This is a genomic window from Microbispora bryophytorum, from assembly GCF_043197435.1.
In the GTDB taxonomy this organism is placed as follows: Bacteria; Actinomycetota; Actinomycetes; order Streptosporangiales; family Streptosporangiaceae; genus Microbispora; species Microbispora bryophytorum.
Map to the genome: position 1 here is coordinate 1 of NZ_JBICTF010000001.1, position 228,819 is coordinate 228,819.

At 70.6% G+C, this 228,819-nt stretch carries 207 protein-coding genes, 1 tRNA gene and 3 pseudogenes; 92 read left to right on the forward strand and 119 right to left on the reverse strand.

Annotated features, from left to right (window positions below):
* Positions 1-834 precede the first annotated feature (834 nt).
* Entirely contained in the window at positions 835-2,559 is a 1,725-nt protein-coding gene (locus ACGFIB_RS00005; protein WP_357266168.1) for an RICIN domain-containing protein, read from the forward strand.
* Positions 2,560-2,759: 200 nt separating this feature from the next.
* Here the strand turns inward: ACGFIB_RS00005 and ACGFIB_RS00010 are convergent, their stop codons facing one another.
* Both ACGFIB_RS00010 and ACGFIB_RS00015 read right to left on the reverse strand, forming a co-directional pair.
* Positions 2,760-4,139 carry an RICIN domain-containing protein gene (locus tag ACGFIB_RS00010; protein WP_393367425.1) on the reverse strand — a complete coding sequence of 460 codons (1,380 nt, stop codon included), beginning with the start codon at positions 4,137-4,139 and terminating at the stop codon, positions 2,760-2,762.
* A gap of 136 nt (positions 4,140-4,275) precedes the next feature.
* The gene (locus tag ACGFIB_RS00015) at positions 4,276-5,388 is read right to left on the reverse strand and encodes a glycoside hydrolase family 11 protein (RefSeq protein ID WP_393367427.1); all 1,113 of its coding nucleotides are present in this window, start codon (positions 5,386-5,388) and stop codon (positions 4,276-4,278) included.
* 894 nt (positions 5,389-6,282) lie between these two features.
* Between ACGFIB_RS00015 and ACGFIB_RS00020 the strand changes: the two genes are divergently transcribed.
* From ACGFIB_RS00020 to ACGFIB_RS00030, 3 genes are all read left to right on the forward strand, one after another.
* Positions 6,283-6,792 (forward strand): hypothetical protein, encoded by a 510-nt coding sequence (locus tag ACGFIB_RS00020; RefSeq protein WP_357249248.1) that lies wholly within the window; start codon positions 6,283-6,285, stop codon positions 6,790-6,792.
* 79 nt (positions 6,793-6,871) lie between these two features.
* Positions 6,872-7,099 carry a hypothetical protein gene (locus ACGFIB_RS00025; RefSeq protein ID WP_142575737.1) on the forward strand — a complete coding sequence of 76 codons (228 nt, stop codon included), beginning with the start codon at positions 6,872-6,874 and terminating at the stop codon, positions 7,097-7,099.
* 97 nt (positions 7,100-7,196) lie between these two features.
* Positions 7,197-7,802, forward strand: coding sequence for a class I SAM-dependent methyltransferase (locus tag ACGFIB_RS00030; protein WP_357249251.1), 606 nt, complete (start codon positions 7,197-7,199; stop codon positions 7,800-7,802).
* A 204-nt stretch (positions 7,803-8,006) separates the two neighbouring features.
* Here the strand turns inward: ACGFIB_RS00030 and ACGFIB_RS00035 are convergent, their stop codons facing one another.
* Entirely contained in the window at positions 8,007-8,513 is a 507-nt protein-coding gene (locus ACGFIB_RS00035; protein WP_393367430.1) for a DUF2306 domain-containing protein, read from the reverse strand.
* Between ACGFIB_RS00035 and ACGFIB_RS00040 the strand changes: the two genes are divergently transcribed.
* Positions 8,503-8,832 (forward strand): PadR family transcriptional regulator, encoded by a 330-nt coding sequence (locus ACGFIB_RS00040; protein ID WP_393367432.1) that lies wholly within the window; start codon positions 8,503-8,505, stop codon positions 8,830-8,832. The two genes, ACGFIB_RS00035 and ACGFIB_RS00040, sit on opposite strands and share 11 nt — an antisense overlap.
* A complete protein-coding gene (locus ACGFIB_RS00045) occupies positions 8,814-9,395 on the forward strand; it encodes a hypothetical protein (RefSeq protein WP_393367435.1) in 582 nt (193 codons plus the stop codon). Before ACGFIB_RS00040 ends, ACGFIB_RS00045 begins: the two co-directional genes overlap by 19 nt.
* Positions 9,396-9,424: 29 nt before the next feature.
* On the opposite strand, the gene ACGFIB_RS00050 is transcribed toward ACGFIB_RS00045, so the two are convergent.
* Positions 9,425-9,637 carry an arsenate reductase/protein-tyrosine-phosphatase family protein gene (locus tag ACGFIB_RS00050; protein ID WP_357266191.1) on the reverse strand — a complete coding sequence of 71 codons (213 nt, stop codon included), beginning with the start codon at positions 9,635-9,637 and terminating at the stop codon, positions 9,425-9,427.
* A gap of 75 nt (positions 9,638-9,712) precedes the next feature.
* On the opposite strand from ACGFIB_RS00050, the pseudogene ACGFIB_RS00055 reads away from it, so the two are divergent.
* Positions 9,713-9,925, forward strand: a pseudogene (locus tag ACGFIB_RS00055) (arsenic resistance protein); the annotation flags it as partial.
* 71 nt (positions 9,926-9,996) lie between these two features.
* On the opposite strand, the gene ACGFIB_RS00060 reads toward ACGFIB_RS00055, so the two are convergent.
* The gene (locus ACGFIB_RS00060) at positions 9,997-10,362 is read right to left on the reverse strand and encodes an ArsR/SmtB family transcription factor (protein ID WP_142575742.1); all 366 of its coding nucleotides are present in this window, start codon (positions 10,360-10,362) and stop codon (positions 9,997-9,999) included.
* A 207-nt stretch (positions 10,363-10,569) separates the two neighbouring features.
* Between ACGFIB_RS00060 and ACGFIB_RS00065 the strand changes: the two genes are divergently transcribed.
* Positions 10,570-11,925 carry an NAD(P)-binding domain-containing protein gene (locus ACGFIB_RS00065; RefSeq protein ID WP_393367438.1) on the forward strand — a complete coding sequence of 452 codons (1,356 nt, stop codon included), beginning with the start codon at positions 10,570-10,572 and terminating at the stop codon, positions 11,923-11,925.
* 111 nt (positions 11,926-12,036) lie between these two features.
* On the opposite strand, the gene ACGFIB_RS00070 is transcribed toward ACGFIB_RS00065, so the two are convergent.
* From ACGFIB_RS00070 to ACGFIB_RS00080, 3 genes are all read right to left on the reverse strand, one after another.
* Positions 12,037-13,314, reverse strand: coding sequence for a GNAT family N-acetyltransferase (locus ACGFIB_RS00070; RefSeq protein ID WP_393367440.1), 1,278 nt, complete (start codon positions 13,312-13,314; stop codon positions 12,037-12,039).
* A 60-nt stretch (positions 13,315-13,374) separates the two neighbouring features.
* Positions 13,375-14,475: a GTP-binding protein gene (locus ACGFIB_RS00075; protein WP_393367442.1), complete on the reverse strand. Its 1,101-nt coding sequence runs from the start codon at positions 14,473-14,475 to the stop codon at positions 13,375-13,377.
* A 322-nt stretch (positions 14,476-14,797) separates the two neighbouring features.
* Positions 14,798-15,187, reverse strand: coding sequence for an ArsR/SmtB family transcription factor (locus ACGFIB_RS00080; RefSeq protein WP_142575745.1), 390 nt, complete (start codon positions 15,185-15,187; stop codon positions 14,798-14,800).
* Between the two features lie 152 nt (positions 15,188-15,339).
* Between ACGFIB_RS00080 and pepN the strand changes: the two genes are divergently transcribed.
* Entirely contained in the window at positions 15,340-17,769 is a 2,430-nt protein-coding gene (pepN, locus tag ACGFIB_RS00085) for an aminopeptidase N (protein WP_393367445.1), read from the forward strand.
* A gap of 1,376 nt (positions 17,770-19,145) precedes the next feature.
* On the opposite strand, the gene ACGFIB_RS00090 is transcribed toward pepN, so the two are convergent.
* The 9 genes from ACGFIB_RS00090 to ACGFIB_RS00130 all read right to left on the reverse strand — a co-directional run bounded on the left by ACGFIB_RS00090 (position 19,146) and on the right by ACGFIB_RS00130 (position 29,427).
* The gene (locus ACGFIB_RS00090; protein ID WP_393367447.1) at positions 19,146-20,381 is read right to left on the reverse strand and encodes an NAD(P)/FAD-dependent oxidoreductase; all 1,236 of its coding nucleotides are present in this window, start codon (positions 20,379-20,381) and stop codon (positions 19,146-19,148) included.
* A 15-nt stretch (positions 20,382-20,396) separates the two neighbouring features.
* Positions 20,397-21,746 (reverse strand): metallopeptidase TldD-related protein, encoded by a 1,350-nt coding sequence (locus ACGFIB_RS00095; protein ID WP_357266201.1) that lies wholly within the window; start codon positions 21,744-21,746, stop codon positions 20,397-20,399.
* Positions 21,730-23,127: a TldD/PmbA family protein gene (locus ACGFIB_RS00100; RefSeq protein WP_357266203.1), complete on the reverse strand. Its 1,398-nt coding sequence runs from the start codon at positions 23,125-23,127 to the stop codon at positions 21,730-21,732. The genes ACGFIB_RS00095 and ACGFIB_RS00100 overlap by 17 nt, the downstream gene beginning before the upstream one ends.
* Complete coding sequence (locus tag ACGFIB_RS00105) at positions 23,118-24,023, reverse strand: methyltransferase domain-containing protein (protein WP_393367450.1); 906 nt, start codon at positions 24,021-24,023, stop codon at positions 23,118-23,120. The genes ACGFIB_RS00100 and ACGFIB_RS00105 overlap by 10 nt, the downstream gene beginning before the upstream one ends.
* Positions 23,978-25,498, reverse strand: a complete 1,521-nt coding sequence (locus tag ACGFIB_RS00110) for a radical SAM/SPASM domain-containing protein (protein WP_357266207.1) — start codon at positions 25,496-25,498, stop codon at positions 23,978-23,980. The genes ACGFIB_RS00105 and ACGFIB_RS00110 overlap by 46 nt, the downstream gene beginning before the upstream one ends.
* 115 nt (positions 25,499-25,613) lie before the next feature.
* Positions 25,614-25,748 carry a hypothetical protein gene (locus ACGFIB_RS00115; protein WP_259402773.1) on the reverse strand — a complete coding sequence of 45 codons (135 nt, stop codon included), beginning with the start codon at positions 25,746-25,748 and terminating at the stop codon, positions 25,614-25,616.
* Positions 25,749-25,853: 105 nt separating this feature from the next.
* Entirely contained in the window at positions 25,854-27,476 is a 1,623-nt protein-coding gene (locus tag ACGFIB_RS00120) for an OPT/YSL family transporter (RefSeq protein WP_393367453.1), read from the reverse strand.
* Between the two features lie 252 nt (positions 27,477-27,728).
* On the reverse strand, positions 27,729-28,493 hold the full coding sequence (locus ACGFIB_RS00125) for an MIP/aquaporin family protein (protein WP_357266211.1): 765 nt from the start codon (positions 28,491-28,493) through the stop codon (positions 27,729-27,731).
* A 616-nt stretch (positions 28,494-29,109) separates the two neighbouring features.
* Positions 29,110-29,427, reverse strand: coding sequence for a hypothetical protein (locus tag ACGFIB_RS00130; RefSeq protein WP_393367455.1), 318 nt, complete (start codon positions 29,425-29,427; stop codon positions 29,110-29,112).
* 207 nt (positions 29,428-29,634) lie between these two features.
* On the opposite strand from ACGFIB_RS00130, the gene ACGFIB_RS00135 reads away from it, so the two are divergent.
* The 8 genes from ACGFIB_RS00135 to ACGFIB_RS00170 all read left to right on the forward strand — a co-directional run bounded on the left by ACGFIB_RS00135 (position 29,635) and on the right by ACGFIB_RS00170 (position 35,248).
* The gene (locus tag ACGFIB_RS00135) at positions 29,635-30,666 is read left to right on the forward strand and encodes an inorganic phosphate transporter (RefSeq protein ID WP_357249296.1); all 1,032 of its coding nucleotides are present in this window, start codon (positions 29,635-29,637) and stop codon (positions 30,664-30,666) included.
* A 136-nt stretch (positions 30,667-30,802) separates the two neighbouring features.
* Entirely contained in the window at positions 30,803-31,210 is a 408-nt protein-coding gene (locus ACGFIB_RS00140; protein ID WP_393367457.1) for an arsenate reductase ArsC, read from the forward strand.
* 5 nt (positions 31,211-31,215) lie between these two features.
* Entirely contained in the window at positions 31,216-31,734 is a 519-nt protein-coding gene (locus ACGFIB_RS00145) for a DUF2199 domain-containing protein (protein WP_393367459.1), read from the forward strand.
* Between the two features lie 78 nt (positions 31,735-31,812).
* Entirely contained in the window at positions 31,813-32,250 is a 438-nt protein-coding gene (locus ACGFIB_RS00150) for a hypothetical protein (protein WP_357266217.1), read from the forward strand.
* Between the two features lie 111 nt (positions 32,251-32,361).
* The gene (locus tag ACGFIB_RS00155; RefSeq protein ID WP_393367462.1) at positions 32,362-34,026 is read left to right on the forward strand and encodes a GNAT family N-acetyltransferase; all 1,665 of its coding nucleotides are present in this window, start codon (positions 32,362-32,364) and stop codon (positions 34,024-34,026) included.
* Positions 34,023-34,799 (forward strand): hypothetical protein, encoded by a 777-nt coding sequence (locus ACGFIB_RS00160; RefSeq protein ID WP_393367464.1) that lies wholly within the window; start codon positions 34,023-34,025, stop codon positions 34,797-34,799. Before ACGFIB_RS00155 ends, ACGFIB_RS00160 begins: the two co-directional genes overlap by 4 nt.
* 77 nt (positions 34,800-34,876) lie before the next feature.
* Positions 34,877-35,026: a hypothetical protein gene (locus ACGFIB_RS00165; RefSeq protein WP_393367466.1), complete on the forward strand. Its 150-nt coding sequence runs from the start codon at positions 34,877-34,879 to the stop codon at positions 35,024-35,026.
* Positions 35,027-35,092: 66 nt separating this feature from the next.
* Complete coding sequence (locus ACGFIB_RS00170; RefSeq protein ID WP_393367468.1) at positions 35,093-35,248, forward strand: hypothetical protein; 156 nt, start codon at positions 35,093-35,095, stop codon at positions 35,246-35,248.
* Here ACGFIB_RS00170 and ACGFIB_RS00175 read toward each other — a convergent pair.
* The 6 genes from ACGFIB_RS00175 to kdpF are packed head-to-tail and all read right to left on the reverse strand — an operon-like array spanning position 35,230 to position 43,247.
* Positions 35,230-35,898: a response regulator gene (locus ACGFIB_RS00175; protein WP_142575757.1), complete on the reverse strand. Its 669-nt coding sequence runs from the start codon at positions 35,896-35,898 to the stop codon at positions 35,230-35,232. The genes ACGFIB_RS00170 and ACGFIB_RS00175 overlap by 19 nt on opposite strands.
* Positions 35,895-38,453, reverse strand: a complete 2,559-nt coding sequence (locus tag ACGFIB_RS00180) for a DUF4118 domain-containing protein (protein WP_393367470.1) — start codon at positions 38,451-38,453, stop codon at positions 35,895-35,897. Before ACGFIB_RS00180 ends, ACGFIB_RS00175 begins: the two co-directional genes overlap by 4 nt.
* 5 nt (positions 38,454-38,458) lie before the next feature.
* A complete protein-coding gene (locus tag ACGFIB_RS00185; protein WP_393367472.1) occupies positions 38,459-39,346 on the reverse strand; it encodes a potassium-transporting ATPase subunit C in 888 nt (295 codons plus the stop codon).
* The gene (gene kdpB / locus ACGFIB_RS00190; RefSeq protein WP_393367474.1) at positions 39,347-41,497 is read right to left on the reverse strand and encodes a potassium-transporting ATPase subunit KdpB; all 2,151 of its coding nucleotides are present in this window, start codon (positions 41,495-41,497) and stop codon (positions 39,347-39,349) included.
* Positions 41,497-43,158 (reverse strand): potassium-transporting ATPase subunit KdpA, encoded by a 1,662-nt coding sequence (gene kdpA / locus ACGFIB_RS00195; protein WP_393367476.1) that lies wholly within the window; start codon positions 43,156-43,158, stop codon positions 41,497-41,499. The genes kdpB and kdpA overlap by 1 nt, the downstream gene beginning before the upstream one ends.
* Entirely contained in the window at positions 43,158-43,247 is a 90-nt protein-coding gene (gene kdpF, locus ACGFIB_RS00200; protein ID WP_142575127.1) for a K(+)-transporting ATPase subunit F, read from the reverse strand. The genes kdpA and kdpF overlap by 1 nt, the downstream gene beginning before the upstream one ends.
* 430 nt (positions 43,248-43,677) lie before the next feature.
* On the opposite strand from kdpF, the gene ACGFIB_RS00205 reads away from it, so the two are divergent.
* On the forward strand, positions 43,678-43,938 hold the full coding sequence (locus ACGFIB_RS00205) for an SAV_915 family protein (protein WP_142575126.1): 261 nt from the start codon (positions 43,678-43,680) through the stop codon (positions 43,936-43,938).
* Positions 43,939-44,159: 221 nt separating this feature from the next.
* Positions 44,160-44,327, forward strand: a pseudogene (locus tag ACGFIB_RS00210) (DUF1707 domain-containing protein); the annotation flags it as partial.
* 48 nt (positions 44,328-44,375) lie between these two features.
* Here ACGFIB_RS00210 and ACGFIB_RS00215 read toward each other — a convergent pair.
* The 3 genes from ACGFIB_RS00215 to ACGFIB_RS00225 all read right to left on the reverse strand — a co-directional run bounded on the left by ACGFIB_RS00215 (position 44,376) and on the right by ACGFIB_RS00225 (position 48,360).
* Positions 44,376-45,008 (reverse strand): CGNR zinc finger domain-containing protein, encoded by a 633-nt coding sequence (locus tag ACGFIB_RS00215; protein WP_357249327.1) that lies wholly within the window; start codon positions 45,006-45,008, stop codon positions 44,376-44,378.
* A gap of 164 nt (positions 45,009-45,172) precedes the next feature.
* Positions 45,173-46,162: a quinone oxidoreductase family protein gene (locus tag ACGFIB_RS00220; RefSeq protein ID WP_393367479.1), complete on the reverse strand. Its 990-nt coding sequence runs from the start codon at positions 46,160-46,162 to the stop codon at positions 45,173-45,175.
* A gap of 284 nt (positions 46,163-46,446) precedes the next feature.
* The gene (locus tag ACGFIB_RS00225; protein ID WP_393368425.1) at positions 46,447-48,360 is read right to left on the reverse strand and encodes an APC family permease; all 1,914 of its coding nucleotides are present in this window, start codon (positions 48,358-48,360) and stop codon (positions 46,447-46,449) included.
* Positions 48,361-48,708: 348 nt separating this feature from the next.
* Here ACGFIB_RS00225 and ACGFIB_RS00230 point away from each other — a divergent pair, with 348 nt between their 5' ends.
* Genes ACGFIB_RS00230 through ACGFIB_RS00240 form a run of 3 tightly spaced genes read left to right on the forward strand, consistent with a single transcriptional unit; the run spans position 48,709 to position 51,024 of the window.
* Positions 48,709-49,176 carry an Lrp/AsnC family transcriptional regulator gene (locus ACGFIB_RS00230; protein WP_393367481.1) on the forward strand — a complete coding sequence of 156 codons (468 nt, stop codon included), beginning with the start codon at positions 48,709-48,711 and terminating at the stop codon, positions 49,174-49,176.
* Complete coding sequence (lysA, locus tag ACGFIB_RS00235) at positions 49,173-50,501, forward strand: diaminopimelate decarboxylase (RefSeq protein ID WP_357249336.1); 1,329 nt, start codon at positions 49,173-49,175, stop codon at positions 50,499-50,501. The genes ACGFIB_RS00230 and lysA overlap by 4 nt, the downstream gene beginning before the upstream one ends.
* Before the next feature lie 7 nt (positions 50,502-50,508).
* Positions 50,509-51,024 carry a hypothetical protein gene (locus ACGFIB_RS00240; RefSeq protein WP_393367484.1) on the forward strand — a complete coding sequence of 172 codons (516 nt, stop codon included), beginning with the start codon at positions 50,509-50,511 and terminating at the stop codon, positions 51,022-51,024.
* Between the two features lie 12 nt (positions 51,025-51,036).
* Here ACGFIB_RS00240 and ACGFIB_RS00245 read toward each other — a convergent pair whose 3' ends face one another.
* Positions 51,037-53,367 (reverse strand): ATP-binding protein, encoded by a 2,331-nt coding sequence (locus ACGFIB_RS00245; protein ID WP_393367486.1) that lies wholly within the window; start codon positions 53,365-53,367, stop codon positions 51,037-51,039.
* A gap of 168 nt (positions 53,368-53,535) precedes the next feature.
* Here ACGFIB_RS00245 and ACGFIB_RS00250 point away from each other — a divergent pair, with 168 nt between their 5' ends.
* Positions 53,536-54,945 (forward strand): HAMP domain-containing sensor histidine kinase, encoded by a 1,410-nt coding sequence (locus ACGFIB_RS00250; RefSeq protein WP_357249345.1) that lies wholly within the window; start codon positions 53,536-53,538, stop codon positions 54,943-54,945.
* A 954-nt stretch (positions 54,946-55,899) separates the two neighbouring features.
* Positions 55,900-58,008 carry a CBM35 domain-containing protein gene (locus ACGFIB_RS00255; RefSeq protein ID WP_393367489.1) on the forward strand — a complete coding sequence of 703 codons (2,109 nt, stop codon included), beginning with the start codon at positions 55,900-55,902 and terminating at the stop codon, positions 58,006-58,008.
* A 284-nt stretch (positions 58,009-58,292) separates the two neighbouring features.
* Here the strand turns inward: ACGFIB_RS00255 and ACGFIB_RS00260 are convergent, their stop codons facing one another.
* Together ACGFIB_RS00260 and ACGFIB_RS00265 are read right to left on the reverse strand one after the other, a co-directional pair.
* Positions 58,293-58,718, reverse strand: coding sequence for a PASTA domain-containing protein (locus tag ACGFIB_RS00260; protein WP_393367491.1), 426 nt, complete (start codon positions 58,716-58,718; stop codon positions 58,293-58,295).
* Positions 58,719-58,866: 148 nt separating this feature from the next.
* On the reverse strand, positions 58,867-59,184 hold the full coding sequence (locus ACGFIB_RS00265; protein ID WP_357264843.1) for a hypothetical protein: 318 nt from the start codon (positions 59,182-59,184) through the stop codon (positions 58,867-58,869).
* Positions 59,185-59,731: 547 nt separating this feature from the next.
* Here ACGFIB_RS00265 and ACGFIB_RS00270 point away from each other — a divergent pair.
* From ACGFIB_RS00270 to ACGFIB_RS00315, 10 genes are all read left to right on the forward strand, one after another.
* Complete coding sequence (locus tag ACGFIB_RS00270) at positions 59,732-60,682, forward strand: alpha/beta hydrolase (RefSeq protein ID WP_393367494.1); 951 nt, start codon at positions 59,732-59,734, stop codon at positions 60,680-60,682.
* A gap of 16 nt (positions 60,683-60,698) precedes the next feature.
* Complete coding sequence (locus ACGFIB_RS00275; protein WP_393367496.1) at positions 60,699-61,418, forward strand: alpha/beta fold hydrolase; 720 nt, start codon at positions 60,699-60,701, stop codon at positions 61,416-61,418.
* A gap of 265 nt (positions 61,419-61,683) precedes the next feature.
* Positions 61,684-62,946 carry a M20/M25/M40 family metallo-hydrolase gene (locus ACGFIB_RS00280; protein WP_357249357.1) on the forward strand — a complete coding sequence of 421 codons (1,263 nt, stop codon included), beginning with the start codon at positions 61,684-61,686 and terminating at the stop codon, positions 62,944-62,946.
* Complete coding sequence (locus ACGFIB_RS00285; RefSeq protein ID WP_142575113.1) at positions 62,943-63,734, forward strand: FadR/GntR family transcriptional regulator; 792 nt, start codon at positions 62,943-62,945, stop codon at positions 63,732-63,734. Before ACGFIB_RS00280 ends, ACGFIB_RS00285 begins: the two co-directional genes overlap by 4 nt.
* Positions 63,731-64,690, forward strand: coding sequence for an ABC transporter permease (locus ACGFIB_RS00290; protein ID WP_393367498.1), 960 nt, complete (start codon positions 63,731-63,733; stop codon positions 64,688-64,690). Before ACGFIB_RS00285 ends, ACGFIB_RS00290 begins: the two co-directional genes overlap by 4 nt.
* Positions 64,687-65,550, forward strand: a complete 864-nt coding sequence (locus ACGFIB_RS00295) for an ABC transporter permease (protein WP_357249362.1) — start codon at positions 64,687-64,689, stop codon at positions 65,548-65,550. The genes ACGFIB_RS00290 and ACGFIB_RS00295 overlap by 4 nt, the downstream gene beginning before the upstream one ends.
* Positions 65,547-66,539, forward strand: a complete 993-nt coding sequence (locus ACGFIB_RS00300; protein ID WP_393367501.1) for an ABC transporter ATP-binding protein — start codon at positions 65,547-65,549, stop codon at positions 66,537-66,539. The genes ACGFIB_RS00295 and ACGFIB_RS00300 overlap by 4 nt, the downstream gene beginning before the upstream one ends.
* Positions 66,536-67,528, forward strand: a complete 993-nt coding sequence (locus tag ACGFIB_RS00305) for an ABC transporter ATP-binding protein (protein ID WP_142575110.1) — start codon at positions 66,536-66,538, stop codon at positions 67,526-67,528. Before ACGFIB_RS00300 ends, ACGFIB_RS00305 begins: the two co-directional genes overlap by 4 nt.
* A 40-nt stretch (positions 67,529-67,568) precedes the next feature.
* Positions 67,569-68,369, forward strand: coding sequence for an alpha/beta fold hydrolase (locus tag ACGFIB_RS00310; RefSeq protein WP_393367503.1), 801 nt, complete (start codon positions 67,569-67,571; stop codon positions 68,367-68,369).
* 13 nt (positions 68,370-68,382) lie between these two features.
* Entirely contained in the window at positions 68,383-69,981 is a 1,599-nt protein-coding gene (locus tag ACGFIB_RS00315) for an ABC transporter substrate-binding protein (protein WP_393367506.1), read from the forward strand.
* On the opposite strand, the gene ACGFIB_RS00320 is transcribed toward ACGFIB_RS00315, so the two are convergent.
* The 3 genes from ACGFIB_RS00320 to ACGFIB_RS00330 are packed head-to-tail and all read right to left on the reverse strand — an operon-like array spanning position 69,897 to position 71,916.
* Positions 69,897-70,334: an aldolase/citrate lyase family protein gene (locus ACGFIB_RS00320; protein ID WP_393368427.1), complete on the reverse strand. Its 438-nt coding sequence runs from the start codon at positions 70,332-70,334 to the stop codon at positions 69,897-69,899. The genes ACGFIB_RS00315 and ACGFIB_RS00320 overlap by 85 nt on opposite strands.
* Positions 70,335-70,385: 51 nt before the next feature.
* The gene (locus ACGFIB_RS00325; protein WP_393367508.1) at positions 70,386-71,033 is read right to left on the reverse strand and encodes a nitroreductase family protein; all 648 of its coding nucleotides are present in this window, start codon (positions 71,031-71,033) and stop codon (positions 70,386-70,388) included.
* Between the two features lie 58 nt (positions 71,034-71,091).
* A complete protein-coding gene (locus ACGFIB_RS00330) occupies positions 71,092-71,916 on the reverse strand; it encodes an isocitrate lyase/PEP mutase family protein (RefSeq protein WP_393367510.1) in 825 nt (274 codons plus the stop codon).
* Positions 71,917-72,526: 610 nt separating this feature from the next.
* Here ACGFIB_RS00330 and ACGFIB_RS00335 point away from each other — a divergent pair.
* Positions 72,527-72,808 (forward strand): annotated as a pseudogene (locus ACGFIB_RS00335) (ISL3 family transposase); the annotation flags it as partial.
* A gap of 185 nt (positions 72,809-72,993) precedes the next feature.
* Here the strand turns inward: ACGFIB_RS00335 and ACGFIB_RS00340 are convergent.
* Both ACGFIB_RS00340 and ACGFIB_RS00345 read right to left on the reverse strand, forming a co-directional pair.
* Positions 72,994-74,307: an MFS transporter gene (locus ACGFIB_RS00340; RefSeq protein ID WP_393367512.1), complete on the reverse strand. Its 1,314-nt coding sequence runs from the start codon at positions 74,305-74,307 to the stop codon at positions 72,994-72,996.
* Between the two features lie 353 nt (positions 74,308-74,660).
* The gene (locus ACGFIB_RS00345) at positions 74,661-74,801 is read right to left on the reverse strand and encodes a hypothetical protein (protein ID WP_393367514.1); all 141 of its coding nucleotides are present in this window, start codon (positions 74,799-74,801) and stop codon (positions 74,661-74,663) included.
* A 413-nt stretch (positions 74,802-75,214) separates the two neighbouring features.
* Between ACGFIB_RS00345 and ACGFIB_RS00350 the strand changes: the two genes are divergently transcribed.
* On the forward strand, positions 75,215-76,264 hold the full coding sequence (locus ACGFIB_RS00350; RefSeq protein WP_357264859.1) for an alpha/beta fold hydrolase: 1,050 nt from the start codon (positions 75,215-75,217) through the stop codon (positions 76,262-76,264).
* Positions 76,265-76,280: 16 nt separating this feature from the next.
* Positions 76,281-76,703 carry an MmcQ/YjbR family DNA-binding protein gene (locus ACGFIB_RS00355; RefSeq protein ID WP_357249378.1) on the forward strand — a complete coding sequence of 141 codons (423 nt, stop codon included), beginning with the start codon at positions 76,281-76,283 and terminating at the stop codon, positions 76,701-76,703.
* Positions 76,704-76,917: 214 nt separating this feature from the next.
* Here the strand turns inward: ACGFIB_RS00355 and ACGFIB_RS00360 are convergent, their stop codons facing one another.
* Complete coding sequence (locus ACGFIB_RS00360; protein ID WP_393367517.1) at positions 76,918-78,327, reverse strand: MFS transporter; 1,410 nt, start codon at positions 78,325-78,327, stop codon at positions 76,918-76,920.
* A gap of 532 nt (positions 78,328-78,859) precedes the next feature.
* Between ACGFIB_RS00360 and ACGFIB_RS00365 the strand changes: the two genes are divergently transcribed.
* On the forward strand, positions 78,860-79,315 hold the full coding sequence (locus tag ACGFIB_RS00365; protein WP_357264863.1) for a MarR family winged helix-turn-helix transcriptional regulator: 456 nt from the start codon (positions 78,860-78,862) through the stop codon (positions 79,313-79,315).
* 453 nt (positions 79,316-79,768) lie between these two features.
* Here ACGFIB_RS00365 and ACGFIB_RS00370 read toward each other — a convergent pair whose 3' ends face one another.
* Together ACGFIB_RS00370 and ACGFIB_RS00375 are read right to left on the reverse strand one after the other, a co-directional pair.
* The gene (locus ACGFIB_RS00370; RefSeq protein ID WP_393367519.1) at positions 79,769-82,603 is read right to left on the reverse strand and encodes a hypothetical protein; all 2,835 of its coding nucleotides are present in this window, start codon (positions 82,601-82,603) and stop codon (positions 79,769-79,771) included.
* A 13-nt stretch (positions 82,604-82,616) separates the two neighbouring features.
* Positions 82,617-84,587, reverse strand: a complete 1,971-nt coding sequence (locus ACGFIB_RS00375; protein WP_393367521.1) for a VWA domain-containing protein — start codon at positions 84,585-84,587, stop codon at positions 82,617-82,619.
* Between the two features lie 594 nt (positions 84,588-85,181).
* Here ACGFIB_RS00375 and ACGFIB_RS00380 point away from each other — a divergent pair.
* Positions 85,182-86,735 carry a hypothetical protein gene (locus ACGFIB_RS00380; protein ID WP_393367523.1) on the forward strand — a complete coding sequence of 518 codons (1,554 nt, stop codon included), beginning with the start codon at positions 85,182-85,184 and terminating at the stop codon, positions 86,733-86,735.
* A gap of 202 nt (positions 86,736-86,937) precedes the next feature.
* Here ACGFIB_RS00380 and ACGFIB_RS00385 read toward each other — a convergent pair whose 3' ends face one another.
* Positions 86,938-87,387 (reverse strand): DNA-binding protein, encoded by a 450-nt coding sequence (locus ACGFIB_RS00385; RefSeq protein ID WP_393367525.1) that lies wholly within the window; start codon positions 87,385-87,387, stop codon positions 86,938-86,940.
* A 309-nt stretch (positions 87,388-87,696) separates the two neighbouring features.
* On the opposite strand from ACGFIB_RS00385, the gene ACGFIB_RS00390 reads away from it, so the two are divergent.
* On the forward strand, positions 87,697-88,446 hold the full coding sequence (locus ACGFIB_RS00390) for a phosphotransferase (RefSeq protein WP_393367527.1): 750 nt from the start codon (positions 87,697-87,699) through the stop codon (positions 88,444-88,446).
* Positions 88,447-88,549: 103 nt separating this feature from the next.
* On the opposite strand, the gene ACGFIB_RS00395 is transcribed toward ACGFIB_RS00390, so the two are convergent.
* From ACGFIB_RS00395 to ACGFIB_RS00435, 9 genes are all read right to left on the reverse strand, one after another.
* The gene (locus ACGFIB_RS00395) at positions 88,550-89,386 is read right to left on the reverse strand and encodes an HpcH/HpaI aldolase/citrate lyase family protein (RefSeq protein ID WP_167748445.1); all 837 of its coding nucleotides are present in this window, start codon (positions 89,384-89,386) and stop codon (positions 88,550-88,552) included.
* Complete coding sequence (locus ACGFIB_RS00400; RefSeq protein ID WP_393367530.1) at positions 89,383-89,967, reverse strand: MaoC family dehydratase; 585 nt, start codon at positions 89,965-89,967, stop codon at positions 89,383-89,385. The genes ACGFIB_RS00395 and ACGFIB_RS00400 overlap by 4 nt, the downstream gene beginning before the upstream one ends.
* A 126-nt stretch (positions 89,968-90,093) precedes the next feature.
* A complete protein-coding gene (locus tag ACGFIB_RS00405) occupies positions 90,094-91,014 on the reverse strand; it encodes a succinylglutamate desuccinylase/aspartoacylase family protein (RefSeq protein ID WP_393367532.1) in 921 nt (306 codons plus the stop codon).
* Positions 91,011-91,868 (reverse strand): alpha/beta fold hydrolase, encoded by an 858-nt coding sequence (locus ACGFIB_RS00410; RefSeq protein ID WP_357249411.1) that lies wholly within the window; start codon positions 91,866-91,868, stop codon positions 91,011-91,013. Before ACGFIB_RS00410 ends, ACGFIB_RS00405 begins: the two co-directional genes overlap by 4 nt.
* Before the next feature lie 36 nt (positions 91,869-91,904).
* The gene (locus ACGFIB_RS00415) at positions 91,905-93,629 is read right to left on the reverse strand and encodes a DUF885 domain-containing protein (protein WP_393367534.1); all 1,725 of its coding nucleotides are present in this window, start codon (positions 93,627-93,629) and stop codon (positions 91,905-91,907) included.
* A 27-nt stretch (positions 93,630-93,656) separates the two neighbouring features.
* Positions 93,657-94,850 carry a dipeptidase gene (locus ACGFIB_RS00420; protein ID WP_030511293.1) on the reverse strand — a complete coding sequence of 398 codons (1,194 nt, stop codon included), beginning with the start codon at positions 94,848-94,850 and terminating at the stop codon, positions 93,657-93,659.
* Entirely contained in the window at positions 94,847-96,223 is a 1,377-nt protein-coding gene (locus ACGFIB_RS00425; protein WP_393367537.1) for a dipeptidase, read from the reverse strand. The genes ACGFIB_RS00420 and ACGFIB_RS00425 overlap by 4 nt, the downstream gene beginning before the upstream one ends.
* Entirely contained in the window at positions 96,210-96,908 is a 699-nt protein-coding gene (locus ACGFIB_RS00430) for an SDR family NAD(P)-dependent oxidoreductase (protein WP_208762466.1), read from the reverse strand. Before ACGFIB_RS00430 ends, ACGFIB_RS00425 begins: the two co-directional genes overlap by 14 nt.
* The gene (locus ACGFIB_RS00435) at positions 96,905-97,618 is read right to left on the reverse strand and encodes a creatininase family protein (protein ID WP_393367540.1); all 714 of its coding nucleotides are present in this window, start codon (positions 97,616-97,618) and stop codon (positions 96,905-96,907) included. The genes ACGFIB_RS00430 and ACGFIB_RS00435 overlap by 4 nt, the downstream gene beginning before the upstream one ends.
* A gap of 334 nt (positions 97,619-97,952) precedes the next feature.
* On the opposite strand from ACGFIB_RS00435, the gene ACGFIB_RS00440 reads away from it, so the two are divergent.
* Entirely contained in the window at positions 97,953-98,456 is a 504-nt protein-coding gene (locus ACGFIB_RS00440; RefSeq protein ID WP_167748444.1) for an Lrp/AsnC family transcriptional regulator, read from the forward strand.
* A gap of 107 nt (positions 98,457-98,563) precedes the next feature.
* On the opposite strand, the gene ACGFIB_RS00445 is transcribed toward ACGFIB_RS00440, so the two are convergent.
* From ACGFIB_RS00445 to ACGFIB_RS00485, 9 genes are read right to left on the reverse strand one after another with little or no spacing between them, the layout of a single operon-like run.
* On the reverse strand, positions 98,564-99,757 hold the full coding sequence (locus tag ACGFIB_RS00445) for a CaiB/BaiF CoA transferase family protein (RefSeq protein WP_142575086.1): 1,194 nt from the start codon (positions 99,755-99,757) through the stop codon (positions 98,564-98,566).
* Positions 99,754-100,995: a methylaspartate ammonia-lyase gene (locus tag ACGFIB_RS00450; RefSeq protein ID WP_393367542.1), complete on the reverse strand. Its 1,242-nt coding sequence runs from the start codon at positions 100,993-100,995 to the stop codon at positions 99,754-99,756. Before ACGFIB_RS00450 ends, ACGFIB_RS00445 begins: the two co-directional genes overlap by 4 nt.
* Positions 100,996-101,006: 11 nt before the next feature.
* Positions 101,007-101,831: a M55 family metallopeptidase gene (locus ACGFIB_RS00455; protein ID WP_142575084.1), complete on the reverse strand. Its 825-nt coding sequence runs from the start codon at positions 101,829-101,831 to the stop codon at positions 101,007-101,009.
* Complete coding sequence (locus tag ACGFIB_RS00460) at positions 101,828-102,778, reverse strand: N(4)-(beta-N-acetylglucosaminyl)-L-asparaginase (RefSeq protein WP_142575083.1); 951 nt, start codon at positions 102,776-102,778, stop codon at positions 101,828-101,830. Before ACGFIB_RS00460 ends, ACGFIB_RS00455 begins: the two co-directional genes overlap by 4 nt.
* Complete coding sequence (locus ACGFIB_RS00465; RefSeq protein ID WP_393367544.1) at positions 102,775-103,818, reverse strand: oligopeptide/dipeptide ABC transporter ATP-binding protein; 1,044 nt, start codon at positions 103,816-103,818, stop codon at positions 102,775-102,777. Before ACGFIB_RS00465 ends, ACGFIB_RS00460 begins: the two co-directional genes overlap by 4 nt.
* The gene (locus tag ACGFIB_RS00470; protein WP_208762464.1) at positions 103,815-104,831 is read right to left on the reverse strand and encodes an ABC transporter ATP-binding protein; all 1,017 of its coding nucleotides are present in this window, start codon (positions 104,829-104,831) and stop codon (positions 103,815-103,817) included. The genes ACGFIB_RS00465 and ACGFIB_RS00470 overlap by 4 nt, the downstream gene beginning before the upstream one ends.
* The gene (locus ACGFIB_RS00475; RefSeq protein ID WP_142575081.1) at positions 104,828-105,691 is read right to left on the reverse strand and encodes an ABC transporter permease; all 864 of its coding nucleotides are present in this window, start codon (positions 105,689-105,691) and stop codon (positions 104,828-104,830) included. The genes ACGFIB_RS00470 and ACGFIB_RS00475 overlap by 4 nt, the downstream gene beginning before the upstream one ends.
* Positions 105,688-106,629: an ABC transporter permease gene (locus ACGFIB_RS00480; RefSeq protein WP_142575080.1), complete on the reverse strand. Its 942-nt coding sequence runs from the start codon at positions 106,627-106,629 to the stop codon at positions 105,688-105,690. The genes ACGFIB_RS00475 and ACGFIB_RS00480 overlap by 4 nt, the downstream gene beginning before the upstream one ends.
* Before the next feature lie 41 nt (positions 106,630-106,670).
* Positions 106,671-108,320 carry an ABC transporter substrate-binding protein gene (locus tag ACGFIB_RS00485; RefSeq protein WP_142575079.1) on the reverse strand — a complete coding sequence of 550 codons (1,650 nt, stop codon included), beginning with the start codon at positions 108,318-108,320 and terminating at the stop codon, positions 106,671-106,673.
* 278 nt (positions 108,321-108,598) lie between these two features.
* Between ACGFIB_RS00485 and ACGFIB_RS00490 the strand changes: the two genes are divergently transcribed.
* Together ACGFIB_RS00490 and ACGFIB_RS00495 are read left to right on the forward strand one after the other, a co-directional pair.
* Entirely contained in the window at positions 108,599-110,740 is a 2,142-nt protein-coding gene (locus ACGFIB_RS00490; RefSeq protein ID WP_393367548.1) for an amidase family protein, read from the forward strand.
* Between the two features lie 31 nt (positions 110,741-110,771).
* On the forward strand, positions 110,772-111,827 hold the full coding sequence (locus tag ACGFIB_RS00495; protein WP_393367550.1) for a zinc-binding dehydrogenase: 1,056 nt from the start codon (positions 110,772-110,774) through the stop codon (positions 111,825-111,827).
* A 424-nt stretch (positions 111,828-112,251) separates the two neighbouring features.
* Here ACGFIB_RS00495 and ACGFIB_RS00500 read toward each other — a convergent pair whose 3' ends face one another.
* Positions 112,252-112,830, reverse strand: coding sequence for a TetR/AcrR family transcriptional regulator (locus ACGFIB_RS00500; protein ID WP_393367552.1), 579 nt, complete (start codon positions 112,828-112,830; stop codon positions 112,252-112,254).
* Between the two features lie 113 nt (positions 112,831-112,943).
* Between ACGFIB_RS00500 and ACGFIB_RS00505 the strand changes: the two genes are divergently transcribed.
* Positions 112,944-114,023, forward strand: a complete 1,080-nt coding sequence (locus tag ACGFIB_RS00505) for an amidohydrolase family protein (RefSeq protein WP_393367554.1) — start codon at positions 112,944-112,946, stop codon at positions 114,021-114,023.
* Between the two features lie 835 nt (positions 114,024-114,858).
* On the opposite strand, the gene ACGFIB_RS00510 is transcribed toward ACGFIB_RS00505, so the two are convergent.
* The 3 genes from ACGFIB_RS00510 to ACGFIB_RS00520 all read right to left on the reverse strand — a co-directional run bounded on the left by ACGFIB_RS00510 (position 114,859) and on the right by ACGFIB_RS00520 (position 117,618).
* Entirely contained in the window at positions 114,859-115,593 is a 735-nt protein-coding gene (locus ACGFIB_RS00510) for a GNAT family N-acetyltransferase (RefSeq protein WP_357249448.1), read from the reverse strand.
* Between the two features lie 343 nt (positions 115,594-115,936).
* Entirely contained in the window at positions 115,937-116,779 is an 843-nt protein-coding gene (locus ACGFIB_RS00515) for a GNAT family N-acetyltransferase (protein WP_393367557.1), read from the reverse strand.
* A gap of 143 nt (positions 116,780-116,922) precedes the next feature.
* Positions 116,923-117,618, reverse strand: coding sequence for an alpha/beta hydrolase (locus tag ACGFIB_RS00520; RefSeq protein WP_357264901.1), 696 nt, complete (start codon positions 117,616-117,618; stop codon positions 116,923-116,925).
* A gap of 280 nt (positions 117,619-117,898) precedes the next feature.
* Here ACGFIB_RS00520 and ACGFIB_RS00525 point away from each other — a divergent pair, with 280 nt between their 5' ends.
* Positions 117,899-118,153 carry a hypothetical protein gene (locus ACGFIB_RS00525; RefSeq protein ID WP_142575071.1) on the forward strand — a complete coding sequence of 85 codons (255 nt, stop codon included), beginning with the start codon at positions 117,899-117,901 and terminating at the stop codon, positions 118,151-118,153.
* An 848-nt stretch (positions 118,154-119,001) separates the two neighbouring features.
* Here ACGFIB_RS00525 and ACGFIB_RS00530 read toward each other — a convergent pair.
* The 3 genes from ACGFIB_RS00530 to ACGFIB_RS00540 all read right to left on the reverse strand — a co-directional run bounded on the left by ACGFIB_RS00530 (position 119,002) and on the right by ACGFIB_RS00540 (position 121,046).
* Positions 119,002-119,574 carry a TetR/AcrR family transcriptional regulator gene (locus ACGFIB_RS00530; protein WP_142575070.1) on the reverse strand — a complete coding sequence of 191 codons (573 nt, stop codon included), beginning with the start codon at positions 119,572-119,574 and terminating at the stop codon, positions 119,002-119,004.
* A gap of 411 nt (positions 119,575-119,985) precedes the next feature.
* Positions 119,986-120,738 carry a 5-methylcytosine restriction system specificity protein McrC gene (locus ACGFIB_RS00535; protein WP_393367560.1) on the reverse strand — a complete coding sequence of 251 codons (753 nt, stop codon included), beginning with the start codon at positions 120,736-120,738 and terminating at the stop codon, positions 119,986-119,988.
* A 234-nt stretch (positions 120,739-120,972) separates the two neighbouring features.
* Positions 120,973-121,046: transfer RNA gene (locus ACGFIB_RS00540), tRNA-Pro, on the reverse strand.
* Positions 121,047-121,138: 92 nt separating this feature from the next.
* Between ACGFIB_RS00540 and ACGFIB_RS00545 the strand changes: the two genes are divergently transcribed.
* Positions 121,139-121,573 (forward strand): hypothetical protein, encoded by a 435-nt coding sequence (locus ACGFIB_RS00545; protein ID WP_393367562.1) that lies wholly within the window; start codon positions 121,139-121,141, stop codon positions 121,571-121,573.
* A 10-nt stretch (positions 121,574-121,583) separates the two neighbouring features.
* Here ACGFIB_RS00545 and ACGFIB_RS00550 read toward each other — a convergent pair whose 3' ends face one another.
* Positions 121,584-121,919, reverse strand: coding sequence for a DUF6458 family protein (locus ACGFIB_RS00550; protein ID WP_393367564.1), 336 nt, complete (start codon positions 121,917-121,919; stop codon positions 121,584-121,586).
* A 118-nt stretch (positions 121,920-122,037) separates the two neighbouring features.
* Between ACGFIB_RS00550 and ACGFIB_RS00555 the strand changes: the two genes are divergently transcribed.
* The 5 genes from ACGFIB_RS00555 to ACGFIB_RS00575 all read left to right on the forward strand — a co-directional run bounded on the left by ACGFIB_RS00555 (position 122,038) and on the right by ACGFIB_RS00575 (position 127,809).
* Complete coding sequence (locus ACGFIB_RS00555) at positions 122,038-122,676, forward strand: hypothetical protein (RefSeq protein WP_393367566.1); 639 nt, start codon at positions 122,038-122,040, stop codon at positions 122,674-122,676.
* A complete protein-coding gene (locus ACGFIB_RS00560; RefSeq protein ID WP_393367568.1) occupies positions 122,673-123,557 on the forward strand; it encodes a hypothetical protein in 885 nt (294 codons plus the stop codon). Before ACGFIB_RS00555 ends, ACGFIB_RS00560 begins: the two co-directional genes overlap by 4 nt.
* Positions 123,558-123,564: 7 nt before the next feature.
* Positions 123,565-123,759 carry a hypothetical protein gene (locus ACGFIB_RS00565; RefSeq protein WP_142575565.1) on the forward strand — a complete coding sequence of 65 codons (195 nt, stop codon included), beginning with the start codon at positions 123,565-123,567 and terminating at the stop codon, positions 123,757-123,759.
* A 307-nt stretch (positions 123,760-124,066) separates the two neighbouring features.
* Positions 124,067-125,800 carry an ABC transporter ATP-binding protein gene (locus tag ACGFIB_RS00570; protein ID WP_393367571.1) on the forward strand — a complete coding sequence of 578 codons (1,734 nt, stop codon included), beginning with the start codon at positions 124,067-124,069 and terminating at the stop codon, positions 125,798-125,800.
* Positions 125,797-127,809 (forward strand): ABC transporter ATP-binding protein, encoded by a 2,013-nt coding sequence (locus ACGFIB_RS00575; protein ID WP_393367573.1) that lies wholly within the window; start codon positions 125,797-125,799, stop codon positions 127,807-127,809. Before ACGFIB_RS00570 ends, ACGFIB_RS00575 begins: the two co-directional genes overlap by 4 nt.
* Before the next feature lie 111 nt (positions 127,810-127,920).
* Here ACGFIB_RS00575 and ACGFIB_RS00580 read toward each other — a convergent pair whose 3' ends face one another.
* From ACGFIB_RS00580 to ACGFIB_RS00590, 3 genes are all read right to left on the reverse strand, one after another.
* Entirely contained in the window at positions 127,921-129,219 is a 1,299-nt protein-coding gene (locus tag ACGFIB_RS00580) for an NAD(P)/FAD-dependent oxidoreductase (RefSeq protein ID WP_142575562.1), read from the reverse strand.
* Between the two features lie 9 nt (positions 129,220-129,228).
* Positions 129,229-129,651 (reverse strand): ATP-binding protein, encoded by a 423-nt coding sequence (locus ACGFIB_RS00585; RefSeq protein ID WP_357250356.1) that lies wholly within the window; start codon positions 129,649-129,651, stop codon positions 129,229-129,231.
* Positions 129,652-129,771: 120 nt separating this feature from the next.
* Positions 129,772-130,551: a SigB/SigF/SigG family RNA polymerase sigma factor gene (locus tag ACGFIB_RS00590; protein ID WP_142575560.1), complete on the reverse strand. Its 780-nt coding sequence runs from the start codon at positions 130,549-130,551 to the stop codon at positions 129,772-129,774.
* 187 nt (positions 130,552-130,738) lie between these two features.
* Here ACGFIB_RS00590 and ACGFIB_RS00595 point away from each other — a divergent pair, with 187 nt between their 5' ends.
* Positions 130,739-131,095 carry an STAS domain-containing protein gene (locus tag ACGFIB_RS00595; protein ID WP_357026507.1) on the forward strand — a complete coding sequence of 119 codons (357 nt, stop codon included), beginning with the start codon at positions 130,739-130,741 and terminating at the stop codon, positions 131,093-131,095.
* A 123-nt stretch (positions 131,096-131,218) separates the two neighbouring features.
* Here the strand turns inward: ACGFIB_RS00595 and ACGFIB_RS00600 are convergent, their stop codons facing one another.
* Complete coding sequence (locus ACGFIB_RS00600) at positions 131,219-131,929, reverse strand: GAF and ANTAR domain-containing protein (RefSeq protein ID WP_142575558.1); 711 nt, start codon at positions 131,927-131,929, stop codon at positions 131,219-131,221.
* Positions 131,930-132,026: 97 nt separating this feature from the next.
* Between ACGFIB_RS00600 and ACGFIB_RS00605 the strand changes: the two genes are divergently transcribed.
* The 3 genes from ACGFIB_RS00605 to ACGFIB_RS00615 all read left to right on the forward strand — a co-directional run bounded on the left by ACGFIB_RS00605 (position 132,027) and on the right by ACGFIB_RS00615 (position 136,546).
* Positions 132,027-133,832, forward strand: a complete 1,806-nt coding sequence (locus tag ACGFIB_RS00605) for a SpoIIE family protein phosphatase (protein ID WP_357250359.1) — start codon at positions 132,027-132,029, stop codon at positions 133,830-133,832.
* A 173-nt stretch (positions 133,833-134,005) separates the two neighbouring features.
* Complete coding sequence (locus tag ACGFIB_RS00610; RefSeq protein WP_142575557.1) at positions 134,006-135,058, forward strand: glycosyltransferase; 1,053 nt, start codon at positions 134,006-134,008, stop codon at positions 135,056-135,058.
* Between the two features lie 90 nt (positions 135,059-135,148).
* Positions 135,149-136,546, forward strand: coding sequence for a hypothetical protein (locus ACGFIB_RS00615; protein ID WP_393367577.1), 1,398 nt, complete (start codon positions 135,149-135,151; stop codon positions 136,544-136,546).
* Between the two features lie 102 nt (positions 136,547-136,648).
* On the opposite strand, the gene ACGFIB_RS00620 is transcribed toward ACGFIB_RS00615, so the two are convergent.
* Entirely contained in the window at positions 136,649-137,701 is a 1,053-nt protein-coding gene (locus tag ACGFIB_RS00620) for a PucR family transcriptional regulator (protein ID WP_357250365.1), read from the reverse strand.
* A gap of 83 nt (positions 137,702-137,784) precedes the next feature.
* Here ACGFIB_RS00620 and ACGFIB_RS00625 point away from each other — a divergent pair, with 83 nt between their 5' ends.
* Complete coding sequence (locus tag ACGFIB_RS00625; RefSeq protein ID WP_142575554.1) at positions 137,785-138,696, forward strand: proline dehydrogenase family protein; 912 nt, start codon at positions 137,785-137,787, stop codon at positions 138,694-138,696.
* Complete coding sequence (gene pruA, locus ACGFIB_RS00630) at positions 138,696-140,369, forward strand: L-glutamate gamma-semialdehyde dehydrogenase (protein ID WP_357258193.1); 1,674 nt, start codon at positions 138,696-138,698, stop codon at positions 140,367-140,369. The genes ACGFIB_RS00625 and pruA overlap by 1 nt, the downstream gene beginning before the upstream one ends.
* Before the next feature lie 72 nt (positions 140,370-140,441).
* Here pruA and ACGFIB_RS00635 read toward each other — a convergent pair whose 3' ends face one another.
* Together ACGFIB_RS00635 and ACGFIB_RS00640 are read right to left on the reverse strand one after the other, a co-directional pair.
* Positions 140,442-140,774, reverse strand: coding sequence for a putative quinol monooxygenase (locus ACGFIB_RS00635; RefSeq protein ID WP_191050707.1), 333 nt, complete (start codon positions 140,772-140,774; stop codon positions 140,442-140,444).
* 11 nt (positions 140,775-140,785) lie between these two features.
* Positions 140,786-141,772, reverse strand: a complete 987-nt coding sequence (locus ACGFIB_RS00640) for a serine hydrolase domain-containing protein (protein WP_393367580.1) — start codon at positions 141,770-141,772, stop codon at positions 140,786-140,788.
* A 125-nt stretch (positions 141,773-141,897) separates the two neighbouring features.
* On the opposite strand from ACGFIB_RS00640, the gene ACGFIB_RS00645 reads away from it, so the two are divergent.
* Complete coding sequence (locus tag ACGFIB_RS00645; RefSeq protein ID WP_393367582.1) at positions 141,898-142,524, forward strand: copper chaperone PCu(A)C; 627 nt, start codon at positions 141,898-141,900, stop codon at positions 142,522-142,524.
* Here the strand turns inward: ACGFIB_RS00645 and ACGFIB_RS00650 are convergent.
* The 3 genes from ACGFIB_RS00650 to ACGFIB_RS00660 all read right to left on the reverse strand — a co-directional run bounded on the left by ACGFIB_RS00650 (position 142,507) and on the right by ACGFIB_RS00660 (position 145,618).
* Positions 142,507-143,568, reverse strand: a complete 1,062-nt coding sequence (locus tag ACGFIB_RS00650; RefSeq protein WP_393367584.1) for a hypothetical protein — start codon at positions 143,566-143,568, stop codon at positions 142,507-142,509. The genes ACGFIB_RS00645 and ACGFIB_RS00650 overlap by 18 nt on opposite strands.
* Before the next feature lie 127 nt (positions 143,569-143,695).
* On the reverse strand, positions 143,696-144,826 hold the full coding sequence (locus ACGFIB_RS00655; RefSeq protein ID WP_357250376.1) for a PP2C family protein-serine/threonine phosphatase: 1,131 nt from the start codon (positions 144,824-144,826) through the stop codon (positions 143,696-143,698).
* A complete protein-coding gene (locus ACGFIB_RS00660; RefSeq protein ID WP_357250379.1) occupies positions 144,827-145,618 on the reverse strand; it encodes an alpha/beta fold hydrolase in 792 nt (263 codons plus the stop codon). It lies immediately after the preceding gene.
* 34 nt (positions 145,619-145,652) lie between these two features.
* On the opposite strand from ACGFIB_RS00660, the gene ACGFIB_RS00665 reads away from it, so the two are divergent.
* The 5 genes from ACGFIB_RS00665 (at position 145,653) to ACGFIB_RS00685 (ending at position 149,672) form a co-directional block, all read left to right on the forward strand.
* On the forward strand, positions 145,653-145,841 hold the full coding sequence (locus ACGFIB_RS00665; RefSeq protein ID WP_357250382.1) for a DUF4383 domain-containing protein: 189 nt from the start codon (positions 145,653-145,655) through the stop codon (positions 145,839-145,841).
* A gap of 242 nt (positions 145,842-146,083) precedes the next feature.
* Positions 146,084-146,494 (forward strand): hypothetical protein, encoded by a 411-nt coding sequence (locus ACGFIB_RS00670; RefSeq protein WP_142575545.1) that lies wholly within the window; start codon positions 146,084-146,086, stop codon positions 146,492-146,494.
* Positions 146,495-146,514: 20 nt separating this feature from the next.
* Positions 146,515-146,988 carry a DUF6789 family protein gene (locus ACGFIB_RS00675; RefSeq protein WP_357250385.1) on the forward strand — a complete coding sequence of 158 codons (474 nt, stop codon included), beginning with the start codon at positions 146,515-146,517 and terminating at the stop codon, positions 146,986-146,988.
* On the forward strand, positions 146,985-147,800 hold the full coding sequence (locus tag ACGFIB_RS00680; RefSeq protein WP_393367587.1) for an SDR family NAD(P)-dependent oxidoreductase: 816 nt from the start codon (positions 146,985-146,987) through the stop codon (positions 147,798-147,800). Before ACGFIB_RS00675 ends, ACGFIB_RS00680 begins: the two co-directional genes overlap by 4 nt.
* A gap of 402 nt (positions 147,801-148,202) precedes the next feature.
* Complete coding sequence (locus ACGFIB_RS00685) at positions 148,203-149,672, forward strand: arabinofuranosidase catalytic domain-containing protein (protein WP_357258163.1); 1,470 nt, start codon at positions 148,203-148,205, stop codon at positions 149,670-149,672.
* A gap of 218 nt (positions 149,673-149,890) precedes the next feature.
* Here ACGFIB_RS00685 and ACGFIB_RS00690 read toward each other — a convergent pair whose 3' ends face one another.
* Positions 149,891-150,316: a PPOX class F420-dependent oxidoreductase gene (locus ACGFIB_RS00690; RefSeq protein WP_393367590.1), complete on the reverse strand. Its 426-nt coding sequence runs from the start codon at positions 150,314-150,316 to the stop codon at positions 149,891-149,893.
* Between the two features lie 415 nt (positions 150,317-150,731).
* On the opposite strand from ACGFIB_RS00690, the gene ACGFIB_RS00695 reads away from it, so the two are divergent.
* A complete protein-coding gene (locus ACGFIB_RS00695) occupies positions 150,732-152,957 on the forward strand; it encodes a M4 family metallopeptidase (protein ID WP_393367592.1) in 2,226 nt (741 codons plus the stop codon).
* A 141-nt stretch (positions 152,958-153,098) separates the two neighbouring features.
* On the opposite strand, the gene ACGFIB_RS00700 is transcribed toward ACGFIB_RS00695, so the two are convergent.
* From ACGFIB_RS00700 to ACGFIB_RS00715, 4 genes are all read right to left on the reverse strand, one after another.
* Positions 153,099-156,041: a helix-turn-helix transcriptional regulator gene (locus ACGFIB_RS00700; RefSeq protein ID WP_393367594.1), complete on the reverse strand. Its 2,943-nt coding sequence runs from the start codon at positions 156,039-156,041 to the stop codon at positions 153,099-153,101.
* 130 nt (positions 156,042-156,171) lie between these two features.
* Complete coding sequence (locus ACGFIB_RS00705) at positions 156,172-156,909, reverse strand: lysophospholipid acyltransferase family protein (protein ID WP_393367596.1); 738 nt, start codon at positions 156,907-156,909, stop codon at positions 156,172-156,174.
* 197 nt (positions 156,910-157,106) lie between these two features.
* Positions 157,107-158,846 carry a thiamine pyrophosphate-binding protein gene (locus ACGFIB_RS00710; RefSeq protein WP_393367598.1) on the reverse strand — a complete coding sequence of 580 codons (1,740 nt, stop codon included), beginning with the start codon at positions 158,844-158,846 and terminating at the stop codon, positions 157,107-157,109.
* Positions 158,843-159,616: a cyclase family protein gene (locus tag ACGFIB_RS00715; protein ID WP_393367600.1), complete on the reverse strand. Its 774-nt coding sequence runs from the start codon at positions 159,614-159,616 to the stop codon at positions 158,843-158,845. The genes ACGFIB_RS00710 and ACGFIB_RS00715 overlap by 4 nt, the downstream gene beginning before the upstream one ends.
* A gap of 174 nt (positions 159,617-159,790) precedes the next feature.
* Between ACGFIB_RS00715 and ACGFIB_RS00720 the strand changes: the two genes are divergently transcribed.
* The 4 genes from ACGFIB_RS00720 (at position 159,791) to dhaM (ending at position 163,540) form a co-directional block, all read left to right on the forward strand.
* The gene (locus ACGFIB_RS00720; RefSeq protein WP_393367602.1) at positions 159,791-161,272 is read left to right on the forward strand and encodes a hypothetical protein; all 1,482 of its coding nucleotides are present in this window, start codon (positions 159,791-159,793) and stop codon (positions 161,270-161,272) included.
* A gap of 136 nt (positions 161,273-161,408) precedes the next feature.
* Positions 161,409-162,401, forward strand: coding sequence for a dihydroxyacetone kinase subunit DhaK (gene dhaK / locus ACGFIB_RS00725; protein WP_393367604.1), 993 nt, complete (start codon positions 161,409-161,411; stop codon positions 162,399-162,401).
* Positions 162,402-162,430: 29 nt separating this feature from the next.
* Positions 162,431-163,057, forward strand: a complete 627-nt coding sequence (gene dhaL / locus ACGFIB_RS00730) for a dihydroxyacetone kinase subunit DhaL (protein ID WP_393367606.1) — start codon at positions 162,431-162,433, stop codon at positions 163,055-163,057.
* Between the two features lie 108 nt (positions 163,058-163,165).
* A complete protein-coding gene (gene dhaM / locus ACGFIB_RS00735; RefSeq protein WP_357250415.1) occupies positions 163,166-163,540 on the forward strand; it encodes a dihydroxyacetone kinase phosphoryl donor subunit DhaM in 375 nt (124 codons plus the stop codon).
* Positions 163,541-163,691: 151 nt separating this feature from the next.
* On the opposite strand, the gene ACGFIB_RS00740 is transcribed toward dhaM, so the two are convergent.
* On the reverse strand, positions 163,692-166,520 hold the full coding sequence (locus ACGFIB_RS00740) for an AfsR/SARP family transcriptional regulator (protein WP_393368430.1): 2,829 nt from the start codon (positions 166,518-166,520) through the stop codon (positions 163,692-163,694).
* Positions 166,521-166,646: 126 nt separating this feature from the next.
* Here ACGFIB_RS00740 and ACGFIB_RS00745 point away from each other — a divergent pair, with 126 nt between their 5' ends.
* Both ACGFIB_RS00745 and ACGFIB_RS00750 read left to right on the forward strand, forming a co-directional pair.
* Positions 166,647-167,099, forward strand: coding sequence for a carboxymuconolactone decarboxylase family protein (locus ACGFIB_RS00745; RefSeq protein ID WP_357285202.1), 453 nt, complete (start codon positions 166,647-166,649; stop codon positions 167,097-167,099).
* Between the two features lie 39 nt (positions 167,100-167,138).
* A complete protein-coding gene (locus ACGFIB_RS00750) occupies positions 167,139-167,429 on the forward strand; it encodes a hypothetical protein (protein WP_357250423.1) in 291 nt (96 codons plus the stop codon).
* Positions 167,430-167,629: 200 nt separating this feature from the next.
* On the opposite strand, the gene ACGFIB_RS00755 is transcribed toward ACGFIB_RS00750, so the two are convergent.
* Positions 167,630-168,145: a MarR family transcriptional regulator gene (locus ACGFIB_RS00755; RefSeq protein ID WP_142575524.1), complete on the reverse strand. Its 516-nt coding sequence runs from the start codon at positions 168,143-168,145 to the stop codon at positions 167,630-167,632.
* 67 nt (positions 168,146-168,212) lie between these two features.
* Here ACGFIB_RS00755 and ACGFIB_RS00760 point away from each other — a divergent pair, with 67 nt between their 5' ends.
* Both ACGFIB_RS00760 and ACGFIB_RS00765 read left to right on the forward strand, forming a co-directional pair.
* The gene (locus ACGFIB_RS00760; protein ID WP_357258142.1) at positions 168,213-168,611 is read left to right on the forward strand and encodes an HGxxPAAW family protein; all 399 of its coding nucleotides are present in this window, start codon (positions 168,213-168,215) and stop codon (positions 168,609-168,611) included.
* Positions 168,612-169,007: 396 nt separating this feature from the next.
* On the forward strand, positions 169,008-169,487 hold the full coding sequence (locus ACGFIB_RS00765) for a cupin domain-containing protein (RefSeq protein WP_191050690.1): 480 nt from the start codon (positions 169,008-169,010) through the stop codon (positions 169,485-169,487).
* A 797-nt stretch (positions 169,488-170,284) separates the two neighbouring features.
* Here ACGFIB_RS00765 and ACGFIB_RS00770 read toward each other — a convergent pair.
* A complete protein-coding gene (locus tag ACGFIB_RS00770; protein ID WP_393367610.1) occupies positions 170,285-171,511 on the reverse strand; it encodes an RNA polymerase sigma factor in 1,227 nt (408 codons plus the stop codon).
* Complete coding sequence (locus ACGFIB_RS00775; protein ID WP_142575521.1) at positions 171,511-171,927, reverse strand: YciI family protein; 417 nt, start codon at positions 171,925-171,927, stop codon at positions 171,511-171,513. Before ACGFIB_RS00775 ends, ACGFIB_RS00770 begins: the two co-directional genes overlap by 1 nt.
* Positions 171,928-173,037: 1,110 nt before the next feature.
* Between ACGFIB_RS00775 and ACGFIB_RS00780 the strand changes: the two genes are divergently transcribed.
* Together ACGFIB_RS00780 and ACGFIB_RS00785 are read left to right on the forward strand one after the other, a co-directional pair.
* Positions 173,038-173,466 (forward strand): HIT family protein, encoded by a 429-nt coding sequence (locus ACGFIB_RS00780; RefSeq protein WP_393367612.1) that lies wholly within the window; start codon positions 173,038-173,040, stop codon positions 173,464-173,466.
* A gap of 489 nt (positions 173,467-173,955) precedes the next feature.
* Positions 173,956-174,534: a hypothetical protein gene (locus ACGFIB_RS00785; RefSeq protein ID WP_393367614.1), complete on the forward strand. Its 579-nt coding sequence runs from the start codon at positions 173,956-173,958 to the stop codon at positions 174,532-174,534.
* A 332-nt stretch (positions 174,535-174,866) separates the two neighbouring features.
* Here the strand turns inward: ACGFIB_RS00785 and ACGFIB_RS00790 are convergent, their stop codons facing one another.
* Positions 174,867-175,121 carry a Smr/MutS family protein gene (locus tag ACGFIB_RS00790; RefSeq protein ID WP_142575520.1) on the reverse strand — a complete coding sequence of 85 codons (255 nt, stop codon included), beginning with the start codon at positions 175,119-175,121 and terminating at the stop codon, positions 174,867-174,869.
* Positions 175,122-175,201: 80 nt separating this feature from the next.
* A complete protein-coding gene (locus tag ACGFIB_RS00795) occupies positions 175,202-175,630 on the reverse strand; it encodes a CBS domain-containing protein (RefSeq protein ID WP_191050685.1) in 429 nt (142 codons plus the stop codon).
* 179 nt (positions 175,631-175,809) lie between these two features.
* Here ACGFIB_RS00795 and ACGFIB_RS00800 point away from each other — a divergent pair, with 179 nt between their 5' ends.
* Positions 175,810-177,204, forward strand: a complete 1,395-nt coding sequence (locus tag ACGFIB_RS00800) for an aminopeptidase P family protein (protein ID WP_393367616.1) — start codon at positions 175,810-175,812, stop codon at positions 177,202-177,204.
* A gap of 149 nt (positions 177,205-177,353) precedes the next feature.
* Here the strand turns inward: ACGFIB_RS00800 and ACGFIB_RS00805 are convergent, their stop codons facing one another.
* Positions 177,354-177,626, reverse strand: coding sequence for a hypothetical protein (locus ACGFIB_RS00805; protein ID WP_393367618.1), 273 nt, complete (start codon positions 177,624-177,626; stop codon positions 177,354-177,356).
* 99 nt (positions 177,627-177,725) lie between these two features.
* Here ACGFIB_RS00805 and ACGFIB_RS00810 point away from each other — a divergent pair, with 99 nt between their 5' ends.
* Positions 177,726-177,947: a hypothetical protein gene (locus tag ACGFIB_RS00810; RefSeq protein WP_393367620.1), complete on the forward strand. Its 222-nt coding sequence runs from the start codon at positions 177,726-177,728 to the stop codon at positions 177,945-177,947.
* A gap of 991 nt (positions 177,948-178,938) precedes the next feature.
* Complete coding sequence (locus ACGFIB_RS00815; RefSeq protein ID WP_357022328.1) at positions 178,939-179,586, forward strand: 4'-phosphopantetheinyl transferase family protein; 648 nt, start codon at positions 178,939-178,941, stop codon at positions 179,584-179,586.
* Here the strand turns inward: ACGFIB_RS00815 and ACGFIB_RS00820 are convergent.
* Positions 179,566-180,507, reverse strand: coding sequence for a cation diffusion facilitator family transporter (locus ACGFIB_RS00820; RefSeq protein ID WP_357258126.1), 942 nt, complete (start codon positions 180,505-180,507; stop codon positions 179,566-179,568). The two genes, ACGFIB_RS00815 and ACGFIB_RS00820, sit on opposite strands and share 21 nt — an antisense overlap.
* Before the next feature lie 38 nt (positions 180,508-180,545).
* Here ACGFIB_RS00820 and ACGFIB_RS00825 point away from each other — a divergent pair, with 38 nt between their 5' ends.
* From ACGFIB_RS00825 to ACGFIB_RS00835, 3 genes are all read left to right on the forward strand, one after another.
* Positions 180,546-181,013: a MarR family winged helix-turn-helix transcriptional regulator gene (locus ACGFIB_RS00825; RefSeq protein WP_357258124.1), complete on the forward strand. Its 468-nt coding sequence runs from the start codon at positions 180,546-180,548 to the stop codon at positions 181,011-181,013.
* A gap of 116 nt (positions 181,014-181,129) precedes the next feature.
* Positions 181,130-181,777: an LppX_LprAFG lipoprotein gene (locus tag ACGFIB_RS00830; RefSeq protein WP_393367623.1), complete on the forward strand. Its 648-nt coding sequence runs from the start codon at positions 181,130-181,132 to the stop codon at positions 181,775-181,777.
* Positions 181,774-183,501: an MFS transporter gene (locus ACGFIB_RS00835; protein WP_393367625.1), complete on the forward strand. Its 1,728-nt coding sequence runs from the start codon at positions 181,774-181,776 to the stop codon at positions 183,499-183,501. Before ACGFIB_RS00830 ends, ACGFIB_RS00835 begins: the two co-directional genes overlap by 4 nt.
* Before the next feature lie 34 nt (positions 183,502-183,535).
* Here the strand turns inward: ACGFIB_RS00835 and ACGFIB_RS00840 are convergent, their stop codons facing one another.
* Entirely contained in the window at positions 183,536-184,003 is a 468-nt protein-coding gene (locus tag ACGFIB_RS00840; protein ID WP_142568849.1) for a MarR family winged helix-turn-helix transcriptional regulator, read from the reverse strand.
* A 62-nt stretch (positions 184,004-184,065) separates the two neighbouring features.
* On the opposite strand from ACGFIB_RS00840, the gene ACGFIB_RS00845 reads away from it, so the two are divergent.
* Together ACGFIB_RS00845 and ACGFIB_RS00850 are read left to right on the forward strand one after the other, a co-directional pair.
* The gene (locus tag ACGFIB_RS00845; RefSeq protein WP_357240416.1) at positions 184,066-184,443 is read left to right on the forward strand and encodes a cupin domain-containing protein; all 378 of its coding nucleotides are present in this window, start codon (positions 184,066-184,068) and stop codon (positions 184,441-184,443) included.
* A gap of 95 nt (positions 184,444-184,538) precedes the next feature.
* Positions 184,539-184,955, forward strand: a complete 417-nt coding sequence (locus tag ACGFIB_RS00850; RefSeq protein ID WP_357258117.1) for a cupin domain-containing protein — start codon at positions 184,539-184,541, stop codon at positions 184,953-184,955.
* Between the two features lie 67 nt (positions 184,956-185,022).
* Here the strand turns inward: ACGFIB_RS00850 and ACGFIB_RS00855 are convergent, their stop codons facing one another.
* Complete coding sequence (locus ACGFIB_RS00855; protein ID WP_393367628.1) at positions 185,023-186,156, reverse strand: haloalkane dehalogenase; 1,134 nt, start codon at positions 186,154-186,156, stop codon at positions 185,023-185,025.
* A 246-nt stretch (positions 186,157-186,402) separates the two neighbouring features.
* Between ACGFIB_RS00855 and ACGFIB_RS00860 the strand changes: the two genes are divergently transcribed.
* From ACGFIB_RS00860 to ACGFIB_RS00870, 3 genes are all read left to right on the forward strand, one after another.
* A complete protein-coding gene (locus ACGFIB_RS00860; protein WP_393367630.1) occupies positions 186,403-187,053 on the forward strand; it encodes a TetR/AcrR family transcriptional regulator in 651 nt (216 codons plus the stop codon).
* A gap of 478 nt (positions 187,054-187,531) precedes the next feature.
* The gene (locus ACGFIB_RS00865; protein WP_393367632.1) at positions 187,532-188,245 is read left to right on the forward strand and encodes a hypothetical protein; all 714 of its coding nucleotides are present in this window, start codon (positions 187,532-187,534) and stop codon (positions 188,243-188,245) included.
* A gap of 402 nt (positions 188,246-188,647) precedes the next feature.
* Positions 188,648-189,940 carry an MFS transporter gene (locus tag ACGFIB_RS00870; protein ID WP_393367634.1) on the forward strand — a complete coding sequence of 431 codons (1,293 nt, stop codon included), beginning with the start codon at positions 188,648-188,650 and terminating at the stop codon, positions 189,938-189,940.
* Between the two features lie 167 nt (positions 189,941-190,107).
* On the opposite strand, the gene ACGFIB_RS00875 is transcribed toward ACGFIB_RS00870, so the two are convergent.
* From ACGFIB_RS00875 to ACGFIB_RS00890, 4 genes are all read right to left on the reverse strand, one after another.
* The gene (locus ACGFIB_RS00875) at positions 190,108-190,755 is read right to left on the reverse strand and encodes a response regulator transcription factor (RefSeq protein WP_357240399.1); all 648 of its coding nucleotides are present in this window, start codon (positions 190,753-190,755) and stop codon (positions 190,108-190,110) included.
* Positions 190,746-191,993: a sensor histidine kinase gene (locus ACGFIB_RS00880; RefSeq protein ID WP_357258109.1), complete on the reverse strand. Its 1,248-nt coding sequence runs from the start codon at positions 191,991-191,993 to the stop codon at positions 190,746-190,748. The genes ACGFIB_RS00875 and ACGFIB_RS00880 overlap by 10 nt, the downstream gene beginning before the upstream one ends.
* Before the next feature lie 71 nt (positions 191,994-192,064).
* On the reverse strand, positions 192,065-192,733 hold the full coding sequence (locus tag ACGFIB_RS00885; protein WP_393367637.1) for an alpha/beta fold hydrolase: 669 nt from the start codon (positions 192,731-192,733) through the stop codon (positions 192,065-192,067).
* Between the two features lie 8 nt (positions 192,734-192,741).
* A complete protein-coding gene (locus ACGFIB_RS00890) occupies positions 192,742-193,974 on the reverse strand; it encodes a YbfB/YjiJ family MFS transporter (RefSeq protein WP_393367639.1) in 1,233 nt (410 codons plus the stop codon).
* 79 nt (positions 193,975-194,053) lie between these two features.
* Here ACGFIB_RS00890 and ACGFIB_RS00895 point away from each other — a divergent pair, with 79 nt between their 5' ends.
* Positions 194,054-194,653, forward strand: coding sequence for a TetR/AcrR family transcriptional regulator (locus ACGFIB_RS00895; protein WP_142568828.1), 600 nt, complete (start codon positions 194,054-194,056; stop codon positions 194,651-194,653).
* Positions 194,654-194,674: 21 nt separating this feature from the next.
* Here ACGFIB_RS00895 and der read toward each other — a convergent pair whose 3' ends face one another.
* The 3 genes from der to ACGFIB_RS00910 all read right to left on the reverse strand — a co-directional run bounded on the left by der (position 194,675) and on the right by ACGFIB_RS00910 (position 197,710).
* Positions 194,675-196,093 (reverse strand): ribosome biogenesis GTPase Der, encoded by a 1,419-nt coding sequence (gene der, locus ACGFIB_RS00900; RefSeq protein ID WP_357240389.1) that lies wholly within the window; start codon positions 196,091-196,093, stop codon positions 194,675-194,677.
* Positions 196,094-196,252: 159 nt separating this feature from the next.
* Positions 196,253-196,900 (reverse strand): (d)CMP kinase, encoded by a 648-nt coding sequence (cmk, locus tag ACGFIB_RS00905; RefSeq protein WP_223852739.1) that lies wholly within the window; start codon positions 196,898-196,900, stop codon positions 196,253-196,255.
* Between the two features lie 153 nt (positions 196,901-197,053).
* Positions 197,054-197,710: a MerR family transcriptional regulator gene (locus tag ACGFIB_RS00910; RefSeq protein WP_393367642.1), complete on the reverse strand. Its 657-nt coding sequence runs from the start codon at positions 197,708-197,710 to the stop codon at positions 197,054-197,056.
* Positions 197,711-197,835: 125 nt separating this feature from the next.
* On the opposite strand from ACGFIB_RS00910, the gene ACGFIB_RS00915 reads away from it, so the two are divergent.
* The 3 genes from ACGFIB_RS00915 (at position 197,836) to ACGFIB_RS00925 (ending at position 203,076) form a co-directional block, all read left to right on the forward strand.
* Positions 197,836-200,127, forward strand: a complete 2,292-nt coding sequence (locus ACGFIB_RS00915; protein ID WP_393367644.1) for an MMPL family transporter — start codon at positions 197,836-197,838, stop codon at positions 200,125-200,127.
* A gap of 142 nt (positions 200,128-200,269) precedes the next feature.
* Positions 200,270-201,505 carry a MerR family transcriptional regulator gene (locus tag ACGFIB_RS00920; protein WP_393367646.1) on the forward strand — a complete coding sequence of 412 codons (1,236 nt, stop codon included), beginning with the start codon at positions 200,270-200,272 and terminating at the stop codon, positions 201,503-201,505.
* The gene (locus ACGFIB_RS00925) at positions 201,502-203,076 is read left to right on the forward strand and encodes an MFS transporter (protein WP_393367648.1); all 1,575 of its coding nucleotides are present in this window, start codon (positions 201,502-201,504) and stop codon (positions 203,074-203,076) included. Before ACGFIB_RS00920 ends, ACGFIB_RS00925 begins: the two co-directional genes overlap by 4 nt.
* On the opposite strand, the gene ACGFIB_RS00930 is transcribed toward ACGFIB_RS00925, so the two are convergent.
* The 9 genes from ACGFIB_RS00930 to ACGFIB_RS00970 all read right to left on the reverse strand — a co-directional run bounded on the left by ACGFIB_RS00930 (position 203,033) and on the right by ACGFIB_RS00970 (position 212,944).
* Positions 203,033-204,127, reverse strand: coding sequence for a prephenate dehydrogenase (locus tag ACGFIB_RS00930; protein ID WP_142568812.1), 1,095 nt, complete (start codon positions 204,125-204,127; stop codon positions 203,033-203,035). The genes ACGFIB_RS00925 and ACGFIB_RS00930 overlap by 44 nt on opposite strands.
* Positions 204,128-204,369: 242 nt before the next feature.
* On the reverse strand, positions 204,370-204,729 hold the full coding sequence (gene aroH, locus ACGFIB_RS00935; protein WP_142568810.1) for a chorismate mutase: 360 nt from the start codon (positions 204,727-204,729) through the stop codon (positions 204,370-204,372).
* Between the two features lie 114 nt (positions 204,730-204,843).
* Positions 204,844-205,785 carry a pseudouridine synthase gene (locus ACGFIB_RS00940; protein ID WP_357240373.1) on the reverse strand — a complete coding sequence of 314 codons (942 nt, stop codon included), beginning with the start codon at positions 205,783-205,785 and terminating at the stop codon, positions 204,844-204,846.
* 1,100 nt (positions 205,786-206,885) lie between these two features.
* Positions 206,886-207,596 (reverse strand): SMC-Scp complex subunit ScpB, encoded by a 711-nt coding sequence (scpB, locus tag ACGFIB_RS00945; RefSeq protein WP_357258092.1) that lies wholly within the window; start codon positions 207,594-207,596, stop codon positions 206,886-206,888.
* Between the two features lie 97 nt (positions 207,597-207,693).
* The gene (locus ACGFIB_RS00950) at positions 207,694-208,569 is read right to left on the reverse strand and encodes a segregation and condensation protein A (protein WP_393367651.1); all 876 of its coding nucleotides are present in this window, start codon (positions 208,567-208,569) and stop codon (positions 207,694-207,696) included.
* A 46-nt stretch (positions 208,570-208,615) separates the two neighbouring features.
* On the reverse strand, positions 208,616-209,458 hold the full coding sequence (locus ACGFIB_RS00955; RefSeq protein WP_373292520.1) for a ParA family protein: 843 nt from the start codon (positions 209,456-209,458) through the stop codon (positions 208,616-208,618).
* Between the two features lie 143 nt (positions 209,459-209,601).
* Positions 209,602-210,612 carry a site-specific tyrosine recombinase XerD gene (locus ACGFIB_RS00960; protein ID WP_393367653.1) on the reverse strand — a complete coding sequence of 337 codons (1,011 nt, stop codon included), beginning with the start codon at positions 210,610-210,612 and terminating at the stop codon, positions 209,602-209,604.
* A 35-nt stretch (positions 210,613-210,647) separates the two neighbouring features.
* Positions 210,648-211,259, reverse strand: a complete 612-nt coding sequence (locus ACGFIB_RS00965; RefSeq protein WP_229689651.1) for an NUDIX domain-containing protein — start codon at positions 211,257-211,259, stop codon at positions 210,648-210,650.
* Positions 211,260-211,273: 14 nt separating this feature from the next.
* Positions 211,274-212,944, reverse strand: a complete 1,671-nt coding sequence (locus ACGFIB_RS00970) for a CTP synthase (RefSeq protein WP_191050654.1) — start codon at positions 212,942-212,944, stop codon at positions 211,274-211,276.
* A gap of 157 nt (positions 212,945-213,101) precedes the next feature.
* Here ACGFIB_RS00970 and ACGFIB_RS00975 point away from each other — a divergent pair, with 157 nt between their 5' ends.
* Positions 213,102-213,815 (forward strand): acyltransferase, encoded by a 714-nt coding sequence (locus tag ACGFIB_RS00975; protein ID WP_393367655.1) that lies wholly within the window; start codon positions 213,102-213,104, stop codon positions 213,813-213,815.
* A 66-nt stretch (positions 213,816-213,881) separates the two neighbouring features.
* Here ACGFIB_RS00975 and ACGFIB_RS00980 read toward each other — a convergent pair whose 3' ends face one another.
* From ACGFIB_RS00980 to ACGFIB_RS01035, 12 genes are all read right to left on the reverse strand, one after another.
* On the reverse strand, positions 213,882-214,487 hold the full coding sequence (locus ACGFIB_RS00980) for a DUF4126 domain-containing protein (RefSeq protein ID WP_357022255.1): 606 nt from the start codon (positions 214,485-214,487) through the stop codon (positions 213,882-213,884).
* A gap of 177 nt (positions 214,488-214,664) precedes the next feature.
* On the reverse strand, positions 214,665-215,252 hold the full coding sequence (locus ACGFIB_RS00985) for a hypothetical protein (RefSeq protein WP_393367657.1): 588 nt from the start codon (positions 215,250-215,252) through the stop codon (positions 214,665-214,667).
* A gap of 60 nt (positions 215,253-215,312) precedes the next feature.
* Positions 215,313-216,560: a sensor histidine kinase gene (locus tag ACGFIB_RS00990; protein ID WP_393367659.1), complete on the reverse strand. Its 1,248-nt coding sequence runs from the start codon at positions 216,558-216,560 to the stop codon at positions 215,313-215,315.
* 106 nt (positions 216,561-216,666) lie between these two features.
* Positions 216,667-217,149, reverse strand: coding sequence for an RrF2 family transcriptional regulator (locus ACGFIB_RS00995; RefSeq protein ID WP_142568788.1), 483 nt, complete (start codon positions 217,147-217,149; stop codon positions 216,667-216,669).
* A 217-nt stretch (positions 217,150-217,366) separates the two neighbouring features.
* A complete protein-coding gene (locus ACGFIB_RS01000) occupies positions 217,367-217,924 on the reverse strand; it encodes a hypothetical protein (protein WP_357258084.1) in 558 nt (185 codons plus the stop codon).
* 283 nt (positions 217,925-218,207) lie between these two features.
* The gene (uvrB, locus tag ACGFIB_RS01005; RefSeq protein ID WP_142568784.1) at positions 218,208-220,319 is read right to left on the reverse strand and encodes an excinuclease ABC subunit UvrB; all 2,112 of its coding nucleotides are present in this window, start codon (positions 220,317-220,319) and stop codon (positions 218,208-218,210) included.
* Positions 220,320-220,583: 264 nt separating this feature from the next.
* Positions 220,584-221,189, reverse strand: a complete 606-nt coding sequence (locus ACGFIB_RS01010) for an energy-coupling factor transporter transmembrane component T family protein (protein WP_393367662.1) — start codon at positions 221,187-221,189, stop codon at positions 220,584-220,586.
* A complete protein-coding gene (locus tag ACGFIB_RS01015; RefSeq protein WP_142568780.1) occupies positions 221,186-221,860 on the reverse strand; it encodes an energy-coupling factor ABC transporter ATP-binding protein in 675 nt (224 codons plus the stop codon). The genes ACGFIB_RS01010 and ACGFIB_RS01015 overlap by 4 nt, the downstream gene beginning before the upstream one ends.
* Complete coding sequence (locus ACGFIB_RS01020; RefSeq protein WP_393367664.1) at positions 221,861-223,009, reverse strand: thiolase family protein; 1,149 nt, start codon at positions 223,007-223,009, stop codon at positions 221,861-221,863. It abuts the gene before it with no gap.
* 1 nt (position 223,010) lies between these two features.
* Positions 223,011-224,420 (reverse strand): AMP-binding protein, encoded by a 1,410-nt coding sequence (locus ACGFIB_RS01025; RefSeq protein ID WP_393367666.1) that lies wholly within the window; start codon positions 224,418-224,420, stop codon positions 223,011-223,013.
* 7 nt (positions 224,421-224,427) lie between these two features.
* Entirely contained in the window at positions 224,428-225,039 is a 612-nt protein-coding gene (locus ACGFIB_RS01030) for a biotin transporter BioY (protein ID WP_393367668.1), read from the reverse strand.
* A gap of 140 nt (positions 225,040-225,179) precedes the next feature.
* Positions 225,180-226,025: an NAD(P)H-binding protein gene (locus tag ACGFIB_RS01035; protein WP_393367670.1), complete on the reverse strand. Its 846-nt coding sequence runs from the start codon at positions 226,023-226,025 to the stop codon at positions 225,180-225,182.
* A 107-nt stretch (positions 226,026-226,132) separates the two neighbouring features.
* On the opposite strand from ACGFIB_RS01035, the gene ACGFIB_RS01040 reads away from it, so the two are divergent.
* Entirely contained in the window at positions 226,133-226,534 is a 402-nt protein-coding gene (locus ACGFIB_RS01040) for a winged helix-turn-helix transcriptional regulator (RefSeq protein ID WP_142568770.1), read from the forward strand.
* A gap of 48 nt (positions 226,535-226,582) precedes the next feature.
* On the opposite strand, the gene ACGFIB_RS01045 is transcribed toward ACGFIB_RS01040, so the two are convergent.
* Positions 226,583-227,143, reverse strand: coding sequence for a TetR/AcrR family transcriptional regulator (locus ACGFIB_RS01045; RefSeq protein WP_393367673.1), 561 nt, complete (start codon positions 227,141-227,143; stop codon positions 226,583-226,585).
* Positions 227,136-227,996 carry an alpha/beta fold hydrolase gene (locus ACGFIB_RS01050; protein ID WP_393367675.1) on the reverse strand — a complete coding sequence of 287 codons (861 nt, stop codon included), beginning with the start codon at positions 227,994-227,996 and terminating at the stop codon, positions 227,136-227,138. Before ACGFIB_RS01050 ends, ACGFIB_RS01045 begins: the two co-directional genes overlap by 8 nt.
* 198 nt (positions 227,997-228,194) lie before the next feature.
* Here ACGFIB_RS01050 and ACGFIB_RS01055 point away from each other — a divergent pair, with 198 nt between their 5' ends.
* On the forward strand, positions 228,195-228,788 hold the full coding sequence (locus ACGFIB_RS01055; protein WP_393367677.1) for a TetR/AcrR family transcriptional regulator: 594 nt from the start codon (positions 228,195-228,197) through the stop codon (positions 228,786-228,788).
* Positions 228,789-228,819: the final 31 nt, after the last annotated feature.

A 228,819-nucleotide genomic window follows, 5' to 3' on the forward strand; every position in this document is an offset into this window, starting at 1 on the left:
AGCGGCCTGCGCAACCTCGCCGACCGCGCCGAACGACTCGGCGGCACCCTCACCCTCACCTCCCCCGGCACCGGAGGCGCCCGCCTGGAATGGAGTGTCCCGCTGAGCTGATCACCTCGTGCCGCGTGAGTACGCCGCCGCCTCCCGCCGGCCGCGGTTCTTCAGTGGAGCCGGTGCGACGCTGTCGGCCGCGGTGACGGTGGCATCGCCCGGCACGTCTGCCTGATGTCACTGCTGGTGTCCGGCCTTGAGGCGGGCCCTGCGGGGGACCGTGCGGACTCCGGGTGCGGGTTGTCGTCGACGGCGTCCGCGCGGAACTCGCTCGGTGATACGTGCTCGCTGGGTGATACGCGCTCGATCGGTGGCGGCGACATCGCTGAGCGCGCCCCTCAGCTTTTGTGATCGTACGGCCCGATTCCGGCACACGCAATCCTTTGCTCTGCGCTCTTGCTGCGGCCATGGTCCTATTACTTTCCCGCCTTGGGAAATCGTGTGCAGATGAAAAGTCATCTGGCGGAAAGTATTGACGGCCAGACAAGTTCAACGTACGTTTCCGGCTCGGAAAACCTTTGCGCACAGTTGCCCAACCCGGGTTGTGTGCGCTGCGTCGCCGTGACCGCCGCACAGGCACCGATCTGGGGAATCCCATGTCCAGCGAGTCTTCCGCCCCTCCGCGACCGCCGCGGTCGAGGACCGAGGTCATGACCACCCTGCCGTCGGTGCCCGTGGACGTGACCCCGGCGGCCGGCGTCGAGCCACCCTCGGCGCCGGCCGGCGACCCCCTCGATCCGCTCGGCACCAATCACCCCCCCACCACTCCTCAGGAGAGACGCAGTGAAGACGACCAGACTCAGAGCCGGGCAGGCCGCTGCCCTGCTCACCTCGCTCGCGCTCACCGCAGCCGGCGGGACCCTCGCCGCCGCTCCCGCCGACGCCGCCGCGAGTGCCTCGACCACCCTGGTGGTCAACGCGAACCAGCCCTTCCGTCCGGTGACACATGTGGCCAGCGGCTCGCTGTACGGCCTGGCGGACGCGTCGACGCCGACGGACAGCCTGGCGCAGGCCATCAAGCCGAACACCTTCGTCCAGAAACCGCAGGGGGGCGCGCAGCAGCCGACGGGTGACATCCTGACCGTCGCCCCGAAGGCGGCCAGGGCCGGCGCGAAGGTCGTGAACCGGCTGTCCGACGTCTACGCGGGCTGGCCGTACCAGTTCAACTGGAACAACTGGTTCAGCCTGGTCGACCAGCAGATCGCGCAGACCAAGGCGTCGGGCATCTCCAACCTGGCCGCCTATGAGCTGTGGAACGAGTCGGACAACACCTGGAAGTCGTCCAACGGCACGTACGAGGACTTCTGGACCAGGACCTACCGCGAGGTGCGGGCCAAGGACCCCACGACCCCGATCCAGGGGCCGAGCTTCTCGGACAACATCAGCGACATGGACAACTTCCTGAGGAACGCGGTCGCGACCAACACCGTCCCGGACATCATCGCCTGGCACGAGCTGATCAGGTCTTCGAAGATCGCCGGTGACATCACGACGGTCGTCAACCTCGAGAAGAAGTACGGCATCAGCCCGCGTCCGATCGCCATCGAGGAGTACGCCGCCCCGTCCGAGGTCGGCATCCCCGGCGCCCTGGTCGGTTACATCGCCAAGTTCGAGCGGCTGGGCGTCCACGACGCCGAGCTGGCGTTCTGGAACCAGTCCGGCACGCTCGGCGACCTGCTCACCGGCCGGGGCGGCTCGCCCAACGGCGCCTACTGGCTCTACAAGTGGTACGCCGACATGAGCGGCAACATGGTGACGACCACCCCGCCCGCGCAGACCGGCATCGACGGAGCCGCGGCGATGAACAGCGCGGGCAACCAGCTCAGCGTCATCCTCGGAGGCGGCTCCGGCGACAGCGCCGTGGCGATCAACGGGCTCGGCTCCTTCGGCGGGACCGTCCACGTGAAGGTCGAGTACACCCCCTCCCCCGGGCGTACGGTGGCCGTCTCCGGGCCCAGCACGCTGGGTGAGTCCAACTACACCGTGAACAACGGCTCAGTCACCGTGCCCATCCCGGCGATGAACGCCACCTACGGATACCACGTGGTCGTCACTCCGGGCAGCGGCAACCCCGGGACCTCGCTGGCCGGGTCCTACCAGATCAAGAACGTGAACAGCGGCCTCGCTCTGGACACGCAGAACTCCGGCACCGCCCAGGGCACACTGGTCGACCAGGCCACTCCCTCGTCCAGCACCACCCAGACCTGGACCCTCGTCGACAGCGGCTCCGGTCTGTACAAGATCGTCAACAAGGCCGGTGGGCTGGTCCTGGGCATCACCAACATGAGCACCGGCAACGGCGGGACCGCCCTGATCTGGGGCGACAGCGGCACCGCCGACCATCTGTGGTCGTTCGTCCCGGACGGGAACGGCCACTACAAGATCCGCAACTACAACAGCGGTCTGCTGCTCGGCGTCAACGGCATGAGCAAGTCCTCCGGCGCCCAGGTGCTCCAATGGGAGGACAACGGCACCGCCGATCACCTCTGGACTCTCACGGCCCGCTAGAACCTGTACGGAGCCGGGATCACGCTGGAGCGCGCTCAGGTCCGCCGGAGCCGTCGACGCGCCGGTGGACCACCCCGAAAGGCACGCTCAACGCCGCGGCCATCTCACTTCGCGAGATGGCCGCGGCCGCGGTCACTGGCCGGCCGGGCCGCGCGCGACGCGGCCGGCCCGATCGCCATGGACCGGACACCGTCCCCGGGTCAGGACTGTGTGCGGGTCCACTGCTGGTTGGCGCCGCCGCCGCAGGTGTACTGGATGACGTTCGCTCCGTCGGCCGTCGACCCGCTCGCCATGTCCAGGCACTTACCGCTGTTCTGGCTCACCAGCCGGTAGTAGCCGCCGCCGGCGTCCTGGAACCGCCACTGCTGGTTGCCCCCGCCGTTCCAGGAGTACTGCTTCACCTCGGCGTTGTTCGCGGTCGACGCGCTGACCACGTCGATCACCTTTCCGCTGTGCCGGGCCGTGATCCGGTAGTACGGAGTGGATCCGCCGCCCGAGACGACACCGGTCGCGGTGTCGATCGTGATCTGGGGATACCAGGTCAGGCTCATGCTGGTCGCGGACGGGAACGTGATCGGCAGCCAGACGTACTGGGAATCGTTCACCCGCCCGCCCCAGGCGCCGGCCCAGCGGTCACCCATGTACAGGTAGCTGGTCGTCGACGAACCCTGAACGGGCAGCACGAAAGCGGGCTGGGAGCTGAAGGTCGTGCCGTCCCCGACGTCGGTCCACCCCGTCCACGGTCCGGAGACGCTCGGCGCGGTGGCGTATCGCGCCTGGTTCGGGTTCCAGCCCGTCGCCGCCGAGGTCAGCAGGAAGTAGACGCTCCCCCGTTTGAACATGGCCGGGGCTTCGCGGTGCGCGTCGTTCCAGAAGTTGCCCACCAGCGTGCTGACGTTGAGGTAGTCCGGCGTGAGCCGGTAGATGTGCAGGTCGTAGTTCTCGTCCGCCACCGAGATCATGTAGGCCGTGCCGTTGTCGTTGAAGAGCGTGATGTCCCTCGACATGTGCTGCCCCAGGGGGCGGAAGCTGCCGTGGTAGGCGTAGTCGCCGTCCACGGTCGCGGAGGAGGCGACGGCGGCGCGGGCCTCGCCGTAGTCGGACCCGTTCTCCTTGTGCATCCACATGACGTATCTGCCGGTGGAGTCGTTGTAGATGACCTTCGGCCGTTCGATGTTCGCGACGTTGAGCTCGGGAGCCGACGAACGGGTCAGGACGTCCCTGCGGAACTCCCAGTGATTCAGATCGGTGGACCGGTAGACCGAGACCGCGCGGAACGTGTTGTCGGGATTTCGGTTCTCCCCGAACCAGTAGTAATAGTCGCCTGCTTTCAGCACCCCGCCCCCGTGGGCGTGCAGCGCGTTTCCATTGGTGTCGAGGAACTGCGTGCCGTTGGTGACGGTCACGGCGGACGCGTGGGCCGGCGCCGCGGCAGGGCCGGCGACGGCGGCGGCGAGCAGGACGAGGGCCGTGATCGCGCGGCGAGGCCCGAGGGGTTCACCGGCGACAGCCCGATGCTCGCGCCGCTTCCGCTCCTGCTGGTCATCCCAGGGGTAATGAGCGCGGGCGGTGGCGGACATGGGCCGGCTCCCGTCCACGTGCGGCGGACGGGAGCGGACGGAAGCGGACGCGGGCCGGTGCGGCGAGGGAGCGGGGCCCGAGGGCGCCCGCTCCCCGCTCACGCGTCGCCGCGCTGTGCGCACACGGTCGTGCCGGTCAGCCGGCGGTGCAGGCCGAGCCGTTGAGGCTGAAGGCCGAGGGGTTGGGGTTGCTGCCGGAGTAGGTGCCCTGGAAGCCGAACGAGGTGGTGGCGCCGGGGGCCAGCGAGCCGTTGTAGGACACGTTGCGCGCGGTCACCGACGAGCCGCTCTGGCTCACCGTGGCGTTCCAGGAGTTGGTGATCTGCTGGCTGCCGGAGAAGGACCAGGCCAGCGTCCAGCCGTTGATCGCGCTGCCGCCGGTGTTGGTGACGGCCACCTCGGCGGTGAAGCCGTTGTTCCACTCGTTCTTCACGTAGGACACGCGGCACGCGCCGGTGCCTCCCGGAGAGGAGGGCGAGACCGATACCGAGGGCGAGGGGCGGGGGGAAGGCGAGGCCGAGGGCGAGCGCGAGGGCGAGGGCGACGGCGAGGGATCGCTCGTACCGGCGATGGTGATGTTGGAGTTGCCGCTGCTCTGGTAGCCCTCGGTGGCGAGGATCTGGTAGTCGTGGTTGCCCAGCGACATGCCGGCGCGGGCCCAGGCGTCGAAGTGGTTGCCGACGGTGATGCTTCCGCCGGTCCTCTTCTGCTGGCGGACGCTCCAGTACTGGTTGAAGGTCTGGTTGCCGTCGATGGACGGCGCGTTGTAGCGGGTGGTCTGGTAGATGTCGTAGGTGCCGCCGTCGGAGGTCACGGTGCCCTTGAAGGTGCCCGTGGGCCGGTAGGTGCCCCAGTTGTCGACGATGTAGTACTCCACCAGCGGGCTCCGCGTCCACCCGTACAACGCCAGGTAGGCGTTGCCCGAGGGGTTGAAGCTGCCCGAGTAGTTCACCGTCCTGCGCCCCCCGGGCTTCCAGCCCTTACCGGCGACGAAGTTGCCGGTGTTGCGCCAGGAGGTGCTGTAGTTTCCGCCCGACCCCAACTCCATGGACACCGTGCCCTGGCTGTCGGTCCAGAACGAGAAGAAGTAGCCGTTGTTGGTGCCGGTCTGGTTCGTGGTGACCGCCGCGTCAGCGACGCCGGGCAGCATCGCCACGGCCGCGGCCAGCGCCACGGCGCAGACGCGGGCGACGAACAGCCGCACACCGCCGCGCCCGCGGCTTCTCATCCGGACGGGAATCTGATTCATGTACGTGCTTCCTCCTCAACGGGCCGACCGCGGCCGGCTACGTGACGCCGGCGGCCGGGGTGACGGCCAGGGATGCTGACCACCGCGCAGCGGCGTCGCACACCGCGGCGGAGGTTGGCCGGTCGTCACGCGGTCGCCGCCCTGAGGACCGTGTCGCGGTTCGTGGCCCGGATCGTGGCCCGGATCGACAGTGGCGGCCTTCCGCGCGGGCGAAATTATCGGATAGACGGCGAAAGTGTCAGGCCGGGCCCGCAGAGCTGTCAACGACTCGGGTAAGGTCACTTCCGCCCAGAGGGCCGTCTCGACGTATCGGTCCTGCTCAGCGGCGATCAGCGAGTGGGCAGGCCCAGGCGGAGGCGTGAAAGTTACCTGAAATCCGCTGGGAACGGCCCGCCCGGACCGGGCCGCGATCGGTGCGCTCCCCGGGTTCCACGGCGCCGCGGGCCACGTCTTGGCATTTTCACCGGCGTGAGCAGGGGTTTTCCGCGGCCGTCCGTCGTCCGAGGCCGATTCTGCCTCTCCTGTTGCAGGGCGACTGACATGCCCTGATGTGAGTCTTGCCTCCCGTAAGGTTCCCCCGCTGTTTTCGGGCGGACCGTTGTCACTTCGGGCAAAAAATGGTCGATACTTTCGCCGACGTGCCGATAACTTTCACACCGGCCGCGCTCCTGTCGGCAGAGCATGCGCGGCGGCGCCGGGCTCGGCTGGCGCCACCACGTCAGGCGTTACCCGCGACGTTCTGGACCGCACGGGTGAGGCGCGCAAGATCGACGCCTTCGAGGTGGTCGAGACCCACCCGGTTGCAGAGACCTTCCACCGAAGGGAAGGAAACCACCTCAGCCCACGTCGGCCACCCTTGGCGTACCTGTAACTACTCACTGTAATCTCCTGGCCATGACAACGATCAATCGGGGGACGCTCCTGGAGCTGATCCGAAACCGTCCTCTGCTTGCCGCGGAGCTCCTTGGGGACGCTCTGGCCTCCGGCGGCGAAGAACCGATCGACAGGGGAACACTCCTGCGGCGATTGCCTCGGCTGGAGCTCACGAGCACGGACGAGCCGGCCATGGCGGCTCGCTACCGCGAGATCGTGGCCGACGCGCGCCGGGCCCGTGCGCACCAGGCGGAGACCGTGTTCGAGGGGTTGATCGCTTTCCTGCGTGCCCGTATCGGCGAGGGTCCGGACCAGACGTACGGGGCCGCGGACGCCGGGAAGCCCGACTCGCGCAAAGCGGAGCGGGACCTGGCGGCGAAACGGGACCGCGTGAATTTCCTGGAGTCCGTGCTCGTCAACGGGCTCTACCTGGCGCTGGAAGAACATGCCCAGGCAGAGCATCTGCTGAAACTGGAAGCATCGGCGTACAACTGGCATACCGACTACCAGGACGCCTGGCAGCCTGAGTGACGACTGCCAGGACGAAGACAGTGCGTCAAGGCCGTGGGTTGGTTGTGAGCGGCGCGGCGAGCAGCCCATACTGGTTGGAATGAAGCCAGCCAGCGGCGCGTCCCGCCGTCACCTGCCCACCAGTCCCTTCAAGCCCCCGCCCCCCGCTCCGCCTCTTGAGCAGTTCAGTGTGAACGACCAGGTCACCCACGACCGATACGGTCTCGGTGTGGTCCTGGAGGTAGAGGACGGAGTGGCGGTGCTCGTCGATTTCCGATCACAGCAGGAACGCATCACTGCCCCGTTCAAGAAGCTGCACAAACTCTGAGCCTGCTCTTCACCCTGCCTGCTCGTGATGTTCAGAGAGGGTGGCGGCACTCGAAGCCCGAGGCCGGCCGCCTCTTCCGCTACGGAAGAATGCGGGTATGGCTGAACAGAGCATCTGGATGCAGAAGGTCGCCGCCGACCCTGATCACTCCACCTGGTTCATCGAGCGCTTCCGTTCCATGGCTCGCGCCGGTGACGACCTCGCCGGGGAGGCCCGCCTCGTGGATGCCATGATGCCGCGCCACGCCCGGATCCTCGACGCCGGCTGCGGATCCGGCCGTATCGGTGGTGCGTTGGCCGAGGCCGGCCACGACGTCGTCGGCGTCGATGTCGACCCGGCACTGATCGACGCCGCCGAGCAGGACCACCCCGGGCCGCGATGGATGGTCGGCGACCTGGCCGAACTCGACCTTCCCGCGCAGGGCGTCACCACGCCGTTCGACGCCATCGTCTGCGCCGGGAACGTGATGACGTTCCTCGCGCCGAGCACCCGTCGTGAGGTGCTGAGGCGGTTCCGTGCGCACCTCGCGCCGGAAGGCCGCGCCGCGATCGGCTTCGGCGCCGACCGCGGCTACGAGTTCAGCGAGTTCCTCTCCGACGCGGCCGCGGCCGCGCTCGAACCCGACCTGCTGCTGTCCACCTGGGACCTGCGTCCGTTCAGGGACGACTCGAACTTCCTGGTCGCCCTCCTCCGCCCTGCCTGACACGGCGGCCGAGGATGGGCGCACCCCAGCCATAGATCCTGACGGCGGCGTTGGCAGGCCGCACGATGGGAAGTGGTCGACCACCAGCCTGGCGTGCCCCGGATGGCTCCGCGAACGTCCGAACGACCACCACATTCAACGGGGTCATAGACAACCCCGGTCAGCCGCCATCGTCGCCAGGGCGCGCCTGGCGGTCGCCGAGGATCATGCTTGTGCCGGCGCGCGCCGGTGGCGCCTGCGGGCGATCGCGCGCGCGATCAAGGGGGAGCCGATCAGGGCCGGGAGCAGCCAGTAGGCAACGGTCGGGAGCCTGTCCCACAGCGGCAGGTGGGGGCCGTTGTCGACGTAGAAGCCGGTCATGAGCAGCACGTAGGACGCGCCCATTGCGAGGATGTGGAGGTCGGGCCGGTGCCGCCGGTTGGCGTAGCCCGTCAGCGCGGCGGTGAAGCCAAGAGTGCCGATGACGAACAGGTGGACGTTCTCCCGCCAGCGGATCGCCGACATGACCGTCAGGGTGAGGTAGACGACGGCCCACGCCCACAGGTAGACGCGGCCGAACCGCCGGTGCCGTGGGCTTGCCTTGCGCGTCAGTGCGGCGATCGCGCCGCAGCTCACGCAGGTGATCCCGGCAGTGATGTGGATGGCGAGTGCGGCGAAGAAGACCGGTCCCGCGTTGGGGATCGGAGTGCCCAGGATGTCGATGTGGTCCATCGCATCTCTGGACGGTCTGCTGCTCGCCACGCTGGAGCATGGACCGCAGCACGGCTACGCGGTGAAGGAAGCGCTGTGTGACGCCACGGGCGGCAGGCTCGATCTGCCCACCGGCACCGTCTATCCGGCGCTGCACCGGCTGGAGCGCGCGGGACTGATCAAGGGAAGCTGGTCGGTGGTGGGCGGTCGCAGACGGCGCACTTATGAGCTGACCGAGCAGGGGCGACGCTCTTTGGCGGGGGCACGCGACCACTGGCAGGAGTTCGCCGCGGTCATGTCCGCAGCGCTGGGTGGTGGACCGTGGCCGGCCACGAACTGATCGAACGCCACCTGCGGACGCTCGCCGAACGGCTGCCCGACCCCGTGGTCGACGAACTCACCGACGGCCTCTTGGCGTCCTACGACGACCAGATGGAGCGGCTCGGCGACCCGGACGCGGCAGCCCAGGCCGCCCTGGCGGACTTCGGTGACGCCGACAGCGTCACCGCCGCCTTCATTCGTGCCTCATCGGCCAGGCAAGCCGCGTTCACGCTACTCGCGGCCGGGCCGATCGTCGGGCTGAGCTGGGGAGCCACTATCGTCACCGCCAACGGCTGGACCTCGGCGATCCCGCTGTCATCACGCCTGGCCGTCGGCGTCCTGCTCGGCTCGGCCGTGCTCATGCTCGTGACCGCCATCCGTGACCAGCGGCACTACCGCACCGTACGACTGGCCGCCCTGGGTGGCGCGGGAACCGTCGCTGTCTTGGACACGGTCATGCTGGGCACGGTCGTCACGCTTGTGCCGCCGCCGTCCTTGCTGCTGCTCGTGGCGCTGACCGGCAGCGTCGCGAGGATCATGCTGGCGGTACGAGCCATTCCCGCAGTGATCGCACGCCAGTGACCATGGTGCGGCATCGTCTCGCGGCGGGATCAGCTTTCTTGCTGAGCGTCGATCTCGGTGATCTGGGCCTGGACGCGCGTTTTGATCTCGTCGCGGATCGCGCGGACCACCTCCAGGGGGGCGCCGTCGGGGTCGCGGATGGGCCAGTCGGTGCCCGCGGAGGAGACGATGACGCGCCCGCCGGCGCGGACGTTCAGCAGAGCCGCGGCCATCTGGGAGCGTCCCGCGTTCCGGCTGCACACGAAAAGCACCCTCGGTACGGCACTGCTTGCCGGGTCTCGGGTGTGGGCGAGGGCGTCGAGCCGCTCGGCCGCGAGGGTTTGCCCTACGACCGCACGGCCACGCTGGCCTTCACCGCGGCCGGCAACAACTTCGAACTCGCGATCGCCGTGGCCATCGCCACCTTCGGCGTCACCTCCGGCCAGGCCCTGTCCGGGGTCGTCGGGCCGCTGATCGAGGTCCCCGTGCTGGTGGCCCTGGTCTACGTCTCCCTCGCCTGGCGCCGTAGATTCGCCCCCGCCGCTCAGTGAAGGACACGAGTATGCGATGACAATGGGCGTCCGATCACCAGGAGGCCCGGCGCGTTACTGGTCCAGGGCTCTCAGGCCGGGCCGGCGCCGGTCAGCAGCCGGCCCATTCCGGCCAGCACGCTCGGCTCGACCCGGTAGTACACCCACGTGCCCCGCCGCTCGGAGGCCAGCAGACCGGCCTCCTTCAGCTTCTTCAGATGGTGGGAGACGGTCGGCCCGGACACCCCGACATCGGAGATGTCGCACACACACGCCTCACCGCTGGGAGCGGAGGCCACCGCGGAGAACAGGCGCAGCCGCACCGGGTCGCTGAGCGCCTTGAACATCGCCGCCGTCCGCTCGGCTTCAGCGGCCGTGAGCGTGCGTTCGGTCAGCGGCGGACAGCACGGCACCACCACATCGGGCTCCAGCTCCGGCAGCGTCCGCCTATTCGACATCCATCTATGTTGACATACATCGAACTAAATCGTGAGGACCAGCGATCTGCTCGTCGGACGGAGGCACATTCCAGCCGGCGGCGAGGTGGTCGTCCCATGACGAACCCTCTCCCTGATTCGATGGATGTCTATGTTGACGTTTATCGAATCAGGTGTCACGCTGGCCGCGCAACTCATAGACGGATGTCGAAGTAGAGGAGAGCCGTCGTGACCACGCCCGCCGCCGAACTGCCCGTTGTCGTGATCGGAGCCGGTCCCGTCGGCCTTGCCGCCGCCGCCCACCTGATCGACCGCGGACTCGACCCGCTGGTGCTGGAGGCCGGCCCCGCGGCCGGATCCGCCGTCCGGGAGTGGTCACACGTCCGGCTGTTCTCCACCTGGGGAGAGGTCGTCGACCCGTCCGCCGAAAAGCTGCTCGCCCCGACCGGCTGGGTCCGCCCGGACGCGGCGACGTACCCGACCGGCGGAGACTGGGCCGAGCTGTACCTGCAGCCGCTCGCCGACGCCCTCGGCGACAAGGTCCGCTACACCACGACCGTCACCGGCGTGGCCAAGGCCGGCCGAGACCGCGTCGTCGACTCCGGCCGCGACGAGCAGCCCTTCACCGTCCACGTACGGACCGCCGACGGCGGCGAAGAGCGCATCACCGCCCGCGCGGTCATCGACGCCTCCGGCACCTGGACGACCCCGAACCCGCTCGGCGGCGACGGGCTGCCCGCGCTCGGAGAGAAGGGCGCGGCCGACCGCATCTCCTACCGCGTCCCCGACCTGCACGACTCCGCCGTACGCGCCCGGTACGCCGGTCGGCGCACGGCGGTGGTCGGCTCCGGCGCCTCGGCCTTCACCGCGCTGGCCGCCCTTGCCGACCTGGCCACCCAGGAGCCGGGCACGCATGCGCTCTGGGTCCTTCGGCGGGGCATCGGCGCGGGCACCTTCGGTGGTGGCGAGGCGGACCAGCTTCCGGCACGCGGCGCCCTCGGCCTGGCGGCCAAGGCCGCGGTCGAGGCGGGACACGCCGGCGCGGTCACCGGTTTCCGCACCGCCGCCGTGCAGCGAGGCGGCGAGCGCCTGGTCCTCGTCGCCGACGACGGCCGGACCACCGAACCGGTCGACGAGGTCATCGTGCTGACCGGCTTCCGCCCCGACCTGTCGTTCCTGTCCGAGGTGCGCCTCGGCCTCGACGAGCGCCTGCAGGCCCCGCTCGCGCTGGCACCGCTGATCGACCCCAACGTGCACTCCTGCGGCACCGTCTACCCACACGGCGAGGGCGAACTGTCCCACCCCGAGCAGGGCGTCTACCTGGTCGGCATGAAGTCCTACGGCCGCGCCCCGACGTTCCTGGCCATGACCGGCTACGAACAGACCCGCTCCATCGCCGCCGCCCTGGCCGGCGACCGCGAGGCCGCCGAACGCGTCGAGCTGGTCCTGCCCGAGACCGGAGTGTGCGGCGGATCCGGCCTGTTCGACGAGCCCGACGCCGCACAGGCGTCCGGCGGCTGTTGCGCCGCCCCGGCCACCCTGCAGATCGGCATCGGCGCTCCCACCTCCCCCGGCGGCTGCTGACCGGACTGCCGACCGGACTGCTGACCACGGTGGCCGGCCTCCACGCCCGCGCGGCAGTGCGCCAGTGCGGAGGTACGGAGGTGCGGGCGGCCGAACCGCGCCACGGTGACGTCAGACGGCGGGGCTGCGACGCTCGATCATGAGGACGTCGCGCCAGACGCCGTAATGGCGGCCGACGCGTTCACGGGTGCCGAGGACGCGGAAGCCGGCCGCCCGGTGCAGGGCCAGGCTGGCTGCGTTCTCCGGGAACACACCCGATTGGATGGTCCAGACGCCGGCGTCCTCGCTGGCGGCGACGAAGGCGTCCAGAAGGGCACGGCCCAGGCCCCGGGAACCGTAGTCAGGGTGGACGTAGATGCTGTGTTCGACGACGCCCGCGTAGACGGGACGGGTGGAGACGCGGGAGGCGGCCACCCAGGCGACCACCCGGCTGGTACGGGTGTCGGCGACGACGTACCGCAAATGGCGGAGACGGGCGGAGCTGAACGTCTCCCAGGCAGGAGCGGTGGTCTCGAAGCTGGCGTGGCCGGTGTCGAGGCCGAGTTGGTAGACGTTCAGGACCTGGTCGGCGTCCGCGTCCCGCATGGGACGGATCTCGAAGCCGGGGGTGACGGGGGGCTTGGTGGCCTGGACGATGGCCGAGTGGACGCCGTCGCCGTGGTCGGCGGTCGGGGTGATGGTGATGCCGGTGAAGCCGGCGTTCAGGAGCAGGGCGCGGTACTCGGTGACGGTCAGGGAACCGGCCGTGCAGCCGATGCGGGCCTCCGTGCGGCAGCGTAGGTCCTGGTCGGGGACGGAGTCGTCGCTGACGACGTCGCTGACGCCGAACCGGCCACCGGGGCGCAGGACGCGGAACGCCTCGGCCAGGGTGGCGGCCTTGTCGTCGGACAGGTTGATGACGCAGTTGGAGATGACCACGTCGACCGTGCGGCCGGGCAGGGGGACGTGCTCGATGGTGCCGTGCAGGAACTCGGTGTTGGTCACGCCGGCCTGTGCGGCGTTGTCGCGGGCGAGGCTCAGCATGTCGGGGCTGGCGTCCAGGCCGTAGACCTTGCCGGTGGGGCCGACGCGGCGGGCGGACAGCAGGACGTCGATTCCGCCGCCCGAGCCGAGGTCGAGCACGACGTCGCCCTCATGAAGGTCGGCGACGGCGACAGGGTTGCCGCAGCCGAGACTGGCGCGCAGGGCGCCGTCGGGCAGGGCGGCGGTGTCCTCGTAGCCGGCGGCGCCGAAGCAGCCGGCATCCATGGAGCCGGCGTCGGAGGAGCCGTCGTCGAAAGAGCCGTCGGACGCATCGAAGGAGGCCGAGTCGCGGCCGGTGACGGACTGGCCGGTCATCGCGGCTCTGGCGAGCCGGGAGTAACGGTCGACGATCTCCTCGCGGGCCACGGCGGCCTCCTTCACGTGCAGGTGGGGGCGGCGGGCACTCCGGCCGCCCCCCGATTCCGCTCAGCCCGCCGCGGCGGGGATCCGGTAGGTGGGACGCGGGTAGCCGGGCTTGAACGACGGGACGCCGGCGCTCTGCACGGCTGATGTGCCGGTGGCGGCGGACACCGCCTCCACCGCCTCGGCCACCGCGGCGTCGAGCTCGGCGGGCTCGCACGCGACGCGGGCGTTGAGCCGTGCCTCCGCCCCGGTGAACCTCCTGCCCGCGACGGCGTCCACGGTCGGCTCGGCGCCGCCGGCGGTCACACTCACCTTGCTCAGGTCACCGGCGGACTCCAGGCTGACCTTCACGTGGCCGATCATCCAGCCGTTGCGGGCGGCGGTCGCGGACAGGTGCTCCAGCAGCCCACGGGCCCAGGTGTCCGGGTCGAAGCCCTCCGCCGCCGTCACGTCCAGGCTGAGGTTCAACCACGCCAGCGCGGCCTCGGCGTTGGCGTAGCGGTCGTAGTCGATGTCGAGGCCGCGCCCGACGGGCTCCGAGCCGAGCCAGAGGGACACCAGTTGTTCCAGCCCCTCGCCGGTTCTGGCGGAGTAGCCGAGCACGGTGGCCGTGGGGTATCGCTCGCGCAGATCCGCGGTGATCGCGGCGGCCTCCGCCGCGTCAAGCAGGTCGATCTTGTTGAGCGCGATCACGTCGGCTTCCTGCAACTGCTTGCCGAACAGGTAGGACATGTCCGACTCCGTGTCGTCCAGCGGGAGCGACGTACGGAGCGCGTCGAGCCTTTCCGGCTCGACGACGACCAGGAGCGGGGCGGGTGTGAACTGTTCACCGTAGTGAGCGCTGAGCGGCCGGATGACGGTGGCCTGCAGATCGGTGCAGCTGCCCACCGCCTCGGCGAGCAGTGTGTCCACCTGGTGGCCGTCGACCAGGCGCTGCGCGACGGTCAGCAGGTCTTCGAACCGGCAGCAGAAACATCCGCCCGTGACCTCACCGGCCTCGGCGATCGCGGACTTGGCGAGCTGGGTGTCCACCAGTTCGGTGCCCTGGTCGTTGGTGATGACCGCGACCCTACGGCCCTGTGACTGGAGATGTTTCGCGACCGCGACGAGAGTGGTGGTCTTGCCCGCCCCGAGAAAACCGCTCAAGGTCATAAAGGTGATCAACCGGCGTTCGCCTCACTTCTGGTAACGGTGCTCTACAGATATCGCCGCATGGCACGGCACGAGTGAGTATTCGCGTCACAGGGTGTCGAGGTGGTGTCAGTGATCCGCCATCCGTAGTCAGCTAACAGCCTCCGTTCCCCCAGGTCAAGATCCTTGACGCCAGGAAACGAATGATTAACAATGCCGCGGGACCGTGCCGAAAAGAGGTATTGATGACCGTCAATACGGATGCTACAATCAGTATGAAGATATTTGTGTGAGAAATTATTCGCGCATCATTTCCGCAATGACGGCATCGCTATCCGACCGCCCGTCGAATCGCCTATCTCGCGATGGCGGAAGGCAGGGCGATGATGCCCGTCAGCGCGGTGAGCGCCTCGGGCACGACCCGGTAGTAGACCCAGGTGCCCCGACGAGTCGACGTGACGAGCCCGGCGTCCCGGAGGACCCTGAGGTGATGGCTGATGGTCGGCTGGGTGAGGTCGAACGCCCCGACGAGATCGCACACGCACGCCTCGCCGTCGAGGTGAGAGGCGACGAGGGAGAGCAGCCTCAGCCGTACGGGGTCGCCGAGCGCCTTGAAGCCCGCGGCGAGCGTGACGCTCTGCTCCAGGGTCAGCGGCTCCGTCACCCGCGCCGGGCGCGGCACCCCGGGTTCGACCACGGGAAGGTCCTCATGCGGCAGCAGCACGGGCTCGTCGTGCTCGGCCATGACGATCGGGTCCTCTCCCTAAGCGCCCCGGGCGTGGGTCACCCGGCCGCATCCCCCACGAGTCTAGACAACCTTTCCGCCCAGGAGGTCTCGTCATACCGCATCCCCCGCTGACCCATGCCGAGGCGACGGAGCGTGGCGCCCTGCTGCGCGTGCGGTCCTACGACCTGCACGTCGATCTGAGCCGGACCGGGGAGCCGGTGTTCCGATCCAGGAGCACGATCCGCTTCACCTGCGCCCGGCCGGGCGCCTCCAGCTGGGCCGACGCGCTGCCCCGGCGGATGCGTTCCGCCGTGCTCAACGGGCGGCCGGTCGAGTACGACGGCGCGGGACGGATCCCGCTGCCCGATCTGGCCGCCGTCAACGAACTGACCGTGGAGGCGGACTACGGCTTCTCCACCGGCGGCGAGGGCCTCCACCGGTTCACGGATCCGGCCGATCAGCAGGTGTACGTGTACAGCCACCTGCAGCCCGGCCACGCTCCCCGGGTGTTCGCCTGCTTCGACCAGCCCGACTTCAAGGCGCCCTTCGCGATCAGCGTGACCGCACCGGACGGATGGACCGTGTTGTCCAACGCCCCGCTCGGTCATCCGCCGGTGGCGGGCGTCCACAGGTTCGCACCCACCCCGCCGATCAGCACGTACGTGGTGGCCGTGGCGGCCGGCCCGTGGGCGTCGTGGACGGCGGACCGGGCAGGCGCCGTGCCCCTGGGCGTGTACTCCCGGCGTTCCCTGGCGACGCACCTCGACCCGGCCGTACTGCTGAAGCGGCTCGGGGCGGGGGTGGCGTTCTTCGCCGAGGCGTTCGCGACGCCCTATCCCTTCCGGAAGCTCGACCTGTGCTTCGTCCCCGAGTTCAACTTCGGGGCCATGGAGAACGCCGCCTGCGTGTTCGCCGCGGAGACGTTCGTGTTCGACCGCGCGGTGACCCGGTACGCGCACCGCCGCCGGGACGAGATGATCTTTCATGAGATCTCCCACCAGTGGTTCGGCGACCTCGTCACGCTGCGCTGGTGGGACGACCTGTGGCTGAGCGAGGCGTTCGCCACCTGGGCGGGCGTCCACGCGCTGACCCGGCTCACGGAGGACGCCGACGCCTGGGCCGACTTCGCCGCGGGCAAGAAGGCGCATGCCTACCTCCTGGACCAGTCGGTCTCCACCCACCCGGTCGTGACCGGCGTCCCCGACGTGGACGCCGCCGGGTCGGCCTTCGACGCGCTGACGTACCACAAGGGCGCGAGCGTGCTGCGCCAGCTCGTGGCCCGCCTGGGGCTCGACGGGTTCCTGAAGGGCATGCGGCGCTACTTCGCGGACCACTCCTACGGCACCGCCGGCCGGGCCGAGATGCTCGGCGCCCTGACGGCGGCGGGCGGCCGGGACCTGACCGCCTGGACGGACGCCTGGCTGCTGACGGCCGGGCTCACCGAGGTGCGGGCCGACTTCGACGTCGACGAGACCGGGTGCTTCACGCGTTTCGACCTGCTCCAGGAGGGGTCGCCCCGGCCGCACCGTCTCGCGGTGGGCGTCTACGCGGAGGACCGCCACGGCGACCTGGTGCGTGTGCGCAGGCACGAACTCGACGCCGACGGCCCCCGTACGAGCGTGGACGCGCTCGTCGGCAGCCGGTCCGGCTCGCTGGTGCTGCCCAACGACGGCGACCTGACGTACTGCCGGATCGTGCTGGACGCCCGCTCGACGGAGGAGGTCGTCCACCGGATCGGCCGATTGGCCGATCCCATGGCCCGCTCGCTGTGCTGGACGGCGGCGTGGGACATGGTCCGGCACGGGGAGCTGCCGCCGCGGCGGTTCCTGACGATGGTCCTCGGCGGGCTCACGGCGGAGACGCAGATCGGCGTGTTCCAGCGGCTCCTCGTCCGGGCCGCCACCGTGCTGACGGCCTACACCGAGCAGGGCTGGGCTCGCGCCCACGGCTGGCCCTCGTACGTGGACCGCCTGCTGGACGTCGTCAGCAGCGCCCATGATCGCGACACGGACGGCGACACGGACCAGAGGCTGGCGGCGGCGCGGGCCGTCGCGGATGCGGCGCTGACGGCCGGCCACGTCAACACCGTGCGCGAATGGTTCCACGGAGCGGCCCCGTTCGACGTGGACGACGCGTTGCGCCGCAGGCTCGCCCGGTCCCTGGTCGCGCACGGTGAGCCCCTGGAGGACGTCACCGGCGCCTTCACCGCCGTGGGAGAACGGCTGGCCGAGCGGCTCAGGGCGTCGGTGCCCACCGCGGAGGCCAAGGAGTGGGCGTGGACGACTGCCCTGCGCAGCGGGAGCGTCGCGCAGGTCCGCGCGCTGGCCGACGGCTTCGCCCACCCCGCGCACCATCACCTGCTCACGCCGTTCGCGCGGCGCTACACGCGGGACGTCCCCCCGCTGCTGGCCGCCATGGGAGACCGGGAACCGGCGCGTACGGTCGCCGTCCGGATGTTCCCCTCCTGGTCGGTCTCACGACGCACGCTCGGCGTGATCGACCGCCTGCCCACGGGTGACCTGTTCGTCAGACTGACCGGCGCGGCCAGGGCCGAGCTCGCCCTCGCCGTGGACCTGTCGGAGCGGGACGCCGCCGGGTGACAACCACTCCTCGGCGCCGTCACCGGCGGCGAACGACTCGAACAGCTCCCGCACGGCCGGTCCGGCGTCCGGGCCCGCGTACCACCGCTCCCCCGCCCGGCCCGCCAGGTGGTCCCACAGCGTCTCGCGCAGTGCGAACGCCTGGTGATACACCAGCGGATAGCAGGGCTTGCCCTCCAGGTAGGTCTGCATCCGATCCCACGCGGCCCCTCGGTCCACCGCGACGCCGAACTCCCGCTCATGCGAACGCACGTACTCACCGGCCGGGTCCGGGTGGCCGTCGTGCACGGCCATCTCGAAGCAGAGGCCGGTCGCCACCAGGCGCCGGACGTGCTCACGCGCGAAGGCCAGGCGCTCCACGGCCTCGGCGTCCACCGTGACACCGAGGTGGCGCCGCTGCCAGTCCGGCCGCCGGACGACCTGTTCCAGGGTGAAGCCGAACGCCTCGGTCAGCGCTGGATGCGTGCGCCACAGGTCGGCGCAGTGCCGGGTGCCCGCGGTGAAGTGCAGGGCGTGCCCGAACTCGTGCAGAAGCGTCGCGTAGTGCCCCAGCGTCGTGCCCGGCGTGATGGACACCCGTACGTCGGCCGGCGGCGCGACCGGCGAGCAGAACGCCGTGCCCGACTTGCCGGGCCGTGCGACGTCGTCGACGACGATGCGTTCCAGGCATCCGCCGAAACCCCACTCGCGTACGGTGGCGCGGACGCTTGCGAGCGCGCCGACGGCGCCCTCGGGCAGGACGGCGCGTGCGGCGATAAGGCGGGCGTCCCCCATGGACGGGGTGGAGATCGCGTCGCGTGCCCGCCAGTCGTCCCATCGCCTGAGGAACCCGGCCCGGGTGGCGTCCAGCCAGTTCCGGGCGTGGGCGACGAACCGGTCCACCTCCGGGTGCAGCGCCCGCACCAGCGCGGCGTGCGTCGGGAACCCCAGCTCGGCCCGCGCCTCTGCGTACGCGCCGAGCCAGCGCCGCCGGCCCTCGCGCAGCCGCTCCCCCACGTCCGCCAGGGCGGCCCGGACCTCGGCGCGCCGCCCGTCGTCGGTGACGGTCCGCGACAGGGCGACCAGTTCCCCGTGGGTGAGCGTCCTGCCGCCGGCCTCGGCGGTGACGGTGCGCTGGAGCAGCCGCAGCCGCGCGGTCGCCTCCGTCAGCCGGACGCGGAAGTACCAGAGGACCAGCTCCCCGGCGTAGTGCAGGTCACCGTGCTCCAGTGCCAGGAGGACGAGCCCGCCGTCGGTCAGCCAGCTGAGCCCGCCCTCCGGCAGGGCCGGGTGGTCCTCGCGCTGCCCCGTCGCGGCCAGCCAGCGGGCATGGGCGACCCGGGCCTGCAGCGCCGCGAGGTTCTCGACGTGACCGGCCAGGTAGCCGGGGACGGTGGTCACGACGCGTCCACGGAGGCCGCCGGGGGCAGGCCGAGCACCTCCGAGGCGCCGTCGGCGACCCGCTGCCAGAAGTCGCGCCGGTCCTCGGGGAGCCCGGCGAACAGCTCCGAGCAGCGGCGGGTCATCTCCAGCGCCAGCCCGGGATGGGCCAGCACGCCCCGGATCCAGGCGAGCTGGCCGGGCTCCGGCGGGTCGATGCGCAGCCCCGCGAGACCCGCGCGGACCTTGCGCCCGACGCGCTCGTCCAGGCGGGTCGCGTAGCTCTCCCGGGCCTGCGGCGTGTCGCCGTCCACCGCGAGGGGCACCGTGGCGGCGAGGGCCTCCGCCGCCGCGCAGGCGTCGGTGATGCCCGCGCCGAACAGCGGGTCCTTGTGGCAGTAGGCGTCGCCCGCCAGCCGCCAGCCGGGTCCGGCCGGCTCGCGGTGGAAGTTGCGCAGGCTCTTGGACGCGTACACGGGCGAGACCCGCCGCGCCGCACGCAACCGGTCCGCCATGGCGGGGATCGAGCGGAGCAGGCGCTCGTACCCCTCCTCTCCCCCCGCCTCTGCCCGGATCGCCGCGTACTCTCCCACGGGCGCCGACAGCATGATCACCCACCGCCCGCCGTCGCACGGGCCGGCCTGGAGCACGTGGCCGCCGTCGTGCCACAGCTCCAGCGCGGGCGAGGGCAGCGGGACGACGTCCTCCCAGTAGGCGTGGAAGGTGCAGCGCATGGCCCCGGCGTCGAAGGTCGTGGCCGCGCCGGTCTGACGGGCGGTCGCAGATCCCCGCCCGTCCGCGCCCACGACGATCCTGGCCTTCTCCGACCACCCCGCGCCCTCGATCCCGATGACCTGGTCACCGTCCCAGCGCAGGGACCGCACGGGGCTGCGTTCCCTGATCTCGGCCCCGTGCCGGCTCGCGGCGCGCAGCAGGACCCCGCTGAGGGTCTCCCGGCGTACGCACAGGTTGTAGTGGTACGGCGAGCGGGGCAGCATGGGCGCCCCGTAGTAGCCGCCCTCGACCTCCAGGTGCCAGCGCCGCAGCGGTGGCGCGCCGGTGGCGAGGACCTCCTCCAGCACGCCGAGCCGGTCCAGGAAGGCCAGCGTCGTCGGGCCGAAGAAGTGGGTGGAGACGGCCGGGGCGGGCAGCCGGGTGCGGTCGCACACCAGGACCCGCAGCCCCTCCCGCGCGAGCAGGGCGGCGCTCGCGGCCCCGGTGACGCCGCCGCCGACCACGATCACGTCATACATCGGCCACTCCTCGCGTCATGTCCCGCCGGCCAGCACGAACGGCATGCGGCCCGACCAGATCCTGCTGACGGCCCACCGGCGGTCGCTGACCGCGCGGAAGCGGCGGCCGAGCACCTCACGCAGGTCCAGCGCGATCGGACGCTGCCGGAGGATCCCGGCCACCCGTCCGTCCCTGATCAGGAACCCGAGCCGCAGCCTGCCCTCGACGACCGGTGAGAGGCCGGCGCGCTGGTGCCCGCCCATCAGCGACTCGACGAGCACCCCCTCGCGGACGCCGGCCAGCAGGTCGTCGAAGGAACCGGCGCCGGCCGGTCCGGCGGACAGCGTCGCACCGTTGAGCACCGGCGTGGCGGGCTTGAGCACCGTACGGCGCAGCGCGTTGCCCCGGAACCCGTGCCCGGTGGGCGCCGTCCCGCACGCGGCCGCCGTACGGACGCTGTGGTACGCCCGGACCGGGACACCCCGCTCGACCAGCGTGAGGGGCGCGCACGGCACGCCGTCGTCGTCGCAGCCCGGCCAGGCCAGCCCGCCGGTGCCCTCCTCGTCGGCGGCGTCCGGCGCGGCCGGCTCCGAAGGGTGGTCGCGCAGGCCGATCGAGGGGTGCAGGAACGGCTCCCCCAGGTGCCCGGCGACGAACGAGCGGCCCGCGGTGACGGCGGTGCCGTTCAGCGCCGTCACCAGCGGGGTGAGCAGGGTGTGCACCGCGGACGGCGCGAGCAGCACGTCGTGGTCGCCGGAGGGCGCGTCGGCGGCGGGCAACCCGTCCCAGCCGGCCGCGGCCTCCAGCCACGCGGAGAGCGCGGCGGGCAGCGCCGGCGTCCGGGTCCAGCCGGTCCAGGGCAACTGGACGGCCGACCCTTCCGCCAGCGCGGCGATGTGGAAGAACCGGTCCGAGGTCGTGGTCCGCCCGTCCGGGCCCGCGCGGTGCACCGTCTGTTCGGTCCGGGTCACCGTGCCGTGCACCGTCAGCCCGGCCGAGCGTTGCAGCGCGCCCATCTGCTCGGCCAGGAGCCGGACGGACCGGGTTCCCTCATCCACGGCGGCCGTCTCGGCGGCCGCAGGGGCGGCTTTCTCCCCGATGACCGGGTCGCGCGGCGCCGGAGGCCCGTGAGCCGCGTTCCGTACGGCGTCGCCGACCAGCCCGTGCACGTCGTCGAGGCGGGTCGTGGTGGCCGTGCCCACCCGGCCGTGGCGGTGCACCCGCAGGCACAGCGCCGTCTCATGCGCGGACCTGACCAGGTCGGGCACGCCCGAGCCGACCTCCACCACGGTGTCGTCGCGCTCGACGGACATGATCTCCCAGTGCTCGGCGCGGGCCGCGGCCTCCGCTCCGACCTGTTCCAGCCGGTCAGCCAGAGGTGACACGTATGCCTCGCAATCGCAGCGTGGGGGCCCAGGAGCTGACCGGCAGCGCGTTCTGGCCCTGCTTGCCGCAGCTCGCCGAGGTGTCGCCGCGCCACTGGTCACGGCCGATCGCGTCGATGGCCGCGAAGGCGCCGAGCACGTCACCGGACAGCACCACGCCTCTGACCCGGCCGCGGACCTCGCCGTCGCGGATCTCCCGGCACTCCGCCGGCAGGAAGGTGAATCCGGCGCGGTCGGTCTGCCCGCCGAGCACGCCGCGGGCCAGCAGCCCGCGCGTCACACCGCCGATCATCTCCTCCTCGGACGCGGCGCCGGGGGCGATGGCGATCGTCCGCAGCCGGGGCAGCGGCGGGTGGCGGAAGTTCAGGGCTCTGGCGTTGCCGGTGGGCTCCTCGCGGAAGGCCGCCGCGGTGGAGCGGTCGTGCAGCCGGGGCCGGGTGACGACACCGTCGCGCAGCAGCTCCACCGCAGACCCCGCGGTGCCCTCGTCGTCCACCGGTACGAACCCCCGCGCACCGGGACGTCCGGGGTGATCGGTGATCGTCAGCATGGACGGGCCGAGCCGGCGCCCGGGGGCCAGGGACCGTTGCAGATGCGCGTCCCCGAGGTGGTGGTCTGCCTCGGCGAGATGCCCGATCGTCTCGTGGGCCCAGATGCCGGCCAGCGGGCCGTCGCAGACGACGTCGTAGTCCCCGGGCGCCACGACGGGGGCGGCGCGCAGGTCCACGGCGGTCGCGACGGCGGCCTCCACGTCCGGGGCCAGGCCCCGCACCACGGAGAAGTCGCCGCCGCTGCCGGCCGACACCGAGCCGGCGGTCCTCGCGGCGCCGCCGTCGGCGTAGACGGTGATCTGCAGCGTCAGGTCCCTGCGCCGGTAGGAGACGCCGGTCCCCTCGCTGGTGAACAGCTCCACGTCCGCGACCGACTCGCGGTAGTAGACCAGCGCGCCGGTCACGCCGGGGTGCGCCGCCAGCGCCGCCGCGTGGTAGGCGCCGAGCAGTTCGATCTTCTCCGCCAGGCCGACCGTCTCCGCGAGCTCACCGGCCTCGCCGGTTTCGCCGGTTTCGCCGGGACCGTCGTCCCGGTAGGGCCGGTGTGCGGCGAGACGTCCCGCCGCACACCCCAGTTCGACGGCGTCGCGCGCGGCCCTGCGCAGCACCGGCCCGGCGTCCACGGCGGTGCTCGACGCGAACGCCGACCCCGACCGGCCGACGACCCGGGCACAGCACCCCTCGTCACGGCTGGTCACGCTGCTTTCCAGGCCGTCGCCGCGCCACACCAGATCGACGGTCCTGGCGCGTTCGAGCCGTACCTCGGCGTAGTCGCCCGCCCGCAGACCGGCGTCCCGGAAGAGCGCGGGCGAGCCGCCGGTCAGCAGCACGGTCGCGCGGGGCTGTCGTCCCGGTAGGCGAAGATCATGGCACTGGTGACCTGCGCGCCGTCACGGTAGGGAACGAGCCCGTCGCTGCGCATGTCCACGCTGCCGAAGCCCGCGCCGAGCACCAGGTCGCGGTACTGGCTCTCGGTCATGCCCACCACGCACCGGGCGAAGTCCTCCGCGCCGGCGGACTCGCCGGCCGCCACGTCCGCCGGGGGCGGGCCGTCGTCGGAGTACACGACGTCGGAGATCACCGCCACCCCTCCCGGGCGCAGGACGGCCGCGACCGCGTGGAGCACTTCCTGCTTGTCGGGGAACATGCCGAGGACGCAGTTGCTCATCACCACGTCCACGCTGCCCTCACGCACCGGCGGGCGCCGGATGTCGCCGACCCGCACGTCGATGTTCTTGAGCCCCATCTCCCTGGCCGCGCGGCGAGCCGTCCTTACCATCTGCATCGACGCGTCGACGCCGATGACCCGGCCCGTCTCACCCACCCGGCGCGCGGCGATCAGCAGATCCAGCCCGGCGCCGCAGCCGAAGTCCACGACAGTCTGCCCGGCGCGCAGGCCGATCGCGTTCATGGGCGAGCCGCAGCCGCTGGACAGCTCCAGGACCCAGTCGGGGATCTCGGCGAGCTCCTCCGGCGTGTACACCGACGTGGGAGAGCAGCACAGCGTGCTGGTGCCCTGCACCGCCAGCGCGTCGTAGCGCTTCTTGACGTGCGTCTCGATTGGGACGGGACCGTGGTCGGCCGGGGCCGAGCAGCAGCCCGCCGCCTGGTCGGCGGTCGCGGGGGCGCATCCGCAGGCGTCCGGCTCGGCGACCATGCCGGCCGCCGCCTGCGGCCGGATCAGCTCATCCAGGGAAACGAACCCACGCGTGTCATCTGCTCCCACGTTCCCTCTTCTCCTTCCGGTCGGTTCGCGTGCTCCTGCCGCCGGCGCAGCGCCATGGGCAACAGGTAGGCCAGCTGGGTCTCGACACGCGTCGTGATGCTGGACACCTTGGGGCAGTAGCAGGTGTTGAAGTCGCCGCCGTTGGCCGCCCACGCCTTGATGGGGCAGCCGCCGCCCCCGCAGAACAACTTCACGTTGCAGTCGCGGCACATGGGCACGGTGTCCACGTGGCGGTGCCGCCAGGGATCCCGATAGCCGGCCGCGTAGCTGAACTCGGGGTAGAACGTCCCGCAGGCGTGCTGGGGACGGCCCACGGTCTCCGGGCAGCCGTAGATCTTTCCGTAGGGGTCGAAGGCGACGACGCTCGTGCCGGCGCTGCACCCCTGGAGATTGGGCCGCAGCCGGTCGCCCTCCAGGACGGCCGACCTGATGCGGGCCAGGTCGGGCTGCAGCATGCGGTCCACCAGGGGGTTCTGCTGAACCATGCTCCAGAAGGCCTCCTGGAGCCCGGCCTTGACGTCCCCCCGGACCATGCGCTTGCGCTTCTCCTCGGGGTGGTCGGGGGTGACGTACAGGAACGTGGTGGCCTTGGTGAAGCCGTTGAACAGGCGGATCTTCGGGTGGTCGAGCCACCCCTTGGCCTGCGCGAACTCCGCGAAGCGCGGCATGTCGTCCACGCTGTCCTCGTCGACGAGCACCCGGATCAGCACGCGGATACCGGCCTCCGCGGCCACGTCGATGCTGCGCTCGATGAGCTCGAACGTCGGCTTGCCGTTGCGGAACACCCGCCGGGTGTCATGGGTCCTCGGCGTGCCGTCCAGGCTGACCTGGACCTCCTCGCAGCCGTACTTGAGCAGCATCGGCACGTACGCGTCCAGCGCCACGCCGTTGGTGATCGCGGTGACCGGGTAGCCGCGATCGTAGGAGCCGCGCAGGATCTGCTCGACGGCGCCGCGCTGGTACGCGGTGTCCAGCAGCGGTTCCCCGCCGAACAGGGTGATGTACGGCGGGCCGGAGTTCTGGTGCCGGTCCTGGATCTCCGGGATGGTGTCGAACGCGGCCTCGATCATCTCCTCGTCCATGCGCGGGCTCTTGGTGGTCAGCTCGCCCTCGAAGCAGTACGGGCACGCCAGGTTGCACACGAACGACGGGATGAACATGAACTGGAACGGCGCTTCCTGGATCGCCTGGAAGTAGCCGTCGACGATGGCGCGGTAGCGCGCCTCCTCCTGGACCGGGTCGGTGCAGACGTACCCGCGTTCGAGCAGGCCCGCCACGAGTTCGCCGTCGACGGCGGCGTCCCCGGCGCGCACCCGTTCCAGCACGGCGATTTCGGCGGGGGTGACGATGTCCATCGATCCGGACACCGCGTTGGCGAGGACGCTCACCTTGCCGCTGTCGTCGAGATAGGCCGGGTCCAGGGTTCCCTCGGGGAGCTCCACCGAGAAGGTGACGGTGTTCGGGCTCACAAGCATGGTGTGTCTCCCAGAAAGGGTGTCCGTGGTGCCGCCAGGGGGTGGGTGAGGGGGTGGGCCGGGAATTGGAGGGCGCGGCAGGGGATACCTGTGCCGTACGGTCCGCCGGCCACGATCACTCGCAGCCGTCGGGGTCGTTGGCCATGATGCTGGTCACGACGTCGAGGTTCTTCCGGCCGCGCATGGCGGTGCAGCAGTCGGTCTGCTTCTCGGACACTTCGGCGTTCTCGATCATGGAAATGGCGATCATAGGTATCACCTCCTCCACTGTGATCTCTGCCGCGCTCTCCGGCCCGCTCCCCGCCGCGACGCGGCGGGGAGAGTCGTTGGTGGGGCACGTGCCCCAGGTGGCGGGTCATCGCAGGACCTCCCGCAGGATGAGCACCGCGACGGTGACCAGGCCCTCGCCGATGATCAGCCCGGAGGCGACGATCTCGGTGCCGCTGCGCTGGCCGGGGTTGCGGCGGATGAGCAGCCACTGGGTCAGGCCTCCGGCGGCGAGGGTCAGCGAGTAGGCGGGGGGAAGCAGCACCCCGAGGCCGATCATCGTGGGCATGGCCGAGGTGAAGGCCAGGCCCAGGCCCACCGGACCCGAGACGGCCAGCGCGAGGGCCACGGTGGCGGGGTATTCGGCCGATCCCCGGACGGTGGCGTCCACGAACTGGACCGCGGTGGCCACGGGAGCGGGGAAGGAACGTCCTCCGAGCACCCCCGCGCGGCTGAGCACCGCGATCACCAGGACGCCGACCACGGCGCCGGCCAGGCCGCCCGCCAGTTGCGTCCAGCCCGTCAGCCGCCTGGGCGGCGCGAAAAGGCCCTCGGGACGGTCGTGGGCGACCTTCACCGAGTAGGTGAAGTACACGGCGGCGAGGGCCGCGCAGCAGATGGTCGAGGCCATCAGCAACGCCGCCGTCTGGTCCGCGCCGGACACGGCGAAGGCCACGACGCTGAAGTACAGCGCCGGGGACAGCGGTACCAGCCCGATCTCGCCGCCGGCCCGGGTGAGGAACACGGTCATCACGGCGAGCAGCACGACGCCGAGCAGGCCGTAGCCGACGTAGCGCAGAAGCGACGGGTAGATCAGCACCAGGAGCGCCGTTCCTGCGAGAACGGCGACGGCGAGCCACCGGGCACGGCCCGGGAGCAGACGGCCCCCCTTGAGGGAACGCGCCAGCGGACCGCGGACCCGGGCGATCGAGGCGAGGGAGTAGCCGAGGATGAGGCCGACACCCGCGGCGAGCACCCAGGGATAGGACAGGTGGTCGGTGAACGACACGGACCGGCCCGCCGTGCCGTCCTGGACCGCCCACACGACGACGGTGTACGCCGCGCCGGCCGCCAGCCAGGCGCACGCGCGCGGGCCGATGAGGAACCCGACCCCGTACAGCAACGGCGACAGGGCCAGGGCCAGATGGGTGCCCGTGACCTCCGGCGTGACGTCGTGCCCCCACAGGGCGACCCCCAGGGCCGACGCGGCGCCCACGCCGGCGGCGATGGGAAGCATGCGGCCGAGCCGGTCGCTCTCCCCGTCCCTGGGGCTGCTGAGCGACGCCATCAGCGTGATGGCCGGCTTCAGCGTCGGGTAGGGCAGTCTCTCGGCGACCACGAGCGTCCGGGCGACGAGTCCGCCGAGGAAAATGCCCACGGCGTTCGCGGCCATCGCCAGCACCACCAGGAAACCCCAGGCCGGCAACTCACCGGCCCGCAGTACGACGGCTCCGATGCCGGTGTCCAGCGCGGCCGTGGCCATGTATCCGCTGGACGCGATGGAGAAGACGACGAACAGACCCTGCCAGCTGAGCGCCCCCGCCACCCGGAGCAGCGCCGCGCCCAGCGCGGCCACCAGCGCCGACCCTCCGAAGGACGTGCCGGTGCGGAACAGGACCAGCACGTTGAGGACGCAGAGCAGCACGCCGATGGCCAGGCCGATGAGCGTGGCCCAGACGTACGATCCCCGCCAGCCGGCAGGGGCGTCCACCGCCGGAGCCGAATGCGATGTGGTGGAGGATACGGTGCGCTCCTTTCCTCTCACAGAGCGCCCCCCATCTCAAATCAGGTGAACTACATTGATAACCATCGATGTAGCCGACGAGTGCACATTAAAATGGGCCGGCGGCAATGGTCAAGAGTCTGGACAAGACTGTCTATTTATGCATACGGCTCATGTTACGTGACCATTACGATACTTTTCGTAATTACGCCATATAACACGTCGGCCAATTCCGCCAGATCACAGCGTGCGATCGGCGAGCAGGGGGTCGGCGTCCGCGCGTCCGGCCGTCGCCGCACCCGTCTCCGCGCCCGTCGCCGCACCCGTCACCGCGCCCGGATCCCGGCCGTACAGCCCGGCGACCAGGGCGAGACCGATCACGCCTCCGATCAGTTCGGCGACGACGAACCCCGGCACCGAGGACGGAGCGATCCCGGCGAAGGTGTCGGAGAAGGCCCTGCCGATGGTCACGGCCGGGTTCGCGAAGCTGGTCGACGAGGTGAACCAGTACGCCGCGCCGATATAGGAGGCGACCGCGACCGGCGCCAGGCGGGCGTTGCCCGCGCGGACCAGCAGGAAGACGACGAGCACCAGCCCCGCCGTGGCGACGACCTCGCCGAGCAGGAGGTTCCCGGCCGAGCGGTCGTGCGTGGACCAGGTGACGGCGGCCTTGCCGAACATCGCGTTGGCCAGCACGGACCCGCTGATGGCGCCGGCGATCTGGGCGGCGGCGTAGACCCCCACGCCGGAGAGCGAAAGCTCGCGGTGCACCCACCAGTCGGCCAGCGTGACCACCGGGTTGAAGTGCGCCCCGGAGATCGGGCCGAGAATGAGGATCAACACCCCGAGCCCGAAGACCGTCGCCATCGAGTTCTCCAGCAACTGGAGTCCCACGTCATCGGGCGAAAGCTCCTGCCCCATGATCCCCGACCCGACCACCACCGTCACCAGCAGCAGCGTGCCCACGTACTCGGCCAGCGCCCGGCGGGGCAACGCCGGGCTCACCAAAAATCACCGATCCGGGCGAGACGGACTGACGAGTCGCGCACGTTAGGCCTCCCCTTGACATGACATACCGCACGACGTCCGGCTGTACCGCACCAGCCGACCCGCCGTCACATGACCCGAAGCGCCACTTCCAGCACCATCTGAACTGATATTTACAGATATCAATGCGATTTGGTAGCGCCAATTTCCGGGAAGTCCACGCGAGCGCCGCCCCGGGGAACCCAGCGCGATTACCCATTTCCGGACAGCCCGAAAAGGGGCGGAAACACGCAGCGGTTGGCAGGCCCGCCCACGCCGACCAGCGGCTCGGCAACAGCGATCACCGAGACAGCCGCCCGAGGACGGCGCCGGGGCCACGTTCGTCAAAGGCACGCTCGTCGAGCGTCCGAGAAATCACCGGCCGTCACAGACCAGTCGATAACCTTCGCCATCGGCAGGTCTTGACGATAGCTCCGATAGTCCTGACTATTGCCATCGAACAGGGACCCAAGATTCAAAGGCGGGTGATGTATGGGCGAACGTCGAACAGGCCGTACAACAGCGCTACGGCGCCGCGTCGCGGGTCCCCGAGACGGGCCTGTGCTGCCCGGTCGACGATGGTCCGAAATACCCCTCAGATGTACTGGAGAACGATTACGGCTGAGGCAATCCCGTCAGCTCCGACGTTCCCGCCGCCCTGCAGGCCGACCCGGAGCTTTGGTCCGGCTGCTGCAGCGGAGCGCTGCAGGAAGAGCGTTTCCTGAAGGGCTTCACCCGTGCCGGCCTCACCGGGCTCACCATCCTCAAACGTGAGGAACGCCCCCCGGGAGACCATGCGGAACGTCGAATTCCGCAGGGTGACCGTCGCCGCCCGCAAACCTTCCTCCCAGGTGTCCGCCACGGCGCCGGCGGCGCGGCGCCGCGGACCGTTCGCCGTGGTCGGACGACTCAACCGATTCGCCACCGGTCTGTCGCCGCGCCGAAGTCGTGCGACGGCCCCGAAGGCAACCGCGACTGCCGACCCTGCGGAAGACGGCGCCTGACGCCGGCTTCGATAGTTGCTCTTCGGTCTGATGCCGCGGACGTGTAGTCCGGCCCAGCCATACCTCTCGCTGCGCGCGCTCCCACACGAGCACCGCTACCCCCCGGAGGCATACCCATGGAAGTGCTCGTACTTCTGCTTGTGCTCTTACTGGCCGCCGCCAACGGAGCGAACGACGTACCGAAGGGTGTCGCCACGCTCGCCGGCGCGGGCGTGACGAAAATCCGCACGGCCATCGCATGGGGCACCGTAGCCACCATCCTCGGCTGTCTCGTCTCGTTGACGCTGGCCTCGAAGATGACCGATCTCTTCTCCAAAGGCATCGTCTCCGCCAGGCCCACCCCGACGTTCACGGTCGCGGTGCTGATCGGGACCATCTTCTGGGTCGTCTTGGCCACGATCCTGAAGTTGCCCGTCTCCACCACCCATGCCCTGGTCGGCTCGCTTCTTGGCGCCGGAAGCTTGTTCGCCGGCTCCGCGGTCGAGTGGAACGGGCTGCTTGGGAAGGTCGTGCAGCCGCTGTTGCTGAGCATCCTGGTGGCCTACGCCATCTCCGCCGTGTTGGGAATCATCACCCGGAAGGTGGTGACGATCCGTACTGCGAGAAGGGAAAAGATCCAGGCTCCGGTCCCAGAGGGCGATGCGGCGCCGGTCGCGACCTTGACGACACAGGTCGAGCCGACCAAAGCGCAGCGAGCCGTCGGAATCGCGCACTGGGCGACAAGCGGCCTGGCGAGCTTCGCCCGGGGCCTCAACGACGCGCCCAAGATCGTTGCCATCGGCTCCTTCGCGCTGGTGGGCGGGATGACCCCGACCGGCCTGCTGTTCGCCGTCACCGCGGCCATGGCAATCGGAGGTGTTCTGGCGGGCTCCCGCATCGCCGACCGGCTCGCGTACTCCGTCATCCAGATTCCTCATGTCGAAGGCTTCACCGCCAACCTCACGACCGCGAGCCTCGTCGGACTGGGCGCCATCTTGGGCCTGCCCATGTCGACCACGCAGGTGTCGGCAGGGGCCATCTCCGGCATCGCGGCCAACGACCTGTCCAGGCTCAACAAGAAGACGGTCCGTGACCTTCTGATCGCGTGGTTGTGCACACCGCCTGTCGCCGCCGCCGTAGCCGCAGGGGCGTATCTACTGCTCTCGTAACCGGCACAGCCGACGGGATTGCCACCGTTCCTGGCGGCCGGCGGCAATCCCGGAGCGGTAGCACCTCCTGGTCGCCTCAGGCCCCGCGGCAGCCACCCGATCTTCCCCGTTCCCCAACCGATCGAAGGGACCATCCGTGCCCCCGACGCCCAGCGTCCTGTTCGTGTGCGTACACAACGCCGGCCGTTCCCAGATGGCGGCCGGCTGGCTCGCTCATCTGGCCGGCGACCGCGTCCAGGTCCGTTCAGCCGGGTCGGCGCCCGCAGAGCGGGTCAACCCCGTCGCCGTCGACGCCATGCGTGAGGTCGGCATCGACATCAGTGCCGAAAGTCCGAAGCTCCTCACTGCCGATGCCGTCCAGACATCCGACGTGATCATCACGATGGGCTGCGGTGATGCCTGCCCTGTCCTCCCCGGCAAACGGTACGAGGACTGGAAACTCGACGACCCGGCCGGGCAAGGCATCGAGGCCGTGCGCGAGATAAGAGACGAGATCCACGACCGGGTGAAGGTGCTGATGGCCGAACTTCCTTCGCTACGCTGACGCCCGTGTCGATCGATTCCGGTTTCCTCTGCTCCTGCTGCGGCCGGCACCACGACGAGCTACCGCTGAGCTACCACATGCCCGCGCCCGCCCACTGGAGCCCTGAGATGACCGGGGCGCCCGACAGCGCGCTCTCCTCCGACCAGTGTGTGATCGAAGGAGAGCACTTCTTCGTCCACGGCCTCGTCGAGATCCCCATCATCGACACGGCCGAGACGTTCACCTGGGGCGTATGGGTCTCACTGAGCCGGGACAGCTTCGCGCGGATGAGCCGGTTGTGGGAGACCCCGGGCCGGGAGTCCGAACCTCCCTATTTCGGCTGGCTCTCCTCCGAACTGCCGATCTACGAACCGACGACGCTCAACCTCAAGACCAACCTCCACACGCGGCCGGTCGGACTACGCCCGGTCGTCGAGCTGGAGCCCACCGGCCATCCCCTCGCCGTCGAGCAGCGGACCGGCATCAACCACGCCCGCGTCCGGGAACTGGCCGAGCTGCTCCTCCACCCCGGTCAGCGAAAGTAATTCCGAAGTAGGCTCCGCGGCCTCGCCGTCGCGCCCCTCGTCCAGCTGCTCGACGCCGTCTGGCAGTCAATCCGTGGCTTGGCATCCAGATCGCCGTTCAAGGGAAAGGGCACCGACACGATGACGCAGCCCGGCGACTACGGCCTGCCAGGGTCGCTGCATCGAGCGCTCAGCGACGTGGCAGCGGAACGAGCCGCCCAGGACGCGAGGTGGGGCCTACAGGAACACCCCGACGGCACCGGGCCCGCGTACGCGCCCGAAGCCGACCTCGCCAAACAGGCCGTAACCGACGCCGCCGCTGAAGGCCGGCTGACCTGGCGGCACATCCTGCACGAGGAGGTTCTCGAGGCCTTCGCGGAGGAGGACGCCGACCGCCTGCGCGCCGAGCTGGTCCAGGTCGCAGCGGTCGCGGTCAAATGGGTCCAGGAGCTCGACAGACGCGCTCAGTCACCCGGCGGACCTCAAACCGTCGCCTCAGCCCGGCCGGGCGCCGCGGAGCCGGGCCCGGCGGCATAACAAGATGCGTGGCTGAGAGCGCCTGTGGCACGGTGTGGGGGTGTACGAGCAGATCGTGCAATTACTCGGCTTCGCCCTGATGGCGGCCCGCGACGCCGTGGAGAGCGGTTCGTGAGCTTCAGCAGCCACGCGCGGCGCGTACGCGACCGCACTTTGCCCCACCGCTATCGGTACGTCGCCCTACGCTGCGCGGTCGGGCACTACAGGCCCCTGGGCTCACCGGCGACCTGGGACTACATCACTGGCCGAGCCGGCGACGTACATAACGATGAGGGCGCGCTCATCCGCGCCCTGGACGCCCTGGAGGTCAGCCGCAACGCCTGGCGCGCGGAGCTGGCCGAATTCGAGCGACGCCGGAGCGCGGACAAACAGGAACGGCACCGCCGTACGGTGACGGTCGAGGAGTACCGTTGCCGCCACGGCTGGCGCTGGCCCGGACCCGACGCGCACGAGGCGACGCTCCACGCCGTGACGGCGCTGTGGGAGGAGCACACCCGGCTGTCCTTTCCAGGAGAGGTGCCTCCGGCCGACCATGGCGACTTGGTGGAGCTGGACTCCACCATTGCGGGCGTCATCTGGACCTACCTGCGGCGGAACGGAAACCTGCACCCCGACCACCGAGGGCTGCTCCGAGACTGTCTGGCCCGACTGCGCGACCTTCGCCTCGCCGAGCGCGGCTACATCGGCGCCTCCGTTGCTTTCCTGCGTGTGGAGAAGATGGCGGAACTCATCGCGCACGACTCCCTACCGCTGATCCGCCGCGCCTGGTCCGGCGACGCCGAGCGCATCGCCGGCGTCTTCCTCGCCGCCCGGGCCGGGCTGGCGTACCTGCCCCGCCTGCACTCCGACGAACAGACCCAGGCCTGGATCGCCGGCGTCACGCTCCCGGCTTCGCAGGTGTGGGTCGCCGAGCTACGCGGTCAGGTCGCAGGCTTCGCCTGCCTCCAGGGCGATTGGCTGGACCACCTGTACGTCACGCCCGCCGCCCAGGGTCGCGGCATCGGCACCGCACTGCTCACCCAGGTTAAGAAGGCGCGCCCCCGCATGCTCAACCTGCACGTGTTCCAGCAGAACACCGGCGCCCGGCGCTTCTACGAACGGCACGGTTTCACCCTCGTCGAGGAACGGCACAGCGGCAACGAAGAGACCCCGCCCGACGCCGGCTACCGGTGGAGGAGCACCGACGACCCCCGGCAGCCGGAGCCCTCTGGGCTGAACGCATCGCTGACCTGCGCCTTCCCCCACGCCCTCGCACGTGAGGTCGAGACCGCTGTCCGCGTCCTCCCCAAGGCCGCCTTCCCTCCGGCGAGCTCGTTCTGCGTAACCGTCGGCGACGACAGGGTGACCATCCCCCGACGGATCTACAACCCAGAAGTTTCCCCCGAGACGCTCGACGACCTGACGACGCTCCAGCGGACGATTCTCCACTGCCTCTACACCCGCCACCACGACGGCTACGTGCGGCAACGCCACCTCAGGCGGATCATCGGCAGCCTCGAGCCCTGGGTCCTCCCCTACGTCGTCCACCTCGTCGGGGAATACGTCCTGGAGATCGTGACCGACATCGACACCGCAGTCGGCGACCTCGGCACCCCCGGCTCCCCCACTCATCAGGCCTACAGCCGTTTTCTCTCCGACAATTCCCGGCTCCTCACCCTCATTCAGCAGCGCGTGGTGAGCTACTGGGCCTGCTACCACCGCTGGGAGTTCCCTCGGCTCGCCGATTCCCCAGGACACCGGCTCGTCACCGCCATGACTGCCGGAGAGATTTCATGAGGCCGATCGGCTTCGAGCAGCACCAGCACCTCGATGGGTTCGTGTACGTCTACGCCCCTGGTGACGAGACTCCGGTCGAGCTTCACTGGCCGGGCCTGTACCAGGATTGGCCCGACCACGACCGCACGCCCTTCACCGAGTTCGCGATCAACAACTGCGAGCAGGAAGAAGTGGCCGTCTACTTCGGGCTCGCATGGCATCTCACACAAGGACTCGCCCGCTACGCCATTCCCATCTGGTACCGGGACCCCGCAGCACGCTCCATCGGCAGACAACCCGAACTCGTCGACTGGGAGTACATCGTCGACAGCGAAACGCCTGCCGGCGGCGAACGAGTCGTCGGCTTCAGCCGGGCCCGGGTCTCGGGCTCCGACCACAGTTCCTCCGCCGGGCTGTTCGATGTCCACGCCTTCCGTGACCTCCTCCTGCTGCAACAGTCGCTCTGGGACGCATCCTCCGCGATCAACCTCTTCGCGGTCCGGCCCGGCGCCCATCGCAGGCGACGCCTCCTGAATGCGTTGCGATCACCGTCGCCTCCGCACCTCGTCGACGTGCTCGACAAGGGCGAGATGCTGATCGACGTCACCATCGGCATGGACGTCGGCACCTGGAGCTCGCTGACCGTCGCCGTACTGTCCGACCTACAGGTACGGCTCGACGAACTGGCTTCCGCCTTCGAGGAACGCGTGACCGAATACGAGAAGAGCGTCCCAGCAATACGGGATGTCCCCGGCTTCCTTCGTGCGATACGCGACATCGCCGCCCTCGATTGACGAACACAGCTCGTCATCTGGCTGGAAGACCAGACCGGATCACCTCCATGCTCCCAAGACAAAGGCATATGGGTTGTGTGAACCTGCGTAGCCTCAAGGCCGGCGACCACATCCGGTTCGGGTGCGGGCAGCGACCCGCCAACATTCGCCGCGTCTACAGTCCCGGGGAGGAAACACTTGGCGTGCTGGTCATCGAGATCGAACACCTCCGGCCCGCCACCGCCTGACACAACCGACCCGCCACGACGACTACGGCCCGTTCCATCCGGCCTCGTGCGGCGTAGGCGCCCACAATGATCGCCACAGTCACCACCCGGTCAGGGATATCGGAAAAGGCCTATGCGGCGGCGGCGCGGGGCAGTACGGCCGAGACGAATTTCGCCGGTCTTTTCGCGGCGTCGCTCGCGCTCGTCAACCGGGGCTGCCCGGTTCAGGGCGTGAACCGGTAGCCCATTCCCGGCTCGGTGATCAGGTGCACGGGATGGGCGGGGTCGGGTTCGAGCTTCTTGCGGAGTTGCGCCATGTACTGACGCAGGTAGTTCGTCTCCTTGACATGGCTGCGCCCCCACACTTCGGCGAGCAGGTGCCGTTGGCTGATGAGCTTGCCGGGGTTGCGGACCAGGATTTCCAGCAGGTGCCATTCGGTGGGGGTGAGTCGCAGTCCCCCGGAGATTGTTTTGCTCGTCAGGTCCACCATGTGGTCGCCGACTTTGACGGACGCGAGTTCGTGCGCGTGGATGGACGCTCTGCGCGTTACCGCTCGTACGCGGGCGAGGAGTTCGTCGATGCCGAAGGGCTTGGTGACGTAGTCGTCGGCGCCGGCGTCCAGGGCGGCGATCTTGTCGGTGGTGGCCGTACGTCCGGACAGGACGAGGATCGGCATCGAGGACCAGCCGCGCAGTCCGTGAATGACGTCCACCCCGTCCATGTCGGGCAGACCAAGGTCGAGCAGAACCACGTCGGGGTGCCAGTCAGCGGCGGCACGCAGAGCGGAGGAGCCGTCACCGGCGACTTCGACCTCGTATCGACGGGCGGCCAGGTTGATACGCAGTGCCCTGAGGATCTGCGGCTCGTCGTCGACGACAAGAATTCGGGTCATGTCGCTCCCCGTTGCGTGATGCGGGCTCGCGAGGAGATCGGCAGGGTGAGGACCATGGTGAGACCGCCGCCCGGGGTCTCCTCGGGCGTGAGGCTGCCTCCCATGGCTTCCGCCAGGCCGCGTGAGAGCGCGAGGCCGAGGCCGATGCCGGTGTGGTTGTCCCGGTCGCCGAGGCGCTGGAAGGGCATGAAGACGCGGTCGTACGCCTCGGATGGGATGCCCGGACCACGATCGACGACGCGGATCTCCACATTGTCGCCGTGCCAGCTCGCGGTGATCAGGACCTTCCTGCCCTCCGGGCTGTAGCGGACGGCGTTGGTCATCAGGTTGACCAGAATGCGTTCGACCAGTGCGGGATCGGCGACGATCTCGGGAAGCTCAAGTGCGATGTCCCCTTCCACCTGGTCGCTCAGCGGCCCGAGGTCGTCGATCGATCGGGGCACGATCTCCTCCAGCGCCACCGGCTGAAGCGACAGTCCGAGCACTCCGGCCTGCAGCCGGCTCATGTCGAGAAGGTTCGCGACGAGCCGGTCGAGCTTGTACAGCGACTCGTCCGCCGTGGCGAGCAACTCCTCGCGATCGTCGGGTGACCAGTCGACGTCGGTGGCGCGCAGGCTCTCCACAGCAGCACGCGCCGAGGCGAGAGGAGTGCGCAGGTCGTGGCTGACGGCGGCCAGCAGCGCGGTGCGCATCTTGTCCGCCTCCGCGAGCGGTTTGGCCTTCTCGGCCTCCTCCCGCAGACGCTCCTGCCTGAGGGCCACTGCGGCCTCGGCGGCGAAGGCCTGGAGCACCCGGCGGTCCGCCGCGTCGAGCAGCCGCCCGCGCAGAGCCAGAACGAGATCGTCGTCGACGGCCACATCCGTGTCCGCGACACCCGGACAGGTGCAGGGCGCGCCCCCGGCGGTGGCGACGATGCGCCACGCCTCAGGCTCTGACTGGGCGTCAGGGCTCGTCGCGGTCTCGGGGCGGCGTTCGAGCAGCGTGACCGAGGTGAGCGCGAAGGTCTCCCGCAGCCTGGCGAGCAGCGAAGGCAGCGCGTGCTCGCCCCGCAGCACGTGCCCTGCCAGGGTGGACAGGACCTCGGCGTCGGCCTGGGCCCGTGCGGCCTCTCGCGTGCGCCGGGCGGCCAGGTCGACGACGGTGCTCACCATGATCGCGACCAGTACGTAGATCGTCAGGGCGAGCAGATTCTCCGGGTCGGCGATGGTGAACCGGTTGACGGGCGGGGTGAAGAAGTAGTTCAGCAGAAGTGAGCCGCCCACCGCGGCGGTCACCGCGGGCCACCTGCCGCCGATCAGGGCGACGCCCACGACGGCCAGCAGGAACAGCAGGATCTCGCTGGGCAGCGAGAGGTCGTGGCGGAACGGCAGCAACGCCAGCATCAGGAGGGGAAGTCCGAGGATCGCCGTGGCCCAGCCCGCGATCCGCCGGTTACGGGTGAGCGCGGCTCGCGGCCGTACGGGATGTCTGCCCTTGCTGACCTGCTCGTGAGTGATCATGTGGACGTCGATCGACCCCGAGCGGGCCGTCGTCTCGACCCCCACCCCTCGGGAGAAGAGCTGGGCGAACCGTCCCCGCCGGGAGGCGCCGAGCACGAGCTGAGTGGCGTTGACGCCGCGGGCGAAGTCGAGCAGCGCGCGGGGGATGTCGTCGCCGACGACCTGGTGGTAGGTCCCGCCGATGCTCTCCACCAGCGTGCGCTGGCGCGCCAGCAGCGCCGGGTCGCCGCCGGCGAGCCCGTCGGCCCGGGTGACGTGCACGGCGAGCAGGTCGGCGCCCTTGCTCCTGGCGGCGATGCGGGCGGCGCGCCTGATGAGGGTGTCGCCCTCCGGCCCGCCGGTGAGCGCGACGACGACGCGTTCCCGGGCCTCCCAGGTGCCCGCGATGCCGTGCTCGGCCCGGTAGCGGTCGAGCTGCTCGTCCACCTTGTCCGCCACCCACAGCAGGGCCAGCTCACGCAGCGCCGTCAGGTTGCCCACTCGGAAGTAGTTCGACAAGGCGGCGTCCACCTTCTCGGGTGGGTAGACGTTGCCGTGGGCCATCCGGCGGCGCAGCGCCTCCGGGGACATGTCGACCAGCTCGACCTGGTCGGCCCGCCGTACGACCTCGTCCGGCACGGTCTCCCGCTGGGGCACGCCCGTGATCTCCTGGACGACATCGTTGACCGACTCCAGGTGCTGGATGTTCACCGTCGAGACGACGTCGATCCCGGCGTCGAGGATCTCGTCGATGTCCTGCCAGCGCTTGACGTTGCGCGAGCCGGGCACGTTGGTGTGCGCCAGCTCGTCGACCAGGACGATCTTCGGTGCGCGGGCGACGACCGCCTCGACGTCCAGCTCGGTGAAGGTCGCGCCCCTGTAGGGGACGCGCCGCCGTGGGAGGACCTCCATGCTCTCCAGGAGTTCGGCGGTGCGGGGACGGTCGTGGGTCTCGACGAGACCCACGACCACATCCTTGTCCCGTTCCGTGGCCCTGCGACCTTCGCTGAGCATCGCGTAGGTCTTGCCGACTCCGGGGGCCGCCCCCAGATAGACCCGCAGCCGCCCGCGCGCCATCTACCTCATCCCTTCAGCCTGTCCAGATCCAGGTTGAGCTCCAGCACGTTCACGCCGGGTTCTCCCATGAAGCCGAGCGCCCTGCCGGTGGTGTGCCGCCCGATGAGGGTCCGCACCGTGTCCAGGCCGAGGCCGCGCTCCCTGGCGACCCGAGGGGCCTGGAGTTCGGCGTACGCGACGGAGATGTGCGGGTCGAGGCCGCTGCCGCTCGCGGTGACGGCGTCCGGCGGGACGACCGCTCGGGCGTTTCCGCGCACCGGCACCGTACGCCCCGCCGAATAGTCCTCGCCGGGGCTGCCGCATTCGACCTTCACCCCCTGGTAGACCGGGATGAACGGCGTTGCGGGACAGGCCTGGTTGACGCTGACCACCCTCGTGGGTGTGCCGGCGGTGGGGAAGACCTTCAGCACCGCGCCGACCCCGTCGGCCGTGCAGTACGGCCGGGCCCCGCTGACGCCCTCCAGCTCACCGACCGCCGTGGAACGGGCGCATACCTGGGTGAGCAGGCTCTGCCTTCCGGTGTCGGGGTTGCCCTCGTCGTCCTTGGCTCCCGGCACCGGGAGGGTGTCGAGGACGTCTTCCGGGCCGAGGTTGCTCGCGCCCGAGGCCAGCGGGTCGTAGCCGCCCGCCGAGGGGCGGCTCTGGAAGTACTTCTTGATCGGGGCGCCGTCCTCGCCGGTGAAGCTCTGGCCGATGAGGGCGCTGCCCACGTCCTTGCCGTCCTTCTGCGCGGGTTCCTTCCGCAGGAGGGAGCCGTTGGCGTTGCCGTTGAACACGGCCTGCGCGACGCCCGTGACCAGCAGCGGATAGATCGCGCCGGTCACCAGGGTGAGCACGAGAAGCGCGCGCAGCGCCGCGAGGTGCTGGCGGATCCAGCTTGGCAGGCGTTCCATTTATGACATCCCCGGAAGGAACTGGACCAGCAGGTCGATGAGTTTGATGCCGATGAACGGGACGACGATCCCGCCGAGGCCGTAGATGTAGAGATTGCGGCTGAGCAGTCGGGACGCGCTGGAGGGGCGATACCGGACGCCGCGGAGGGCCAGGGGGATCAGCGCGACGATGACCAGGGCGTTGAAGATCACCGCGGACAGGATGGCCGACTGCGGGCTGTGCAGCCGCATGACGTTCAGCGTGTCCAGGCCCGGGTAGACCGCCGCGAACATGGCCGGGATGATCGCGAAATACTTCGCGATGTCGTTGGCGATGGAGAACGTGGTCAGCGCCCCCCGCGTGATCAGCAGTTGCTTGCCGATCTCGACGATCTCGATGAGCTTGGTCGGGTTGGAGTCGAGATCGACCATGTTCCCGGCCTCCTTGGCGGCGGAGGTGCCGGTGTTCATGGCCACGCCCACGTCGGCCTGGGCCAGCGCGGGGGCGTCGTTGGTGCCGTCGCCGGTCATCGCGACCAGCCGCCCGCCCTCCTGCTCCTTGCGGATCAGCGCGAGCTTGTCCTCGGGGGTGGCCTCGGCCAGGAAGTCGTCCACCCCGGCCTCGTCGGCGATGGCCTTGGCGGTCAGCGGGTTGTCCCCCGTGATCATGACGGTGCGGATGCCCATCCGGCGCATCTCGTCGAACCGCTCCCGCATGCCCGTCTTGACGACGTCCTTGAGGTGGATCACCCCGAGCACCCTGGCCACGCCGGCGCTCACCTCGCCGACGACCAGCGGGGTGCCGCCGGAGGCGGAGATCCCGTCGACCAGCTGCCCGACCTGGGGGGTGGGATGGCCGCCGTTGTCGCGCACCCACTTCATCACGGCGGTCGCGGCGCCCTTGCGGACCCGGCGCCCGTCGACGTCGACGCCGGACATGCGGGTCTGCGCGGTGAACGCAACCCAGTCGGCGTGCGTCAGCTCGCCCGGCCGCCGCTCGCGCAGGCCGTAGGCGTTCTTGGCGTAGACCACGATCGAACGGCCCTCGGGGGTCTCATCGGCGAGGCTGGACAGCTGCGCCGCTTGTGCGAGCTCCATGAGGGGCACCCCGGGCACCGGGAGGAACTCGGCCGCCTGGCGGTTGCCCAGGGTGATCGTGCCGGTCTTGTCCAACAGGAGTGTGCTGACGTCACCGGCGGCCTCCACCGCCCGGCCGGACATGGCCAGCACGTTGCGCTGCACCAGGCGGTCCATGCCGGCGATGCCGATGGCCGACAGCAGCGCCCCGATCGTGGTCGGGATGAGGCAGACCAGCAGCGAGATCAGCACGATGCCGGTGACGCCGTGCCCGTCCAGGGCCAGGGAGTCGGGGATCCCGGGATTCTGCGCCTTGGAGTAGATCGCCAGCGGCTGCATGGTGACCGTGGCGATCAGGAAGATGATCGTCAGCGCGGCCAGCAGGATGTTGAGGGCGATCTCGTTGGGGGTCTTCTGCCGGTCGGCGCCCTCGACCAGCGCGATCATCCGGTCGATGAAGCTCTCGCCGGGCTTCTGCGTGATCCGCACGATGATCCGGTCCGACAGCACCTTGGTGCCGCCCGTGACCGCCGACCGGTCACCGCCGGACTCGCGGATCACCGGCGCGGACTCCCCGGTGATCGCCGACTCGTCCACGCTCGCGATGCCCTCGACCACGTCGCCGTCACCCGGAACGACCTCCCCGGCCTCCACGACGACGACGTCGCCCTGCCGGAGGTCGGGGGCGCCCACGGTGTCCCATTGGACCGCCGCCTGGCCAGGCTCCCAGTCCGCGAGACGGCGGGCGGTGGTGTCGCGCTTGGCCGCCCGCAGCGTGGCGGCCTGGGCCTTGCCCCGGCCCTCGGCCACGGCCTCAGCCAGGTTGGCGAACACGACCGTCAGCCACAGCCACACCACGATTGCCCAGGCGAACAACGAGGGATCGGCGATCGCGAGCGCGGTGGTGAACGCCGCGCCGACCTCGACGATGAACATCACCGGGTTGCGCCACAGCGTGACGGGGTTCAGCTTGCGTACGGCGTCGGGGAGGGAGCTGAGAAGTTGTCTCGGGTCGAGCAGGCCGCCGCCCACCTTGCCGCCCTTCGCGGGGGCGGGTGCGTGGCCCGGAGCTTCCGGCGCCTGGAGCACTGTCATCACTGGATTCCTTCTGCGAGCGGGCCAAGCGCCAGAGCGGGGAGGAAGGTCAGCGCCACCACGATGATCGTCACGCCCACGACCATTCCGACGAACTGCGGGCGGTGGGTGGGGAGCGTGCCCGCCGAGGCCGGTACGGGGGCCTGCCTGGCCAGCGAGCCGGCGAGGCCGAGCACGAAGACGATCGGCAGGAACCGGCCGAAGGCCATGCACAGCCCGAGCGCGGTGTCGTACCACGGGGTGTTCACGGTGATGCCGGCGAACGCCGACCCGTTGTTGTTGGAGGCGCTGGTGAACGCGTAGAGCACTTCGGACAGGCCGTGTGGCCCGGAGTTGAGCATGCTCGCCCGTTGCTCGGGCGAGGCCATGGCCAGGGCGGTGCCCACGAGTACGAGCGCGGGTGTGGTCAGGAAGTAGAGCGAGGCGAGCTTGATCTCGCGTGAGCCGATCTTCTTGCCCAGGTACTCCGGCGTACGGCCCACCATCAGACCGGCGACGAACACGGTGATCACCGCCAGCACGAGCATGCCGTACAGGCCTGCGCCCACCCCGCCGGGCGCCACCTCGCCCAGCATCATGTTGAACATCGTCATCATGCCGCCGAGCGCGGTGTAGGAGTCGTGGAAGGAGTTCACGGCGCCGGTCGAGGTCAGCGTCGTGGCCGCGGCGAAGGTCCCCGAGTTCGGCACGCCGAACCTGACCTCCTTGCCTTCCATCGCGGCGCCGACCGCCTGCGGGACGGTGCCGTGGTGCGCTATCTCCAGCCCGGTGAGCAGCGCGACGCCGGCGAATGCCAACACGCCCATGATCGCGACGATCGCATAGCCCTGCCGCCGGTCGCCGACCATGCGGCCGAACGTGCGCGGCAGCGCGAACGGCAGCATGAGGATCAGGAAGATCTCCAGCCAGTTCGTCCAGGAGGCCGCGTTCTCGAAGGGATGGGCGGAATTGGCGTTGTAGAAGCCGCCGCCGTTGTTGCCGAGCTCCTTGATGACCTCCTGGCTGGCCACCGGGCCGCCGGTGATGCTCTGCGTGCCCCCGGTCAGCGTGGCGACCTCGTGGACGCCCGAGAAGTTCTGGATCAGGCCGCCGGCCACCAGGAGGAGCGCCCCGACGAACGCGATCGGCAGCAGGATGCGGATCGTGCCGCGGACCAGGTCCACCCAGAAGTTGCCGAGGTTGTCGGTCTGTTTGCGGGCGAAACCGCGCACCAGGGCGATCGCCACGCACATGCCGACGGCGGCCGACACGAAGTTCTGCACCGCCAGGCCGGCCATCTGCACCAGGTGGCCCATCGTGGACTCACCCGAGTACGCCTGCCAGTTGGTGTTCGTGACGAAACTGACCGCGGTGTTCCACGCCACGTGGTCCGTCACCCCGGGAAAGCCGAGACTCAGCAGCAGTTTGTCCTGCAGACGCTGGAAGGCGTAGAGAAACAGGATCGAGACGGCCGAGAAGGCGAGCACGCTGCGGGCGTAGACGTTCCACCGCTGCTCGGTGTCCGGCCGGACCCCGATGAGACGGTAGACCACTCGCTCGAAGGCCAGGTGCCTCGTGCCGCTGTAGACGCGGTACATGTAGTCGCCGAGCGGCCGGTGCGTCAGCACCAGGGCGACGACGAGGGATCCGATGAAGATGATCCCGGCCGTGGTCGGCGACATCAGAAACGCTCCGGGAACAGCAGGGCCGCGATCATGAAGATCACCAGGCCGACGGCCACGACCAGACCAACGGCGTTGACAGCGCTCACAGGCGCTCCACCGCCTTCACCACGAGCCCGCAGATCGCGAATATCGCGACCGTCAGGGCGACGAAGATGACGTCAGCCATCTCACTTCCTCAAATCCGGATGCTTGCCCGGCCGCCGGACAGACGGCCATAAGCCAGCAAAGCGCCGCATTTAACGAGCTTTGACGTTCTTGACGGCTCTCATACGCCGCAGCGCGAAACATTGACGCGGTCCCTACGTGACCGGTCCCGCCCGCCCCGGCCGGCCGCCCGGACCCAGGGCGTACGCCGTGTCAGGGGGCGGGGGAACCGGATCGGCGCGCCTGTCGGCGGCGCTCCGTCAATCTCGCGTCAGCTTTCCGCGGCCGGGCGTCGGGATTGCGTAGTGATGGCGGTCCCGGTGGCCGCGTCGAATCTAACGTCGCCTTCGAGAGTCCTATGGAAGGCATGACATGATCGAAGATCCGTTATACGTGCCGGTGCGCCGCAGTGGGTTCTCCCTGGCGCTTCGCCTGTTCCGGACGGCCGCCGGCGAGCGGACGGCGGTGGCCTTCACCTCGCCGCTCCGGCTGGCGAAGGTGCTGGGCGGCGACCAGGACTGGATCCGTCTCAGCGAGCCCGCGCTGCGCGGCATGACCAATGGTCTCGGCGCGATCGGCCTCGTGATCGACCCCACCGGCGCGATGAGCCGGCCGACCTCCAGGACCGCGTGATGTGCGTTCTCCAGCAGAACCTCCCCGACCAGGACGACCGGCCCGCGGAGCCGCCGGCCACCCCGGACCCGCTTCCCCACGGGATAGAGGACCTCCGCGGTCTCCCCCACGACCCGGACCCGCGCGGACCCGTGGCACGGCGCGCAACGGGCCGCGACGACTCAGGGGCGACGAACCGCGCGCTCTCGTAGGGCCCGCCCTTCCGGCAGAGCATTCACCCTGTGGCGCCGCGCCGCGACACTCGAATCGGCCACCCGGCTCGCGCTGCTCGAAGCACTGGCGGCCGCCGCCGCGCGTACGCGGACGGCCGGCTCGGCCAGGACGAGCTGGAGCGGCGGCTCGGCCTGGCGCTCACCGCCGCGTCCCGCCACGAGCTGGCCACGGTCGTCGCCGACCTGCCGGACGACGTGTCGATCTCGCCTCCACCGGCGGGCGCATCACGCGGAAGGGCGACTGGGAGGTCCCGCGCCGGCGGCCTGTTCCCGCTTGCGGGCGCGGTAGGCGCGCAGGTTTGCGGCGTTGCCGCAGAGCCGTACGTCGTGCCAGACGCCGCTGTTGTTGCGTGAACGGTCGTAGAACGCACACTGGCAGCGCTCGTTGCGGCATATCTTCAGTCGCCGCCGCTGGTCGGTCTGCTGCGCCTGGAGGCATTCGATCAGCACGAGCGATGCGACCCTCCGCCATCCGGTACCCGAAGGTTCTGCGACGACGGTGCCACGCTCGTCGACCCGCATCGAGACGGACAGTGTGGGAAGGGCGGCCAGTACCTGCGCGGACACGGCCTCGGCGCCGTCGCTCTGATCGGAGACAAGCCCGCGGAGAGCCCATCTCAGATCCCGCAGCGCCTCGCAGTCACGATCGGTGAGGTCCACAGCAGGAGCGGGCCGACCGGAAGCCGCGCTCCACCGGGCGAGCGCCTCGCTCAGCCACGTCTGAGCGGTGGTGGGGTCGTCGAGCCAGTCAGCATGGCGCGGCCTGCCGGCGGGCGAGGTGTTGAGCAGGTCCTGGACGAAGGCGAGACCGCCGGGAGCAGGTTCCAAGGCGTAGCGCTCCGTGGCCGGCCACGTCATCGCGTTGTCCTTTCTCCGGGGACGCGACGTCCCCTGGCGCACGTAGCACCGACACGGTGTGTCCGCGGATCCTAACGGACATGTCCGCACTGCCGACGTGCCCGTCAGGTCCTCCCTTGGCGCTGTGGCATACACCCCGTGTCACCCTGTTGCGGCGCGCTGGGTCACAGAGCGAGCAGGATGCGGCCGAAGGGGCCGCCCTCGGCCAGGAGGCGCTGCGCCTCGGAAGCCTTCTCCAGCGGGAGGACCTGCGCCACCTTCGGGTGGAGCTCACCCTGCGAGACCAGGTCGAGCAGGGCCGCGTTGGCGGTGTTGACCTGCTCGGGGGTGAACAAGGCGAACCTGAATCCGTGGATGTGGGCGTTCTTCCATATCAGGTCGGTCACGTTGATCTCGGCGCGCACTCCAGCCGCGTAGCCGATGCTGACGAGGGTGCCGCCCACGGCCAACGAGCCGAGCGCCTCCCCGGTGACCGAACCCCCGACGCCGTCCAGCACGACGTCCACGCCCGTACCGTCGGTCAGCCGCGCCACCCCTTCACGCAGCGACTCGTGCGTGAGGTCGATGACCTCATACCCTGCGGCCCGGCCCAGCTCGGCCTTCTCGGTGGTGGTGGCCGTGGTGATGGCCTGCGACGCGCCCAGGACACGGGCGACCTCCACGCCGCCCTGACCGACCGCACCGCCGACACCCGGCGCGAGTACGCTCCGGCCGCCGCGGAAGCCCGCCAACTCGTTCAGCGCCAGGTAAGCGGTCAGGTAACCGGCGCCGGTGGTCAGCGCGGCTGCGGTCTCGTCGTCGACGCCGTCGGGGATCGGCACCAGATGGGCCGCGTCGACCGCGATGTAGTCGGCCCACGAACCGTCGGTGCTCACCCCGTACCGTCCTCCGCTCAGCACGACACGGTCACCTGCGGCCAGTCCCGAGGCGCCGGGCTCCTCGACCCGCCCCACACCGAAGCCACCCGGCCGGATCGGCAGCGGCTTGTGCAGGGCGGGTGCGAGTTTTCCCGAACGCACCGTCTCGTCCAGTGGGTTGACCCCGGCCACCGACATCCTGACGAGCACCTGCCCCTCGGTGGGCACCGGCAGGCGCCTCTCCCGCAACTCCAGTACGTCATAGCCGCCGAACCGGTCGTACTCAATCGCGCGCATGGCTCGTTCCTCACCTCGGCCCCGCCGATCGGCCGGGCGACCGATGGCTCATGACATGAAAGAAGCTAAACCAGTTTGACTCTGTCTGTCCAGTGGCGGACCGGGCCCTGCGCTCACGTCGACGTCGCCATACGTCCCAGGTAGCCCACCGAAGTAGTCCCGCAGGGCTTCGAGCCGACCAACGAAACAACATATGTGAAATCTTCACGGCTATGTCTTGCTGAAGTCGACCGCGAGCTGGGATGCCGCCGTGTCCGGGGCGGGACGCAAACCAGACTGAAGTACTAGCCGACGTGGACGTGGGGCCTGCGCTCGAGGTCCGGCTCCGCCTTGCGCAGCACCTCGCGGGTGAGCGGGGGCACGTCGCCGCCGCCGAAGACCAGGTAGCGCAGCATGGCGAGCACCGGGTTCCCCTCGGCCCAGTGGAAGTAGATGTGCGGCACCGCACCGGTGCGGTCGCGGAGGTGAAGCAGGAGCGCGGCCAGCGAGTTCGGCACGGCGGAGCTCTCGATCCGCAGGATCCTGTGCCCGTAGCGCTCCTCGCCCTTCACATGCAGTTCCGTCTCGAACTCCGAGGCGTCCGGCACGGTGACCTCGACGAACATCACCGGCTCGTCGCTGCGCAGCCGGTGGTTGATCCACTGCTCGCGGAGCTTGTCGTTGTACTCGTCCTGGTCACGCTGATTGGGCTCGTTGGCGATCAGGTGGATCAGGCCGCCGGCCCCGTTCACCCACTGCTCGGCCAACGGGTCCAGGTCGACCTCGGTCACCCGTAGTTCCATGGAACGGGTGGCCCGGGAGATCACGGAGGTGATGATGATCGCGGCGATGAAGAAGGAGGCGATCTTCACACCGTCGGGCCGCTCGACCACGTTGTCGACCAGCGTGTAGGCCAGGACCGCCGCGATCAGCCCGAAGCCGATCGAAGCGGCCGTCTGGCCCTTCCTGAACGCCGACAGCGTCACCGCGACCGCCGCCGACAGCATCAGCACCAGCACCCCTGTGGCGTAGGCGCCGCCCTGGGCGTCCACGTCGGCGTCGAAGATGATCGTGATGGCGAACGCGATCGCCGAGAAGACGAGCACCAGCGGCCGCACCGCGCCAGTCCATTCGGGCGCCATGCCGTACCGGGGGAGGTAGCGCGGCACCAGATTGATCAGGCCCGCCATCGCCGAGGCGCCCGCGAACCACAGGATCGCGATCGTGGACACGTCGTACACGCTGCCGAACCACTCGCCCAGGAACTTGTGCGCCAGATAGGCCAGCGCACGGCCGCTCGCCTTGCCACCCTCCTCGAACTCCTCATGCGGAATCAGCATCGTCGTGACAAAACTGGAGAAGATCAGGAAGACGCTCATGACGAGCGCGGCCACGGTGAGCAGCCGCTTGGTGCCCTTGATCCGCTGCCGTAGATCGCCCCTGACGACCGGCATCACGGCGACGCCGGTCTCGAAGCCGGACATGCCCAGCGCGAGCTTCGGCATGACCAGCAGTGACAGGCCGATCATGGCCAGTGGGCCGCTGTAGCCGATATCCAGCGTGTGCGTCCAGTCGACGACCACCTGGGGCGCCTGAAGCACGTGGATGATCGCGGTGACCACGACGACGGCGTTGAGCGCGAGGTAGACGAGGACGAGGATGACCGCGATGCCGATCGCCTCGGTGAAGCCCATCAGGAACACCCCGCCGAGCAGGGCCAGCAGGAACAGGGTGACGGGCACCCGCTGCCCCTCGATCCAGTGCGGCGCGAACGGGTTCTCCACGATGTGCGCGGTGGCGTCGGCGGCCGACAGCGTCATGGTGATGACGAAGTCGGTGGCCGCGAACCCGAGCAGGGCCAGGACGAACAGCTTGCCCCACCACTGCGGCGCGAGCTTCTCCAGCATCGCGATCGAGCCCTGGCCGTACGGGCTCTCGGCGGCCACCCGGCGGTAGACCGGCAGCGCGCCCAGCAGCGTGAGCGCGATCAGGAAGACCGTGGCGAGCGGAGACAGGAACCCGGCCGCGAGCGCCGCGATCCCCGGCTGGTAGCCGAGCGTGGAGAAATAGTCCACACCCGTCAGGCACATCACCCGCCACCACGAGTGCTTCGCGTGCGGCCCGTGCTCGATCTCCTTGCGATCGGTCTGGAGACCCTCGAGCAACCAGGCACGCACGGGACCCGTCGGCGTGGCGACAGAACGCCCCAACCTGGCCACCTCCGGCATCAAGGACACGTAAAGCAACGCATGCACACTAGTGGCGCATACACCGCCATCAGCGGAGACAGGGCGTCAAGAAGACGTCAAGAGCGGAAGTTGTTCGATCACAGAACGTGACGACAGGGCGCTCCTGCCATAAGCAGCCGAGGTCCCCTGGTCGGAGCCGACGGAGACCGCCCCGGAGCGTGGCGGATGTCAATCGGGCGTCAGGTTCCGCGGGCCCGCCGTAGGAATCACGTCAGGATCGCCCGCCCATGGGACGGGCCGTGCTTAGCGTGTCGTGTGTCCCATTTCCGGGTTGTTCGCCCGTCTGGTGCGGCAGGGCCGTTCAGGAGGCGGTGTGCGGTGAGATCACTCGACGACGTCGACCGGTCGCTGCTCCAGGCGCTGGCGCGAGATGGGCGCGCTCCCGTGCGGGCCCTCGCCCGCGACCTCGCGCTCGGCGACAGCACGGTCTCCATCCGGTTGCGCAGGCTGCGCGACAGCGGCGCGCTGACCGCGGTCCGCGTCGAGGTGGACCCGGCGGCGTTCGGCCGCCCGATCCAGGCCGTCGTACGCGTCCGGCTGCGCCGCGACGTGACGTGCGGGGCCTACGAGCGGCGGCTGCGCGAGATGCCCGCGGTGTTGAGCGCGCTGGTCCTGCTCGGCGACGCCGACATCGAGGTCCGGCTGGCCTGCCGGAGCATGGACGACCTCGAACTGGCGGTGGCGACGCTCCGCGACGCGGGCGCCGACACCACCTGCACCCAGATCGTGACCCGTACGGTCACCGGACTCGGCCAGGCGTTCCTGGCGGAGAGAAGAACGAAATGAGCCTGCTGATCACACCTCCGCGTACGACGGAGACGGCCGGGGGCCCCTGGCCGGCCACCGCGCGCTTCGGGGCCGACGGGCATGCGGAGGTCGGCGGCGTCGACCTGATGGAGGTGGCCGGGCGCTTCGGCACCCCGGCGTACGTCATGGACGAGGCGGACGTGCGTCTGCGCTGCCGCGCCTACCGCGCCGCGCTGCCCCGGGCCGAGGTCGCGTACGCCGCCAAGGCGTTCTGGTGCCGTGCGATGGCCGCCTGGGTCCGGTCCGAGGGGCTCGCCCTCGACGTGTGCTCGGCCGGTGAGCTGGCCGTGGCGAGGGCCGCGGGCTTCCCGGCGGACCGGATCATCCTCCACGGCAACGCCAAGACCCCGGCGGAGTTGCGCGCCGCGGTGGACGAGCGCGTCGGCCGCATCGTCGTCGACGATCTGGCCGAGATCAATCGTCTCGCCGCGCTCGTCCCCGCGGGGTGGCGGCAGAAGGTGCTGGTGCGGGTGATTCCCGACATCGAAGCGGGGGCGCACGCCGCCATCCGCACGGGCGGGGAGGACCACAAGTTCGGGCTGTCGATCGCGGCCGGGGTGGCGAGGGAGGCGGTGAACCGCATTCTCCGCCAGCCACGCCTGGAGCTGGTCGGCCTGCACTGCCACCTGGGCTCCCAGATCGCCGCCGCCGAGCCGTACGAGCAGAGCGCGCGTGTGCTCGTGGAGCAGCTCGCGCGGATCCGCGACGCGCACGGCGTGACGCTGCCCCAGCTCGACCTCGGCGGCGGCCACGCGATCGCGTACAGAAGCGGGCAGACCGGCCTGCCTCCCGCCCTGCTCACCTCGCTGGCCGCGACCGTCGAGAGGCGCTGTGCCGGCATCGGCCTGCCGGCGCCGCGGCTGACCGTCGAACCCGGACGGGCCGTCGCCGGGCCCGCCGGCGTGACGCTCTATCGGGTGATCGCCGTCAAGAAGGGGCTGCGCCGCACGTACGTCGCGGTCGACGGAGGCATGAGCGACAATCCCCGGCCCGCGATGTACGGCTCGCGGTACGAGATGCGCATGATCGGCCGGCCGACGCACGAGGGCGAGCGCGACTTCACCGTGGTCGGCCACCACTGCGAAAGCGGGGACACGCTGGCCGAGGCCGCGGCGCTCCCCGCCGACATCCGCCCCGGAGACGTGCTCGCCGTCGCCGCCACCGGCGCCTACAACCACTCGATGGCCTCGACGTACAACATGAACGGCCGCCCGCCGGTCGTCGCCGTCAGCCGGGGCAAGGCCCGCCTCGTCGTCCGCCGCGAAGGCCTCGACGACCTGCTGCGCCGTGACGTCGGCCTCTGAGAGACGTGTGAGGAAGACCGTGCACGCCTCCTCGGCGGGACGCGTCCTGGCGGCGGCGCTCCTGATGATCGTCGCCTGCGCGACCAGCGCGATCGTCAGTGCGCTCCTTATCCGCGGCGCGAACGCCTACACCGACGGCCACCGGCGGGTGACCGCCCAAGTCGTACGGGTGCTCCGGCCCCCCGTCGCCGCGGCCCGGTCCGCTCCCCTGCCCGCCGCGGTGGTGGAGGTCGTCTGGACCGGCCGGGACGGCCGCACCCACACGGGCAGAACGGTGGCGGCCTCCGGGCACCGGGCCGGGGACCGGCTGACCCTGTGGGTCGACGCGGGCGAGGAACCGGCCCACGGCCCCTCGCCGACCGCCATGGTCGTCGTGGTCGCCGTGATCGCGGGACCGGCCGCGGCCGGCGGCCTCTGGACCGCCGGCCTCCTCGTGCGGTCGGGACGCCGCGCGTGGACCGCGCGGCGTGCCGTGGCCCGGTGGGAAGGCGAATGGCGGACCATCACGGCCAGAGGACGCTGAGACCGGCGAGGGTCACAACCATCCCCTCCTCGTGGACACCAGGTAGAGGACCGCCGGCGCCGGCATGACGAGGGTCAGGGCGAAGGGGTAGCCGAGGGCCCAGCGCAACTCCCCCATATGGGTGAAATCTCGGAAATGGTCCGCCACCGGCGCTACGCGTCGTCGCCCGCCGAGCCGGCCCTCTCCCGCTCGGCGACGAGGCGGGCGAGCTCCACCCGCCACCGCCTGGATCCACCTCCCCCAGGCAGCGCTGTACATGATCTCCCGCTTGCCTCGGTAGCCACCCATGTACCGGGCCGCGGACTCGAGGTCGCCGCGCCGCACGGACACGAGCGCCAGCACGCAGAGCCCTGCGAGGTCGGATCCGTGACCACCCAGCTCCTCACTGATCGTCAGCCCTTCCTGCGCCTCGGCCGCCGCGTCGTCGAGCCGGCCGCAAGCCAGGTCCAGGCAGCTGCGGAAGAACGCCGGCTGGGCGGCCTGCGCGGTCTGACCCAGCCGCTCGATCTCTTCCGTGAGGACTCGGGCGGTCCGTTCGGCCGCCTCGAACTGCCCGGTGAACTTGTAGTTCATGCTCAGCAGCATGAGGGGGTACGGCCGTTCGCACGCCTCCACCGAACCCGTCGTCGTGATCCGCACCGCCTCCTGAAGATGGTCGAAGGAGTCGTGAACCTTCCCGTCGACCAGGGCGCACTGCGCGAGCAGCATATGGGCGCCGACCAGCGCGGTGTCGCCGCACTGCGCCGAATCGGCCAGGACGGCTTGCGCGCGCGGCCGTCCGTTCCAGAAGTCCCTGAGTGACAGGAGTCCCACGAAGAGGGCCGATTCGGCGGTTCCGCGGAGCTTTGCGGGCACATCGGGCAGGGCCAGCAGGCTTTCGGCCTCGGCCACCGCAGCGGCCGGCCGGCCGCTCAGCAGCAACGCGTACGCGAGCATGCATCGCAGGCTCAGGGCCGCGCCGGACGGCGCCGCGTCGAGCGCCTCCTGAGCGAGGAGGATCGCCTCCGGTGCCCGTCCCGTGACCGCCAGAGCCCGGACCGCGGTCGCCACACGGTCGAAGCGGCCGGGATCGGCCGGACCGCTGATCTCGAGCGCGCGCATGGACAGGTCGACCGAGGTCTGCGGGGAGAACGCGAACACCTCCCGCGCCGCGCGGTCGAGCCCCCTGAGGGCCTCGACGTCGCCGGGCAGCGCACTCTTGATGAGGTGCGGCGCGGCCGGTACGGCGGAGCCCCGGCCGGCGAGCAACATCTGACCCGCCTCCCGGTGCAGTGCCAACCGGATCGGCGGCGCCAGCGTCTCGATCACGGCGTGTCTCAGCAGCTCGTGCCGGAAGGCCAGGTGGACCTCATCGGCGAGCAGGATGCCTGCCGATATCGCCTCGTCCAACGGCCGCACGAGGTCACCGGCAGGCTTTCCGAGCATCGCGGCCAGGTCGATCACGGTCATCGTGCGGCCCAGGATCGCGGCGACCTGGACCAGCTCGCGAGTCTGCGTGGAAAGCTCGTCTATGCACTCGCGCATGATCGTCTGGACGCACGGCCGCTGCCCCGGCACCACGCGCGCCTGACCGTCGCGCACCTCGATCACGCCTGCGGAGGTCAGCCTGTCCAGCGTCTCCAGGAGCTGGAAAGGGTTCCCCTCGGTCAGGGCCGCCAGCGCGAGCACGTCAGGTCCGGGCGCGACGCCCAGGATGTCCGAGGCGACCTCGGCGACCGCCTGCTCGTCCAACGCCTCCATCACGACGCGGGTCGCGCCGTCGCGCTCCAGTCCGTCGTACAGGCGGTCCAGAGGTGTCACCGAGCCGTTGCCCGAGGTGCGTGACAGCATCCAGACGAGCGGATAGGAGGCCAGATCCCGGACCATCCGCCGGATCGCCAGGAGTGTCAGCTGGTCGGCCCATTGCAGGTCGTCGAGGGTGACCAGGGCCGGCCCGCGTGCGGCACATCTCTCCAGCGGTTCGCTCAAGCGCTTCATCATGGTGAGCCGCATGTCAACGGTTGCCGGGACCGGTGTCGATGGGGCCGCATACATGCCGGTGATCCCCCGCACTGCCGATGTGAGGGGGACGAGCGGCGTGAAATCGAGATCGTCCGCCGCGCCCTGGCCGGCCATGAATCCGCCCCGCGCCGCGGCACGGGCCGCCTCCGCGAGCAGACGGCTCTTCCCCATCCCCGCCCGGCCCTCCACCAGCAGGACGGCACCTCGGCCTGCGCGGGCCTCCTTCAGCACCTGGACGACGAGGTTCCACTCGCGGACACGGCCACGCCACCCCGGCCACGACGTCCAGTCGGAGTCCAGCCTGCCTGCGAGCGCCCAATCGCGTGAACCGGCGTCAGCCATGAACCGACAGTACGACGCAGCTCTGGGAAACGAGCGCACCGCCCCCTCTGACCTGCGTATTCATGCCACCTCACCCGGTTGTGCGATGTGCGGCACATTCCCTGCTCCCACAATGCTCATGCCGTCGTCCCCCCCGGTGCGCCATGACTTCGAGGCGAGGAGGCCGTTTTGCGCGTCTTGACTCTTCCCGACCGTTACATCAAGGTTTTCCTCCGGTCGATACGGCCGCGGATAACGCTCCTGCTCACCGTGCTGCTGGCGCTCTTCATCGTGCCCGCCTACGTGCGGGTGGAGGCCCTGACACGTCAGACGCAGGACGACAGCGCCTGGCGCGACGTCGAGCGGCAGGCGACTCTCACCGCGGCCGCCGTACGGGCCGGACCGGCGCGTATCCCCATCAGGCCGGACATCCCGGGAGTCGATCTCATCCAGGTCGTCGGGCCCGATCACCGCGTCATCATGTCGACACCCACGGCCCGCGGGCTCGCGCCGTTGTCCGACGTGTGGCCATCACTCCTCACTCCCGAGCGCGATGTCCAGGCCTCGGCTCCCCAGGGGCGCCTCTACCTCTCAGCGGTGCGGCTCAGCTCATCCCCCGACTCGGCCGTCGTCTACGCGGCACGGCGCGCCCCGGACGCCATCTCCGCGAGGAGACTTTGGCTGCTGGTCCTCGAGGTGGCGGTCTTCATCACGCTGGCCGCCTGCATCACCTGGAGGATCGCCGATCGGCTCCTCAGCCCGGTCGGCTGCATCCGCGCCACACTGTGCAGCATCAACAGCCACAACCTCAGCAGCCGCGTACCGGTGCCACCCGGCAACGATGAGATCGTTCGGCTCGCGTGGACGATCAACGGCACCCTCGATCGCCTTGAGAAGGCGAACGAGTGTTCCAAACTGGCTCTCACCCATCTGAGCAGGTTCACCAGCGACGCCTCTCACGAACTGCGCACCCCCCTCGCAGGGCTCCGCGTCCTGCTTGAGGAGGCGCAGCTGCATCCATGCGACACCGAGCTTCCCCAGCTCCTTGACGAGGCGTTGCGCGATGTCGACAGGCTGCAGACAATCATCGGCGACCTGCTCCTCCTGTCAGGCCTGGATGCGGGAATCCCTGCAGATAGGGATTTGATAGACCTGTCCCAGCTGGTCAAGGAGGAGGTCGGCCAGCGCATGGACCTGGTTCCCGTTCTGCTCCGGCTCGAGACCGGAACGACCGTCAGAGCCTGCCGGATCCAGATGGCCCGCGTGTTGACCAATCTGCTGGACAACGCCCAGCGGCACGCGAAGCATGTCGTGCAGGTCGAAGTCCACCGCCGCGACGCCACGGCCGAGCTGACCGTCTCCGACGACGGGGTGGGGGTCTCATTGGCGGACAGGGAGCGCATCTTCGAACGGTTCACCAGGCTGGATGCCGCTCGCTGCCGGGATCAGGGTGGCAGCGGCCTCGGGCTCGCCATCGCACGCGACATCGCGCTCGCCCACCGGGGCACCCTGACGGCCGGCTGTTCACCAATGGGCGGCGCGCGATTCGTCCTGCGCATCCCCTTTTCCGGATCCACCCCTTCGGTGATTGCCGGCTGACGGCGGGCGTCGGAGATCAGGCATTCGAGGCCCCCACCGTGAGCTCCTCGATGCTCAGCCCGGCGCCATGCCCGATCCACCACGGGTCCCGGTCGTCCCCGTACGGCTCGACCAGCTTCTCCACCCGGTAGACCCGATCTCACGTCAGGCATGCACTGCTGTCTATATCCCAAATCGAATCGATTCGACGAGCCGATTCGACTGAACAGAGGCCTGGTTCTTCCCATGAGCTGATGGGAAGAGACTCGAGGTGGCCCAGAATGCCGACCCAGGCGTGCGCCGCACGACACATCCTCGTTACAGAATCCAGTACCGCGGCGTGCCATGAACCGATCGGCCTCCGATGGTCGCGGACCGGCGGAGGCGGATGGGGAGCGGGCGAACATCAGGGAGATCGCCGGCAGCCCACACCGACACCTACTGGACGCCCCGCCGATCTCCCTTCGTGGCGCCACAGGACCGGCGAAACCCCGCGCCCGACCTCGGCTCCTCCCCCGTCGAGTCCTCCTCGAACAACAGCACCCGGCCCCTGGGACCTGCGCGGATTCCGGGTCCACGGCGTCGGATGACGGCTGCATGGCGAAGGCGAATCGCGGACATTTCCAGCTCTTGACCATCCCGCCGACACGCGCTTATGGTCTAGTCGAATCGATTCGGCGAATCGATTCGACAGACGCACCCCCGACGGGAAGGGCGCATGGTCACATCCTTGTCTCGGCGGGCACGCAGGATCGTGCCGCACGCCGTTCCCGCCTCCGCACTCGCGCTGACCGCGACCCCGTGGCCGCGATGCGGGTCGGCCCGTCCGCGAAAGAAGGAAGAATGTCAGCTCATCCGAAACGCTCAGTCACAGTCAGGCGTCCCGACGGTACAGTTGCGGCCCCCGGTCAGGGCCGGGGCCTGAACGGCAGAAAGGGACTCGCAGCCCTCGGGGCACTGTTCACTACCGCTGCCTTGCTGGTCATCGGCCAGCACCCAGCCGCGGCAGACCCGAACGTCAGCTCTTCCAGCGTGAAAGAGCTGAACGTCGATCTGTCCGCGAAGACGAAGCGGTCCGAAGGGGTGGGTCTTGGCATTCTCTATGGCATCACGCAGGACGGGTTACAACCGTCCGACGAATACCTCGCCCCGCTGAATATCAATGCCTTCCGCAGCGGCGGCTGGTATGCGGGCGGCTGGATCAAGGACAAGTACACCTTCGGACCGGGCACCCAAGGCAACATCGACGCGGTCATCGCCGAGGCGAAGCGTCTACAGCGCCCGCCCCGTCAGAAGGTCGAGTACCAGGTCCTGCTCAGCGATGTGTTCGGTTCGACCGGCGGGGCTCCGGCGAACACGCTGTGGCCGTGCACCGACGGCGACTGCAGCAACTGGATCACGTTCATCGACGCGACGGTGACCAAGCTCCAGGCTTCCGGCCAGAAGTTCACCTACGAGATCTGGAACGAGCCCGACCTCAGCATCTTCTGGAGACCGGGCGTCAACACGGAACAGTACTTCCAGATGTGGGACAGCGCCTACCGCGAGATCCGGCGCATCGCCCCGGCCGCGACAATCGCCGGCCCGTCGTTCGCCTACACCCCTGAGCGACGACCCGATGAATGGCAGGCATTCCTGGCCCACGTCAAGGCCGCGAACACCGTCCCGGACGAGATCACCAACCACGACGAGGGGACCGTGGACGACCCGGTCACCGTCGGCAAGTCCCTGTCGGACGCACTCGACGCCAACGGGATCGCCCAACGGCCCCTCTCGGCCAACGAGTACCAGCCCGCGGATCGGCAGACCGCCGGAGATACCGCCTGGTACAACGCCCGACTGGCTCAGTCGAACTATGCCAACGCCATGCGCGGAAACTGGAGTTGCTGCGTCATCCCGAACCTGACCGGGCTGCTCACCAAGACCCCGAGCGGATGGGCGCCCAACGGGAACTGGTGGGCGATGCGAACCTACGCCGACCTGACCGGGACGCTGGTCTCCACCTCCGAGCAAGTCGGGTCGACCGCGATTTCCGCGTCCGAGGACCCCGCGAAGAAGCGCGCTGTGGCGCTGCTCGGTGACATTCAGGGCGCGTACGTCGGGCCGATGGCCGTGACGTTCAAGGGGCTGTCCTCGACGCCGTGGCTGGTCCGCGACGGTCTCGTGCACGCCACCGTCTACAGGATCCCTGAGCAGGCACCCCTGTACACGCGCCAGGCTGTCTTCAGCCAGGACGTCAAGGTCGAGAACGATGCCATCACCGTGCCGTTCGACTTCAAGTCGCAGCACGACGCCTACGGCGTCTATTTGTCCTGGACCGAACCACAGGAGATCTCTCTCGACGCCCCGACCGCCGTGCATGCTGGGAGCACCTACACGGTCCCGGTAACGTTCACCAACGGCGGTGGGGAGATTGATCGCGACGTCCGAACGAGTCTCGCCGCCTACACCCCGGACGGCGAGCCGGCCCCCGGAATCACCATCACCTGCGCGGACGGTCACGCGCCGGCCTGCCCAGGCGTGCCCAAGCTGGCCTCCGGTCAGAGCGCTGTTGTGCGATACACGATGACGACCTCTGCCGATCTGCCCAAAGGCAACTACCGGTTCACGGCGGTCGCTACGACGAAGGCACGAGGGCAGGACATCTCCGTGAAGAACTCTGTCGACGCGTTGCTGCACTGTGAGGTCGGGGACGTCTGCGAGGCTGAGGATGGAGCTATGTCCGGCGGAGCATGCCTGGCCACGGACCACCCCGGGTATACGGGATCGGGCTTCGTCGCATGCTTCACCACACGGGGGCCGAGCGTGACTCAGCAGATCGTCGCCCAGGATGCGGGCACCTACTCACTGGACCTCCGCTACTCGGCCGGCCCTGACGGTCCGGCCGGCACCCGGAGCGCATCGGTGTCGGTGAACGGCGGAGCTTCTCAGCGAATCTCACTTCCGCTCACCGGGAGCTGGAACACCTGGGCCGACGCGACCATTCCGGTGCAGTTGGTGGCGGGTATCAACACGATCAGCGTCAGCTACGGTTCCGGTGACGCCGGGTGGTTCAACCTCGACCACCTGGTAGCCGCCAAGTAGCGCAAGGACCGCATTCCCGGTCGTAAGTTCAGGCAGCCCCATCCGGCAACCGGCTACATCGGTGGCGGATGGGGCTGCTGCTTTGACGCTGCGGATACGAGCAGGCTCACACACTGCACCGCCGGGAGCGTGGCTACGTCCTTGGTCAGGCCGGCGAGTTGGTCCAGTGCATCCGCCTCTCACCGTCCTCTGCTCCGCGGAAGCCAGCCCAGAACCGGCATCAACCAACTATGCCGAGGCCCTGCCCAACGCGATGCGTAAACCTGCATCGCAGGACGCTTTGGCTATTCGCCGTACTTCTTGGCGTAAAGCACGATGAGCGTGTCCGTCGAGACCTTCCGGCCAGCGGCGGGCTTCTGCCGCGTCACCACCCAGTTGCGGTCGAAGACCTGGAACCTGCCACGGCCGGTGGCGTCCTTGTCGTCGAGGAGATAGAACCCCGCCGCCTGAAGCCTGTCCTGGGCGGCCTGAAGATTCATGCCGACGACGTCGGGGAGGGTCTCCTTCTGCGCGACCACGGGCTTGCGTGCCGACGTCGTCGGCGTCTCGTCTTCCACGGATACGGCAGGTGAAGCCGATTCGGTCACGGTGACCGCGGGAGCGGGCTCGGTGGCCGTGACCGTCACCACGGGCGCGGCACTGCCCCCGGCCGTACCGCACGCGGCGAGAGTGACGAGCGCAGCGACGGGGAGAAGATATGCGGCTTTCACGGGGGCTGCTCCTTGCGAAGTGAACGGTAACCGTTGGATGGACGGCCGTTTCACCCCATGAGTTGCCCTCATCACGAAAACTTTGCCCGCCCAAGGAGTTTTGGTTAGAACTCCAGCGCCGCGATTCCGCACGCAGACCCGGCGACCATTACCGCCGTAGGCGTGCGAGCCAATCCGCGATGACGACGAAATCACTGCCCGTGAGGCCACGGCGAGGATCCACCCGATGAAGGTGGGCCTGGGCGTCATGGTGCGCTGACACCCAGGCACGATCAGCATCGGTGATCTCGTCGTCGATCCAGACGAACGAGCGTCCCGCCGCCCACTCGACCAGGCCGCGAGTCTTCCTGTGCAACGGCCCCTGATCGTCCTCCGAATCCGGCCAGTCCACCACCGGCAACTCCGGCAGGCCGAGCAGCGGACAGATCACGTCGTTCGCGTCGGCCATCCAGGTCGTCGCCCACACGAGATCGCATGGCAAAGCCGCGAGCCTGGGCCCGTGCCGGGGGTCGATTCTGGCCAGCAGTGGATTCCCCCCTTCAGGCACCGGCATCCGTGAGGTGGCGACTTCACCCTTCAATGCCGGCGCGCGATGACGGTGACCGCGGCATCGCCCCCTCTGTGTAGGCTGCGACCTGGTCGAAGGCCGGCCTCGCGCCGCCGCCCGCTCCAACAGGTTCGTGGCGACGATTTCGGCTCCATTCGCATACGGCATCCGGTGATGCCGTTGTGAGCACGGCAGCTTGTCGGACCCCTCCATCGCGCCCTTGCAAGGCCGTGGCCGGCACCGTGGTCCACGGTTGTGGCCGCCCACGTGACGTCGTCGACCAGCGAGTTCACGTCAGGGTACGTGTCGAGCAGCGTGTCGATGCCATCACGCCACTCGTTGATTCGGTACGCCGCAGGCCTGCTTGTCCGCTTGGGCGGCTGCAGGCGAAGACTTTCGTGGCGTCCCGTCACGAACCCGAGTGGCTGCGCTGTCTTGCTGACTGACACGACAGAAAGGCAACACTATGAACAGGCACGTTCTGGAAGCAGCGGCGCAGGAATTCGCCGAAGCCGCCGCCAAACCCCCCTTCCTGTACGAGCTCGGGCCCGATCGCGCCCGTAAGGTGCTCGACGACATCCAGGCCGCTCCGATCGACAAGCCCGACGTCCAGGAAAAGTGGATCACCGTCCCCGCCGAGGCCGGCGAGGTTCGGGTCCGCATCGTCAAGCCGGTCGGCGCCGAAGATCAACTGCCGGCCATCCTGTACGTCCACGGCGGTGGCTGGATCCTCGGCGACGCCGGCACCCATGACCGGCTCGTCCGGGAGCTGGCCGTCGGCGTGAACGCCGCGGTCGTATTCGTCGAGTACGACCGCTCGCCCGAGGCCCGCTACCCGGTCGCGATCGAGCAGGCGTACGCCACCGCGCAGTGGATCAGCACGCACGGCGCCGCCGAGGGCCTCGACGGCTCTCGCCTCGCCGTCGCCGGGGACTCCGTCGGCGGGAACATGACCGCGGTCCTGGCCATCCTGGCCAAGCAGCGCGGCGACGTCACGTTCGTACACCAGTCGCTGTACTACCCGGTCACCGACGCGGGCCAGGACACCGACAGCTACCGCGAATTCGCCGACGGGCCGCACCTCACGGCCAAGGCCATGGCGTGGTTCTGGGACGCCTACCTGCCCGAGAAGGACAAACGCGAACAGATCACCGCGTCGCCGCTGCGGGCGACGGTCGAGGAACTCGCCGGACTACCCGAGACCTTCCTCATCGTGGACGAGAACGACGTGCTGCGCGACGAGGGCGAGGCCTACGGACGCAAGCTCACCGAGGCCGGCGTTCGCACTACGACCGTCCGCTACAACGGCACCCTCCACGACTTCATGATGCTCAACCCCCTGCGCGGGACCGCCGCCACGACCGGCGCCATCGAGCAGGCGATCCACGTCCTCCGCACGGCCCTCGGCCGCCACTGATCAGGGAGGCAGAATCATGGCCCAGCAGAACCCGACCGTCGTTCTCGTGCACGGCGCCTTCGCCGAATCCGCCAGCTGGAACGGCGTCGTCGAGCGACTGCAGGCGAACGCCGTACCCGTGATCGCCGTCGCCAATCCGCTACGCAGCCTGCCGGGCGACGCCGCCTATGTACGCGATGTGCTCGCCGGTATCGACACCCCCGTGGTCCTCGTCGGGCACTCCTACGGCGGCATGGTGATCACCGAAGCCGCCGGCGGCGACAAGGTGGCCGGCCTCGTCTACGTCTGCGCGTTCGCGCCCGAGCAGGGTGAGTCCGCCTTCGCGCTGTCGACCAAGTTCCCCGGGAGCACCCTCGGCGACGCCCTTACCGCTTACCCGGTCACGACCGGCGGCAACGAGTTCGCCATCCGGGCGGACGCCTTCCACCATCAGTTCGCTGCCGACGTACCCGCCGGCCGGGCCGCCGTGATGAGCGCGACCCAGCGCCCGGTCACGGAGATCGCCCTCGCCGCGGGGCTGCCGACGGACGCCCCGGCATGGAGATCCATCCCGTCGTGGTTCGTCTTCGGCGACAAGGACCTCAACATCCCGGTCGCCCTGCACCGCTTCATGGCGGACCGGGCCGGCGCCAAGGGGATACGCGAGGTCCCCGGCGCATCCCACGCGCTCAGCGTTTCCCAGCCTGACGTCGTAACCGCGTCGATCCTCGACGCCGTGCGCGCGGTCGAGGCGTAGCCGGTCCAGTGGTGAGATCCCCGGCAGCGCCACCGGGGACCTCACCCAACAGCCCCCGTGCCCACGACTGACCGGGGACCAGCCCCGTCAGCGGCACAGCCGCTCTCACCATCCCGGCCCACGGTCTTCCGGCCGGCGGTGCCTCACTTTCGGTCAGGCCCACTACCTCGGGAAACGTAACATAACCGAATTACGGACAGGCTTGACGGGCGTTATGCCACCTCTTTATGGTCTATGGACCGAACCATATACCTTTGGAGGTGACATGGTCAGCGGGGAAGCTCTCGACAGCGCTGTCGATGCCTTGGCGGAGGAAGCCTTCGCTTTCCTCGAGCGCCTCGTCGCGGCGCCCAGCACGGTGGGCCACGAGGCCGAGGTCTGTGACGTATTCGGGGCGGAGCTCGCCGCGACCGGTTTCGACGTGGAGTTCCTGCCGATCCCGGAGGAGATCGTCTCGGACCCGCTCGCCGGCGTCGGTCAGACGTCCTATGCCGGGCGGGCCAACGTCCTGGGAAGGCGGGGCCGTGGAGACGGCCCGTCCCTTCTTCTGAACGGCCATCTGGACGTGGTGCCGGCCGACTCACCCGAGTTCTGGAGCAGCCCCCCGTTCCAGCCGACCCGGCGGGACGGCCGGCTGTACGGCCGTGGCGCGGGCGACATGAAGTGCGGTTTCGCGATGGGTGTGCTCGCCGTACGGGCCCTCGACGAGGTGGCGCCGGGGTTCGACACCGGTCGGCTGATGTTCCTGGGTGCCATCGAAGAGGAGTGCACAGGCAACGGCACGCTGTCGGCGTCGCGGGCGGGGGTGCTCGCCGACGCCGCCGTCGTACTCGAACCCACCGACCTCGGCATCCTCGCCGGAGGGGTCGGCGTGATCTGGCTCGACGTGCGCGTCGTCGGCCGGTCCGCGCACGCCGAGTCCGCCCACATGGCCGTCAATCCGGTGGATCTGTGCGGCGTCCTTACCCAGGGTCTGCGGAAATGGTGCGAACAGCTCCCGCAGGAGGTGCCCGACGAGGCCTTCGCCGAGCTGGCCAGCCCGTACAACCTCAATGTCGGGGGCATCTCCGCCGGTGACTGGCACTCCAGTGTGCCGACCGACGCCGTGCTGAGGCTTCGTGTCGGTTTCCCGCGGTCATGGTCCCCAGGCGAGGCCGAGCAGCGGATCAGAGCCGCCATCGAAGACATCGTGGCCCGTGACGGCCGGTTCCCGTCCGAGCCTGTCGTCACGGCCGCGGGGTTCCGGGCGGCCGGGTATGCCCTCGCGGACGGGCATCCGCTGAGCGCCGCCATGGCCAGGGCCCATCGCGAAGTGCACGGCGCCGACCCGCGCAGGTTCGTCACGGGCGCCACCACGGACGCCCGGTTCTACGTCAACGACTTCGACGTCCCCGCCCTCTGCTACGGCCCGCAGGTCTACGACATGCACGGGATCGACGAGAGCGTCGAGCTGAGCAGCATCGTCGACGGAGCAAAGGTGCTGGCGCGCTTCCTCCACCACTGGTTCGAGCGGCAGCACCGCGGATGAGCGAGATCTTCGAGGCTCCGCTGCTGAACGAGCTGCAGCGTGACAGCACCGACCCGCTGGCCGGGCCGATCGTGGTGCGCAACGCGCCGGAACAGATCGTGGAGCGTCTCGTCACCGCCGTCGCCCTCGGGGTGTACGTGCCCGGCCAGGCGCTTCCGCCCGAGCGCGAGCTCGCGTCGTTGCTCGGCGTCTCCAGGGCGACCGTGCGTGAGGCGCTGCGCCGCATGACCGACAGCGGCTACATCGAGCAACGCCGCGGCCGCAACGGCGGCTCGTTCGTGCTGGAGGACTGGCGGCCGTCATCGGCCGACCTCATCCGACGGCACCTGCTGCCCAACTGGACCCGCTTCGAGGCGTTGTTCGACACCCGCCAACTCCTGGAGCCGGTGATCGCCGCGACGGCGGCCCTCCGCCGCAACGACGACGACGTGGCGGCCCTCTCGCAGGCCCTCGACGACTACCACGCGGCCACCGACCGCGAGGAGTCCCGCGTCGCCGACGAGCGCGTGCACCGGGCGGTCGCGGAGTCGACGCACAACCCTGTCCTGGTCGGGCTGAGCGCTCAGATCCGTACGAGGATCAGTCTTGACCTGGGCGCCGAGCCGTACACGCCGGAGATCCGCCGGGTCGCCGCGGTGCAGCACGGACTCCTGGCCGACGCCGTGATCGACCAGGACTCCGAACGCGCCTCGGCGATCGCCCTCGAGCACTTCGGCCTGACCGAGAAACTGGTTCGCGACCTGGTGGCGCGAGTCCGGGACCTGGCGATCCTGGAGACCGACGAATGAACCCGCGCCTGCTTTTCGTGCTCCGACGGCTCGGGCTCACCATCCCGGTGCTGTTCGTGATGAGCGTCGTCATCTTCCTGATCATCCGGCTGGTTCCCGGCGACCCGGTCCGGACCATGCTGGGTTTCCGCGCCACCCCGGAGTCGGTAGCGCAGGTGCGGGCCCAGCTTCACCTCGACGACCCGTTGTGGACGCAGTACCGCGACTGGGTCGCCGGTGTCCTGCACGGCGATTTCGGCCAGGACTTCGTGAGTAAGGCGCCGCTCAGCGAACTGCTCGCGCAGCGCGTCCCCGTCACCTTGGAGATCACGCTGCTGTCGATGCTTCTCGCCGTCGCCGTCGGCGTGCCGCTCGGCGTCCGCGCGGCGGTCGGCGGCCGGTGGGTGCGCCGCCTGACCGAGGGCTTCGTGGTCTTCGGGATCAGCGTCCCCGACTTCTGGCTCGGCATCATGCTCGTGCTGGTGTGCGCCGGCACGATGATGTGGCTGCCGCCGTCGGGATACGTGCCCTTCATGGAAGATCCCGGCGGCAACCTCACGTACATGATCCTTCCGGTGCTCACGCTGGCCGTCGCCGAGGCGGCGTACATCATCCGGACGACCCGCGGCGCGATGCTGGGGGTGATAGGACGGCCCTTCATCGTCTATCTGAGGGCGAAGGGCACCAAGGAACGCTCCATCGTTTACCGTCACGCCCTCCGTAACGCGGCGACGCCCATCGCCACGGTCATCGGCATCCAGTTCGGTGTCCTGCTGGGCGGCGCGATCGTCGTGGAGACGCTCTTCGCGCTCCCGGGAGTCGGCCGGCTGATCGTCACGGCCATCAACCAGCGCAACTACCCGGTGGTCCAGGCCGGGCTGTTTGTGGTGGCGACGCTGTTCATCCTGGTCAGCCTCATCACCGACCTGGTGGTGGGCTTCATCGACCCGCAGGTGTCCGACAGGGGAGACTCATGACGGCCAAGAGCATCCCGGCAGGGGTGACCGCCGTGGTCAGGGCGTTCTTCTGGCTGCCGCGCTCCGCGCGGGCCGGCGTGCTCATCCTCGTGGTGCTGGTGATCGTCACCCTCCTCGCGCCCTTGATCGCGCCGCACGATCCCAACGCCATCGATCCCACACGCGTGCTCGCCGGGCCTGACCTGGGGCACCCCTTCGGAGCCGACGCGCTCGGCCGGGACGTGTTCAGCCGCACGGTGTACGCCTTGCGGACCAGCCTGGCGATCGTCTTCGCGTCCGTGGCCGTCGCCTCCCTTGCGGCCCTCCCCCTGGGCACGGCCGCCGGCTACTTCGGCGGATGGGTCGACCAGGTCATCTCGCGCCCGCTCGACATGCTTCTCGTCCTTCCCGCGCTCCTCCTCGCGATCACCCTCATCGCGATCGTGGGGCCCGGGAGCATCGTGGCGGCGCTGGCCATCGCGCTGATCTACCTGCCGATTCTGGCGCGGGTGCAGCGTGCGGCGTCGCTCGTGGTCGCGCATGCGGGTTTCGTCGAAGGCGGCCGGGCCCGCGGCTGGTCGTCGTTCGCCGTACTGCGGCGTCACGTCGTGCCGAACGCGCTGGGCCCACTGCTCGTGCAGGCGGCGATCCTGGCAGGGTTCGCGGTCCAGATCGAGGCGTCGCTGAGCTTCCTTGGCCTTGGCACACAGCCGCCCACCCCGTCGCTCGGGCTCATGCTCTCCGAAGGCCGCGACGTGCTCACGCAGGCGCCCTGGGTCGAGATCTTCCCCGGGCTGACCATCGCCGTCATCGTCCTCGCCTTCAATCTGCTCGGTGACGGGCTGCGTCACCGCCTCGACCCGCAGGGGATGGTCTCGTGACCCGCGCCATGCTTCAGATCGACGACGTGCGGGTGCGCATCCCGGTGAAGGGAGGTCGCTGGGTGGAGGCCGTCGGCGGGGTCACACTGGCCGTCGGCTCCGGTGAGATCGTCGGCCTGGTGGGGGAATCGGGCTGCGGGAAGTCCACGCTCGGCGGAGCTGTCATGGGCCTGCTGCCCAGCGGGTCACAACTGTCCGGCCAGGTGCTGCTGGACGGCCGGGATCTGCGCGGTCTCACCGACGAGGAGTATCGCCAGGTACGCGGCAACGACATCGCCCTGGTCAGTCAGGACCCCTCGGCCAGCCTCGACCCGACATTCGCGGTGGGGGCCCAGGTCGCCGAGGCCATCCGCAACCATCGCGACATCAGCTGGCGCGCGGCGCGCGAGCAGGCCGTCGAGTTGCTGCGCGCCGTGGGCATCCCGGATCCCGCCGCCAGATACTCCGACCCGCCCCACCGGTTCTCCGGCGGTATGAAGCAGCGCGTGGTGATCGCAGCGGCTCTCGCCAACGATCCCTCGGTGCTCATCGCCGATGAACCGACCACCGCCCTCGACGTGACCATCCAGGCCCAGATCCTGCACCTGCTACGCGACCTCACCGTCCGCACGGGCACCGGAGTGCTGCTGATCACACACGACCTCGGCGTCGTCGCCCAGGTCTGCGACCGCATCGCCGTGATGTATGCCGGACAGGTCGTGGAGCAGGGGACGGTCCGCGACGTCTTCGCCGACCCGCTGCACCCGTACACCCGGGCGCTGCTCGACTCGCAGCCGGCCGCCCACCACCGATCCGGAGATCTTCCCGTCATCCTCGGCCAGGTGCCCGATCTCACTGATCCGCCCGCCGGTTGCCGGTTCGCGGCGCGCTGCGCCCGGGTCCACGACCGCTGCACCGCCGCCCCGCCGGTGGTGGAGACGCAGGGCGGGGGCCGAGTCGCCTGCTGGCTGCACGACGCTCTCCCACCTGTGGCCCAGGAGGTCTCATGACGGCACTACTCGACGTACGCGGACTCGTCGTCACCTTCCCCGCTCCCGGGTCGGGCCTACGGCGCAAACGCGTGCACGCGCTGTCCGGCGTCGACCTGACCCTGGGACGCGGCCACACCCACGGGCTGGTCGGCGAGTCGGGCAGCGGGAAGAGTACGCTGGCCCGCTGCGTTCTCGGCCTGCAGCGGCCGGACGACGGCTCGGTGCTCTTCGACGGCACGGAGATCGTCGGATTGCGGGGCAGCGCGCTTCGCGACATTCGCCGGCGCATCCAGCCGGTCTTCCAGGATCCGCTCGGCAGCCTGGACCCCCGGTGGACGGTCGGCCGCAGCGTGCGCGAGTCGCTGGACGCCTACGGCGTCGGGTCGCCGCCCGACCGGGAGCGCCGGGTCCGCGAACTACTCGACCTGGTGGGGTTGTCGCCCGACCACGCGGACCGGCACCCCGTGCAGCTGTCCGGCGGCCAGCGGCAGCGGGTGGGGATCGCCGCGGCGCTGGCCAGCGGCCCCGACCTCATCGTGGCCGACGAACCGGTCAGTGCCCTCGACGTCAGCGTGCAGGCCCAGATCCTCAATCTGATGGCGCGGTTGCAGCGCGACCTCGGGGTGGCCTTCCTGTTCGTCAGCCACGACCTCAGCGTCGTCGAGCACGTCAGCGATGAAGTCAGCGTGATGTATCTCGGGAAGATCGTCGAGACCGCGGATCGGGCCGATCTGTTCGCCAACCCGGTACACCCGTACACCCGGGCGCTGCTGGACGCCGTCCCGATTCCCGAGCCGGACGCGCGGCTCGTCCACGTCCCGCTGTCCGGCGACATTCCCAGCCCGATCGACCCGCCGTCGGGGTGCCGGTTCCATCCCCGCTGCCCGCTACGAGTGGACTCGTGCTCGCGGGAACGTCCCGCCCTCACACCCGTCGGGACACTCAACAGCGCCGACCACACCCCCCACCTCGTCGCCTGCCCCGTCGTGCTGCCGGCCCGGCCGTAGCACGACCCGACTCCACTACAGAACTGATTTCGGAGGTCCCATGTCGACCGCTTTCGTCAATGGCATCACGATCAATTACGAGCTCGAAGGCGAGGGGCCCGAAACGGTCGTCCTCGTCAACGGCCTCGCCGACGACCTGGAGACCTGGGAGGCCCAGGTGCCGGCGCTGCTGGACGCGGGGCTGCGGGTCCTGCGCTTCGACAACCGTGGTATCGGCGCGTCGGACAAGCCGGCCGGGCCGTACACTTCCCGGCTGCTCGCCGATGACGCGAAGGCGCTCGTCGACCACCTGGGGCTGACCGGCATCCACCTGGCGGGCGTCTCCATGGGAGGCATGATCGCCCAGGAGTACGCCCTGGCCTACCCCGACGATCTGAAGTCCCTGACGCTCGCCTGCACCTATGCCGCGCCTGGACCGTTCTGCTCCCGCATGTTCGCGCTCTGGGCCGACATGGCCAGGGAGATGGGTGTCCCCACGGTGATGCGGGACGTCGGGCTGTGGGCCTTCACCGTGCCGTTCTTCGAGGAGCGGCCGGAGGAGGCCGCGGAGTTCGACGCCGCCATGGCGGAGATGACCATGACCGTCGAGGCGTACCTGTCCCAGCTCAACGTCATCCAGACCCACGACACCACCGAGCGGCTGGCGCAGCTCACCGCTCCGACGCTTGTGCTCGCGGGAGAGGAGGACATCCTCATCCCGGTCCGGCTCTCGCGGCGTCTGCACGAAGCCGTGCCGGGGGCGCGGTGGGCCACCGTTCCCGGCGGCCATGCCTGCCTGTGGGAGACCCCCGAGCCGTTCAACACCACCCTTATCGACTTCGTCCGCGCCCACTCCGGCTGACCAGGAGAAAGTCATGACATTCAATTCCGGCCCTGACTTTTCGCGGCGCTCCTTCCTGCAGCGCGCGGGCCTTCTCGGGTTCAGCGTGGTCGGCGTCGGCGCAGCAGGCTCGCTGCTGTCGGCCTGCGGTCCCACCAACTCCACGGCTGCCGCGGGCGGAGCCGCCGCCGCGTTGAAGCCGGGTGGCGTGCTGAAGGCCGCCCTCACCGGCGAGCCGGACAGCCTCGACCCCGCGGTGTCGTCGGTCTACACCGGCGCTCAGGTCTACGACGGCATCTTCAGCAAGCTTGTCGACCTCGGGCCCGACGGCTCCGTCGTCCCGCGGCTGGCCACCAAATGGACCGCCCAGGACGACAAGACGTGGGTCTTCGACCTCGCCGACAACGTCTACTTCCACAACGGTGAGAAGTTCAGCGCGGCCGACGTGAAGTACACCTTCGAGCGGATCCTCGACCCGAAGACCGCGAGCGCGTACGCCCCGCTGTACACACCGATCGACTCGATCGAGGTGGTCTCCCCCACACAGGTGATCTTCCATCTGAAGTCGTCGTTCGGGCCGTTCCTGACGAACCTGGCCAACAACGGCGAGATCGTCAACCAGAAGGCGATCGAGTCGAAAGACCCGGCCCGCAACCCGGTCGGCACCGGACCGTTCCAGTTCGTCGAGTGGGTCCAGGGCGACCACATCACGCTGAAGAAGTGGGACAAGTACTTCCGCTCCGGTCGTCCGTACTTCGACGAGGTCGACTTCCGGTTCCTGCTGGTGGATCAGAGCCGCGTGGACGCCTTGTCCGCCGGGGAGATCAACTGGGCCGACGCCGTTCCGCTGCAGCAGCTGCCCACCCTGAGCAAGGACCCGCGCTTCACCTACAAGACCAGCCCCGTGGCCGGCATCCCGGACTTCCTCGCGATGAACGTGGCCAAGGCGCCGTTCGACAAGAAGGAAGTGCGTCAGGCCATCGCCTGGGCCATCGACCGCAAGGTGATCAAGGACATCGCCTACTTCGGGTCGGGCGAGGTCGGCGTGCAGGAGGTGCCCAGCGGATCTCCGTGGTACGACGGCGTCGACCCATTCGCCGCCGGGCCGAACCTCGACAAGGCCAAGCAGCTCCTCGCCGCTGCCGGATACCCCAACGGGCTGACGATTCACTACCTCGGCCTGCCGCAGTATCCGGAGCTGCTGAAGACCGGCGAGATCGTCGCCGAGGCGCTGAAGAAGATCGGCATCACGATGCAGATCGAGCAGGTCGACGTGTCCGTGTGGTTCGACAGGTACTCCAAGGGCGACTACGAGATCACCAGCGCCTACCAGGAGCGCACCATCGACCCGGACAACTTCTACTCGCTCGTAACGAGGACGGGGGGCTCCATCAACTCGATGAAGTACTCCAACCCGGCCCTCGACAAGCTCATCGACCAGGCCGCATCCTCCACAGACATGGCCGAGCGCAAGAAGCTGTACACCCAGGTCCGCGCGATCGTCCAGGACGACTGCCCGCTGATCTTCACGCACTACGAGACGCTCAACTACCTCATGCAGAAGAACGTGAGCGGCTCCGTCGTGAACCCCACGCTGGAACTCAACCTGGAGGACGTGGCCTTCACCGGATGACGTGCGCCCAGGTGATGCCGGCGTTCACAGCCTGACGGTCGAGTTCGAGGCCGTTGGCGAAGCCGTGCAGGTGACGAAGGTTGGTGGACGGCGGCGATGACGTCGTGGTGCGTCTGCTGCCCCGGACGCTCCATGAAGGCGGCGAGTTCGCTCGGGCCGACGAAGACGCCGTCGATGCCGGGGGTCGCCGCGATCGCCTCCGCGGCTGCGGCGCCCTCGGCCGTCTCGATCTGCGCCAACACCGGAGCGACGGCTCGTGATCGCCGACGGCATCGCGCGGGCCCGTGATGACCGCCGGCGGCGCCTGCCGCCGCGCTGGTTGTCCGGGGTGGGACGACATCGAGGACCGGGATGTCGGTGGTCTGCGTACTTCAACCACGGTCGTTCCCGATGCCGGCGATGTTTTAGACGAAGGTGAACAGCCGGTCGGCTTCGAAGCGCGAAACCGGGCCGTTGTACACCTTCGTAAGGTCGGGGTAGCCGAGGGCCAGCAGCACTGTCGTGGTGTGTCCGGTTTCACGGATCTTGAACGCCGCGTCGACACTGATCGGGTCGAACCCTTCGAGCGGCGTGGCCTCGACGCCGAGCTCGGCGGCCGCCATCATGGTCATGCCCAGCACCAGGTAGGTCTGTTTTTCCATCCAGTGGTTCAGGTCCTTGTAGCGGTAAATGCGCAGGTTGAGGAAGTCGCGGGTCATTGACTGCCACAGCGCGTTCTTCGCCTGGTCCGGGAACCGGCCGTCGGTGGTCTCCTTGTCGAACACCTCCTCGATGTGGCTCTCGGGCAGATCTGCTCGGGTGGTGAGGATGATCGTGTGCGACGAGTTCAGGATCTTCCCGCCGTTGTCTTGGAATCGTTCGCCCAGGTTGGCCGCGAGGCGCTCTTTGGCTTCGGTCGTGGCGAGTACGTAGAAGTGGTTGGGCTGGATGTTCGTCGATGTCGGCGCGGAGCGCAGAAACTCCAACAGGTGTTGCAGGGTTTCTGCCGGGATGGTCTTGCTGGGATCGAAAGCCCTGGTGAGGTGCTTGCTCATGAGCTTGTCGAGATCCATGTCAACCTGCCTTCTTCTTGCGATCACTAGTGAGGAGCGGTGGTTCGTAGGTTTGGGGCTAGTTCTTGCCGCGGGCAAGAACTCCACTGATGCGCTCGAAGCTGATGCCTGTCGTCGCCGAGCCGAGATCGCCCGCGACGAGCGCCTTGATCGCCTGTTCGAGTGCCCCCGTCGCGTGCATGTAGAGCAACGGACCCAAGCTGATGCGTTTGACCCCGGCCTTCTGCAGTTCAGCGACGGTCAGCACCTTGTCCGCCGGTGACACGAGGACGTTGACCGGTGTCGGCGCGACCGCGGTGACGATCGCGTCAAGTGCGTCGAGGTCGGGTGGGTACGGCGCGTAGACCACATCCGAGCCGACCTCGGCGAAGGCCGTCAGACGCCGGATGGTGTCGTCGAGATCGGGCCGCCCCTGGATGAAGTTGTCGGTGCGGCCGGTGACAACGATGCGTCCCTTGGCTGCCTCGACGGCGCTACGCACGCGATTGACTGCGTCGTCGAAGTCGCGGATGGGGTGATCGGGATCGCCCGAGGTGTCCTCGATACCGATACCGGCCAGGCCGAACTCGACGGCGGCTTCGACGGTCGCCGCGACGTCTTCAGGCGTGTCGCCGTAACCGTCCTCGAAGTCTCCATTTAGGGGCAGCCCGGTGAGCCGGCCGAGCAGCCGCGCATGCTCGAGGTGCTCTTCGCGGGTAACTAGGTGACGCCCGTCGAGGCGGCCGAGTGCGCTGGCGAGCGCCGCCGACGATGTCCCGATCGCCTCGAAGCCGGCATCGGCCAGCATCAGCGCCGAGAGGCCGTCCCAGGCGTTCGGCATGACGAGGCCACCGTCGCGGGTGTGCAGCGCCATGAATTTCTCATAAAGCTCGGAGCCCGGCATGTCGGAGCCTTTCCTGAGTGAACGTGGAGTCGGTGAGGGTTCGCCGGCTGCGTGCGCGGACCGCGTCGGTCGTGACACGGCGAATCTCGACCTCCGGCCAGGGTGCGAGTAGACCTCATCAAGCCCAAGTCGGGCTCTCAGTGCCGCAGAGCTCCGCCGCAGGCCTTACCTGTGTTGGCCGCAACCCGGCAGAGGGCGTCGGTTGCGCCGGGCGCGTTGTGAAGTGCACTGCGAGGGGCGACTCCGTCGGCGCCGAGTTCCGGATCTCGTCGCAACGCATGCAAGAAGGACTATACAGTCCAATCCCATGCGAGAAGGACTGTGCAGTCCAAAACCTGGCGAGCCAAGAATGTGGCACCTCAACGCGCCGGCCCGCACCCCCGGGGCTGACGTACCGACCAGCCGGATCGTGCTCAGACTGGACCAAGGAGACCATGCGCTTCAAGCACTTCCGGCACACTCAGGGCACAGGAAGCGTGGCATGGAGGCTTGTCGAGCGCGGCCCGAGCCCGCTCGGAGGGGGCCGCGCGCAGATCGGTTCGTAGCGGTGGGGCGGGCGTTCGTCTGTCACAGGCGCTGGACGTCGCGATCTCGAGGTCCGGCCCTGCGGCTGCTGCCAGTCAAGCGCTACGCCCGCACGCGACAGCCCGGGGCTCTGCGCCGCGCGCCCCGCTTCCGGCCCGCCCTCGTCGATCCCTGCCGCGATCACCTGCGGGAGCGGCGCGCCGCCGAGCCGGCCGTCCCGGTCCTCCAGCTGTTCGGTGAGATCAAGGAACTCGGGTACACGGGCAGCCGCAACCTGCTCTATCGCTACATCGCCCAAGGCCGGGCCGAGGGCGATCGGCCGGTGGTCACACCCCGCCGTCTGGCTCGGCTTCTGCTCACCCGCCCCGGTCGACAGCGATCGGCACACTCTTCTTCACGGTCGAACGACGCTCAGACATCCAAAGAGCCTGATCACTTCGGAAGTGATCAGGCTTCTGACCTGCTAGAACAGTGTCCGGACGCTCACCTGACCCAAGAATGGTGAGCCGACGAGGCGCCAAGTCGGCCACCCCCTGCCTCGCTCCGGTCTCCTCATTCCCTCCGGGCGAGTGTTATGAACCGCGCCGCCACCGTGGCGAGCACGGCGGAGGCAAGGACGGTGAAGCCCGCCGTGAGGAACACCGTATGCAGGGTTGTCGACGAGACAAGGATCGCGCCGAGGCCAGACCCTGCCGCCAGGGCTATCTGAAGGTTCGTCACATTCACCGCCGACGCGGCCTCCGGAGTTTCCGGGGCCGCGTCGAGTAGCCAGACCAGTGTTCCCGGGTTCACGACTCCCCAGACCAGGCCCCACAGCGCGAGCAACAGGCCGGCCAGCCAGGGTATGGTGCCCGCGCTGGCCAGCCCGATGAGCAATGCGGCCACCACCGTCGCCGACCCGGCGAAGCTGCCGATCACTCCGCGCTTGAACAGCGATCCGGCGACGAGTGAGCCGACGATGCCACCGCAGCCGTAGATGACGTACAGCAGGGAGACCACGCCGCTGGACAGATGCGTGTGGTCCATCAGGAACGGGGTGATGTACGTCCACGCGGTGAACTGTCCGATGAACACCACCGCGCCCGCCGCCATCCCAAACCGGGCGGCCCGCCGCGTCACGACTCCCACGAGATCACGCAGGTGCGTACGCCCGTCCGGTGGAATACCCGGCAGCAGGACCGTCTGCACAACCACGACAATCAGTGTCGCCGCCGCCGCGGTGGCGAAAGTGAGACGCCAGCCGACGAGGTCGCCGAGGAACTGTCCCGCCGGCAGCCCCACCACTGTCCCACCCGAAATACCCGCCGCGATGATGGTGATGGCACGAGTGCCGCCGGCCGGGCCCACCAGCTTGGGGCCGACCGGTGAGACCACGGTCCAGAAGGCTCCGAGGGTGGCGCCGAAGAGCATACGGGCGATCAGCACCAGGACGAAGGTCGGCGCCACCGCGACGACCGCATTCGACACCAGCACCGTCAGACCCAGGACGAGAATGGCCGAGCGCCGGTTGAAGCGGCCGGAGCCGAGGAAGAACAGCGGCGCCGACACCGCGGCGCTGAAGCCCGGCACGAGCACCATCAGCCCTGCGAGGCCGAGCGAGACATGCAGTCCGTCGGCGATCTGCGGTAGCAGCCCCACCGGCAGCGTCTCGGTCATGACGACGACGAACGCGCCGAGCGCGACCGCACCGACGGACGCCCAGCCCCGCCTGCTCCTGGGCTCCGCGGCAGTGGCGGCAGTGGCGGCAGTGGCGGCAGCGCGGACGGCTGCAGGCTGGGTCGGGACGGCTGCGGCGCACGACGATGCCGCGACCACGCGCACCCGCGGTGCGTGGTGTTCCGGCGTCGCCTCTGCATTTTCGATCATGTGTACTCCTCGCTCACCGCATGCTCCTGACGGGGCTCTGCTCTGTAAGCACTCAGGGTGTATCTGCACGAGTCACGCGGGCATTCAGAACAGCTCACGTCGCGATCTAGCTCCATGAGCCCAGTGCGCGGCCGTGTTAGCCCTTGATGAGGTCGATGATGTGGCCGAAGTTGAAATTTGACGCGAGCGCCGTCAGGTCTCCCTTTGCTCCGTCCTCGAGTTGCGGCGCGTGGTGGGCCCGATGAGTTCGGTCGATCCGCCGCCTAGAAGATGATTGGACGATTCGGTCCAAAGAAGGCTATCGCGGCTTCGGCAGGCGTGCGCGCCTGGTCCTGGTCAGTCGATGCCGCTCATCAACGCGATCCCACCAGGCCGGGCCGTCGCGGCCGGCCCCGCCGACCACCAGCCACCGGCCACCGGCCACGCTGTACGCCAACCGCGACCACGACCACGACCACGACCACGACCACGACCACGACCACGACCACGACCACGACAAGTACCGTAGACAGGCCTGCGAGGTCGGGATCACCCTGGCGTGGCGAGGAGTACGGCTCCGGCCTGGGCGTGTACCGCTGTACGCTTGTCGATCATCTGACTGGACTAAATAGTCCCTTATGATGCATGATGGGTGGGCCGGAGAACGAAGTTGCGTCAGGCGAGTTCAGCGTCGCCGATTGCGTGAACGTCGTAAGAACGCTGGGCTTCTTCATGCCGGGTTCGCCAGCTACCAGCCTGCCAATTGAAGCCGTCCTCTCAAGACGAGTGGTCCCATCAATCCCTGGCCTCGTTCGCCGCGTCGGCCACGTCGATCCTCACCTGATCGATAGACCGCAGCCTTGCACGTCGGCACCGCGTACACGGCGCCTGCAGTGAACGCCGAAACGCACAGGGAAAGAACAAGAAAGTGAACGACATCAAGCAGGCCAGCGAATATCCGGGCATTGGAATAGGAAGGCACAACAGGTTCAGTGCGCCCATTACGGCGTTGGTGGCTCTCCTGGTGGTCCCCGTGGCTTTGAGTTCTGGAGCACGGGCCGAGAGCCGCGAGCACCGCTCAGTGGCGGCGCAGTCGCCTTATCCGCAGTCTCGACCACCCGCTGGTTTTCGGTCCAAGTATGCGGAAGTAAATGGCTTTCGCATGCACTACGTGCGGGGCGGCAAAGGTTCACCTGTGGTAATGATCCACGGGTTCCCCGAGGATTGGTCCGAGTGGCGGCAGGAGATGGGCCCGCTCTCCAGGACCCACACCGTGATCGCTGTCGACCTGCGTGGCGCCGGCGAGTCCCAGGTCACCGAGAGTGGTTACCAGGCAGCGCAGTTGGCGAAGGACGTGCATCAGCTGCTGACGCAGCTGAAGCTCAACAACGGTGTCCAGGTGGTCGCCCACGATATCGGGGTGTGGGTCGCCTACGACTATGCGGCGCAATTTCGGTCGGAAGTGCGGAGCATGGCTGTGATGGAAGCTCCCATCCCGGATAAGAGCATCTACGGCTACCCCGTGCTCAACGCCGATCCGGACAAGCCAGCGGCGTGGCACTTCGGCTTGTTCCAGCTGCCCCTCGCTGAACGCCTCATCGCCGGTCACGAACGCGTCCTCGTCCACGACATGATGACCGAGTACCTGGCGGGTGACAAGTCGCCGTTCACGGCGTCGGACTTTGACTTCTACGCCCACTTCCTGAAGGAACCCGGCCGCACGACGGCCTGGATGAACGTATACCGCGGGCTCCGCACAGACGTTCATCGGAACAAGGAATTCCTGGCTCAGGGCAAGTTGAAGATGCCTATCCTCGCGATCGGTGGTCAGAATTCCTTCGGTTCAAGCGTCCCCGACCAGTGGCGTGAGTACGCGGTGAACGTCCAGGGACGAGTCCTGAAGAATACGGGCCACTTCGTGACGGAGGAGAGGCCGAAGGAAGTGACTGCTCTGCTGCAGTCCTTCCTGCAGAAGTAGCTTTCACCGTCAAGGGATGAGCAATGCACTGGGATCGATAGAGGAGTTGGTCACCTTGGACGGACAGGAACTGCAGAAGATCGCGGGCGACTGCACTGCGGAACTGCCCGGCGCCGACCTGGAGCGTCGTCTCGGCCCCGACTGGGAAATCTACAAGGTGCGCGGCAAGGTCTTCATGCTCATGACCGACATGCCGGGACACCCCGTCGTGATCCTGAAAGCTGATCCGGACAACGCCGCAGCCCTGCGTGAGCAGTACGCGGACATCACCCCCGGCTATCACATGAACAAGAGGCACTGGATCACGGTGGAAGGCGGGGGCACCATCGAAGAGCAGCTGGTGAAGGAGCTCGTGATCGACTCCTACCGTCTCGTGGTCGGCGGGCTTCCCAAGTCCGAGCAGCCCGTGGATCCGCGCACCTACGGCCGCCGCGCCTGACCTTCGTCACATCCGTCAGCGGCGAGAAGCTCCAGGACAGCGCGCGCGACACGGCGCGGGCGCTGCCCGGGTCAGCGGTGCGCGGCGGGATCCCGGCCCTCTCGCCGGCGGGCCGGCGCCTCGGGCGAGACGCCGGCGGGGCGAGCCGTCCTCCCCCGCCGGCCGTCCACCGTCCGGCTTTCGCATGCCGTGACAACGCATGAAGCCCAGGTCCTCAGTGAGCGTGCGGCCCCGCAACGTGCTGCGGTCTGCCGCCTGGGACCAGAGTCAGGGCGACGACGGCGACGAGGGCGGCGCTGACGGCGCACACCGTGAAGGCCGTTCCGAAGCCGGTGATCGTGCCGGTCTCGATACCGGCGGCCGCGACGGTGGAGACGACGGCGACGCCGACCGACCCGCCGACCTCGTGGAAGGTGTTGACCACGCCGGATGCGAGGCCGGCCTCCTGATGGGAGATGTAGCCGAGTGCGGAGGTGGTGGCCGCGACGAACACGGCGCCGAGGCCGGCGGCAGCCACGGCGAACCCGGGGATTAGGACCGCCCAGACGCCGGCCCCCGCGGACAGGCCGGTGAGCAGCCAGGAGCCGACGGCGGCAAGCGCCAACCCCGCGGCGGCGATCGGACGGCTGCCTGTGCGCCCGACGAGACGACTGCCGACGTGCGCACCGATTCCGGTGGCCATCGCGACGGGCAGGAACATGAGGCCGGTGCCGAGGGCGGTGTAACCGCGGGCGTGCTGAAGGTAGACGGAACCGAGGAAGAAGAATCCGATCAGCAGCGCGCTGGCGACCAGCATGAGGAAGGCACCCGCGAGGACGGGACGCCGGGAGAGCATGCGAACGTCCATAAGCGGCGCACGGACCCGCCCTTCCACGATGGCGAATCCGGCGTACAGCGCCAGGGCGGCGATCAGTGCCACGAGCGTCGCCGTCCCGCTCCAGCCGGCGTCGCCCGCTGTGACCAGTCCGTAGATGAGGGAGGCGGTCGCCCCGGTGACCAGCAGCGCCCCGAGCAGATCGATCCGGCCCCGCTGAGCCTGGCGTGCTGGGGCCGGGACGGTGAACGGCAGGGCGACCAGCACCACGGCGCCGACAGGGACGTTGATGAAGAACACCCATTCCCAGCCGGGACCGGCCGTGATCGCGCCGCCCAGGATGACTCCCGCCGCCGATCCGATGCCACCCAGAGCGGCCCAGACGCCCAGTGCTTTGTTGCGCTCGGCGCCGTGGAAGGCGGTCGTGACGATGGACAGCGCCGCCGGGGAGAGCAGGGCCGCTCCGACTCCCTGCGCGACACGACCGGCGATCAGCACGGATCCGTTCGCGGCCAGGCCCGTTCCAAGCGACGCGAGGGTGAAGACGGCGAGACCGGCCAGCAGGGTCCGTCGCGCGCCGAGCCCGTCCGCGAGTCGGCCGCCCAGCAGCATCAGCCCTCCGAAGCAGAGGGTGTAGGCGGTGACCACCCACGTGAGTGTTTCGCGGTCCAAGTGAAGGTCGGCGCTCATGCTGGGCAGCGCGACGTTCACGACGGTGACGTCGAGGATCAGCATGAACTGGGCCAGGCACACCAACGCGAGGGCCGCCCAGCGGCGCCGGTCAGGTGGGGGCCCGGGATGTGCCTGCACGGCATGCGAATGGTGAGCAGAGACGGGATGGCTCACGAGAGACCTCCGGAAGGGGATGTGAAGGCTGCACGACGAACCCAAGCGCAGCGGGTATGTCGAGCAGTTATGTGTGGGTCAGCGCGGCTCAGTCACGAGGGCGGGCATGGCAACCATGGCGACTTCCGGCTCGAGGCCGGCCGGCGTGCGCGCGACGTCCGGCCTCTCGCGCGATTGGGAAAGAGGCGGCGACCAGGCATGCAGCGATCAGCATCAGGCTCGGGACCTGAAGACCGAGTGTGAGCCCGTGCACCTGGCCGGCCGCACGGATCCCGGCGTCATCGCGGGCCGGTGCAGGATGACCCCGAGCAGGAGCAGCGGGCTTCCGGTCCATCCGGTCACAGCCGCGGGCCGGCGCAGCGAGCGGGACCACTTCGCGATCCCGGATGTCCTGCGGTATCTGCGTAACTGCCACGATCCCACCCCCTCGTGAGTTGTACGATGCAACTCTTAGAGAGTAGCGAGCAGAGTTGTATGTTGCAACTATGGAGGATCTGTGCGGCAGGAACCGACACCCGACGGCCTTGAAGCGCTCCTGATGGAGCTCGTCATCGAGATGGGCCTTCAGCGGGGCGACGCGCTGGTGCCGGATCTCGCGATGACTCTCTCCGAAGGGCTGGCCCTCCTGGAGATCTGGCACACGGGCCCGGTGCCGCAGCAGCACATCGCCGACCGTCTACGCCTGGAGAAGAGCAGCGTCAGCCGCCTTGTCGCGGGGCTGGAGCGTAAGGGCTGGCTCGTCCGGGAACGCGATCAGGCCAACCGTCGCTACTACCGCCTCATGCTGAGTGACGCCGGTCGTGCCGTCGTGACACGAATGTCGACGCATCTGCACGAGCGTCACAGCCAGGTGCTCACGAGGCTTTCGGGCGCCGAACGCTCCGCTCTGGCCGTGGCGCTGCCCGCTCTCACCCGTGCTCTGCGTGAGACCACCGCCGCAGCGGCCACCTGAGAAGATCGCCGGCCGTCGATGGTCACGATGCTGGGCAAGGGCGAACACGCGCCACTACGGCGATCAACCCGCCCACCTGTGCGTGGGCTCCGGCAGCCACCGCGTGGTCGAGCGCGGCGGCGAACCGGTTGAGCTTGAGGTCACCGTTCTTCGCCATCCCCGCTACCGTCTGCCCGAGTTCGGCTGCCGGCCTCCCCGATCCAGCCAGCAGGCGAGCATCCGGCCCGCGGGTGTGCGGAGCGTTGAGGCCCGTCCGGCCGCTTCCCTGGCGGTGGCGCGGGGCAGCCGTACCCGCCCGGGACGCTACAGATCATGACCGGCATTCCGCCGATGCCTACCTCGCTTGCGCCGGTCGGACGCCGATGTACTGCGAGTGCGGCATAGTCGGCTCAGCGCCGCAACATGTCGCCCGCAGAGCCGAGTCGGCTCAGGACGCCAGGGCCGGCTCGCGGATCAGTCCGGTGGTTCCGCGATCAGGCGCCCGGTCACAGGGTCGTAGCGCACCTCCACCGGAACCACCTGGTCGGTCGGAAGGACTTCCATCCACTGATCGAAGATCTGGAAGTGGGCGTCCGGGTTGCCCGGGTCGGGCTTGCGAGGATCAACCCGGAAGCCGCCCTGCAGAGGGTAGAAGCCGTGTTCGTAGACCTTCTCCACCGGGGTCGACGACACCTTGTCGTCGTCGTGAATGCTCACGTCGTTGGGGAACTTCCTGACCTGCACCGATTCCTCGTGCTTACGCGTGACGTCCAGGCACAGGAAACGGATAGCGTCGGACAGGGTCGGGACGTCGCCCACCGGGTCGTGCGGGTCGGCGGTCAGCAGGCCGTGCCTGATCTCGTCCAGCTCCGCCGCCGAGGCGGCGTAGGGCTTGTCCAGCCCGTCGATGCCCTCGACGTTCATCTGCTGCAGCCAGTTGACGGCCGCGCGTTCCCGCCCCGGCCGCACCGGGATGACCGCTTTGACCCAGGGGGCATTCAGGAAGGCGTTGCGGTGATTGTCGCCGTCGAGCTGCAGCAGCCAGCCGAGTGAGCTGCCCAGCCTCGCGGGTTGCGAGTCGTGGGTGATGTAGTAGTTGTCCGTACGGGCTTCGTGATCGGCCCAGTCCGTGACCGACGAGGCGCCGAACGGGTGAGCGGACCCGGCGTACTGGCTGTAGTGCGTGCGGGGCTTCCACCACTCAGGGGCCACGAAGTACAGCATCTTGTCGACGTCGAAGATGGCGTTGATGAGTTCGGACAGCACGTGCCTGAGTTCGTCCGCCTCGGCGCTCGCGGGCATGTTGTAGAAGTGGTCGGACATCAGCGTGCGAATCAGCTGGCGGTAGACCACCGTCCGTTCCTCTTCGCGCAGCTCCTCGAACGGCCGGGAGCGGATGTCGGCCGCCTGCTCGATGCGTTCCTTGGCCGCCCGCTGGAATGCCTCCTCGGCCGCGCGCTTCTGCGCCCGCGACGCGGCCTCCTTGTCGGCGACGATTTTATTGTTGGCCGCCTCGATCTCGGCGATCTTCTCTAGGGTCGGGACGAAGGCCAGTTCACCTACTAAGACGTAGTCGACTCGCTTGTCCCAGCTGATCCCCGAGGCTCCGGCGAGGACACCGACTTGAATCTGGTTGGTGCCGACCAGTTGACCGACGAAGGCGTATCGCTGGCCCTCGGAACCCTCGCCGGCCAGGGAACTGATCGAGAGAGCGACCCGGCCTCCTGGGTTCTCGAGCTGGTAGCCCGTCTCGGGTTGTACAGGCAGAGACACAGTGTCGAGCGGAATGTAGCCCAGATCCAGGTGGTTTCGTTGCCGGCGATCGCCGAAGTTCCAGACCGCGTTGACCTGGAACGACTTGACGATGCGCGGAGGAACCGGGATCTCGTTCTGGTCGGGCTGCGGCTGCAGGTCGGCCGGCTTGGCGATGTGCACGAGTTCGGCCAGGCCGAGGGCGCGACCCGGCTCGTCGACGAAGGTCTCCCAGCAGAGAAACGTGCCGATGTCCTGCACCTGCACGCCGACCTGCCGCATCTTGCGCCGCAGTTCGTAGTTGATGAGCTCGGCGGTGGAGTTCTGCAGGACGTAGCGTTTGCTCGACACGTCGGTTGTCTCGGTGACCGTTTTGAAGGTCGACTGGAAATTCTGCCGGATCTGCGTGGACAGCTTCTCCGTCTGTTGCCGCATCCGCTTGTGCGTCTCTTCGCGCGCGGTCTGCTGGGTCCGGTCGAGGCTGAGGCTGGCCGTCGCGGTCGCGTTGCCGCTGCCCCAGGACTGGTGCACCGTCGAGGTGATCCCCAGCTTCACGTCGTCCCGGTTGTCCTGTTTGACCGCGGCGCTGATCTCGTCCTGGTCGGTCGCCGTACGTTCGACCGCTGACGTGGTCTCGTAGAGGGTGGAGGTCGTCCGCTCCACCGTCACCTTGCGCGTGCTGACCTCGACCAGCTCCACCGAGGAGCCGGGGCTGAGCCAGATGTGGCCGGTCGGGGTGCCCAGGAAGGTGTCGAGCTCGAAGAAGTACTGGCGGAACAGGTGCACGATGCCGATCGGGGAGAGGCTCACGTCGGCCAGGTCTTTGTTCGGGCGGAACAGGACGAACGGATCGTCGTACGCCTCCCGGGCCTTGGCCAGGAACGCCCGCACGGCTTCGTCGGTCGGTACGACCGAGGAGGGCGGGTAGAACAAGCGGTTGAGCGTCGCCACGTCGCCCACGGTGAACAGGTCGTTCAACAGTTGCGCGATCACCGATTCCCGCTCGAGGTCGGCGAGGGCCCCGGCCTTGGCGATTTCCCGCGCCACGTCCTGCCGCTGCTGGTACTGCGCTGGATCCTCGTTGGGAAGTCGCTGCACCGCACGGGCCGCGACCTTGATCCGCGTGGCGGTCGCGTCGCGCCACTTGGGGAAGACATCCCTCTCCAGCCGGATCTTGAACGAGTCCTCCAACGACGGCGCCTCGCCAGCCCCTCCGACGTTGGTGAAAACGCGCTTCCACTCCTCGGCGTTCTGCGGTGCCCGCCTCAGCCGCTTGAGGCTGTCGCCGACGGAGGCGAAGAACAGGCTGTCATTCTGCGACTTCGGCCGCTCACCAGCGTGCTGGGCCGGCGAGACGTGCCCCAGGCTGACCGTGTCGCCGTCGAACCGCACGTCGACGTCCGGCACATAGGCGTCCGTCGGGATGCTGATCCCGTCGATGTCGTTGCCGACCCGGATGAGCTTGCGCCTCGATTTCCACCCGATCAGCGGCTGGTAGACGCCGAATATCTCGCTCGCATAGGGCAGCTTCCCCCGGAAGCCGGTGTAGTCGGTCATAAATCCCCCATGTTCAGTCCGGACCGCCTTCGAAGGGTTCGTCGCCGACGACCACCGCGGTGGTCAGTCGCCGCCGGAAAGCGGGTACCGGACCGAGCTCGAACTGCTCGGACTCGGACACCGGCTCTCCTCCTGCGACCGCGACGCTGCTGTCCGTGCTCTCGACCGTGACGTCGAACACGTAGGTTCCGGGTGCGTTGTGCGTGTCGTCGAACCGTGCGGTGTACCGGCCGTCCGAGGCGAACACGTCGGCGCCCGACGGATCGCCGTCGTCCACGAACCGCAACGGGGCTCGGCCACCATCGGGGAGGCGCACGACGCCGCGCACCAGGAGATTGGTGACCGGCCGGTCGTAGTACATCCGCACGAACACCGGGATCTGGTCGCCGGGCTGGTAGGCGCCGCGCCCGACCGTCACGCCGCCATCGATGTGCGGGTGCTCGCTGAACACAAGCAGCCTGGCGTCGAGTTCCGCCCCGCCGTCCAGGGCGGTGACCTCGACCGCCCACGGTCCGTCGACCGGGCGGTCGACCGCGAACGCCGCGTACGGGCGTTCGCCCCGGATCTCGTGCACCCCGGCGGGCAGCGCACCGACGGCGATGGTCTCGCCGTCCGGCGCGTGCAGGGTGAGCTCGAGCGAGGACCTGGGAGCGTTCCAGCTGACCAGGAAGGTCGCGGCCTCGCTGCCGGGCTCGATGTCCACGGTGCGCGTGACGGTCTGCTCGCCCTCGAGGAACGGCAGGGGTTGAGCCGCGACGATCCCGCTGTTGTTGCGCACCAGGCCGAAGACGCGTTCCAGCTCGTGGCGGATCTCTTCGGCCTGCTTGACGCCGGGCTGCGTGGTGGCGATGCGGGCGAACTCGCCGCCGGTCGCGTCCGCGATGCGCTGCAGCAGCGCGGTTCCCACCGAGATGCCGACACCGATCGTGTAGACCCGGACCCGGGCCTTGACCAGGTCGGGCAGGACCGACTCCGGATCCTCGCCGGTGTTGTGGATGCCGTCGGTGACCAGGACCGCCGTTCTGGTCGACGCGCTCGCGCCCGAGGATGTCACGGCGTCCAGCGCGGCCCGCAGCCCGTCACCGATCGCGGTGTTCCCGCCGGCCGAGATCGCCTCGACCTCGTCGTGTGCCTGGGTTCTGTGGCTCGTGTCCTCCATCGCGAGGACGGGCGAGTCGAGACTCGCGCTGTCGGCGAAGGACACCACGCCCAGCTGTTCGCCGGCCTTCGCGGCGTCGAGCATGAAGTGCGCGCCGATCTTCGCCTCATCGATCTTGCCGTCGTCGGCCATGCTCCCCGAGCGGTCCAGCACGATGACCAGCCGCGGGCCGGAGGTCTGGGTGACCCAGTCGATGCCCGAGAATGTGCCTCCCGAGGCGGGCGCGGCGAGCTCGGGGAAGGCCGCGGCCATCGTCTCCCAGCAGGACGTGCCGTGAACGCTCTGCTGCAGCGTGTCGCCGTCGGGATCGTGGTTCTCCCTCGTGCAGAAGCGCCTGACGCGACCGGGCACGAGCGGACCGCCGGTGCCGGCCGGTCCGAACCGGTCGCCTTCGGTCCAGGCGGCCTCCATGACACACGCGTCGCCCGTGGCGTCCTCGACACACCAGGCCGGTACGTCGCCGGGGCCCACGAACTCGTCGCAGACGCCGTACGCGTACTGCGCGAAATGGCGCAGGATCACGAACGGCTTGAATCGCTCGTCGCCGTAGAGCACCATGTGCGCGCCGGGCTGGCCCAGGCCGAGTTCCGGCGAGTTGGATCGGCCGTCATCCTCCAACAGCCAGGCGTCGGCGTCGTGGCCGCCGGTCGAGGCGTTGCACACCCGGATATCGCCGAACTGGTGGCACCCGTTCGTCGCGTCGAACAGCAACCGCGAGGCCTGCTGGAACGAGGCCCGCCATTCGTCGATCCGGGCGGCGTCGGCTACGTGACGAAACGAGACAGTCAGGTGAAAATGACCTGTGTCGAGATAGCCGATACCCATTCACGCCTCACAGCTCGGATCGCGGTCGGATTATCGGATTCTTCGATCCGGGGCGGGCGCAAAAAAGCGAGTTGGATACCGACGCGGTCGGGTGAGTCACCGCCTCCTGCATCGGATATCTCTTCAGCGCATTACACGCTAGCCAGTATCGGTCACCTCGTCAACGCTCGAGTTCGCGCGCGATCCGCACTGACCTTGCCGGCCACTGTGCGGCGAATGAGGCGGTTGACCTGAGCAGAGGCACACCGCCACAATCGCAAGTGGGCCGACTCTGGTGAGCGGCCGGAATGAGCCGATTGAGGCCAGTATGGTCTCGGGGTCAGAGAGCCGGGGTTTGCTGGCGTGTTGAATTCCGGTGCCGATGTCGCGCCACTTGGACCAACCGTTGCGCCGTTCGGACGAACCGGGCGCGCGCCCGGTTCGTCAAGCGGAACGGCTCTGTGATCGGCCGCTGCGGCCATGAGCGGCCAGATAAGGCCGATTTCCCCGATTGCGCGGCCGACGACGGCCCGGCCCCCCGCTGTGCCCGCGCCCTCGCCACCACCGCCGCCGGCCGATCCGGCCCCACCGCCGGCCGTAAGCCCGGAGTCCTCGGTGCCGCAGACCGAGACGCCGTCCCAGCTGCATCGACGTGCCGCGTCGTCCGATGTAGATGTGGCCGGCCGGAGCGGAATCTATCGGCTCGACATCGACCTGTACGAGGGACGGGTGGCGCTCTTGTCGCGGCACGGCCCGCCGCTGCGGGGATACGTCTCGACAGACCTTGACGAGGGCGCCTACCTGCTCACCGTCGACCGCAAGAACAATCTGTGGAAGTTCCAACGAGGTCAGGTGAAGACCGGGCTGAGGTTCACGGTCGACCTGGACGGTCCCGATCCCTTCACCCTGCACTACGAGGAGCCGCTTACCCTGCTGGCCCGCCCTGGCATGCGGTCGTCGTCAGACTTCGACTCGATAAACGTGCTCGTCGGGGCGCTCTACAAGCTCGTCGACGAGGACCACAACCTGGCTGCCGCCTGGCTGCTGCTGATCGGGCTGTCGGACGTGCTGCTCTATGACACGATCGACCAGCTGTGGTCGGTAGATCAGCTGGGCCAGCACATCGTCATGGCCCTTCTCGCGGATTTCAACCAGTCCAAGGACGTCATCGACGACACCGATGGAATGTGCCGGGTGCTGCGGGCCCTCGAGAGTTTCTCGGCGAAACCCGCGGATCTGCATGTCGACTCGTTCACGTCTTATGTAATCGACCCCGACAGTCGCCGCCCGGACCCCGAACGTGCCGCGCTCGGTCTTTCCACTCTGCAGATCAGGTTCACCTACGACAAGCATCCGCCGCGCCGAAGCCTAGTGATCTACGCCGACGACATATACTCGTCAGACCGCTCGGACGATCTGCCAGTGTACGGACCGGGCTGCCTCCGATATCCGAGGTGGTTCACCCGGAAATCGACCCCGCGAATGCACGAGGCCAAGACCGCGGTCCTGGAACGTCTGGGCAACGAGAACCTTCTCGCAATCATCGAACAGTCGAAACAAGCGTTCGACGAGATCTCCCTCGCGTGGACCATCTACGGCCTGGCCGGCCCGATCGCCTCTGCCGTTGTCAGAGCCAGGGCGGGCAGCGCGGAGTTGCCCGGATCGGTCGGCGCCGCCCGGCTGCAGGAGCGACCGTGGAAATGGTCCGGAATCCAACCGGCGCGCGGCGGACCGGGTGAATGGGTGCCCGACTTCGAAGCGGGTGCCAACATGCGCCCCGAGGACGCCTGGTATCAGCTCTCCGCCGCAGGCACACCTCCGGGATGGGGGTATCGCGTCAACGGCGTGCAGTTCGAGAACTTCATCGACGGTCGCTTGATCGACACGAAGAACTGGCATTACTGGGGGACCGTCAGCAGATCCATGCGCGGATACAGGGGCTCCGAGATCGCTCTGGAGAAGGTGGCGGACGCCCGGGCGCAGCTGCTCGTGGCCCGCAACGCGGGCGTGCGGCTGCAGTGGCGGGTGCCGACGGAGGACGTGGCTCGGGTGGTGCGGGAGGGGTTCGCCTACCACGGGCTCGGTGAGATCGAAGTCGTTTGCCAAGCGGCTGAACGGATGCCCCTGCGTTGGCAACCGAAGATACCCGCAGTCCTGTTCGGCGACTGATTCGCCGAGCCGGCTCAAGCGGTTCTTCCGCACGTTGGGCAGGTCGGCGGCAGCGTGGACGCACGCGTCGGCAACGCCCAGGCTCAGAGTCGCAGAGCCGGCCCTCACACTTCTTGAGCGCCCGCGACACGCTGCTCGGTCCTGTACGCCCGCGCCTCGGCCGCCGAATCGCTCCTGGCCGCCGCGTCCGCCACGGAGCCGCCTACCGGCCTTCGTCGGGGTCGATCGCGGTGCGGTCCACCAGCCGTTCGTAACGCTGCCGGGCGGCCTGCGGGGTGCCGAGCCCAAGGCCGAAGGCGATCTCCTGCCACGTCATGCCGCGCCCCCGCGCCATCCGGAGGAGCGCGGCCTCCAACTCGTCCATCTCGGCCCGGGCCTGGGGGACGAGAGTCAAGGCGGCCGTGATGTCGGCCTGGTCCACCTCCGGCTCGCCGTCATCGAGCTGCGCGGCCCCGCTCAGCAGGAACGACACGAGTCTGACGGCTTCGTGGGGTCCCATCACGGAGGGGTGGACCTGCCGGCCGCGTTGCTCGTCGGTGGTGGCGTGCCGCTCGGCGACACGGAACAACGACGCGTGGACGCGCTGCGCGCGCGCCGCCTCCGGACGCGGAGACGTGAACGGATCGAGGGGCTGCTCGGCGGTCGGTCTCATACCGTCAAGAATGTAGTCACAACTGTTCATTGTCAACGTACTGTTGTGAACATCTCGTTCAAGCGGCAGCGTGACCCGCAACTCCCGCGCGATGCGCCCGACTCGCCACGCGAGAACCGCTCCCCCGCCTCCAAGCGCAGCCGCTCGCGCCGCTCCTGCTCGGCCGGGGTGTACCCGCCGGCTGCCGCGTACCTCATGGTCCGGAGACAGCGCGCCCGCAACGATCCGCCATCCCTGAGTACGGGCTCTGCGGCGGTGCCGTCGCAGCCCTGCCACTGCTTTTCGCGGGAGAGCGGGAGAATGGTGGTCATGAGCCGGCTCCCCCTCGCCTCGATCCCTGCCGGGCCGGTGGCCATGCCCGGCGCCGTCGCCGAACTCGCCGCGGGCGACACCGTCACTCCGGTGTGGCGCAACCAGCTCGGCGGCCTGACGTTCCGGCTGGAGGACGCGAACGGCGGCACGAGGTACGTCAAGTGGGTCGCCGCCGGCACCCCGGAGATCGACCTGCCCGGCGAGGCGGAGCGCCTGGAATGGGCCGGGCGGTGGGCCGCCGTTCCTCGGGCGTCGGCGTGGGGCTCGAACGCGGACGGCGCCTGGCTCGTCACGGCGGCACTTCCCGGCCGCTCGGCGGTGGACCCGCGCTGGACCGCCGATCCCGCCACCGCCGCGGCGGCGATCGGCCGGGGGCTTCGCCTGCTCCACGACACCCTGCCCGTGCAGGAGTGCCCGTACGACTGGGGCGTCGAGCGGCGGCTCCGCGGTCGCGACGAGGCGGCCCGGCAGCGTCTCGGCGAGCCGCCCGCGGTCGACCGCCTCGTCGTCTGCCACGGCGACGCCTGCGCTCCCAACACCCTGCTGTACGACGACGGAACGTTCGCCGGGCACGTCGACCTCGGCTCGCTGGGCGTGGCCGACCGGTGGGCCGACCTCGCGGTCGCCGCCTGGAGCACGGAGTGGAACTACGGCCCGGGGTACGACGGCGTCGTGTACGACGCGTACGGCGTCGTCCCCGACCCCGAGCGCATCGCCTACTACCGGCTGCTGTGGGACCTGGCGTGAATCGCCACTCTCCCCTGTCCTGCTTCTTGTCCTGTCCTGGAGATACCAGGGCAGGACGATCACGTTGCCGCCAGGGCCTTCAGACCGACCGAGGTCGCCCGCTTCACGCCGACTCCTCCCCCGCGGAGTCGACGATGCGACGGGCGAGCTCCAGACGAGGTTTGTCGATCATCTCTCCGTCGACCCGTACGGCGGCGCCCGCGGATCCGGCCGCCACGTCGAGCACGCGCCGGGCCCAGTCCAGCTCCCCGTCCGAGGGCGTGAACGCGCTGCGGACGAGAGCGACCTGACGCGGGTGCAGACACAACTTGCCGGTGAATCCCAGGGCCGCCGCCCGGCGGGTGGCCCCCAGGGTCGCCGCATCGTTGTCGATCTCGGGCTCGACCCCGTCGACGGGCCCGGGCAACCCGGCGGCCCTCGCCGCGAGGACGACCTTGCTGCGCGCGAACAACAACCCCTGCTCGTCGCCGCCCCGCGAGGGAATGCCCATGTCGAGGCAGAAGTCGAGGTTTCCGAACAGCAGCCGCGCCACGCCCGGCGCCTGTGCGATGAGATCCGCGTCCCGTACGCCCCGGGCGGATTCGAGCAACGCGAAGACCGGTACCCGCGGGCCGAGCACGGCGGCCACCGCCGCGACGTGCTCCGGCGCCTCGGTCTTGGCAAGGACGACTCCGGCCAGCCCCTCGGCCCCGGCGAGCGCCGCCAGGTCGTCATCGTGCCACGGCGTGCCGATCCCGTTGACCCTGACCAATGCCGGGTGGACGGAGACGTGGCCGGCGGCGGCCGCCCGCGCGTGGGCCTTGTCCTGCGGGGCGACGGCGTCCTCGAGGTCGATGATGATCGCGTCCGCGCCGCTGGCGGCGGCCTTCGCGAAGCGGTCGGGCCGGGTCCCGGGCACGAAGAGCAGGGTCCGCGCCGTCGTCCCGTACGCCTCGGTCACGGTGTGCCGGGACGCGGGTCGAGACCGGCGGCCCGCAGGGACCTCTCGTCCCACCGGGGTTCGACGACGGTGCGGCTGGGACCATGCCCCCGCCGGTAGACCAGAAGGGTGCGCTCGAAGCTGATCACGATCACGCCGTCCTGGTTGAACCCGATGGTGCGCACCTCCACCACGCCCACGTCGGTACGGGACTGCGACTCGCGCACCGAGAGCACTTCCGACTGGGAGTAGATCGTGTCGCCTTCGAAGACGGGATTGGGCAGGCGCACCCGGTCCCAGCCCAGGTTCGCCATGACGTTCATGGACACGTCGTGCACACTCTGCCCGGTGACCAGGGCCAGGGTGAAGGTCGAGTCGACCAGCGGCCTGCCCCACTGCGTTCGCTCCGCGTAGTGCCGGTCGAAGTGGATGGCCGCCGTGTTCTGGGTCAGCAGGGTGAGCCATGCGTTGTCCACCTCGGTCACCGTACGGCCCAGCGGGTGCCGGTAGACGTCACCGACGACGAAATCCTCCAGGTAACGGCCCTCCCAGCTCACTGACGGCGTTCGGGGAGCCGGGGAGGCGGTTCCGTTCTCGTCCACGTCGGGTCTCCTTGTCGATGGTGTCTGTATGTCGGTGCCGCCCTCGGCATGCCCGGAGCGGCGAAGGCGGGAAGCGACTGCTCCTATGGATGTCATACCGCGAGCTCTGGGCCGCCCCAGCCGGGATCAGTGCCGCGCCAGGCCCAGCAGCAGGCCGCCGGCCGATACCGCCGGACTGCTCGTCAGGAACAACGGTGTGCCCGCCTCCGGCGCCCGCACCTCGGCGAAGACCTCACCCCACACGTCGCTCATCGTTCCCAGCAGCCCGGCGGCCGGCACGGGCTCCCCCACCGCCACGGCGGGCTCCCACCAGCCCGCCCGGTCCGTGCGCAGCCAGTGCCATCCCTCGTGCAGGCGGACATCGCGCACCGGCCACGGCTCACCGTCCAGCACCCCGACGGACCTGGCGATGTTGGTCAGCCCGGCCAGGTGCCGGTCGATCGCCGCCCGGTCGAGCAGGCCGTTCTGGCCTGACTCGGCGACGATCGCCGGGATGCCGGCGTCGGCCGCGGCCGCGCACGTGCTGCCCGCCACGGTCCGCGCTACCGCGGCCTGCCTGACGACGTGCCCGGCGCCGTACGCCAGGGCGAGATCCAGCGAGGCCGCCTCGACGGGGGACTCCTCGAAGATCGTGAACGGCTCCAGCGATTCGGGCAGGTCGCCGGCGTGCATGTCGACGAGGTAGTCGGAGCCGAGGACGAACTCGGTGAAGACGTGGTGCGCGAGCACCTCCGTGAACGAGCCGTGAGGGTCGCCGGGAAAGCTCCGGTTCAGGTTCTCGCCGTCCACCGGGACGACGAACGGCGTCCTGGCCCAGAATCCCGGCACGTTCACCACGGGGACGACGACGATCCGCCCGGAGACGGCGGCGGCGTCGAGGTTCCGCACGAACTCGCGGACGGCCGCGATCGAGGCGTACTCGGCGCCGTGCACGCCGGACAGCACGGTGAGCCGCGGCCCGTTTTCGCGGCCCCGGATGTCGAAGTACGGGATGTCGAGCCCGTCCGGGCCGAGGCCGGGGATGCGGAGAGTCCGCCGCTCGATCATCGCACCGCCGTTCCGAGGTCCGGCAGCGCCTCGGCGAGGAACTCGCGCATCGTCCGCTGGAAGAGCTCCGCCTCCTCGATCTGCGGGGAGTGCCCGGACTTCTCGAAGACGACCAGCGTGGAGTTCGGGATGAGGGAGGCGATGGTCTCCGACGACGACACGGGGGTCACCCAGTCATGGCGGCCCACGGTGACGAGGGTGGGGCAGGTCACGGACGGAAGCTGCGGCTTGACGTCATAGATCGGCGCGTTGTGCTGGAAGCACCAGTTGTGCGCCTCGTGGCGGTAGATGCCGGCCTCGACCCGCGCGGCCGCCTTCGCCGGGTCGTACTCGTGGTCGTACAGCGGGATCAGTTCGGCCCAGCGGGCCTTCAGGTCGGCGTCGTCGCGGATCTCGCCGCTCCAGTAGCGCCGGTAGTTCTCCCAATCGAGCTCCACCCGGGTCTGCCTGCGCGCGTTCTCGTGGGCGAGCTCCAGGTTGGTCCGGTCCGGTGAGGTGTCCCGCAGGATCATCGCCCGCACCCGGTCCGGGTAGGCGATCGCGTACTCCATGGCGATGAATCCGCCGTAGGAGCCACCCGCGATCACGACCGACTCGGCGCCGGCCCACTCGCGCAGCGCGTCGACGTCGGCGGCCCACTGGGCGTGCGAGTAGGGCGGGACGCCCTCGCTGAGGCCGCAGCCGCGGGCGTCGAACACCACGACGCGGAACAGGTCGGACAGCGGGCCGAAGGTCGCCTTCGGCTCCGCCAGCGAGCCGATGCCCCCGCCGCCGTGGTGGGCGATCAACACGGGGGCGCCCTCCTCGCCGAGGACCTCGACGTTGAGCCGCGCGCCATTGATGTTCACGAACATGTGCACTCCTTGCTGAGGAAACGCGGGCGCCCTGGCTCAGGCCGCCGCGGAGTCGATCCAGGCGGCCACGATCTGGTCGAGCACACCGAGGGGGACGGCGCCGTTGCCGAGCACCGTCCCGTGGAAGGCGCGGATGTCGAACCGGGATCCGAGCCGGGCCTCGGCCACGGCCCGCAGGCGGCGGATCTCGCGACGGCCGATCATGTACGCCAGCGCCTGCCCGGGCCATGCGATGTAGCGGTCGATCTCGTTGCGGACGTTGGCCCGCGTCGTCGCGGTGTTGTCCCACATGAATTCCATGGCCTGCCGCCGCGACCAGCCGAGGTGGTGCATGCCCGTGTCCACCACCAGCCGGCAGGCGCGCAGCGCGTCGAACGAGAGCATCCCCAGCCGGGCGATGTCCGAGGTGTACAGGCCCATCTCGTCGGCCAGCCGTTCGCTGTACAGGCCCCAGCCCTCGACGTACCCGCACACCTCGGCGTCCAGGAAACGCCGGTACGCCGGAAGGTCCGTCAAGGTCTGCGCGGAGGCGATCTGCAGGTGGTGGCCGGGCGTGCTCTCGTGGAAGGCCAGTGCCTCGTACTCGTACACGAAGCGTTCCTTCGGGTCGGCCGTGAGGACGCAGTGGGCGCCGGGCCGGGACCCGTCGCCCGCCGGCGGCCGGTAGTGGGCGAGCGCGGCGTTGCCCGCCTCGATCGGGTTGATCTCCTCGATGACGCAGTCGGCGATGTCGTACGCCGGGAACCAGTCGTCGCGCGCCTCCTCGGCCCGGCGCAGCGCGTCGGTCACCACGTCGACGATCTCGCCGGCCGAGCCGAACCGCAACGAGGGATCGTCCCGCAGCCGGGACAGGATCTCGCCCACGTCGCTCGTGCCGAGCACCCGGCCGCCCAGCTCGGCCCATTCCTGTCTCAGCTCCGCGAGACAGTCGAGGCCGATCTGATGGATCTCCTCCGGAGACAGGTCCGTGGTGGTGTGGCGCCGCACCGCGGCCCGGTAGCCCTCCTCGCCACCGGGGACGAAGCGGACGCCGACCCGCTCGTCGGGCCGGGCCACGGGCAGCAACTCGTCCCGGAGGCCGGCGAGCAGGCGCCGGAGCGCGGGGCGGACGGACTCCTCGACGATGTTGGACGCGCGCGCCCTGACGCTCCCCTCGTCGGCGCCGGCCGGCAGCCGGAGGCCGAGCAGGGTGTCGTCGGCCAGGCTCAGCGAAAGGTGCCCGGTGAGCTGGTCGATGGCCTGGCCGACGCCGACACGGGTGGGGATGCGCCCGTCCTCCTTGGCCGCCCGATAGCGGTCGAGGATCGCGTCGACGAACGCGGGCAGGGCGGTGAGCCGCCGGAGGTACTGGTCGACGGCCGCGGCGTCGGAGAGGGACGCGGCCGGGACCGACATGAACATCATCGCCTGCGGTGAGGAGTAGCCGTCCGCGGACGCCCCCGTCTCCCACAGCCCGTGCTCCAGATCGGACCGCACGCCCCAGGCGAGGCGGCCGAGCACCGCGTGGTTGATCCGGTCGGCCGGGTTCAGGCCGCCGGGGTCGATCTCCGCCAGCCGCCGCTCGATGTCCGCGATCTTCGCGGCGTCGGCGGCGGAGCCGGAGCGGCTGGGGTCGGGCACCAGCCCGTCGAAGCCCGAGACGCCGAGCAGCGTGGCGCTGAAGGGGTCGGCCGTGTGCTTCACCTGAAAGAACTCGGCGCTGAGCTGGGCGAGCCGATCGTCCGCCCCGGCGGCCGCCGGGGGCTGGTCGTCAGGAATCACTGGTCCTCTTTCCTGTTGGCGGGGGCACTAGGCCCAGATCCGCTTGAGCGCCCGGAGGATGTTGCCGCCGAGCACGGCCGTGATCTCGCTGTCGGAGAACCCCTCCCGTACGAGCAGGCCGCAGATGTTGTGGAAGTTCTCGGTCGGGTTCTCCAACCCGTCGACGTACTCCACCTTCTCGAAGGAGGGGCCGCCGGGCGCCGCGGCGCCCACCTTGAGCAGGTGCCCGAAGACGGTGTGCAGGCCGACGTGGTCGCCGTAGAGCGTGTCCGGCCCGAACGCGACGTGCTCGATGCCGACCAGGTCCAGGCAGTACCGGAAGTGGTCCATCACCGACAGGATGGTGTGCCGCGGATGGGCCTCGGACAACGTCGTGTGGGGCGCCGCCGACATCCCGATGACTCCGCCCGTCTCGGCGACCGCGCGCAGGACGTCGTCCGGCTTCATCCGCGGCGTGTCCCAGACCGCACGCGCTCCGGCGTGGGTCATGAACACCGGGCGCTCGCTCACGGCGCAGACGTCCAGGCCGGTCCGGTCGGAGGAGTGCGAGATGTCTATGGCCAGGCCGAGCCTGTTCATCCTGGCGACCGCGCGCCTGCCGAAGTCGGTCAGCCCGCCGTCGGTGGTCTCGTTCAGGCCGCTGCCGAGGGCGTTGGCGTCGGAGTAGGCGATGCCGATCTGCCGGAGGCCGAGGCCGTACAGGACGTCGAGCCGATCGATCTCGTTCTCGATCGGCGTCGCCGCCTCCAGGCCGAAGAGCAGCCCCACCTTGCCCGACCGGTGCGCGTACTCGATGTCGTCCATCGTCCGGATCACGATCACGTCGGACTGGTGGGCGATGTCTGCCTGGCGCATGCCGAGGTCGGTGATGATGTCGAGCCAGCGCCACGGGGCGTTGCCGGTGACGCAGGCGGTGCCGTCCATCATGTTGTCGAACACCACGGTCATGCCCGACGCGAGGAGCCCGGCGAACGCGGTGTGCTGGCGTCCGGTCCTGTTGTACTCCGGCGTCTGCCGCATGTCCGCGGGGAACCGGACGGGATGGTCGTGCAGGCTGACCACGACGTTGTCCCGCAGCAGCCGCTCGGCCCGTTCCCGCTCCTGCTCGCTCAGGCCGCCGGCGTACGGCGGCACGCGGCCGAACTCGGGGGCCAGCTCGATATCCGGGAAGTCGACGCCGGGCGTGAGGTAGCCGTACGACTCGTAGGCGCCCGCGGTCACCGCGTGCCGTCCCCGCGGACCGGCGCCAGCCGGTGCGGCCCGTCGGCGAGCAGCCGCCACAGCCGCTCCCAGGCGCGCATCCCCTCGCGCAGCCGGGAGATCCGCATGAACTCGTTCGGCGCGTGCAGGTTCTCGTCGGCGGTCGAGAAGGAGAAGAACAGGGTCTTCGCGCCGAGGACCTCCTCGAACAGGGCCGTCGCGGGCAGCGTCCCCGCGATGACGGCCAGCAGGACGTCCTGGTCCGGGTAGACGTGCGCGAGCGCCTCGGTGGCGGCGCGGATCGCCGGGTGGCTGGCCGGGATCGTGTACGCGGGCACCCCGCCCTCGTCGGGGCGGACGGCGACGCGCACGCCGGGGATCTTCTGGGCGAGCACATGGTCGGTGATCGCCTGGAGCACCCGTTCCGGGCGCTGGCCCGGCACGAGACGGCAGGAGATGTGGGCGGTCGCGACGTGCGGGATCACCGTGTACTTGCCTCCGGCCAGTACGCCGTTGATCTCGAGGGTGGGACGCTCCCACAGCCGCTCCAGCGTGCTGTAGCCGGCCTCGCCGAAGAGGCCGTCGAGACCCAGGTCGTCCCGGTAGCGGTCCTCGTCGAACGGCACCGCCGCGATGGCGGCGCGGCGCTCGTCGCTCAGCTCGGGGATCCCGTCGTAGAAGCCGTCGACCGCGACCCGGCCGTCGAGCGCGTGCAGGCCGGCCAGGATCTCGCTCAGGGCGTGCACGGGGTTGGCGACGGTGCCGCCGTAACGCCCGGAGTGCAGGTCGGTGGCGGCACCGCTGACCTCGACGTCGAGCGTCACCAGGCCCTTGGACGCGATGGACAGCGAGGGCTCGCTCGGCCGCCACATCGCCCCGTCGGCCGAGATGACCAGGTCGGCCGCGAGTTCGTCCGCATGCTCGCGCAGGTAGGCGGGAAGGTGGGGGCTGCCGATCTCCTCCTCCCCCTCGAAGAGGAACTTGACGTTCAGCGGCAGCGCGCCTTCCTGCTCGATGAACGCCTGCGCCACCTTGAGCACGATGAAGACCGGGCCCTTGTCGTCGGTGACCCCGCGCCCGCGCATCACGTCGCCGTCGACGCTCAGCTCGAACGGCGGGGTACGCCACTCGGCGAGATCGCCGGTCGGCTGCACGTCGTAGTGGCCGTAGACCAGGATGGTGGGAGCGCCGGGCGCCCCGAGCCACTCGCCCCGGACGACGGGGTGACCCGCCGTGTCGACGACCCGGCCGCCGGCGAAGGACAACTGGGCCGCGAGCCATCGGGCCGCGGTCCGCATGGTCTCCGGGGTGGCGTCCCGGCTCACGCTGGGCACCGCGACGTAGCCGGCGAGCTCGTCGAGGTAGGCGGCGTCGGTCGAATCAAAAGAGAGCATGTCCACCATCAATCGAGAGGGTCTGACCGGTGATCCAGGATGAGGATTCGGAGACGAAGAACCGGACGCCGTGCGCGATGTCCTCGGACCGGCCGAGCCGGCGTACGGCGATGCCTTCGACGAGCGCGGCCTGGCCCTGCTCGCCGTAGCTCTCCCACTGCTCGATCGTCGTGGGATTGGACAGGACGAACCCCGGCGCGATGCAGTTGACCGTGATGCCGAACCGCCCCAGCTCGTGCGCCATCTGACGGGTGAAGCCGATCTGCCCGGCCTTCGCGCTGGCGTACGCCTGGATGCCGGTCAGGCTGACGCTGCGGCCCGCACCCGACGAGATGTTCACGATGCGGCCGAAGCCGCGCCGCTTCATGCCCGGCACCGCCGCCCTGGTGCACAGGAAGGTGCTGGTCAGGTTGGCCGCGACCACGGCGGACCAGTCCTCGTCGCTGATCTCCTCCAGAGGGTGGTGGACCTGGCCGACCACCCCGCCGGCGTTGTTGACCAGGATGTCGACGTCGCCGATCTCGGCGAAGAAGGCGTCGACCGCGGACGAGTCCGTGACGTCCACCGTGTCCTTGTCGACGCCGTGCACCCGGGCCCCGTCCGCCTCGAGCGCGGCGGCGATGGCCGCCCCGATCCCGTGTGCCGTGCCGGTGACGACGGCGACCCTGCCCCTGGCTGCTGTCACTGGTCGAGCCATCCCTTCTCGAGCAGCTCGCGGACCTCGGCCACGCCGGCGTCCCACACGACCTGCATGTCCTCGTCGCTGCGCCGGTAGGCCCCGCCCAGGCTGCCGTCCGGGGACAGCTCCCTCATCTCGCGCGCGGTCACGTTGTCCGCCAGCGACCTCGGCAGGACCGGCGCGCTGCCGCCGGGGATCTCGGCGCCGTCGACCCTGGTCCAGGCGAAGTTCTCCAGCCAGGAGCCGTGGAACTGGTCGTCGTCGAACCGGGACGCGGCCGCCGCCGTCTTCGGCGCGTTGTACCAGCTGTGGAACAGCACCTCCACCCGTTCGGCGCGCGGCAGGCACACCCATTCGCGGATGAGGCCGGCGACGGGAGCGTTGCCGCCGTGGCCGTTGACCACCGCGATCCGCCGGAACCCCTGGGAGGCCAGGCAGTCCAGCAGGTCGCGGATCACCTCGATGTAGGTGCTCATGCGCAGGCTCATGCTGCCCGGGTACTCCACGAAGTACGGCGCCATGCCGAACGGCAGGACCGGCAGGACCGGCACGCCGAGCGGCTCCGCCGCTTCCACCGACACGCGCTCGGCCAGTAAGGCGTCCGTCCCGAGCGAGAGATACCCGTGCTGCTCGGTCGACCCGACCGGGAGCACGATGCGATCGTCGCGTTGGAGGTAGTCGGCGATCTGCATCCAGTTGCTGTCGAAGACCCGCACCGGTCCTCACACTCCGTTCGATATGCGAAGTGAAACCAATGTCGACCTCAGGAGTGGTCAACTGTAAGGGAAGTTGCGTCTCATACTAACCATTTGCCCCGCAAATACCAGCCGTCCACTGCAAACGCATTCGGATCGCCTGTCGCCGCGGGTGTTCGCCCCGGGATGTGGCACCTGTGGCACGGGTGACTCCGGCGGCGGTGCTCTTTCCGTGCTCTTTCCGTGTCCCCGGCGGGGTAGCCTTCCCGCCATGCCCCCTCGCCGCCGCTCCCCTGCTTCGCACGCCCCGGCTGCTTCACATACCTCGGCCACTCCCCTGCGTGCTCTCGCCGACGTGCCCGTCCCTGTGCCTCCGGTTCCGCTCGACGACGTGGACCGGCAGATACTCGTCCTGCTCAGCCAGGACTCCAGGCGCTCGCAGCGGGCACTCGCCCGCGAGCTCGGAATGTCCGCCCCCGCGGTCGGAGAACGCATCGCGCGTCTGGAACGTCTTGGCGTGATCCAGGGGTACGGCGTGCGCGTGAACTGGAGCGCCGTGGGCTATCCGATGACGGTGTACCTGATCATCACGGCCGTCCAGGGCTACCAGCAGCAGGACCTCGTCGAGCAGCTCGCCCTGATACCCGAGCTGGAAGGGCTCGACATCGTCACCGGTGCCATGGACATGCTCGCCCGGCTCCGGGTGCGTGATCACCAGCATCTGCGGCAGCTGCTCATGGACTGCATCTGGCAGATCGAGGGCGTGCAGCGCACGGAGACCGCGCTGAGCCTGGTGGAGATAGAGCCGAAGAACCTGGTGGCCGACCTGCTGTCGGCCCCGTCCGGTGAGCCGGCCTGAGCGGTCCGGCCGGCTCACCGGGGAATCGTGTGGGGGGGTCCGTGCGCCCGAAGGCGTTTTCGGGGGCGGGTCACGGACCTCGCGGCGGCGTGGCCATCGGGGAGGCCTCAGTCCCGGCGATCGGCGGCGCGCAGCCGCTCGATGCGTTCCGCGTCGTACCCGAGCACCTCGCCCAGGACGTAGCCGGCGTCCTCGTCGCGCCGGGGAGCACGCGCGTGGGCGCGTTGCTCCGCACCCACCCGCAGCGGGCTCGCGACCTGCCGCACGGTGCCGAAGTAGGGATGCTCGGTCTCGACGACCATGCCCCGGGCGACGGTGTGCGGATCCCGCAGGGCCTGCGCCACGGTGTTCACCGGCCCGCACGGCACCCCGGCCGACCGCAGCAGGCCCAGCCAGTGCTCGCTCGTGCCGGTGGCGAACACCGCCTCGAGCTCGGCCAGCAGGGCCTCGGCGTTCTCCCGCCGCGCGGCGAAGTCCCGGTATCGGGGGTCGTCCGGCCACTCCGGATGCCCGAGGGCCCCGGCGAGCCGGCGGAAGAACTTCTCCTTCGGGCAGGCGACCACCAGCCAGCCGTCTCCCGTCGGGAAGGCCTGGAAGGGGACGAGCGACGGATGAGCGGAGTGGTGGGTGCGCCTGGGCTCGAAGTCGCCGTTGAGCTGCCAGGCGGCCGGGTAGGTCAGCATGGAGATCGCCGTATCGAACAGGCTGACGTCGCAGTCGGCGCCGACGCCGTCGCGCCGCGCGGCGTGCAGCGCGGCCAGGATGGACGCCGCCGCCACCAGGCCGCCCGAGTAGTCCACGAGCGACAGCCCGGACTTGGTGGGCGGTCCGCCGGGCTCGCCGGTGAGGTCCATCCAGCCGGCCATGCCCTGCAGCACGTAGTCGTAACCGGGTTCGGCGCTGCGCGGCCCGGTCATGCCGAACCCGCTGAGCGAACTGCACACGATCGCCGGGTTGAGATGCTTGAGGTCGTCGTAGCGGATCCCCAGCTTGGCCGGCACGTCTCCCCGCAGGTTCGAGTGCACCACGTCGCTGACCTTGACCAGGTCCTCGAACACGGCGCGGCCCTCGGGCGTGGAGATGTCGAGGCTGAGGCTGCGCTTGTTGCGGTTGAACGTCTCGAAGAACAGGCTGTCCTCGCCGTGCTGCTCGGGAACGACGTACCTCCCGATGTCACCGCCGGTCGACGGGTCCTCGATCTTGATGACCTCGGCTCCCAGGTCCGCCAGATGCACGCTCCCGAACGGCCCCGCGCCGTACTGCTCGATCGCGATGATCCTGACATCCTCCAGCGGCCTCACGGCAGGACCGGCTCTCGGCGTGCCGCGGCGATCGCCGCCACCCGTGCCATCTCGTTTCCCACGATCATCAGTCCCTCGTCCACTCCCATTCCGGGCTTGGCCAGCACCTGTCCCGCACCGCACGCCATGGCGACGTTGGCGGTGACCTGCGCCGAGCGGTCCGTCTCGTTGCACGTGCCGCCGCAGTACGCGACAAGTCCGCGGTCGCGCACCAGCAGCAGCGCCTCGATCGTGTTGCCGATGCCGCCGAGGTCCGGTGTCTTGACGTGGATCACGTCGGCCGCGCCCCGGTCGACGAACATCTCGATGTCCTCAAGGGTGTTGCACCACTCGTCGACGGCGATCTTCACCCGTGCGTCCAGCCTCCGCAGGGCGGCCCGCAGCCGGACGTACGTCTCGATCTGGGCCTCCCGGCTCCCGGCGTCGACGGGATGCTCGACCACCAGCTCGTATGGGGCCGCGATCTCCCCGAGACGGGCGAGATAGGCGGCGACTGCGCCGACGTCGCCGTCGAAGGCAAGGCCCACGGTGCCGTAGGTGTCGACGTGCAACCGGGGCGTGTACGCGCTGTCCGGGCGCAGCTCCCCGATCCTCTTCACCAGCCACCGCAGGTAGTCCTCGAGGAGTTCGCCACCCCGGCCCAGCTTGGTGTCGACGTTGTTGATCAGGGCGTGCGGAAGGACGTCCACCTGTTTGAGGATCATCTTCTCGGCGTTGGCGTACCGGTCGTCGCCGGTCTGCGCGAACATCGGCACCGGTGCCAGATCGACGCCGGTCGCGTATTCGTCACGCACGACCTCGGCCATGGTGAGCCGCCGGCTCTGCGCGACGGCGTCGAGCACCGCCTGGGTCACGCCGTACCGGATGGCCGTGTGCAACGGACCGGAGGTCGTACGGCATGCGTCCACCCGCCCGGCCAGCTCGCGGAACGAGCCGAGCTCCGCGCCGGCCAGCATCGGGACGAGGTGCTCCTCGACGTCCCGGCGCGCCGCCGCGGCGCTGAAGAGCGGGTCGCGGCCGCCGGCACCGCTGTACTGCACCGCCGCGCAGTCGCCGTGGGCCACGGAGCCGTCTTCGAGGAGCAGCATGACCGACAGCGCCTCGCCCGCCTGCCGGATCGCGGAGAACCCGGGCGTGATCGGGGCGCCCGCGTAGGCGAAGCCGTCGTGCTCCGCACCGGCCCTGATCGCCGCCTGGTCGTCGGCGAAGAAGCCGGTGCGAACCGGCCGCGTGAGCACGTTGACTATCCTCATTCGACCAGCCCCCGGCACAGCAGCACGACAGTGATGAACGTCTGATAGATCCACAGCGGGTCGTCTCCGACGATGACCGCCGACAGGTCCCCGGTCCGCTCGACTCCGGCGATCCTGGCGGCCAGCTCGCAGTAGTCGCTGCTGCGGAAGGACATGCCGAGCGTGACCGGGAGGCCGATGGACGGCGGCGCCGCGCCCGGCAGGTGCTCGACGGCCTCGCGCGCCCGCTCCCGGATCAGGTCCCTCGCGGCCTCCGGGTGCAACGCCTCGGCGGAGAACCGGGACACCGACCGCTTCACGACCGCGGACTTGATTCCCGGGCAGAACCGCTCGGTCTCCTCGGCGGTCGTCGCGTCGCCGGTGACCAGCACGATCGGCACCTGGTACGCGGCCGCCACGAGCGCGTTGATGCCCGCCTCACCGGCGACAGCACCGTTGATCTTCACCTCGGCGAACGCCGACGGGAAGTAGGTGTGCGACAGGACCGAGCCCCTGCTGCCCATCGATCCGTGATACGAGACCAGGAAGATCGCGTCGAAGCTCGGGTCGAGCCCCTGCATCATGTACATCGGCTTGTACCGGCCGGACAGATAGCCGGCACGTCCGGCGAGTGCGTCCGGTTTCAGGTTCGCCATCTTCGAGTGCGCGTCGTTCACCAGGAACTCCGTGGCGCCCGCCCGCATCGCGCCCTCGATGGCGGCGTTGATCTCGCCCGTCAGCAGCTCGGTGTAGTACGGGTACTGCGACCCGCCGATGACGCACTGGTCCCAGTCCACCACGCCGGCGGTCCCCTCCATGTCGGAGGAGATGAAGATTTTCACGACAGCACGCTCCTCGGGTGGGACTCCGGTCCGGTCGAGCTCTCGGTCATCACCACGTAGTACGAGCCGGCCTGTCCCGCCGCCGCGCCGTGCCGGCCGTCCGGCGTGAGGGCGAGACAGCGCAGCTCGGCGCGGAACTCGTCGGGCAGGGTGGCCGCGTCGGCGAGCATCGCCAGGCACGCCGCCGAGGGGTCGAGCCCGCGCGCGATGTCCGCGACGATGCCGCGGGCGCCGAGGACCCGCATGCTCAGCTCTCCCCGCCCCGTGCAGGCGGCGCCTCCGTACCGCGCGTCGGCGTAGTTTCCCGCGCCCGGAACGGCGGAGTCCCCGATACGCCCCGGATACTTCCAGGGGTAGCCGCTGGTGGACACGCCCACGACGAGCTCGCCCGAGGCGTCGAGGGCGATGATGTTGATGGTCCCCCAGGGCCCGTCGTGCGGGGCGAAGCGGTTGACGAGGTCGAGCGCGGTCCGGCGGTACAGCTCGTCGCCGGCCTGCGCCGCGGTCCGCTCGCCTTCGACGGACTCGTCCGAGGGCTGGAGTGCCGACAGGAACAGCTTCGTGGACTCCTCGGTCAGCAGCTCCGCGCGGGCGAATCCGTTCTCCTCGGCGAACAGCTCGGCGCCCTCGCCGACGAGGAGGCTGTGCTGGGGCAGCCGCTCCAGGACGGCCCGGGCGATGGAGACGGGGTTGGGGAATCCCTTCACCGCGCCGACGGCGCCGAACGCCCTCGTCGAGCCGACCATCACCGACGCGTCGAGCTCCACCACACCCTGGGCGTTCGGCAGCCCGCCGGTCCCGACGTAGTGGTCGTCCAGGTTGTCCTCGCACCTGCGCAGACCGGCCTCGACCGCGTCCAGGGCGGAGCCGCCGCGGGCGAGTGTCTCCATGGCGGCGGGCAGGCCGGCCTCGCTCCGCTCGCTGCCGATGACGATCGGACCGCTCACGCGATCACTCCTTCAGGGTGGTGGGTGATGTGCACGCAGGCGGCGCGCCTGCGTGCGTCGCGGGGATCGGCGAGCAGCGGCGGCTCGGCGGCGCACGCGGCGACGACCGACGGGCACCGGTCCGCGAAGCGGCAGGGCTGGGTCCCGTCGCGCGCCGCGGACCGCGCGATTTCCTCCCTCACGGGACCGAGGTCGCCGGTCCGCTCCGCCTCCGCCTCCACCTCCACTGGGCCCCCCGCGCCGGCCAGGCGGGGAACCGAGCCGATGAGCAGCCGGGTGTACGGATGCGCCGGATCGTCGAACAGGGTGGCGGTGGCCCCGGTCTCGACGATGCGGCCCCGGTACATCACCGCCGTGCGTTCGCAGATCTGCCGCACGACCGCCATGTTGTGCGAGACGAAGATGACCGACAGGTGGAGCGTCTCCTTGAGGTCGGCCAGCAGGTTGATGATGGTGGCCTGGACCGACACATCGAGGGCGGACACCGGTTCGTCCGCCACCAGCACGGCCGGCTCCAGCGCCAGCGCCCGAGCGATGCCGACGCGCTGCCGCTGCCCGCCCGAGAACTGTCGCGGGCGCTGGCCCAGGGCGCTTTCCGGCAGGCCGACCAGGTGCATCAGCTCGCGGTTGCGCGCGTCCACCTTGTTGCGCGGGACCAGCTTGTGGAACCGGAGCAGCTCCGAGAGCATCTGCCCGACCGTCATCCGCGGGTTCAGCGAGCTGTAGGGGTCCTGGAAGACCATCTGGATCGCGCGCTGCTGTGCCCGGGTGCGTCTCTCCGGCAGGACCTCGCCCTCGTAGTTGATCGTGCCCGCCGTCGGGCGGTACAGGCCGACGATGGTGCGCGCGAGGGTCGACTTGCCGCAGCCAGACTCGCCGACGAGGCCCAGCGTCTCCCCCTTGTGCAGCACCAGGTCCACGCCGTCGACCGCGCGGTTCACCACCGGCTTCTTCCGGAAGAGCCGGTCGGTCACCGCGACGGGAGGGGTGAAGTGCCGGGCCAGGCCCTCGATCGAGAGAATCTCGTCAGCCGCCGTCACCGCGTGCTCCCCGCTTCTTCCTCGGCCATCGCATTCCACCGCTCCGCCGTGTCCACGCGCCGGCAGGCGCTCAGTCTCCCCGTTCCGGCAGGCACCGGCTCCGGCTCCCCCGCTCGGCAGGCGTCCTCGGCGAACGGGCATCGGGGGGCGAAGGAGCAGCCGGTCAGAGGCTGGGTGAGGTCCGGCGGCCGGCCGTGGATGGTCAGCAGCCGGGCCACGCGCCGGTCCGGGTCGGGCACCGACCTGAGCAGGGAGAAGGTGTACGGATGCCGGGGCTCGGTCACCAGGTCGACCAGGTCGCCGGACTCGACGACCTTGCCGGCGTACATGACGTACAGCCGCGAGCAGGTCTGGCTGACCACGGCCAGGTCGTGGCTGACCAGCAGCAGGCCGACGTGCTCCTCCTGCTTGAGCTGCCGCAGGACGCCGAGGACCTGGGCCTGGATCGTCACGTCCAAGGCTGTCGTCGGCTCGTCGGCGAGGATGAGCCGGGGCTTGGTGGACAGCGCGATCGCGATGCAGACACGCTGGCGCATCCCGCCGGACAGCTGGTGCGGATACAGCTCGTACCGGCGCTCGGGATCGGCTATCCCGACCTCTCTCATGAGGTCGACGGCGATCGCCCTGGCCTCGCCGCGCGACTTGCCGAGCCTGCGCAGCGGCGCCTCGGCGATCTGGTCGCCCACGCGCATGACCGGGTTCAGCGCCGTCAGCGAGTCCTGGAAGATCATGCTCATCGTGTCGGCCAGCCGGCGCCGCAGTCGCTTGGCCGGCAGCCCGGTGACGTCCTCGCCGTCGATGAGGATGGTTCCCGAGACGATCCGCGCCGGGCGGGGCAGCAGTCCGAGCAGCGCGCGCAGGGTGAGGCTCTTGCCCGAGCCGGACTCGCCGACCAGCCCCACCGACTCGGCCGCGCCCACCGTGAGGGACACGCCGCGGACCGCGTGCAGCCGTGCGTGCGGCATGGGGATGTCGACGTGCAGGTCGTGCACCTCTAGCAGCGGAGGGGTCATTGGTTCGCCTTCTCCACGATGCCGTCCGCGATCAGCGCCAGCGCGAGTCCCGTGACGACGACGGCCAGGCCCGGGATCGTGGCCATGTACCACTTGGTCAAGATGAACTGCTGACCTTCCTGGATCATGGTTCCCCAGTCGGGGGTCGGCGGCGGCACGCCGAGGCCGAGGAAACCGAGGGTCACGATCGCCAGCAGGGTGAGCACGATGTCGCTCATCGAGAAGATGATCGCCTGCAGGACGACGTTCGGCAGCAGGTGCCGGAGCAGGATCCGCCACGTCGGCAGCCCGCTGGCCCGCGCCGCCATGGCGTACTCCTGCTCCTTGGCGACCAGGACCTGACCACGGACGATGCGGCAGTACGCCACCCACCCGACCAGGGTGACCGCGACGTAGATGCTGGTCGTCCCCGGCCCCATCGCGAAGACCAGCGCGATGACCAGGACCAGGAACGGGAACGCGATCACCATGTCCACGATCCGGCCGATGACGGCGTCCACCCATCCGCCGAACCATCCCGCGACCAGCCCGATCAGGCTGCCGATGATCAGCGGCGAGATGACCGCCACCACGCCGACCCGCAGGTCGACGCGGGCTCCGTAGAGCAGCCGGGCCAGCACGTCGCGCCCGAGCGCGTCGGTGCCGAGCAGGTGGCCCTTCGCGCCGGGGTCGAGGAAGGCGGCCTGGAGGTTCTGCTTGATCGGATCCTGGCTCGTCAGCAGGGGCGCGCAGAGCGCGAGGGCGACGATCAGGCCGAACAGGATCAGCCCGGCGACGAGCGGCGCGTTCCACCGTCCACGCCTGCGGCGGCCGCCGGAACCCGCCGGCACGGCGGGGCCCGCGGTGGCGACCGCGCTCATGTGAGCTGAACCCGGGGATCGAGGGCGGAGTGCGCCACGTCGGTCAACAGGTTCACGACGACGACCATGATCGCGAAGACCAGAGTGATTCCCTGCACGGTGGGGAAGTCCCTTCCGAAAATGGAATTGATCATCTGCTGTCCGATGCCGGGGAGCGAGAAGACCCGTTCGACCACCAGCGTCGATCCCGTGAGATAGGCGATGTTGACGCCCAGGACGGTGACCGACGAGACGGCGGCGTTGCGCAGGGCGTGTCCGAGCACCACCCGCGCGGTGCTGATCCCCTTGCTGTGCGCCGTCACGATGTAGTCGCTGCTCAGCACCTCGATCATGCTGGCGCGCAGGCTGCGGATCACGATCGGCGCGAGCGTCAGGGCGACCGTGATGCCCGGCAGCACGATGCCGCGCAGGTGCTCGCCCAGGCTGTCGCCGTACCCCCCGACCGGGAACCAGCCCAGCTTCAGTCCGAAGACCAGGATGAGCACGATGCCCAGCAGGAACGCCGGCAACCCCAGACCCACGACCGGCACCGCCCGGATGATGTTGTCGGCGACCCCGTTGCGCCGCGCCGCGGCCAGGACGGCCAGCGGTACGGCGATCAGCAGCGTGAAGAAGGTGCCCGAGACCAGCAGCCAGATCGTCACCGGCAGACTGGTCCCGATCAGTCCCAGGACCGAGCTGTTGTACACGTAGGAGAATCCGAGGTTGCCCTGCAGCAGGTGGCCCAGGAACGTCAGATACTGGCTCAGCAGTGGCTTCTCGAGCCCCATCTGATCGCGCAGTTCCTTGACCGCCTCCGGGGTGGCGTGCACGCCGAGCAGGGTCGCCGCCGGGTCTCCCGGGATCAGCCGGATCAGGAAGAAGACGATGAACGAGATCCCGAGCAGCACCGGGATCAGGGACACCACCCGTTTCAGGATGTAGACGAGATACCTCATCGTTGCTCTCGCTCCAAGTTCTCAGTCCGCATCGGCCCTGCTCAGAGCGAGACGTCTTCCATGTGGTAGGACCCTGTCGGCAGGACCTTGAAGCCCTTCACGTCGCTCGCCGTCGCGTACGGGAAGGGCGTGTAGAACAGGAACGCGAGGAACGCGGACTCGGCGGCCTTCGCCTGGAGCTGGCTGTACAGGGCCTGGCGCTTGGTCTTGTCGAACTCCTTCTGCGCCTGGTGGACCAGATCCATGATCTCCGGGTCGTTGAAGCCGGTGTCGAAGGAGTGCCCGCCGGAAGTGGGATCGAGGGCGAACTGCGCCAGCTCGTCGGGGTCGGCCAGGTCCATCGTCCAGTACGAGTGCGCGATCTCGTAATCCAGCTTGCCGGTCATGTCGTGCTGCGCGCTCGGGTCCACGTTCTGGATGTTCATCGTGATGCCGAGCTCCTTCAGCGACGCCTGCAGGACCTGCGCGATCGCCGCGTCCACCGCGTCGCCCGACATGGCGAGCCACGTTGTGGTGAAGCCCTTCGGCACGCTCGACTGACTCAGCTCCTCCCGGGCCTTGTTCATGTCGTACTGGATGCCGGGGCAGTTCTTGTCGTAGAACGGCGTCGACGGCATCAGGAACGAGTTCGCCGGGGTGCCGTTGCCGAACAGGATGGTCTTGACCAGCGCCTCCCGGTCGATGGCATAGGAGATGGCGCGGCGCACGTGCACGTCGTCGTACGGCTTCTTGTGCTGGTTCATCATGATGTAGTCCGTCCTGGTGGACGGGAACAGGTCGACCTTCACGTTGGGCGTGCTCTTGAGCTGAGCGAGGCTGGAGAACGGCGGGCTCTCGTTGATGTGCGCCTGCCCGCCCTGCAGCTGGATCGCGCGGGCATTGCTGTCCGCGACCACCTTCCAGGTGACCGAGTCCAGGTACGGCTTGCCCGACTGCCAGTACGAGGGGTTCTTCTTCAGCGTGAGGGCGTTGCCCTTCTGCCAGGTGCCCCACACGAACGGGCCGGTCCCGATCGGGTTGGCGTAGAACTCGTCCTTGGTCTTGCCCGCGTAGTCCTTCGGGATGATTCCGTTGTTCGGGCAGCTCAGGTCGGCCAGCAACGGCGCCCACGGATACTTGGTGGTCACCACGACGGTGTAGTCGTCCGGCGTGGTCACCTCCTTGATCGCGGAGTTGATGAACTCCCAGCCGCCCTTGGTCTTGCTCGACTCGTCGAGGGAGAACTTCACGTCCGCCGAGGTCATGGCCTGGCCGTTGTGGAACTTCACGTCCTTCCTCAGCTTCAGCGTGCACGACTTGTTGTCGGGCGACATCTCGTAGCTCTCCGCGAGCCAGGGCCGCACCCCCAGGCCGTCCTCCGTCATGGCGACCAGCGGCTCGTAGATCTGTGCGTAGGTCCAGATCGAGGCGTTGCTGAACACCATCGTCTTGTCCATGTTCACCGCGTCATGGTCACGGACGATGACCAGATCTCCCCCCTTCTTGGCAGCGCCGGACGAGGCGCCGGACGAGGTGCCGGTGGAGGTGTCCGATGACGATCCGCAGGCTGCCAGCAGCGGCGCGGACGCGAACGCCCCGATGCCGAGCGCGCCGAGTTGGAGCATCCGGCGCCGGCTGATGTCGGGGACCCTGAGGCCGGCGAAGATCTGTGCGGCCGATGGGGTCGGTGCGTCAGTGCTGTGGTCAGACATGCCTATCCTTCACGAGATGTCGCGGTGGTGCGCAGGGGTCTCTATGGACGAAAAGGGGCCTCAGCAAGGGCCTCCGGGGGTCCGACGGAGGATCAGATCGGCCCGCGACGAAGTATTGGAGCATCACGACGTTTCGTAAAGGTTACGCGTCGATCAGCTGTCATACGTAAGGCCGCCGTCCCGACTTCACCAGCAGATGCAGACTAGAGCATTCAAATCGGTTCAGGTAGTGTCCAACGGCAAAGCCCCCCAATCACTCCCAAACCAGGCGGCTTCTCATGCAACTGACGATCATCGGCGCGGGCGCGATCGGCGGCACGATCGGCGCGCACATGATCCGTGCCGGCCACGACGTGCTCCTGTGCGACGCCGACCCCGCGCACGTCGAGGCCATCAATCGCGACGGCCTGTCCATCGAGGGGCCGGTCGAGAACTTCACGGTGAGGGCGCGGGCGGTCACCCCCGATGGCCTGCCGGAACGCCTGAGCCGCGTCGCGATCGCGGTCAAAAGCCATCACACCGACCAGGCCGCGGAGCTCGTGCGTGATCGGCTCACTCCCGACGGATACCTGGTCAGCTTCCAGAACGGCCTGACCGCCGACCGGCTCTCCGCCGTCGTCGGCGCCCACCGGCTCCTCGTGAGCTTCGTGAACTTCGGGGCGGACGTGCTGGGCCCGGGCCGGATCATGCAGGGCAACATCGGCACCTTCCGGGTCGGCGAGCCGACCGGCGGTGAGATCACACCGCGGGTCCGCGAGCTCGTAGAGGCCCTGCCCTACGCCGTGGCCACCGGCAACATCATGGGCTTCCTCTGGGGCAAGGAGGCCTACGGCGCGATGCTCTACGCGGGCGCGGTCTCCGACCTGTCCATCGCCGACTCCCTGGAGGCGCCCGAGTGGCGGCCGCTCATGCTCGGCATCGCCAGGGAGGTGCTCGCGCAGGCGCCGGTGAAGCCCGAGGGGTTCGACGGCTTCGACCCCGACGACCTCGAGGGCTCGCTCGACCGGCTCGTCACGTTCAACCGCAACAGCGCCAAGTCCCACAGCGGCATCTACCGCGACCTGATGGTCCGCAGGCGCAAGACCGAGGTCGACGACCTGCTGCACGACCTCTCAGGGCCGCTGACCACCCACACCGGCCAGCTGATCAAGGCGATCGAGCGAGGCGAGCGCACCTGCGAGGTCGCGAACCTGCGACTGCTCGCGGCGTACGAACGAGCCGAACGACTCGGCCGGCCGCTCGCCGCCGTGGTCACGCTGTTCCCCGCGCCGCCGCGCGCGCCCGAGGGACCCCTGCACGGCGTGCCGGTCGCCGTCAAGGACATGATCGACATCGCCGGACACCCGCGCGGCAACGGCAATCCCCTGTCGATGCGCGCCGAGCCGGCCGCCGACGACGCCCCGGTCGTCCAGGCGCTGCGCGCGGCCGGCGCGGACGTCTTCGCGGCGACCTCGCTGCTGGAGTACGCGGCCGGCGCGGTCCACCCGGAGGTGCCGGAGGCGATGAACCCCTACAACCCCGGGCGAACGGCCGGCGGGTCCAGCGGAGGATCGGCCGCCCTGGTCGGTGCCGGCGTATGCCCGGCGGCGCTGGGCACCGACACGGGCGGCTCCATCAGGATCCCGGCCCACTACTGCGCCACGGTCGGATTCAAGCCCAGCTACGGCGCGCTGCCGGTCGACGGCGTCGAGCCGCTCGCCCCCACACTCGACCACGTGGGGCTGCTCGCCCGCGACGTCGCGACCACGACCACGGTCTTCTCGGCCCTTACCGGCGACCGTCCCGTGACACGAGCCGGTGCCGGCATCCGGGTGGGAGTGCTCCCCGGCATGCTGGAGCACGCCGAGGTCCAGCCGGAGGTGGCCGCCGCGGTCAGGGCGGCGCTCGACATCCTCCGCGACGCCGGCAACTCCGTCGTCGAGGTGGACGGCTCCGTCTTCCACGAACTCGACGCGGCCTTCCCCCACATCCTGCTGTACGAGGCGTGGCAGGTGCACGGGGCGCGGGTGAGCGCCGACCCCGGCCACTACGGGCCGGAGACCCTGCGGCTGCTGAGTTCCGGCTCCGGGGTGAGCGAGGCCGACTACCGGAAGGCCCTCGCCGTACGAGAGCGACTGCTGCCCGCCGCGACCGAGGTCTACGCCGGGATCGACGTCCTGCTGACCCCCGCCGCGCCCTTCGTCGCGCCCGTGACGACGCCTCCCGTGGACACGCCGGAGGGGGCCGCGGAGGGTCTGTTCACCGGCATCTACAACCTCACCGGAGCCCCGGCCCTGGTGCTGCCCTGCGGCTGGAGCGCCGACGGCCTCCCGATCGGACTCCAGCTGTCGTCCCCGCTGGGCACCGACATGGAACTGCTGGCCGTGGCCGCCCACGTCGAGTCCACGCTCGCCGTGGACGTCCGCAGGCCGGCCTTTTAACCGATCGAACCGACCCCACGAAGGAATCCCCTTGCGCGCCGCCCTCTACATGTCCGCCGGCCACGTCGTCGTCGATGACGTGCCCGACCCCGCGTTGTCCGAGCCGACCGACGCCGTCGTGCGTGTTCTGCGCGCCGCCATCTGCGGCTCGGACCTGTGGTCCTACCGGGGCGTCATCACCCGTGCGGAGCAGTCCCGGCTGGGCCACGAGTTCATCGGCATCGTGGAGGAGGTCGGCAGCGAGGTCCGTGCCGTCCGCCCCGGCGACCTGGTCGTCGCGCCCTTCACGTGGTCCGACAACACCTGCCCCGCCTGCCTGGACGGAATCCAGTCCTCGTGCGAGAGGGGCGGCACCTTCGCCTCGGCGGGCGCCGACGGCGGCCAGGGCCAGGCGGTGCGGGTGCCATGGGCCGACGGAACGCTGGTGAAGGTGCCCGGCGGTCCGGCCGGTGTCGACGAGTCCGTGTACCCCGCGCTGCTGTCCGCCTCGGACGTGATGGGCACCGGTCTGCACGGAGCCGTCATGGCGGGTGTCACCGAGGGGTCCACGGTGGCCGTCATCGGCGACGGAGCCGTCGGGCTGTGCGCGGTGCTGGGGGCGAAGGCCATCCTCGGGGCCGAGCAGATCTTCCTGATGAGCCGCCACGCGGACCGTGCCGCTGTCGGCAAGTCCTTCGGAGCGACCGACGTCATCGCCGAGCGGGGCGAGGAAGGCATCGCGGCGGTACGCGAGCGGACCGGCGGCCTCGGGGTGCGGCATGTGATCGAGGCGGTCGGCACGCCGGAGTCCTGGGCGATGGCGGTCGGCATGGCCCGGGACGGCGGTTCCATCGGCGCGGTGGGCGTGCCGCACACGGCGCCGACGCTGCCGCTGTTCCAGCCTCTCGTCCACAACCTGAGCCTGAACCTCGGGATCGCCCCCGTACGCCGGTACCTCCCCGACCTGATCTCGCGCATCACGGCCGGGACCCTGGATCCCGGCCCCGTGTTCGACACCGTCCTCCCGCTGGAGAACGTGGCGCAGGGCTATGCCGCGATGGCCGCCCGCGAGTCGATCAAAATCATGCTCACCACGGGCGACCTCTGATCGACGGTCTCACGGTCAGCTTCCCGGCCGTAGACGACCGAGCCTGCAACTCCTCGCCGTCGACGGCTTCGACGGTTCAGGCCGGGTCGTCCGCAGCGTGACTCACCGCCCAGCCCGTGACACCGCGCAGCGCGATGTCGCGGGCCACGTCGCGCTGAGTGGAGCACCCAGCCAGATCGCGCAGAACAGCGAACTGGTCCTCAGGCCAGTTTTTCGGACCAGGTGACGCCCCAGGACATCGGACGAAGAGCCTGCGCCAACTCGTTCAGGATGGCTGCGTACTCCCGCACATATCCTCCGTTCCGACGACCAGTCACTGTGCTCGACCGCCACTGCACCGTGCCGGCTGAGCTCGATCCGAGCCCAGACCTCCTGGTCATCACGGCCGATTGGACGAACGCCCTGCGGGGTGCCGGCCAGGGGGTCATGGCCTGGTCAGCGGAATGAGCACCTCATCGACGATGGAGGCGATCTCGCCGGAATCCACGAGACCGCCCTCCCATGCCTGGAAAAGGATCAGGCGCGGCCCGACGGAGACAACGCGCGGGGTCAGGCTGCCCGGTGCGGCTTCGCCGCGTTCGACCGCCTGGCGCAGGACGGACAGCAGTACTTCCTGATGCGGGCGGACCACCAGCCGGTGGACCTGCTCGAACAGCTCGGGATGGCGGTGGCGGTGGGCGATGAGCGGGAGCAGCGCGCGGCCGCGCGGCTCGTCGAGCACCCGTACGAAGTGCTCGAGCAGGGCGATCAGGTCATCGCGCAGCACTCCCGTGCCGGGCGGCGCCGTCGGCTCGCCGAAGCCGGTCCCGGGGTCGCTCAGCGCGGCGAGGACGAGTTCGGCCGGGGTGGACCAGCGCCGGTACAAGGCCGCTTTCCCGGTCCCGGCCGCGGAGGCGATCTTGTCGAACGTCAGCTCCTCGAAGCTGCTCCCGGCCAGTTCGCTCAGGACGGCCTGGAAGATCGCGGTGGTGAGGGCGTCTCCGCGGCGGCGGGTGGGACTCATGAGGACGGATATATCACGCACTTGGCCGTGCTAGCCTCCGTTAGTGAACAAAGTTGTTCCTTATTTGAGGCGGATGGCCCATGTCCACTGACGGCAGAACAGCCTTGCGCAATGTGCGGATCTTCGATGGCAAGCGGCTCAGCGAGCCCCAAACCGTTGTCATCGACGGTGCGCTGATCGGCGACGATCCCGCCGGCGCGGAGGAGATCGACGCGGCGGGAGCGGCGCTGCTGCCCGGGCTGATCGACGCGCATGTCCACCTGCACAGCCCCGGGAACCTGGCCACCCTGGCCGCCTGGGGAGTGACGACCGGACTCGACATGGCCTGCTGGCCGGCCGAGCGGGTGGCCTCGATGCGCGAGACCAGAGGAGCGGCCGACTTCCGTACCGCCGGACTGCCCGCGATCGGGCCGGGCGGCCACCACGCCCGCATGCCGGGAATGCCGCCGGAAGCCGTCATCCTGACGGCAGCCGATGCCCGGCGGCACGTCGAGGCGCGGGCGGCGGAGGGTGTCGACTACATCAAGGGCGTCGCCGAGGCCCCCGGCGAGGGCGGGCCGCCCGCGGACGCGCTGCGCGCGCTGGTGGAGACGGCGCGCGAGTACGGGCTCAAGACGATTGTGCACGCCGCCACCCCGGGCGCCTACACGATGGCCGTGGAGTCGGGAGCGGAGTTCGTCACGCACACGCCGATCGCCGGCGGGGTCCGGGAGCGCGACGTGGCCGCGATGAGGAGCGCCGGCCAGCGGTCCATCGCGACGATCACCATGATGGAGGCGTTGCTCACCGCCTTCGTGACCTCCGGCCCGCCGCCTGGGCGGGCCGACCCCCTGGGGGAGGTGCTGGGCGATGTCGGGCGTCTGCACCGGGCCGGTGTTGAGATCCTCGCCGGGACGGACGCGAACGCCGGGCCGTCCGCGCCGGTGCCCGTGCCCCACGGCGAGAGCCTGCATCACGAGTTCGAGCTGATGGCGCGGGCCGGAATGACGCCGGTGGAGATCCTGCGCTCGGCGACCGTGCTGCCCGCCCGCGCCTTCGGCCTGGCCGACCGGGGCGCCGTCCGGCCGGGCATGCGGGCCGACCTGTTGCTGGTCAACGGCGACCCGACCCGGGACATCACGGCCACCCGCGACATCCGCGCCGTCTGGTGCGCCGGTCACCCCGTCACCCCGGTCACCGCCCGCGAACCCTGAAACCTGAGCGGCTGCGCGAGCGGAGGTTCCCGTAACCACGGCGGCGGCGCCAGGGCCGCGAAGATGCCGGATCAGCCGGCCGCTGGACGTGGCGGTGCCGGAGTTTTCGTCTCCCGTCAGGATCTGGGGCGGGTGTGAAGTCGCATGAGGACGGCTTGGGTCGCGGGGGTGGGTTCGAGGTCGAGGCCGGCGAGGTGGGCGTTGAGGTGTGGGCGCGTAGGCGTGCCTCGTCTCGGTGGCCAAGTCCGATGAGCAGGCGGATGACGGCGAACATCTGAGACGGAGCCGCGGCCCGCCTTGGCGGGGTGTGACGAAGTCCTCCAGTCCGCCGCGGCGCGACCTATGCCACAGGTAGACGGTGACGGGACGGGCGTTGAGCAGCCCCCACCGCTGCGTCGGCGGCATCTCGTAGGTCTCGGCGGGCTCCATCCAGCCTGTCGCCGTCCGCAGCCACTCCACCTCCATCTCCCGCAGCCAGAAAACGTAGCGGGTGCGGTACTGCACTTGCTCGCAAAATCGGGCCCACCCATCACAAACGGGCCTCATCGCGGCCTGGGGCGATGAAGCCGACAGGCACCCAGGGCTTGTCGATGATGGCGACGCAGGCCCCGCCGTTGGGCAAGGCCCGGGTATGTGAAAGGCGGGCCCTGAGCCCGCCTACTGGTCAGCCCGCGCATACTCCCTCAACGAACCTGCTCACCATGTCGGCGCTTCCGAAGAACAGTCCGTGCACGGCCGCCTCTTCCACTGCCCGGCTGCAGTCGATGCACTGCTCGAACATCCCGGCCTAGGGGACACGCTCCGGTTCCTCACTCCGTACAGGTGGCAGATCACGCTAGGCGGGGAAGCTGAAGAGGCGGTACTGCGAAACTTCGACGAACCCGAATCGCCGGTACAGTGGCTCGCCGACCGGGCTCGCGGCGAGTGCTGCCAGCCGCGTACCGCGGTTCCGTCCCACGCGGAGCGCTGCTGCGGTCAGTGCTGTGCCGATGCCGCGTCGGCGATGCGTGTCCGCGACGTGGACGAGGAAGATCCCGGCTACGTCGTGGGCTGCGATCACTGTCGTCGTCCCGACCACACGGTCCTCGAGAACCGCCGCCAGGCGGACGATGTCCGCGTTGTCCCGACGTTGCGACTCGATCCGCACGATGTCGGGTTCGAGGCTCGGTGCGACGCCCATGGAAGCGCTGTAGGTGCGTACCAGTTCCGACAGTTGGTCGTGATCGGTTACCACCTCGATCCGCAGGCCGGCCGGTGGATCCATCGGATCCACAGCCTGGTCGAGCGGTCTGACCATCACGGGGATCGTTGTGAATTCTTTCGCTCCGTGCTTGGTGAGGGCGAGCGACGCGCCCGCGGGGCTGTCCGGGCCGACCCACCACCACCAGGGCACTCCCACGAGCCGGTCTCGCGCGGTGGCAGTGATCTGCTCGACCGCATCCAGGGAGCGGACACGGACCACTCCGTTGAACTGTGGCTGAGCCAGCCCGCTGCGGAAGTAGTCGAGGTCACCCTCACCGCAGTCCGCCACGCCCCAACCGGTGAGGTACTGGCGGAAGTTGGCGGTCACGCAGGCCATGCTCCCGGGGTGCCACAGGGCTCGCGGGGCACGGTTGCCCGGGGACGCGGCCGCCGCGAGCGGTTCATCAGCTCCGCTTGATACGCCCATCATGGATGTTTCCTCTGTCTGAAAGCCTCGGGCCTGGGCGGCCCGAGGGTATCTCGTGTCTTGTCCCTGCCGACTTCACACTGGTGCCTCGCTGACGGTGTGATCCAGCCGTTGCGTCGTTGTCTTTGGGCGCGGCAATCGCCGGCAGCCGTTGGCGGCGAGTGATTCGCGGCCGCCAACGTCTTGCGGCTCCGGCAGTGCGTTGATCGCCTGCCCGGAACAGCCATTCATTGATCTTGCGGTGTCAGCACACCACGATTCGGTAGTCCGAGACGGGGCGGTATCCGATGCGCTGGTAGACGCTGTTGCTCGTCGGGTTGGCGAGGTCGGTGAAGAGGAGTACGTGTTCCGCACCGGCGTCGCGGGCAGCTTGGGAAACGGCTGCGGTGACGGCGGAGCCGTAGCCCCGGCCGCGTTGTTCGGGCAGCGTGTAGACGGGGGTGAGGCGAGCCGTGCCGGCCACCACCGACGTCATGGCGGCCATGGCCACTGGTTCGTCCCCGACCGTCCACAACCGCCAACCGCCCCGGCTCATCCGCTCGTCGATGAATGCGTCGAGATCCGCTCCGAGCGAGCCGGCTTCCGTGACGAAACGGGTGCACCAGTCGTGGAGAAGAGCCCGGTCACCGTCGCTTGCCGTCCGCGGTGCCCCAGGCGATGCGACGTCAGGGCGCACGAGCCGGCCAAGACGATAGAGGCGCAGGTGCGGTCCGCTCTTCGGCGCGGAGCCGGTGGTCGTCTGCCACGCTTCGGAGAAGGCACGGACCGATGAGTCGTCGGCCAGGAGCTGTGTAAACGGCTGAGCTTGGGTGGCCAGGAGTCCGGCCAGGTGCGTTGCCGCGGCCTGGGAAAGGCGGCTCGCGGTCAGCAGGTGCGGTGGCATCCACACGAACGCGGCCGTCGTCGCTGTTTCATCCGGTTCCCGCCACCAGCCCAGCACCGTGGGCGGGGGTTCACCCCCGGACCGCAGCTGCTCGATCGTGTCGAGTCCGGACAGCAGCATGGTGTGCAGGTCGGGACGTGCGGCGAGAAAAGGTCCCGCCTCGGAGCGAAACATTTCAGGCTCGTCCGTTATGAACCAGGTCACGAGATCGCATCTCCTGCTTGCCCACGAGCGGCAACCCGCGGAGCCGTGGGGAAGCGGTTGGGGGCCTGCCGGCCGCAGCGGACGCGACTGGCGGGCAGTAGGGGCAGCCGGGCTCGCGCCGGCTGAAGTCCGCGCTGGCCGGCTCAGGGCAGGCTGAGTTCGTGCCTGATGAGCTGGGCGAGTGCGGAGGGCTGCGACAGGAAGGGCGAGTGCGAACTGTTCAGCCGCAGCGTCCTGTCGGCGCGCTTCGCGAAGAGTTCCTGGACGAAGGGCGGGATGGCGCCGTCTGCTTCGCAGATGATGTAGGTGCTCGGAATCGTCTGCCAGGCGACCGCGGTCAGCTTCTGGGTGGTGGCGGCGTAGGACTGGTAACCCAGGGCTGCCGCCGCCTTCTCGGCAACGCTCCTGTCCACGTCGCCGTAGAACACCTCAACCGGGTTCGCGACGGTCAGGAAGTCGCCGACACCCTCCTGCCGGTGAAACTCCCACCAAGGTGCCGGGTCGCCGCCCGCGCTCGACAGCAGGGAGTCCCCTGCGTCGAGCTGGAACGCGGCGAGGTAGACGATGCTCTTGACGTTGGACGCATCGGCGAGCGCCTGCGTGGTGGGGACGCCGCCGTAGGAGTGCGCGACGACGACCACGGGCCCGCCGATCGCCTCGACCGCGGCCCTGATGGCGGCCGCGTCGGAGTACATGTCGCCCAGCGCCTTGGGATCGTCGCCACACGAGGTGAGCGCCACGGTGTGGACATCGATGCCGGGCAGGTCATCGATGAGGAGTTGCAGATGCTCGGGCTTGTGCCACGCTCCGGGGACCAGCAACAGCGACGGCAGGGTCATTCGAACCTCATAGGGGCAGGTGATGCGTTGGGCATGATGTGCGGGCCCATCATGCAGGCCCCCGCCTCACAGCGTCCACGTGATAGATGTCACCAATTATCTATAAGGCGGGGGCGAGCCACCCTGCCGCAAAGGAAAACCCCTCCCGACCTGCCAGCGGCGCGACTTGATCAGGTCGTCCGCCCGACCACACCTGTGATTACGTTCACAATCTAAGAAGTCCAACGGCGCTATACATCGCGAAAGGCGAACGCTGCCAGGGCTGTCCGTACTCCGCGGGATGGTCAGGGCGGACGGCGATGTGGTCGGGTTCGAGTTCACGCCGGACGCGGTTGCGGATGTCGAGGGCGTAGGTGAAGCCACGGGGAAGTTGGAGGCGGCCGGCACGGTCGACGGTGGCGTACTCACTGGCATGGATGGTGGTACGGCCTTCGTCGTCGACGCTGGTGTGGCGGACGACCTCGGAGACGGTGCGGCCGTCGCGGATGGCGACGGTGCGGTCGACCGCGGAGGGCCACCGCCCGGTCGTGAGTGACGAACACGATGGCCGTGCCGAGCTTTTCGTTGGCGGTGCGGAATGCGTCGAAGACTTGCTCGGCGGCTGAGTCGAGTTGGCCGGTAGGTTCGTCGGCCAGTACCAGTGAGGCGTGGTTGGCCAGGGCCGTAGCGTCACCTGCGTCTTGGGCGTGACCTTGGCCACGACGGCGCGGCAGGGCCTTCATGTCGATGCCGGTCCCCGTCGCGTACAGCACCGAGGACCCATGCGCCGGCTCCTTGGACACGGGTGCCACCTTCGCCAGGGCGGCCTTCGAAGCAATGACGAACTCGTGGCTGGGGGCTGCTGGTATGGCGTCCTGTGTGGCGACGACGCGTGCGATGACCCGCCTGAGGACCTGACGGTCTCCGGGTCACCGACGCCCTTCCCGAGCTTCCGCGCGACTGCCGGGGAGACGATGGGAATGGCCCCCGATGTGCCGGAGTCCATCCTGTCTGCGCGGAGGGAGGACCCGAGGCCGGTGGCCGCCACGAGACGGGCGTACGGCTCGGGATCGACGACTAACAGGTCGAAACGGGCCGAAGAGCTGGCGATCCGTTGCCCGATCCGGACGCCCGTCGCCTCGCGGACACCCGTAACCTTCCGGACCTGCGCGCCGAGTCCCTGCGGCAGGGCGCCGAAGGTCTGCACACGGGCGTCCGCGCCGACTGAGGTCACCGCGGCGCGATCGCGTCCCGACTCCACGCCTGAAAGGACGGATCCGCCGAAGGAGGTAACGGTCAGCCCCACCAGCACGCCAACGCGGAGGTCACCGCCAGCAACACCGGCGCCGCGCACACACCCCTGCGGGACACCAAGCGGGTCAGGACACCGAGGTGGCCTACACGTCAGCCGGTTTCCGGTTGACCACCGTCGGCAGCCCTCGCCACCGCCGCATGTGCCGCCTGCAGGATCTGCTCCGACAAAGGCGTGCCTGCGGTGGCACGGGCAAGAAGTATGCCGCCGACGAGCGTGGCATAGGCGGCCAGGCCGGCGTCACCAGGCGCGATCCACCCCGCGAGTTCCTGGACGCCCCTGGCGTAGGTCTCCCTGTGCTCGGGCTCACGCGCAATGTCGCCCGCGAAACCGGCTGCGGGACAACCAGTGCCAGGGTTGTCGCGATGCTCGACGGAGAAGTAGGACTCGAGCAGCGACTGCCACGCCGCCTGATGCCCCCCGGCCTCGTGGTCCAGAGCCACGAGGTCGTGCAAGTTGTCGGCGAATGCCTTGGCAGTCGCTTCGTCAACGAGAGCATCTTTAGAGGCGAACTGCTTGTAGAAGCCGCCTTGAGTCAGTCCGATCGACTTCATCACGTCCGCGATGCCGACCTTGACCACACCGTCCTCACGGAACAGCCGAGAGGCCGCGGCCACCACTCGCTCTCTGTTGACCTTCGCTTCTGCTTGCGAGACGCGACCCATTCATCACCCTCCGTAATGTCGGCCTTCTGCCCCGTCGCAGGTCGTCACATCGACCAGCGGACTAACACCCCGAGTGTAAGATCACGCCTGCCGTCTATCGCCTGCCATGACTCCCCGTCAGCCGGCACCCACCGCCAATCCGTCGCACCAGCGAGTCCGCACAAAAACCGTCCAGGCTCCAGGGCACGGGCGACGCCCCGCACGTAAGATGGTGAGCACAATCTAACATGCGCGGCCAGCCGGAGCGACCGAGGTGGGCACCCACCTGCTCAAGCACCCTTGCGTCACGACAACCGAAGGACGGGGGCGGCAAGAGCGCACCGGGCGTGGCACCAAAGGACAGCGCACAGCGCTGACGGCGACCTGGCCTGCGCGCTCCCACGCGCTGGCCGTCGCTGACGCCCCGGTGGACTAGCTCACCGGTCTGCGGTGACAAACATGGCGTTCCCAGTGCAGAAACTGGGCTTGGTCTAGGCTTGATCCGGTTTGACGGACATCTGAGATCAGGGGTTCGTCCCCGGAAGGATGTCCAAGATGGAGAGCATGGGGAAGAAGAAGCGTCCTCGCCGCTCGTTCACGCCGGAGTTCAAGGCCGAGATCGTCTAGCTGTGCCAGCGCGGGGGCAACATCACGTGATCGCGTTCCAGCCAGGACTCGAAGCCCACATGTTCGCCCGTTGCGGTCGAGGCGGTGGTGCCCTTGCTGTCCTGCGCAGCGCAGGCCGCATGGCCGCAGAAGCTCGGTCAGTCGGGTCGTGAGGAACCGCTCGAAGATCTCGGCCATATTCAGCACGAACCCGTCGACCTGTAGGGCCGGTGAGCCCTTCTGCTGAAACGACGATGCGCCGAGGACGAGTTCGGCGAGGCGCAGAGCCGGCAGGTAGCGCTCATTGAGGCGGTTGGGTGTCCAGGCCGGTAGCGGAGCAGCGCCAGCGCGGACCGGAACAACGTCGACCAGACGTGCCGCTACGTGGCGCAGCAATGCCTTGGTCGAAGCAGCCACACCCGGCAGGCTCTGCAGACGTTCGATGGCACCCAGCAGAATCCGGTTCTCGGCGATGTCGGCCGTGTAGTCGTCGAAGGCAACCTCGATCGGTACGGCGAGACTGGGTCTGCGAGACAGTTGAGAACGGGTGCGGATCCGTCCACGAACCTCGACGACCACCCAAGTAAGCAATCTGCTCTCAGCGCAGGCCTTTACAGCGTAGATTCCGATCGTATTTGAACACGGCCCCGCACCCGGCTAAGCAACCCCTCGAATGCCGTGACACGCTGGACAGACATCTGTCACCGGGCGGCACGGTCCGGGAGGGCGACTCTTGATGACACCTGGGTGACACAACAGAAAAGCCACAATCCCCGATCTTGGGAACTGTGGCTCTGACCTGCTACAACAGTGTCGGGACGGCGGGATTTGAACCCACGACCCCTTGACCCCCAGTCAAGTGCGCTGCCAAACTGCGCTACGTCCCGTTGCCCTGGTCTCCCCGGGCACATCCAAACCTTAGCGCAGTTTCCGCCCTCGTGCGTACACGAACCGCCCCGCTGGGCCTAGGCTGGCGATCATGGGGAGGAAGGCGCGCATCGACCAGGAAGAACTCGTCCGGCTGGCCGCCGACGGGTGGACCAACGCCCGTCTCGCCGAGCACTTCGGTGTCACGGAATCGGGTGTCCTGCAGGCGAAGCGAGCCGCCGGCCTGTCCAAGCCGATGACGGACCACAGCCGTGCCCTGCCCTGGAAGCTCCGGCGCGAGCACAGCCAGAGCGGCCCCGCCACCAATCTGCGAAACCTCTCCGCCGCGTCCCAGGGCCGCCAGGTCCCCAAGGACAGGCTCAATACCGCTCTACGCTGGGCGAACCGGCTGGTCGACAACGGGCTCGACATCGCCTACGACCCCGAGCGGGGCTTCCACGAGGTGCCCGCCGGGGACGACTCACACATCGCCCGGGTCCTCGCCGAGGTCCGCGAGGCCTCGGACGCGGCGGGCACCGCTCCCTGACCCGTACGGCTCACACACCGTCGCGCGGCAGGGGCGCGGTCTCCTCGCGTACGTGCACGTGACGCTCGTCCGGGTGGACGGCGGTGTGCGACTCGGTCTCCTGGACTCGGACGTGCGGATCGGCGGCCGGGTCCACGGTGTACATCATGTCCGGCTCGATGGTCTCCACCGTCTCCTCGGCCCGCGGGCGCCGGGTGTAGCGACCGGTCAGCACCATGCTGACGACCCCCACGGCCATGAGAATCCAGCCGATCATTTGCAGGTCGATTCCAGGAACGTCCCATTTGACGGCGAACGCGAGAACCGCGCCGACCGCGATGAAGGCGAGACTGGCCCCGAAGCCCATGGCTACCTCCTCTGCTGGTCAACCGCCCATTACCCGCAGAATCCACGATTACGCAAGGCGTAAAGGCCGTGTTCCCGGGCAGTGCGGATGAACAACGCATTCACCCCTGGAGGCAGATATGACCGCCGTAGCATGGGTGGCCGTCGTGATCGTCGCCGTGCTGGTGATCCTTGCAGTCGGCTACCTTGTGTCGGCACGTAACCGCCGGCGCCACCTGCAGGACCGTTTCGGGCCCGAGTACGAACGGACGGTGCGGGAGAGCGACAGCCGTAAAGAGGCCGAGCAGGAACTGCTCGCCCGCGAGGAGCGCCACGCCAAGCTGGACATCCGCCCGCTCAACCCGCAGACCCGGGAAGGGTACGCGAGGAAGTGGGCCGAGGTGCAGGAGCGGTTCGTGGACGCTCCCGGCTTCGCCGTGACCGAGGCCGACACGCTGGTCACCGCGGTGATGGCCGAGCGCGGCTATCCCACGGACGAGTTCGAGCAGCGTCTGAGCGACCTGTCGGTGGCCCACGCCGCCACGCTCGACCACTACCGCAACGCCCACGACATCAGCAGCCGCGCCGCCCGGCAGGAGGCCACCACGGAAGAACTCCGCCAGGCCATGGTCCACTACCGCGCGCTGTTCCACGAGCTTCTCGGCGACGGCGACGACGCCGACGTTGCTCCGAACAACCACAACGGTGCCCTCGCCGACGGCCATGACGGCGCCTCGATGAGCGGCCACCACGCGAACGTACGAAAGGCGGGGCGATGACCATGCGGACGAACAAGTACGACGAGCGCGACAAGGTCGCCGAGCAGCCGACTCCCGAGACCCCCGAGCCCCTGGAGGAGGAGGCCCGCCGAGAGAGTGCCGTCGCGGACGCCGGGCGGGACGAGCACGAGGGCCCCGGTCCGGTCTACTCCCCCAGCGACGCGTACACCGCCGGGTATTCGGACGGCACCGCACGCGACGCCGAGGACCGCACGTACCCGCAGGACACGACACCGGAACCCGGCGGTGACGCGGAGACGGACGCGACAACCGACGCGGACGGCACCTCCCGCTTCCGCGAGCCGTACGAGCAGGCGGGCGACGACGTCCTCACGTCGCCCCAGACCGGCGGCAGGCACACGGCCGAGGGCGACCGCCTCGTCGCGGACGGCCGTGCGGACGACTTCACCGAGCCCGGCACCCGGCCGGGTCCGTCCGACGACGACGCGACCGGCGCGTACGACGCCTACGGCGACGACGCGGACCGCGACCCTGAGACGGACGGCACCGGCCACACCCGGGACGGTGTGACCGCTCTGGACACCACGACTTCCGAGGACGCCACCACGCCCGCCACTGCCGGCGCCGCCGTCGACGGTCCGGTGAACTACCCCGCCACCACCCCGGCCTCCGGCACGGCGTCCTTCCTGGACGAGACGCTGGACAGCCGGTGGCGCGAGGTCAAGACGGGCTTCGTCGACGATCCCCGTCAGTCGGTCGAGCAGGCGGACGCGCTCGTGGAGGAGGCCCTGTCGGCCCTCACCACCCGCCGGCAGGCGCTGCTCGACCAGTGGAAGGACAACGAGCGGGGCGACACCGAGGCGCTGCGCCTGGCCCTGCACGAGTACCACGCGTTACTTGCCCACCTGACCCGGAAGTGAGGGAACAATGCTCGCCATCGCCGCGGCGGTCGTCTTCGGGATCGCCTTTCTCCTTGACCTCCTCAACGCGAGCATCGGCATCGGCCTGACCGCGCTGCTCGCCCTCGGCCTGTGCCTGCTGGCTTTGCACCAGGCCGGCATCGGCACCGCCGGGGTGAACTCCTGGCGCGGCGGCTGGCGCGGCGGACGCGTCCGTCGCTGACCCCGCGGCCGGACGCCTCCCCAGAAAACCCAGCCCGGACAACGCAGCCTGGAATCCCCCGGACAACACAGGCCGGAAAAACGCGAAGCGGTCTCGTGGGAGCACTTTCTCCCGCGAGACCGCAGCAGCGTATGCCGGCGAAAACTCGCCCGCCCCGCCCGACGTCCCTCGTGCGGCATCGCGCAGGAGGCCGGCGCCGATGCGCTGTCCGCTCCTGCCGAAAAATCATGCGTGAACGAGCTAGCTGCTCATATAGCGTGTTCGGCATGATTTTGCCCTCCCCGCGGCGCTCCCCTGGACCACGGCCGTGCTGAGCCGCCTGCTCCGCACGTATCTGCGCCCCTACTCGCCCGCGCTGACGGCGGTGGTGCTGTTCCAGCTCGTCGGCACGATCGCCTCCCTCTACCTGCCCAGCCTGAACGCCGACATCATCGACCAGGGGGTGGCCACCGGCGACACCGGCTACATCCTGGCCACCGGCGGCTGGATGCTGACCGTGTCCCTCGTGCAGATCGCCTGCTCGATCGCGGCGGTCTATCACGGTGCCCGGGTGGCGGCGGGGTTCGGCCGGGACGTCCGGTCGGCGGTCTTCCACCGCGTGAGCGGCTTCTCCCAGCGGGAGGTCGCCGAGTTCGGGGCTCCGTCGCTGATCACCCGCAACACCAACGACGTGCAGCAGATCCAGATGCTCGTGGTGATGACCTGCACGATGCTGGTCGCCGCGCCCATCATGGGGGTCGGCGGCATCATCATGGCTCTGCGTCAGGACGTCGGGCTGTCGTGGCTCATGCTGGTCTGCGTCCCGGTGCTGCTGGTCTCGATCGGGCTGATCGTCTTCCGCATGGTCCCGCAGTTCCGCGCCATGCAGACCCGCATCGACGTGGTGAACCAGGTGCTCCGCGAACAGCTTTCCGGCATTCGCGTGGTGCGGGCCTTCGTCCGGGAGCGTGAGGAGATCCACCGGTTCGCGCAGGCGAACGACGAGCTGACCGGGACGGCGCTGCGCGTCGGGCGGCTGACCGCGCTCATCTTCCCCACCGTGATGCTGATCCTCAACGCCTCCAGCGTCGCCGTGCTGTGGTTCGGCGCCGCCCGGGTGGACAGCGGCGAGATGCAGGTGGGCGCCCTCACGGCGTTCCTCATGTACCTGATGCAGATCCTCATGTCGATGATGATGGCCACCTTCATCTCGATCATGATTCCGCGCGCCGCGGTCTGCGCGGAGCGCATCGCCGAGGTGCTGGACACCGAATCGTCGGTGCGCCCACCCGAGCGTCCCGTACGGCAGGTGGACCGCCGGGCCGACCTGGAGCTGCGTGACGTCGAGTTCCGCTATCCGGGCGCGCAGGCGCCGGTGTTGTCCGGTGTCTCCTTCCGCGTGACCGCGGGACGGACCACCGCGATCATCGGCAGCACCGGGTCGGGGAAGACGACCCTGCTCTCCCTGGTGCCCCGGCTGTTCGACGCGACCTCCGGCGCCGTGCTGATCGACGGCGCCGACGTGCGCGACCTCGACCCCCAGATGCTCTGGACGCGCATCGGGCTGGTGCCGCAGAAGCCGTATCTGTTCACCGGCACCGTGGCGAGCAACCTGCGGTACGGCAACCCGGACGCCACCGACGAGGAGCTGTGGCAGGCGCTGGAGATCGCCCAGGCCCGCGACTTCGTCGAGGCCATGCCCGAGGGGCTGCAGGCGCCGATCGCCCAGGGCGGCACAAACGTGTCCGGCGGGCAGCGCCAGCGCCTGTCCATCGCCCGCGCGCTGGTCGCCGAACCCGAGATCTATCTGTTCGACGACTCGTTCTCGGCACTCGACCTGACCACCGACGCCAGGCTGCGCGCCGCGCTGCGCCCGCACACGGCCGACGCCGCCGTGGTGATCGTCGCCCAGCGGGTCTCGACCATCGCCGACGCCGACCAGATCGTCGTCCTGGACGACGGCGTCGTCGTCGGCATCGGCACCCATGACGAACTGCTCGATTCCTGCCCGACGTACGTCGAGATCGTCGAGTCCCAACTGACCGCGGGGAGTGCGGTATGAGCGACCGGCCCACGGCACGGCCCACAGCACCGGTGCGACCGCGGCCCGCCGGAGGCGGCGGTTTCGGGCCCTTCGGCCGCGGGCAGATGCCGGCGGAGAAGTCGATGAACTTCGGCCCCTCCGTCCGGCGGCTGCTGCGCCGGTTGAGCCCAGAACGGCCGAGGCTCCTGGCCGTGATCGCCCTCGCCGTGATCAGCGTGGTGTTCTCCGTCATCGGGCCGAAGCTGCTCGGCCGCGCGACCGACCTGATCTTCAGTGGTGTGATCGGCGGACGGCTGCCCGCGGGAACGACCAAGGAGCAGGCCGTACAGGGACTGCGCGCCTCGGGCCACGGCGACTTCGCCGACATGGTCGCGGGGATGGACCTCGTCCCCGGTCAGGGCATCGACTTCGGTGCGCTGGCCACGGTCCTGACCTGGGTGCTGGTGCTGTATGTCGCGGCGTCGCTGTTCATGTGGCTGCAGGGCCGGCTGCTCAACGACGTGACGCAGCGGACGGTGTTCCGCCTCCGGGCCGACGTCGAGGACAAACTGCACCGGCTCCCGCTGAGGTTCTTCGACGGCCAGCCGCGCGGCGAACTGCTCAGCCGGGTCACCAACGACATCGACAACGTGTCCCAGACCCTGCAGCAGACGCTGAGCCAGCTGCTGACCTCGCTGCTCACCGTGATCGGCGTGCTGGTCATGATGTTCGTGATCTCGCCGCTGCTCGCGGTGATCGCGCTGGTGACGATCCCGGTCACGATGGTCGTCACCGGGCAGATCGCCAAGCGCTCGCAGAAGCAGTTCGTCGCCCAGTGGGCCCACACCGGCACGCTGAATGCCCACATCGAGGAGGCGTTCACCGGTCACGAGCTCGTGAAGGTCTTCGGGCGGGGCCCGGAGGTCGAGCAGGTGTTCCGGGAGCGGAACGAGGCCCTGTACAAGGCGAGCTTCGGCGCCCAGTTCATCTCCGGGATCATCATGCCGACGATGATGTTCATCGGGAACCTCAACTACGTCGCCATCGCGGTCGTCGGCGCCGTACGGGTCGCCGGCGGATCGATGAGCCTGGGCGACGTCCAGGCGTTCATCCAGTACTCCCGGCAGTTCACCCAGCCGCTGACGCAGGTCGCCTCGATGGCCAACCTGCTGCAGTCGGGGGTCGCCTCCGCCGAGCGGGTCTTCGAGCTGCTGGACGCCGAGGAGCAGGAGCCCGACCCGGCCGACCCGGCGCTGCCCGCCATCCGGAGGGGGCGCGTCGAGTTCGAGCACGTGTCCTTCAGGTACGACCCCGAGCAGCCCCTCATCGAGGACCTGTCGCTGGTGGCCGAGCCCGGGCACACGATCGCGATCGTCGGCCCGACCGGCGCGGGGAAGACCACGCTGGTCAACCTGATCATGCGCTTCTACGAGCTGGACGCGGGCCGCATCACCCTCGACGGCGCGGACATCACGGCGATGCGCCGCGAGGACCTGCGTTCCCAGATCGGCATGGTGCTCCAGGACACCTGGCTGTTCGGCGGGACGATCCGCGACAACATCGCCTACGGCAACCCCGGGGCCACCGAGGAGGAGATCCAGGCGGCGGCACGGGCGACGTACGTCGACCGGTTCGTCCGCACCCTTCCCGACGGGTACGACACCGTGATCGACGCGGAGGGCGGCAACATCAGCGCCGGCGAGAAGCAGCTGCTGACCATCGCCCGCGCCTTCCTCGCCAACCCGTCCCTGCTCATCCTGGACGAGGCGACCAGCTCGGTCGACACTCGCACCGAGGTCCTGGTGCAGCACGCGATGGCCGCGCTCCGCAGCGACAGGACCAGCTTCGTCATCGCCCACCGGCTGTCCACCATCCGCGACGCCGACCTCATCCTGGTGATGGAGGCCGGGAGCATCGTCGAGCACGGCACCCACGACGAACTGCTCGCCGCCCGGGGCGCCTACCACCGGCTCTACTCGGCCCAGTTCAACGGGACACTGATCGCCGGGGCTTTAGCCGGCGACGACACCCCCACAGAAGTGGGCTGAGGAGTGCCGCGTGGCCTCGGGCCACGCGGCACTCCCCCGGGCGGGTCACCCGGCATCTCCCAGTCACACTGCGTCTCCCGCCGTGGGTCACCGGGCATCTCCCACCGTGGGTCACGAGCGGGCCGACAGGGTGAACTCCTTGCGCGGCTCCTCGATGGCCCCCAGCGAGATGATCTCCCGGGGGAAGAAGAGCCCGAGGGTCCAGTCCATGAGGATCCGGGTCTTCTTGTTGAAGGTCGGCATCCGCGTCAGGTGATAGGTGCGGTGCATGAACCAGGCGGGGAAGCCGCGAAGCTCCCGGCCGTAGATCTGCGCGACCCCCTTGTAGAGTCCCAGGCTCGCCACCGACCCCGCGTACTTGTGCCGGTACGGCCGCTGGGAGTGTCCCCGCAGCGCCGCGAGCAGGTTGTCGGCCAGCGTCTTGGCCTGCCGTACGGCGTGCTGGGCGTTGGGCGGGCAGAACTCGCCCGGCCGGGTGAGGTCGGGGACGGCGGCGCAGTCGCCCGCGGCGAAGGCGAAGCCGGTGTCGTGCACGCGCAGGCAGGGATCGACCCTGATCCTGCCCTTCTTGTCCAGCGGCAGGTCGCCGGCGCCGACCAGCGGGTTGGGCTTGACACCCGCCGTCCAGACGAGGGTGTCGGCGTCGAACTCCTCGCCGTCGCTCAGCACGATGCGGCGGCCCTCCGCGGACTTCAGCAGCGTGCCCATGCGGACCTCGATGCCGCGTGCGCGCAGCTGCAGGACCGTCCACTTGCCCATGTCGGGGCCCACCTCGGGCAGGATGCGGTCGGTGGCCTCGACCAGGATCCAGCGCATGTCCTCGCGGGACAGCCCCTCGAAGTACTTGAGCGCGTCCGCCGCCATGTCCTCCAGCTCGGCCAGGGCCTCCACCCCGGCGTAGCCGCCGCCGACGAAGACGAAGGTGAGGGCCTTGCGGCGGACCTCCGGGTCCGGCGTGGACGCGGCGATGTCGAGGCGGCCGAGCACGTGGTTGCGCAGGGCGATGGCCTCTTCGATGGTCTTGAAGCCGATGCCGTGCTCGGCCAGGCCGGGCACCGGCAGCAGCCGTGAGATCGAGCCCGGCGCGACGACCAGGTAGTCGTAGTCGATGGTGAGGTCCGGGCCCTGGTGCGGGGTGAACTCCGCCTTGCGGTCGCCCAGCCGCACCTGGGTGACCCGCCCGCTGAGGATCTGGCACTTGTTCAGCACCCGCCTGAGCGGGACGACGACGTGCCGCGCCTCGATGCTCCCCGCGGCCGCCTCCGGCAGGAAGGGCTGGTAGGTCATGTAGGAGTCGAGGTCCGCGACGGTCACGAGCGCCTCGCCGCGGCGGAGCCTGCGCTGCAGGCGGAGTGCGGTGTACATGCCGACGTATCCGCCGCCGACGATCAGAATCCGTGGGACAGCCATGGCTGTCCCCTACCCCTGCCCAACGCGGAAACGCATCGTCACGGTTGTTCCGCCGGGACCGGTGGTGACGTGGAGGTCGCTGCTCAGCATGCGCGCGACCCACAGCCCCATGCCGCTGGTCGCGTCCTCCGGAGGCGGGTCGTGGCCCGGCTCGCCCTCAAGACGCCACTCCGGGCCGTCGTCGTGCACGGCGACCACCAGGGCCGGCCCCTCGCTCCAGATGGTCAGCCGCGCCTTCGTCGACCCGTGGGTGACGGCGTTGGTGGTGACCTCGTTGAGCGCGACGAGGAAGTCGCCGATCGCGTCCTCCCGCATACCGCGACGCAGCGCCTCGGCGGCGGCGTACTCCCGCAGATCGGGCAGATCGGCTAAGGAGAATGCACACTCCCTTGCCGCTCTGGTGACGTGCGCGGGAACGCCGTCATCTTTCACCCGGTACACGCCTCCCGCCGGAAATCTGGCCGTCTCAGGATCTATGGGCTGTGGGCAGGACGAAGATACCCCGGGACACCGCCTTGGCACAGACGGTGTCCCGGGCGTCGTCGCATCCTCTCATCCCGCGACAAGCTCCGCCCGGAGCTGGTCGAGGGTCTTGCGGAGGATCCGTGAGACGTGCATCTGCGATATGCCGAACTCCGCCGCGATCTCGGCCTGCGTCATGTTGCCGTAGAAACGCAGCAGGAGGATGTTCTTCTCCCGCTCGGGGAGAAGGTCGAGGAGAGGCTTCAACGCCTCGCTGTCCACCAGGGTGTCGAGCGCGTCGTCCTCTTCGGGGATCACGTCGCCGAGGGCGGCGGCGTCGTCGTCGGCGCCGATCGGCGCGTCGAGGGAGAGGGTGCTGTACGCCGAGGAGGCGTCCATGGTGAGGAGCATGTCCTCCTCGGACAGACCCATCTTCTTGGCGAGCTCGGCGACGGTGGGGAACCGGCCCAGCTCCTGGGTCATGTCGGCGACGTGCCGGTTGAGCTCGGCCCGGCGCTCCTGGTAGAGGCGGGGCACCCGGACGGCCCAGGTGCGGTCCCGGAAGTGCCGCTTGACCTCGCCCGTCATGGTGACCATGGCGTACCCGCGGAAGCTGTGGCCCAGCGTGGGGTCGTAGCCGTTGATGGCCTTCATGAGGCCGACGTACGCGGCCTGGAGAAGGTCTTCCATCGGCTCGCCGCGGTTGAGGTACCGCCGGGCGATGTCCCTCGCCATCGGACGGTGCATTTCTACGATCTTCTCGCGGAGGCGTTCCCGCCGCTCCTCGGACAGTCCGTCCACGGCCAGCTCGGCCAGGAGCTCTTCGGCGGTCGGATTGCTGACGGTCTCTGCACGAACCTCGGCAGCCATCTGCGCAGTCCCCTCGTATTTTTCTCGCGAGGGCGCCTGTGCGCTGGGGTGACCAAGCAGAAGGCGCGCCTCGCTACAGTGTCGAGACGAGGCCCTCTGCTGGACCTCTGCTTCAGTATATTGCCGCAAAATCAGGAGTATCACCACCCCTTCTGCACCAGTAATGTTGCCGAAGAGGAGGCGCGAGGTGTCTAACAACGGACTGCTGTCCCTGACGTCCAGTATGGCGGGGGACATCGTGGTGATCCATGTGAACGGTGTCCTCGACGCCACGACACGTGAGCAGTTCTCGGACTATCTGGACGCCGCGGCGGACGACCACGGCCCCGACATGATCCTTGACCTGGGCGGCGTGACGTTCATGGACTCCCGCGCGCTGGGCCTGATCGTGCACAACTGGCAGCGCTCGACCACGGCCGGCGGCAACTTCGCGCTGATCTCCGTGCAGTACCCCAACTCCAAGGTGATGTGGGTCACGGGACTGTCGGAGCGGCTGCCGCTGTTCGACACCCTCGACGAGGCCCTGGCCGCGTTCGCCGTCTGAATCCGCCACTTCACACCGCGTCCCCCGCATCTTGCCGCCGCCCCGCGGGGGCACTTCACGCCGCCCCGCGCCGCCGCGCCCGCTGCCACCCCTGCCGGCCACGGCCCGCGCGTACGGCTCCGCTCAGGCCGGGGGCGCTCCCCCGTGCTTCTGCTGGTGCTCGGTCACCAGGAGCTTGGCGAGGTCGGCCACCTTGACCTGGTGATGCTGCGACACCCGTCTGAGCTCATCGAACGCCTCCTCGGCGGAGCAGCCGCTCTTCGACATGATGATGCCCTTGGCCTGGTCGATCACCGACCGGCCCGCCAGGGCCTCCTGCATCTGCGCCGCGCCGGTCAGGACGTCGTCGAACTCCCAGATGTTGGCCAGCGCCACGGTGACCTGCTCGCGCAGCAGGGCCATGAGTGAGCCGCCGGAGCTGAACACGCCGGGGCGCACGCCGTACAGGCCGATGATCGCGACGGCTCCCTCCACGGCGATCGGCACCACGAGGACCGAGCGCACCCCGTGCCGCACGGCGGTGGCGGCGTAGCGGGACCAGCGGGATTCGCGCATCACGTCGGGGATCGTCACCGAACGCCCGGTGGACAGCGCCTCCCTCGAAGGGCCCTCGCGCAGGTCGCGCTCTCGATCGATCAGCACGGTGAGCTCGCTGTGGGAGGCGGCGAGCAGCACGCGCTCCTCCATCCACAGCTCGGCGGTGCCGCCGGCGCAGCCGGGCACGCCGCGCGCGACCGCCTCGGTGATGCCGCGCAGAACGCCCTCGGCCGACGTGCCCCCCGTCACACGGCCCAGCGCCGCGAGGTCACGCGCGAGAATGGATGTCGTCTCCATGGTAGAAAGACCGTTCCCATAGTTTTCGGGTTAATCCAGGCTGGATCGATTAGACCCGGGGTTTGGCGTAGCGTCTACGTCGAGAGAGGGAGGCAGCTTGCCCGACACCGCCGAGCTCGAGCGCGCGTTGAGCGGGCTCGCCGACCGCATCGCCACCCTACGGGACGATCCCGATCCAGGTGCGATGCTACGGGAGCTGGACGCCGCCGAGGAACTGGTCCGCAAGGCCCTGAGCGAGCTGGCGCGCAGCCGCAGGCGCAGGGACGGCGGCAGCCAGCGCGAGCAGAAGCTGCTGCGCCAGGTGTTCCGCGCACTGCCGATCCCTGTGATCATCATGGACACGGGCGGCACGGTGCGCCGTATCAACAACGAGACCACGCGCCTGCTCGGCAGCCCGGCCGGCTACCTCATCGGCCGCGCCTTCCCCCTGCTCGTCGACGTGACCGCCCGGGCCGCGTTCCGGCAGCGCCTCGCCGCCGTCCTCCACGGCGACGACAGCGCCTCGTTCCAGACCCGGCTGGCCCACCAGGGGCGCGCCCACACCGTGCGGCTGGTGCTGAGCCGCCTGCGCATGCCGGGCGAGCCGCAGGAGATGATCGCCGGGGTCGTGCTGCCCACCGAGGTCCAGCTGCCCGAGCCCGCCGTACAGGCGGGTGTGCCCGACGACGCCGCGGTCCTGGCGGCGGCCAGGCGGCACGAACTGCTGTCGCGGCTGACCGGCCTACTGCTGGACGAGGAGAGCCTGCGCGAGCCCGTCGCCCTGCTGCGGGCCGCCCGCCTGCTGGCGGCGGAGACGGCCGACTGGGTGATCGCGGACGTCGCCAGGGACGGCGACCTGGTCCGGTCGGTCGTCATCGGCCCGAGTGACCAGCCGGTCGGGCGGCTGCAGCGGACGGTCGAGGAGGCCCCGCCGGCGCTGGCCCCGGTCGTGGAGCAGGTGATGACCACGCAGAGCGGTGTCGTCCACGAGATGCTGACCGACGACTCCCTGCTCGGCGGCGACGTGCTTCAGGCGATGCGGGCGGGCTCGCTGCTCAGCGTGCCGATCCGCACCGAGGGCGAGGCGCGCGGCGTGCTCACGCTGGTGCGGCTGCGCGACCGGCCGCCGTTCGGCCTGGCCGACCTGGGCCTGATGGAGGAGATCGGCCTGCACCTCGGCCTGGCGATGCGGGCCCAGCAGGGGTTCCAGCGCCGGGCGCAGGCCGCCGACACCCTGCAGACCGGCGTGCTCCCCCGCACGCTCCCCGAAATCCCCGGCTTCGAGATCGCCGCCGCCTACCACCGCGGCTCCGGCATACGCGCCATCGGCGGCGAGTTCTACGACGTGTTCCCCGTCAAGAACGGATGGGGCTTCGTGATCGGCAGCGCGGCGGGACGCGGCGAGGAGGCGGCCTCCGTTACCGCCATCGTCCGCAACGGCCTGCGCGTGCTGAGCGTGTGGGAGGACGACCCCGGGCAGGCCCTGAGCAAGGTCAGCGACGCCCTCGTCGCGCAGAACACGGGCCTGTTCGTGATGGCCGCCGCGGGCTTCGTCCGGGGTCGCAAGGTGCGGCTCGCCTCCGCGGGGCACCATCCCACGGCGCTGATCCAGCCGGGCGGCGGCGTCAGGTTCTCCGAGGGCGGCGGCGTCCCCCTGGGCTTCGAGGAGGGCTCGGTCCCCCCGACGGAGGAGCTCACGCTGTCGCCGGGGGAGACGCTCGTGCTGTACAGCGACGGCCTGGTGGGCGCGCAGAGCCCCGCCGGGGACAACTACGGCGAGCAGCGGCTCACCGAGGCCCTCGCCCGCTGCGCCGGGCAGCCCCCGAGCGCGGTCGTCAAGGCCATCGAGGAGGACCACCGGGCCTTCTGCGGCAGCCACGCGGTCGACGAGATCACCGTCCTCACGCTGCGCCGGCCCCGCTGACGGGAGTGGAACCGCGGGAGTCGGGCCCACGGGAGTCGGGCCCACGGGAGTCGGCCCGATTTTTCCCGATTAGGTGTTTAGCGCGAATCAGAGTAAGGTAAACATCATCTACATCGAACGTGCCTAAGACGCAGGCACACCCTTTCAGACGCCTTCCTGTCTTGAGGTGTGCCATGGATATCGCAATCGTCTCCGCGCACGAGCTGACTCCCGACACTCCCGCCATCGCCCGCGAGCTGGGCCGGGGCCACCGGGTGACGGTCTACACCCGCTCGAAGGTCCGGGGGGACGGCGTCGAGCACGTGCCCGCCGGACCCGATGTGGAGCTGTCGGAAAGCGACCTCCTCCCGTACATCTCGGACTTCAGCGACGGCCTGCGCCGCAGGTGGCGGGAGCACCGCCCGGACATCATCCACGCCTACTCGTGGTCCAGCGGCCTGGCCGCCATCGCCGGGTCCGAGGGCCTGGGCGTGCCGGTCACCCAGACCTTCCACAGTCACTACGACGACGCCCGGAGCGCCGCGCCCGTGCGGCGGCTGGAGTGCGCGATCGGCCGCCGGGCCAGGGCCGTGATCGCCGCCTGCGCCGACGAGGAGTCCGAACTGATCCGGATGGGCGTGCCGCGCCGCAACATCTCGGTCATCCCGCACGGCGTGGACATCGAGCGCTTCCGCCGTCAGGGCCCGGCCTTCCCGAGGGGCGAGCGGCCCCGCCTCCTCCACGTGGGACACGTGGGCGCCGACTGGGCCGTGCACGCCCTGCGGGCCGTGCCGGACGCCGAGCTCGTGATCGCGGGCGGCGACGACCAGAGCGTCGAGCGGCTGCGCGCCCTCGCCGGGGAGCACGGCGTGACCGACCGCGTGGAGATGCTCGGCATGGTTCCGCACACCGCGATGCCCAAGCTCATGCGCAGCGCCGACCTGGTGCTGTCGCTGCCGCCGACCGTCCCCACGGGCACGGCCGCGCTGGAGGCCATGGCCTGCGGCATTCCGGTCATCGCCTCGGCCACCGGGGCGCACCTCGACTCGGTGGTGGACGGCGTGACCGGATTCCTGACCCGGCCCGACCGCCCGCTGGAGATCGCCCACCGGATCCGCCGCCTGCTCGGCGACGCCACCCTGCGCACGGCCATCGGCTACGCGGCCGCCGACCGCGCCCGTTCCCGCTATTCGGTCGAGCGAATCAGCATGGAACTGCTCCGCGTTTACGAGAAGACCTGCGCGTAAAGGCAAGCGATATTACCGGATATAGGCCGTTAACTGAGTGAATTCTTGTGATTAACTCGGCTCATGTCACGTCATGGGCCTGGTTTAGCGGTGGCGGCGGCGATGCTCATCGCCGCCGCCACGGCGTGTTCAAACGGGGACTCCACGAAGGTGTTCAACGCCGGGAACGAGTCCACCGCACAAGGGTCGGCGTCCTCCCCCGGTTCTCCCGGCGCGCCGCCGGGCAACGCGAACGCGGCGGGGCTGAGCGCGACGCAGACCGCCACCGCGGCCGCCGCACCCGCCGGCGCATTGGCCGGGGCATCCGCCGGCGAGGACTCCGGCCGGAAGGGCGAGGAGGCCGCGGACGCGATCGGCGACACCACGGTCGCGGAGAAGATCGGCGACATCGCCGCGGCCCCGTCGCCGCGCCCCTCCCCCCTTCCGTCTCCCGGCCTCTCGTCCGGCCCGCGGGCGACGCCCGCACCCACGACCGGAACCGAGACCGAGCCGCCGATGCGGCTCGCGCAGCCCGTGCGCACCGCCGACCGGCCGGTCGTGGTGAACGCCATCGAACCGGAAGACGTGCCCCGGGCGGATCGCTCACCCGCCCAGGCCACCCCCGGAGGCGCGAACGGGGCCGGGCGGCAGTCCTCCCCGCCGCCGCGTGCGCCCTCCCCCACACCGCGTGCGCCCTCGGCCACGCCGCTGCCCCCGTCCGCCACGCCGCTGCCGCCAGCCGGCGCCTCCGCCGCCGGTTGGGGCGACCCGGCCCTGGCCGAGGACTTCGGCGGGCAGGCGCTGCGCCTGGCCGGGGGTGCCGGCGCGGACCTGTCCGGAACGCCGGTCCAGCAGTACGGCCGCTGGGAGATCCGCCTGCGGGCCGAGCAGGGCGCGCTTCCCGTCGCGCTGCTGCAGTCCGCCCAGTCGGGCGCCGCCCAGGACGGAAACGCGCGGCGGGGCGCCGGCTCCCGAACCGGAAGCTCCCGAACCGGCGACTCCCGATACGAACGCTCCCAGCCCGGGGAATCGCGATACGGCGCCTCACGGTATGGCGATTCGCGGTACGACGCCTCGCGCTCTGACGATTCGCGCTCTGACGATTCATGGCGCGACGACTCGGAATACGCCGGGCCGCAGGACGGCGTCTCGCAGTTCGGCCGGACGCACGGCGCGGGGACGCACGGCGCGGGGACGGAGAACGCCCAGACGGAGGACGCGGCGATCGGCGTGGCCGGCATCGCGGGCGGGCGGCGCGCGGAGCTCTCCGTCCGGCAGGGCCGCGAACTGGCCAGAGCCGAACTGGGGACCGACCTCACCCAGTGGCACACGGTCGCCGTCGACTGGCTCCCCGGCCGGGTGACGTTCTGGCTGGACGGCAGGCAGGTGTGGAACTACACCGGCCCCTACGTCCCCCGGTCCCAGATGGGCCTGGTGCTGCGCAACGACGCCTCCGGCGGCACGGTCTATGTCGACTCGGTGCGGGTCTACCGGGCTCCGCAGCGGTAGCCCTCCGAAGATCCCGGACGCGGGACGGTGACGCCGGACCGTGACGCCGGACGGTGACGCCGGACGGTGACGCCGGACGGAGACGCGTGACAGGTGTGAGCGTCACGCGTGGCTTGCGAGCAGGGCCGCCTTCAGCGACAGATGGAGCAGCAGGCGGTCCTCCCCGTCGGCGAGGTCGAGCCCCGTGAGGTGCCCCGCCTTGCCCAGGCGGTAGTACAGCGTCTGCCGGTGCACGCCCAGCGCCGCCGCCGTCTCCTTGACCTGCCCGGCGTGATCGAGGTAGGCCTCCACGCTCGCCGCGATCCTGGGCGTGAGGGCGGCCGACTCGGCGGCGAGGTCGGCCAGCTCGCGCGGGGACAGACGGGCCAGCAGCCGGTAGACGCCGAGCGCGCCCCAGTCGGCCACCGGGGCGTGCCGCTCGACGTGCTCGGCCACCCGCAGCGCCAGCAGCGCCTCCTGCCAGCTCTGCCACGCCTCCCCGGGATCATCGCGCGGGCCCCCGACTCCGGCGGCCAGGCCGTACAGGCCGTGCAGGAGGCGCGCGACGTGCGCGGCCTGCGCGGCGGGCGCCAGCACCGCGAGCAGCGGCGCGTTCACCGCCGTGTCGGTCACCTCCGGGTCGGCCAGCACGCCGCGCGGCAGCGCGCGCGGCGGTCCGGACGCCTCCGCGGGCGTCCGCACGGCCACCGCCGTCACCGGTCCCTCGACGTTCATCCGGGCGGTGGCGCGGACCGCGGGGTCGGCCGAGAAGAACTGGCGCAGCGGGGCGTGCCGGCCGCGTGCCTGCGTGGCCAGCAGCGCGGCGGCCCTGCTCACCAGCGGCGCGACGGTGGCCAGGCGCTCGTCGGTGAGCGCCCCCGATTCGAGGGCCCACAGGTAGCCGTAGGTCACCCCGCCATGCCGCAGCGGCACGCACACGCGACCGAGCAGGCCGGGCAGCCCGGGGATGCGCACCGGGCCCGTCGCGGTCGCGATGCCGTACGCCTCGAAGTGGGCGCGCACCTCGTCGGAGGCGTGCCGGCGCAGGATCGACTCCTGCCGCACACGGTCGATGTCCCCGCTCTGCGCGCCGTACGCCAGCAGGTTGAACGAGCGGTCCTCCAGCGTCACGGAGGCGTCCAGCAGCCGGGAGATCTCATCGACGATGTCTTGCATGCTGACATTCTTGTGCATTTGTCGAAAAATGCTGTGGCGGATGTCCGTGGAACTTCTGTGACGTGCGGATTTAGCCTGAAGCCATGCTCGGTTCCCTGCTTCTCGCGGGCTCACGCAGCCCGCTCGCCCGCCGGGCCGTGTCGGGGCTCCCGCTCACGCGCAAGGTCGTCGACCGCTTCGTGGCCGGAGAGTCCGCCGCGGACGCCGTCGCCGCGACGCGCCGCCTGACCGGCTCGGGGCTGTCGGTCACCATCGATCATCTGGGCGAGGAGGTCCGGGATCCCGGGACCGCCGTCGCCGCCGCCAAGGCGTACGTCTCGTTGCTGGAGGAGCTGCGGCCGCTCGGCCTCGGCGACCGGGCCGAGGTGTCGGTCAAGCTGTCGGCCGTCGGCCAGGCCCTCGATCCCGGCATGGCCCTGGAGAACGCGCGGCAGATCTGCGCGGCGGCGCGGGAGTGCGGCGCCACGGTCACCCTGGACATGGAGGACCACACCACCGTCGACGCGACGCTCGGCGTGCTGCGCGCGCTGCGGGAGGACTTCCCGGAGACGGGCGTGGCGATCCAGGCCTACCTGTTCCGCAGCGAGGCCGACTGCCGCGACCTCGCAGGGTCGCGGGTGCGGCTGGTCAAGGGCGCCTACGCCGAGCCCGCCTCGGTGGCCTGGCAGAGCAAGGCCGAGGTCGACCGCGCGTACGTGCGGTGCCTGCGGGCGCTCATGTCGGGCACGGGCTATCCCATGGTGGCCACGCACGACGACCGGCTGATCGCGATCGCCGAGTCGCTCGCGGTGAGCGCCGGACGCGGCGCCGGCGACTACGAGTTCCAGATGCTCTACGGCATCCGGGCCGACAGGCAGGCGGCGCTGGCCGCGGCCGGGTCGCGGGTGCGGGTCTACGTCCCCTACGGCGACGACTGGTACGGCTACTTCATGCGACGCCTCGCCGAGCGCCCGGCCAACGTCGCCTTCTTCCTTCGCGCTCTGAGGGGTAAATGATGGATGCGATCACCGACGTCCCGGTGCCGGCGAACGAGCCGGTGCACGCGTACGGACCGGGCAGCGCCGAGCGCACGGCGCTGGAGACCCGGATCAAGGAGTTGTCGGGGGCGTCCCTCGACCTGACGATGACGATCGGCGGCGAGCGGCGCATGGCCGGCGGCGCTCCGATCGACGTCGTGCAGCCGCACAACCACGCCGCCGTGCTCGGCCGTACGGCCGACGCCACCGCGGCCGACCTGCGGGCGGCGGTGGACACGGCGCTGGAGGCCGCGCCGCGCTGGCGGGCCCTGCCGTTCGAGGAGCGCGCCGCGGTGTTCCTCAGGGCCGCCGAACTGCTCAGCGGCCCGTGGCGGGCCACGCTCAACGCCGCCACCATCCTCGGCCAGTCGAAGTCGGCGCAGCAGGCCGAGATCGACGCCGCGTGCGAGCTGATCGACTTCTTCCGGTTCAACGTCGCCTACGCCCGGCGGCTGCTCGCCGAGCAGCCGCAGTCGGCGCCGGGCGTGTGGAACCGCATGGAGTATCGGCCGCTGGAGGGCTTCGTCCTGGCGATCACGCCGTTCAACTTCACCTCCATCGCGGCCAACCTGCCGGCGGCGGCGGCGCTGATGGGCAACGTCGTGGTGTGGAAGCCGTCGCCGACGCAGCAGTTCTCGGCGCACTTCACCATGCGGCTGCTGGAGGCGGCCGGGCTGCCGCCCGGTGTGATCAACATGGTCACCGGCAACGGCGGCGCCGTCTCCGAGGTCGCGCTCCCCCACCCCGAGCTGGCCGGGATCCACTTCACCGGTTCGACGGCCACGTTCCAGCACCTGTGGCGCACCGTCGGCGAGAACATCGCGGGCTACCGCGGCTACCCGCGGCTCGTCGGCGAGACCGGCGGCAAGGACTTCATCCTGGCCCACCCGTCCGCGGAGCCCGGGACGCTGGCGACCGCGCTGCTGCGGGGCGCGTTCGAATACCAGGGCCAGAAGTGCTCGGCGGCCTCCCGGGCGTACGTGCCGCGCTCGCTGTGGACCCGGATGCGCGACGACTTCGTCTCGGCGGCCGAGTCGCTCACCGTGGGCGACGTGTCGGGCGACCTGTCCACGTTCATGGGCGCGGTGATCGACGCGCGGGCCTTCGCCAAGCACAGGGAGGCGATCGACCGGGCGCGGTCGGCCGACTCGACCGAGGTGCTCACCGGCTCCTACGACGACTCGACCGGCTACTTCGTGCGGCCGACCGTGCTGGAGTGCGCCGACCCCGCCGACGAGGTCTTCGTGAAGGAGTACTTCGGCCCGATCCTCGCCGTCCACGTCTACGACGACACCGCGTACGACGCCGTGCTGGACCAGATGGAGGGCGTCGCACCGTACGCGCTGACCGGGTCGATCATCGCGCAGGACCGGTACGCGATCGACGACGCCACCGAGCGGCTGCGCTTCGCGGCGGGCAACTTCTACGTCAACGACAAGCCGACCGGCGCGGTCGTCGGGCAGCAGCCGTTCGGCGGCGCCCGCGCCTCGGGCACCAACGACAAGGCCGGCTCGATCTTCAACCTGATCCGCTGGGTCAACGCCCGCACGATCAAGGAGACCTTCGTGCCCCCGGTCGTGAGCGGGCCGTACAAGGGCGACGTGCCGCAGGGCGGCTGGCAGCAGCCCGACCTCGGCGACCTCGGCTACTGACGGACCCCGATGCCCTCGGAAGACGAGACTTCCGAGGGCATCGCCGGGACGCCTGCGGATTCTGAGCGAGTTTCAGTCTCCGGCGGGGACGGCCATCTCGCCGAGGAGGGACCAGTCGTCCTGCGGGACCGTGACGTTGACGATTCTCGGGGTCTCGGCGAGGTGGGGCGGCAGCGTCCGACGGGCGGTCCGGAAGTGGTCCGACCCGACGTGCGCCGCTCCGGCCTCGTCGTCCCGGAACGCCTCGACGAGGACGTATTCGGCCGGGTCGTCGAGGCCGCGCGACCAGTCGAACCACAGGCAGCCCGGCTCCGCGCGGGTCGCCTCGGTGAACTCACGGGTGATCTCCGGCCACTGGTCGGCGTACTGCGGCAGCACCCGGAACTTCGCGGTGATGAAAATCATCTGGCCTCTCCTCACGTCATGGTGGGCAGGACGACATCCTCCAGGACCGCCCTCGGCGCCGTGTCCTGGTCCGGCCCGTTGTAGTCGCCGCCGGTGACGGCCACGACGAGGCCGAGATCGGCCAGCAGGAACAGCCGCTGGCCGCCGTTGCCCATGGCCGCCGCCCGCCCGTCCCGGCCCGCGTACCACATGTACCCGTAGGAGACGTCCTCCCAGGCGGGCACACGTGGGCGCAGCATCTCCCCTGTCCAGCCGGGGGCGACCTCGCCGTCCAGCACCGCCTGCCCGATCCTGGCCAGGCCGCGCGGCGTCAGGCGCAGGCCGGAGGCGGCCAGAGCGGTCCCGTCGGCGCCGGCCGACCATTCGAAGGCTCCGGCGCCGAGCGGCTCGAACAGCGCCCTGCGGGCGAACTCCTGAAGGCGCAGGCCCGTGCCCCTCTCCACGATCGCGCCGACGAGGGCCGCGGCGCCGCCGCTGTAGCGCCACCGCTCGCCCGGCTCCTCCACGAACGGGCGCTCCAGCACCCAGCGGCAGCGGTCCGGCGCCAGCTCCATCGCGATCTCGCTGTTCGCCGGGCTGGTGTAGGGCGCGCTCTCGTCCCACTCCAGGCCCATCGTCATCGTCAGCGCGTGGGCGATCGTCAGCCCGGCCCGGCGGGGATCGGCCGCCAGGTCGGCGTACTCGGGGAAGACCGACAGGATCGGCGCGCCGGGGTCCGGCACCACGCCGGACTCCAGCGCCAGGCCGTACAGCAGCGCCACCAGGCTCTTGGTGACCGAGCGCACATCGTGGAGCGTGTCCGGTCCGAAGTCCACGTGGCCGAGCGGGGTGTTCAGCACGTAGTCCTCGCCGCCGCCGTACCACTCGAGGACGACGTGGCCGTGCCGGGCCACCACGACGCCGTGCAGGGCCGGCGCCCCGCCCCGCCGTACGAGGGCGTCCAGCCGGAGAGGCAGGTCCGGCGCGAACCCGGCCTTCTCCGGGGAGATCGACTGCATGCGTTTCCTCCGCTTTCCTCGGTGATTGCCCCTTGCCCAAAGGCTCGCATTATTTCCCGGTCGTAAGCGACTGCCAGAGGGGGTACCGAGCCCGAAAGAGGCCCTCCGAGCGAGCCGAGGTCGACATGCGCAGCATCCTGGCGGCTCTATGCATCGCGGCCGCGACCGTCACCGCCTGCGGCGACATCAAGCAGGACTACTACACCCAGACGATGCCCCAGAACGAGGGGGCGAACGTGAACCTGCCCGGCCTGCTGCTCCGCAACGCCTTCATCATCGGCTCGCAGCAGCCCGCCCCGGCGGGGACCGACATGCCGATGTACATGATGCTGCTCAACGAGAGCGGCCGCACCGACCGCCTGCTGTCGGTGGACACCGGGGGCGTGTTCCGGGAGACCCGCCTGCCCGCCGGCGGCCTGGAGATCCCCGGCGGGAAGTACGTCGGCGGGACGGCCCTCCCTCAGGTGCTGCTCGCCGGCCTCACCCGCCCGCTGCGCAGCGGTGGCACGATCCCCGTGACGTTCCGGTTCCAGAACGCGGGAACGACCCGGGTCGACGTCCCGGTCCTGCCGCCCGGAACGTGGAGGAGCACCTACTCCCCCTGGCCGAGCCCGTCACCGAGCCCATCGCCGAGCCCGTCGCCGAGCCTGTCACTGAGCCCATCGCCGACCGCGTCGCCGAGCGCGTCGCCGGTTGCTTCGCCCGGCTCACCGCCGGCCGTCTCGCCGAGCCCGTCACCCACCGGGAGCTGACCCGTCCCGGATCTCGGGGTTCGCGTCCATGATCTCCTCGGCGACCGCGCGCAGGCGGGGCAGGTACGCGGTCACCTCGCTCGCCCTGTGCCGCAGGTCGTCCGGCGACCCGGCGCCCAGGTCGGCCGCCAGGTCCGCGAACCCGGCGAGGTGGCCCGTCTCCCCCGGCGCGTCCGCGGCGAGGATCTTCAGGCACCGGGCGTACGTCGCGGCGATCCAGAAGACGGCCTCGCGGTGCAGTCCCCGCGCGACGAGGTCGGCGCCGCCGTCCACCGCCACCGGCCGGGCCGCCTCGGTGACGTCGGCGGAGAAGGGGAACGGCGTGCGGGCCGCGGCCGCTGCCGCGTCGAAGGCCCTCGTCATCGCGGCGAGGTGGGCGGTGACCCGCTCGCGGGTCAGGTGCGCGCAGCCGAGCAGGCCGAGCAGCTCCTCGTAGACGTCCGTCCGGCGGTATGCCCGCAGGAGTTCGCGGACGGCCGGGTAGCGCAGCCGCACGGTGGGGTTGCGCAGCCCTGCGGCGAGGAGCACGTGGGTCGTGACGCCGGCCGGGAACAGCCAGGCGGTGACCTGGTCGTGGAACGGCCTGCGGGGATCGAGCGCCGCGAGCCCGCCGGTGATACGACGCTCGGCGTCCTCGCACCGCAGGCGCACCCAGCGCCGTTCGGCGAAGCCCGCCGCGACGGCGGCCTGGAGCCGGGCCAGCCGCCCGGTGGGGTCGGCGATCACCGTGTCGGTGCGGAAGGCGCCGGCCAGGTGGCAGGAGGCCAGCACGTCGTCCGCCGAGGCGAGCCCGTCCCAGGACACGTACGTGACCTCGACGAGCACTCCCTCCCAGGGGACCTTGCCGAGCTTGGGCGGCGGGGCGGAATCGGTGACCACGACCGCCACGTCGACGTCCGACGTGGGCGGCAGCATCGCGTCCGGATCGGCCCAGGCCGCCGACCCGGTGAGGTAGGCCCCGGCGAAGTTCGCGGCGGACGCGGCCTCACGGGCGACCCAGTGGGCCGCCGCGGCCCGCGCGTCCCGGACCCGTGTCCCTCGCATGATCCATCAGTGAACCACAGGGACGAAGACGGCTCATGGCTCGGCTCGCCCGATGCGCCGGTGAGAGCGCCACCGTCGTCGGGCCGTGGTGCAGGCGGCCGGCGGCACGGCGCGGCGTGCGGCGCGATCAGGCGGGGATCTTGAGCACGACGACGGCGATGTCGTCGCGGGGCAGCCCGGACTGGAAGGCGACGGCCTCGTTGACGACCGCCTCGGCGATCCCCGCCGCCCCCATGGCGCGGGAGGCGCCGAGCAGGCGCCGCAGCCGCTCCTCGCCGTACAGTTCCTCGTCCCTGCGTCCCTCGACGACGCCGTCGGTGTAGAAGAGGACCGCGTCGCCGGGGGCGAGATCGACGTCGACGTCGGTCAGCCTGACCCTGGGCAGCAGCCCGAGGACGTTGCCCGGCCGCCCGATCTCGCCGACCGCGTCCCCGCGGGCCCGCAGCGGGTGCGGGTGACCGGCCAGGCAGACGGTGAGCCGGAAGTGATGGCCGGCGGGCGCGAGCCGGCCGTACACGGCCGTCAGGAACCGGCCCGCCCGCTCGCTCAGCAGGGTCCGGTTGAGCGCGGACAGCACCGCCGACGGGCTCGGCTCCCGGATCGCCGCGGCCCGCAGCGTGTAGCGGGCCAGACTGGTGACGACGGCGGCCTCCACGCCCTTGCCGCACACGTCGCCGAGGGCGAGCTCCCAGCCGTCCACGGTCTCGTACATGTCGTAGAAGTCGCCGCCCACCTGGTCGCCGCGCCCGGCGGGCCGGAATGCCCCGGCGACCTGGAGCCCCGGGATCTCCGGCAGGGCCGGGGGGATGAAGCTGCGCTGCAGGGTGCGGGCCAGCTCGCGCGCCTCCGCCTCCGACCGCTCGGCGTGCTGGCGGGCGCGCAGCAGCTCGCGCTCGTACTCCCGCCGGTCCGTCGCGGCGAAGACGCAGAAGCGGATGACCCCCGGGTCGTCCCGCATCACCGCGTTGAGCAGCACCGGCAGCCGGGTGCCGTCGGCGCGGCGCACGTCGACCGCGATCTCGCGGACGACCGACTGCATCGCGAGCAGCGGGGCGAAGTGGGTCTCGTAGAAGATGCGGTCGCCGACGGCCAGCAGGTTCTGGATCCGCATGCCGCCGGTCAGCTCACCGGGGTCGTACCCGGTGAGCTCCAGCAGCGTCCGGTTGACCCGGACGATCGTCCCGTCGGGCAGCGTGGACAGGTATCCGCAGGGCGCGTGTTCGTAGAGCTCCTCGAAGTCGTCCTCGACGCCGCGCACCTACAGGAACGCCCTGATCGCGGAGACGGTCTCCTCGGGCGCGCTCAGGTTGGGGCAGTGCCCGGTCGCCCGCATCAGCACGAGCTCGCTGCCGGGGATGTGCTTGTGCACGAACGTGCCGACCTCGACCGGGGCGATCACGTCCTCGGAGCACTGCAGGATCAGGCAGCGCACCGGCACCCGCGACAGGTCGGCCCGGTTGTCCGACATGAACGTCACCGTCGCGAACCGCTTGGCGATGTCCGGGTCAGTGCGGCAGAAGCTGTTGGTCAGCTCGGCCCCCAGCTCGGGGCGCTCCGGGTTACCCATGATCACCGGGGCCATGGCGCCGGACCAGCCGAGGTAGTTGCTGTCGAGCGACTCCAGCAGTTCCTCGATGTCGGCCGCGGTGAAGCCGCCGACGTAGCCCTCGTCGTCGATGTAGCGGGGCGAGGGCCCGACCATCACCAGCGCACCGAAGCGCGCCGGCTCCCTGATCGCCGCCAGCGCGCCGATCATCGCGCTCACCGAATGACCCACGAAGACCGCGTCGGTCAGGTCGAGCTCGGCGCAGATATCCAGGATGTCCTGCGCGTACCCCTGGAGAGAGGAGTACCGCTCGGGCGAGTAGGCCGACAGGTCGGAGTCACCGGAGCCCACGTAGTCGAACAGGACGACCCGGTGGTCGTCCTCGAATGCGGGAGCGACCAGCCGCCACATGTTCTGGTCGCACCCGAACCCGTGGGCGAAGACCATCGGGCGGCCGTCCGGCCGGCCGGTGATTCGCACATTGTTCCGCACCATCACACTCATGACGCGCAAGCGTACAAACCAATCCCAATGACAGGTGATTTCGGGGCGCGGCGGCGCCGTCTACATGGTGCTGTGGCTGTACGGCCTGCTGGTGGGGCACGACAGCGCGGCCAACTTCGTCCCGGTCAACAACGCCGACAACTGGCTGCACCTGTTCCTCGGCCTCGGGATGATCGCCCTCGGCTTCCTGCTGTCCCGCAGGACGGTCGCCGACAGGGTGTGACCCAGCACGGACTGACGTCCGTCCGCCGCCGTACGGCGGGCGGTCGCCGGAGCCCCGGCCCTCCCCCGGCCGGGGCTTCGCGACGCGAGGCCCTGTTTGATCCCGACCGAGGGGGTATGGCGGCATTCGCGCGCTCGGTCCCGGCGGGACGTCGCCGGGGCCGGAGCCGCGGCGACCGGGGCCCGGGGAAACGGGCCCACCGGCCGGACCCATCGACGACCGAGGCGCCGGGAGGGGTAGCGATGACCGACGACACCACCGCGGGCAAGCCGGAACGCTTCACGTTCGACTTCGATCCCAGATTCGCCCCCCTGCTGTCCGTCCTGGGCATCCGCCCGGACACCGCCGGGGTGCTGGTCGGCCCCGGCACACTGCGGGTCCGCTTCGGGCCCTGGGTGACCGAGACCCCGCTGGCCAATGTCTCCGGCGTCGAGACGACCGGCCCCTACTCGCCGTTCCGGGCGATCGGGGTCCACGTGTCGCTCGCCGACCGCGGGCTGACGTTCGCCACCAGCGCCCGCAAGGGGCTGTGCGTGCGGTTCCACGAGCCGATCCGGGGCGGCGAGCCGCTCGGGCTGCTGCGCCACCCCGGCCTGACCGTGACGGTCGCCGACCCCGCGGGACTCGCCGAGAAGCTCTCTCGGCGCCTGTAGAAGCTCCTGGAGGAAATCCTTTGATCCGCCGACTCGTACGCGGCGCGGCCGCCGGAACGCTGTCCACCCTCACGATGAGCGCGGTGATGCTCGCCGGCCAGAAGAGCGGCCTGATGCCGGGCCAGCCGCCCAAGCACATCGTGAGGGCGGCCCTGCCGGGCCGGCGGCACCGGCCCAAACGCGGTGAGAACGTCCTCGGGGCCGCCGCGCACCTGGGTTTCGGCGCCGGCTGCGGCGCGGCGTTCGCGCTGCTCACCCGCGGGCGCGGCTCCGGCGTCCCCCTCGGGGTGGGCTACGCCCTGCTGATCTGGCTCGGCGCCTACCAGGGCTGGGTGCCCGCGCTGAACATCCTGCCGCCCGTCTCGCGCGACCCCGCGCGCGGCCGCCCGGTCGTCATGGCCGCGGCCCACGTGGTGTACGGCGCCACGCTGGCCCTCGCGGTCCGCGCCATGCGCGGGGCGGACGGACGACACGACGAGAAGGAGGAGAGATGACGACGACGGAACGGCCGCTGGCCCTCGTGACCGGCGCCTCCAGCGGCATCGGGTATGAGCTCGCCAGGCAGTTCGCCCAGCACGGCTTCGACGTGGTGGTCACGGCGGAGGACGCGGAGCTGGACGCCGCCGCCGGGTCGCTGAGGGAGTACGGCGGGCAGGTCACGCCGGTGCGCGCCGACCTCACCCGGTATGACGAGGTCGAGCGGCTGTGGACCGCGACCGTCGCGGCCGGACGGCCCGTCGACGCCGTGGCGGTCAACGCGGGCGTCGGCGTGGGCGGCGCCTTCGCCCATGGGACCTCGCTGGAGGCCGAGCTCAAGCTCATCGAGCTCAACGTCACGTCCTCGGTGCACCTGGTCAAGCGCGCCGTCGCCGCCATGACCACCCGCGGCAAGGGGAAGATCCTGTTCACGTCGTCGGTCGCCGCGCTCACGCCCGGGCCGTTCGAGGCCGTGTACGCCGCGAGCAAGGCGTTCCTCCACTCGTTCGCCGAGGCACTGCGGGGCGAGCTGAAGGACTCCGGCGTCACCGTCACCTCGCTCCTGCCGGGCCCGACGGACACCGAGTTCTTCGAGCGGGCCGGCATGGAGGACACACGGGTGGGATCGGGCAAGAAGGACGACCCGGCCGAGGTCGCCCGGCAGGGCTTCGACGCGCTGATGAAGGGCGACGACAAGGTCGTCGCCGGGTCCTTCATGAACAAGGTCCAGGGCTTGGCGGGCCGGGTCACCCCGGACACGGCCAAGGCCGCCCTGCACCGCCGCATGGCCGAACCCGGCAAGGGCGACACGTCCGAGAAGGACGCGTAGGCGCAATCCGGACCCGCGCCTCGCCTCCCCGGGAAGGCGGCGGCGAGGCCGGGCCGGCGGCACGCACCAGTCGATCACCGACGCCACCGGCATCCCGCGCACAGCCGCCGGACGGCGGTGCGGTGAGGCGGGGACGGCTCACCACGCGAATGAAAGTTTCACGTCTCGTCGCAACGGTGCGAGCACGCCACAGCAAGTGCCCAGGCGGGACGCCGACGGCACCCGGCCGTCCGAGACAGCGGCCCACGTCCTTGACGCCGGGACCTTCATTGCATTGACTCCGCACTACCGTCAACCCTGAATCGCTGTCGGACGGCACTTGATGTTAACGCTAACATCAGCTGGCCAGGCCTCGCCGTATCGGCGCCGTCCGCTCATGATTCATGATCGAGAGAAGAAGGCATGAAGGTTTTCGGAAGCCTGAAAAGGGCCCTGGCGGCCGGGGCGAGCGGGTTGGTCGCCGCCGCGTGCCTGGTGGGCGGTGGTGTCGGCGGTGGTACGGCCCAAGCCGCGGCGTCGCAGCCGTGTGACATCTACGCCGCGGGCGGGACGCCGTGTGTGGCGGCGCACAGCACGACCCGTGCGCTGTACGGCTCCTACAACGGCCCGCTCTATCAGGTCCGGCGCGCCTCGGACAACGCCACCCGCGACATCGGCGTGCTGAGCGCGGGCGGGGTGGCCAACGCGGCCACGCAGGACTCGTTCTGCGCCGGCACGACGTGCCTCATCACGATCATCTACGACCAGTCCGGCCGCAACAACCGCCTCACCCAGGCGCCGCCCGGCTACTGGAAGGGCCCGGCCGCCGGCGGATGGGACAACCTCGCCGACGCCACCGCGGCCCCGATCACCATCGGCGGTCAGAAGGCGTACGGCGTCCGGGTGGAGCCCGGCACCGGCTACCGCAACAACAACACCAACGGCGTCGCGACCGGCGACCAGCCCGAGGGCATCTACGCCGTCGTCGACGGCACGCACTACAACCAGTGGTGCTGCTTCGACTACGGCAACGCGCAGACGGACGGCCAGGCCGACGCCCCCGCCATCATGGAGACCGTCTACTTCGGCGCCGACAAGCAGTGGGGCTACGGGGCCGGAGCCGGTCCCTGGATCATGGCCGACCTGGAGTGGGGACTGTTCTCCGGGGTGAACGCGGGCTACAACAACCTCGCGTCGATCAACCACCGTTTCGTCACGGCCATGGTCAAGGGCGAGCCGAACCACTGGGCGATCCGGGGCGCGGACGCGCAGTCGGGCGGCCTGACGACCTACTTCGACGGACGACGCCCCAACGGCTACAACCCGATGAAGAAGGAAGGCGCCATCCTGCTCGGCATCGGCGGCGACAACAGCGTCTCCGGCCGCGGCACCTTCTTCGAGGGCGTGTTGACCTCCGGCTATCCGACCGCCGCCACCGAGGACGCCGTACAGGCGAACATCGCCGCCGCCGGCTACGCGCCGGCGGGCGGCGGCAACCCGCAGCAGGGCGTCCAGATCGTGGGCGGCCAGTCCGGCCGGTGCGTCGACGTGCCGAACTCCAGCACCGCCAACGGCACCCAGGTGCAGTTGTGGGACTGCTGGAGCGGCACCAACCAGCGGTTCACCTACACCTCGGGCAAGAGCCTCCAGGTGTACGGCAACAAGTGCCTGGACGCCTACGGGCAGGGCACCGCCAACGGCACCCAGGTGATCATCTGGGACTGCAACGGCCAGACCAACCAGCAGTGGAACGTCAACTCCAACGGCACGATCACCGGCGTGCAGTCCGGGCTGTGCCTGGACGCCAACGCGGCCGGCACGGCCAACGGCACGAAGCTCATCCTCTGGGCCTGCAACGGCGGCAACAACCAGAAGTGGAGCCTCCGCAGCTGATCCTGACCAGCTGGTTCCAAGCATGAGGGCGATCGGATGAGACGCCCTGGGCGGAGGTCCGGACATCTGGGCGGGGCCACGGCTTCCCCGGACCGGGCTTCCGCCCAGGACGACCAGCAGGTCGCCGTCGCGGAGCCGTCCTGTTCGCGCGCCACGGCGGGAGACGGCTCAGGAGGCGACGGCTTCGTACAGGAGCTTGGGCGACACCCCCGGCATCCTCAGTCGGCGACGTCCTTGAACGCGACGACCTTGCCGGCGCGCAGCCGCACGAGCAACTCCCCGGGGCCGCCGTTGCGCCGGCCGTACTCCTCGGCCCGGTCCTCCCCCATGTAGCGCCCGCCGAGCACCGTCGCCCAGTGGCGCACCTCGGCGAGGTCGTCCGACAGGGTCGCCTCTCCCTCGATCATCACGTACGAGTACGGCGGGGCCTGGTCGTCGACGCACAGGGTCGCCCGGGGATCGCGGCGCAGCGCCTTGGCCTTCACTCCGCTCTCGTGGGTGGTGAACACCACGTCGTCCCCGTCGAGGGCGAACCAGATCGGCGTCACGTGCGGCCGCCCGTCCGCCCTGGTGACGGCGAGTTTGCCGGTCCTGGTGCCACCCATCGCGAACTCGCGCCACTCCGCCTCGGTCATCCTGCCCATGGCGTCGAACCTAGCGCTGCCCGCCTGTGCGGCCGGTCTCCTCTCCCCCACGTGGTGGCCGTTTTCTTACGCCCTACGCACAAAGCCCGTCGCTTTTCCGTAGATGTACGGATATCGCTACGGATGTTCGCGTCCGGATCGTCGTTCTAGCGTCGCGCACGGGCCGGTTTTCCCCGGCCGGGTCGGCGAAACGAGGAGTCCCGTGACGTAGAGCTCCCCTCTTTTCTCCCAGCAGTCTCGCCATGGGAGAGACGCCTCCGCTCGTGCCTACCGGAGCGGAAAGCACCATCCATTTCTCTCATCACCCCCCAAATCCCACTATGTCCGCCGCCAGGGCTGATCTCCCGGAGGCGTGACCGCCGGCGCCCGCCCACAAGGCGGAGGCCACGTGGGAGGCAGAGAAAGGAAGACGCCCATGAGGCGCACAGCACTGCTCGCGGCGGCCGCCGCGCTGGCCGTGACCGGTGTGGTGGCACCCGCCACCGACGCCGCCGCCAAGCCCCCGCCCGGCAGCGAGAGCGCGGTCAGGTCCATCGCCGACGACCCTGCGCAGCGGGCCGCGGCCGCCGCCGACCAGGCCGTCGCGAGCGGCCTGGACGACCTGCGCGTGTCCCCCGGCGAGACCTACCGGCGCACCGCCGTCACGCCGGCCGCCGGCATGTACTACGTCACCTACGAGCGCGCGTACAAGGGGCTGCCCATCGTGGGCGGCGACGCGGTCGTGGTCACCGACGCGGGCGGGCGCGTACGCGACACCGAGGCGGCCTCCGGCGCCCTTCCCCTGGGCGTGCCGACTCAACCGGCGGTCACCGCCGAGGCCGCCACCTCGACGGCGACGACCGTGCTGTCCCGGGTCGACGACAGCGCGGCCCCGCGCCTGGTGGTCCTGACCTGGGGCGGCGCACCGCGCCTGGCCTGGGAGGCGGTGGTCTCCGGCATCGCCGACAGCAGACCGAGCATCCAGCACGTCTTCGTCGACGCGACCACCGGTGAGATCGCCGACTCCTACGACCAGGTGAAGGCGGGCACCGGCAACGGCTACTACTACGGCACGGTCACCATCAACACCAGCGGCTCCGGCACCTCGTACTCGATGACCGACTCCACCCGCAGCGGCGTCAGGTGCGGCGGGCAGAACGGCTCGGCCTACACCGGTTCCGACGACTCCTGGGGCACCGGCGGCGGAACCAGCCTGGAGACCGCCTGCGTGGACGCGCTCTACAGCGTCCAGCGCGAGTGGGACATGCTGCACGACTGGCTCGGCCGCAACGGAATCAACGGCAGCGGCGGCGGCTTCCCCGCCCGCGTGGGCCTGAACGACGTCAACGCGTACTGGAACGGCAGCTACACCAACTTCGGCCACTCGCAGGACAACGCCCGCCAGGCAACCCCGATCGACGTCGTGGCGCACGAGTTCGGCCACGCCGTCTTCCAGACCACGCCCGGCGGGGCCGGGTCCGGCAACGAGAACGGCGGCCTGAACGAGGCCACGGGCGACATCTTCGGCTCGCTCACCGAGGCGTACGCCAACAACCCGAACGACCCGCCGGACTACCAGGTGGGCGAGGAGGTCAACCTCGTCGGCGACGGGCCGATCCGCTACATGTACAACCCGTCCCTCGCCGGCGACCCCAACTGCTATTCCTCCTCGATCCCGAGTACGGAGGTCCACTCCGCGGCCGGCCCGCTCAACCACTGGTTCTACCTGCTCGCCGAGGGCTCCTCGCCGGGCGGCGGCAAGCCGAACAGCCCGATCTGCTCGGGCGGTCCCTCCTCGGTGACCGGCGTCGGCATCCAGAAGGCCGGCAAGATCTACCTGGGCGCGCTGCAGCGCAAGACCTCGACCTGGAAGTACGTCAACGTCAGGACCGCGTCGCTGGCGGCGGCGGTCGAGCTGTACGGCGCGAGCAGCGCCGAGTGCGCGGCCACCAAGGCGGCCTGGAACGCGGTCGGCGTGCCGGCGCAGTCGGGCGAGGCGAGCTGCAGCTCGTCGGGCAACGACTTCTCGCTGTCGCTCAGCCCCACCGCGAGCACGGTGACGCCCGGCCAGTCGGCCACCGCCACGGTCGCGACGTCGACCACCTCGGGAAGCGCGCAGACGGTGAGCCTCAGCGCCTCCGGGCTCCCGTCCGGGGCGACCGCGAGCTTCAGCCCGTCGTCGGTGAGCTCGGGCGGCTCCTCCACCCTGACGGTCTCCACCAGCGCGTCCACGCCCTCGGGGACGTACACGGTCACCGTCACCGGCAGCGGCTCCTCGGGCAGCCACACCGCGTCGTACACGCTGACGGTGTCGGGCACCTCGGGCGGGCGCACGTTCACCAACGGCACCAACTACACGATCAACGACCTGACCACCATCACCAGCCCGATCACCTCGACCGCCACGGGGACGGCGGTCTCCCCGGTGCAGCTGAGCATCACGATCTCGCACACCTGCGCCGGTGACCTGCGGATCAGGCTCCAGGGCCCGAACGGCACCTGGTACACGGTCAAGTCCAGCGGCGGGAGCTGCGGCTCCTTCGGCACCAGGACCTACTCCGTCCCGGTCACCCAGACGGCGGCGGGCACCTGGACCCTGGAGGTCCGTGACCAGTACACCTACGACACCGGCTACCTCGACTCGTGGACCATCACGGTCTGAGCGACGGCGGCGCAGCCCCCGGGACCGCACGGTCCCGGGGGTTCCCGCGTCCTGGGGGTTCCGCGTCCTGGGGGTCTCCGCGTCCCGCGTCTGTGCGTCCCGGAGTTCCCGCGTCTCGCGTCTCCGCGTCCCGGGGACCGGTCAGGCGGGCGGTGCGATCTGGGTCCGCGACCGCACGCCGAGTTTGCGCAGCACGGTGGCGACGTGGGTCTCGACCGTGCGCGTGGACAGGAAGAGCACATCGGCGATCTCGCGGTTGGTCCGGCCGAGCGCGACGAGCCTGGCGACCTCCCGCTCCCGCTGCGACAGCGCGCCGGCGCCCCGCCGCCCGCCGCGCGGGAGCGGGACGTCCACTCCGATGTCGCGCAGCACCCGCCTGCACCGGGCGGCGTCGTGCGTGGCGCCGAGCCGGCCGTACTGCTCCGCGGCCTCCCGGTAGACGACGGCCGCGGCGCCGTCTCCCAGGGCGAGCCGGGACCGCGCCTCCCCCTCGGCCGACCGCGCCGCCGCGTAGGGCTGGGGCAGGGCGGCGTACGCCTCGCGGGCCCGGGCGAAGAAGGCGGCGGCGTCGGCAAGCCCCGGCCCGGCGGCGGCGGCGAGCGCGCCTCGGGCGGCGTCGAGCGCGGCGTGCGCGGCGGGCGCCACCCGGCCCGCGATCCCGGCGGCGTACTCGTCCACCAGCTCCGCCGCCGCCCCCATGCGCCCGGCCCGGGCGAACGCGACGACGGCCGACGGGACCAGGCTCGCGCCCCACACCCACACGCCCTTGCGGCGCAGCCGGGTGACCGCCCGCTCGGCCTCCGCGGCGGCCTCGTCCACCGCCCCCCGGGCGAGGTGCAGATCGACGAGCCCTCCAGCGGCGGCCGTCACGACCGGGGCGTTGCGGGCCTCCGGCGCGTCCAGGCCCGCGCGGTGGAACTGCCTGACCGCCTCCTCCCACTCGCCCGTGGCCAGGGCGAGCAGCCCGAGCACCAGCCACAGGTCCACCGCGATCAGCGGCGTCTCCGTGGCCGACTCCCCCAGGGACGCCGCCCGGTCGCGCAGGCCGTCCCACCGCCCGGTGAGCCACTCCCTGCGGATCGCGGAGGCGTCGAGAAGAAAGGCCGGATACTGTGCGCCGGTCTCCAGGGCGAGCCGCCGCCCTTCCCGGGCGAACCGCTCGGCCGCCGCGTAGAGCCCCACGGTCGTCGCCGAGTCGTGCAGGTTGCAGTACGCCCTGGCGACCTCCCGCCGTACCCCGGCGCGCGGGTCCTCGGCCGGAAGCCGGGCGGCGACGTCGAACGCGCCGGGAGAGCCGGTCGTCATCTCGAAGGAGGCCCGGTTGGCCAGGACCGCGGCCGACAGCTCCGGGTTGTCTGCGGTGGCGACGAGCGCCTCCGCACGGGCCATCCACTCCGCGTGCTCCGCCAGCGACTCGGCGCCCCACTCGGGCATCGCCATGCTGGCCCAGCCGCGGGCGGCCAGCGTCGGCCGGTCGTTCAGCTCGGCGAGGGCGGCCATGATCTCCGGCCGCCCCGCGGCGGCGTCACCCGCCTGGTTGGACAGGACGACGCCGAGGTTGAGCCGCACCTCGCCCCGCACGTCGCGGGAGAGGAAGTCGCCCCGCAGCACCTGGCGCAGCAGCCGCACCACCCGCTGATGCGACAGGCCCGTCGCCGCGAAGCGGCTCAGCATCAGCACCAGCGGGCCCCGGTCGCGCGCCGGCAGGTCGGGGTCGTCGAGCATGCCCTCGACCACCTCCACGGCCAGTGCGGTGTCTCCCAGCGCGGCGGCCTGCTGGGCGGCGGCGGTCCCGTGGCGCACCCAGCAGTCGGTGTCGCCGGCCTGCCGGGCGTGGAAGGCCAGCTGCACCAGCGGCGGCGCGTCCGTCGTGGCGAGCGCGGCCATCGCCCGCACGTGCGCCGACCGGCGTTCGGGGCCGGGGATGGCGGCGTAGACGGCCTGCTGGGCCAGCGCGTGGCGGAAGCCGTAACGGCCGCCGGGGTGCTCGTGCAGGACACCGGCCCGCAGCGCCTCAGCCAGCCCGGCAGACTCCAGCCCCGCAGAGCCCGGCCCCGCAGACCCCGGCCCGGCGGGGCCCGATCCGGCGGAGTTCTGCCCGGCGGAGTCCGGCCCGGCGTGACTCGGCGCGGCCGGATCGCCGCCGACCACGTTGATCAACTGCTCACCCGCGGGGAGCCGCAGCACCGCCGCCGCCCGGACCGCTCTGGCCGCCTCCGGAGACAGACCGGCCATCCGCTCGGCCATCGCCTCGCGCAGCAGCAGCGGAACGCCGGCCCGGTCGACGGCACGGTCGAGCGCGTCCGGGTCGTCCGCGCCGGGCAGCGAGGCGGGCAGGGATCGGACCAGCTCCTCCACCACGAACGGGATGCCCGCCGTGCGCTCGTGCAGCCGCGTGACGAACCCGGCAGACAGGTCGGACCGCTCCAGCAGCGCACCGGCCAGACTGGCCACGCCGGACGCGTCCAGCGGCGCCAGCCGCACGACCACGTTGGCCGTGTCCGGCTGGTGCCGGTAGGCCCGGCCGAGCGGCGGGCCTGCGACGCCGTCCCGGCGGCACGTCGCGACCACCGCCAGCCCCTGCGGCGGCTGCCCGGTCAGGAAGCGCAGCAGGTCGAGCGTGCCGTCGTCGGCCCAGTGCAGGTCCTCGACGACGAGCACGGCCGGTCCGACGGCCGCCAGCAGGGCCCGTATCGCGCGGAAGACCCGGTGGCGTTCGGCCCGCGGGTCGTCGAGAGGCTGCGGCGACGGCGGCAGCGCGCCGGCCAGTTCGGGCAGGTGGGCGCGGAGCGCGCCGGTGACCGGGTTGAGCCGGTGCGCCGCCGGGAGCCGTCCCCTGATGTCCCGCAGCGCCTCGAAGACCGGCCCGTACGGGAAGGGCTCGCGGATCTGGTGGCAGTAGCCGAGCAGGACGGCCCGGTCGCCGGACGGCAGGCGGTCGAGCGCGGCGCGGACGAGCCGGGTCTTGCCGATGCCCGCCTCGCCCTCCACCAGCACGACCGCCGGTGGACGGGTCACCGCGTCGATGAGAGCCCGCAGCTCAGTGGCGCGTCCGACCAGCGGGGGCGGGGGAACGATGCTCATCCACGGCTCCAAGGTGACGGGTTGCGAGTCCCCCGGGCTCAGCCACGGCTCAGTTATCCCCGCCCCTTGACCGCCGGTCAACCCTCCGGCGTAACGGCCGTGTTGCGGAACCGGACAGACGTCCTGAGCCCTACTCCCGGCGGGGCCGGGAGGCGGCGTCCAGCGCGTCGGCCTCCTCCGGCGTGGGCGCGGTGCCGCCGAGGTGGGCCGGCTGCCACCACACGCCCCGCCGCTGGTCGGGGTAGGTCCGCTGGGCCTCGTCGAGCAGGTCCGCCATCCGCCGCCGAAGATCACCGGTCAGCGAGGCGATGTCGTCGCCCGGGCCCGCGAGCATCGGCTCGCCGACCAGGATCGTGATCGGGACGTGCCGCTGCAGCAGCTTGCGCGGCCGGCCCTTGGTCCACAGCCGCTGGCCACCCCACAGGGCGACCGGGATCACGGGCACCCCGGCGTCGGCCGCCATCCGGACGGGGCCGCTCTTGATCTCCTTGACCGTGAACGACCTGCTGATCGTCGCCTCGGCGAAGTTGCCGATGATCTCACCGTCCTTGAGGGCCCGTACGGCGGCGTCGTAGGCTCCCGCCCCGGCCGACCGGTCCACCGGGATGTGGTGCATGCCCCGCATCAGCGGGCCCGACACCGGGTGGTCGAAGACCTCCTTCTTCGCCATGAACCGGACCAGCCGCCCGGCGGGGAGGGCGGCGAAGCCGGCGAAGACGAAGTCGAGGTAGCTGACGTGGTTGCTCACCAGGACCGCGCCGCCGCTGCGAGGTATCCGCTCCGTGCCCTCCAGGCGGAACCTCAGGTCGAGCAGTTTGAAGGCGGTCAGCGCGGTCCGCAGGACCGGCGGGTACACGAGCTCAGCCATGTCTGAAACCGTAACCTACTCGCCCGTAACTTATCCGGGCCGAAGGTCCTCTTTCTGCCCGGATCCGCTTGGGGTCCACAGCGAGCCCGTAGCGAGTCAGCGCCGGGCGCCGCTTCGGGTCAGTGCCAGTGCGTGCCGGGTGCGTGCCGAGTCCGTGCTGGGTTCCGTGCCGGGTCAGGGCCGGGTTCCGTGCCGGATCAGTGGCCGCGGAACGCCTCCTCCAGCCACCACGACGGCCGGTCGGCGGTGACCTTCGCGTGGACGAGCAGGGGTCTGTCGCGCGGCCCCTTCAGCCACTCGGCGACCCCCGACAGGTCCTCCTCCCGCCGTACGGTCACCGCCTCGAAGCCGAAGCCCCGCGCGATCCCCGCGATGTCGGCGGGCGGGAAGGTGACCGCGCCGAGCGGGAACCCGTGCGGGCCGAAATGGTGGACCTCCGCGCCGTACCCGTCGTCGTCGTAGACCACGACCACCATCGGCAGGCCGAGCCGTACGACCGTCTCCAGTTCGGCGACGCCCATCAGGGCCCCGCCGTCACCGAGGGCGGCGACCGCGAGCCGGTCGGGCCGTGCGACGGCCGCGCCGATCGCGGTGGCCAGGCCGAGCCCGATCGACTGGTACGCCTGGGTGAAGCAGAACGCGCCGCCGTCCGGGACCGTGAGGAACATCGACGGATATCCCATGAAGTTCCCCGAGTCGACGGCCACCAGCCGCTCCTGCGGGAGCAGGTCGTCGAGCCCGATGGTCAGCGTGCGGGGATCGATGCGTCCTTCCGTGCCCAGGTCCTCGTAGGGCACGTCGCGCCAGCGCCCCTCGCGGGCGATGCGCCCGGCGATCTCCGGAGTGCGGTAACCGCGCGGCCCCGCCTCGCCCCCCGCGCCCGGTTCGCCGAGCAGGGCGGCGACCGCCCGCGCGGTCTCGCGTACGTCGCCGACCACGCCGAGGTCGATCTCGCGGTGCACGCCCAGCGCGTCGGGGTCGAGGTCCACCTGGACGACCCTGGTCTCCGGCCCGATCAGCGCGCCGTGCCGGGTGGTCCACATGGTGAACGAGCAGCCCCAGCCGACGACGAGGTCGGCGCCGCGGATCAGCTCGGCCGCGAGCGGGGTGGCGAAGCCGCCGCTCACGTCGAGATCCCAGGGGCTGCCGTGGAAGTGGCCCTTGGCGACCGCCGAGGTGGCGAACAGCGCCCCCACCCGCTCGCCGAGTGCCTCCAGCTCCCGCCGCGCGCCCCGGGCTCCCCGGCCGGCCACGAAGACCGGCCGCTCCGCTTCGGCCAGCATCCGCGCCAACCGCGGCAGCTCGTCGGACGTGAGTCCCTCCGGCTCCTCCTCGGCCGCCGACTCGACGGGAAACGTCAGCCCCCACGCCGCCGGCACGCGGCTCGCCACGTCGCGGTGCGCGCCGCCCCGGCCGGCCAGCAGTTCGCGTACGGCCTCGCCGGCCTCGTCGGGCAGCGTCTCGGCCTGCACGTCCAGGGGCAGGTTGAGCACCACCGTACGGCGCCCGAGCAGGGCGGCGAGGAACGCCATCACGGTGTCGTCCACGACCGTGGCGGCCGAGCCGACCCTGGCGCAGTGCGCGCCCACGGCCTCGGCGAGCGCCGTCTGGTCGATCCTGAAGTTGGAGGTGGGCGAGGTCACCTCCGGGGCGAGCACGAGCAGCGGGGTGCGGCTCTTGGCCGCCTCGGTGATACCGGTCAGCGCGTTGGTCAGGCCGGGCCCCTGGTGGACGGTGAGCACGGCGACCTCGCCGCTCATCCGGGCGTAGGCGTCGGCCATCGTGGCGGCCCCGCCCTCGTGCCGCGCCGCGACGTACCGCACGCCGTGCTCGACGAGGGCGTTGGTGACGTGGAAGTTGCCGCTGCCGACGACGCCGAAGGCCGCCCGTACGCCGAGGGCGGCGAGGACCGCGCCGACCGCCTCCGCGACGTTCACCGCTCCACCAGCGCGAGCACGCGGACCGGGCTGCCCGAGCCGCCGACGATCGGCAGCGGACCGGCGATCACCACCGCGCCGGTCGGCGGCAGCCGGTCGAGGTTGCGCAACTGGGTCAGGCCGTACTTCCCGGCGCCGAGGAGATAGGAGTGGCAGGGGAAGGCGGGGTCGAAGGAGTGGGCCGCGCCCGCGTCGGTGCCGACGGTCTCCGTCCCGATGCCCGCGATCGGCGTCTCCTCGGCGAGGTAGCGGGCGCAGGCGGGCGACATGCCCGGCGTGTGCGGCCCCGTCTCGTCGGCGTTCAGGAACTCCGCCTGGTCGTGGGCGCGCACGTCCCAGCCGGTGCGATACAGCAGCCAGCCGCCGTCGGGCAGCGGCCCGTGCTCGGCCTCCCACGCCTTGACGTGGTCGACCTCCAGCAGGAAGTCGGGGTCGGCGGCCGACTGCGCGCTGAAGTCGAGCACCACGGCGGGGGCGATCAGCTTGGCGGGAGCGACCTGCGACACGTCCTCGCCGTCGCGCCCTGTCACCCAGTGGACGGGCGCGTCGAAGTGCGTGCCGGTGTGCTCGCCGGTGGTGAAGTTGTTCCAGTACCAGGCCGTGCCCCGGTCGTCGTACCGGCTGATCTCCTGCATCGAGAACGGCACCGTCTGCCCGAACGGCTCGGGCAGCAGCAGGATCGGCGTCGTGTCGCTCAGCGGTGCGGTGAGGTCGAGCACCTCGATCCCGCCGCCCCGGATGCCGTCCACCAGATCCCGCAACACCGACATCAACGCCTCCTTGATTCACGCCCCTGCGATACTCCTACACCCTCCCCCCGGAACGCCATATCCCCGGCCCGTGCAACGCCCGTGCAACGCCCGTGCAACGCCCGCGCCCCGGCCCGCGATGAACCGTACGCCGGGTTGATCATCAGGGGGCGCGGGGAGGACGGGATGGCGCGGATGACCGATCGGAGCCGGGTGACGGCCGGGGCGTGGCTCGGTCACCCCGCGACGCTGAGCGCGATCGCCGTGCTCCTCGTCAACGACCACCTGCTCAAGCGCCTGTGGCCGGGCGTGGTCACCGGCAAGCTGAGCGACGTCGCGGGCATGCTGGTCGCCCCGCCGCTGCTGGCGCTCGTCGCGACCCTCGCCGTACAGCGCCCCGCCGCGCCCGCCCCGGGCGGCGCCGCCGTCGCCCCCGGGGAGGCGGGCAGGCGGGCCGCGCTGGCGGCGATCGCGCTGACCGGCGCGGTCTTCGCCCTCGTGAAGACCACGCCGGTCGGAGCGCGGGCGGCCGCCGACATCTGGGCGCTGTTCACCCCCTCCGCCGGCGTTGTCGCGGACCCGACCGACCTGCTCGCCCTGCCCGCCCTCGGTCTCGCCTGGGTCGTCCGGCGGCACGCCGTACGACCGTCCTCCCTTCCGGGCCGTTCCGCACGCCGCGCCCGGCTGCTGGTCGCCCTGCCCGCGGCGGTTTTCGCGGTCACCGCCACCGCCGCGGCTCCGATCCCTCCGTCCGCCTTGCACGTGGAGGCGCACGACGCGGTGATCGTCGTGTACCTCGGCTACGGCCCGGACGGGCTCGCCACGAGCGACCAGGGCCGGTCGTGGCATCGCTGGACCAGCCCGCCGTCCGAGAAATCGTCGCGGACATCCTGTGTCCCCGGCGAGCCGAGGCGCTGTTACCGAGTGGCCCCGCCACTGCTCAGGGTCGAGCAGTCCGACGACGCGGGAGCCACCTGGACGACGGCCTGGGAGATCTCCCCCAGCCGGCAGCGCTACCTGAACCGGATCTACGCCCCTTACGCGAGTAGCGACACGGCGCGGTCCGTGGCCGTGACGGTCCTGCCCGCGCCCCGGGGGCACCTCGTCGCCGTGGCGAACGGCCGCGACGGCGTGGCGCTGCGCGACGTCTCCGGGCGATGGCACCGGCTGGGTCTGCGGGGATACGACGACCTGTCGGAGCAGGCGGCCACTCCCCTCTTCGACGCGGGCGAGCACATCGAGGCGGAGACGGGGACGGCCTACCTCACCGCGCTCACCGTGCTGCTGGCCGCGCTGGCGTTCGCCGGGGGCTGGCGGAGGTCGCCGCTCGGGTTCGTGGCCGCCGGGTACGTCACCTGGGGGGGCCTCTACATGACGGTGAAGGGCCCGCCGGGCATCTTCGGGCTGCCGTTCACGATCCTGGGCGCGCTCCTCGTGATGGGCGGGAGCGTCGGGCTGGCCGCCGCCGTCGTCTACTCCAGTACGCGGGGACTGAGCTCGATCATCGCGGCGCCGCTGACCTTCGCCGCGATCTACCTGCCGTTCCGTGGCTGGAGCGCCGGGTGGCCCGACGACTACGGCACCGCCGTGCTGCTGGCGGTCGTGCTGTGCTGTCCGGCCGTCGCCCTCGGCGTGCATCTCGCGATCCGGGCCCGTGGCGGCTACCGCCGCGGGTGAGCCGGGACCGGCTGCCGGCCTCCTTCATCGGGGAGTTCGCGGGCGGCCTGGTCGGGGCACTCGCCTACACGGCGCTTGCGGCCTCGCGAGGAAGGACGAAGCTGGAGAGCACGACCACGGCAGTAGGGACCGCATCATGAAAAAGCTCATCAACAGTGTCGATTCCGTCGTCACCGACGCACTGCGCGGCCTCGCCGCGGCACACCCCTCGCTCCGCGTCGATATCGAGAACAAGGTCGTCTTCCGCGCCGACGCCCCCCGGCCGGGCAAGGTCGGCCTGGTCTCCGGCGGCGGTTCCGGACACGAACCGCTGCACGCCGGGTTCGTGGGCTACGGCATGCTCGACGCGGCCTGCCCCGGAGAGGTCTTCACCTCCCCCGTCCCCGACCAGCTCATCGAGGCCGCCAAGGGCGTGGACGGCGGCGCCGGCGTGCTGCACATCGTGAAGAACTACACGGGCGACGTGCTGAACTTCGAGATGGCGGCCGAGCTCAGCGGCGACGAGGGCGTCGAGGTGGCGACCGTGCTCGTCAACGACGACGTGGCGGTGCAGGACTCCCTGTTCACCGCGGGCCGCCGGGGCACCGGCGCCACGCTGTTCGTCGAGAAGATCGCCGGCGCGCTGGCCGAGACCGGCGCGCCCCTGGCCGAGGTGGCGCGGGTCGCCCGGGAGGTCAACGAGCGCAGCCGCTCGTTCGGCGTGGCGCTGACGCCCGGCACGGTCCCGGCCGCGGGCAAGCCCACCTTCGAGCTGAGCGACACGGAAATCGAGCTCGGCATCGGCATCCACGGCGAGCCCGGCCGGACCCGGGCCCCGATGCGCGAGGCCCGCGAGATCGCGCGTACCGCCATGGACGCGATCGACGCCGACCTGCCGCTGTCCGGCGAGACGCTCGTCATGGTCAACGGCATGGGCGGGACCCCGCTCATCGAGCTGTACATCGTCTTCGCCGAGGTGGAGGCGTACCTGCGGGACAAGGGCGCGACGGCCGTGCGCAGCCTGGTCGGCAACTACGTGACCAGCCTCGACATGCAAGGCTTCTCGGTGACGACGTGCTCGCTGACCGGCGAGCTCACCCGGCTCTGGGACGCGCCGGTGGAGACACCGGCGCTGCGCTGGGGCCGCTGACCGCCATCCGAGACCTCTGGAGTCCCCTCGTGAACACCCAGTTCTTCGCCGCCTGGATCGAGGAGATCGCCGCCGCCGTGCGGGCGTGGCGCGACCACCTCACCCAACTGGACGCCGCGATCGGCGACGCCGACCACGGCGCCAACCTCGACCGCGGGTTCACCGCCGCGCGGGAGGCGCTGGCCGGCGCCTCCCCGCAGACCCCGGGCGCGCTCCTCGTCCTCGTCGGCTCCACGCTCATCCGCAAGGTCGGCGGCGCCTCGGGCCCCCTGTACGGCACCGCCTTCCGCGAGATGGGCAAGGCGTTCGGCGAGGCAGCCGAGATCTCGCCGGCCGAGCTGAGCGCGGGCCTGAACGCGGCCCTGGCCGGCGTCCAGCGCCTCGGCGCCGCGGCCGAGGGCGACAAGACCATGGTCGACGCCCTCGCCCCGGCCGCCGAGGCGCTGGCCCAGGCCGTTCGGGTCGGGCTGAAGCCCGAGGAGGCGCTGGAGGCCGCGGCCGCCGCGGCCGAGCAGGGCGCCGGGGCGACGATCCCGTTGCAGGCCCGCAAGGGGCGGGCCAGCTACCTGGGGCCGCGCAGCGTCGGGCACGAGGATCCCGGCGCCGCCTCGACGGCTCTGCTGTTCGGCGCGCTGAAGGCCGCCGCCTCCCGATGACCGCGAGCCCCGGCCGGGCCGCGCGGAGCCCGGGCCGGTGACGAGCGCCATGCGCTCCACCGACCGGATCACTTTTCGACCATGCCGGACGATCTTCAGGAACAGCGAATGGTTGGCATCGTTCTCATTTCACACAGCAGTGGCCTGGCCGCGGAGGTGGCCGATCTGGCCAGGCAGATCGGCGGGGCGCAGGTGCCGCTCGCGGCGGCGGGAGGCACCGAGGACGGCGGTCTCGGCACCAGCCCCGACCGGGTGACCGCCGCCATCGAGGAGGTGGACCAGGGAGACGGCGTCGTGCTGATCCCCGACCTCGGCAGCTCGGTGCTCACCGCCAGACTGCTGCAGGCTCCGGGTCACGTCGTGATCGCCGACGTGCCGTTCGTGGAGGGCGCCGTCTCCGCGGTCGTCGCGGCGGGCGGCGGGGCCTCGCTGGACGGTGTGCTGGCAGCGGCCGAGGAGGCGTGGCGTGTCCGCAAGCTCTGAACGCACGGCGAGCTGAACCCACAGCGAGCTCTGAACCCACAGCGAGCTCTGAACCCACAGCGAGCTCTGAACCCACGGCGTGGTGCTCGGCGGCTGACGGACGCGCCGGAGCCCGGTTCGAGGCGGCCGGAGCCGTTCTGCGACGGAGCGGTCAGGACCCCACGGGCGCAGGGCGGTCCTGCCTCGCGGACTTTCCCGCGCTCTCCAGGAAGTCGCGGACCTCCTCGGCCTCCGGAACACCGAGCTCGGCGTAGAGGCCGAGCGCCAGCCGCGCATGCTCACACGCCTGCTCCGCGTGCCCGAGCGCGAGGTAGGCGCGTGCCAGCCCGTCGTGGGCACGCGCCCGCTCCGGCCGGTTGCACGCGAGGTCGGCGAGCGCGAGTGCGGACGTGTGCTCCTCGACCGCCAGAGCCGGGTCTCCCGCCGCCTCGGCCAGCCCGTTGCGCGCGGACGCCTCACCGGCGGTGTTGCCGAGCGTGCGGCAGACGGCCACGGCCTGCTCATGGCGGATGCGTGCCTGGGCGAGCTCGCCCTGGCGCCGGAGGACGACGCCGAGGTGGTCGAGGATCACCGCCTCTCCCGCCGGGTCGCCCACCTTGCGGTGGAGCGCCAGTGCCAGGTCGAGATGGCGCCGGGCCTCCTCGGGGCGGCCGGCCCGGTCGAGGAGGAGGGCGAGGATGCCGAGCACGTTGGCCTCGCCCCAGGTGTCGGCGCCGATGCGGGTGAGGTCGAGCGCCTGTTTGAGGTGCTGCTCCGCCTGGGTGTCCCGGCCGCGGCGCAGGGCCACGTTTCCCAGGGTGAGCAGTGCCCGGGCCCGCTCGCCGGCGTCCTCGCACGCGTCGAGGGCCTGCCGCGCATGCTCCTCCGCACGCTCGTACTCGCCGAGCCGCCAGTAGGTCCGCGCCAGGTCGGTGAGCGCTCGCGCCTGGACCTCGGGATCGCCGAGCGCGCGGCTGCGCCGCAGCGCCAGGGTGTGCAGCGTGAGCGCGTCGTCGTGATGCGCGTGCCGGTCGAGGTAGGGGCGCAGTGCCAGAGCCAGCATGCCCAGGCAGATCTCGGGGCCGTGCACTGCGGTCGCGATGATGTTGGAGCGTTCGGCGTCGAGCCAGGCGATCGCCTCCGCGGCGTCGCGGATGGGCGCGATCGGGGCGGCCGGCTGGGGGATGCCCTCCCGCTGGCCGACCGTGTACGGGAAGAGCCGGTCCATCGCCGCACGGGAGCGGTGCAGGTAGTAGGTGAGCAGCCGCATGACGGCGCAGTCGTCCTCGGCGAGCGAGCGGGCGTGCTCACGGAGCAGGTCGTGGAAGGTGTAGCGGCCTGGTTCGAGCTGCAGGAGCATGTGGGCGTCGAGGAGGCCTTCGAGCAGCTCCTCGGCCTCGTCCTCGCGGATCCCGGCCAGCACGGCCGCGCCGCAGACGTCGATGTCGCGCCCCGGCACCAGCCCGAGCAGGCGGAACATGCGCTGCTCGTCTTCGTGGAGCTGCTCGTAGGAGAGGGCGAAGGCCGCCGACACCCCGTCGAGGAGCCGGCGATGGTCCCGCAGCCGCCCGGCCAGGTAGGCCACGGTCCAGCGCGGGCGATGCTGGAGACGGGCCGCGGAGATCCGGATGGCGAGCGGGAGGTGCCCGCACAGCCGCAGCACCTCGCGGACGGCGTCCGGCTCCTGGTGAGCGCGTTCACCCACGATCCGCGCGAACAGCCCGGCGGCGTCCGCCTCGCTCAGCACGTCCACCGACAACGCCTGGGCGCCGTCCAGATCGACGAGCCGCCGCCTGCTGGTGATCAGGACGAGGGTGCCGGAGCGTCCCGGCAGTAGGGGGCGCACGTGTTCGGCATCGAGAGCGTTGTCCAGCACGGCGAGCACCCGGCGACCGGCCAGCTCGGCGCGCCAGAGGGCGCTCCGCTCGGCCGGGGTGACCGGGATGCGGCCGGCGGGCACCCCGAGCTGGCGGAGGAGTGTCTCCAGCGCCGCGGCGGCGTCGATCGGCTCCCGGCCCGCGGAGTGGGCCTGCAGGTCGACGAAGAGCCGGCCGTCCGGATAGCGGGCGGCCAGCCGGTGGGCCACGTGGACGGCGAGAGCGGTCTTGCCGATCCCGGCCATGCCGTCGATCGTGACGACCGCCGGCTCGTCGTGGTCGTTGTGGTGCTCGTCCGCGAGCCGCTCCAGTTCGGCGGTCCGTCCGGAGAAATCGGGAGTGTCGTAGGGCAGGAAGGTGGAGCGGGACGGCGGGTGGGGAGCCACCGGCGCCGGGCCGGCCAGGCGCAGGGCCGGATCGTCCGTCAGGACCGCCCGTTCCAGTTCGGTGAAGGCGTGTCCGGGGTCGAGGCCCTGCTCGTCCGCGAGAGCCGTACGGTAGGCGCGCGCGGCGGCCAGGGCGTCGGGCTGCCGCCCCGCCCGGTGCAGGGCCAGGACGAGATGACCGTTGAGCTTCTCCCGCAGAGGATTGGCGGCCACCTGGGCCGCGAGGCCGTCGAGCAGATCGCCGTGCCGCCCCGCGGCCAGCTCGCCCTCCGCCAGGCGCTCGTACGCCGACAGCCGCCGGTCGTTCCAGAGCTCCCGGACGCCGGTGACGTAATGCGCGTGCACGTCCTCCAGCGCCTCACCGCTCCACAGGTCCAGAGCCTTACGCAGCTCGCCGGCGGCCACCAGCTCGGTGAACTCCTGCGCGTCGACCTGTCCGGGCTCCGGCTGCGCGACGTAGCCGCCGGCACGTGTCTGCAGGAGCCCTACGGCTCCCGCGCCGCGCAGGACCTTGCGGATCGCGGTGATCGAGGCGTGGATCTGCGACCGGGCGGTGTCGGGCCGGTCGTAGCCCCACATCGCGTCGATCAGCCGCTCGATGCCGATCACCCGGCCGGCGTTGAGCAGGAGGTAGGCCAGGACAGCCCGATGACGTGGGGCGATGCCGGTCAGGGGCGCGCCGTCGACGACCATCTGGACGGGGCCGAGAAGGGTGAAGCGCAGCATCGCCCCCCCCATCACGATCACATCGTGCGCACATAGCGAATGTATCAATCCGGGCGGCGACTCTGATCCCACACGAACCGAGACGGCTCTCGCACCAACCGAGACGGCTCTCACCGGAACCGATACGGAGGAAACACGATGGAAGCCCGGATGCAGAACCCCGCCACGATCATCCCCGCGGCGATGAAGCCGATCATGGAACTGATGAAGGCCGCCCAGTCGCAGGGTCTCCCCCAGGAGCTCATGGAGATGATTCACCTGCGGGTCAGCCAGATCAACGGGTGCAGCTACTGTGTCGACGCCGGCCTGAAGAGCCTGCGCAAGCTCGGCGAGAGCGACGAACGCATCGGCCTGGTCTCCGCCTGGCGCGAGACCCCGTACTACACCGACGCCGAGCGCGCCGCACTGGCGCTGGCGGAGGCCTCCACCCGGCTGGCCGACCGCGCCGACGCCGTCTCCGACGAGGTCTGGGACAACGCCGCCGACCACTTCGATGAGAAGCAGCTCGCCTCCATCCTGCTGATGACCGCCGTCAGCAACCTCTTCAACCGCCTGAACGCCCCGGTCCGGCAGATCGCCGGCAGCTGGTAGGCCCCCTCCCCCGACCTCCACACAGAAGGAGAGACCGACATGTCCGCCGTCCGCTCGCACCGCTACTCCGTCCCCGAGGCCGACCTGGAGGAATTCCTGGCCCGCAGGACCTCGCTGATCGCGACCGTCAGGGAGGGGCATCCCGGCCTCACCCGCACCGTGCTGGTCCAGCTCGAGGACGGCGCCTACACCGACACCTGGCACTGGGAGAGCGGCGAGCAGATGGGCGCCGCGCTCGCCGCCATGCCGACCTTCCCGGAGGCGCCGCTGACCATGGCCCTGACCAAGGACGCCACCGCCCTGAACGGCCGGGTCGTCGACGAGCACTGACCCGGCCCACAGGCAGTGGCCGGCCGGGCGGGAACGCCCGGTGCGGCCGGGCCGGGTAGGCGGGAGGCGGGGTACGGCGGCAGGGTACGGCGGCAGGGGGCTAGGGCGTGGCGGCAGGGGGCAGGGCGCGCGGGTGGGCAGGGCGCGGCGGCAGGGGGCAGCGGTGGGCAGGGCGCAGCGGTAGGCAGGGCGCGGCGGCCTCAACGGCTCCGCGTGCGCCGGGCGCGGGGCATCGCGGCGAGCTGGTCGCGCCGGATCTCCTCCAGGTAGGTCCGCATCAGGTCGCCCGCGCGGGTGAACCAGTCGGACAGCACCGCGATCTCCGCGGGCGTGTAGTCGGCGAACAGCTCGTTCAACCTCCGGTAGAAGGGCTCGTAAACGGCCGCGGCGGTGGCGACAGCGGCAGGGTCGGCGACGACGCGCACGCGGCGGCGGTCCTCGGGGTCCGCCCGGCGGTGCGCGAACCCGGCCTTCTCCAGCCGGTTCAGCACACCGGTCACCGCACCCGTGGTCAGGCCGGCCTGCTCGGCGAGCGCGCCCGCGCTGATCGGGTCGTCCCCCGCCGCCAGGATGAAGCCCAGGCAGGTGACGTCGGTGACGTTCAGCCCGAGCCGCTGGGCGATGTCGTGCTGCCCGACCAGGCTGAGCGCGATCAGCTGGTCCATGCCGGCGAGAGCCTGCTCGGGCGTCGCCTCCGGGCGCGGCTTGCCGTCCATTCCCAATCTCCTTAGAATCTAAGATGTTTAGTTCGTGAGATAATTGTCTCGCACGTCGAGGAGAATCATGAGCGGCATGCACGACGACGTGGATCTCGGGCACACGGTCGCGGGCTGGACCGGCTGCGTCGTCGCGCTGTGCGGCTGCGCCACGGTGGGCGTGTCGATGTGTTCCGCCTCGTCCCTCGGCGTCTGGCTCGGCATCGGCGTCATCGTCCTGGGCGGCCTGGCCACCTGGGCCCTGCACCTGGCGGGCTGGGGCAAGCCCAGCGGCCCCCGTCCCCCCGAGCAGTGGGACTGGCGGGTGCAGGACCCGATGACGGGCCACGGCCACTGCCTCGCCTGCCGTCTCGCGGCCCGCCCACGCGGCCGGGGAGACGAACCCGGAACCGAAGGCGCTCCCCACACCGGCGCCGTCCGCGAGGAACCCGCCCTCTCCGGCATGTCGGCGTTCGCCGGCCGCTGAGCTCCGCACCGTCCCGGCATCGAGCGGTGCTCGACCAGGTGCTCCATCAACGGTGCGACGACCTCTACCGTGCCGCGGAGGCTCGGGACGCCCCCGGTTTCCCGGCGACCCTACAGGACCCGCGGGAGAGGACGGAGGACTCGCACCAGGTCCCCCTGCGGACGCCGTCCTCGTCCACCTCGGCGGGCCGTCGGCGTACTGTCGATCTCAATCGGCGAGTGCTGCCGTACGCACCCGGCGACGCCGAACGACACCAAGCGACGCAGGGGGACGTAGGAAGAACTCAGCACCACGGGCAAGGAGGATTGACCTTCACCAGCTCGTGTCGCCGAACGGAGGCCGAACAGCTCGGTCCACGTTCTGACGAACGACCCGCATCCGACGAGAGGGCGACCATTGACCTATCCACCGCCCACCTACCACGGTGACACGGGCGAGCCGACGGCCTCGTACCGGCGCCCGGACGCCACGCCCGAGCTCGACTATCCGAGCGGAACCACGGTGCACTATCTGGCGACCGGTGCGACGACCAACGGACAGTTCGGGCTCTACCGCTGGGACATGGGACCGGAGCCCAGCGGCCCGGCGGCCCACTTCCATCGGTCGATCTCCGAGTCGTTCTACATCCTCACCGGCACGGTGCGGATCTACGACGGGCGGCGCTGGATCGACACCGGCCCCGGCGACTTCGTGCACGTCCCGGAGGGCGGCGTGCACGCGTTCCGCAACGAATCGGGAGAGCCGGCGTCGATGCTGCTGCACTTCGCGCCGGGCGCCCCACGAGAGGGCTATTTCGAGGGACTGCTCACGCTCGCGGACATGAGCGAAGAGGAGAAGGCGGAGTTCTACCTCCACCACGACACCTTCTGGCTCTGAGAACCGGACGGACACGACGTCGTCGGCGCGACCGTGACCATGGCGGTGGCGGTCGCGGTGGCGGTCGCGGTGGCCGCCGCCGCGGTGCTGTGCGGTGCGGTGCGGTGCGGAGCGGCCTCGACGAGCCGGGTTCACACCTGAAGGCCGATCGCCGCTCCGATGGTCCGCGCCGGGTCGCCAGGAGTGCCGGCAGGCGAGTTCGCTGGGCCGTCCGCCGTTCGCCCGTGCTGCGGGTGGGCCGGTCGCTGCTCCGGCTCCCGAAGCCACCACCGGCCCGGGTGCGAGCCGGGGCGGGCAGGCCGGTGATCCGAGCGGGGAGCCGAGGCCGCCGGCACGCAGTCGTACTGCGGGCACGGTGTGGTGAGGCACTGCTTGGGGGCGGGCACGCAGACGCGGCCCGGACCACAGTCGACCGCCGCACACGGCGATCCGGGACCGCACGCACCGGGCCCTTGCCCGCCCGGCAAGATCGCCGACGCGCCCGCGACCTCCGGCGTCCGGCCCGCCCAGGCCGTGGCGGCCGGTGATGCCGCCATGGCCACGCCCAATATCACGATCAGTGCTCGACGCATTCTTCCCCCAGCCGTGGTGATCGCTTCTGCCTCTCGCGATGCTCGCACCGGCCGCACCCGCAGACGGCAAAACGGCTCCCTGCAGGGTGCACGGCTTGCCGAAAGCCGGATGGCCGAGGCTGTCGCGCTGGGGATCACCGGATCGAGTGTGGTCAAGGCTTCGACGCCCCTATGATCGCGGCGGCGTCCAGGTCGCGCTTGATCCCGGCCGGCCGGGCTGGAGAATCAGCCCAGCGCGGCCGCCTTGCGTAGCAGCACTGAGCGTTCGCGCTGGTTGGCGCACAGCCGGGCCGCCAACTCCAGCTCGGCGCGCGCCTCGGGTCGCCGGCCGAGGCGGGCCAGCAGCTCCCCGCGTACGGTCGGAACCAAATGCGAACCGGGGAGCCGGTCTGAGGCGATCAGCTCGTCCACGATGGCCAGGGCCTGCGCCGGGCCCGAGGCCATGGCGACGGCCACGGCCCGGTTGAGCTCGACCACCGGCGAGGGCGCCACCCGGCCGAGCGCCTCGTAGAGCACCACGATCCGGTCCCAGTCGGTCTCCTCGACCGAGGGCGCCGTCGCGTGGGCGGCCGCGATCGCGGCCTGCAGGCCGTAGGGGCCGAGGCCGCGCGTCGATGCCTTGACCAGCGCGGCCAGCCCACGGCGGATCGCCGAGAAGTCCCACCGCCGCCGGTCCTGGTCCTCCAGCAGGATCGGCGAACCGTCCGGGCCGGTCCGGGCCGGGAAGCGCGCGGCCGTCAGCTCGCACAGCGCCAGCAGGCCGTGCACCTCCGGCTCTTCCGGCTGCAGCGCGGCCAGCGTGCGGGCCAGCCGGATCGCCTCGTACGCGAGGTCGGGGCGCAGCAGCCGGTCACCCGATGTGGCCGTCGACCCCTCGGTGAAGATCACGTAGAGGACGCTGAGCACCCCGCCCAGCCGCTGCCGGCGCTCGTCGGCCGGCGGCAACTCGAACGGCACCCCGGCCGCCGCGATCGTCTTCTTGCCCCGGGTGATGCGGGCCTGCACGGTCGGCACGGACACGAGGAACGCACGGGCGATCTCCTCGCTGGACAGACCGCCGACCACGCGCAGGGTCAGCGCCACCCGGGCCTCGGGGGAGAGCACCGGGTGGCAGCTGATGAACATCAGCGCCAAGACGTCATCGTCGATCTTGTCGGGGTCGACCTCTTCGTCAACCGCCGAGTCGACCGCCGGGCCGGCCGCCAGCAGGGCGTGCCGGTCCTGAAGGGCGGTCCGGCGGCGGATCTCGTCGATCGCCCGCCGCCGGGCCGTGGCCATCAGCCAACCGGCCGGATTGGTCGGAGGAGCGAGCGGCCACGACACCAGCGCCTGGGCCACCGCCTCCTGGGCCGCGTCCTCGGCCAGAGCGAAGTCGCCGGTGAACCGGGTCAGCGCGGCGACGATCCGCGCCGACTCGATCCGCCAGACGGCCTCGACGTCGGCCGCGCCCATCAGATCGGGCCGTTGCTCGCGCCCCGGGCCGGCGCCTCGACGGACCCCGCGGCGTCCTGTGGCGTCTCGTCGTCGCCGGCCACCCGCCGAACCTCGATCTTGGACCCGGTGGCCGCCGGGACCCGCTTGGCCCACTCGACCGCCTCCTGCTTGGAGGCGACATCGAGCAGGAAATAGCCACCGAACAGTTCCTTGGTCTCCCCGTACGGCCCGTCGGTGACCACCGGGACCTCGCCGCTGAAGTCGACCACGACGCCCCGGCCCGGATCGTCCAGCCCTTCCGCCGCCAGGAGAACCCCGGCCTTGACCATCTCCTCGATGAACTGGCGGGTCGTGGCCATCATCTCGTCGATGTCGGCCATCAGGGCCGCGTTCGACTCATCGGTGCCGCGCATGATCAGCATGTACTTCGACATCGTGTTCTCCTCCTCCGGCGGGGCCGCCTGTCGACCCTCGCACTCGTACGTCGAACGAGCGGCCCGCGGATCGACACGGCCCCGGAGAATTTATCGCCGCGTCACGGCCGATCCCCCGCCCCCCGTTCCGTACGGATGCCATGTGCCGCGGCACACCGCGGTGCCCGAGTGACCCGGAGCAGGGGTGACTCGGAGCAGGGATGACTTGGAGCAGGGGTGGACATGCGCACGGTTGCCGTGTGACTCGGTCAGCGGACCCCGGCTTCGCGACGCACGCCCTCCGGACTCCGGACGCAGCGGACCGGGGCGCGCAGGGAACGCGTTCTTCACCCAAGAGCCGACCGGGCCGAGTGCCCGGTCGCGCCCTCGGCCGGATCGACAGGACGTTCACCTGAGGGATGCCCTGCATTCCCGGGTCCTACGGCGCTGTCAAAATTCGCGACCAGCGCGTGGCCGCACATCCGGCACCACCCCCTGACCGGCGGTTCCAGAGGCGTGTCTGTGCAGACCGAACGATGCGAACACACGTACTGATGACAGATTGTGTCAATGTGATTACGATCGGCTGGGGCGATTGTGATCCCCGATGCGAAGGGTGGCGCCGGGTGGACTCACTGATGATCTACGGGCACGGGCTTATCTCATCGCTGCGGGCCGGTGCTCGCTCCGGCGATCATGCTGACTGTTGCGAGGGTGCCGAGCCTGGCGACGAGCCCGTCTGCTGGGCCCCTGCTGGTGAGTGAAGTGCCCCCAGTACACCTTCGGGAGCCTGGGCGTGCCGGACCTCACGCTTTGCGAACTGCCTGAATGAGGTGTCCGGTCCGTAGGGGCCCCTCCGCCGCCCCCGATAGCCGCCAGGAGCGGTACGGCGTATGTCGTGACCAGGAGCTTGGGACGTCTCTCAAGATCAAGCCATCTGAGCTGGGCAAACGATGGCCTGGACGTACGCTGGCGGAGTCACCGTGCGTTCCCGTTGCTTCCCCGCTGATCGCCAGTCGAACGGGCACGCAGCGGGCACGCTCTGACCTTCTCATCGCGGCTGGACCGTACAGCCGAACCGCCAGATATTTGGGTGGACTCGTTATCCCAAGGTGGCCGAGAATTCAGCAGATGAGCCCATGCCCCTTTTGTCTCATCGGTGCCGGTGACGTAGACGGGGAGCTCGTCGCCTATCGCACTGCCAACGTCTTCGTCCTGCCCGTCCCTTGGCAGCGAGCAAAGAACCTTGGTCACTTTCTCGTGCTTCCGACTGCTCACGTGACGAATCTTCATACTGCCCCTCGCGATCTTTCGGCTGAGCTGTTCTATGTGGTTGGCCAAGTGACCGCCGCCGTTCGGGAAGCGTTTGGAGCACCCGGGAGCATGGTTCTGCAGAACGACAACATCCCAGGCCAGACGCTTTCTCATGTCCACGTCCACGTGATCCCTCGTTCCCCCGATGACGGATTCATCCTCTCAGACCCAGGCAAGATCGAGGTTCCCTTCGAGGTCCGAGCGCAGCAGGCGGCTCAGCTCCGCAAGGCGCTCAGCAAGCGATAGTCGAGGAACCTCAAGAAATGATGTCTCCCTCCGGATCGAGCTCGATGGGCCGGGGTCGAGGAACGAAGTCCCGGACCGCGATCGCCTCTAACCGCGAGCGGTGACCGGCCACGACGGGGCGATCGTGAACGCCGCATCCCGCCGGCGGCCCCCGTGCGGTGGGTTCCGGTACGGCGAGGCCGGCAGTTGCGATGACCCTGAAACAATTCAAGGCCCAGGTCGGGAACGTGTCCCTGGCCTGGGCCCTCGTGCGCGGAGCGGGTGACGGGAATCGAATCCGCGCTGTCAGCTTGGGAATTCTTTCACCTCGATAGATCTTTGACCTGTATGTGTGGCGGCCGAGTCGCCGTGAGCCCCCTGAACCACCGCTGATCGCCGTCCGTTCTGGCACGCATCTGGCACGAACGGCCCCGGATGTGATCCCTTAGAATCGCTGACCGATCCTCGATGCAGGGAGCCTTGAGCATGTCCAAAAGGGTTGTTAGACACGTGCTCGATGAGATCGTCGCGCGTTACGACGACATTCTAGATCGCCTCGGCCTCGATTCCTTCGCATACACAGTGACGATTCCGGACTCCGGAGTTCTCACGATCGAGGATGCCATGCGCCGTCTCGGAGCCGTCCCTGCTGCGGTGCAGAGTCCCGGGGAGCCGCACGACAACGATCGCCTTTCCCTTCACCAGGTTGGCAATGGCGTAGTCACCCTGGACTGGCACCCGGTCGAGCGCCAACAAGTGACTGATCGGCTCACCGGCGACGGATTCCGGCACTGGTATCTGTCTTTCGACATCGAAGGCAACACCATTCTGTATGCCTGCTACGGAGAGGATGAGGGACACCTGGAGCATCCCGAGCCGGCATGCATCCCCTTCACGCACTGGACAGACCACTTCGGCCCGCTGAGCCCCTACAGCAAGCTTCTCGTGAGTGGCTACGACAGCGAGGAGGAAGAGGCACAGGTCGACATCGTCACGGCGTGCCTAGCCGTCATTGAAGTGGAAAGCGGTGTGCGTTTAGATCAAGAATTGATGGACGGGCCCAATTTAGTAGTGTCGATTTCCCTCTAGGCTGTCCGGCCTGGGGCCGGGGCGGCAGGAAAGATCGATATGGTTTCTCGAGATTGCACCCTCACCATGACCAGGAGTGGAAGGTCTGCGGCGACTTCAGCCGCGCGGTCCTGATCACACGGACATCCGGAGTAGGACCTACTCCCTGGCCTGGGCGCTCGTGCGTGGAGCGGGTGACGGGAATCGAATCCGCGCTGTCAGCTTGGGGAAGTCTTTCACGTGGACACAGGGCCGCTGATCGCTTTCTACGCAAGAGCCGACCGGGCCGAGTGCCCTGGTCGTGCCCTCGGCCGGATCGACATGACGTTCACCCAGGCGGACGCGAGACGCCCCTACTTCCACTGGAAGTAGACGAACAGACGTCCGTGGTTCTTGGAATCCTTGTCGATCCGGTGGTAAAGCGCCTTGATCTCCTTCTGCTCAAGGAAGCGCAGCACCTTCTTCTTGAGCTGGCCGGACCCCTTGCCCGGGATGATCTCCACCTGGGTCGCCTTCTTGCGTATGGCCTCCTGGATGATGCCGTGCAGCGCCTTGTCGATCTCGCTGCCCTTGTTGTAGATGTCGTGGAGGTCCAGCTTCAGCTTCACGCAACCGAGTCTAAATCGCCGCTCGCCGCGGGAGGCGGGGCGAGTCAGGTCACCGCGCCCCACGCCGGCGGGGCCTCTCGTCAGCCGTTGATGTAGCCGACCAGGGCCTCTTTCTCGCTCTCCAGTTCCTGGATCGAGGTCTTGACGACGTCGCCGATGCTGACGATGCCGGCCAGCCGGCCGTCGCGGACCACGGGCACGTGCCTGATCCGGTGGTTGGTCATGGTGCGGCGCAACTCGTCGACGTTGGCGTCCGGGCTGCAGGTGCGCACCTCCGCGGTCATGATCGACGATACGGGCATGGTGAGCAGCGCGGCGCCGTGCTCGTTGAGCCGCCGCACGACGTCGCGCTCCGACACGATGCCCGCGATGGACAGGCCGTCCTCGGAGACCACGACCGCGCCGATGTTGAGCTCGGCCAGCCGGGCGAGAAGCTCGGACACCGTGGCATGCGGAGGAACGGTCGCCACACCTGTTCCCTTACTCTGCAAGATCGTTCCGATGAGCATCGACACCGCCTCTCAGGGGGCACCCGGGGGGACATGTCCCCGCTTCCGCTTCCGCTTCCGCTCCCGCCGGCCGGCCGGAGCGGCGAATCCTGTTTCCCCAGGCAACAGCGGTCGTCCTACCTCGTCAAGGGCCCCCACCCCTACGATGGCGAAATATCACCGCACCCTGGGGGCAGAGGATGGCCGAGAAGATCAACACCGGGAGCCACGATCTCCCTATCTCAGACGCGCTCGCGGAGTTCATGCGCGGCGGCTGGGCCGGCACGCGCGAGGACGTGCCGCCGCTGCCGGTCGCCGCGTACGCCGCCAAGCGCCGGGCGCGGCTCGCCGAACGGCTGCCCGGCGAGCGGCTGGTCATCCCCTCGGGCACGCTGCGGGCCCGCAGCAACGACGACGACCACCGGTTCCGCACGCACAGCGCGTTCGCCTACCTGACCGGCGGCCAGCAGCCCGACGACGTCCTGGTGATCGAGCCGTCGGGCGACGCCCGGCTGTTCCTGCACCCCCGCCCGTCCCGTGCCGAGTCGCAGGAGTTCTACCGCGACCGGCGGTACGGCGAGTTCTGGGTGGGCCGCCGCTTCGACCTCGCGGAGGCCGATGCGGCGTACCAGATCGAGTGCGCGCACATCGACGCGCTGCCGGCCGCGCTGAACGGGCCGGCGCGCGTTCTGCGCGGGGTGGACGCCTCGGTCGACGCGCTCGTCTCCCCCGCCGGCGACGACCGCGACGCCGAGCTGGCCGCGGTCCTGTCGGAGCTGCGGCTGGTCAAGGACGAGTGGGAGATCGCGGAGCTGCAGCAGGCGGTGGACGCGACCGCGCGCGGGTTCGAGGACGTCGTGCGCGCGCTGCCCGCGGCCCTCGCGCACCCGCGCGGCGAGCGGTACGTCGAGGGCGTCTTCGGCATGCGCTCGCGGCTGGAGGGCAACGCCGTGGGCTACCAGTCGATCGTGGCCTCCGGGGCGCACGCGTGCGTGCTGCACTGGATCCGCAACGACGGGCGGCTCGACCCCGCCGAGATGCTGCTGCTGGACGCCGGAGTCGAGGGCGACAACCTCTACACGGCCGACGTCACCCGCACGCTGCCGCTGTCGGGCCGGTTCAGCCCGGTGCAGCGGCAGGTGTACGACCTGGTCTACGAGGCGCAGACGGCCGCCATCGCCGTGCTGCGGCCGGGGGTGCGCTTCCGCGAGTTCCACGAGACCGCCATGCGGGTGATCTCCGACGGGCTGCGCGAGTGGGGCCTGCTGAGCCGGGCGCAGGCCGAGGCGGGCCTGCACCGGCGTTACACCCTGTGCAGCAGCGGACACATGCTGGGCCTCGACGTGCACGACTGCGCCCGGGCGCGGTCGGAGACCTACCTGGACGGCGTGCTTGAGGAGGGCCAGGTGCTGACCGTCGAGCCGGGGCTCTACCTCCAGCCCGACGATCTGACGCTGCCGCCGGAGCTGCGCGGGATCGGCGTCCGCATCGAGGACGACCTCGTCATCACGGCCGACGGCGCGCGGCTGATGTCGGCCGCGCTGCCCCGCCGCGCCGACGAGATCGAGTCGTGGATGGCCGCCCTGGCCGGGTGAGCGTCCCCGCTCGTGGCTACCGGTCCGGGCCCCGCCGCCCGGACCGGAAGCCGGAGGAGTAGGTCCGTCGCCGTCCTGCGGGGTGCCGGCCCGTACCTCGGAGACGGGTTGCCCGCCTGTACCTCCGCGACGAGTTGCCGTCTCGCACCTCACAGACGCGGCTGAGGCGGCTCTATGGGCTCGCCCTTGTAAACGGGGTCGGCGGCATCATCGATGATCACATCGATCAGGGCCGAGGTGGTTGTCGCCCCTATGGACCCGCCCAAGAGGCCGATCATGGACAGGTGGAATGCGCGGTCGACGGCCCGGACGCACGCGGACCCCGCCTTCCTGACTTCCACCCCGAACCGGTGCCAGGACTTCTGTGCCACCGGATCGGGGACCTGGAAGTAGACGGGTTCCCAGGACGCCAAGTCGATCATGGCCTGGCACACCGGTCGCATTCTGGCCATGAGACCGACCGTGCCCTCCGGGAGATCCTCACGCTCGCATCTGGTCGCACCGGGCAACGGTGGACGTCGTTGCGCTCAACGGCCGCGCGGAAGCGGTACCGCGCCGAGGGCGACCCGTCCATCCACATCGACGTCGCGACGAACGACTTCGACCCGCTCGTACGCCTCGCGCTGCGGAACATCCTCAGCACTGGGCGGATGACGGGGCCGCTCGACGTCCGCACCCTCCTGCCGCCCGACGCGGTGCGCGTGCTTCGCGACAAGCTCAACACCGCCTTGGGAGAGGCATGATCCATAACGGCCCGATCGAGGATGCTGAGCACGGTCCGCTGAGCAAATGGGGTTCAACGACGGGTCCGAGCCCGACGCACTCGCCCAGGACTACGTGAAGGAACCTCTCGAATCGCGGAACGTTAACGATCGAGCTTCCAGGTCAGGGCTAGGTAACCCCCGCCAGCGACTCACTCGTCAACCGATCGGAACAGCGACCACCCTGCGGAGGCAAGAACATGTTCCGACCGTCTGTCATGGCCGCACTGCTCGCAGCCGCACTACTGACCGGCTGCAGCGACTCCACCGGCACAGCCCTGGCCACCTCACCGCCCACCTCGGTCTACACCCCGAGTTCCTCGCTCACCCCGATCCCGAGCGAGACGCTCACCCCGATCCCGAGCGAGACGCCCGCCCCGACCCTGGTAGCGGCCGTCGCCTCCCATACGCCGGCACCCCCCAGGCTCAAGCCAATGAAAGCCCGATCAGCACCGAAGCCGAAGAAGACCCGATCGGCACCGAAACCGACGCCAAGGAAAACCAGGCGCCCACCCCAGCCATCTGTACGCTCCAGTGTCCACCCCGGAGCCTTCTGCTCCCCCGAAGGGGCACTGGGACGCACCAGCGCGGGCACCTCGATGCGTTGTACGTCCCGTCCCGGGGATCGGGCCCGCTGGCGCAGAGCCTGAGTCGAGTCGCCCCGTCGGCGTGCCGATCCCGAAGGTGGATGAAACGGACGCGCACGCCGTCATCCGGATCGAACGGCGCCCAGGAGATCGGGCGGCAGCGGAAATCACGCGTCCCTGCTGCGCCGGTCGCACAGATGGGGCGGTCACGGCGACGGTCACGTGCCGACGGGGTCCTGCACGAGCCGCACGCACGCGGCCGCGACCCGTCGCGGCCAGGTCGGCTCACCCAGGTCGGCTCACCCGGGATGGCCATGGGAACCTCGGCCGTCGCGGCCCGGGCCCCAGTTCACGTGATCGTCACATCGCTCCCCTACAGTGGCCTCGTGCGCCCCCCACTGGCCGTGGCCGGCCACACCGACGATGTGCTGGACATGGTCTCCGGCACACTGAGCGAGGCCGAGCGAGAGCGCGCCGAACGTTTCACCCGCAAGCGGGACCGCCTCGACTTCGTCGCCGCCCACCTGCTCGTACGGCACTGCGCCGCGGAGCTGCTCGGCGCCCGCGTCCGCACGCTGACCGTGGTGCAGCGCTGCGAGGGGTGCGGGCAGGCCCACGGACGGCCCTGGCTGGCCGAGGCACCCGAGGTGTCGATCAGCCTGGCGCACACCTCGGGCTACGTCTGCGCGGTCGCCGGGTTCGGCCGGGTGGGCGTGGACGCCGAGCACGCCACGAACGGCCCGGCCGACGAGAGGCTGGTGGAGCTCGCGCTGACCCCCGCGGAGGCGAAGCTCGTCGGTGACGACAACCGCAGGCTGATCCGGCAGTGGGTACGCAAGGAGGCGCTGGTCAAACGGGGAGAGCTCACGCTCGACCGGCTGCGCGAGGCGGACCTGTCGGCCCTGCCGCTGGAGGACGGGCTGTCGATCACGCTGGAATGGCGGGGCCGTCACTTCGTCGAGTGGACGGCCGGCACCGTGATCGCCTCCGCGGTCACCGACGAGCCCGCCAAACTACGCCTTCTCGGCGGCTGACCGCCCCGGGGTGGGGTCGAGGAAGACCTGCCGGATCTCCGGGAACCGCTCGGTGAGCCGTCGCTCCACCTGGTCGGAGGCGAGTTCGAGCCGCTGCCCGGACGTCTCGTCGCGGAAGTCGACCTTCGCCGCCACCATGACCTGGCCGGGGCCCATCATGACCGTGACCAGCTCGACGACGGCCTCGACCTCCGGATGGGCGACCAGCTCGCCGCGGATCTCCTCCTGCAACCCGCGCGGCGCCGCCTGGCCGATGAGCAGTGAGGCGTTGGTCCTGATCAGGGTCAGCGCCACGCCGAGCAGCAGCAGCCCGATGACGATCGAGGCGGCGCCGTCCCACACGGCCGAGCCGGTGAGCTGCGACAACAGCAGGCCGACGGCGGCCGTCGCGATGCCGATCAGCGCGGCGGAGTCCTCCAGCACGACGGCCTTGAGCACGGTGTCGGAGGTGCGCCGCAGCAGCCGCCCGGGGCTCACCCGCCAGCGACCGGCCTCGCCGCGAAGCTGCCGCAGGGCCTTCCACAGGGAGACCGACTCGATCGCGAAGGACACCGCGAGCACGAGGTACGACACGCCGATGTCACCCAGGCTCTCCCCCGCGGTGATCGTGTGCCAGCCGTGCGTCAGGGAGAACCCGGCCCCCACGACCAGCGTGAAGCAGGCGGCCACGATCGCCCACAGGTAGGCGGCCCGTCCGTGGCCGAGCGGATGGCGGGAGTCGGCGGGGCGCTCACCGTGCCGGATCGCGGCGAACAACACGACTTCGGTGGCCGTGTCGGCCGCCGAATGCGCGGCCTCCGACAGCATCGCCGAGGAGGAGCTCATCAGACCGGCGGCCAGCTTGGCCAGCGCGATGGCGAGGTTGGCCGCGCCCGCGACCACGACGGTGCCGAGGCTCTCACCGTTCTCGCTGTCAGGCATTCCGCTCCGTTCGTTCAAGTGATCTTATGCTGGGCATCATGGACGCCCCTCATTGGCTCACCCCGCAGGAGCAGCGCGCCTGGCGGGCACACCTGGCCGCTCATCGCCTGCTCTTCCACCAGCTCGACCGGGAGCTGCAGGCGATCGGGCTGTCGCTGAACGACTACGAGATTCTCGTGAACCTCTCGGAGAGTCCCGGCCGGCGCATGCGCATGAGCGAGCTGGCCGACGCCACGATCCAGTCGCGCAGCCGGCTGTCCCACCAGATCTCCCGGATGGAGGCCGCCGGCCTGGTGACCCGGCAGGACTGCGAGGACGACCGGCGCGGCACGTTCGCCGTGCTGACCGACCCCGGCTGGGAGATGATCCAGCGGGTGGCGCCGGACCACGTGGCGAGCGTCCGCCGGCACTTCATCGACCTGATGACCCCCGAGGAGGTGTCCACCCTGGAGCAGATCTACACGCCGATCATCGATCGTCTCCAGGCGCTCCGCGGCATCAGGTGAGGAGACCGCGGGGCGGCACGGGGTAGGCACCCGGTCCCGACTTCCCGCGACCGGCCGCGCCAAACCGATTCCCGAGGGAGCGCGTACCGGCCACGCCCGCTCGCTACGATCCGGCTGTGCGAACAATCCTCGGGCTCGTCGTGGCCGGCCTGCTGCTCGTGACCGCGTGCAGCGCGAAGAGCGAGGCCGCCCTGCCGGACGGTCCCGCGTTGCTGAAGCGCTCGGCCGAGGCCATGCGGACGGTCACGACGGTCGCCTTCACGATCGCGACCAAGGACAAGCCCGCCGTACCGGTGCGGCACGCCGAGGGCAGCCTCACCCGGGAGGGCGACGCCAAGGGCACCCTGCAGATCGAGATCGCTGGACTGCAGGAGATCGAGTTCGTGCTCGTCGGCGACAAGGTCTATTTCAAGGGACCCACCGGCGGCTTCCAGACGATGACCCGCCAGCAGCTCCTGGCCCTTTACAACCCCTCCGCCGTGCTGACCGGCGTGCCCGGGCTGCTGTCCACCGCGAAGGACGTCCACACGCAGGCGGAGGAGAAGGTCGGCGACGCCACCGCCTACCGGGTGGCGGCCACGCTGTCGCAGGAGGTGCTGGCCACGCTGGTTCCCGGCATTCAGCAGGGGGTCACCGGCACGCTCTGGATCGACAAGGCCACCAGCCGCCTGCTCAAGCTCGACCTGCCGCTCACCGGCGGCTCCGTGGCCGTGACCCTGGGGGACTACGACGCCCCCGTGACCATCGCCCCGCCCGCGTCGTGACGGACGCCACCGACGCCACCGACGCCGGCGACGCCACGGACGCGGACGGCGCGGCCGGACGGACCCGGGCGACCGGAACCGCCGGGCCCTCCGCCCGGCACCGGCGTCTCGCGCTGGGCGTCGGCGGCGCCGCCGTGCTGCTCGCCGCACTCGACGCGTACGTCGTCGTCACCGTGCTCGTGGACGTCGCCGCCGACGTCGGGGTGCCGCTGAACCACCTGGAGCGGGCGACCCCGGTCGTGACCGGGTTCCTGCTCGGCTACGTCGCGGCCATGCCGCTGCTCGGCCGCCTGTCCGACCGGTACGGCAGGCGCGCGCTGATCCACGCCTGCCTGGCCGGGTTCGCCTCCGGTTCCCTCGTCACCGCCCTGGCGGGGAGTGTGCCCGCGCTGGTCGCGGGCCGTACGCTGCAGGGCGTCGCGGGCGGCGCGCTGCTGCCGATCACCATGGCCCTCATCGGCGACCTGTGGGACGAGCGCGCCCGGCCGGTGGCGCTCGGGGCGGTCGGCGCCGCGCAGGAGCTCGGCAGCGTGCTCGGCCCGCTTTATGGCGCGGGCCTGGCCGCGCTCGCCGGATGGCGCGGCATCTTCTGGGTCAACCTCCCGCTCGCGCTGCTGGCCGCCGTCGCCGTGCAGGTGGCCGTCCCCGGCGGGCGAGAGCCGTACGGCCGGCCCTCCGGCGAGTCGGACGCGGGGACGGCGGACGCGAGGACGGCCGACACCGGGACGGCGGACGCGGGGACGGCGGGCTCCAGGAGCGCGGACGCGAGGACGGTCGACACGGGGACGGCGGGCGCGAGGAGGGCGGACGCGGGAACGGCCGACGCGCGGAAGGCGAACGCCGGGACGGTCGACGCGGGCGGCGGCGTCCTGCTCGCGCTGGCGCTCGGCCTGCTTGTCGCCGGGCTCTACAACCCCTCCCCCGACACGGCCGTGCTGCCACCGTGGGGACTGCCGTGCGTGGCCGCCGGGGCGGTCGCGGCGGTGCTGTTCGTGCTGTGGGAGATCCGCTCCCCGGTCCGCCTGCTCGACCTGACGGGCGTGCCCAGGACACCGCTGCTCGCCACGCTGGCGGTGAGCCTGCTGGCCGGTGCGGCGCTGCTGGTCACGCTGGTCGACGTGCAACTGGCCGCGCAGACGCTGCTCGATGAGGACGCGGTGGGCGGCGCCCTGGTGCTCACCCGGTTCCTCGCCGCGCTGGCGGTCGCGGCGTTCCTCGGCGGGATCCTGGTGCGGCGGTTCGGCGAGCGCCCGGTTGCCGTCGCGGGGATGGCGGTGGCCGCCACCGGCTACTGGCTGATCTCCCGGTGGCCGCTCGACCTGGCGTCGGTCGGCGTGCGGATGGACGCCGACCTCGTGGTCGCCGGCCTCGGCCTCGGGGTGGTGATCGCCCCGGTCTCGTCGGCGGTGTTGCGCCTGGTCCCGGCGGCGCGGCACGGCGTGGCGTCGGCGGCGGTCGTGGTGGCCAGGATGATGGGCATGCTGCTGGGCGTGGCCGCGCTGTCGGCCTGGGGCTTCCACCGGTTCCAGTCGCTCACCGCGCACCTGGACACGCCGCTGCCGTTCGGGGTGGACGCGGCCGAGTACGCCCGCAGGCTCGCGGACTACACGGCGCAGGTCCAGGCGGCGCTGCACGCGGAGTACACCGAGATCTTCCTGATCACGTGCGGCCTGTGCGTGCTCGGCGCGGCCGCGTCCCTGGCCCTGCCCCGCCGCCGCTCCTGATCCCTGCCGCGCCTGATCCCGCACCCCTGCCGGGTCAGGCGCCGAACCAGCCGGGCACGTCGAGGCGGAAGACGTCCTGCGGCGTCACCTTCCGCAGGTCGGCCTCCAGGTCTCTGAGCCGCTCGTCCCCGATGACGGCGGCCCAGCGCGCCCGCAGGTCGTCGAAGATCCGGGCCGAGCGCGCCAGGACGTCCACCCCCGACGGCGTGAGCCGTACGATCTTGCGGCGCGTGTCGCGGGAGTCCCGGGCGCGCTCCACGTAGCCGAGGCGTTCGAGCGTCTCGATGGTCTTGCCCGCCGCCTGCTTGCTGACGCCCAGCGTGCGGCCCAGGTCCACCGCGGTCGTGCCCTCCGTGCCGATCGCCTGCATGACGAAGCCGTGCATGGGACGGGCATGCGGATGCCCCTGACGGGCGAGCTCGGCGTGCAGTTCGTCGATGAGAACGCGAAACCCCAGGAAGAGCCGCAGGGGCAGCTCGAAGCCGGGCGGGTCGATTGACACAGATAGACAACCTGGTTCACTATTACCGACAACAACGTTGTCTATCTTAGGAGACGCCGACGATGTCTGTCATCCGTCATGCCCAATCCCGCAGATCCGAGACCCCGGCCGGGGTCATGACCACCTTCGCCTCGCCCACCCTGGGCGGCGCCACGCGGGCCGTGTGGCGCGTCGAGGCGACCCCCGCGACGAGCGGGCCGCCGCACGACTTCGACGCCGAGCAGGTGTGGACGTTCCTCCACGGCACCGCCACCGTCGAACTCGGCGGCGAGACGTTCACGGTCGCGCCCGGCGACACCGTGGTCATGCCGCCCTCGACCCCACGGCGCGTCACGGCGGGCGCCGACGTGGGTTTCACCGCCGTCGTCACCGCCCCCGCCGGGGCCAGGGCCATCCTGCCCGACGGCACGGTGCACGGCGTGCCGCCCTGGATCGCCTGACCTCTGCCCCTCCTCCTTCTCTCGCCCTGCCCCCGTGGACCGGCCCGGCGACCCGTCCGGCACCCGGCCACCGCTCTGTCTCCAAGGAGTCACGCATGCCCGTCATCCGTTCCGCCGACAGCCGCAGGAGCACCACTCCCAACGGCGTCATGACCACCCTCGCCTCGCCCACCCAGGGAGGCGCCGCCCAGGCCGTCTGGCGGGTGGACATGCCCGCCGGGAACAACGGTCCCCACCACGCGAGCGACGGCGAGCAGGTGTGGACCTTCCTCACCGGCGGCGCGACCGTCGAACTCGGCGGCGAGACCGTCGCCGTCGAGGCCGGGGACACCGTCGTCATGCCCGCCGACGTCAGCCGCCGGGTGCACGCCGACGCGGAGGCCGGCTTCAGCGCGATCGTGGCCGCGCCGGCCGGCTGCGAGGTCTACAACCCCGGCGGGATCACCGCCGCGGACGCCTGCGACCTCGCGCCCAAGGGGACCGACCGGCTCGTGCCGCCCTGGGTCCGCTGACCGGCCGACCGCCCCGCGCGCCGGCGGCGCGCGGGATCGGCCCGCCTCTGACGGGCCACGGCCGGCCCTACCGCGTCGACTCGATGAAGCGGTTGACGATCGCGGCGAGTTCGGGGCCCCGATCTTCCTGGACGAAGTGGCCCGCGTCGGCGATGGTGGTGTGCGGTTGACCTTGGGCGCCCGGAATGCGCTCGCGCAACCACTGGTCCGGTTGGGGGACGGCATAGCTCGGGTCGTCGGTGTTCGGCGCCTGCGGCAGCAGGATCACGTGGTCGCTGAACGCGCACAGGAACGGCACGGACAGCGTTTGCAGCACAGCCCACGCGTTGCGGTTGGGAACGGTGGCCTCGTCCCATGCCGTGATGGGCACCAGGAGGGGGAACTGGCGGGCGCCCTGCCGATAAGTCTCGTCGGGGAACGGCGCGTCGTATCCGGCCTTCACCGCTGGACTGAGCTCGCTGATCGTGCCCGCCTCGACGACGGCTCCGGCGTCGAACGGGTCGGCCCGCTGGCTGTACTGCGTCCACGCGTGGAAGGCCCGGCCGACGTCCTGGTCCCCGGTTGGAAGATAGGTGTTCGTCGCCACCACGCGGCGGAACCGGCCGGGATGTTCGGCCAGCAACCGCAGTCCCAAAAGGCCTCCCCAGTCATGACACACCATGGTCACGTCGAGCAGGCCGAGCCTGTCGAACACGGCTTCGCGCAGCCAGTCCACATGACGCTGGTAGGTATACGCGAAACGGGACGCGGGCTTGTCGGAGCGGCCGAAGCCGATCAGGTCGGGGGCGATGCAGCGATGTCCGGCGGCCACGAGCGGCGGGATCACGTGCCGGTACAGGTAACTCCAGGACGGTTGCCCGTGCAGAAGCAGGATCGTCTGCCCGGACGGCTTCACCGCGCCCGCCGGCCGCTCGTCGACGTAGTGCATCCGCAGCCGGGCACCGGTGCCGTCGCCGGAGTCGACATGGACGTAGTGCGGCTCGAACGGGTAGTCGGCCAGGTTGCGGAATCGGGACTCCGGCGTACGCAACACCTTCATGTGGGGGTCCGGCGCCGATTGCGGCTGCCCGTTGTGCACCGGGGGCGGGAAGCGGAGCAGACCGCTCGCCGCGGCGGCGGTCCCGACGCCGAGCATGTGGCGGCGAGTCAGGAAGGCCGGCGCGGGAGCGTCGTCACGGTCGTCCGGGCCGTCTGCGGTCATCGGTAGTCCTCGCTGTCGTGGCCGATCCGTCGGCCGGGTTGGGGTTGTGGCAGTGCGGCAGGAACGCCCCCTGGTAGTCGGCGAACCGCCCGATCAACCGTTAACCTGAACAAATGTGTTCAAGTTCTGACACTACCATCAACTCGAACACAAGCGTTCGACTTAGGGTTCGCACAGCGAGGCGGCAACGTGAACTAAACTGTTCGAGTTATCGGGAACGTCGGCCCAGGGAGTGCAGGAGCGGAAATGGCAGCCACACCGCGCGGTGCCGGCGACAGGTCGCGGTCCGCGCAGCGCCCCGCGCCGCAGGCCGAGCGGCGAGCCGACGCCCGGCGCAACATCAAGTCCATCCTGGACGCGGCCCAGCTCTGCCTGGCCCGCGACGCCGACGCCAGCGTCGCCGACATGGCCAAGGCGGCGGGGGTCGGCCGGGTCACGCTCTACGGGCACTTCAAGACTCGGGCGGATCTCGTCGACGCCGTCCTGACCCGCACGATGGAGCAGTCCGACGCCGCGCTCGACGCGACCGACACCACCGGTGACCCGCGCGAGGCGCTGACCCGGCTCGTCGGCGCCTCATGGCGGATCGTCCACCAGCTTCACTCCGTGCTCCGGGCCGCCCACCGCGAACTGCCCCCGGAGCGCATCCGGGCCGTCCACGACCGGACCCTGCAGAGGGTCCAGACGATCATCGATCGCGGGCGGGACGCCGGCGCCTTCCGCGACGACCTGCCCCAGAGGTGGATGGTCACGACCGTGTTCAGCCTGATGCACGCCGCGGCGGAGGACACCGCCGCCGGCCGGCTGGACGCCGACGATGCCGCACGGGTCATCTCGGCGACGCTGCTCGCCGCCCTTTCCGCGCCCGGCACGGTCGTACCCACACCGGCTCCTTAACCGCCGACCTCACCGTCCGCCCTGCACGCCCACGCCGCACGCCCAGCCCACGCCGCACGTCCACGCCGCGGCGGCGCGGCTCGGCGGCGCGGCTCGGCATGGGCTCCGCCAGGTGACATCTCAAAGCGTCAGACCTCCTCGCCACCGCGTCGACACCGCGTCGCCACCGGGCCGCGACCGCCGACGCCTCTTTCCGGTGACAGCGACCTGGAGACTTCGCCATACAAAACCCGAACATCTATGTACGAATTAGATGTTAGCCTGAAACCGAACACGGTTGTTCGGGTTGATTCGGGAACCGTGGACACCACCCACCGGCGCGGCGGCACTCGGGGTCGCCGTCCCGTCCACCGTCACCGCCGACGGCCCGACCGGCGTCACCCCGGCCTCGGGTTTCCGCGCCGTCGTCGCGCCGGCCGCCCCGCCGAGCCACGCACCGGACGGGCACCGCAAAGCAACAAGATCCAGGAGAACGACGATGAGCAGCCACCGCTCGGCGCACGATGACGCCGGCACGACGACACCACCCCCACCCCTCCGCCACCACAACGCCGAGGACGGCACCCGGAGCGTACGGGTGACGGTGAAGCTCACCGCGATGATCGGGGGCCCGCTCTTCCTGCTCACCGTCTTCCTGCACCCGGCCCGCGACGGGCACGACATCGCGGCGGGCGCCCAGTGGTACGCCTTCACCCATTCCATGGAGGCCATCAGCCTGCTGGTCCAGGCAACCTGTCTGGCCGGTGTCCTGGCTCTGGTCATGAACAGGTTCGGTTCGCGCGCGGTCACCACGCTGTACACCGCCCTGGCCGGGACCATGCTCTGGTTCGGCCTGATCGTCTTCGACGGCGGCCACAACCCGGTGACGGCCAAGTACGCGCCCGACCTCGTGCACACCCCCAAGGACATCGACGTCGAGGGCGGCATCATCGTGCTGGCCGCGAACATCGTCTTCCCTCTGGGATGCGTGCTGCTCGCCCTGCTGCTCAACCGGTACGGCCAACGGTGGGCCGGCCTGCTCCTGGGATTCGGCGGCGTCGTGTACGCGATCGGCGGGACCGCGTCCCTGTTCGGATTCGGACCGCATTCCATGATCACATCCGTCTTCGAGATCATCGGCGCCGCCCCGTACGCGTTGGGCTACGTGCTGCTCGGCCGCACCTTCGGACGGGCCCGCCAACTCTCCACCTGATGCACTCCGGCGCGCTCGCCGAGCATCCTCTGTGCGGCGACAGCGCGCTATGACCGTCGTCACACAGCAATCCGAACACCGATGTACGACTTAGTGCTAGAGTGAAACTCGAACATAGTTGTTCAGGTTAGTCGCGGGTCATCGCTCCCGCGACCACCCTCAGCCTCACAGGACTGCCTACCCATAGGGAGGTGAATTTCCAATGACCTCGATCCCCAGGGGCTGGTTTCCCTGATAGACAGGCATGACCCAAGAAGTTGATCTCGGTCCGACTCGGTCACGAGATCGTCGTACCGGGTCCGAGGGGCAGGATGCCTCGGCCGTCGCGCCGCCCCCGGACCCGGCTTCGGCGCCCGCGGACACCTGCTGTGACCGCGATGACAGGGAGAAGCGAATCTCCGCATGGCAGAACCCTCCTCCACGACCGAATCACCGGACGCCCCAGCGGCCGCAGGAAGCCGGGCACGCGTCAACGCCGGATACGGCGCCGTGTTCGTGGTCAGAGAATTCCGGGCTATTTTCGCGGCCCATGTCCTTTCCATGCTGGGAGGCGTCTTCGCCGACGCGTCGCTGGCCGTGCTGGTATTCCAGCGGACCGGTTCGGCGCCGCTGACGGCGCTCGTCTTCGCCCTCGGCTTCCTGCCCTACGCCCTCAGCGGGATCCTGCTCTCCGGCATCGCCGACCGTTACCCCGCCCGCCGGGTGCTGGTGGCCTGCGACCTGCTCTCGGCCGGCTGCGTGACGTTGATGGCCGTTCCGGTGACTCCGCTCGCGGCGCTGTTCGTCCTCCGCTTCGCCGTCTCGATGATGTCGCCGTTGTTCACCGGCACCCGGGCGGCGAGCCTGGCCGACATCCTGCCGGACGACTTGTACGTCCTGGGCCGTTCGCTGGTGCGGATGGTCTCGCAGGGATCCCAGATCATCGGCTACGGACTCGGCGGACTGGCCCTGGTGTGGCTGTCACCCCGCACCGCGCTCTACGTGACCGTCGGCACCTTTCTCGGTTCCGCGCTGCTCCTGCGTCTGGGCACCCGCGGCCGCCCGGCCCGGGCATCGGGGGGCGGGGCGATGATGCGCGCTTCGATCGCCTCGACCCGGCGGTTGCTCGCCGTCCCCCGGGTCCGCGCGCTGCTGCTGATGTGGTGGATCCCGCCGATGTTCTTCATCGTCGCCGAAGGAACCGCCGCACCTTACGCGGACGCCGCGGGTGCGGGCTCGGTGGGGTTCGGGCTCTTCATGGCCGCGATGCCCGCGGGGACCGCGGTGGGCGAGGTGCTGGCCGGCACCCTGCTCGGGGCGGCCGCCCGCGAGCGGATCGCACTGCCGCTGGCAGCGGGGTCGATGCTGCCGATGGCCGCGTTCGCCGTCCATCCGCCGTTGTCGGTCGCGGTCGCGCTCCTGGTGCTCACGGGGCTGTGCGCCGCCTACACGCTCGGCATGGACCAGTGGTTCGTGCAAGCGGTGCCTGCGGCGATGCGGGGCAGCGCCATGTCCCTGCTGGGCGCCGGGCTCATGACCCTCCAGGGGCTCGGCGTGGCCGCCGGCGGCGCCATCGCCGCGCTGGTCCCCCCGTACGCGGTGATCTGCGGAGCCGGCGCGGCCGGGACGGCCTGTATGTTCGTCATCCTGCGATCGGTGCGCGCGACGCGGACGACGGCGCCGGCCACGGACACGGACACGGACGCGGAAACGTAGGCGCGAGACTCCGCCGCCGCTCCGCGCGTCTGACCGGGAAACTCCCGCGGCGAACGCGTACGCCGCGAGCGGCGGCCGGCCACCCGGCCTGACGCGTGTGGTCAGGAGCGGAGGTAGGCCAGCACCGCGTGTGGTCAGGAGCGGAGGTAGGCCAGCACCGCGTGTGGTCAGGAGCGGAGGTAGGCCAGCACCGCGAGGACGCGGCGGTGCTGGTCGCCGTCCTCGGCGTGCAGGCCGAGCTTGGCGAAGATGCCGCGAATGTGCTTTTCCACCGCGCCCTCGGTGACGACGAGGCGCCGGGCGATCGCCGGGTTCGACCTGCCCTCGGCCATCAGCGACAGGACCTCGCGTTCACGCGGTGTCAGCGACGCCAGCGGGTCGTCTCGCCGCCGCCGCACCATCAGCTGGGCGACGACCTGGGGGTCGAAGACCGTTCCCCCCGCGGCGACCCGCCGCAGGCCGTCCATGAACTCCTCGACGTCGACCACGCGGTCCTTCAGCAGATAGCCGACCGCCCCGCGAGCGTCGGCCAGCAGGTCGTCGGCGTACGACACCTCGACGTACTGCGAAAGGATCAGTACGGGCGTGCCCGGCACCTTCTCCCGCGCCTCGACGGCGGCGCGCAGGCCCTCGTCGGTGAACGCCGGCGGCATCCGCACGTCGACCACCGACACGTCGGGCCGGTGGGCGACGACGGACTTGACCAGGTCCTCCCCCGTGCCCACGGTCTCGACGACCTCGCAGCCGAACTCCTCAAGCAGGCGGACAAGCCCCTCCCGGATGAGGACGGCGTCGTCGGCCACCACTACGCGCACGGAACCTCCGCCGTGATCAGTGTCGGCCCGCCCACCGGCGATCTCACCGACAGCTCGCCGTCGACGGCCCGCAGCCGGTCGGCCAGGCCGGACAGGCCATGTCCCTTGGCGACGTGTGCGCCGCCGACCCCATCATCCCCGATCGTGAGGAGGAGCGTGTCACCGATCCTGATCAGCCCGACCGAGCAGGACGTCGCCCTGCTGTGCTTGGCCACGTTGGTGAGCGACTCGGCCGTCACGAAGTAGATCGTGTTCTCGATGAGCGCGGTATACCGCTCGGCCGTCTGGACGTCCAGCTCCACGGGCACGGTGCAGCGGCCGGCCAGGGCGGCGAGCGCCGGGGCGAGGCCGCGGTCGGCCAGGATCGGCGGGGCGATGCCGCGCGACAGCGCCCGCAGCTCGTCCAGGGTCTCCCGGGTGGCGCTGATGGCCTTGCCGATCGTCTCGTGCGCGGCCGTGGCGTCCTTCTGCAGTTCCCGCTGGGCCCGCGACAGCTCCATCGCCAGGTGGACCAGGCGCTGCTGGGGCCCGTCGTGGATGTCGCGCTCCAGGCGGCGCAGCGCGTCCGCCTCCGCGTGGGCGGCGGCGTGACGGCCCTCGGTGAGGTCGTCGATGCGCTCCTGCAGCTCGGCGACGCCGGTCAGCAGCGCCCGGCCCAGCGACGCCTTGATGAGGGCGCAGGAGCGGACGACGGGATAGAGGGTGATCGCGGCGATCAGCCCGATCGTGCCGTAGAAGACGCTGTCGACCACGTAGCCCCGGCCGAGGCCGAGGAGCTCGGGCAGCTCGGTGTTGCCGGGGATGTTCGAGGTGATCCAGCCGTACAGCGGATAGGTCAGCCCGGCGATGGCCAGCACCCACCAGGTGACGGTCACGCAGAACGCGACGATCGCGACCGGGAAGGCCAGCAGCCCGTGCAGCACGTCGAGCCAGGGCTGGCCCCCGGCGAGCGGGGTGATGGTCTTCCGGAACACGCCCGCCCCGGGCGGCGACGTGGGATAACGCGGCCGGGGCAGGTCCCTGCCCAGCACCCCGCGCATGCGGAGCCGTTCGACGTCGCCCATGCCCCGGGCGACGAGGAGGGTGAGAGCGAGGACGGGCACGCCCAGCCAGACCACCAGCAGGCCGGCGCCCGCCGACAGGCCGACCGTCGTGAGGCAGAACGTGATGACCGCGAGGGGAAACCCCACGAGGACGTAGACCGTGTCGCCGCCGAGGCGGGAGAGAAGTCGGCGCATGTCCCCAACGCTATTGACCCGCGCGCCGCGAATCGATCCGGCGGACGGCAGTCCCGTTGGTAGGGCAGCCCCTACCAACGGGCCCCGGTCAGGATCTTCAGCAGGTCCTCCGGGGCGTCCCGCATGAGGTTGTGCCCGCCGTCCAGCGCGTACGTGGTCCACGCGGGGTCCTCGCGCAGCCGCTCGTACGTCGCGGTGAAGGGGGACTCGCCCTGCCAGCCCGCCGCGTACACGTAGACGCGGCGCGCGATGCGCGCGGGGTCGCCGGTCAGCCGGAGCGGCTGGAGCAACGAGGCGATCGGGTGAGGGGTGGCACGGGGGTCGAAGAACGGCAGCGGCCGCGTCGCGTAGCCGGTCTCCACCACGTCGGCGTACCACTGCCGTTCCCGATCGGAGACCAGGCCCCAGCAGGAATCGCCGTCCCCCGGCACGACGGCGTCCAGGTAGACCAGACCGGCCATCCGGCCGGGCAGGCGGTCGGCGACGCCGGTGATCACCATTCCCCCGTAGCTGTGGCCGACCAGCACGGCGTCCCGGACGTCCTCGGCCTCCAGCATCCCGGCGACGTCCCGGATGTGCGTGTCCAGGTTCACTCCGCCGTCCAGCAGGTGGGCGCGTTCGGCGAGCCCGGTCAACGTCAGCGCGACGGCCCGGTGCCCGTGATGGCGCAAGTCCTCGCACAGCTCGCGGAAACACCAGCCGCCGTGGCACATGCCGGGGATCAGGACGAACGTGGTCATGGTGTGCCTCACTGTCTCGTGGACGCTTCCGCGTCGGGTGTCTTCCCGGCCGAACCCGCTCTGGCCCGGCGGGAGGGATTCGCGAACGCCGCGATCACCGCCGCGGCGGCGCACAGGATCGCGGTCCACGCCAGGGCCGCGGCGGTCGAGGTGTGGTCGGCGACGAGCCCGGCGAGCCACGGGCCCGCGGTCTGCCCGCCCGCGAAGATCGTGGTGAACGCCGCCAGGGTGGCCGTCCAGTCGGCGGGCGGGGTGTTCGCCTTGATGAGCGCGGTGACGGCGGCGGGCACACCCATGAACGTCGCCCCGTAGAGGATCGCGGAGGCGAGGATGACCGGCGGCGCGGGCGCCGCCATCGCCAGCGCCGCGCCACCGCCCAGGAGACCGAGCAGCGTGGCCAGGGCCCGGGTGCCGGGCCACTGGGCGGTCGGACGGCTCCACAGCGCGGGCGCCGCCACCACGGCCAGGCCGAGCGCCGTCCAGGTGAGCACCACCTGCCCGAGCGGTGCGTTCCGGTCGGCCAGGTAGGCGGACAGGAAGGTGATGTAGGTGATGTAACCGGTGGCGAACAGCAGGTAGGCCACGGCGATTCCCCACAGCGGCCGCACGTGGACCCGCCCGGCGGTCGCGGCCTGTGGGTCCTCCCCCGGCTGCGCGTCCTCCCCGGCCTTGGCGGCGGTCCAGCTCAGCAGCGCCGCCAGTCCGGCGGCCAGGCCCAGACCGGCCCAGGCCAGGTGAAGGCGGTCGCCCAGCGGCGGGATACCGGCGCCGCCGACCACGATGCCCAGCCCCGCGCCCGCGAAGTACACGGTGATGGGCGAGCCGGAGGCGGCGCGAGCGGCGAGGCGCGAGGCGATGACGCCGCCGGTGACGAACACCGCGGCGCCCGCCACTCCGGCAGCGGCTCGCGCGGCAAGCAGCACCGGATAGGCGTCGCTCGTCGCGGTGACCGCCAGCGCCAGCGCGGTGAGGACCATGCCCCACCGGAAGGTGGCCGCCGTACCCAGGCGGCGTACGACGACCGCGGTCACCAGCGCGCCGAGCAGATAGCCAAGCCCGTTGGCGGCGCTCATCGCCCCTGCTTCGGCCAGGGACCAGTGCAGTTCCTCCCGCATCGCCGGAAGGAGCAGCCCGTACGCGAAACGCGCCAGCCCGAGCGCCGACGCGGTGCCGAGAGCCAGCCGCGCCGCCTGCCGTGTCTCCCGCCGGGCCGGCGTGCCGAGGGCGATGAGGTCGGACATGACGGACTCCCAAAGATCGAACCGATCGGTACCATCTCGGAGCGTAGCAGTGCATCGAACCGGTCGGTACCATCCTGGTATGCCGGTTCCCAAGGGCTCGACGATCGACCCGGAGCGCACCCGCGCCGCCATCCTGGAGGCGGCCACCGCCGTACTGTACGAGCGCGGGCTCGACGGCGTCGGCGTCGCCGAGCTGTGCGCCCTCATCGGGGTGTCGAAGGAGACGCTCTATCGGCACTTCGGCACGAAGGACGGGCTCGTGGAGGCTGTGCTCCTGGCCCGCAGCGAACGGGTGAGCCGCTGGCTGGCCGACTCCGCCGCGGCGGCCGGGGACAACCCCCGCGACCAGCTCGCCGCGGTGTTCGACGCGCTGCGGGAGTGGTACGAGGACCCCGTCTTCCGCGGCTGCGCGATGGTGAACGCGTCGGCCCAGCACCACGTCGAGGCCGTGCGCGCCATCACCGCACGCCACCTCGACCGCTACCTCGACCTGCTGACCGGCATCGCAGAGCGCGCCGGAGCCGCCGATCCGCCCCTTCTGGGGCGCCAGTTGCTCATGCTGGTCGAGGGCGCCACGGTCGTCGCCGCGCACCACGGCACGGCCGGAACGGGCGAGCAGGCCCGCCAGGCCGCGCTCGCCCTGCTGTCGGCCGCCGCCCCGGCGAGCGGCGACGACTGAGGCCCCGGAACCGGCCGGAGGTTACTTCTTCTTGCGCTTCTCGCGGATCTTCATCGTCACCTCGATCGGAGAACCCGCGAAGCCGAACTCCTCGCGGATGCGGCGCTCAAGGAACCGGCGGTAGGTCTCCTCCAGGAACGCCGAGGTGAACAGCACGAACTTCGGCGGCTCGATGGACGCCTGGGTGGCGAACAGGATCTTCGGCTGCCGGCCGCCTCGGACCGGGGGCGGGGTGGCCTGCAGCAGTTCGGTGAAGAACTGGTTGAGCCGGGCCGTCGGCACCCGCGTGCCCCACGACTGCAGGGCCCGTTCGATGGCCGGGGCCAGCCTCTCGACGTGGCGGCCGGTCTTCGCCGAGATGTTCACCCGCAGCGCCCAGGGCGTGCGGACGAGCTGCCGGTCGATCTCCTTCTCCAGGTAGTAGCGCCGGTCCTCGTCGACCAGGTCCCACTTGTTGAACGCGACCACCATCGCCCGGCCCGACTCGATGACCAGGCCGAGGATCCGCAGGTCCTGCTCGGTCAGCACGTCGGAGGCGTCGATCAGGACGACCGCGACCTCCGCCCGCTCCAGCGCGGCCCGCGTGCGCATCGCCGCGTAGAAGTCCGCGCCCTTCAGCTCGCGGTCCCGCCGCCGGATGCCGGCCGTGTCGATGAACCGATACGTCGTGCCGCCCAGCTCGACCAGCTCGTCGACCGGGTCGCGGGTGGTGCCGGCCATGGGGTCGACGAGCACCCGCTCCTCCCCGGCGAGCTTGTTGAGCAGCGACGACTTGCCCACGTTGGGCTTGCCCAGCAGGGCGATCCGGCGCGGGCCCCGCCGCTCGCCGAACGTCTGCGGCGGCGTCTCGGGCAAAGCGTCGAGCACGATGTCGAGCAGGTCGCCACTGGCGCGGCCGTGCAGGGCGGAGACGGGGTGCGGCTCGCCGAGGCCGAGCGACCAGAGCCCGGTCGCCTCCAGCTCCATCTGCTGGTTGTCGACCTTGTTGGCGGCCAGCACGACCGGCTTGCCCGAGCGGCGCAGGACCGCGCCGACGGCCTCGTCGGAGTCGGTGACCCCGACACCGGCGTCCACCACGAAGAGGATCACGTCGGCCAGCTCGGCCGCGATCTGCGCCTGCTCGGCGATGCGCAGGGCCATGCCGGTCGCGTCGGGGTCCCAGCCGCCGGTGTCGACCAGCGTGAACCGCTTGCCCCGCCAGGTCGCCTCGTACGTGACCCGGTCGCGGGTCACGCCGGGCACGTCCTCCACGACCGCCTCACGACGGCCGATGATGCGGTTGACCAGTGTCGACTTGCCGACGTTGGGGCGCCCCACCACGGCGACGACCGGCAGCGGGCCCGCGTCGGGCTCCTGCTCCGTCTCCTCCGGGGAAAGCCCGGCGAGCTCGGCCTCGATCCAGCCGCCCTCGTCCTCGTCGTAGTCCCCCGTCACGTCCATACCCTGCCTCATCGGCTGCTCTTCCCGTTCTCCCCGGCCTCCCGTGAGGCCTCCCGGCGGACCGCTTCCGGGGCCGGGCTCGTTCGTACGTCGCACCGCGTGGCCCTCTCCGGCGCGGCGGACGCGGCGCGGGAGGCGGTCAGGCGGGGCGTGCGGGCGTCAGACCCGCTCCTTGACGAGCCGGAGCACCTCGGCGATCACCTCGTCCAGGTCCAGCGGCGTCGTGTCCAGCTCCACCGCGTCGGCGGCCATCGCCAGCGGATCGGCCTTGCGCGTCGAGTCGAGGGCGTCGCGCCGGGCCATCGCGGCCTGCTGCGCCTCCACCGTCGTCCCGTCCAGCTCGGCCGTACGGCGCAGGGCGCGCGCCTGAGCGCTCGCCGTGAGGTAGATCTTGACCGGCGCGTCCGGCGCGACCACGGTGCCGATGTCGCGGCCTTCGACCACGATCCCTCCGCCAGGCAGGGACTCGGCGATGATCTCCCGCTGCAGGGCCACCAACCGGTGGCGCACCTCGGGCACGGCGCTCACGGCCGACACCGCGCCGGTCACCTCGGGGCCGCGGATCGGTCCGTTGACGTCGACGCCGTCCACGGTGACGCCCGGCGCGTCGGGGTCGGTGCTCATCACCAGCGTGGGCTCGGCGGACCTCGCGGCGATCTCGGCGGCGTCCTCCAGGTTCACGCCCCGCTGGAGCATCCACCAGGTGACCGCGCGGTACATGGCGCCCGTGTCGAGGTACCGCAGGCCCAGCGCCCGCGCGACGCCTCGCGAGGCACTCGACTTGCCCGATCCCGAAGGACCGTCCATGGCGACGACCAGACCCGACACCGGCTCTCCTTCTCCCCTTCGAATCGTCGTCCCCGAGGCTACCGGGATACCGGCGGAAAGCATGCATCGGCGGCGGACAGGGCCTCCCGAGCGATCATCTCGCTTTCGCCGGCGGGACCCGCGAGCCGGCTCTCAGGAGGTGTCCTCGGCGATCCCGCCGAGGAGCCGGGCCGCCTGCGCCTCCTGGGCCAGGCGGCGCAGGGAGGCGATCACGGGGTCGCCGAGAGCGGTCCAGACCACGACCGCCTCGGCCATGGAGTGCAGGTCACCCCGCCGGCTGATCGCCCGCACCTCCGTGTCCGCCAGTTGCTCGGCGGTCTCGGCGTAGGTCTCCAGCAGGTCCAGGTAGTCGTCCTCGCCGAGGCGCCGCAGGGTCGCCAGCGCGTCGGCCAGCGTCCGCCTGGCCGGGTTGCCCGGCTTGACCTGCCAGCCCCGCCGGGCGATCAACTCGTCGACCTGCGCGGCGGCCTCGTCCCCAGCCTCGTCCCCAGCGTCGTCGCCGGCGCGTTCCCTGGGCGGGGTCAGCGCGTACTGCGCCTTGCCGAGCACGTCGAACTCCGAGACGCCGGAGGAGAAGATCAGCGCGAGCGCCTCGCGGGCCGAGGCCACCGGCAGCCCGCCGACCTCGACCAGCGCCCTGGCCAGCCGAAGCCGCCTGACGTGCTCCTCGCCGTACCGCGCCTGATTGGGGCCGGTCCGCTCTCCCTGCGGGAGCAGTCCCTCCCGCATGTAGTACTTGATGGTGGGGATCGGGACCCCGGTCCGCCTGCTCAGCTCCGCGATCCGCATGTCCCTCTCCCTCGCCGCACCCTCCCAGGATAGGCCCGGGGCTTGCCCGCGCCCACGGATATGGATAGCGTCACTACCGACATAATAGATAGTGGCACTGTCCGCTATCCGGAAGGGAGAAGCGCATGTTCGGCGCTCTCGGCCGCTTCGCGGTCCGTCGTCGTCGCCTGATCCTGCTGGGCGCGCTGCTGTTCACCGTGGTCGCGGGCGTGTGGGGCGCCGGCGTCTTCGGCCGCCTCGGTGGCGGCGCCGGGTTCGACGACCCCGGCAGCCCGTCCTCGCACGCCGACCGCCTGCTCGCCGGACCGCTGGGCCGGCACACGGCCGACGTCGTCGTGCTCTACGAAAGCGACCGGCTCACCGTGGACGACCCCGCCTTCGCCGGGCCCGTGCGCCGGGCCCTCGACGCGCTCCCCCGTCAGGACATCGTGCGGCTGGAGTCGTACTGGTCGACCGGCTCCCCCGGCTTCGTGTCGGGGGACCGGCACGCGACGTACGTCACCGTGCAGTTCCGCTCCCCCGACGACCAGGAGCGCGTACGGGTCCTGCGCGGCAACCGGGACAGGTTCGAGGTCGAGGGCCCGACCGTGCGGTTCGGCGGCGTCACCGCGATGACCGATCAGGTCAACAGCACGATCGCGCGCGACATCGGCCTGGCCGAGGCGATCTCGGTTCCGATCCTGCTGATCGTGCTGGCGGTGGTCTTCCGCAGCCTCCTGGCCGCGGCGCTCCCCCTGGCCGTCGGCGTGGTCGCCGCGCTCGGCACGATGGCGGTGTTGCGCCTGGTCACGCTGGTCGCCGACGTCTCGACGTTCGCCATCCAGGTCGTCACGGTGCTCGGCCTCGGCCTGGCGATCGACTACGCGCTGCTCGCGGTCACCCGGTTCAGGGAGGAGCTCGGCAGGGGCGCGTCCGTCGCGGCGGCGGTGGAGCGGACGACGGCCACGGCGGGCCGGACGATCGCGTTCTCCGGCGCGGTCGTGGCGCTGTCGTTCGCAGGGCTCGCGGTGTTCCCCTCGCGGTTCCTGCTGTCGATGGCGTACGCGGGCGCCACCACGGTCATCCTCGCCGTGCTGACCTCCCTCACCGTGCTGCCCGCCCTGCTGGCGGCCCTCGGCCGGCGGGCCGGCCAAAGCGGGCTCGGCCGGCGGGCCGGCCAAAGCGGGCTCGGCCGGCGGGCCGGCCAAAGCGGGCTCGGCCGGCGGGCCGGCGAAAAGGAGCTCGGCCGGCGCGTGGGCCAGAGCGGGCTCGGCCGCGCCCGGCCCGGCGCCTCCGGCGTGCGCTGGTATCGCCTGGCCCACGCCGTCATGCGGCGGCCCCTCGCGAGCGCGCTCGCCGTCGTCGCGGTGCTCGTGGCGCTCGGCCTGCCGTTCCTCGGGGTGAACTGGGCCAGGCCCGGCGACTGGGTGCTGCCGGCCGGCGCCGACGCGCGCACCGTGACCCGGGAGCTCGCCGAGCGCTTCACCGCCGACCCCGCCAAGATCGTGACGGCCGTCGTCGAGGCGCCGCGCGCCCGGGACAGGGCGGCGCTGGACAGTGCGGCGCTGGACAGGGCGGCGCTGGACGGCTACGCCGCCCGCCTGGACGCCGTGCCCGGGGTGGAGGGCGCGTCCGTCACCGGGAGCACCGGCGCTCTCGCCCGGATCGCCCTCGGCTACGCGATGGACCCGATGTCCCGCGAGGCCGTGCGGATGGTCGAGGACCTGCGGGCCGTGCCGCCTCCGGCCGGGGCCGTCGCGTCGTTCACCGGGATGCCCGCCTCGCGCGTGGACATCGTGGACATGGTCGTCTCCCGCCTGCCGTGGATGGCGCTGTTCGTGGCCGTCGTGTCGACCGCGCTGATGTTCCTCGCGTTCGGCTCGCTGATCCTGCCGATCAAGTCGGTGCTGCTGAACCTGTTGTCGCTGTCGGCGTCCTTCGGCGCCATCAAGCTGATCTTCCAGGACGGCCGGCTGGCCGGGCTGCTCGGCTTCGAGCCGGTCGGGGCCGTCGACGTGAACTTCCCCGTGCTGATCGTCGCGATCGCCTTCGGGCTGGCGATGGACTACGAGATGTTCCTCCTGTCGCGCGTACGCGAGGAGCGCGAGCGCGGGGCCGATCCCGCGGAGGCGATGGCGCGCGGGCTGGCCAGGACGGCCGGGGTGGTCACCGGCGCCGCCCTCCTCGTCGCCGTGTCCGTCGCGGGCTTCGCCTTCTCCAACGTGGCGCTCATGAAGATGATCGGCGTCGGCCTGGTGATCGCGGTCGTCGTGGACGCCACGATCGTGCGCGGCCTGCTGGTGCCCGCCACCATGCGGCTGCTCGGCGAACGGGCCTGGTGGGCGCCCCCGCCCCTGGCCCGATGGTGGCGGCGGCGCGGCCCGCATGAGCACGCTCCTACGACGCCGCACCCCGAGGAGGCCGTCAGCAGCCGCTGAGATCGGGCCTTCCGCGCGCCGGTTCGGGCACGTTCCGGGCTCCGCGCATCCCCGTGTAGCTTCCTCCGCGTGTTGACCTTGCCCCTGGGTGAAGCCCCAGCATCGTCGGCACCGGCCATGGCGGCCGGGACGAGGAGGAGTGGTGCGGGAGCTGCTGACCATCGGGACGTTCGCGCAGGCCGCCCGGCTGTCACCCAAGGCGTTGCGGCTGTACGACGAGGTCGGACTGCTGCGGCCGGCCGCGGTGGACGGCGAGTCGGGATACCGCTACTACGACCCGGCCCAGCTGGAGCGGGCCCGCCTGATCGCCCGCCTGCGGCGGCTCGGCATGCCGTTGGCACGAATCCGGCGGGTGTGCGACCTGCCCGTGCCGGACGCGGCCGAGGAGGTGGCCGCCTACTGGCGGCACGTCACGGCCGAGACCGAAGCCCGGGGCCGGCTCGCCGCCTTCCTCGTCGACCACCTGTCGGGAAGGGGCAGCGCCGTGAAGGACACCACGACCATGCCGGGGATCCGTTACGCCGCCCGGTCGGAGACGGGACCGGTGCGGACGAGCAACGAGGACGTCGCGTACGCCGGTGAGCGGTTGCTGGCGGTGGCCGACGGGATGCGCGGGCCGGGCGGCGACCGCGCCGCCGCGGCGGCCGTCGACGCGCTCAAGCGCCTGCGGCCCCTGTCCACGCTTCCCGAGGACCTGCTCGGCGCGCTCGCCGACGCCGTCGCCGACGCCGAGCGGGCGATCCGGGACATCGCCGCCTCGACACCCGCGGGGCAGGTGGTCACCACGCTGACCGCGCTGGTGTGGTCCGGGCCACGACTCGCGCTGGTGCACATCGGCGACAGCCGGGCGTACCTGTTCCGCGACGGCGGACTGTTCCAGATCACCCACGACCACTCGTACGTGCAGTCGTTGATCGACGAGGGCCGGCTCACCCCGGAGGAGGCCGTGTCCCACCCCCGGCGCTCGCTTCTGGTACGCGCGCTGACCGGCACCGGATCCTCCCTGCCCGACCTGTCGATGCACGAGGCCGTCCCCGGCGACCGTTACCTGCTCTGCACGGACGGCCTGCCGGGTGTCGTGCCGGTCGGCGTGCTGCGCGAGACGCTCGCAGGTTCCGGCGGTCCGCGGCATGTCGTCGACGAGCTGATCGACCGGGCGTACGCCGCCGGCGCCCCCGACAACGTGGCCTGCGTGGTCGCCGACGTGGTGGCCGACGTCGTGGCCGGCACCACGTCCGGCCCGGCGGCTTACCTGGCGGCTGACCCGGTCGCCGAGCCGGGGGCTGACGCCACGGCCGACGCCACGGCTGGCCCGGTGGCCGACCCGGCGGCGCAGGAGGGATCCCCGGCCGGCGGCGAGGGCGGGGCAGCGCGATGAGCGCCACGACGGCGCGGCCGCCCCGTTCTTCCACCTGTTCCTCCAGGCCGGCCTCCGCCTGGGCCTTCACCGTCGACTGCCGGCCGCTGGCCATCCCGGCGTTCCGCCGGATGTGGGCCGCCTCGGTGATCTGTGCGGTGGGCGGGTCCTTCAGCGTGGTCGCGGTGCCGACGCAACTGTTCACGGTCACCGGCTCGTCGGCGGCCGTGGGAGCGGCCGCGGGGGTGTCGTTCGCCGCGATGGTCGCCGCGGCGGTGTGGAGCGGTGCCCTCGCCGACAGAATGGACCGGCGGACGATGCTGCTGGCCGCCCACCTCGGCCTGGCACTGACATACGCGGCGCTGTGGCTCCAGGCGGTCCTGGGCAGCCGCTCCGTCCCCGTCCTGCTGGTGGCGGTGGCCTTGCAGGGGCTGACCTACGGGACGGTCCTGACGACGACGGGGGCCACTGTGCCCCGCCTCGTCCCGGCCCGGTTGCTGCCGGCCGCCAACAGCCTCAGCTCACTGGTCCGCTACGGCGGGTCGGTCCTGGGGCCGATGCTCGCCGGTGTGCTGGTCCCGGTCGTGGGGCTCGGCACGCTGTATCTCCTCGACGCCGTCGCGCTGCTCGCCGTGGTGTGGGCCGTCGCCATGTTGCCACCGTTGCCACCGTTGCCACCGCTGCCGCCGCTGCCGCCTCCGACCACGGGCACGGGCACGGGCACTGGCACTGGCACTGGCACTGGCACTGGCACGGAGGAGAGCGCAGTGGGCACGGAGGGCGGCGGCCGGGGCACCTCGGCGGCCCGCCGGACGCTGGCCGGGTTCCGATACCTGGCGGCCGACAGGCTGCTGGTGGCGGTGCTGGCCGTGGACCTCGCGGCCATGATCTTCGGCATGCCGTCGGCGCTGTTTCCCGAGCTGGCCCGTCACGTCTTCGGCGGCACGGCGGGAGGCGGCACGCAGACGGGACTGCTCTACGCGGCCTACCCCGCCGGAGTCTTCGCGGCCGGGCTGCTGTCGGGCACGTTCACCCGCGCCCGGCGCCACGGCGCCCTCGTGGCGGTCGCCGCCGTCGCGTGGGGCATCACCGTCGTGCTCGTCGGCCTGGCCCCCGAGCTGTGGATCGCGCTGGCGGCGCTCATGCTCGGCGGCGCGGTCAACTTCGTGCTGAGCACCTTCCGCACCACGATCGTTCAGGCGCACACCGGCGACGCCGTACGCGGGCGCGTGCAGGGCGCGCTCACCGTCGTGCTGGTGGGAGGGCCGCAGATCGCGAATGTGCTGCACGGTTCCGCCGGCGCCGCGCTACAGGACGTCACCGGCCCCCTGCACGACGCCGCCAGCGCGTTGTCCGGCCCGCGCATCGTCATTTGTGCGGGCGGGCTGCTCACGGTGGTCACCGTGACGGCGATCGCCTGGGCGATCCCCGACCTGCGCCGCTACATCGCCCCCGCTCCCGCCCCCACTCTCACCCGCGCCCCCGCCCCGGCCCCCGTCCTGGGGCCGGTGGCCGGTCCGGCGTCACCGGTGGTGCCGGCAGACCGGGTCAGCCCGGCATCTGCCAGCCGCGCTCGCGCAGGCCGTGGGTGAGCGCTTCCGCCGCCTCCGGCCGGACGTACAGCTCGGCCGCGCCGAGCTCCAGCCCGGTGGCGTGCTCCAGGCGGATGTCCTCGATGTTGACGCCCGTCTCGCCCGCGGCCTGGACCAGCCGGGCCAGCTCGCCGGGTCGGTCGCCGATGAACACCTGGACCACCGCGTACGTCCGCGCCGGACCACCGTGCTTGCCGGGGATCCTGCCGGTGCCCCGCACGCCGCGCGACAGGAGGTCGGTGACCTGCCTCATGGCCGCGCCGTCGCCCGCCAGCGCGCGAAGCGAGCGCGCGGCGGCGCTCAGGTCGGCCACAAGCGCCTCCAGCACCTCGGCGACGGGCAGCGCGTTGCCCTCAAGGATGCCGGCCCACAGCGCGGGGTCGCTGGCGGCGATGCGGGTCACATCGCGCACACCCTGCCCCGACAGCCCGAGCGCCGTCTCCGACGCCTCCGCCAGCCGGGCCGCCACCGCGGCGGCCGTCACATGCGGGGCGTGCGAGACGACCGCGACGGCGCGGTCGTGCTCGGCCGCGTCCACCCGCACGGCGTTGCCCCCGCACAGCGAGATCAGCCGCTCCACCGCGGCCACCGCCCGCGGGGACGCCTCGTCCGTCGGACAGTACGCCCACGGACGGCCGAGAAACAGGTCGGCGCGGGCCGCCGCCGGGCCGGACCGCTCACGACCCGCAAGCGGATGCCCCGCGACGTACGCCGTCAGGTCGCAGCCGAGCTGCGCGGCCTGCGCCAGCGGGAGCGCCTTCACACTCGCCACGTCGGTGTAGAAGCGGGCGCTGTCGCGCTTTTGCAGGTCGAGCAGTTGCTGCGCGACGAACTGGGGCGGCACGGCGACGACCGCGAGATCCACCCGGTGCTCGCCGGTCCAGTCCTCCCCCGCGCCCAGTTCACGCGCGAGCCGTACGGCTCCCGCGTCCCGGTCGGCCAGGAAGACCCGCACGTCCCGCAGCCGCAGCGCCAGTGCGATCGACGTGCCGATGAGGCCCGTCCCGACAACGACCACACTGCCGACCTCGGCGTCCTCGATGGGAGTCATCGTGTTCTTCCTGCCGTCGCCGTCCCCGGGTGCGCTGCCCGCGACGGCTGTCTCGTGGGTGGATGATGATGGTTCCCCGCGCGGTCGTCCCTGTGTGGTCGTGCCTGTGTGGTCGTGCCGGGCGACGCCTGCCGGGGGATGCTCGAAGGACGGCCCCATCAGAGCCGGTCGAGGCCCGTCGGGTCCGTCAGGGCCTTGTCGGGGCCTGTCCGCTGCGCCTGTCCGGGCCCGTCCGGGTCAACTCACTGGGCGATGTCCACGCGCAGCGCCACGGCGCCGCGCAGATACACGTGCTGGATCTCCTGCCGGGGGCGGTCGGTCTGCACGTGGGCCATCAGCCGCACCACGCGCGGAAGCGCGCCCGGCACGTCGATCTCGGTCGCGCACAGCAGGGGCACGTCGTGGAACCCGAGCTTGCGCGCCGCCAGCGCGGGGAACTCGGCGGTGAGGTCGGGCGTGCACGTGAAGATCACACTGATCACGTCGTCGGTCGTGAGGTTGTTGCGCCCCATCACCTCGGTCACCAGCTCGGTCGCCCCGGCGAGGATCGCGTCACGATCGTTGCCGTCGACCTGGATGGCTCCGCGAATCGCCCGCACCATAACGTTCCCCTCTCGCTGGGACGGGCCGTCTCCTGCGGAGACGAGCCCGACCCATCTACGTGACTTTCAGCCAATTCTGCCCGACTTGCGGCTTTCGCCCGTCGCGCGGAAAGGCTACAGGCCGACCGCCGCGTACAGGTCACCGATTTCCTGCACGGTGAGCGTACGGATGGTTCCCGGCTTGAGCCGGCCGAGCTTGACCGGACCGAACTCGATGCGGGCCAGGTCGATCACTCGGTGCCCGACCGTCTCCATCAGCCGCCGGACGATGTGCTTGCGGCCCTCGTGCAGGATGACCTCGACCAGCGCCTGCTGGCCGTGCTCCTGCACCACCCGGAACTCGTCCACCTTGGCGAGGCCGTCCTCCAGCTCCACGCCCTTGCGCAGCACCTTGTGCAGGTCACGCGCGACGGGACCGGGCACCTTGGCCCAGTACTTCTTCTGCACGCCGTAGCTCGGGTGGGTCAGCCGGTGAGCCAGCTCGCCGTCGTTGGTCAGCAGCAGCAGGCCCTCGGTCTCGGTGTCGAGACGCCCCACGTGGAACAGCCGGGGCGCGAGGTCCTGCACGTAGTCGTTCAGGCACGGCCGGCCGTCGGGGTCGTCCATCGTGCTCACCACACCGATCGGCTTGTTGAGCGCGTAGTAGACGGTCTCCGAGGACGTGGGGATGCGCTTGCCGTCGACGCGGATGATTTGCTTGGCCGGATCGACACGCGCGCCGAAGCGGCGCACCGTCTGTCCGTCCACCGACACCCGGCCGTCGCCGATCATCTCCTCGCACGCCCGCCGGCTGGCCACTCCGGCCTGGGCGAGCACCTTCTGCAGCCGGTCACCGCCCGGCACCTCGGTCGTGTCGCGCTCGTCGGTGTAGTTCTCGTCGTAGAAGTCCGGGTCGCGCAGCGGCTGCCGGGACGTCTTGAACGGGTTGCCCGCCGAGCCGCTCGCGCCAGGACGCTTGGAACCTCCCGCGGGCCGCGCCGCGCCGCGCGAGCCTCCGCTCGCTCCGGCACCGCCGGACCGGCCGCGCTCACCGCCCAGGCGGCCGATCGTCTGCACCTCGTCACGGCTCGCACGGCCCCTGCCGCCGCCGCGCGCCGCGCGGAAGTCGCCGCGCCCGGGCCGCGCGCTTCGAGTCTCACCGTCGCCGCGCGTGCCACCGCTCTCACGGTCGCCACGCCCGCTCCATGCTCCACGGTCGCCGCGGTCGCTCCGTACCTCACGGTCGCCGCGCGGGCTCCGGCCGTCGCGGTCCTCGTCACGGAAGGGTGCCCGCTTCGTCTCACGCGTCGTCTCGTAGCCGCCGTCGCGGTCGCGCGGCCGATCCCGGCCGCCCTCCGGCCTGCCGTACCGGCCCCGCGAACCGGCCCCGTCCGCACGGAACGAGGGACGGTCGGCACGGTCGCCGGAGAAGGCGTCCCGGGCGCCGCGCTCCCGGCCGGAACCGCGATCGCCGTCAAAGCCGCGATCGAAACCACGACCGCCATCACGGGCAGGCCCGCGATCGAAACCACGACCACCGTCACGGGCAGGCCCACGGTCGAAACCACGACCACCGTCACGGGCAGGCCCACGGTCGAAACCACGACCACCGTCACGGGCAGGCCCACGGTCGAAACCACGACCGCCATCACGGGCAGGCCCACGGTCGAAACCACGACCGCCGTCGCGCTCGCCGGAACGGCCGCCCTCGGGCCTGCCGTACGTGCCGCGAGAACCGCTCCGCTCGGCGCGGAAGGGGGCCCGGTCGTTGTCGCGATACCGCTCGCCGCCGGAACGCGTATCGCGGCGGCCCGTGTCACCGTAACGACCGGTGTCACCCTGACGGCCGCGGGAGCGGTCGTCGCGGCCGTCGCCGGGACGGCGGTCGCCGTACCGGTCGCCGCGCGGGGCCTCCTCGTCGCGGAACCGCCTGGAGTCCGGCCTGTCGGACCGGGAGTCGGGCCGGGAATCGGGCCGGGAATCGGACCTTGAGCCGGACCGGGAGTCGAAACCGTACCCGGGCCGGGAACCAGGGACGCGGGAACCGCCGCGCCGGTCGCCCTGGGGGCGGAAGCCGCCGGATCCGCCACGGGATCCACTCTGGCTCGCGCCCTGCTGACCGGTGCTCCGGCTCCGACCGCGTCCCTCACCGGACGGGGTGCCACGCCTGTTGTCCACTACTTCTGCTCCTCAAGAATTTCCACGTCGTCCGGGAGGAACGGGGCGAGTTCGGGAAGCTCGTCGAGACTCCGCAGCCCCAGTCTCTCCAGGAAGTAACTCGTCGTCCGGTAGAGCACTGCCTGGCTCTCCGGGTCGGTTCCGGCCTCTTCCACGAGGCCTCGTGCGACCAGCGTCCGCATGACGCCGTCGCTGCTCACGCCGCGCACCGCCGCCACCCGGGCCCGGCTGACCGGCTGCCGGTAGGCGACCACGGCGAGGGTCTCCAGCGCGGCCTGTGTCAGCCGCGCCTGCTGGCCGTCCCTGACGAACCTCTCCACCAGAGCGGCGCATTCCGCCCTGGTGTAGAAGCGCCAGCCTCCGGCCACCTCTCGCAGGTCGAAACCCCGTCCGGCGGCCGTGTATTCCTCCGACAGCGCGCGGAGCGCGGCGGCGACCTCCGCCGTCGGGCGTTCGAGCACCTGAGCCAGGGTCACCTCGGCGACCGGCTCGTCCACCACCATCAGGATCGCTTCGAGGGCCGCGGCGAGCGTGGCCCCCTCGACCGGCGGCTCCGCCTCGGGCTCCCGGGCGACAGGGGCCGGATCCGGCGATCCGAGGCCGGATGACGCGACCGCGCCGCCGTCGCGCCCCGTCACATCGCCGGCGGAGCCGGAGAGACCGTCGCCGGAGAGGTCGTCGCCGGAACCGGGGGTGTCGCTCGCTTCCATCGCTCCTCGCTCGTCGTACGGCTCACGTCTCCACCGCGCCACTCGTTCGGCGTCCTGGCTCGGCGCGGCCTCAAGTGACCGGGCGCGGCGGCCCGTCTCACTCGTCCCGTGCGGCAGCCGCCTCGGCGGGCCGCTCCTCGCGCCGGCCCTCGTCGTAGTCGTCGCCCACCGTGACGTCGCCGTCGGCGGCTCCCGTCCAGGTGACGTAGAGGTCGCCCAGCGGTTCGAGCTGCTCGAAGGAGACCGCGGCCTCCCGGAACAGCTCAAGGACGGCCAGGAAGCGGGCGACGACCTCGAAGGTCCCCGTGCAGTCGGCGGTCAGCGCCCGGAAGGTCGCCGTGTGCAGCCGCCTCAGCCGCTCCACCAGAATAGCGGCTTGCTCCCTGACGCTGGCCAGCGGTTGGTAGATGTGCGAGACCGACACCGACGGCGGGGCCTTGGGAGTGAAGGCCCGTGCCGCGATCTTGGCGAGTTGCTCGGGCCCGATGCCGAGCACGAGTTCCGGCAGCAGGTCGGCGAAGCGCTTTTCCATCGGCACGGCGCGCGGGAAGCGCAGCGCCTCCTCCGCCATCCGGCCGGAGAAGATCTTCGCGACCTCCTTGTACGCCCGATACTGCAGCAGCCGGGCGAACAGCAGGTCGCGGGCCTCCAGCAGGGCGAGGTCCTCCTCGTCCTCCACCTCTCCGGTGGGCAGCAACCGGGCCGCCTTGAGGTCGAGCAGAGTCGCCGCGACGAGCAGGAAGTGGCTGGTCTGGTCGAGGTCCCACTCCGGGCCCCGCGACCGGATGTACGCGATGAACTCGTCGGTGACCTTGTGCAGGGACACCTCGGTGATGTCCAGCTTGTGCTTGGAGATCAGCCCGAGCAGCAGGTCGAACGGCCCTTCGAAGACGTCCAGGTGCACCTGGAAGCCGCTCGGGGCGCTCTCCTCGCTCCCCCGGTCGGTGTCCGGGCCGGTCGTCACACCTGCCATTGTCGCCTACCGGCCCGATCGTGCGGCACCTGTGCCGACATCACCGTCAGACGCGGGCGGGCCACCTGGCCAGCAGCTCACGGGCCAGCTCACGGTAGGCGGTGGCGCCCATCGAGCCGGGGTCGAACTGCGTGATCGGCTCCCCCGCCAGGGTGGCGTCGGGGAAGCGCACCGTCCGGTTGATGACCGTGTGGAACACCTTGTCGCCGAAGCCCTGCATGATCGTCTGCAGCACCTCGCGGGCGTGCAGCGTGCGGGGGTCGTACATCGTGGCGAGCAGGCCGTCGATCTCCAGGCTCTTGTTGAGCCGCTCCTGGACCTTGCCGATCGACTCCATGAGCAGCGCGACGCCGCGCAGCGCGAAGAACTCGCACTCCAGCGGGATGATCACGCTGTGCGCGCAGGTCAGCGCGTTGACCGTCAGCAGGCCGAGCGAGGGCTGGCAGTCGATCAGGCAGATGTCGTAGTGCGGCAGGAGAGGCTCCAGCACCCGTTGCAGCGCGTACTCACGCGCCACCTCGTTGACGAGCCGGATCTCCGCGCCGGACAGGAAGATGTTGCTCGGCAGGAGCTCCATGCCCTCGACGGTGGTGTCGAGCAGCACGTCCTCGACCGTGACGTCGGGCTCCTCCATGAGCAGTTCGTAGACCGTCGACTCCAGCGGCCGGGGGTCTATGCCGAGACCGACCGACAGCGCGCCCTGCGGGTCGAAGTCCACGAGCAGGACCCGCTGGCCGACCTCGGCGAGCGCGGCCCCCAGATTGATCGTGGTCGTCGTCTTGCCGACGCCGCCCTTCTGGTTCACCATCGCGACGATGCGCGCGGGGCCGTGTGACTCCGGCGGGGTCGGATCGGGGAACACCGGGCGGGGACGACCGGTAGGCCCTATCGTGCTGGGAGCTCCCACCCACGTCCCCTCTGTGGTCGCAGTCACCTGTTGGTCCTCCCTGACGGCCCTCGAACCTGATCGAATCTAAAGGGTAGGCACGTGGTGGGCAAGGCGGCGCGCCAAAGGCCCGCGAGATGGGCCTTCTAATGCAGCGCGCGGGGATGCGCCGCCGCGTAGACCTCCCGGAGCTTGTCGACCGTCACCAGGGTGTACACCTGCGTGGTGGTCACGGAGGCGTGGCCGAGCAACTCCTGGACAACCCTAACGTCGGCGCCCCCGTCCAGGAGGTGGGTTGCGAACGAATGGCGCAACATGTGCGGCGATACCCCGGAAAGTCCGGCTCGTTCCGCCGCCGCCTGCAGCACCTCCCAGGCGCCCTGCCGCGTGAGCCGCCCGCCCCGCGCGTTGAGGAACAGCGCGGGTGTCCCCCTGCCGTGCGCGGCCAGCAGGGGCCTGGCCCTAACCAGGTACGCGTCGAGCGCCTGGCGGGCGAAGCGGCCGAGCGGCACGATCCTGGTCCGCCCACCCTTGCCGTGCAGCCACACCTGGTCGTGGTCCCCGTCCTGGTCCCGGTCCCCGTCGTGGGCATGGGTCCCGTTGTGGGCATGCGTCCCGTTGTGGGCATGGGTCCAGTCGCGGGCGTCGTCTTCGTCGTGAGCCGGCCCCGTGGGCACGTCGTCGACCGCCAGCCCCACGGCCTCGGAGATCCGGGCGCCCGTGCCGTACAGGACCTCCAGCAGCGCGCGGTTGCGCAGGGCGAGCGGCGAGTCCTCCGGGCCGCAGGCGGCGATGAGCCGCTCGACCTCCGCGACGGTGATCGCCTTGGGGAGCCGCCGGAGCTGGCGCGGCGGGCGCACCTCGTGCGCGGGGTCGTGCCCCGCCACCCCCTCGCGCAGGGCGAAGCGGTGCAGCCCGCGTACGGCCGACACGGCGCGGGCGGCCGAGCTGGCGACCAGCGCCGGGTGGTCCTCGTCGCCCTCCCGCAGCGCGGCGAGGAAGGCGACCACGTCCGACTCGGCGACCTGCGCGAACGTCTCGAGCCCGCGCGCCCGGAGATGTTCGACGTATCGGCGCAGGTCGCGCCGGTAGGAGGCGAGCGTGTTGGCAGACAGCCCCCGCTCCACCGCCAGATGGGCGAGGTAGCTGGACAGCACCGCCTCGGGCTCGCTCAGGACGTCTCCCTACGGACTCATGCCTCCGGGGCGTCGGCGGGACGAAGGCCCTTGAATCCGTCGGCGGAAGCAGTGTATGCGGCGAGGATACCGGCGACGGCAGGAGAATTGTGGATCATCCCGCTCAGCACCTTGTCGACCGCCGCGCCCAGGGGAATCCAGACCACCGGCATGTCGGTCTCTTCGTGGTGGCGCACGTAGGTGTTCTCCTCGTCGGGGATCGCCTCCACGTCGCGGGCCAGGAAGACCCGGATCCGCTCGTCCGACATGCCGGGGGAGGTGCGCAGGTCGACCAGCGTGTGCCACGTACGCGCCCGGTAGGCGGCCTCCTCGGCGAGCTCGCGCGCCGCGCACTCCACCAGCGGCTCGCCCGGCACGTCGCGGATGCCGGCCGGCAGCTCCCACAGCAGGCGCCGCGCCGGATGCCGATACTGGCGGATCAGCAGCACGCGGTCCTCGTCGTCGAGGGCGAGCACCGCGACCGCGCCGGGGTGGACGACGTAGTCGCGGTCGGCGGTCACCCCGCCGGGCATCTCCACCGTGTCGGTGCGCACCGTGATGACCCGCCCGGAGAAGTGCTCGGCGGAGGCGACGACGTTCCAGGACTCTTCGGTGTCTTCGATCTTCACCGTGTTCTCCGCCGTCACTTGGCCCGGCCCGCCTTCGCCACGTTCTCCCGCCGGCCCGCGTACTCCAGCGCGGCCTGGACCAGTCCCTTGAACAGGGGGTGCGACCGGGTCGGGCGGGAGCGGAACTCCGGATGGGCCTGCGTGCCGATGAAGAACGGGTGCTGGTCGGTGGCCAGCTCGGCGTACTCGACGAGGCGGCCGTCGGGCGACAGGCCGGAGAACACCATGCCGACCTTCTCCAGCCGGTCCCGGTAGGAGTTGTTCACCTCGTAGCGGTGCCGGTGGCGCTCCTCCACCTTGGCCTTGCCGTACATGCGGCGGGCCAGCGAGCCCTCCACGAGCTTGGCCGGGTAGAGGCCGAGCCGCATGGTGCCGCCCATGTCGCGCTCACCCGCGACGACGTCCTTCTGGTCGGCCATGGTCGAAATGACCGGATTGATGGTCTCGGAGTCGAACTCGGTGCTGCCCGCGTCCTCGATCCCGGCCAGGTGGCGAGCCGCGTCGATGACCATGCACTGCATGCCGAGGCAGATGCCGAGCAGGGGGACGCGCTGCTCGCGGGCGTGCCGTACGGCGCCGACCTTGCCCTCGATGCCGCGCACCCCGAAACCGCCGGGGATCAGCACGCCGTCGACGCCGTCCAGCTCGCGGGCCGCGCCCTCGGGAGTCTCACAGTCGTCGCTCTTGACCCAGCGGATGTTGACGCGCGCGTCGTTGGCGAAGCCGCCCGCGCGCAGCGCCTCGGTGACCGACAGGTACGCGTCGGGCAGGTCGATGTACTTGCCGACCAGCGCGATCGTGACCTCCTTGGCGGGCCGGTGGACCCGGCGCAGGAGCTGGTCCCACTCGGTCCACTCCACGTCGCGGAACGGCAGGCCGAGCCGGCGCACCACGTACGCGTCGAGACCCTCGGCGTGCAGGACCTTCGGGATGTCGTAGATCGAGGCCGCGTCGACCGCGGAGACCACGGCGTCCTCGTCCACGTCGCACATGAGGCTGATCTTGCGCTTGAGCGAGGTGGTGATGGGGCGGTCCGAGCGGCAGACGATCGCGTCGGGCTGGATGCCGATGCTGCGCAGCGCGGCGACCGAGTGCTGCGTGGGCTTGGTCTTCAGCTCCCCGCTCGGGCCGATGTACGGCAGCAGGGAGACGTGCAGGAAGAAGACGTTGTCGCGGCCGACCTCGTGGCGCACCTGCCGGACGGCCTCCAGGAACGGCAGCGACTCGATGTCGCCGACCGTGCCGCCGACCTCGGTGATGACCACGTCGACGTCCGGGCCCGCCATGCCGCGGATGCGGTCCTTGATCTCGTTGGTGATGTGCGGGATGACCTGGACGGTGTCGCCCAGGTACTCGCCGCGCCGCTCCTTGGCGATCACATTCGAGTAGACCTGGCCGGTGGTGACGTTGGCGGAGCCGTGCAGCTCCGTGTCGAGGAAGCGCTCGTAGTGGCCGATGTCGAGGTCCGTCTCGGCCCCGTCGTCGGTGACGAACACCTCACCGTGCTGGAAGGGGTTCATCGTGCCGGGGTCGACGTTCAGGTAGGGATCGAGCTTCTGCATGGTGACGCGGAGGCCGCGAAGCTTGAGGAGACGACCGAGGCTGGAGGCCGTGAGTCCCTTGCCGAGACTGGAGGCGACGCCGCCGGTGACGAACAGATGCTTGGTTTGTGCGGCGCTGCGCAAGAAGAACTCCCGTGGTCGTTGTCGATCCGGCCGTCCGGATTGGACGCCGCGATGCCCACGGGCTCTCAGAATATCAAACGCTGGGCAACATTGGGCTTGCCACGTGCACTAACCCCACATGACGGGACAAGCCGACCTAACGGTAACTTGTCGCGCTATGTCGTTCGTGAAGCGCGCCGTCGGCCGTCTGGTCCACCGAGGGTGGGCCTACGTGCGGGAGGCCGCGGCGATCAGCCCTGCCGCCCCGGGCGGCTACCGGTTCCGCCGCATGGGCGAGGGAGTGTGCCTGTCCTTCCCCCAGGGCGCCATCTTCGGCGAGCACTGGATCGAGATCGGCCCGCACACCCTCGTCGGGGAGCGGGTGTCGATCTCCGCCGGCATGGGCCCCGGAGTCGACCTCGGGCCCGACTCGATCGTGCGGATCGGCAGGGGCTGCTCGATCGGCAGGGGCAGCCACATCGTCGGCCACCAGTCGATCGACATCGGCGACGACGTCTTCACCGGCCCCTACGTCTACATCACCGACCAGAACCACGTGTACGACGACCCCGAGACGCCCGTCGGGCGGCAGTGGCCGCGCAACAAGCCGGTCTCCATCGGCTCGGGATCCTGGATCGGAACAGGGGCGATCATCCTGCCGGGGACGCGGATCGGCCGCCAGTCGGTGGTCGCCGGCGGCGCCGTGGTGCGCGGCGAGTTCCCCGACCACTCGGTGATCGCCGGGGTCCCCGCCAAGGTCGTCCGCCGGCACTCCCCCGACCTCGGCTGGCACAGTCCCTCGGCCGCACGCCTCACCTCACCCTTTCCCGCCGACTCCGGCCCCCGCCCGCACCCCCACCCTCGCCCCGAGCACGAGTCACGTACGGCCTGACCGAACGCCGGCACTTGCAGCCGCCTCTGGGTCTGCGGCAGCGGCCGGAACCGGACGTCCCTGTCGTCAGCCGGGCGGCGCGGCGACTCGGGCCCGGCGGGCCGCCCGGTAGCGCCGCACCCTGCGGATGAGCCGCCAGGCCACGAAGGCCAGCACGGCCAGCGCCACCACGACCAGGACCGGCAGGAAGATCGCGATCAGGCTCATGCCGAGCGAGCCCACGTCCTCGACCGTGCTGATGACCGGTGCGCCCACGCCCGCCGTGGTGGCGTTCACCACCGGTCGCGTTGTGGCCTTGATCACGTGCACGGCGAGGGCGACGGCGATCCCCAGCAGCCAGCCGACCGCCGGGTGCTCGGCCATCCACGCCGAGTTGTCGACCTTCGCCGCGGCCGCCGTCGCGCTGAAGACCACACCGCCCGACGCGGGCCGCACCGCCGTCTGGATCATGTCGTTGACGTGGTCGACCACGGGCACCTTGTCGAGGACGAACTCGGCGACCAGCAGCACGGCGACGATCGCGAGGACCCAGGTGTCGGACAGCCAGGCGAACTCGGCCGGCAGCCGCACGGCATCGGTGATCCGCGCGAGCACGCCGACGAGCAGCAACGGGATGTACGCGTTGAGCCCGGCCGCGGTCGACAGTCCGAGCCCGGTGAGCGCCGCCAACATGAGCAACCTCCTCCGGCCGGCGGGACGATCCCGCCTTTCCGTCAACGGACGGCCCCGGCGCCGTGTCCCCGGTTACTCCCGGGAATCGGGCTTGCGACTGCCATGCGGGGGTGAGGCGGTGAGGCGGCTCGATGCGGCCGGTCTGCCGAGCCGTCCGGTCGATGTCCGGAGACGCCGTCAGCCAGTCGCGGAGGCGAGTGCGTCAATCGCCACGGCGAGGTCCTCGGCGCGGGCACCGCGCTTCGCCAGCGCGCCAAGGCGCTGCGCCTGCTCTCTGGTGGGGAGGAAACCGGTCAGCAACGCGGGCAGGAGCAGCCGTCTGGCGAGCACCTCGGGGGTGGAGATGCCCTCGGGCCGGCGGACCACCGAGACGTTCACCCGGATCGCGTGCTCGTTTCCCGGCGGCACCCCGGGACGGTCGGTCTCCCTGGCGGCGTAACGCATGCCGTGTGCCACGTCGCAGCGTGGGCACCCCGTCCGGCGGCCCAGCGGGCCGCCGCACTGGTCGCAGGCCAGGCGGTCGAGCGCGGCGTCAACCACGCGCCAATCATGCCGGTCCGGCTCGTCTGCCACCATCTCGGCGAGCATCCGCTCACTGTCGGGCGTGACACGGTCGCCGAACTCGCACAGGAGGAAGTCCCGCCAGCCCTCTTCCACGATGGCGTCGACCAGCTCCGCACACCGCGGGCAACCGGGGGCACCGCCGTACTCCCAGCCGTGACAGGACGGGCACCGCCGCAGCGGCTCCCCCACCGCAGGTCGCATGATCACCTTTCCGCGTGGGCACTCCCCGCGCGCCCGCCACCAGGACTGCGCTCCAAGGCGTCACCCGACGCGGTCGCACTCATAGCCTGGCGGTCGGCGCGCGGGCCAGATGTTCCTCCTGGCCCTGACCGCCGTTTCCCCGGGCGCGAAGGTCCACTTTCCTGCGGCTCCCGCCGTTCCCACCAGCGGCAACATCAGCACGAACCGGGCGCCTACCGGCGAGTCCTCGATGCGCAGGGTGCCCTTGTGGGCGCGGGCGATGTCGCGGGAGATGGCGAGGCCGAGTCCGCTGCCGCCGGAATCCCGGCGACGTGCCTCGTCCAGGCGGACGAAGCGCTCGAAGACACGCTCGCGGTCCTCCGGGGGCACGCCCGCCCCGTCGTCGGTGACCGCGACGAGAGCCTGGCCGCCCACGGAGTCGACCGATACCGTGACGGCGCTGACCGCATGCCGCCGCGCGTTGCTCAAAAGGTTGCCGACCAGTCGGGCCAACTGGATCCGGGAGCCGTGGACGCGCACGTCGCGCCCCGCCCGGACGCGCACCGGCACCCCGGGGCCCAGGGCGGCCACCTCCCCCGTCACCAGCGCGCCGAGCTCTATAAGCTCCGGCGAGGCCGCATCGGGCCCGCGCAGCCGGGTCAGCAGCAGCAGGTCGTCGACGATCTCTTCGAGCCGGTCGGTGGCCCGCAGGGCTCCCTGGATGGTGTCGCGCGGGTCGACGTCGTCGGGATAGAGGAGAGCCTCCTCCAGTCGTGCCCGCAGGCCGGCGATCGGCGTCCTGAGCTCATGAGAGGTGGTGGAGGCGAACTGGCGCTCCCGCTCCACCGGGCGAAGGGTCCGGCCCACCGCCCACCACGTCACCCAGGCCACCGAAACCAAGATCAAGATGCCACCCGCGGAGATGACGTACTCCAGATTGTGCGTGGCCAGAAGGGACGGCTGCGCCGTTCCGGCGTAGACGACCGGCGAGTCCACCGCGGGAGAGACCCGATTGGCCATGAGCATGACGCACCGGCCCCGCCCGGAGCACTCGGTGCGCTTTTGGAGGCGATCGTCGGCCGGCGGCCGCAGCGTGCTGAGCGGCGGCATGCCCGCGGCCTGCAGGCTGGAGTTGACGACCCTGCCGCGGGCATCCACGAACTGGACGAGGGGGATGTCGGTGAGGGTGGGGATCGGACGGGGCACGGCGCCGTTGCGCGCCGCCGCGCTCCATCGTGCGGCGGCCTGCTCGGCCGCGAAGAAGACTTGGTTCTGGATTCTGTAGCGGATCGCCAGGTCGAGGGCGACGCCTCCCACGATCAGAGCCACCAATAAGAGCCCTGCCGTCGCGATCGTGGAGCGCGTTTGTATGGACTGCGGATTCACCTCCGGCTTCCCCTCCCCGATGTCGGCGAACAGCTCTATCTCATGACGATCAGTTCTGCTCGTACCAGCGACGGATCACTTCGCCCGCCTGGGGCGCACGGCGGTTGGCCGCGGCCTGCACGTCGGCCAGCGTCTGCGCGGTCAGCGCCTGCCGCCACGCCAGCTCGGCCTTGCGCATCGCGGTCGAGACCGCGCACGGGGCGCGGAACTGCGATTCCGGCCTCGCCACGCCGGCCCCACGCCGCCGGATCTCCGTGCACTGGAACGCCTCGCCAGGTCCTTCGATTGCCATGACGACGTCCATGACCGTGATCTCCTCCAGTGGCCGGGCCAACCGGAACCCGCCCCTCGCTCCCGGAGTGGATGTCATGATCCCGGCCCTTGCCAGCGCCTGGAGTTGCTTGTTCAGGTAAGCGGACGGCAGTTCGAACCCAGCGGCGAGCTTCGCCGTCGAGACCGGCACCTCGTTGCCGAGCCATGCCAACGTCAGGCAACAGTGCATCGCCCACTCGACGCCTTCACTCATCCGCATAACTGGATACTACACATCCAGGTTGAAATCGGGAACCATCGTGCCTGGTCAGAATGGGTGCCGCCACCGTGCGCGGACCGGAACGCGGGCCAGAACGCGGGCCAGAACGCGAACCGGAAGCGGACCGGGACGCGGGCCGGAGCGCCGACCGGAACGCCGACCGGAACGCCGACCGGAACGCGGACCGGAGCGCGGACCGGAGCGCGGTTCAGTCGCCTTACCGGGTAGCGGGCTCGAGCACCAGCACGGCGGTATCACCCGCGACCTGTGCGAGCCGCAGGCCGACGTCGCCGACGCGGCCCGGCCTGCTCGTGCCGATCGTCACCGCTCCGCTCACCCGGCAGCGGTCGTTGTAGCAACTGCGGCTGATGTGGATGTTCGCGCCGTCGACGACCGTCGAGGTGCCGGTGAAGGCGAGCCTGACCGCGTCTCCCCGCAGACCCAGCACGGTGATCTCGTCCACGCCCAGTCTCGAGTCGATCGGGATGCCGGCCCCTTCACGCACCCGCACCTCGCAGTCGCCGTCCCGGCATCCGGCGAGGTCGCTCGGCGCCGCCGACGGGCTGGGCGTCGCCGACGGGCTGGGCACCGGCGACGGTGCAGGCGTCGCGGACGAGCTGGTCATGACCGGGGCGAGCGTGACCGGCCGGTTCACCGGCACCGCGGCGAACGACCGCGCCGGAACCTCACCGCAACCGGCGAGAAGCACGGTCACTGACCCGGCGGCGAGCACGAGACCGGCGGCGGAGTTGGACGCGACGGTCGTCGAACGCATGATTTCCCCGATTGCCGCAGACGGATTCGCCCGGCGGGATCCGCTCGAATACACCGCCCCATGACACGTGGACGTGAATCCACGCGCCGACGAATGCCTTCCCCACGAAAGACCAGGTCAACCGCGCCCGGAGCCGCGCCGCCGCTCATTTCCCCGCAGTCGGCGGGATTCTCAGCGGGATGAGTACGTCATTACTCCAACCGGTATACACATGTCACTCACCGGCAGTTCCAGCGCACAATTCACCGGAATTCGCCGAAATTGCGCGACACGGGTGCCGCCGTCACTTCACGCCGGCCTCGCGCATGTCGCGCACCTCCCGCTTGAGCTCCTTGATCTCGTCACGCAGCCGGGCCGCCACCTCGAACTGCAGGTCGGCGGCGGCGGTGTGCATCTGCTCGGTCAGCGACTCGATCAGCGACTCCAACTGGGCCCGTGGCATCTCCCCCGCGATCGCCTTCGCGTGCTGGCCCGCCCCGCGGGACGCGAGGCCCGGCACCGGCGCCTTGCCGCGAGACTGCTGGCGCCCGGCGCCGCCGAGAAGCTGCGCGGTGTCGGCGTCCTCACGAACCAGGCTGTCCAGGATGTCGGCGATCTTCTTGCGCAGCGGCTGCGGGTCGATGCCGCGCGCCTCGTTGTAGGCGATCTGCTTGGCCCGGCGCCGGTTGGTCTCCTCGATCGCCCGCTCCATGCTCGGCGTGATCTTGTCGGCGTACATGTGGACCTGACCGGACACGTTGCGGGCCGCGCGGCCGATCGTCTGGATGAGCGAGGTCTCCGAACGCAGGAAGCCCTCCTTGTCGGCGTCGAGGATCGACACCAGCGACACCTCGGGCAGGTCGAGGCCCTCACGCAGCAGGTTGATGCCGACCAGCACGTCGAACTCGCCCATGCGCAGCTCGCGCAGCAGCTCGATGCGGCGCAGGGTGTCGACCTCGCTGTGCAGGTAGCGGACCCGGATGCCGTTGTCGAGCAGGTAGTCGGTGAGGTCCTCGGACATCTTCTTGGTCAGCGTGGTGACCAGGACCCGCTCGTCCCGCTCGGCCCGGGCCCGGATCTCCTCCATGAGGTCGTCGATCTGGCCCTTGGTGGGCTTGATGATCACCTCGGGGTCCACCAGGCCGGTGGGGCGGATGACCTGCTCCACCACCTCGCCCTTGCTGCGGCCCAGCTCGTACGGACCCGGCGTGGCGGACAGGTAGACGGTCTGGCCGATGCGCCCCAGGAACTCCTCCCACTTGAGCGGGCGGTTGTCCATCGCCGACGGCAGGCGGAACCCGTGGTCGACCAGCGTCCGCTTGCGCGAGGCGTCACCCTCGTACATCGCGCCGATCTGGGGGACGGTCTGGTGCGACTCGTCCAGCACGAGCAGGAAGTCGTCGGGGAAGAAGTCGAGCAGCGTGTGCGGCGCGGTGCCCGCCTCGCGGCCGTCGATGTGCCGCGAGTAGTTCTCGATCCCGGCGCAGGTGCCGACCTGGCGCATCATCTCGATGTCGTAGGTGGTGCGCATGCGCAGCCGCTGGGCCTCGAGCAGCTTGCCCTGCCGCTCCAGGTCGGCGAGCCGCTCCGCGAGCTCCGCCTCGATGCCGGCGATCGCCCGCTCCATCCGCTCGGGACCGGCCACGTAGTGGGAGGCGGGGAAGATGTGCAGCTCGTCGTCCTCGGCGATGACCTCGCCGGTCAGCGGGTGCAGCGTGGCCAGCTTCTCGATCTCGTCGCCGAACATCTCGATGCGGACGGCCAGCTCCTGGTAGACCGGGATGACCTCGACCGTGTCGCCGCGCACCCGGAAAGTGCCCCGGGTGAAGGCCAGGTCGTTGCGGGTGTACTGCATGTCGACCAGCCGCCGCAGCAACTGGTCGCGCTCGATCTGCTGGCCGACCTTGAGCCCGACCATCCGGTCGACGTACTCCTGCGGCGTGCCCAGGCCGTAGATGCAGGAGACGGAGGCGACGACCACCACATCACGGCGCGACACCAGCGACCAGGTCGCCGAGTGGCGCAGCCGCTCGACCTCCTCGTTGATCGAGGAGTCCTTCTCGATGTAGGTGTCGCTCTGCGGGACGTACGCCTCGGGCTGGTAGTAGTCGTAGTAGGACACGAAATACTCGACCGCGTTGTTGGGCAGCATCTCGCGCAGCTCGTTGGCGAACTGGGCGGCGAGCGTCTTGTTCGGCTGCATGACCAGCGTCGGGCGTTGCACCCGCTCGATGAGCCACGCCACCGTCGCGGTCTTGCCCGTGCCGGTCGCGCCGAGCAGGACGGAGTCCTTCTCCCCGGCCCTGACCCGGCGCTCCAGCTCCGTGATCGCCGTGGGCTGGTCGCCGGACGGCGTCATGTCGGTGACGACCTGGAAGGGCGCGACCTTCCGCTTCAGGTCCATCATGGATGTCATCGGCCGTTCAGCTCCTCACTTGCCCCGTCCACCGGCGCGGGCGGGCTCACAGAGACACGCGCCCGTTCCGGTTCACATGCATAACCTATGCGCGGCCACCGACATTTCCGGTCCCGATGCCGGACCGCCCTTCGCTTCCGGACAACGCTCGCCTCCAGACCGCCGATCGCCGCCGCTCCGAGCCGCTACCGCCCGGAGTCCCTGCCGCCCAGAGCCGCTACCGCCCGGAGCCGCTACCGCCCCCGGCCGGTCGCCGAGGCCCGTTCAGTCGTCGAGGCCGCGCGCGGCGAGCGCCTCGCCCAGCGCGTCGGCGTGCCGCAAGGCGCCCACCACCAGCGGCACGGCGAAGGCGCGCGGGCTCCGCTCGACCCCTCTGGCGCGCTGGGCCTCCCGCACCCGGGTGACCAGATCCGCGATCACCGGGACGCTGCGCAGCGTGAGGGACAGCAGCAGCGACAGGCGGAACGGATCGAGGCCGGCGAACCTGACGGGCGCGAGGCAGCGCTCCAGGCAGGCCATGAGGGCGCCGGTGCGCGTTGTGAGGGTGACCAGCCCGGCCAGGGCGACGGCGAGCACCACCCGGAGCGTCGAGGACACCGCCGTGGGCAGGTCCGCGAACACCAGTTGCACGCCGAACAGCGCCACGGCGAACCAGCGGACGGGCCGCACCTGCGCCCAGGCCGCGGTGAGCCCGACCCCGGAGACGGCGTACAGCAGGATGACGGCGGCCGCGGCGCCCGCCAGCGCCGCGGGCGAGCGCAGCAGCAGAAGCACCGTGCAGGACACGGCGAGCCCGGCGAGCTTGGCCCCGGCGGGCAGCCGGTGCAGGAGCGAGCCGCCGGGCACGAAGGCGCCGGTGAGCCCGCTCACGCCATCATCTTCCTGTAGTGGCCGATCGCGGCGGCGGGCTCGGCGTCGGCGACGATCCGCCCCTCGTCGACCACGAGCACGCGGTCGAAGTCCTCCAGCAGCGGGAGGTCGTGGGTCACCACGACCACCTGCTGCGAAAGAGTCGGCAGCAGCGCGGCGACCTGCCGGGAGTGGCGCAGATCGAGCAGCGTGGTCGGCTCGTCCATGATCAGGATCTCCGGTTCGAGCACCAGGACCGAGCAGAGGGCGAGCAACTGCTTCTGCCCGCCGGACAGGTGGTGCGCGGGGTGGTCGGCGTGCTCCGCCAGGCCGTACCTCTCCAGGACCTCCCGCACGCGGCGCTCGACCTCGTCGCGCGCCAGCCCCTTGCGGCGCAGCGAGAATGCCACGTCCTCGGCCACCGTGGGCATCACGATCTGCGCGTCCGGGTCGGTGAACAGGAACCCCACGCCGCGCCTGATGCGGGCCGCGTGGCGGCGGGTGTCGAGCCCGGACACCGTCACGGTGCCCGAGGACGGCAGGACCAGCCCGTTGATCAGGCGGGCGAGCGTGCTCTTGCCCGAGCCGTTGGCCCCCACCACGCCCACGCGGCGCTCGGTCAGCGAGGCCGTGACACCGCGCAGCACCTCGCGCTGCCCGAGCCGCACATGAACGTCGTCCAGCCGGATCACTCACACCACCTCGAACAGGGCGGCGATGCCGAGACCGCCGCCAACCGCGACCGCCGCCAAACCCAGAGTCCCCGCCGGCGCCCCGGCGAGCCGGCTGAACAGCCGGGTCACCACCACCGCTCCGCTCGCGCCCCAGGGGTGGCCGAGGGCGAGCGCGCCGCCGTCGGCGCACACGCGCTCGGAGTCCGCGCCGAGCGGATCGAGGCCGAGCGCGTCGGTGACCGCGAGCACCTGCGCCGCGAACGCCTCCACGATCTCCACCGCCGCCACCCTCTCCAGGTCCGCTCCGGCCCGCCGCAGCACGCGCCGTACGGCGGGCACCGGTCCCCACCCGGGCAGCGCGGGGTCACAGCCGGCGACGGCGCCCGCCAGCAGGCGCAGGCCGGGCAGGCCGGTCGCCGCGCGCAGCCGCTCGGGCACGATCGCGACGGCCGCGGCCCCGTCGCTCACCGGGGAGGAGTTGCCGGCCGTCACCGTACCCCCCGGCACGAACGCGGCGGGCAGCCGGGCCAGCGAAGCCGGCCGCAGCACGCGCGGGCGCTGGTCGTCCACGCGTCCGCCGATCGGGACGATCTCGCGCGCGAACCGGCCGGCCTCCCGGGCGGCCAGCGCCCGCGCGTGGCTCCGGCAGGCGTACGCGTCCTGGCGCTCCCTGGTCACGCCGCGCGCGGCGGCGAGCGCCTCGGCGGCCGGGCCCATGTCCGGGTCGGGGTGCCCCTCCGGGGCGAACGGCGCCCGCTCGTACGGCACGGCCGGCTCGCCCTCGCGCCGGCGGTGCGCCCGCAGCGGCGCGGTGGACGCGCTCTCGACACCCCCGGCGACGACGAGGTCCGCCTCGCCGCAGCGGACCGCCTGGGCGGCCAGCAGGATCGCGGCGAGCCCGCTGCCGCACTGCCGGTCGACGGTGACGCCGGGCACCTCGTGCCCCATCCCGGCGGCCAGCGCGCAGACCCGGGCGAGGTTGCCCCCGGGTCCCGTGCAGTTGCCCAGCACCACGTCGTCCACCGGAACGCCGAGAGGCGCCACGTCGCGGGCGACCGCCTCGATGACGGGCGCGGCGAGCCGGTCGGCCGTCAGGCTCCGGAACGCGTGGCCGGCGGTGCCGATGGGGGTGCGGCGGGCCGCCACGACGACGGCGTGCTCGTCCATGTCAGGCCAGCCGCCGCAGACCGGAGTCGTCGCCTGCGGCGAGACGGGCGGCGATGAGGCCGCGGGCCGGCTTGCCTGTGGGGGTCCGGGGCAGGGACGAGGCGGCGTACCAGCGCCGGGGGCGCTGGGCCGGGTCGAGTTCGGCGCGCGCCGCCGCCTCCAGCCCGGCCCTCACCAGGCCCTCGCCCTCGACGGCCCCCTCGACGGCCCCCTCGACGACCGCGGTGACCACGGCGCCCAGGTAGGGGTGCGGTGTGCCGACCACGACCACGTCGTCCACTCCCGGCACCTTCCTCAGCACCTCCTCGACGTCCTCGGGCACCACCGTCGCGCCGCCGGTCTGGATCGCGCCGTCGCCCCGGCCGCGCAGCCGCAGGACCTCACCGGGCCGGTGCGGCTCCGCCAGGTCGCCGACTGTCATCCAGCCCCCGTCATCCTGCCGCAGGGGGCCGGTCGCACCGGCCAGGTAACCCTCACAGAGCCACGGGGAGCGCACCCACACCTCGCCCAGGACCTGCCCGGGGGGCACCCTGACGTCGATCTCGACGCCGGGGAAGGGCCGTAGCCCGGCGCCGTCGGCGTCCGCGGCGACGAACGACAGCTCGGTGGCGCCGTAATAGGACAGCACACGCACTCCGGCCGCCACCGCCCGGGTCCTGGCGGCGGCGTCCAGGGCGGCCCCGCCGACCACGGCGGTGCGCAGCGGGCCCCCGGCCGCGTCGTGCGCGGCTTCGAGGGCGTCCAGCACGGCCGGCAGGCGGTGGGGCACCACGTGGACGACGGTGGCCCGCCGCAACTGCTGCGCCAGCCCGCCCGGGGACCACCGGCCCGGGACGACGGCCGTCGCGCCCGCCGCCAGCGCGTGCACGGCGGCGAAGCCGTACAGGGAGGAGACCAGCGGGCCGGGGATCAGCACGACGTCTTCAGGGCCGATCCCGGTCATCTCGTCGAGGTGGCCGAACGAGCCGGTCCAGGAGTCTCGGGTGCGCACCACGGCGCGGGGCCGGCCGGTGCTGCCGGAGCTGAAGCAGGCCCAGGTGAGGTCGTGCGGCGCGGGGCGGTGCCGTACGGGCGGGCCGTCCGCCTCGGGGAGCGGGACGTCGAAGCGGGCGGCGACCGGCACCGCGGCCATGACCTGCGCCCGCCGCTCCTCGCTCCAGGCGTGGTCGCACAGCAGCGGCGTGACCCCCGCCAGGTCGGCGGCGAGCACGGCGACGAGCAGGGCCACCGGGTCGGCCTGGGCGACCGCGACGAGCGCGCCGGGGCCGACGCCCTCGCCGGCCAGACCGCGGGCGGCTCGGGCGACCCTGGCCGCGAGTTCGGCGTAGCTGAGGTCGCCTCCGGGACCGGACACCGCGATCCGCCCGGGACGGGCGGAGGCGTGCCGCATGACCTGCGCGGCTACCGGCACGGGCGCATCACCGTCCTCCCGCCCGCAGCCGCTCGCGGTGCACCGCGGGGATCGCGTCCGGGTAGGCCCGCTGGGTGCCCCGCGCCACGATCGACGCGAGCACCGCCTTGGCCAGGTCGCCGGGCAGGAAGGCGGCGCTGAGCACCGCGGTCTTGCCCAGGGTCAACCCGGTGACCAGGGCCTGCACGGGGATGCCGCACAGGTAGACCACGCCGACGCCGCCGGCGAGGCAGGCGGTCACCAACCGCACCGTGGACGGCGTGCGCCCGCCGCGTTCGACGATCCACCCGGTGAGGGCCGCGCCGGGGAGCCAGCCGATCAGGAAGCCGGCCGAGGGGCCGGTGAAGACGCCGAGCCCGCCGCGCCCGCCGGCCAGCAGGGGCAGCCCGGCGGCGACCAGCACGATCAGGACCACGACGGCGAGGGCGGACCGCCACGTGCCGAGGATCGCCCCGGCGAGCATGACGCCGAGCGTCTGCAACGTGATCGGCACCGCGTCGCCGAAGATGTTCAGCGCACCCGGCATGCCGAGCACGGCGATCAGCGCGGCGAAAACGCTGACCCTGGCGATGTCCGCCGCGGGGAAGCGCCGCCGAGGCGGACTCTGTTCATCTGTCACGGATCGATCCCATACCAAGACCCTCCGTACGGCGAATGAGGATTCCCACAACATTCCGCCGTGTCGTTCTCACCGGTGCCCATAGCGGTAGGCCGCTCCGCGACCGGGACGCCGGAGGCGACGGTGTCGCCGTCTGCCGTCTACCGGAAGGCTTCGGCGTTGCGGCGGGCCCACTCGGCGAAGGGGCGGGGCGCGCGGCCCAGCACGTGCTCGACGTCCGGGCTGAGCTTCAGTTCGGCGGCGTTGGGCTCGCCGAGGACGGCCAGCGAGGTCTCCACCGACGCCTCCGGCATGAACGGCGCCATCCGCGCCCGCGCCTCGGCCCGGGTCAGCTCCACGAACCGCACCGGCTCACCGAGGGCCGCCCCGATCGCCTCGGCCTGCTGCCGGGGCGTGACGGCCGCCGGCCCGTTCAACACGTAGGCACGGCCCGCGTGCTCGTCCTTGCGCAGGGCCACGGCCGCGACCTCCGCGATGTCCGCAGGATCGATCACCGGGATCCCGACGTCGCCGAACGGCGCGGCGACCGTCCGCTCGGCGCGCACCGACTCCGCCCAGGCGTAGGCGTTGGACGCGAAGACGCCGGGCCGCAGGATCGTCCAGCCCAGGCCCGACTCGCGCACCGCCTCCTCGACCGCCCGCATGACACCTCCGTGCGACACCGACTCAGGCCTGGTCACCACGCCTTGCGAGGAGAGCAGCACCACCCGCCGGACCCCGGCGGCCTCGGCCACGTCCAGGATGGCTCTCGGGTCGAGCCCGACGCCGCCCGTGCCGCCGTCGTGCAGGAACAGAGCCTCGGCACCGTCGAGGGCGGGCCGCAGGGTCTCCGGCGCGGCCAGGTCGGCCCGCACGTGTCCGGTCGCACTCGGCAGGCTCACCGGGGCTGTCCCCCGCGACACCGCCGTCACCCGCTCGCCGGCCTCCGCCAGGGCCCGCACCAGCCACCGACCGACGTTTCCGGTCGCACCCGTCACCACAATCATGATCAACTCCAGCGTCTTCCCTCTGGCCTCTCGCGATGACGGCGACGCTAACACCCTCCGTATAGTAGGTACCTAGAGGAAAGTGACTACCTCACAGGGGTGTGACCATGGCGGGCGAGACGAGCAGACCGGCGGCCGATGCCACGACCGACCCCGAGCTGGCCTGCCCGATCTCCCCGGTCGTCGACATCGTGTTCAGCCGGTGGACCTCGCCCATCCTCTGGTCGCTCCACGCCTTCGGCCGCCAGCGGTTCGTCGAGCTGGAGCGGCGCATCGAGAAGATCACCCCCAAGGTGCTCACTCAGCGTCTGCGCCAACTGGAGCGCGACGGCCTGGTCGTCCGCACCTACCATCCCGAGGTGCCGCCGCGCGTCGAATACGAGATCAGCGAGCTCGGCCGCACCCTCTCCCCCCTCTTCGCCCAGATCGCCGAGTGGGCCGCCGCCAACCTCGATCACGTCGAACGGGCACGGCGGCACTACGACGAGGCGGGGGCGCCCCGCGGCTGAATGATCTGGCCCACGCCGGCGGCGACGAACCGTTCTGACGGCGAGGGTTCAGTGCTCGCGGGCGGTGCGCAGCCCGGCGATGACCATGCGCGCCAGCAGGGCGTGGCTCTCGTCGAGATCCTCGGCGAGCCGGAACGCGCCGGCCGCCTCCAGGACGGCGAAGCCGTGCATCGCGGCGCGCAGACAGCGGACCGCGTGGATCGCGGCCGAGCCCTCCAGCCCGTACGCCCGCAGCGCGGCGAGCATGATGCCGACCAGCCGGTCGCCCACGTCGGCCGTCTCGGGGCGCGGCGCCTGGATCATCGCCGAGTAGCGGTGCGGATTCCGGGCGGCGTAGGAGCGCCAGCCGTCCATCAGGGCGCGCAGCGCCTCGTCGCCCGACCGGCCGAGCGCCGCCTCGCTCGCGATCTCCGTCAGCTCGCCCATCACCCGTACGGAGACCAGGGCGCGCAGCTCGGCGAGGTTGCGTACGTGCTTGTAGAGGGAGGGCGTGGCGACGCCCGCCCGCGCGGCGACCGCGGACAGGGTGAGCGCGTCGGGGCCTTCCTCGTTCACGATGCGCAGCGCCAGGTCGACGACGGCGTCCGGGGACAGAGCCGCCCTAGCCACGGACCCGCTCCTTGAGGAACGCGAGCGTCGCGGCGGCGACCTCGCCGGGGTGCTGCGCGTGCGGGTAGTGGCCGGCGCCGTCGATCATCACCGCCTCGCCGAGCCCCGGCGGCATCTCGGCGACGATGCCGTCCGCCTCGGCCCGGGGGTCGGCCCAGTCGGGGTCCCGGGTGCCCATGACGACCAGGGCGGGGCAGCCGATGCCGCCGAGATGGGCGCCGGCGTCCGTGGGCGCGGACAGGCCCATCGCGCTCACCACGGCCATCCGGCCCGGCCTGCGCAGGTCGCTTCCCAGGGCGTCCAGGTAGTCGGTCCAGTCGGCGGGCTTGACCCCGGGATAGGCGTGATCGAGGTAGCTCTTCCACAGCCCGGTGCTGCGCAGGAGCGCCACGCCCATGAGCCGCGTCATGCCCCTGCGGTAGCGGCCGTTGCTCAGCAGCGCGCCCAGGTCGGGCTGCTGCTTCCGGGTGAAAGGGCCGATCTCCACCAGGGCGGTGACCAGCTCGGGCCGCCGCGCCGCGGCGATGGTGGCCGCTCCCCCGGCGAACGAGTGACCCACGACGACGGCGGGCCCGCCCAGGTGCTCGATCAGGGCGACGATGTCGCCCGCGGTGTCGGTGCGGGTGTAGGAGTCCCAGCCGAGGCTCGACTCGCCGTGCCCGCGCAGGTCCATGGTCGCCACGCGATACCCGGCCTCGGCCAGCGCCGGTGCGAGGAAGCGGTAGGCGCGCCGGCTGTCGCCCATGCCGGGCACCATCACGACCAGCGGGCCCTTCCCCGCCACGTCGTACGCGATCTCGCCTTCGCCGATCTTCAGGAACTCGGTCACGCCATCCTTCAGGCTTACGTTCATAGCTAACAGGCTAATACCATTAGCCGGTGCGCGTCAACATGGACCCCGCCGGCCTGCGAATGCCTGCGGCGGCCGACCGGTGACACCGTTGACAGCCGCCGCACGCCGCACCGCGAGCCGGACCGAGCCGAGCCGGAGATCGCAGCGGTCCCTGAAGCGGAGCTGGACGCGCCTCCCCTCGCCGTTAAGGTTGTGGACGTGAGTCCGAGGCCCGTGCGCGCGATGGACGCCGACGAGAAAGTCGACCGGCAGGCGCGGATTCTCGATGCGGCACTCCGGCTCCTGTCCCTACAGGGCATATCCGGAGTCAGCATGCGCGCCGTCGCGCGTGAGGCCGGGGTCTCGCTGGGCCTGGTGAACTACCACTACGAAGACAAGACAAGCCTGATCCGCGCCGCCCTGCACCGCATCGAGGAGCAGGACGTCTCACTGGTCGAACCGGACCCCGCCCTTGGACCGGAGGAGCGGCTGCGTGCCGCGCTGACGCGCGTGGCCGACCCGGAGTTCCTGACGACGGAGTATCTGTCCCTGCGACTTCAGCTCTGGGCGCTCGCCCAGGCCCACGAGGACTTCGAGCGCATCAACACGGAGGCCCAGAAACGCTACCGCGCCGGGCTTGCCGCCCTCATCGGCGCCGCCCGCCCCGAGCTGTCACCCGACGAGTGCGGTGAGCGGGCCGCCGACATCGACGTCATCCAGAACGGCCTGTGGCTCACGGCCCTGCTGGGGCTCGACCGCGCCTCCATCAGAAGGAGCGTCGCTCGCTGCGAGCAGATCGCACTCGCCGGGTGACCGGCGGCCCTGAACGAACGTCCAGGAAATA

Bases quoted from the DNA above. Each gene is read 5' to 3' on its own strand.
- ACGFIB_RS00010 (WP_393367425.1), bottom strand. From the start codon at position 4,139: ATGTCCGCCACCGCCCGCGCTCATTACCCCTGGGATGACCAGCAGGAG.
- ACGFIB_RS00015 (WP_393367427.1), bottom strand. From the start codon at position 5,388: ATGAATCAGATTCCCGTCCGGATGAGAAGCCGCGGGCGCGGCGGTGTG.
- ACGFIB_RS00020 (WP_357249248.1), top strand. From the start codon at position 6,283: ATGACAACGATCAATCGGGGGACGCTCCTGGAGCTGATCCGAAACCGT.
- ACGFIB_RS00025 (WP_142575737.1), top strand. From the start codon at position 6,872: ATGAAGCCAGCCAGCGGCGCGTCCCGCCGTCACCTGCCCACCAGTCCC.
- ACGFIB_RS00030 (WP_357249251.1), top strand. From the start codon at position 7,197: ATGGCTGAACAGAGCATCTGGATGCAGAAGGTCGCCGCCGACCCTGAT.
- ACGFIB_RS00040 (WP_393367432.1), top strand. From the start codon at position 8,503: ATGTGGTCCATCGCATCTCTGGACGGTCTGCTGCTCGCCACGCTGGAG.
- ACGFIB_RS00035 (WP_393367430.1), bottom strand. From the start codon at position 8,513: ATGGACCACATCGACATCCTGGGCACTCCGATCCCCAACGCGGGACCG.
- ACGFIB_RS00060 (WP_142575742.1), bottom strand. From the start codon at position 10,362: ATGTCGAATAGGCGGACGCTGCCGGAGCTGGAGCCCGATGTGGTGGTG.
- ACGFIB_RS00080 (WP_142575745.1), bottom strand. From the start codon at position 15,187: ATGGCCGAGCACGACGAGCCCGTGCTGCTGCCGCATGAGGACCTTCCC.
- ACGFIB_RS00090 (WP_393367447.1), bottom strand. From the start codon at position 20,381: ATGTATGACGTGATCGTGGTCGGCGGCGGCGTCACCGGGGCCGCGAGC.
- ACGFIB_RS00110 (WP_357266207.1), bottom strand. From the start codon at position 25,498: ATGCTTGTGAGCCCGAACACCGTCACCTTCTCGGTGGAGCTCCCCGAG.
- ACGFIB_RS00115 (WP_259402773.1), bottom strand. From the start codon at position 25,748: ATGATCGCCATTTCCATGATCGAGAACGCCGAAGTGTCCGAGAAGCAG.
- ACGFIB_RS00135 (WP_357249296.1), top strand. From the start codon at position 29,635: ATGGAAGTGCTCGTACTTCTGCTTGTGCTCTTACTGGCCGCCGCCAAC.
- ACGFIB_RS00160 (WP_393367464.1), top strand. From the start codon at position 34,023: ATGAGGCCGATCGGCTTCGAGCAGCACCAGCACCTCGATGGGTTCGTG.
- ACGFIB_RS00170 (WP_393367468.1), top strand. From the start codon at position 35,093: ATGATCGCCACAGTCACCACCCGGTCAGGGATATCGGAAAAGGCCTAT.
- ACGFIB_RS00175 (WP_142575757.1), bottom strand. From the start codon at position 35,898: ATGACCCGAATTCTTGTCGTCGACGACGAGCCGCAGATCCTCAGGGCA.
- ACGFIB_RS00180 (WP_393367470.1), bottom strand. From the start codon at position 38,453: ATGGCGCGCGGGCGGCTGCGGGTCTATCTGGGGGCGGCCCCCGGAGTC.
- ACGFIB_RS00185 (WP_393367472.1), bottom strand. From the start codon at position 39,346: ATGGAACGCCTGCCAAGCTGGATCCGCCAGCACCTCGCGGCGCTGCGC.
- kdpB (WP_393367474.1), bottom strand. From the start codon at position 41,497: ATGACAGTGCTCCAGGCGCCGGAAGCTCCGGGCCACGCACCCGCCCCC.
- kdpA (WP_393367476.1), bottom strand. From the start codon at position 43,158: ATGTCGCCGACCACGGCCGGGATCATCTTCATCGGATCCCTCGTCGTC.
- ACGFIB_RS00205 (WP_142575126.1), top strand. From the start codon at position 43,678: ATGATCGAAGATCCGTTATACGTGCCGGTGCGCCGCAGTGGGTTCTCC.
- ACGFIB_RS00215 (WP_357249327.1), bottom strand. From the start codon at position 45,008: ATGACGTGGCCGGCCACGGAGCGCTACGCCTTGGAACCTGCTCCCGGC.
- ACGFIB_RS00220 (WP_393367479.1), bottom strand. From the start codon at position 46,162: ATGCGCGCGATTGAGTACGACCGGTTCGGCGGCTATGACGTACTGGAG.
- lysA (WP_357249336.1), top strand. From the start codon at position 49,173: ATGAGCCTGCTGATCACACCTCCGCGTACGACGGAGACGGCCGGGGGC.
- ACGFIB_RS00245 (WP_393367486.1), bottom strand. From the start codon at position 53,367: ATGGCTGACGCCGGTTCACGCGATTGGGCGCTCGCAGGCAGGCTGGAC.
- ACGFIB_RS00270 (WP_393367494.1), top strand. From the start codon at position 59,732: ATGAACAGGCACGTTCTGGAAGCAGCGGCGCAGGAATTCGCCGAAGCC.
- ACGFIB_RS00275 (WP_393367496.1), top strand. From the start codon at position 60,699: ATGGCCCAGCAGAACCCGACCGTCGTTCTCGTGCACGGCGCCTTCGCC.
- ACGFIB_RS00280 (WP_357249357.1), top strand. From the start codon at position 61,684: ATGGTCAGCGGGGAAGCTCTCGACAGCGCTGTCGATGCCTTGGCGGAG.
- ACGFIB_RS00285 (WP_142575113.1), top strand. From the start codon at position 62,943: ATGAGCGAGATCTTCGAGGCTCCGCTGCTGAACGAGCTGCAGCGTGAC.
- ACGFIB_RS00290 (WP_393367498.1), top strand. From the start codon at position 63,731: ATGAACCCGCGCCTGCTTTTCGTGCTCCGACGGCTCGGGCTCACCATC.
- ACGFIB_RS00295 (WP_357249362.1), top strand. From the start codon at position 64,687: ATGACGGCCAAGAGCATCCCGGCAGGGGTGACCGCCGTGGTCAGGGCG.
- ACGFIB_RS00305 (WP_142575110.1), top strand. From the start codon at position 66,536: ATGACGGCACTACTCGACGTACGCGGACTCGTCGTCACCTTCCCCGCT.
- ACGFIB_RS00310 (WP_393367503.1), top strand. From the start codon at position 67,569: ATGTCGACCGCTTTCGTCAATGGCATCACGATCAATTACGAGCTCGAA.
- ACGFIB_RS00315 (WP_393367506.1), top strand. From the start codon at position 68,383: ATGACATTCAATTCCGGCCCTGACTTTTCGCGGCGCTCCTTCCTGCAG.
- ACGFIB_RS00325 (WP_393367508.1), bottom strand. From the start codon at position 71,033: ATGGATCTCGACAAGCTCATGAGCAAGCACCTCACCAGGGCTTTCGAT.
- ACGFIB_RS00330 (WP_393367510.1), bottom strand. From the start codon at position 71,916: ATGCCGGGCTCCGAGCTTTATGAGAAATTCATGGCGCTGCACACCCGC.
- ACGFIB_RS00340 (WP_393367512.1), bottom strand. From the start codon at position 74,307: ATGATCGAAAATGCAGAGGCGACGCCGGAACACCACGCACCGCGGGTG.
- ACGFIB_RS00355 (WP_357249378.1), top strand. From the start codon at position 76,281: ATGAGCAATGCACTGGGATCGATAGAGGAGTTGGTCACCTTGGACGGA.
- ACGFIB_RS00370 (WP_393367519.1), bottom strand. From the start codon at position 82,603: ATGACCGACTACACCGGCTTCCGGGGGAAGCTGCCCTATGCGAGCGAG.
- ACGFIB_RS00375 (WP_393367521.1), bottom strand. From the start codon at position 84,587: ATGGGTATCGGCTATCTCGACACAGGTCATTTTCACCTGACTGTCTCG.
- ACGFIB_RS00385 (WP_393367525.1), bottom strand. From the start codon at position 87,387: ATGAGACCGACCGCCGAGCAGCCCCTCGATCCGTTCACGTCTCCGCGT.
- ACGFIB_RS00390 (WP_393367527.1), top strand. From the start codon at position 87,697: ATGAGCCGGCTCCCCCTCGCCTCGATCCCTGCCGGGCCGGTGGCCATG.
- ACGFIB_RS00405 (WP_393367532.1), bottom strand. From the start codon at position 91,014: ATGATCGAGCGGCGGACTCTCCGCATCCCCGGCCTCGGCCCGGACGGG.
- ACGFIB_RS00410 (WP_357249411.1), bottom strand. From the start codon at position 91,868: ATGTTCGTGAACATCAATGGCGCGCGGCTCAACGTCGAGGTCCTCGGC.
- ACGFIB_RS00425 (WP_393367537.1), bottom strand. From the start codon at position 96,223: ATGCTCTCTTTTGATTCGACCGACGCCGCCTACCTCGACGAGCTCGCC.
- ACGFIB_RS00470 (WP_208762464.1), bottom strand. From the start codon at position 104,831: ATGACCCCTCCGCTGCTAGAGGTGCACGACCTGCACGTCGACATCCCC.
- ACGFIB_RS00475 (WP_142575081.1), bottom strand. From the start codon at position 105,691: ATGAGCGCGGTCGCCACCGCGGGCCCCGCCGTGCCGGCGGGTTCCGGC.
- ACGFIB_RS00480 (WP_142575080.1), bottom strand. From the start codon at position 106,629: ATGAGGTATCTCGTCTACATCCTGAAACGGGTGGTGTCCCTGATCCCG.
- ACGFIB_RS00485 (WP_142575079.1), bottom strand. From the start codon at position 108,320: ATGTCTGACCACAGCACTGACGCACCGACCCCATCGGCCGCACAGATC.
- ACGFIB_RS00490 (WP_393367548.1), top strand. From the start codon at position 108,599: ATGCAACTGACGATCATCGGCGCGGGCGCGATCGGCGGCACGATCGGC.
- ACGFIB_RS00500 (WP_393367552.1), bottom strand. From the start codon at position 112,830: ATGAGTCCCACCCGCCGCCGCGGAGACGCCCTCACCACCGCGATCTTC.
- ACGFIB_RS00520 (WP_357264901.1), bottom strand. From the start codon at position 117,618: ATGACCCTGCCGTCGCTGTTGCTGGTCCCCGGAGCGTGGCACAAGCCC.
- ACGFIB_RS00525 (WP_142575071.1), top strand. From the start codon at position 117,899: ATGGTCAGGGCGGACGGCGATGTGGTCGGGTTCGAGTTCACGCCGGAC.
- ACGFIB_RS00530 (WP_142575070.1), bottom strand. From the start codon at position 119,574: ATGGGTCGCGTCTCGCAAGCAGAAGCGAAGGTCAACAGAGAGCGAGTG.
- ACGFIB_RS00545 (WP_393367562.1), top strand. From the start codon at position 121,139: ATGGGGAGGAAGGCGCGCATCGACCAGGAAGAACTCGTCCGGCTGGCC.
- ACGFIB_RS00550 (WP_393367564.1), bottom strand. From the start codon at position 121,919: ATGGGCTTCGGGGCCAGTCTCGCCTTCATCGCGGTCGGCGCGGTTCTC.
- ACGFIB_RS00555 (WP_393367566.1), top strand. From the start codon at position 122,038: ATGACCGCCGTAGCATGGGTGGCCGTCGTGATCGTCGCCGTGCTGGTG.
- ACGFIB_RS00560 (WP_393367568.1), top strand. From the start codon at position 122,673: ATGACCATGCGGACGAACAAGTACGACGAGCGCGACAAGGTCGCCGAG.
- ACGFIB_RS00565 (WP_142575565.1), top strand. From the start codon at position 123,565: ATGCTCGCCATCGCCGCGGCGGTCGTCTTCGGGATCGCCTTTCTCCTT.
- ACGFIB_RS00575 (WP_393367573.1), top strand. From the start codon at position 125,797: ATGAGCGACCGGCCCACGGCACGGCCCACAGCACCGGTGCGACCGCGG.
- ACGFIB_RS00580 (WP_142575562.1), bottom strand. From the start codon at position 129,219: ATGGCTGTCCCACGGATTCTGATCGTCGGCGGCGGATACGTCGGCATG.
- ACGFIB_RS00590 (WP_142575560.1), bottom strand. From the start codon at position 130,551: ATGGCTGCCGAGGTTCGTGCAGAGACCGTCAGCAATCCGACCGCCGAA.
- ACGFIB_RS00600 (WP_142575558.1), bottom strand. From the start codon at position 131,929: ATGGAGACGACATCCATTCTCGCGCGTGACCTCGCGGCGCTGGGCCGT.
- ACGFIB_RS00610 (WP_142575557.1), top strand. From the start codon at position 134,006: ATGGATATCGCAATCGTCTCCGCGCACGAGCTGACTCCCGACACTCCC.
- ACGFIB_RS00620 (WP_357250365.1), bottom strand. From the start codon at position 137,701: ATGCAAGACATCGTCGATGAGATCTCCCGGCTGCTGGACGCCTCCGTG.
- ACGFIB_RS00625 (WP_142575554.1), top strand. From the start codon at position 137,785: ATGCTCGGTTCCCTGCTTCTCGCGGGCTCACGCAGCCCGCTCGCCCGC.
- pruA (WP_357258193.1), top strand. From the start codon at position 138,696: ATGGATGCGATCACCGACGTCCCGGTGCCGGCGAACGAGCCGGTGCAC.
- ACGFIB_RS00635 (WP_191050707.1), bottom strand. From the start codon at position 140,774: ATGATTTTCATCACCGCGAAGTTCCGGGTGCTGCCGCAGTACGCCGAC.
- ACGFIB_RS00640 (WP_393367580.1), bottom strand. From the start codon at position 141,772: ATGCAGTCGATCTCCCCGGAGAAGGCCGGGTTCGCGCCGGACCTGCCT.
- ACGFIB_RS00645 (WP_393367582.1), top strand. From the start codon at position 141,898: ATGCGCAGCATCCTGGCGGCTCTATGCATCGCGGCCGCGACCGTCACC.
- ACGFIB_RS00650 (WP_393367584.1), bottom strand. From the start codon at position 143,568: ATGCGAGGGACACGGGTCCGGGACGCGCGGGCCGCGGCGGCCCACTGG.
- ACGFIB_RS00660 (WP_357250379.1), bottom strand. From the start codon at position 145,618: ATGAGTGTGATGGTGCGGAACAATGTGCGAATCACCGGCCGGCCGGAC.
- ACGFIB_RS00670 (WP_142575545.1), top strand. From the start codon at position 146,084: ATGACCGACGACACCACCGCGGGCAAGCCGGAACGCTTCACGTTCGAC.
- ACGFIB_RS00680 (WP_393367587.1), top strand. From the start codon at position 146,985: ATGACGACGACGGAACGGCCGCTGGCCCTCGTGACCGGCGCCTCCAGC.
- ACGFIB_RS00685 (WP_357258163.1), top strand. From the start codon at position 148,203: ATGAAGGTTTTCGGAAGCCTGAAAAGGGCCCTGGCGGCCGGGGCGAGC.
- ACGFIB_RS00690 (WP_393367590.1), bottom strand. From the start codon at position 150,316: ATGGGCAGGATGACCGAGGCGGAGTGGCGCGAGTTCGCGATGGGTGGC.
- ACGFIB_RS00695 (WP_393367592.1), top strand. From the start codon at position 150,732: ATGAGGCGCACAGCACTGCTCGCGGCGGCCGCCGCGCTGGCCGTGACC.
- ACGFIB_RS00700 (WP_393367594.1), bottom strand. From the start codon at position 156,041: ATGAGCATCGTTCCCCCGCCCCCGCTGGTCGGACGCGCCACTGAGCTG.
- ACGFIB_RS00705 (WP_393367596.1), bottom strand. From the start codon at position 156,909: ATGGCTGAGCTCGTGTACCCGCCGGTCCTGCGGACCGCGCTGACCGCC.
- ACGFIB_RS00715 (WP_393367600.1), bottom strand. From the start codon at position 159,616: ATGTCGGTGTTGCGGGATCTGGTGGACGGCATCCGGGGCGGCGGGATC.
- ACGFIB_RS00720 (WP_393367602.1), top strand. From the start codon at position 159,791: ATGACCGATCGGAGCCGGGTGACGGCCGGGGCGTGGCTCGGTCACCCC.
- dhaK (WP_393367604.1), top strand. From the start codon at position 161,409: ATGAAAAAGCTCATCAACAGTGTCGATTCCGTCGTCACCGACGCACTG.
- dhaM (WP_357250415.1), top strand. From the start codon at position 163,166: ATGGTTGGCATCGTTCTCATTTCACACAGCAGTGGCCTGGCCGCGGAG.
- ACGFIB_RS00740 (WP_393368430.1), bottom strand. From the start codon at position 166,520: ATGGGGGGGGCGATGCTGCGCTTCACCCTTCTCGGCCCCGTCCAGATG.
- ACGFIB_RS00745 (WP_357285202.1), top strand. From the start codon at position 166,647: ATGGAAGCCCGGATGCAGAACCCCGCCACGATCATCCCCGCGGCGATG.
- ACGFIB_RS00750 (WP_357250423.1), top strand. From the start codon at position 167,139: ATGTCCGCCGTCCGCTCGCACCGCTACTCCGTCCCCGAGGCCGACCTG.
- ACGFIB_RS00755 (WP_142575524.1), bottom strand. From the start codon at position 168,145: ATGGACGGCAAGCCGCGCCCGGAGGCGACGCCCGAGCAGGCTCTCGCC.
- ACGFIB_RS00760 (WP_357258142.1), top strand. From the start codon at position 168,213: ATGAGCGGCATGCACGACGACGTGGATCTCGGGCACACGGTCGCGGGC.
- ACGFIB_RS00770 (WP_393367610.1), bottom strand. From the start codon at position 171,511: ATGGGCGCGGCCGACGTCGAGGCCGTCTGGCGGATCGAGTCGGCGCGG.
- ACGFIB_RS00775 (WP_142575521.1), bottom strand. From the start codon at position 171,927: ATGTCGAAGTACATGCTGATCATGCGCGGCACCGATGAGTCGAACGCG.
- ACGFIB_RS00780 (WP_393367612.1), top strand. From the start codon at position 173,038: ATGAGCCCATGCCCCTTTTGTCTCATCGGTGCCGGTGACGTAGACGGG.
- ACGFIB_RS00795 (WP_191050685.1), bottom strand. From the start codon at position 175,630: ATGCTCATCGGAACGATCTTGCAGAGTAAGGGAACAGGTGTGGCGACC.
- ACGFIB_RS00800 (WP_393367616.1), top strand. From the start codon at position 175,810: ATGGCCGAGAAGATCAACACCGGGAGCCACGATCTCCCTATCTCAGAC.
- ACGFIB_RS00805 (WP_393367618.1), bottom strand. From the start codon at position 177,626: ATGATCGACTTGGCGTCCTGGGAACCCGTCTACTTCCAGGTCCCCGAT.
- ACGFIB_RS00820 (WP_357258126.1), bottom strand. From the start codon at position 180,507: ATGCCTGACAGCGAGAACGGTGAGAGCCTCGGCACCGTCGTGGTCGCG.
- ACGFIB_RS00825 (WP_357258124.1), top strand. From the start codon at position 180,546: ATGGACGCCCCTCATTGGCTCACCCCGCAGGAGCAGCGCGCCTGGCGG.
- ACGFIB_RS00845 (WP_357240416.1), top strand. From the start codon at position 184,066: ATGTCTGTCATCCGTCATGCCCAATCCCGCAGATCCGAGACCCCGGCC.
- ACGFIB_RS00850 (WP_357258117.1), top strand. From the start codon at position 184,539: ATGCCCGTCATCCGTTCCGCCGACAGCCGCAGGAGCACCACTCCCAAC.
- ACGFIB_RS00855 (WP_393367628.1), bottom strand. From the start codon at position 186,156: ATGACCGCAGACGGCCCGGACGACCGTGACGACGCTCCCGCGCCGGCC.
- ACGFIB_RS00860 (WP_393367630.1), top strand. From the start codon at position 186,403: ATGGCAGCCACACCGCGCGGTGCCGGCGACAGGTCGCGGTCCGCGCAG.
- ACGFIB_RS00865 (WP_393367632.1), top strand. From the start codon at position 187,532: ATGAGCAGCCACCGCTCGGCGCACGATGACGCCGGCACGACGACACCA.
- ACGFIB_RS00870 (WP_393367634.1), top strand. From the start codon at position 188,648: ATGGCAGAACCCTCCTCCACGACCGAATCACCGGACGCCCCAGCGGCC.
- ACGFIB_RS00880 (WP_357258109.1), bottom strand. From the start codon at position 191,993: ATGCGCCGACTTCTCTCCCGCCTCGGCGGCGACACGGTCTACGTCCTC.
- ACGFIB_RS00885 (WP_393367637.1), bottom strand. From the start codon at position 192,733: ATGACCACGTTCGTCCTGATCCCCGGCATGTGCCACGGCGGCTGGTGT.
- ACGFIB_RS00890 (WP_393367639.1), bottom strand. From the start codon at position 193,974: ATGTCCGACCTCATCGCCCTCGGCACGCCGGCCCGGCGGGAGACACGG.
- ACGFIB_RS00895 (WP_142568828.1), top strand. From the start codon at position 194,054: ATGCCGGTTCCCAAGGGCTCGACGATCGACCCGGAGCGCACCCGCGCC.
- der (WP_357240389.1), bottom strand. From the start codon at position 196,093: ATGGACGTGACGGGGGACTACGACGAGGACGAGGGCGGCTGGATCGAG.
- cmk (WP_223852739.1), bottom strand. From the start codon at position 196,900: ATGGACGGTCCTTCGGGATCGGGCAAGTCGAGTGCCTCGCGAGGCGTC.
- ACGFIB_RS00910 (WP_393367642.1), bottom strand. From the start codon at position 197,710: ATGCGGATCGCGGAGCTGAGCAGGCGGACCGGGGTCCCGATCCCCACC.
- ACGFIB_RS00915 (WP_393367644.1), top strand. From the start codon at position 197,836: ATGTTCGGCGCTCTCGGCCGCTTCGCGGTCCGTCGTCGTCGCCTGATC.
- ACGFIB_RS00925 (WP_393367648.1), top strand. From the start codon at position 201,502: ATGAGCGCCACGACGGCGCGGCCGCCCCGTTCTTCCACCTGTTCCTCC.
- ACGFIB_RS00930 (WP_142568812.1), bottom strand. From the start codon at position 204,127: ATGACTCCCATCGAGGACGCCGAGGTCGGCAGTGTGGTCGTTGTCGGG.
- aroH (WP_142568810.1), bottom strand. From the start codon at position 204,729: ATGGTGCGGGCGATTCGCGGAGCCATCCAGGTCGACGGCAACGATCGT.
- scpB (WP_357258092.1), bottom strand. From the start codon at position 207,596: ATGGAAGCGAGCGACACCCCCGGTTCCGGCGACGACCTCTCCGGCGAC.
- ACGFIB_RS00950 (WP_393367651.1), bottom strand. From the start codon at position 208,569: ATGGCAGGTGTGACGACCGGCCCGGACACCGACCGGGGGAGCGAGGAG.
- ACGFIB_RS00975 (WP_393367655.1), top strand. From the start codon at position 213,102: ATGTCGTTCGTGAAGCGCGCCGTCGGCCGTCTGGTCCACCGAGGGTGG.
- ACGFIB_RS00980 (WP_357022255.1), bottom strand. From the start codon at position 214,487: ATGTTGGCGGCGCTCACCGGGCTCGGACTGTCGACCGCGGCCGGGCTC.
- ACGFIB_RS00985 (WP_393367657.1), bottom strand. From the start codon at position 215,252: ATGCGACCTGCGGTGGGGGAGCCGCTGCGGCGGTGCCCGTCCTGTCAC.
- ACGFIB_RS00995 (WP_142568788.1), bottom strand. From the start codon at position 217,149: ATGCGGATGAGTGAAGGCGTCGAGTGGGCGATGCACTGTTGCCTGACG.
- ACGFIB_RS01000 (WP_357258084.1), bottom strand. From the start codon at position 217,924: ATGCGTTCGACGACCGTCGCGTCCAACTCCGCCGCCGGTCTCGTGCTC.
- uvrB (WP_142568784.1), bottom strand. From the start codon at position 220,319: ATGACATCCATGATGGACCTGAAGCGGAAGGTCGCGCCCTTCCAGGTC.
- ACGFIB_RS01020 (WP_393367664.1), bottom strand. From the start codon at position 223,009: ATGGACGAGCACGCCGTCGTCGTGGCGGCCCGCCGCACCCCCATCGGC.
- ACGFIB_RS01035 (WP_393367670.1), bottom strand. From the start codon at position 226,025: ATGATTGTGGTGACGGGTGCGACCGGAAACGTCGGTCGGTGGCTGGTG.
- ACGFIB_RS01040 (WP_142568770.1), top strand. From the start codon at position 226,133: ATGGCGGGCGAGACGAGCAGACCGGCGGCCGATGCCACGACCGACCCC.
- ACGFIB_RS01050 (WP_393367675.1), bottom strand. From the start codon at position 227,996: ATGAACGTAAGCCTGAAGGATGGCGTGACCGAGTTCCTGAAGATCGGC.